Source organism: Mesorhizobium sp. M0678, assembly GCF_040320505.1.
GTDB lineage: Bacteria > Pseudomonadota > Alphaproteobacteria > Rhizobiales > Rhizobiaceae > Mesorhizobium.
In genome coordinates this window covers 112648-343333 of the sequence record NZ_JAMYPT010000004.1, presented here as the reverse complement: position 1 = coordinate 343333, position 230686 = coordinate 112648, and the positions used below count along the sequence as shown (strand labels likewise).

Here is a 230686-nt window from a genome sequence, read left to right as displayed (position 1 = left end):
AATGGTCAAAGCTTGCCGGCGTCCTCGAGGATTTGCGTGGCCTGGGCGGCAGCGTCGTCCAGTGCCTGCTTGGAGGTCTTGTCGCCAAGGATGGCGGCCTGCAATTCGGGATAGACGGCGTTGGAGATTTCGATCCATTCAGGTGTCTGCGGCACGGCAAAAGCGTGCTTTGCCTCTTCCTGGAAAGCCGCCAACACTTCCTTCTTGTAAGGATCGCTGGCCGCCTGCTGGATATCCCAGTCCCACACCGCCGTGCGGGTCGGCAGTGGGCCGCTTGCCGCCTCGAGCTTCTGGCTGTCCTCATTGGTCAGGAACCAGACCAGCGACGCCGCGGCTTCCTTGCTGGCGCAGTTTTCGGTGACCGAAAATCCGTGGTGCCCCGACCAGCCGGTGCGAATGCCGGCCGATCCCTTCGGCGCCACCTTCACGCCGACATTGCCGGCGACCTTCGACGACTTCGGATCGTTGAAGAAGCCTGCCCAGCCCGGCCAGTCGAGGTTGATGGCGACGGTGCCCGAGGCAAAGCCCTGGCCGAGATCGTCCCACAGATAGTTGGTGGTGCCGGCCGGCACCGCCTTGGCCCTGTAGAGATTGACGAACCAGTCGAGCGCGTGCACGCCGGCTTCCGAGTTGAAGGCCGGCTTGCCATCCTTGTCGAGGTATTCGCCGCCGTCGGCGATGAGCATCTCGTAAAAGCGGCCGTTGATCGCCTCTTCCTTGCCGGCGAACTGGGTGCCGTAGAAATCGGGCGGGCTGGCGAAGAATTCCGCCTGCTGGGCGACCTCGTCCCAGGTGTCGGGCGGTGTCAGTTCCTTGCCGTACTTGGCCTTGTAGGCGGCCTTCTTGGCTTCGTCCTGGTAGAGGCTCTTCTGGTAGTAGAGCGCCGAGACGTCGAACTGCGCGCGCGGCAGCATCACCAGCTTGTCGTCGAGCGTCGAGGCCTTGATCGTCGACGGCACGAAGGCGTCGATCTCCTCCTTCGGCAGCAGCTTGTTGAGGTCGGTGTAGATATCAGGATATTGCGGCGCGAAGGACGAGTGGTTCGACCCAACGCACCAGTTGATGCTGCCGGAGGCGATGTCCGATTTGATTTCCTTGTCGAGCTCGAAGTGGTTCTTCTTCGAGATCACGTTGACCTTGGCGCCGGTCAGTTTTTCCCATTCGCCGATGCGTGCGTACAGCCCTTCATATTGCTGGCCGCCGATCAGCTTGGCGTCGATGGTGACGCCGTCGAATTTGCCGGGCAGGTCGGCAGCAAGGGCACTCGCACCCAGTGCGAGCAGCGTTACGCCGGCCGACAGGCCGCAAAACAGTTTCGTCATTGGTATCCTCCCAAGAGTCTGCGTCGATCCATAGCGAGGGCTGATCGGCAGCTTCATTCATATACAAACAAAACATTTATAGCATCGTCAAGCCGAAAGTTCTTCCGGAAGCAATGCCGTTATGCGTATATGAAAGGTGAAATTCACTGGAGAAGCCCAATGGCAGAGGACGAGGAAGACGACCGCTATCGAGCGCCGGCGTTGGACAAGGGGCTCGACATTCTCGAGCTGCTGGCCGGCGTCGACGGCGGCCTGACGCAGGCGGAAATCGCCAAGAAGCTCGACCGCAGCCCGAACGAGTTCTACCGCATGCTGGACCGGCTGGTGCGGCGCGGCTACGTCACGCGGCCGGATGGCGACCGTTATTCGCTGACGCTCAAGCTGTTTGGCCTGGCGCAGCTGCACGCGCCGGTGCGCCGGCTGGTTTCCTATGCGACCCCGCTGATGCGCGAGCTGGCAGAAACCTCGCAGCAGGCAAACCAGCTCGTCGTCTTCGATCGCGGCTCCGCCGTGGTGATTGCACAGCAGGAAGCGCCGGATTACTGGGGCATCTCGATCCGCGTCGGCTCGCATATCAGCCTGTTCGACACCGGCTCCGGCCATGTGTTGCTGGCGTTCCGCCCGCCGGAAGAGCGGCAGATGATGATCTCAGAACATCTGCGCAGCACCGACAAGCCACCGCAATCGCCGGAGTTCTTTGCCCGCCTCGACCAGATCCGGGAACGCGGCTACGAGATGATGGCATCGATGCAGACCGCCGGTGTCTTCAACCTGTCGACACCGGTTCTTGGTTCGGACGGCAGGGCGATCGCCGCGCTGTCGATCCCCTACATAACCCTGGTCAACGCACCCAAGGCGCCCGACATTACGAGGACGATTGAGCTGCTGCTGGCAGCGACCGAAAAGCTGTCGCAACTGGCGTGATCGACCGTCAAGCAATCGCGATGAATTCTTATTTGAATGAAGATTTTCTCCGTGAGATGATCTCGAAGTCGCCAAGGAGGAGCGCGCCGCCATGATCTTCGACACCCATCTGCACCTGATCGATCAGTCCGCGCTGCGCTATCCCTGGCTGGCCGGCGTGCCGGCACTCAACCGCGATTTCTCCTACGACGAATATGCAGTCCAGGCCCGCCGCGCCGGCATCGAGGGCGCATTGCATATGGAGGTCGATGTCGATCCTGCCGACATCGAGGCCGAAACCGGCCGTGTCAAAGCGCTGTCGCGGGAGAAGGCCAGCTTGCTGCGGGGGGCAATTGCCTCCTGCCGTCCGGAAGAGCCCGGCTTTGCCGCCTATCTCGAGCGCCAGCGCGCCGATCCTTTCGTCAAGGGCTTTCGCCGCGTGCTGCACGTCATGCCGGACGAGCTTTCGGAGGGCGCGCTGTTTCGTGAAAACATCAAGCGGCTTGCCGGCAGCGGCCTGACCTTCGACCTTGTCGTTCTGCCGCACCAGATCCCCAAGGCGATTGCACTCACCGACCTCGCGCCGGACGTGCAGTTCGTGCTCGACCATTGCGGCGTGCCCGACATCAAGGGTGGCGCCGAGCACCCCTGGCGCGAGCACATGGCGGAGATCGCGCGGCGCCCGAACGTCGTCGGCAAAATTTCCGGTGTGGTCGCCTATGCGGATGCCGGATCCTGGACTGTCGAAACGCTGCTTCCCTATGTCGAGCACACCATCGAATGCTTCGGCTGGGACCGGGTCGTCTGGGGCAGCGACTGGCCGGTCTGCACGCTTGGCGGCGGGCTTGCGACCTGGATTGCGGCAACGCATGCGTTGCTTGCCGGCACCAGCACCGATGAACGGCAACAACTGCTGTCCGGCAACGCCAAGCGGCTGTGGAGTTTGTAGAGCATTTTGCAGCCAAGTGATGGAATCACTCGGCGTCGCACAAATGCGGCTCAAACGAATAGGTGGCCTCAGATCGTCGCCGAGACGTGCCGCTCGCGACCGTAGAGCGAAACCAGGAGCACGATGACCAGGCCAAGTGCCGCCTGCACGGTCGAGGGCCGGAAGCCGAGGCCGATCAGCAGCGTGTTGATCTCCGTCAGCACCAGGACGCCGGCAATGGTGCCGAAATAGCTGCCGCGGCCGCCGACAAGGGCGGCGCCGCCGACCACCACTGCCGCGATCGTCTGGAACAGATAGGGCTGGCCGACATCGCCATAGGCAGAGCCGGTGAAGCCGAGCAGCAGCACGCCGGCTGCGGCGGCGAAGAAGGCGCTCGCGGCATAAGTCACCGTCCACATGCGGACTGGATCGATCAGCGCCAGCGGCGCAGCACCTGGATTGCTGCCGAGGGCGTAGAGACGGCGGCCGTATGGCGTGCGCGCCAGCACCAGCGCCACCAGCAAGGTCAGCACCGCGACGCATGGCACCAGCCCCGGCACCGGCAGCGGTCCGACCGAACCGCCGATCGAAACGAAGGCGGAAACCGCGGCAGGCGCCGATCCGGATGGAAAGCCACCGGTCCACAACAGGACGGCACCTTGCACGATCATGCCGGTGCCGAGCGTGACGATCAGCGGGTGGATGTCGAGCCCGCGCGAGATCAGGCCGTTCAGCGCCCCGATCAGTAAGGCGAGCGCGACGACGACTGTGCAGACAAGGGCAAAATTCCAGCCGCCGCCGTAGAGCTGTGCGGCAACGACATTGGCAAAGCCGATGATGAAGGGGATCGACAGATCGATACCGCCCAGGATTACGACGAGGGTCTGGCCGATCGATGCTACCGCCAGCAGCGAGGCGATCACCAGCAGCGCCCGGATGGCGAACGGCTGGGAGTAGCCCGGGATGAGCAAGGTGCCAAGGAGATGCAAGGCGACAGCGACGGCAAAGGCACCGGCGACACGGGCATTGGTGGACTGGAACCAGGTCTGGCGCATGCTTCTCAGCCTTTCCCTCCCGAGAGCCGTTCCTGCAGCGCCGTCATGATGACGGCCACAACCAGGATCGCGCCATAGGCGATCTGCAGCACATAGGTGGAGACGTTGAAGGCGGTCAGCACGCTCTGCAGCAGGAAGATGTCGATAGCGCCGATGGCGGCACCGGCGAGCCCGCCGCGCCCGCCGGCAAGGCTGACGCCGCCGAGCGCCACCGCGGCAATCGCGATCAGCGTGTAGGTTGGCCCGATATTAGGGTCGGCCGAACCGATCAGCGCGGTCAGCATGAGGCCGGCGCAAGCGGCAAGTATGCCGGTCACGACATAGGCGATGAAACGCACTTTGGTGACTGGAACGCCGGCCGTGTAAGCGGCGCGATCGTCGCTGCCCACCGCCATCAGCTGGTCGTAGTAAGGCGTCTGCCGCACCAGCCACCAGAACAGGAAGATCAGCGCCAGCGGCAGTGCCGACCAGGGTCCGGCCATTGCCTTCAGCCAGCCCGGCGCCGGACCGATCGGCGCCGGCAGGATGGTCAGCGTCATGCCGGTGAGGATCAGATAGGTGCCGAGCGTCGCAACGATCGGCTGGATGCGAACGATGGTCGCCAAGAAGCCGTTGGCAGCGCCGACGATCGCGCCGATCAGAAGCGCCGCCGGCACGATGACCAGCGGCGAAGATATGCCAAGCCTGAGAAACAGCACCTGGATCACCATCGCATTGACGAAGCCCATCAATGGCCCGACGGAAATGTCGATGCCGCCGCGCCCGGCGAGGATCACCGGAGCCGAGGCGAGCGCTGCGCCGATCAGCGGCGCGGCGAGCCCGATCAGCGCGCCCCAGGCGGCAGGATGGAAGCGCGCCGGATTGAGCAGCAGATTGACCGCGATCAGGATCACCAACAGCACTGCCGCAAAGCCGGCGCCGCGCCATCGCGCCGCCATGCGCCGCAACCCGCTCATGCCGCGCGCCCGAACATGGCGGCGATCACCGTATCGCTTTTCATCTCGTCTCCGGTGATTTCAGCCGCCACCTGCTGTTCGCGGAACACCAGCACGCGATGGCAAAGCAGCAGGATCTCCTCGATCTCGCTCGACAGGATGACCAGAGCCATGCCGTCCGCCGCCAGTCGACGAAACACATCATAGAGGACATGGCGCGTCGCCACGTCGACACCGCGCGTCGGATCATTGAGGAGCAGGATCGCCGGTTCCAGCGCCAATGCGCGGGCCAGCAGCACCTTCTGCTGATTGCCGCCGGAAAGCGTGGTGATCGGGGCGTCCGGCCGTGGCGCGATGATCGACAGTCTGTCCCGATAGCGTTCATAGCGCTGCCGCCGCGCGGCGAAGCTGAGCAGACCGAAACGCATATCGCGCGACAGCGTCGAGACGGCAAAATTGTCGAGCACCGATTGGGTCGGAAAAATGCCGGTGGTGCGCCGGTCGCGCGGCAAATAGGCGATGCCGCCGGCGACCGCCTTGCGGAAATTGGTGATCGCGCGCGCTCCGGTTGGCGCCTCGACGGTCACCTCGCCGCCGGCCGGGCGTTCCAGGCCGGCCAGCACTTTCAGGAACCGCTCCTGTCCGTGGCCGTCGAGGCCGGCAAGGCCGACGATCTCGCCAGGCGCAATGGTTTGCGTCATGGGGCTTGCGCCCGGCGCGATCACCAGGCCGCGCACCGAAAGGCTGGCGCGATCAGCCATGCGCCAGCTCCGCCGCCGTGCGTGGCGCCATCGCTCTGAGAAGTTCGGATGCGGTGGACGTGCCGCGTTCCTCAGTCGTCACCACGCTGCCGCCGCGCAGCACGGAAATCCGGTCCGAAAGCGACATCACCTCGTCCATGCGGTGGGTGATGAACAGGATCAGGCAGCCCTCCGAAGCAAGCCTGCGCATCATGGCAAAGACCGCCTCGCGATCGGCAAAGTCGAGCGCCGCCGTAACCTCGTCGAGGATGAGAATGCGCGGGTTGCGAACCACGGCGCGGGCGAGCACTACCAATTGCTGAATGGCAAGCGGCAATTGCCCGGCCAACTGGTCGAGCGGGATCTCGGTCACCGCGAAGCGCTTCAGCACCGCTTGTGCGCGTTGCCGCCGCTCGGCGCGCGGCACGGTGCGCGTCAGCAAGCCGTCGAGGCCGAGCAGGATGTTGTCCGTCACCGAACGGTCAGGCGCGATCAGCACTTCCTGGAACACGGTGGCCAACCCGGCGGTCTGGAACGCCGCCGGCGAGAGGCCGGTAAAGGGCGCTCCGTCGAGCAGGATCGCGCCGCTGTCCGGCTGCACAATTCCGGACAGCAGCTTGACCAGAGTGCTCTTGCCCGAACCATTCTCGCCCAGGATGGTGTGGATCGTGCCGGCGCGGAATGCGATGGAGGCATTGGCCAGCGCAATCGTTTCGCCGTAGCGTTTCGAGATGGCCTGGACTTCCAGCATGAGCAATCCTGATGGAGAAAGCCGGCACCGCTGGTGCGGAGCCGGCGCTCATAAATGCTACTTGGCGCAGGCGTCCGGCACCTTCGAATAATCCCAGCCCTTGGTCGGTGCCGGATTGGCGAAGTAGGCATCGAGCCATTCCTCCGGCATCGGATCCTTCGGCGGGACCGGGAAGATCGAGACGGCGTCCGGCGTCATGCAGTCCTTGTACCAGGCGCCGAGGTCGGCATTGTGGACCGGCGGAATCGGGATCAGCAGCGTATTGAGCTTCGGCCTCTGTCCGTCGAGCATGCGCACGCCGACACGAAACAGCGTCTCGGCCGTCCAGTGCGGCAGAACCGCATGGCCTTCGAAGCGGTATTTGTCGGGATTGGCCTTCCAGTAGCCGAGCGCATCGCCGGTGATCGAGCCGGTGATCAGCGGGGCAGGGCGGCCGGCCTCGGCAAAGGCCTCGGCAACGACGCGGCTTTCGCTGCCCGTCGTCCACACCGCATCGATCGGCGCCGGATTGGTGGCGATCGCCTGCAGCACCGCTGTCTTGGTGACGTTGGCCGTCCAGTTGCCGTTGACGCTGCGCGAGACCTTGAGCTTTGAATTTTCGGCCAGCGCCTTGTCGCCGCCCTGGCGCTCCTGCACGACGATCGGGTGACCGGCAATGCCTTCGACCAGAAGCACGCTGCCGCCGTCCGGCATTGCTTTGCCGATCGCCGTCATCATGTCGTAGCCCCAGCGCGCATAGTTGGAATCGACATTGATCGCATTCGGGCTGGTCACCGACCCAGCTGCCGTGATGAAGGGGATGCCGGCTTTGGCTGCGGCATCGATGGCATCGTCCAGCGCCGTCGCCGAGCCGGGGATCGAGGTGATGATCGAGCATTTCTTGTCGATGAAGGCGCGGATCTGGTTGATCTGCTGACTGGCGTCGTTGTTGGAATCCGACACCTCGAAGCTCGCCACGGTGCCGTCGGCGATCAGGCCGTCGACCAGCCGCTTCAACTCCTTGGTCACGGTGACGCGCCACGGATTGCCCTGGTAGGACTCGGAGTGGCACCATTTCCACGGCTTTGACGGCGGCGTGAAATTATCCCAGGCCGACGGCAGCACCTTTTGTGGCGCGCCGTCATATTGTGCCTTCAGTTCGGTCGGCAATCCAGCAATCACGCCCGAAACGTCTTGAGCGCAGGCTATGGTCGTGACCGATGCAAGTGCGGTTGCGGCCATAAGGCCGCGGATCAGGCTGTTCATGTTCTCCTCCGTTCGGTTGTTCAGACTCCTCTGCCGGCAACGCCGGACACCTGCGTCGAAAGGCTCTCCCGAAACAGGCGATTGAGATCGGCAACGACGCGAGCGGCATTGTGCCTTTCGCTCAGGCCGAGATTGATGCGATCGGACGCCGCCTGCTGGAACGCCATGTAGCCGTCGTGGCGCGGCCTCACCCAGGCACCTTCGAGCGTAGCCCGCGTGTCCTTGTAGAAATTGCCGGCGGCGGCGTTGACGGCGGCATCCGCCCAGGCTGCCGCATGGCCGGGCTGGCCGCCGGCCGAGGCGTAGGGGCCGTGCTGCACGTCAGCGCTGGCGATCCAGTAGGCGAAGTCGATTGCTTCCTGTCCGGCCTTCGAGAAGGCCGACACGGCGATGCCGGTCCCGCCGAGCGCCGAGCCTTTGGGGCCGGCATTGCCAGCGGCCGGGATATCCGCGAAAGCCAGGCGGGTGGGTCGAAACCCGGCGATGGCATAGGAGACATAGCCATAGATCAGCGGCGCGCAGGCGATCCGCGAGCCGGATCCGGCCATTTGCTCCAGAACCGCGATCGGATCCATGCCAAGACAGGCCGGGTCGACGAGGGCTGCGATCTCGCGCATCATCTCGAAGACCTGCTTGCCCGCTGCCGGGTCCACATGGTCGCCAGGGCCTTCACCGGCAGGCCGGCCGAGATTGCCGGCAAGCGTGTAGAACACCATCAGCGAATGCGGCGGCCTCAGCGGCAACAGCACGTGGCCTTGCCGCGCCAGATCGAGGGCATCGGCCCAGCTCGCCGGCGCAGCCGAAAGCATGTCGGGCCGCCATGCCTGCACCTGGCTCGCCGCGTCGATCGGAAACGCCCACTGCCGGCCTTGCCAGTTGTAGCTCGGATAGGACCGGCCGACACTGCCCGCCGCAAGTGCTGCACGTTCGGCTTCCCGGCCGGCGACATCGAGCGGCGCCAGGCAATTCTCGGCGGTGATCTGGCCGACATGCGGATGGTCGACGACGATCAGGTCGTAGGCACGGGCCAGTTCCTCGACCGGGAAGGATTCGAAATCCTGCAGCGAGCGCTTGTCCCATTCAACGGCGATGCCAGTTTGTTGCTTCCACAGTCTCGAACAGGCGACCATCGGGTCATAGCCGCGCGGATGGCTCCAGGTCATGCCTTTGAGCGTGACGTCGCTCACAGCCCGAACTCCACGCGGATTTTTGCGCTGTGCTCGCCGATGCGTGGCGCGGCCCGCTCGACCTTCGCGCGGATGCCGTCTACCCTGAGCGGCGAGCGCGTGGTGAGGATCGAAACATCATCCTCGCGCGTCACCGTCTGCAGCATGTCGAGGACCTGGAAGCCTTCGCTGGCCATCATTTCCGGCCAGGTCAAAACCTTGGCGCACCAGATGTCGGCAGGCTCGAGAATGGCAAGCCATTCGTCGACCGTCTTCGTTGCGATCTTTTGCGCGATGATCGCCTTGATCTCGTCGCGGGCGGTGAACCAGGTCGACGGCTGGTCGCGATAGGGCGCAAGCTCCTCGAGCCCGAGGAGATCGGCGAGTTTCGAGATCGGCGTCATGGCGATCGCCAGATAGCCGCCCTTGGCCGGATAGACGCCGTAGGGCGCCGAGAGATAGGCGTGCGCGCTGCGGAAGCTCGACCGCCGCGGCAGCCGGCGCCCGTCATTGAGATGCGTGGTCAGCACCTCGAACTGGAAGTCGACCAGCGCTTCGAGCAGGCTGGTCTCGACATGGCTGCCCTTGCCGGTCACGCCGCGCCGCACCAGTGCGGCGAGGATGCCTTGCGCGGCGGCGGAGCCCGCCAGCATGTCGGCGATCGCCAGGCCGAAGGGCACCGGCCCTTGGTCCTCGTCGCCGTTCAGCCACATCACGCCGGAGCGGGCCTGCGCCAGCAGATCCTGCCCGGGCCGCTTGACCCACGGGCCTTCCTCGCCATAGCCGCTGATCGAGGCATAGACCAGGCGCGGATTGATCTTGCGCACCGCCTCGTAATCGAAGCCCAGGCGTTCGATGACGCCGGGCCTGAAATTCTGGATCAGCACGTCGGCCTTGGCCAGCAGGCCGCGCAGCGCCGCAAGGTCGGCCTCGTCCTTTAAGTCGATGGCAAGGCTTTCCTTGGCGCGGTTGATCGCATGGAAAATGGTGGAATCGCCGCCGATCTCGGTGTCGCTGAGATAGAGCCGGCGCGACAGATCGCCGCCGTCCGGCCGTTCGATCTTGATGACGCGAGCGCCGAGGTCGAGTAGTCGCAGCGAGCAGTAAGGCCCGGACAAGAACTGGCTCATATCGACAACGATGAGCCCGGTCAGCGGCAGTTCGGCAATGGCAGCCATTGCCTATTTCTCCGTCTTGCCGGCGAAATCGGCCGGATTGCGGTACTTCACCGTCTGCAGGTGCTCGCAATAAAGCACGAGCTCGCCTTCACCCTTGAAGACTTCATAGCTGGCGCGGATCAGCCCCATTTCCTTGTATTTTGGCTTCTTGTCGAGGTTGGAGCGGATCGAATAGATCGTGTCGCCTATGAACACCGGCTTGATGAAGCGCAATTTGTCGTAGCCATACGAAAAGGCGTTGATGCAATTGGTGGCGACGAGACCGAGCCCGGCTGAGAACACGAAGGCCCCTGCCACCAGCCGCTTGCCGAAAATGCCTTGCGTCTCGGCGAACATCTGGTCCTGCACGTATGGATGGATGTCGAGCACCAGCGTGTTGAAGAGATGGCTGTCGCCCTCGGCAATGGTCCGGCGCAGCGAGCGGATCTTCTGGCCGACCGGCCAGTCTTCGTAGAACCAGTTCTCCGCGTTCCAGACGGGAAGGTCGGCGTGATTCCTAGGCATGTTGGCGGGGTGTGTCGATGCCACGCCCACGGTTGGCGCGAAACCGCTCATGACGACTTCCTCTGGGAGCGGGAATCGTCCATCAGGGCGCGCCGCAGACCAGCGAAATGCATGATCGATCCTCCCGTCAATCTTCTTTTGTGAATAGTATTTTCACATATGGGGTTGTGTTGCAAGCGTGAACAGGCGAAATTTTGCCTGCTCCGTCGGGGCCAATGCCGGCGGAACAAGGGAGGAAGTGATGCAGAATGCCTGTCTGGTTTTCGTCGGCAGCCTCAATCGCGACGCCCCGTATTTTCAGGGCGCGCGCGGCATCGGGCTGGGTGTCTACAGTTTCGACGAAGGGACGCTGCAGACGAAGAAACTGGCCGAGACGGGAGACATCGACAATCCCACCTTCCTGTCGGTGACGCCGGACGGCTCCCACATCTATGCCAACTCAGAAGTGTTCACCTGGCGCGAAGGGGTGGTCTCGGCCTACCGTTTCGACAGGCAGACCGCCACGCTGTCCTACATCAACAAGCAGCCGACGCTGGGCAGCATCACGGCGCACAACGCCATCACGCGCGACCGGACGAAGCTGCTGGTCGCCAATTACGGCATGGGCGAGGGCGGCCCCGATCGCTCGGTCGTGGTCTATGGGTTGGGTGAGAATGGCGGCCTGACAGCGCCGTTGTCGAGCGTTGCCCATAGCGGGACCGGACCAGATCCTGCCCGCCAGGAGCGGCCGCATGCCCATAGCGTAACCGAGACGGTTGCCGGCGGCATGGCGATCGTCGCTGACCTCGGCATCGACCGGCTGGTGTCCTATCGCATCGGCTCAGACGGCAGCCTGACGAAGCTCGCCGAGTCGGCGCTTGCGCCAGGCGCGGGTCCGCGCCATCTCGCACTGCATCCGGGCGGTCGCTTCGTGTTCGTCATGAACGAGCTGGATTCGACGGTTGTCTCGCTGGCGCTGGACGAAGCATCAGGCAAGCTTACGGTGATCGACAGCAAGCCGGCCGTGCCGCCCGAGGCGCGCGACGGCAATCACTGCGCCGACATCCAGATCTCGCCTGACGGCCGCTTTCTCTACGGCTCCAACCGCGGCCATGACAGCATAGTGGTGTTTTCGATCGACCAGCAAACCGGCAGGCTTGCCCTTGTGGGCTATACGCCTTGCGGCGGCGCCACGCCGCGCAATCTGGCACTGACGCCCTCGGGCGGCCATCTGTTCTCGGCCAACCAGAATGCCGACCGCATCTCGATTTTCGCCCGTGATGCCGCAACCGGCCGGCTGACCGACACCGGCCGATCCATCGAGATTGGCACACCGATGTGCGTGAGGATCGTGCGTTGACGCGATCTCAGAACTCGAGCGCCTGCCTGAGTGCCGGGCCGCTCCTGACGCGCAAATCGAGGTCGGCCTCGATATGGTCGATGTGGTGCAGCATCAGCGCGCTGGCGCGTTCGGCATTGCCATTTTCCAGCGCCTCGAGGATCTGCGTGTGTTCGTTGTGGCCGCAGCTCGAGATGCCCGAGCGGCCATAGAGTGCGATCACCAGCGATGAACGAGCGACCAATTCCTCCATGAAGCGCTGCAGGATGACGTTTCCCGCGACCGACGCCAGAAGCAGGTGAAAATCCCCCGACGCCTTGATCTCCGATCGCCTTGCGTTCGGTCCGCGTTCGGCGATGAAACGGCCTTCTTCGTCGAGCTGGGCCTTGAACGCGGCGACATGCGCCGGCGTCATCCGTCCGGCGGCGGCAATCGCGATGCCTGGTTCGATGAGCCGGCGCGAAGCAAAAACCTGCCGCGCTTCCTCCGGCGACGGATTGGCGACGAAGGCGCCGCGATTGCGCTCGGTGCGCACCAATCCCTCGAAGGAAAGCATCTGCAGTGCCGCACGCGCCACGGTGCGGCTGACATCGAACAGCGTGCCGACTTCGCCTTCGGATAGCTTTGTTCCCGGCGCTAGCCGGCGATCGACGATCGCGTCGCGCAACTGGTCGCGGATCGCCTGCGCGCGATCCTCGTTGGCGGCCTCGATAGCAGGGAAGGTCTGGTCGGCAATGTTCATGGCAGTGGTCCTGCGTTCTTCTACCCTGAATCGCATCGCTTGGACGAGAGACAAAGTGAATACAGAGATGAAAAAGATTGCATACGATCTTTGCGAAGATCGGCGGCAATCGCCTATAATTTGTGCATTGCACAAGGGCGACGTATCGGCAGCTATATAGAGGCGGCCCTGATTTCTTCGAGGATTCAGTCGGTTGGTGCGGCGGCGCGCAACTGGCACGCATGATGCTTTGGCTAATCCGACCAAAGGGGAAGCTGGATGTCCAAAGCCGCCGAAATCGACATTGTGTCCGTTTCGAAAGTCTATGGCGCGACGACTGCCGTCGAAGGCATCAGCCTGAAAATCCCTGCGGGTACCTATTGCTGCCTGCTCGGTCCGTCCGGCTGTGGCAAGACCTCGACGCTGCGCATGATCGCCGGGCACGAGAGCATATCGAGTGGCGACGTGCGTCTCGGCAACACAGTGGTCACCGACCTGCCGCCGGCCAGGCGCGGCACTGCCATGATGTTCCAGTCCTACGCACTGTTTCCGCATCTCGACCTGATCGACAATGTCGCCTTCAGCCTGAAGATGAAAGGCGTCGGCAAGGAGGAGCGCCGCGCCAAGGCACTCGACATGCTGAAGCTGATGCAGATGGAGGCCTATGCCAGCCGCCGCCCGGCGCAGCTTTCCGGCGGGCAGCAGCAGCGCGTTGCTCTTGCGCGCGCATTGATCACCGATCCCGAGGCGCTGTTGCTCGACGAACCGCTTTCGGCGCTCGATCCTTTCCTGAAGATCCGCATGCGAGCCGAACTGAAGAAGCTGCAGACGTCGCTCGGCATCACTTTCGTCCACGTCACCCACAGCCAGGAAGAGGCGATGGCGCTGGCCGACCTGATCGTGGTGATGAACGATGGCCGTATCGAGCAGGCGGCGCACCCTCGCACGGTGTTCGAGCGGCCGGCCACGGCCTTCGTCGCTCGTTTCATGGGCGACCACAATGTCATCTCCGGGCGCGTCGCCGGCAGTCGCGACGGCATGGTCGTTTTCGATGTGCCCGGCGGCGTCACGCTCGCGGCCAGCGGGCAGGGCAGGGAGACCGGGGAACCCATCGACATCGCCATTCGCACCGACCACGTGCGCATCGGCGAGCCGCCGGCAGCCGGGCTCGGCTTCACCGGCATCGTTTCAAACGTCGAGTACCGCGGTTCGACCGTGAAGCTCTCGGTCAATGGCGCCGGCATCGAGGATTTCACCGTAATCGTCGACGACACCAGCTTCTTCGCCAGCCCGGTTGCCGTCGGCGACGCAGTGCCGATCGCCTGGGACGCCGAGGACGCGATCGTCCTTGGTCGTCTCGATTCCTGAAATCCAGCATAACCAATCAAAACAGGGGAACTGAACATGACCAACACCACCGACAAGAAGACTGGAATATCGCGACGTTCGCTGCTCAAGACAGGTGCCGCCGCCGTCGGTTTCGCCGCCGGTTCCGGCGCCATATCTGGCTTTCCGACCATCTGGGCGCAATCGAACATCACGCTGCGCCAGTTCGGCACCGGCGTATCCAACCTCAATGCCATCGCCGACAAGTGCAAGGCCGATCTCGGCATCACGCTGGAGATGACAGCAACCGATTCCGACGCCGCCGCACAGCGCGCCGTGACGCAGCCCGACAGCTACGACATCGCCGACATCGAATACTGGATCTGCAAGAAGGTGTTCCCGACAGGCGTCCTGCAGCCGATGGATGTCACCAAGCTGAAATATTACGACGAGCTGGTGCCGCTGTTCAAAACCGGCAAGCTGGCGCCGGACAGCGTTATCGCCCAGGGCACCGCGCCGCACACGGTCGGTTACGTCGAGGCGCAGGACAGCAAGGTCTTCGCCAAGGCGCCGACCAACTGGTTCACCATGGTGCCGACGATCTACAATGCCGATACGCTCGGCATCCGCCCCGACCTCGTCGGCCGCGATATCACCACCTGGGCCGACATCATGGATCCGGCCTTCAAGGGCAAGACCGCCATCCTCAACATCCCGTCGATCGGCATCATGGATGCGGCGATGATCATGGAAGCCACCGGCAACATCAAATACGCCGACAAGGGCAACATGACCAAGGAGGAGATCGACAAGACGATCGACTTCCTGATCAAGGCCAAGCAAGCCGGCCAGTTCCGCGCCTTCTGGAAATCCTTCGACGAGAGCGTCAACCTGATGGCTTCAGGCGAAGTGGTGATCCAGTCAATGTGGTCGCCGGCCGTGGCCGCGGTCCGCTCCAAGGGCATCGCGTGCCGGTTCCAGCCGCTCAAGGAAGGCTACCGGTCCTGGGGTGGCGGGCTTGGCCTGGCAGCCCATCTCTCCGGCGCCGAACTCGATGCCGCCTATGAATACATCAACTGGTACACGTCCGGCTGGGTTGGCGGCTATCTCAACCGCCAGGGCTATTACTCGGCCAACATGGTGTCGGCCAAGAAGTTCATGTCCGAGGACGAGTGGGGCTACTGGATCGAAGGCAAGCCGGCAAAGGGCGATATCCTGTCGCCGGACGGCAAGGTCATGGAAAAGGCTGGCGCCGTGCGTGACGGCGGCTCTTTCGAAGAGCGCATGGGCAAGGTCGCCTGCTGGAACTCGGTCATGGACGAAGACCGCTACATGGTGAAGCGCTGGAACGAGTTCATCGCTGCGTAGGTACAACGTCTTCCCCTTCTCCCCTTGTGGGAGAAGGTGGATTGGCGCGCAGCGCCAAGACGGTTGAGGGGTGCCGGCCGGAGCGCTGTTGGTGCCAAGCTGGAACACCCCTCATCCGACCGAGCTTCGCTCGGCCACCTTCTCCCACAAGGGGGAGAAGGAAAGGCGGCTTCGCCGCATCGCTGACTTATACCGAGATGTTCATGACAGCCGCGCTCGAACGCCCCGCCACCGCCGCCGCCAAACCCGCCAGACGCCGCCGGCTCTCGATCGGCGCCCTCGTCCCCTATCTCCAGGCAACACCACTTGCCCTGATCCTCGGCGCGTTCCTCCTGCTGCCAATTCTGATGATCGCCGTGGTCTCATTCTGGGATTACGATTTCGCAGCGATGTATCCGGATTTCCTGACCACCAATTATTCCGACACGCTCGGCTCCTGGGTCACCTGGAAAACCTACCTGAATACGCTGAAATACGCCGCCATCGTCTGGGCGCTGACGCTGTTCATCGGTTTCTGGGTCGCCTATTTCCTTGCCTTCCATATCAGGACCACGGCCATGCAGATGGTGCTGTTCCTTGTCTGCACGGTGCCGTTCCTGACCTCCAACATCATCCGCATGATCTCGTGGATTCCGGTGCTTGGCCGCAATGGCCTGGTCAACTCGACGCTGGTGCAAATGGGGCTGATCCCGAAGCCGATCGAATGGCTGCTCTATTCCGAATTCGCCGTGGTGCTGGCCATGGTGCATCTCTATACGCTGTTCATGGTGACGCCGATCTTCAACACGCTGATGCGCATCGACAAGTCATTGATAGAAGCCGCGCGCGACGCCGGCGCTTCCGGCTGGCAGGTTCTGTGGAACGTCGTCATTCCGCTCGCCAAGCCCGGCATGGCGATCGGCACCATTTTCGTCGTCACCCTGGTGATGGCCGACTTCTCGACGGTGCAGGTGATGTCCGGCGGGCAGAGCGCCTCCGTCGCGCTGATGATGAAGAACCAGATGTCGCTGCTGCAATATCCGGCAGCCGCCGCCAACGCCGTCGTGCTCTTGGTGCTGGTGCTGCTGATGGTCGCGGGCATCCTGCGCATCGTCGACATCCGCAAGGAGCTGTGAGGCGATGAGCCAGGACAAGCGCACCCTCGAATTCTATGTGTTGGCGGCGTTCTTCGGTCTTTTCGTGTTGTTCCTCTACGGCCCGCTTTCGGCGATCCTGATCCTCTCTTTCCAGGGCGAGAACGGCGGTCTGACATTTCCGCTGAACGGCGTGTCGCTGCACTGGTTCGCCAATTTGTTCGAGCGCCAGGCGGTCGGCGACTTCGGCGGCAGCTTCAAACGCTCGCTCGTCCTTGGCCTGATGGTGATGGTCGTCACTGTCGCCGTGTCGCTGCTCGCCGGCCTGGCCTTCCGGCAGAAATTTCGCGGCGCAACCGCACTGTTCTATCTGGCCGTCGCCAGCCTGGTCGTGCCGTCGATCATCATCAGTCTCGGCATCGGCGTCGTCTTCCAGCAGATCGGCTTCCGCCCCGCCTGGTACACCTCCGCTTTCGGCGCCCATCTGACCTGGACCTTGCCTTTCGGCGTGCTGATCATGTTTGCTGTCTTCAACCGGTTCTCGCCAGCCTATGACGAAGCCGCGCGCGATCTCGGAGCATCGTCGTGGCAGACCTTTGCCCATGTCGTGCTGCCGATGATCGCGCCCAGCCTGATCGGCGTCGGCCTGTTCGGCTTCACTCTGTCATATGACGAGTTCGCCCGCACGCTGATGACCTCGGGCACGTTCAACACGTTGCCGCTCGAAATCTACGGCATGACGACGAATGTCACGACGCCGGTGCTCTATGCGCTGGGCACCGTGACGACCGTGTTTTCCTTCCTGGTGATCCTGCTGACGCTCGGCGCAATCGTCTATGTCGGCCGCCGCCGCGAGCGTGCCTGACAGTGCAGATCCTCGTCGTCAATCCAAACACCACCGCCAGCATGACCGATACTATCGCGGTCGCCGCCCGATCGGTCGCTGCTCAATCGACGAAGATCGTTGCCGTCACCTCGTCGATGGGACCTGTATCGATCGAAGGCTATTACGATGAAGCACTTGCCGTGCCCGGCCTGCTGGTCGAGATCGCCGCCGGCGAACGCTCGGGCGCGCAAGCCGCGATCATTGCCTGTTTCGACGACACCGGCCTCGATGCCGCGCGCGCCATGGCCAACATTCCGGTCATCGGCATTTGCGAGGCATCGCTCAGCACGGCCTCGTTCATCGCCCAGCGCTTCACCGTCGTCACCACCACCGGACGTTCGCGCGTGCCGGTCGAAGGGTTGGTGCAGCGCTATGGCATGGCAGGGCGCGCGCGTGTGCGCGCCGCCGACATCCCGGTTCTTGCCCTCGAAGATCCGGCGTCCGACGCACTGCTCAGGCTGCGCAACGAGATTGCGCGCGCCATCGACGAGGATCGCGCCGAGGCGATCGTGCTCGGCTGTGCCGGCATGGCCGATCTGGCGGCGGCGCTGCAGCGGGAATTCGGGCTTCCGGTCATCGACGGCGTGGGCGCTGCCGTGAAACAGGCCGAGGCCTTGATCGCCCTTGGCCTGACGACATCCAAGCGCGGCGCCTATGCAAGCCCGTTGGCAAAGTCCTATCATGGCGCGTTGAAATCCTTCGCGCCTGGCGCCGCCGAGTGATCGCAATGCCCCGAACGATCCGAACGCTCGCACGTGAAGAAGTGCAAACCCTTGTCGATTGGGCGGCGGCGGAAGGCTGGAATCCCGGCCTTAACGATGCCGCGCTGTTTCAGGCAGCCGACCCGCAGGGCTTCATCGGTGCCTTTATCGATGGCGAGATGGCGGCCGGCATTTCGGCCGTTGCCTATGGCGACGGTTTCGGCTTCATCGGCCTCTACATCTGCCGGCCGGACAAGCGTGGCCAAGGCCATGGCAAGGTCGTTTGGGATGCCGGCATAGCGCGGCTCGGCAAGCGCACGATCGGCCTCGACGGTGTCGTCGAACAGCAGGCCAACTACCGCAGCATGGGTTTTGCACCGGCCTACCGGACGATCCGGTTCATGGGGTCACCGAATGTCCCGGCAGCCGTCGGCAACGACATTCGCGCCATAGGGCCGGAACTCGTGCCGGACATACTGGACTATGACCGCCGCTTCTTTCCCGGTCCGAGGCGATCCTTCCTGGAACACTGGCTGCGCCCGCCGCATATGGCGCTTGCGATCCTCAAGCACGGCGCCATTGCGGGATACGGCGTCGCGCGCCAATGCCGGGACGGCTGCAAGATCGGCCCGCTCTTTGCCGACAGCCTGGACGCGGCAAGCCATCTCTTCGCCGCGCTCGCGCACATGTCCGGTCCCGGAAACGTCCATCTCGACGTTCCCGAAACCAGCCGGCAATTTGCAGACTTGCTGTCGTCCGCAGGCCTTCAGCCGGGCTTCGAGACGGCTCGGATGTACAAGGGAAAGGCGCCGCAGCTCGTGCAGTCCGGAGTTTTTGCGATAACGACGTTGGAGTTGGGGTGAGGCGGTACAAGCCGACTTCCAGTGCAAAGTCGGGCAACAGGACTACGCGGTCTATTTCTCCTGAACTGAAATGCCGGAATCGTCGATGCGAAGTTCCACGCCTTTCGGCCTAGTCTCCTCGCGATAAACGTAAATCCCCAACGCAATAACGGCGACGGCCAAAGCGCCGATGATGAGATAAAGATAGTTCTGCTTCATCCGCTGTCGTTAACAACATGATGTGGGCGAGTCTAGCAGTTCGGGTATCAGGACGGCGGCCGGAGACGCACGTCGATCAGCCATCCAGCCGGTCGCGCAGCATGCTCCAGGGGAGCACCATGTTTGGTGCATGCCGCATCAGGCTATGGAACGGGATCGGCGACGGCGGCGCAAACGGCAGCGGCAAATCCTGAGGTTTTGTTCCATCAGCCCAATCCGCAAGCACCTTGCCCATCGCAGTGGTCATGGCGATGCCGCGTCCGTTGCACGCCAAGCCGGCGATCAGCCCGGGGCCGAGATCGACGAGGTGCGGCAGGAAGTCGGGCTCGACGGCAGCCATCCCCGACCAGCTGTATTCAAGCGGCGGGATGTCCGGGAGATCGAGATGCCCGGCAAGCCGCCGCCAGATCGCCCGCGGCACCCGCGTGTCGGCACCGGGGCCAAAAACATGCATGCCGCCGGTGATCAGCCTGTTTTCGCCGTCGAAGCGGAAGGTGAAGAGATTGCGTCGTGTGTCGCCGACGCCTTGCCCGCCAGGAAGCAGGCGAGTGCGTATTTCGCGCGGCAGCGGCGCTGTCGCGATCTGGAAGATTTTCAGCGGGAAATAGGTTCGCTGCAACGCCCGATCCAGCGCTCCGCCATAGGCGTTGGTGGCGACCAGCACCTTTCCTGCGCGTACCGAACCGGAGGCCGTCTTCAAAGCCCAACCATCGCCTATGTGATCGATCGACGTGACACGCGTATGCTCGAAGATGCGCGCTCCGGCCTTTTCCGCCGCGTCGGCCAATCCGCGCGCATATTCGACCGGATTGAGGACGCCACCCGATCTGTCGATCCAGCCGCCGAGATAACCGCGAACGCCGGTCAGCTCTTCGACCGCCTGTCTATCCAGCGCAACAGCCGGCCTTCCGCGTGGTGCCCATTGTTCGGCGCGCGATCTGGTCTTTTGCAAAGCGGCCGGTGAATGGGCTGGTTGTATCCAGCCGCTCTGGACGGCATCGCATTCGATGGCATGCCGCCTGATCAGGTCGAAGACGAGGTCGGCGCTGCCGGCGGCGAAATCTACAAGGCGTTCGCCGCGTTCGGGCCCGAGCTGGGCAATGATATCGTCGGGGTCTCTTTTCGCGAAATTCGGCACGACGAAGCCGGCATTCCTGCCGGTTGCCCCCCAGGCGATGATTTCCGCCTCGAGGACGGCAACCGAGATGCCTTTCTCGGCACTGTGCAGCGCGGTGGAAAGGCCTGAAAACCCGCCGCCGACAATTGCCAGATCGACATCGAGTGCGCCTTCGAGGGTGGGCCGGTCGCGGCGACTGCGGCTGACGGCATGCCAAAGGGAAACGCCGCGCGGCCGGGTCACAGCGTTCATGAGCCGCTCTCGCTCGGGGCCACGCGTGCACGCTTGCCGAACTTTGGACGCCGCGGCCTGTCGCCAAACAGGCCGTTCGGCCTGACCAGAAGGATGACGCACAGCATCACGCCGATGGCGACGATCTGCAGCGAAGCGGCGCGGGCCTGCTGTTCCGGCGAGAACAACATACTGGTCAAGGCTCCCGATCCGGCCCATATCGCCCAGACCAGGATGCTGCCGATGACGGCGCCGATGTTGCTGCCCGAGCCACCGACGATCAGCATCACCCAGACCTGGAAAGTCAGCGCCGGCAAATAATTGTCCGGGGCGATGAAGCCGGTGAAATGCGCCTGCAGCGCACCGGCAAGCGCCATGATGGCGCCACCGACGGCAAAGGCCTGGACGCGGTAGAACCGTGCGCTTTTGCCTAGGGATATCGCGGCCCGCTCATCCTCGCGAAGCGCCTTCAACACGCGCCCCCACGGGCTGCGCGACAGATGCTCCAGCGCGAGATAGACGATCAGCGTCACCACCGAGACGATCGCAAGGTTCGAAAGGTTGAACAGCAAAGGCGTTTCGGCAAGACCGCCGAACGGACGCGGAATGAAGCCGATGCCGAACGGCCCGCCGGTCAGCTTCTGGGCATTGAGCGCTACCAGTTGCACGACGACGGCGACGCCGAAAGTAGTGATCGCCAGATAGTCCGATCTCAGACGTAGCGTGGCAATGCCGGTGATGGCGGCGGCGACGCCGCCCAACAGCATGGCGCCAAGCCAGCCGATAAGGATCGGCAGGTCGAAGCCGCCCAGGCGCGCGGCATCGTCGGGCGTGGTCAGCAGCGCCGAGGTGTAGGCGCCGATGGCAACGAAGCCGGCGACCCCGATATTGAAAAGCCCGGTCAGCCCCCATTGCAGATTGAGCCCGAGCGTGATGAGCGAAAAGATCAGCGCGGTGGTCAGGAAGAAGGCGCCGTAGCCGAGCAGATCCATCAGCGTTCCCTCACTCCGAAAAGGCCGATGGGCCGCACGAACAGCACCGCCATCAGGATGATGAACGAGACGGCTGCCCGCCATTCGGCGCCGATCAATTGCACGGCAGCCGCTTCGGCCATGCCGATGATCAGGCCGCCGAGAACGGCGCCGGGCACGCTGCCGATGCCGCCGAGGATGGCGGCCGCGAACATCGGCAGCAGCATCTCGAAACCCATGAACGGGCGGATCTGGATGAGAATGCCGATCATGACGCCGGCGACGCAGGCCAGCGCGCCACCGATGATCCAGGTGACGCGCACCACCCTGGCGACGTCGATGCCGACGATGCGGGCAAGTGCCGCGTTCTGGCTCAATGCCTGCATCGAGCGGCCGGTCTGGGTCCGCGTCATCAGGAGATGCACGCCGAGCACCAGCACGGCGGTCAGCAACAGCAGCGCGATCTGGTCCGGGGTGATGCGGATGCCGAAACCTATCGGCATGGCGATCTGGATCGCCCGGCTGAAATAGGTCGGACGCGAGGTGAAGATGAATTCGAGCAGGCTTCTCAGCGCCATCGAGGCGCCGAAGCTCGCCATCACCACGATGATCGCCTGGCCCTTGGCCCGCAGCCGCGCGAACAGCACGATGTCGAGCGCCAGCGCCAGCAGGCCGGTGGCCGCCATGCCGATGATGAGTGCGACGATCAGCGGCCAACCGAAGGAGAGGGGCGCGATCGGCGCGATCTTGCCGAAAATCGCGCCAATGGCGCCAACCACGGCGAGCGTCGCATAGGCGCCCCAGGCCATGAAGTCGCCATGGGCGAAGTTCGAGAAGCGCAGGATCGAATAGGTGAGTGTCACGCCGATGGCGCCGAGGCCGATCATCGACCCTGCCAGCAGTCCGTCGACGACGAATTGCAGGTTCATGCCGCGCTTCCTTGTCCAAGGTCGAGGCGGCGCTGGCCAAGATAGAGTTCAGCGACGACCGGGTCGTTCCAGAGCTCGGAGGCGACGCCCTGGTGCCGCTCCTTGCCCTCGACCAGCACATAGGCGCGGTCTCCAATGGCAAGCGCTGCCTTGGCGTTCTGTTCGACCAGCAGAATGGTGACGCCGGACTTTCGGATGCCGGCCAGCATCTCGAACACCATCGCCACGAATTTCGGCGACAGGCCGGCCGACGGCTCGTCGAGCACCAGCACCTTGGGATGGACGATCAACGCCCGGGCGACGGCCAGCATCTGCCGCTGTCCACCCGACAGATTGCCCGCGGCCGTTCTGCGCTGACGGGCGAGATCGGGAAAGGCCGCATACATTTCCTCGATGCGGGCTGGGACCTCGCGCGGCCTCAGGATGCCGCAGGCGACCCTGAGATTGTCCTCGACCGACATCAGCGGGAAGATGTTCTCTGTCTGTGGCACGAAGGCAAGGCCAAGGCGGACCATGATGTGAGCGGGCGACGCCGTGATATCCTTGCCGTCCAGCAGCACCGTGCCGCCGGTGATCGGGACAAGGCCGGCGATGGCCTTGATAAGGCTCGACTTGCCGGCGCCGTTGGGACCGAGAACGACGACGATCTCGCCCTGGTCGACGGTGATCGAAGCGCCGCGCACGATCGGAACGCCAGGCTCGTAGCCGGCTTCGAGATCGCGGACATCGAGTACCTTTTGGCTCATGCCGTGCCTCCGAGGTAGGCCTCGATGACGCGCGGATCGCGCGCCACCTCCTCCGGGGTGCCTTCGCACAGAAGCTGGCCGCTCGCCATGACCAGCACGCGGTGGCAAAGCCGCGTCACCATGTCGATATTGTGCTCGATCAGCAGGAAGGTGATGCCGCGCGCATTGATGTCGCGGATGCGGTCTATAATGATCTCGAGCAGGGTTGCGTTGACCCCGGCCGCCGGCTCGTCGAGCAGGATGATCGCCGGGTCGGCCATCATCACGCGGGCCAACTCGAGCAGCTTGCGCTGGCCGCCTGAAAGCACGCGCGCAGGTTCGTGCGCGAGGTGAGCGATCGTGACGAGCTCGAGCAGTTCGACGGCTCTTGTCTCGGCAGCCCTTTCTTCGGCAGCGACCCGCCGGGGCGTCAGGAAATTGGCGAGCAGTTTTTCTCCGGCCTGCCCTTGCGCGGCCAGCATGACGTTTTCGATCAGCGTCAGGTTAGGCAAGGGCCGGGGGATCTGGAACGTGCGGCCAAGGCCGCGGCCAATGCGGCGATGGGCAGCCTCCCCCGACACCGATACGCCGTTGAGGAGGATTTCGCCGCTGGTCGGCAGAATGCTGCCGGCGAGCAGGTCGAACATCGTGGTCTTGCCGGCGCCGTTCGGGCCGATAAGGCCAAGTATTTCGCCCGGCCGGACGTCGAACGAGACATTGTTGACCGCGACCAGGCCGCCGAAGCGTTTGACGACGTTCCTGGCCGTCAGAACCGGCGTGCGGATCTCCTCCTGCCGTTCCGTCGTGTCGCCCATCAATCCCTCAGGCCGAAAAGCGATCCTGGTCGCCTATGATTTGATTTGTGATCACGCTTGCTTTGATCACGCTATTCGGCTTTAATTTCTTCCGCAAGCCGAAAACGGCCAAGACCGGGATTGCCTATGCAGAAGGCCGCCATCGAAAAGAACAATGAGATGATCGCAGCCCAGCTTACGCCGGTCGGCCGCGAGACCGTGCAGGATCGCGTCTATTCGGAGTTGCGCCGCGCCTTGATCGGCGGTCTTTTCGAGCCGAGCCAGGTTCTGACCATCCGCGGCCTCGCCGACGCGCTGGTCACCAGCACCATGCCGGTGCGCGAGGCGCTCGGACGGCTGATCACCGAGAAGGCACTGGAAGCGCTTCCCAACCGTTCGGTGCGCGTGCCGCCGATCACGCTGGAGCGCATCGACGACCTCTTGCGCGCCCGTTCTCTGATCGAGGGCGAAGCGATCGCGCTGGCCGCCACGCGCATGAACCCGCGCCAGATCGCTTCGGTCGAAGCCATGCTCGGCGAGTGGGACGAGATGCGGGCGCTGAAGCACAAGAAGGATATCGACCGCGAGGCCACGCTCAACCAGAGCTTCCATTTCGAGATCTACCGTTGCTGCGGTTCCGCCGTGCTGATCCCGATGATCGAGAGCCTGTGGTTGCAATCCGGGCCTTGCATCCGCGTTGCCATTTACGCCTTCTCCGACGCCGGCGAGGTCGATACGGCCCACTACCACCGCAGCATCGTCGCAGCGCTTTCCAGGCAGGATGCGCAAGCGGCGCGCGAGGCGCTGGTGGCCGACATCAGCCGGCCCTTCGCCTTTCTGCGCGACAAGCTCCAATCCACAAGCAAGGAAGGATTGAGGGCATGACGGTGCCTGGCATCAACATCACCGAGCCACACTCGATGCTTTCCGTGACCGCGCTGCTGTTGCCTGAAAAGGCGCCCGACAACGCTGCCTTCCTGCTGGCGTATCTCGAGCAGCCGCGCGTCGTTGCCGGCATCCATGCGATGTGGACGGGGCCGGAAATCTCCTGCCCGGTTCCATCAGCCGAACTTGAGGGCCAAACCTATGCCAGGCCCTTGCCGGCGGAGAACGCAACGCTGACGCCGCAGCCGGGCGACATCGTGTTGTCCTACGTGCCGCCGCGCATGTGGGGCGGCAACCCGAATGCCATCTTTGACGTCGGCCTGTTCTACGGAGCGGGTGCACGCCTGCTGTTCCCGATCGGCTGGCTTGCCGGAAGCGTCGTCGCGCAGGTGGTGCCTGAGGATCGCGATAAATTCGCAGCCGCTTGTGGCGTGATCCGCCGCAACGGTGCCTGCGACATCACCTTCACCCGGGTGGAGATCTGAATGGCTGAGACCGACGACAGTTTCGAACTCTTCGACCTTCGCGTCGAGGCGGTTATCCCCGAGGGCAAGCCGATCTATTGCGGCGCCAAGCCCGGCGACTATTTCGAGTTGAAGGGCGAGATGCTGTCGATGCCGGCGGGGCAAGGTTTCTCGATCTATTCCATTGCGGCAGTGTTGCCGCTTCTGGCCGCAAAGCAGCGCCCGACCCACAGGAACGACTGGATGACGTCGGACGCCGAGATCGCTTGCCCGGATCCCAATTGTGCCAGCCGGCTCCGGATCGTCAGGACCGGCAAGCGGCGGTTCAGCCATGCCGAAACGACGGCGGTGCCGCTGCCGAAGGAGAATGACCGGAGATGACCGCCAAGGCTTTCGAGCTCAGCCCCGGCTATACGATCTCGCGCGTTATCCGCGGCGGCTGGCAGCTTGCCGGCGGGCACGGCGCGATCGACCGCCAACAGGCGGTAACTGACCTGATCGCCACCTTCGACGCCGGCATCAGGACGTATGATTGCGCCGATATCTATACCGGTGTCGAAGAGCTGATCGGCGCGGCGCGCCTGCGCCTTGCCAATGAGCGTGGCCTCGACGCTGCCACCAAAATGAAGGTGCACACCAAGCTGGTGCCTGACCTGGAAAGGCTTTCCAATATCAGCCGCGACTACATCAGAGGCATCGTCGAGCAGTCGCTGCGGCGGCTGAAGACCGAGCGGCTCGATCTCGTGCAGTTCCACTGGTGGGACTATGCGCTGCCCGGCTACGTCGAAGCGATGGGCTGGCTCAACGAAATCCGCAGGGAAGGCAAGGTGCGCAACATCGGCACCACGAACTTCGACACGCCGCGGTTGGCCGAGATCCTGGCCGCCGGTGTGCCGCTGGTCAGCCAGCAATTGCAATACTCGGTGCTCGACCAGCGGCCAGCCAACAGCCTTGCAGCGCTCGCCAGCCGGCACGGCGTCAGTTTCCTCTGCTACGGTTCGGTGGCGGGCGGCTTCCTCAGCGAAAAATGGCTTGGCGCTGCCGAGCCGCAGACGCCGCTCGAAAACCGATCGCTGGTCAAATACAAGCTGATCATTGACGACTTTGGTGGCTGGGAGCTTTTCCAGGAGTTGCTTCGCACACTGAAGGCCGTCGCCGACCGCCACGGCGTCGATATCGCCACCATCGCCAGCGCCTGGGTGCTGGAGCAGCCGCAAGTGGCGGCCGTCATCGTCGGCGCCCGCAACCAGGCGCACGCCCTTGCCAATGCCAGAATCATGGACGTCGCGCTCGATGCCGACGACCGGGCGAGGATCGCTGCCCTGATCGCGCAAAGCCGTGGGCCGCTGGGCGACGTCTACACATTGGAACGCGACCGTCACGGCCGCCACGGCTCGATCATGCATTACAATTTGAATGCAGGCAGGAAATGAACGCGGCCACGGACGAAAAACCTTCCTTGCTTTCCCGCGCCAGCGCCGAGGTGGTCGATCTCCACCGCTTCTTCGTCGACTGGTTCAATGCGGCGAGTGCGGACAATGCAGATTTCAACCGGTTCGAAAGCGTCATGGGCGAAGGCTTCCAGATGGTTGCGCCGGACGGTCAGGTCCTCGATCGTGACGCGGTGCTTGACCATGTCAGGGCAAGCCGCGCCACCTCGGATGGCGATTTCAGTATCTCGATCGAGGATATCCGGGCCGGCTGGCAGGCAGGCGACACGATCGTCGTCTGCTACATCGAAACGCAGCAGCGGGCCGGCAAACATAGCCGCCGCCGCTCGAGTGCCGTTTTCACCACCAGTTCATCGGCGCCCAACGGCGTCGAATGGCGACATCTGCATGAAACCTGGCTGCAGATGCCGGAAGGCTGAACAGGCTCAAGACATCAATGAGAGTCGTGTAACAAAAGGGGAACAACAATGAAAAAGACCATACTTCAGATCACCACCGCGCTCGCACTGCTGACAGCGGCCGGCGCAGCGCAAGCCGCCGATTGCAAGATCACCGTCGGCCTCGTCATGGAACTGACAGGCCCGGCCGGCGAGTACGGCCAGGCCGGCGCCAAATCGGTCGAGATGGCCTTCCGCGACATCAACGACGCGGGCGGCGTCCGCGGCTGCGATCTCGCGACCGACACGCGCGACAGCCAGAGCCAGGGCAACATTGCGGTCGACGCCGCGACGCAGCTCGTGCAGGTCAAGAAGGTGCCGGTGATCATCGGCGGCATCATCTCCTCGGTGTCGATCCCGATCCTGACCTCGGTCACCGCTCCGGCCAAGATAGTCCAGGTGTCGCCTGCTTCCTCGTCGCCGACGCTGACGGCGCTCGGGCGCGACGGCAAGACCAACGGCATCTTCTTCCGCACCATCACATCTGATGCGCTGCAGGGCGTCGCTGCCGCCAAATATGCCATCGACAAAGGCTTCAAGAAGCTGTCGGTCATCCACGTCAACAACGATTTCGGCGTCAACATGGTGGCGGAATTTTCGCGCGCCTATAAGGCACTCGGCGGCACCATCGTCTCCGACACGCCCTACAATGAAAAGCAGTCGAGCTATGCCTCGGAGGTAACCGCGGCCATGGCCGGCGAACCGGACGGGCTTTACCTCGTCAGCACGCCTGTCGACGGCGCAACCATCGCCCGTACCTGGATTTCTCAGGGCGGTGTCCAGAAATTCCTGCTCAATGACGGCATGAACAGCCCGGACTTCATCGAATCCGTTGGCGCGGATTACCTGAAGGATGCGTACGGCACTTCCTCCGGCACCAGCCCGACCGCATCGACCGAGTATTTCACCAAGAACTACAAGGAATTTTCGGGCATCGAACCGTCGAACCCGGCGGCCGACCGGTCGTATGATGCCGGCGCCATCGTCGGCTTGGCCATCGCCATTGCCGGCTCCGAGGATCCGGCCAAGATCAAGGAGGCTATGTACAAGGCGGTCGACCCGGCCGGCACGCCGATCTATGCCGGCAAGGACGAGTTCGCCAAGGCGCTCGGCCTGATCAAGGATGGCAAGCCGATCCGTTACGAAGGCGTCATCGGCCCGGTTGCCTTCGACAAATACGGCGACATCACCGGCCCGTTCCGCCTCTGGAAGATCGTCGATGGCAAGGTGACGACCGACGGCGAAATGACCACGGATGACGTCAACGCCCTGCAGGCGAAGCTTCAGTAAGCCGCCTATGTCTTGTTCGGCATCGATCCCATTCCATTGAGGTTGATGCCGGACACTTGCATGTCCTGTTGCTGGTTAGGCCGGCCTGGAAACGACCACCGCACCAGCCGCCGGCATGATCCAAGGGCAGGCATAGTAATCGGCGATGCGATTTATGGTCCCGCCGGCGGCTTCGATCCGAACTGGATGGGCCGGCTTCCAACCGTTTTCGCCATGGTGGAGCACGAGCAGCACCGCCTGGCCATCGATCTCGCCAACCGCCATTTTCCAGGTCGTCGAGGCTCTTTCATATTCAACGAAGTAAGGTGATTCCGACAGCCTGCCCTTGAAGCAATCCGCGACACGCAATTGTGCGTCGGCGCTGGTCAACGCCCGTACCCCATCCCAGTCGCGGCGGTTGAACAGTTCGACATAGCGGCTGAGCAATTCCAGGAGTTCCGGATCGCGTTGGGGCTCCGAACGGACGATTGGCTCGCCTGACAAGGCGGCCAATTTCGAACGGCCACGGCTCAACGCAGCCTTGACGCCGCCCACAGTCGAGCCGACGAGGTCGGCGATCTCTTCCAGCGAATAGTCGAAGACGTCCTTGAGCAGGACGCAGGCGCGTTCTTTGGGCGGCAGGTGGATCACCAGCCGTTCGATCGCGCGATCCGCGCCCTGGCCCGCCGGCTCGACCGGCAGGATGATCTCGTCTTCGGCGAAATTGGCCTCCGCATGCTGACGCACCTGCCGGCTTCGCAGAAAATCGATGCAGCGATTATGTGCAATGCGAAACAGCCAGGGGCCAAGAGCACTCGCATCGTCCAGCTTCTCGATCTTCCGATAGGCCTCGAACAGCGCCTCTTGCATCACGTCTTCGGCGTCGAGCGTTGAACCGGTCATGCGTGCACAGTAGCGGTGCAGCCGTCCACGCAAATGCGCGACTGTCTCCAGAAAACCGGCGTAGCGGACGTCGAAAAGCCCGGTCGGGTCAAGTCTTGGCTGCATCTTCATGGCATACGGATCATAGCGGGACATAGGTCAACGTAATGACGCCGTTCTTGAAACGGTGGGTATCTATAAGCTCCAGTCTGACCAGGGACGGGTCGACATCCTGGAAAGCGCGTTTGCCATGGCCGACGCGGGTCGGCACGATCGAGAGCTGATACTCGTCGACAAGCCTGTTGGCGAGCAGCGTCTGGTCGAGATTGCTCACTCCGTACTTCAAAATGTTGCCGCCGGCCTGCTGCTTGATCCTGGCAATTTCGGCAGCGATGTCGCCTTCGATCAGCGACGCGTTCCAGCTCACTTCCTTGAGGCTGCGCGACGCGACGAGCTTCTTCAGCCCGTTCATGCGATCCATGTACTTGCTGCCTTTGACCTGCGGCCAACGCGCCGAAAACATTTCGTAGGTGACGCGGCCGAGCAGGAAAAAATCCGCCTCGCCGGCCTTTTCATAGGAGTGTTCCTTCATCTCCTCGTCGAAGAACGGTGACGCCCATTCCATTGGTGCTTCGATGACGCCGTCCAGCGAAATGAAGCTGCCCACGATCAATTTTCTCATCGCGTGTCTCCGGTTGCGCAACAGGCATCCCGTTGAACCCCAAGAACCGGCGCAAACGAACCGGCCCGACGGATGACCACAGGATGCAGTGCCTAAGACGTTTCCGGTTCGACTTTGGATACGCGTGAGAATCGTTTGAGCTAATAAAGCGGCTTGGCCATGTGCCGGGGCGTCGGCCACTCCGTCGTAATCCCCGGCTGCACCGGCCGCTCGAGATAGGTCGAGAGCACGACGTAGCTTCGCGTCGAGGTGACGCCGGGTGTTTCGTAGAGGCGCGACAGCAGGCCTTCGAGTGCCCGCGTGTCCTCGGTGCGGACCTTGATCAGCATGCATGTGTCGCCGGCCACCGAATGGATCTCCTCGACTTCGGGGTGTTCGGAGATTGCCATCAGCTCCGGCGTCTTTCCCCACCCCTTTGTGTCGATATGGACGAAGGCAAGCAGCGGCTTGTGCACCGCCTTGGGATCGATGATGACCGCGGTGTTGCGGATGGCGCCGCTGCGCCGGAGACGCTTGACGCGTTCATGGGCTGCCGGCGGTGAAAGGCCGACGCGGTCGCCGAGCTCGGCATAGCTGATCGTGGCGTCGTCGACCAGAACGCCTAATATTTTTCGGTCGGTTGCATCGATATCGCGGGCGGCAGGCCTGTTCTGCGGAATGCCATCTGTTTCTTCATCCATAATGAAATTCCCTATTGATGCAGAATTTAATACGGCCATTATTGCCATATGTCGAACACTGATCAAGTCGCCACATTCGCAGCGGCGCCCAAGCCGCCAATCCCGGCCCTCGCTTACCTGCTGACGGGGTGCATTGCTGTGATCGGCTCGAACTCGCTGGTGCTCGGTCCGATCGCGCCGGCAGTGGCCGCGTCCTTCGGCACAAGCGTACCGGCGGTTATGATCGCGTCGGCCGCGTTCGGGCTCGGGACGTCGGCAAGCGCCTTGTTCCTGGCGCGCTATATCGATCGGCTTGGCGCCCGCCGCATGCTGCAAGGGGCGTTGCTGCTGCTGGCGGTAGCGCTCGTCGCCAGCGCCGCTGCGCCGACCGTGACGGCGCTGGTCGCGGCCCAGCTTCTCGCCGGCATCGCTGCAGGTGTCGCCATGCCGGCAATCTATGCCAGCTCCGCCGCGATTGCGCCGCCCGGCCGCGAAAGCGGCACCATAGGCGTCGTGCTGACTGGCTGGACGCTGAGCATGGTCGCCGGCGTGTCGCTGTCGGCCGTACTTGCCGATCTGGTACATTGGCGTGCCGTTTTCGCGGCGGTCGCGGTGCTCGCAGCACTCGCATTGGCCAGCCTGGCTCTGACGTCGCTCAGCGATGTCAGGAAGAGCGGTCCGGCGCCGACGCCACTGGGCGCCTTGAGCGTTCCGGGGATCGTGCCGCTGCTGGTCGCCTGCGCCGCCTTCATGACCGCGTTCTACGGCATCTATGGCTATCTTGGCGATCACCTTCACAATGGCTTGGGACGGCCGGTCAGTGCCAACGGGCTGGCCGCGCTCGCCTATGGCGCCGGATTTGGCGCGGCGGCGCTTCTTGACGGCGTTATCGATCGCCTGGGTGCGCGGCGTGTCATGCCGTTTGCCTATCTGCTCGTCGCGGTCGTCTATGTCGCGATTGCCGCGGCAAGCAGTAGTTTTCATCTGACCATAGCGGTGATAGCCGTCTGGGGCCTTGCCAATCATTTCGGGCTGAACGTCCTGGTGATGCGCCTGTCGGCGCTCGACCCTGCGCGTCGCGGCACGATTATGGGTTTGAACAGCGCGGTGACCTATCTTGCGGTGTTCGTCGGCACCACGGCGTTCGGACCGCTCTATTCCACGTGCGGTTTTGCAGCATCGGCGGTGATTGCAGCTTTGCTCATGCTAATCGCTGCTGCGGTAGCGGCGTGGCGTTCGCCGAACCTATAGCGCAGCAAGGCTTGCTTCTCGGTCCCGTCCTTCGATAGATGCTTGGCGGATGAACAATACAACGCTTGAGACAACCGCCGATCCCTTGCCGCACGAGTTGGCTTTTCTTGGAGAGCGGCTTACGGCGTTCAACGACGGTGATGTCGGTGCCTCCGGCAGGAAGACACTGGCCGTGTTCGTGCGCGATGAGCACGGCGCTATTGTCGCCGGCATCTCGGGATACACCGCCTGGGGCTGGCTCTATGTGCAATGGCTCTGGGTCGATGAAAAACTGCGCGGTCACCGCATGGCTGGCAGGATGCTCGAGGCGGCCGAGAGGGAGGCGATCGCGCGCGACTGTCACGGCGCCTGGATCGACACGTTCAATCCCAAGGCCGCCAAGGCCTATGAGCGCCAGGGCTATCAGCCCTTCGGCGTGCTTGCCGATTTTCCCGTCGGCCGCAGCCGCATCTTCCTGCAGAAGAGGCTGAAGCCTGACTAGCCGGCAAGGCGTCCGCCGCACATCGGCTGGGGCACGCCGGTCGTACTGGGGAAGCTGATCGGCAAGCCCCTGAGCACGCGCACTGCCAGGAACGCAAAACACTCCGCCTCCACCGCATCGCCCTTCCAGCCCATCACCTCGGCCGGCACGGCCTCGACACCGGCGCGGCTGGCAAGCATGGCCATGATCGTTGGATTGTGGCGCCCGCCGCCGCTGACCACCAGCCGCTTCGGCCGGCGCGGCAGGAGATCGAGCGCCTTGCCGACGGCGGCCGCGGTGAAGGCCGTCAGCAGTGCTGCACCATCCTCGGCGTTCATCCCGTCCGCCATCGAGGCGCCGAAATCGAAACGGTCCAGCGATTTCGGGTAGGGTTTGGTCAAATACGGATGCTGCAGGAGCTTGGCCAGCCGTGCCTCGTCGACCGTGCCGGCGCGGGCAAGGGCGCCGTCGCGGTCCATTTCGCCGAGCCCCTTCGATTTGATGAAATCATTCAGCGGTGCGTTGGCGGGCCCGGTGTCGAAGGCAACAACATTGTCCGTGCCGTCCCACCAGGTGATGTTGGCGACGCCGCCGAGATTGAGTACCGCCGTGTCGCCGGTGGCGTCGGCTTCGCGCAGCAGCGCGGCGTGATAGGCGGCCGACAGCGGCGCGCCCTGGCCGCCGGCGCGCATGTCGGCCGAGCGGAAGTCATAGGCGACCCTGGTGCCAAGGATGGCATGCATCAGCTCGCCGTCGCCAAGCTGGCGGGTCTGGCCCAGTCGGCCCACTTGCGGGGCACGGTGCAGCACGGTCTGGCCGTGGAAGCCGACGACCCCTATATCGGCCATCGTCAGCCCGTGGCTTTCGACCAGATCCTTGACCGCCGCGGACTGGGCGCGCGTCAGCGCTTCCTCTGCCTCGTGGAAGATTGCCGGTTCCGGCCCTGTGAAATTCCAGCTCCTTGCCTGCCGCAGCGTCTCTTCCAGCAAGGTCCGGATCGACTGCGGGTAGGGGGCCAGCGTGTAGATGCCGAAGTCGTCAATCCGTTCGCCGTCGGTCTTGATCAGCGCGACATCGATATTGCCGTCCAGCACGGTGCCGGTCATCAGGCCGACGGCCCAGATTGGTTCCATCATTTGGCTCCTAAGCTCCGTTGACGAGATCGCCGACCGACTGGCGAAGCGTAACAATCCCGCTGTTGAAATGACGTGTCGGATGGATCCGGTTGGTGAGCAAGGTCCAGGCTCTGCCTTTGTCGAAGTCGACCCACAGCCCGACACCGGTAAAGCCGGTATGCCCGATGGTTTCGGGGCTGCATACCCGGCCGCCGGACCAGCCTTCGTGGGGTCGCTCCCAGCCATGGGTGCGGGTTGCCGACAAGGGCGTGCGCATTAGCGCGATCGAACGCTGCGACGCGCCGGTCCCGTCCAGCAGCCCTTGCGCAAAGTCGAGGACCGAAGCCGCCGTTCCGAACAGGCCGGCGTGACCGGCACCTTGCAAGGCCGAGCAATTGTCGTCGTGGACTTCGCCGCAGAGCACGCGATGGCGCCATGTGCAGTCTTCGGTCGCCGCCGCTTGATCCGGTTCGGCGGAGAACGCGAAGCCCGGACCGGGATCCATGTCGCGAATGGTCTTGCCAGACAGGCGCTCCAGGACGAAGCCGAGCAGGATGAAGTTGATATCGGAATAGACCGGCTCGCCAGCCTGCCATTCGCGCTGCAGGATGAAGGCGCGCAGCAGGTCCGGATCGTGGCCATAGGTGTAGATCGGTGCGACGGCGGGAAACGGTGTCTGATGGCCGAGACACTGGCGAAACGTTACGTTCCGTTCCCAGGCTTTTTCGTCATATTGGCGAAGGTCGGGCAGGACGGAAATCAGCGGCGCGTCGAGGTCGATGAAGCCTTCTTCCGCCAGTGCCAGGATACGCGACGTGGTGAAGATGACTTTGGTCAGGGATGCCAGGTCGAACCATGTCCCGACATGCATCGGCCGTATCTTGGGCACGACTTGGGCTGAGCCGATTGCCCGGACGATGCGTTCGCCGTCCCCGTCAACTGTGCCGAGCACGCCGCCCGGAATGCGCGATGCGGCCACGGCCGCTTCGAGCGGGGCGAATGCGCGGGAGAAGAGATCATGGTCGATCAACTACGCCTCCGTTCGGAAGGCAGCGATGGGGCTGTCCCTCCGGCCTTTCATATTCTTGGGCGACAATCATCACACTTCCACCCGTGCTCTATGATCCGGCCCGAATTGCTGCCAATTGGCCGGGCCCGGCTCAAACCCCAGCGGACGCACGAGCGAGGGGACCTGGCGCGTGTCCAGCTCGAAACGTTCATGCCGCCGGTCTATAGTAGGAACTGCCGCGATAAGCTGTTTGGTATAGGAGTGCTTCGGCTCCGAGAGCACCGATCTGGCATCGCCGATCTCGACAATCTGGCCGGCATAGATGACCGCGATGCGATGGGCGATCCGCTCGACGACAGCCATGTCATGCGAGATGAACAGATAGGCCAGCCCGAATTCACGCTGCAGCTCGACCAAAAGCTCCAGCACCCTGGCCTGCACCGACACATCGAGCGCCGAAACCGCTTCGTCGAGGACGATAACCGAAGGATTGAGCATCAGCGCGCGAGCGATGCACAGGCGTTGCCGCTGGCCGCCGGAGAATTCGTGCGGATAGCGCTGCAGGCTGTTTTCCGGAAGGCCGACGCGTTTCAGCAGCGCGGCCATTTTCGCTCGCGTTTCAGCAGTTATCCGTCCGCCGGTAGCGATCACCGGCTCTGCGAGGAGATTTTCGACGGTGAGTCTGGGATTGAGCGAGCCATAGGGATTCTGGAACACCATCTGCACGGGAAGGGCGCTCTGCCCGGCGGCGGCCTTGCGCGCGCTGGCCGAGATTGTGCCGCGCGTCGAGCGCACCAGCCCCAGAATCGCGCGGGCGGTGGTGGACTTTCCGGAACCGCTCTCGCCGACGACCGCCAATGTCTCGCCCGGCATTAGCTCGAAATCCACACCGTCCACCGCGTGCACGGCACCGCTGGCGCGGCTGAAAAACCCACCCTTGACCGGAAATCGCACTACGAGGCCATCGACCTTCAGCGCCGGCTCGGCAGCTTTTTGCTTTTCGCGTTGCGCGTCCCTGCGTGTCGCGCTGCCGCCGGCGAAATGCGGAACCGCATGTAGCAGATGCCGCGTATAGGGATGCTGCGGATCGTCCAATATCTGGTTCAATGCGCCCTGCTCGACAGCTTCTCCGCCTTGCATCACCATCACCTTGTCGGCGATGCCTGCAACCAGACCGATGTCGTGGGTGATGAAGATCATCGACATCCCGGTTTCCTGTTTCAATTCGGCGAGCAGCGCCATGATCTGCGCCTGCACCGTAACATCCAGCGCCGTCGTTGGCTCGTCGGCAATGAGCAGGCGCGGGTTGCACGCAATCGCCATGGCGATCATCACCCGCTGCAGCATGCCGCCCGACAGCTGGTTGGGCGTGTATTTCAACCGCCTCGCTGCGTCCGGAATACGGACGCGGTCGAGCGCGTCCTTGGCCGCCGCCGTTGCTTGTCGTCCGGTCAGGCCGCGATGCAGGCGAAATGATTCCTCGATCTGCCAGCCAATGGTCAGCACCGGATTGAGCGAGCTCATCGGCTCCTGGAAGATCATGCCGATTTCGCCGCCGCGGATCTTCGTCAATTGCGGCTCGGCTGCGGCGGTCAGGTCGAAGGTGCTGCCGTCGGCCCGCCTCAGCTTGATCGACCCGCCGGTGATGCGGCCGCCGCCATAATCGACAAGGCGATTGATCGACAGCGCCGTAACCGATTTGCCCGAGCCGCTTTCGCCGACGATGGCCAGCGTTTCGCCGTCGGCGAGATCGAAGCTGACGCCGCGCACGACCTCATTGGCTTGCGGGTTGCGACCGAAGCCGACGCGCAATCCGCTGACGGACAGCAGCGGGATCATGCGATCGATCTCCGCATCTTCGGGTCGAGGACATCGCGCAACGCATCGCCGAGCAGGTTGAAACCGAGGATGCCGATCATGATCGCCACGCCCGGGAAGATCATCAGCCAGGGAGCTGTCTCCATCAGATTGCGGCTGTCGCTCAGCATCAGGCCGAGCGACGCGGCGGGCGGCTGCGTGCCGAGTCCGAGGAAGCTTAAGCCGGCTTCGGTCAGCAGTGCCCAGGCCAGCGCCAGCGTCACCTGAACCGTCAGTGGCGCCACCAGATTGAGCAGCAGATGCCGTGTTACGATATAGCCCGCACTGCTGCCGAACGTGCGGGCCGCGTCGACGAACTCGCGCGCCTTGAGCGACAGAGCCGGACCTCGCACGACGCGCGTGAAGATCGGTGTGTAGACGATGGCGATGGCAATGACGCTGGTCAAGGTTCCCGGTCCCGCAACCGCGACGATCAGCAGCGCCAGCAGGATCGCCGGGAACGCCAGCACAACGTCCATGATGCGCATCACTAGGCCGTCCCAGCGGCGCCCGAACCAGGCTGCCGCCAGCCCGAGCACGGTGCCGGCCAGTGTCGCGACGGCGACCGAAAAGAAGGCCACGATGAAGGACTGGCCGATCCCGGTCATCAGCCGGCTTGCGACATCGCGGCCGAATAGGTCCGTGCCCATCCAGTAGGTGCTATCAGGCACATGCAGCCGTTCGACCCGGTGCTGCGTCAGCGGATTGTGCGGCGTCAGCCCCAGCATGCCAAGCACGGCAAGCAGCAGATAAAGCGCAACGATCGCACCGCCGATGCGGCCGCTGGGATGCGCAAATATAGCCCGCAATGTCGCCATCAGTGCTCGCTTAGCCGGATACGCGGGTCGAGCGCGACATAGGCGAGGTCGACGAGGAGATTGACGATCATGAAGTTGAAGGCGATGAACAGCACGCTTCCCTGCACCAGCGCGTAGTCGCGCTGCAGGATGGCATCCAGCACCATGCGGCCGAGACCGGGCAGCGCATAGATCTGCTCGACGATGACAGCTCCGCCCAGGAGGTAGCCGAACTCTATGCCGCTCAGCGTCACGACCGGGATGAGCGCGTTGGGCAAGGCATGCCGCCAGATGACGCCGCGCGCCGAAACGCCCTTGCTGCGCGCCGTCCTGACATAGTCGTCGCTGAGCACATCGAGCATCGCCGAACGCGATATGCGGGTCACCGAAGCCGCGAAGGCAAATCCAAGCGTGACCGCAGGCAGCAACAGCTGGCCGAGATTGCGCAGCGGATCCTGCCACAGCGGCGAAAACTCGCCCATCGCCGGCAAAACGCCAAACCCCGCCGACAGCGTGTAGATGATCAGCAGGGCAAGGACGAAGTTCGGCGTCGACTGCCCGATCATTGCGACAACGCGCACGCCGAGGTCGGACAGCTTTTCGTTATGGGTGGCGGCAAAGATCCCCGCCGGCATGCCGACAAGCAGGGCGATGACCATCGACAGCAGGGCGAGTTCCAACGTTAGCGGGAAACGCTCGAGGATGACGTCGAGCACCGGCCTGCCATAGGTGGACGAAATGCCGAGATTACCTTGGAAAAGACCAAGCAGCCAGCGCCAGTATTGGACGAACCAGGGCTGGTCGATGCCGAAATAAGCTGCAAGCGCATCGCGCTGCTGCGGCGTCAGCAGGCCGGCTTCGGTCCCCAGCATTGCCGTGATCGAATCGCCCGGAACCATCCGGATCGCCAGGAACACCACGATGGACACGCCAAGCAGGACGAGAGGGAAGGTCGCCAGTCGCCGCATCAGATAGTTCACGCGAAGAATATCCTCTCGTCCGGCATCAAAGCAGCTACTGGATCGTCACCTTGGCGAGGCTGAACAGCGAGCCTGTCGGCACCGGTTCGAATCCTGCGATATTCTTCTGCTGTGCCGTGTAGCTGTAGGACGTGTAGAGCCAGATCCAGGGCGACATCTCAGTGATGTGCTTCTCGAAGTCGGCGAAGATCGCTTTGCGCGCTGCCGGGTCGGTCTCGGTGCGGCCCTTCTGCATAAGACTGTCCAGCGTGTCGTCGATATAGTTCGCCACCTTCTGCAGATTGCCCGTCTTGGTCCAGTAGCGGTTGTACATAGTGTAGGGATCGGCCCTGCCGCCGTTCAGCGCGACGGCCATGTCGAAATCGCCCTTCAGCCAGGCGTCGACATAGACGTTGAGCTCCATCATCTTGATGTCGAGCTTGACGCCGATTTCTGCGAGCTGCGACTGGATGACCTGGGCTTCCGCCGCTGCCGTCGGCGGCTCGCCGGTGGCGCCGATCACGGTCGCCGAAAAGCCGTCGGCATAGCCGGCTTCGGCCATCAACTGCTTGGCCTTCTCAATGTCGCGCTTATAGCAGAACAACTGCTTCGGATCGGTCGCCAGTGCCGGGATGGTCAGCGGGCCGGTGACCTTGCCTTCGCCGAGCGAGGCGGTGTCCAGCACTTCCTGCCGGTCGATGGCGCAGGAAATCGCCTGACGCACCTTGAGTTCGGTCATCGGCTTGCGGGAGGGATTGAGCTGCAGCACGTGATAGGCAAGCACCGGCACGCGGTTCAACTGCAGGCTGGCTTCCTTGGGCACCAGCGTGGCGACAAGCGGATCGTTGAGCAGGGCAAAATCGATCTGCTTGGTGCGCATCGCCGCCAGGATCGCCGTCTCGTCCGGCAGCACGCTGATATCGATGCCGTCGACGCCGGTCGCGCCGCCTGCCCAGTCCTTGTTGGCGACAAGCACTTCCTTGGAATTCGGATCCCATTTTTCGAGCTTGAACGGACCCGAGCCGATCGTTGTCGTGCCGATCGAGCCGGCCGCGATTTCGCTTGCCGGGACGATCGCCGCATTGACGTCGCTCATCGCCGTCAGGATCGGCACGTCCGGCTGCGAGAGGTGGAACACGACGGTGGCGGGATCGGGCGTGTCGATGCTGGCGATCGAGAGAAAGTTGGCGCGCGCCGCAGCACCCGTCTTCTCGTCAAGTATGCGCTCGAACGATGCCTTGACGTCGGCCGAGGTTACGGCGGCGCCGTTCTGGAATTTTGCTTTCAGATTGAGCTTGAAGCTCAACTCCTTGCCGTCCGTCGAGAACTGCCATGAATCGGCAATCGCGGGCGTGATTTGCAGGTTTGCGTCGAGCCGCACCAGCGGTTCGTAGATCAGCTCCAGCAGCCGCAGTGAGGAGAATGCCGTCTGCTTGTGCGGATCAAGACCGGTGGCGTCCTGCGACCACGCCATATGCAGCGTCGCCGCACTCGCCTGCACCGGTAGCGCGACGATGGCAACCATTGCCGCGAGCGTCATGCCGGAAAGCAGTTTCTTGCCAATGTGCCGTACCATTGTCGTCTCCCATTATTGTTAAACCAGATGCCTTGCAGTTCCCCGGACCGCTTCAAAGGGACACACGCCCCGGAACATCGGCCCAGTATCCATGCGGTCTTACACCGTCTTTTCGCCTATCGCCTTGCGCAGGAAACCTCCCGCGTTGGCAAGCGCCTTACGTGCTTCTTCGACACCCATGCCGGTGATCGTCACCAGGATGGCCAGTTTTACATCATTGCCGGTCTGGTCGAGTGCCTGTCGTGCCTGCTGTGCCGCGCAGCCGGTCGTCTGCATCACGATCCTGACCGCCCTTGCGACAAGCTTCTTGTTGCTTGGATTGAGGTCAACCATCAGGTTCTGATAGCTCTTGCCGATGCGGATCATGCTGGCGGTGGACAGCATATTGAGCACCAGCTTTTGCGCGGTTCCCGATTTCAGCCGGGTCGAGCCGGTGAGGACCTCCGGGCCAACCACCGGAGAGATGGCAATATCGGCAATGCCGGCAATCGTCGATCGAGGATTGCAGGACAACGCCACGGTGGTGGCTCCCACCTCCTTGGCATAGGTCAGGCCGCCGATGACATAAGGTGTGCGTCCGCTGACAGCGATGCCGACCACCACGTCGCCAGCGGTCAGCTTGATGTCCTGCAGCGCCTTTATTCCCTGTTTCGGATCGTCCTCGGCGCCTTCCGCAGAGTGCACCAGCGCGTCGACGCCGCCGGCGATCAGGCCCACCACCATGTCCTCGGGTACGCCGAAGGTCGGCGGACATTCCGAGGCGTCGAGGACGCCGAGCCGGCCGCTGGTGCCAGCCCCCATATAGACAAGGCGTGCACCGTTCTGGAACGCGCTCACGATCCGGTCCACGGCCGCAGCAATATCGGGGATGACCTTCTCGACGGCTGCCGCAACGCCTTTGTCCTCGTCATTGATCTTGCGCAGCACCTCGAGGGTCGGCAACAGATCGATGTCCATGGTCTTCGAGTTCCGGTCCTCGGAAACCAGCCGCTCCAGTTCCGACATCAACCCTTGTTCGACCACTTCGCTTACTTTCAAGTGCGACTGCGAGCAGGACTGTGATGCCCGCGGCAAGCGGCGTCCAGTGCCTGCACCTGGCCGTCGGCTCCGTACCGGCTGCGCCGGTTCTGTTTCGTTAACTTTTTAGAATTTGATATTCCTTCTGTCAACGGAAAGCAGGAATAGTATATTCCTTGCCGAGCAAGGCATCACTGGCGGCAGAGGGATTTTCTGGCCAGGATTATGGCTCCCGAAACCGCATCGCCGTCGGCCGGCTTCAGCCGTCGGCGGACGTCGGGAGCGAGCCATGGCTCAAGCGGGCTGGACAACCCTCCGAGCAACGTAACCCGCGGCGCGCCTTTTTCGAACAGCACCCGCACGAAGGTGTCGATCTGCTCGGCAGCGCCTTGCACGATCCGCCGACCGGCCGGATCGCCCTGGTCGGCATGGCGGATCACCATCGGCGCCATGGCGGCATAGTCCGTCGCGCTGGCGCGGTCCATCCAGGCCACCGCCTCGAATGGATCGTCCTTGAAGCGCTGCATCACCTCGGCCAGCAGCGCCGTCCGCTCATGCCGGCCGTCATGGGCTCGCAAGGCAAGCTGCACTGCCTTCAGTCCGAGATCGGCGCCGCTGCCCTCGTCGGAAATCGGAAAACCGTAGCCGCCGACGCGCAGGTCGCGTCCTTCGACAAAGCCGAGCCCGATCGAACCGGTCCCGGCTATGACGATGGCGCCGTCTTGACCCGAATGCGCGCCAAGGCAAGCCGCGACGCCGTCGCTGAGGAAGTCGATGCTCGCAAAGGGTTGTTCGATGCCATGAAACGCCTCGAGCGCACCCTTACGGCCGATGCCGGCAACACCGATACCCGCGCGGATACTGGCGATTTCCGCCGCCGCGAACCCTGCCTCTTCGATCGCCGCGCCAAAGGCTTTGGCAATCGAGGCCCAGGCCACCTCTATACCGAGTCGCGTTGTCGCCGGGCCCGACAGGCCTTGCCCGAGCACGGTTCCTGCCTCGTCTTCGATACGCGCCCGGCAGCCGGTTCCGCCGCCATCGACGCCCAGGAAATAATGCGGAGACGCCCCACCGGCACTCATTGCCTTATTCGTTCGATCTGGGCGCCGCACAGCCGGAGCTTGCGGTCCAACTGCTCGTACCCGCGGTCGAGATGATAGACGCGATTGATCGTCGTCTCGCCCTCCGACACCAGCGCTGCCAGCACCAGCGAGACGGAGGCGCGCAGGTCGGTCGCCATCACTTGCGCGCCCTTCAGCTTCTCGCCTCCGCGCACCAGCGCCATGGTGCCTTGCAGCTTGATATTGGCGCCGAGCCGCATCAGTTCAGGCACATGCATGAAGCGGTTCTCGAAGATCGTCTCGCGCAACAGCGAAGCGCCCTCGGCACAGCACATCAACGCCATGAACTGCGCCTGGAGATCGGTCGGAAAGCCCGGATAGGGCTCCGTCGTCACGTCGACCGCCTTGAGCGGCCCGTCTCTCGATACGATCAGCCCGCGGTCGCCCGGCCATATTTTCACACCGGCTGCTTCGAGCAGCTGGACGACGGATGCCATGTGCTCGAGCCGCGCGTGGGTCAGCTCGAGCTGACCGCCGGTGATGGCCGCTGCGACGGCATAGGTGCCGGCCTCTATCCGGTCCGGGATGATGTCGTGCGTGGCGGCGCGCCAGTCTGTGCTGCCCCCGATCAGGATGCGGTGCGTGCCGGCGCCCTCGATCCGCGCGCCCATGTCGTTCAGGCAGGCGGCAAGATCGGCCACCTCCGGCTCGCGGGCCGCGTTGAGGATCTCGGTCTCGCCGTTTGCCGTCGTCGCCGCCATCATCGCCGTTTCGGTCGCGCCGACCGACGGCGAGCTCAAAACGATGCGCGCGCCTTTCAGTCCGCCCGGCGCAGACGCGACGATCAGTCCGTTTTCGATCGCGATATCGGCGCCAAGTGCGGCAAGTGCGGCGACATGCATGTCGACCGGCCGTGCGCCGATCGCGCAGCCGCCAGGCAGCGAGACCCGGGCATGGCCGAAGCGGGCAAGCAGTGGACCGAGAACCAGCACCGTCGCGCGCATGCGCCTGACGGTATCGTAGCTTGTCTCCCTGGAAGCGGCAGCACTGGTATCGATTGTGGCGGCATGCGCCGATCTGGTGACTTCGGCCCCATGAAGGCCGACGACGCCAAGCATGTTGTCGACATCCGTCACCTCAGGCAGGTTGGTCAGCTGCAGCGGATAGGGGCTGAGCAACGCCGCCGCTATTTGCGGCAAGGCCGCGTTCTTGGCGCCGGAGATCGTCACCGCGCCCTCAAGCCTGTGCCCGCCGACGATCCGCAATTTGTCCATGGCTCTGACCTAATCCCGAGCTGTCGGCGAGTCTACGATCTTTCATGTCCGAATCGTCGACATGCCCGAAGGCTGGGCCGCAACCGCACCAGTCGAGATTTGATGGTTCATTCTTGGCTGTCAATCAGAGACGGAATAATTTATTCCTTGGCTTGGCATTGTCGATGACAGGCAATGGAGGAACGCATGTCCGTCCTGAAGAAGATCGAGGCCAAGCTCGAAGTCATGGCGCCCGGCGACCGCGAGATCGGTCGGTATATCGTCGATAATCCCGACCAGATGCTCCGCCTGTCGACGGCGGCGCTTGCCGCCGAGATCGGCCGCAGCCAGTCGAGCGTCGTCAAGTTCAGCCAGAAGCTCGGCTATTCCAGCTATCAGGAGCTTAAGCTCGCCGTCAGTGAGGCAAAGTCGCAGGAATGGCACGTGCCGGCCGGCATGATCCACGGTTCGATCGAGGTCGACGACAGCTATCTGGTCATCTTGCGCAAGCTGATCGGCAGCAAGCTCTTGTCGATGCAACAGACCGTCGCGGCCAACACCGAGCAGGAAATCGGCAAGGCCCTCGAAGCGTTGAACGGTGCGCGCCGCATTCATTTGGCCGGCGTCGGCGCATCCTCGCTGGTGGCGCGCGATTTTTCCTACAAGCTGATGAAGCTCGGCCGCAACGTGCTGCACGACAGCGACAGCCATGTGCAAATGGCCAATGTCTCGACGCTTGGACGAGGTGACGTGCTGTTCGCGCTCTCCTATTCCGGGGCGAGCATCGAAACCCTGCGGATAGCTGAACTTGCCCGCAAACGTGGCACCACCGTTATCGCCGTCACCGGACTTCGCGACAATCCGCTGAACCGGGTTGCCGACATTCGCCTCCACACGATCGCCGATGAAGAGCGCGCGCGCTCGTCATCGATAACTGCGCGTGATGCACAACTGACGCTGACCGACCTGCTGTTCATCCTGCTCGTGCAGAAGCAGCCTGACGCCAACGAATACGTCCACAACAGCGAATTGGCCGTCTCAGTGCTGAAGGCTTAGCGCTCTTCGCCGTCTCGCGTTAAGGCCTCAGTTCCTCCCTGGCGCTGCACGCCGACAAGAGCAACTTTCGGCCTCCTTGGTGAAATAGCTTTCTTCAATGTGCTCACCCGCTTTCTTCGTCCGGCTGGCAGAGAGTCGCGGGAGCGCCGATTGGTCAAATGCCGCCGGTCGAAACAAATGTTGACAATGTCATCTGTTGTTGCGAAAGCGTTCAGCCTCGAATTTGACGGCCGAGACAATGGACGACCTTGGAGCACAGGAACAAGCGGTTCTCGACCTCATTGAGGCGAACCCATTCGCCGGCCAGCAGGACATAGCAACGGTACTCGGCATCGCCCGCTCGACGGTCGCGGCCCACATCGTGCAACTCGTCAACAAGGGATACATTCTCGGCCGTGGTTACGTCTTGCCGACGTCCAAGCGCATGGTCTGCGTCGGCGGCGCGGTGCTCGACCGCAAATACCACGCCAAGAAGGATCTGATTTTCGAGACGTCGAACCCGGTCGACGGCTATCGCAGCTTCGGCGGGGTTGCCCGCAACGTCGCCGAAAACCTTGCCCGCCTCGGCGTCGACATAAGCTTCGTCTCGATCGTCGGCGACGATGAAACCGGCCGCTCACTGGTGCGGCATCTGCGCGACCTCGGCGCCGATGTCAGCCAGGTCATCACCACCACGGAACGGCCGACGGCGGAATACGCGGCCATCCTCGACCGCAACAACGACCTCGTGCTCGGCATTGCCGACATGGAGATCTTCGATCTGTTTTCGTCGTCCTATCTTGACCGCTTCTGGCCGCATCTGGCTTCGGCGACATGGGTGTTCATCGACTGCAATCTGCCGGCCGCGACCCTCGCAGCACTGATGTCGCGCAAGCAGGGTGCGCGCTTCAAGCTCGCAGTCGACACGGTATCGGCGCCGAAATCAGCGCGCCTGCCGAAGGACCTGACCGGCATCGATCTTCTGTTCACCAATCATGACGAGGCCAATACGATGCTCGGCATGACGGATGCCGACAGGCGGCTGACGCCGGAGGAAGCAGCGGCAGCGCTGCGCGCGGCCGGCGCCGGCGAGGTGATCGTGACCGTGGGCGCGCATGGATTTGCCGTTGCGACCGAGAGCGGTGTGACGACCATGCACTCCGTCCCGGCCCAGCCCGTCGATATCACCGGCGCCGGTGACGCGATGATCGCCGGCACACTGTACAAGGTGCTTTCGGGTGAGCCGGTCGCTCATGCCGTGCGCACCGGCGCGCTGCTTGCCACACTGACCACCGAGAGCGAATCCAGCGTCCATCCCGATCTGTCGCCGCGCTTCCTTGCCGCCGGCATGTACCGCATTCCTGCCTGAAAGCGAGATGATATGAAACCTTTCCTTGTCCACCTGAACGATGAAGTCGCTGCTGCGCTTGATGAAGGCCGCGCGGTGGTGGCATTGGAATCGACGATTATCACCCACGGCATGCCATATCCGGCCAATCTGGAAACTGCCCGTGGTGTCGAGACCGTAGTGCGTGAAAACGGCGCCGTGCCCGCCACGATCGCAGTGGTCGCCGGCAAGATCAAGGTTGGCCTCGACGACCGTGAACTGGAAGAGCTGGCAGCGGCAAAGGGCGTGGTCAAGGCTTCCGGGCGCGATCTCGCCGCCATCATGGTGCGCGGCGGCTCGGCCGGAACCACCGTCTCGGCGACGATGCGGATCGCCGCTTTAGCCGGGATCGGCATTTTTGCGACCGGCGGCGTGGGCGGCGTGCATCGCGGCGCCGAAGCCACTTTCGATATCTCCGCCGACCTGACCGAACTCGGCCAAACCGGCACGACCGTCGTCTGCGCCGGAGTTAAGTCGATCCTCGATATTGCGAAGACGCTGGAATACCTGGAGACCCAGCGTGTGCCGGTGATCGCATACCGGAGCGACGATTTTCCGGCCTTCTACACCCGCTCCAGCGGGCTCAAGGCCGATCATCGCCTCGACACGCCCGACGAGATCGCGCGAGCCATGCTGCTGCATGACGAGATGGAATCCGGCACCGGCATTCTCGTCGCCAACCCTATCCCCGAAGCGGACGCGCTCGATCCGGCGTTCATCGACGGCACGATCGCAGCGGCCGTGGCTGAGGCCGAGAAGCGCGGCATCGGGCGCAAGGAACTAACGCCATTTCTGCTCGCACGCATCAATGAGCTTTCGCAAGGCCGCAGCCTGAAGGCCAACATCGCGCTGGTCCGCAACAACGCCGCGCTTGCTGCCCGCATTGCGGTTGCGCATGCGGAATTGAAGAGCGCGACCAGATAGAGACAGTATCCGGCCAGCGCTACCGGCCTTCGATTTCAGCCCGGCGCCAGGTCGAAGATGCGCCCGGCATTGAGGATGTTGTTCGGGTCGAAGGCTGCTTTCAGGCGGCGCATGGCCGCGATCTCGGCGTCGCTGCGCACAAGGTGCAGCCATTCCTTCTTGTCGAGGCCGATGCCATGTTCGGCCGAAACGCCACCGCCGGCGGTGGCAACACCGCGGTACACGATGCCGTATGCGGCCGCCGGATCCGCGGTGCGGACCTGATAATGCAGATTGCCATCGCCGAGATGGCCGAAGACGTAGATGTCGGCGCCAGGGTCGACGGCCCTGATGGCGGCTTCTGTTTCGCCCAGGAAAGTCGCCATTCTCGCCAGTGGGATGCTGATATCGACGCCGATCAGGCCTGCCATCGAAAACAGGAAACGGTTGGCCTCTTCTCGCACCGCCCAGAGCGCCCGGAATTCGCGCGGCGATTGCGAGACGACCACGTCGTCGATCACGCCATCTTCAACCGCCTGCATCAGCACCGCGGCAAAACGTTCGCCGTCGCGGTCGGGCTCGCTGCCCTGTATCTCGGCAAGCACATAGACGGGCGAGCCGGCGGGCAGCGGCGCCGGCGCCTCCATGCCGGCGATCATGGCGCCATAGAGCGGTGCGAAATTCACCTCATAGGCCGACAGCAAGGGCCCGAGCTTCCGCCTGAGCAGCGCAAGCAACGTGATCGCCGCGTCGAGCGAAGCAAGCGCGCAGAAGGCGTTGATCTCGGTGGCCGGCTTCGGATGCAGCCGCAGGCATGCGCGTGTGACCAGGCCGAGCGTGCCTTCGCTGCCGATGAACAATTGGCTGAGATCGTAGCCGGAGTTGTCCTTCGCCAAACCCTTGAGCGAGGTCAGAATACTGCCGTCGGCAAGCACCGCTTCCAGCCCAAGCACCTGCGCCCGGTACATGCCGTAGCGCAGCACACGGATGCCGCCGGCATTGGTGGCGACATTGCCACCGACGGTGGCCGTGCCGCGCGCTCCGATGTCGACGCCGAACAGCAAGCCGGCCGCATCGGCGGCTTCCTGCACCGCTTGCAGCGGCGCGCCGGCCTCGGCGATGATGGTCGCCGCCTCGCGGTCGAGAGCTTCAACGGAAGTCATGCGCTCCAGCGACAGCACAGCTTCGCCGGGTTGGATGCGAGCGCCGCTGGCAAGCCCGGTCCGGCCCCCCTGGACCACAAGCCTCTGCCCCGCCTCATTGCACAGGCGCAGTATGTCCGACACCTCGCCGGCAGTGCGCGGTCGCAGCACGACCTCCGGCCGCGCACCGGTCTTGCCGTCGGGGTCTTCCCTGTAACGCGGCCCGGCCTCATCTGCCGAGACGATCGCCGACCGATCCAGCCGACCCTCAAGTCGCGACAGAAGTTCGGCGGTTCGCGAGGAGAGGGCGCTCACGGATGCTATTGGCGCGCAGATATCGATGCAACGCACGCGAAGACCGCTGAGGATTGCAGGAGCGGCTTGACGCGAATTTCGCTGGAAAGAAAACATGCGGAAAACCCGCCAAAAATGCAGTCGGTTGCTGTCGCCATGCACCGCTCCTGTAACAGGTCGACCATAGGCGCGGACCGCGTTTTGTCAAACTGTGGCAGTTGGTGATGGGTGGCTCGACGCCTGCGTTTCGGCGCGGACCACCTTGATGTCGGCGCCTGCCGCCCATGCTCCGATATCGTCGCGGCGTAAGGCCGCAGCCATCATGTCCGGAAACAGATCCGGCGTGCAGGCGAAGACGGGAATACCAAGGGCTGCTACCGAGCCTGCCATTGTTGGATCGTAGCCGGGCCGGCCTTGATCGGTCAGCGCCAGAAGCACGACGACATTTACGCCGGATCGAACCAGCGCTGCCAGTCGCCGCAGCAGTTCCTGGCCATTACCGCCTTCATAGAGATCGGTGATCAGCACCAGATGCGACTTGGTGGGCCGTTCGATACGGTCGGCGCAATAGGCGACCGCCTGATTGATGTCGGTGCCGCCGCCAAGCTGCACGCCGAACAGCACCTCGACGGGATCGCTGAGCTCTTCGGTCAGGTCGACGATCACCGTATCGAAGCAGACAAGCTTGGTGCGCACAACCGGCAGCGAGGCCATCACAGCCGCGAAGATCGAGGCGTAGACCACCGAGCTTGCCATCGAGCCGGACTGGTCGACGCAGAGAACGACCTCATCCAGATCGACAAGCCGGCGCTGCTTGCGCATGAAGCCGACCAGTTTCTCCGGCACGATGGTCCTATGCTCGGGTTGATAGTGGCGAAGGTTCGCCGAAATAGTGCGCTGCCAGTCGATATCGCGTGCACGCGGGCGGTTGGTGCGTCTCGATCGATCGAGAGCGCCGCGTATCGCCTCGGCGGTCTTCTGCTCCAGCTTCTGCATCAGCTTGCCGACGATATCGGCAATGATCGTCCGGGCAATGTCCTTGGTCTTGGCCGGCATGACCGAGCGCAGCGAAATCAGGTCGGCGACGAGATTGACGTCCGCCTCGATCGCCTTGAGGAATTCCGGTTCCATCAGCATCTGCTTCAGGTCCAGCCGTTCGAAGGCGTCCTTCTGGACGATCTGGACGACCTGCGCCGGAAAGAAGGAGCGGATGTCGCTCATCCATTGTGCAACGCGCGGCGCCGACCGGCCAAGGCCGCCACGCCGCTTGCGTGGGTCGGCAGAAGCGGCGCTAATGCCGTCGCCGTAGAGAGCGTCGAGTGCCGCCGAAAGCCGTTTGTCGTCGCTGGAAAGTGCCCCAGACGTTTCGTCATCGGCGCCGATCGCCAGTCGCCAGCGGCGCTCCCTTCCGCCATCGGCAGTGAGCGGGCCGGGTTCGTTCATTTCGGCCTCGTCATCCATTGCCGGTTTCTCCGTTGAGCAATGGTCCAAGCAGCCCCAGGTGCCGGCGCCATGCCTCGCCGCCATCCGGCGTCGGCGTCAGGCCAGCCGGCAAGCGCGCGGCGCGGCCGAGGACCGCTTCGATCAGCCGGCGGCGTTCCATGCGATCCAGATTGGAAAAGACGCGGCGCAGCAACGGCAGGTGCGCGATGAAAGCATCTTCGTCCAGGGATCTGAGCCACCCATCGACCGCACCGCGCAGACCCTCGTCATAAATCAGCCGTTGACCGGCTGTGCTGAAGAAGCCTTCGAAGAACCCGGCCGCGTCAGTGACAGGCGTCCCCGGTGACAGGCGTCGCCCGAGCAGCCCGGCAGCGGCTTCGGCGGACAGGCGACCAGCTTCATACAGCAGGTGTGCGGCGCACCCGGCCAGCAGCGCCGTCGACCGTGACGCCTCCAGTACGGCCGCCAGCCCGTTGCGCCATCCGTCCAGCACGTCTTGGCCGGGTTCGACCAGCCTGATCGCCTCATCGGCCTTGCGCATCGCACCAACCAGTGTCGCGGCGGCCTGCTCATCCAGATCGCGCGCAGCGTAGGGAAGCGCGATCGCACCTTCGACGATCAGCCGCTCCATGAGGCCGGACAGCCGGTCCGTTTGCGTTTTGCGGGCCTCGCCGTAGCGGACAATGTCGGCGAGCGGCGGCACCGACGCCAGGATCTCCAGGCATTCACTGCTGCGCGCCGCGCGTGCCTCCAACGCCGTGAGGCCGGCAGTCGATGCTTCCGACAGGCCTGCAGTGATGGCGCTCTGGACCAGTGCCGCAAGCGTATCGAGCGTCGCCGCCGTTTCGATCATCTGGATCAGGCGGCCATTGGCAGCCTTTTCGATGGTCGGCCCGTAGATCAGGTTCTCGACCAGACGAACGGCATATTCCGGTTCCCACGCTAGGGTCCACCGCTCGCGGAAGGTGCCACGGCTGCGACCGGCATCGGTCAGTCTGCCCCAATGCACACCAAGCACGTGCAGCCGATGCAGCAATGTCGAGCGAAACAGCCCGCTCTCGCTTCGCAGGTCGACCGACAGTTCCCGCTCCAGCGCCTCGGGTTTTAGGCGCGCCGCCTTTTGGCTACGCTGCAGATCCTCGATCAGTGGCGCCAGCGGTGTGTCGGGCGGAATTTCGCCGACGTCCGAACCCAGAAGCAGCTCGGCCTCGACCAGCCCCCACAGCAACGCTTCGCCGTTGAAGAGGGCGGCGATCGCGGCGTCGCGCAATTCCTCAAATCCGGGTTTCGGTCGTTCGCGAATCGCGGCTAGCGTCCGGGCGAGCCGCTCCGCTTCGATCAACGAAGCGGTCGAGATCAGGTGACCCTTCGCCCGCAGCACGGCGGCGATCGTCGCAAGCCACAGGGTCGCCGCATCGCGCCGGCCGCGCGTGCGCCAGAGATGCTTGCACCAGCCCGGTGCGACGACGCCCGCGCCATAGCCGTATCCCCGCGCCAGGCGCGGTCCCGTCCACGGTGCCCATGTCATTGTGCTCTTGCGCCGGGCAATTCCCTTGATCAGGACCTGATCGTTTTTCTGAGTGTGGGTGGCCTGCAGCGCCGGCACATGCCATGCCCCGCAGACGACGGCGATCGGCCCGTCGAACTGCTTACGCGCCTTGGCGATTTCGAGCCGCATATGCGCCTCGCGCTTGGCTTCGAACTGCGCGATCGGACCCTCACCATTCCGCAGTGTCGTCATCGCATCGGCGATGGCCGCAAATATGGGGCCGGGTTCCGGGTTCTGTTCAATGATGTCCGACCACCAGCTTTCGCCGTCCTCATAACCGGCGGCGTGTGCCAGCATGGCTATCGGATCACGCGGAAGCGGAGCCGCGTCACCATCCTCGGGGGCTTGGGTAGCTTCGGTCGCATCGGTGTCCTCCGCGCCACCGATCGCAGCAGTGGTGAACCGTGCCGATGACGGCAGGTCGATAAACTGCAACGTCGCCTTATTGCCCACAGCCCAAAGCGCCGCCTGGTATTCGGGCGAGAACTCGGCAAAAGGCCAGAAGCTTGTCGAAGCCGGATCGTCCTCCGGATAGCAAAGGAGCGCCACAGGCGGCTGCATTTCGGGGCGGGCCAGCATGGGCAGAAGCTCAGAGGCGTCGATCGGCCCCTCGATCAGCACGGCGACCGGGTTCAAATCCTTCAGTGCCTGCACCAGGCTGTCGGCGGAACCCGGCCCGTGATGGCGTATCCCGAAATAGGCAATGTCGCCGTGGCCCATGGCGTCAGATCGCTGCGTTCAGCGCCGCGTAATAGCCGGCATAGTCGGCCCGCTTCTTGAGCACGGTTTCCAGATATTCCTCCAGCACCACCTTGTCCTGTACCGGATCCTTCACGATCGCGCCGACAAGGCTGGCGGCGAGACCTTCGGCGCCGAGCTTGCCACTGTCGAACCACGCCGCCTGGCTGAGCCCGCCAACCATCGTGGCGATCGCTTCTGCGGTCGACAGCGAGCCGGAAGGCGTCTTCAGCGTCACCTTGCCGTCGGCAGTCGCGCCGGAGCGCAATTCGCGGAAAATGGTCAGCACACGGGCGATCTCCTCGCCGACATTTTTCGGCACCGGCAGGTCGAGTCCGCCAGCCATCTCGTCGACCCGTTTGGAGACGATCGCCACCTCTTCGGCCATGTCTTCCGGCAATGGCAGCACCACGACATTGAAGCGACGCTTGAGCGCCGAGGAGAGCTCGTTGACACCTTTGTCGCGGTTGTTTGCCGTGGCGATAATGTTGAAGCCGCGCTGGGCGTAGATCGAGGTGTTCAATTCCGGGATAGGCATCATCTTTTCGGAAAGCACGGTGATCAGCGTGTCCTGCACGTCTGAGCCCATGCGGGTCAGTTCCTCCAGCCGGCAGAGCTTGCCGTTCTGCATGGCTCGGTAGAGCGGCGTCGGCACCAACGCTTCCTGGCTCGGGCCCTTTGCCAGTAGCTGCGCATAGTTCCAGCCATAGCGGATCTGGTTCTCGTCGGTGCCGGCCGTGCACTGCACGATCAGCGTCGAGTCGCCCATGATGGCGGCGGCAAGATGTTCAGACACCCAGGACTTGGCGGTTCCGGGAACGCCGAGCAGCAAGAGTGCACGGTCGGTGGCGAGCGTCGCTACCGCGGTTTCCATCAACCGGCGGCGACCGACATATTTTGGCGTTACCAAGGTGCCGTCACCGGCCTTCCCGCCTAGCAAATAGGTCAGCACAGCCTGTGGCGACAGGCTCCAGCCGGCAGGCCTCTGCCGGTCGTCATCGCGCGCCAGCGCCTGCAATTCCGAAGCGTAGGCCTGCTCGACCGGGAGGCGGATGGCTGCGTTCATTTTGCTGTTCTCCGGATTGGTCATGTGTTGCTTCCAGGCCCCGCCAGTGATGCATTGAGACGTAGAAGCCCGAGTGAAGGAGCCGCGGGCGGCACGCCCGCCGCGACCATGTCGTCGATCAATTTCGCTGCCGTGGTCGCGGTGGCAAGGAAGCCGATCGTCTCCAGTACATCGTCGAGACCCCGCCGCGCGGCGTCGTCTTTTCCGCCGGCGGCGGAACGCAGTGCGGCGAGCGCCTGTCCATTCGTCAGGTCGTCCCATTCCAGCCAGTCGACATCGATGCCTTCCGCCAGGTTGATCATGCCAAGATAAGTTGTCTCCTTGAGGATCAGCCTGATGAGGACACGCTTTCTGCGGCTGTCCAGGCGCGGCATGAGGTGAAGCACGAACAGCGCCGGTTTGCCGCCTTCGGCGATAAGTGTATCCGCCATCTGCGTAAGGGCGGCTTCGCTCCCTGAGGCGGCGACCATTCGTGCGATCAGGATGTCGGCTTTATTGTCGGCACCGAATTGCCAGCCTCCTATGAATTCGGCTTCCGTAGTGTTGAACCGTTCGGCAACCTCGACGAGGTTGCATATCTCGAACAGTTCGGCGCGGCGTTGCTCCTGCGCTTGGGATTTTAGTTTTGCTGGAGTGTAGATCGTCCGGCGGCGGATGAAGCCCGATCTGCCTTCAGTGATAAAGGCGGCGAGTTCGGCTACGGGATCGTCCGGTCCACCGTCGCTCGGGCGAACGTGCTCTCCTAATCTTGCCAGCAGCCGGCCAGCCAGTTCGCGCACCTTGCCGGACCTGTCGGCGGAAAGGCTTTTCAGGAAAGGCACGTCCTCGGCACTCAGGCCGAAGCGCATAAGCTCGACCAGCGCAAGTCTGACTTCCGCCGGTTCGCCCGACGCCTTGGCTTCGATCAACATTCGAGCCGATGTCGGGTCAGTACGGCGCATATCGGCAAGGGCCAAGCGTCGCGCGGCGGGATAGAACTCATCCCAGTTTTCCGCAGTCAGTTTCTCTTGTGGGGCAAGCCTTTCCCCGTTCATGCTTGCTTGCCAGTCTACCCATGGTGCGTAGACGTCAGGGCTGTTCTGATCCGAGGGCATCCAGTCCATGGGATGGAGCACAAAGCCGCGGCTGGCGACGAGCGCCGCCACGCGTGCCTTTCGCCTCGCGTCGGCGGCGTGCTTCAGAGCGGCTCTCAACAACGGCCGAAATCGTGCCGGCAGAATGGGCAGGGCAAGTCTGGGCAGCGGCGGACGACGCTTGAGTGTCGTCGGCGCGGCCGGCCGCAGCGCGACGTCGAGCGCTTGTGCTGCGATTGCCAGGAGCCGGCGCTCCTGTTCGTCGGGACTTGCACCGCCGGCGATTGCCTTCCATCCGGCCGGAGCCAGATCGAACGTAGCACCGCCGGTGATCCAGCAATCGCGCATTGCCGCCAGGCCTGTTTGCTCGCTTTCGTTCACGCCAGATCAAGCCTCCCGAACTCGCTTTGCGCCGCCAGAAGCTCAAGCCGGGCGCCGTTCCAGAGCGCTGCCGTGGCTGCAAGGTCGAGGCCGAGCAAGGTTTGATCTACCGCGCCGGCGATCGGCAAGGCGATCCCCTGCGGTTCATCCTCCGCCTGCCACCATGCCGTGCCCCGATCGTCGAGCAGGATAGCACCGGGCGGCAGCATGAGGGGACAATCGGCGATCCAGGGCGCGGCGTCCTGATGGGAAGCATGCGTGGCGAGCGGATCCTTCGCGGTGCCAAAAGCAAAATCGGGCCACGCGCCGGGCACAACCTCCCCCATGCGCTCCACCACGAGGGCGCGGAGCGGCAGGCGTGATGGATAAAACACCAGTCGGGCATTGAAACGGTCGCCTGGTGCAAAAGCGTTGGACCGGCGCCCGGCCGAAGCCGGGAAAAAGTCGAGCAGCACGGCAAATTGCGGGGTGGCGCTTTTCAAATCGAGCAGCCAGGTCGAATGGCTGACCAGACCATCGCGGCGGCTCTCGATCTTCTCGCCGAGAACTTCCCAGAGGCTTTCAACCTGTCTTGCATCCGGACTGCTGAGAACCTGTTCGCGGGGTTCCGACGTTGATACGAGGCGCTTCAGCTCGGGGTCGTCGGGCTCCGACCGCCACGCCTTGGCCAGCAGCACGAGCTTGCCGAGCTCGCGGATTGCCGCATCAGACCGTTCCTCGCTGCGCAGCGCCATCAGCCGCGACGGAATCTCGTCGATACGGCCGGCGAGCGCGGCTGCCTTCATATCGACCAGCCGCGCAGCAATCCGCCGGCAACGGTCGCTGCTGGCGTCGACAAACCCGGACAGACCGAGCCGTAACTGGTCGGCAATCCACTGGTCAAGCTCATCGAGCCCAGCCGACACTGCTTCTCGTGTGCTTTCCGCCCGCTTGCGCTGCGCCGCCTCGCGACGCTCCAGCGCCGCGATGTCTTCAATGGCGGTGCTCTCGTCGGCTTGTGAGGCTTCGCCGATGCGCTTGGCTTCCGCACCGGGTACCGGTTGCGCCGGCTGTGGCGTTGTCTTCCTGCGTCGGCCAAGCCAGTCATTCACCCATTCCGGCGTGGTATTGGCAGCGGCAAAACTGGCTGGCGCGGTGGCGGCAATCCACATCAGGGCCAGAGTGTGCTTGCATGGGAATTTGCGCGAAGGGCAGGTGCATTTGTAGCCGTGATCACCCGTGTCGACCACCACTCGATAAGGATTGGAGCCGGAGCCCTGGCATTCGCCCCAGATGAGCGCCTGCTGCTCATGCTTTTCGAGCCGCGGCCAGTTCGTTCGTTTGGTGAGCTTGGAGGCGGCGCTCAGCGACGCCTGATCGGGAGCAAGCGCCTCAATGGTTTTCAGATCGAATTCCAAGCCGCGCTTCTCCCCGCCCCGACGCAGTATAGATAGCGGTTTGTGAAGAATTATTATAGCTCTGGCATGGTGAAGATTGGCATGCCTTGGCCCTGTTTTGATGGGCCGGGACATGCCTCAGACGCAAATGGGGTCGACTGTTATTCGGCAGACAGAACGGGCTTTGGTAGCCGGCGGCCTAGGCGGAAGCGTTCAGGCTCTGCCCTTCAGGAACTCGATCACCATTGCCGCGGTCCAGGTGAAGCGATTGCCGCCGAGCGGCTCGCCGCTGAGGGGATCGTAATATTCGGCAAAACCGCTCTCGGCGATCAGCTCGAGACTGGATTGCGTGATCCGTTGTGCGATTTGGCTGTGGCCGGCGGCGGCAAGGCCGTCGGCGATCATGTAGTTGACCACCAGCCAGACCGGGCCGCGCCAGTAGCGCTTTGGGTCGAAGCGCCCATCCTCAGGATCGTGCGACGGGACGATGTAACGCGCTTTGCCGGCGATGCGCTCGATCGTTGCAGCGATGGTCGCTGCCCGGCTTTCCGGGATGGCCGAAAATACCGACAGAATGCCGCCGACCGACGCGCTGTCAACATGCTTTCCGGCCACTCGGTCGAAACAAATGTACTGGCCATGCGCGTCGCTCCACAGCCGTTCCATTGCCGAAAGCCCCTTTTCGGCACGGGCGCGATTGGCTTCTGCGATTTCGGTTTCGCCAAGTGCCTCGGCGAGATCGGCAAGGTCGGCGGCGGAACGGATCAGGATGGCGTTGAAGCCGGGATCGACGACCTGGAATGGCGAGGCATCGTGCAGCCGGGCATTATCCCAGCCAAGCCCGCGGAAATGCTGCAACAGCCAGACATAGCGGTCATACTGTGCCTTGGTTGGACGATGCGCCGGATCGGCGTGCAGGATGTCGCGGCGGGTGTAGGGCTCGACGCCTTCGGTCGGCACGCGCTCGAACGCCTCGTCCCAGTCGATCGAGTTGTCGCGGCCGGACTCCCATGGGTGGATTATGGCGACCAGCCCTTCGCCGTCCGGGTCGCGATTTTCGTAGAACCAGCGGTGCCAGGCATCGATTTTCGGCAACAGCGCGCGGGCGCGATCGGCCGCCAGGGCCTTGTCCTTGGCCTGGTCGAACAAGCGGCGCACGGCAAAGCCGGCGACCGCCGGCTGGGTGATGCCGGAGGTGGCAGTCGGGCGGTTGGTTCGCCAGACCTCCGGCCCGGGGAAATAGCCGTCGCTCCAGACATGGAAGACGATGTGCGGCACCATGCCGTCTGGCCATTGGTGGGCGAACAGCGTGTCGATCTCGGTCCAGGCGCGCGCCTCGTCATAGTGGGCAAGGCCGAGCGCGGTCAGGCAGGAATCCCAGTTCCACTGAAACGGGTAGAGCCCCTTGGTCGGTATGGTATAGGTGCCTTGGTCATTTTCCCTGAGCACCTCGACGGCGCGGGCGATGGTTTCGTCGACAGCAAGAGATATCATCGGGGCGTTCGTACTTTCAGAATCGAAGGGGATCAAAGGGCGTTGGTGGTTTCGGGATCGAACCAGCGGACGCGATCGGGTTTGGGCGAAAGCCGCAAGTGATCGCCGACGGCGACCGTGGCATTCGATTCGAGGATGGCGCGGAACAGGCCGCCCTCGACGTCGCAGGTGACCAGCGTGTGCGGTCCGAGCGGCTCGACAACGCGCACGGTGGCGTTAATACCTTCGTTGCCGGCGTCCACATCCTCGGGGCGAATGGCGAATTCTATCGTCTGCTTGTCCGATTTGGGGCCGGGCAGCGTCAGCCCGGCGACGGTCCAACTGCCGTCGGCCGTCTTCGTCGCCGGGATGAAATTCATCGGCGGGTTGCCGATGAAGGAGCCGACGAAGCGGGCCGCCGGATTGCGGTAGACCTCTACCGGCGAGGCGGCCTGGACGATACGGCCCTGATGCATGACGGCGATGCGGTCGGCGAGGCTCATCGCCTCGACCTGGTCGTGGGTAACGTAGATGGTGGTGGTCTTGGACGCCGCGAGCACACCTTTGAGCTCGGCGCGCATTTCGAGCCGCAGCAGCGCGTCTAGGTTGGACAGCGGCTCGTCCATCAAGATCACGTCAGGCTCCATCGCCAGGGCCCGGGCCACAGCCACGCGTTGGCGCTGACCGCCGGAAAGCTGGCCCGAATAGCGCTTCAAAAGCTGTTCGATATGCATGAGCTCGGCGGTGCGGTTGACGCGCCCGTCGACCTCCTGCTGCGGCAGCTTCTTCATGCGCAGGCCGAAGGCGATATTCTCGAATACCGTCAGGTGCGGAAACACGGCGTAATTCTGGAACACCATAGCGATGCCGCGTTCGCGCGGCGGCAGATGGTCGACGCGACGGCCGCCGATCCAGACCTCGCCCTGGCTTGGCGTTTCCAGCCCGGCGACGATCCTCAGCAGCGTGGTCTTGCCGCAACCCGAGGCGCCAAGCAGCACCATGAATTCCTGGTCGGCGATGGTCAGGTCGATCGAATGCAGCGCTGTGAAGCCGCCGAAACGTTTTGCCACCTGCTTGATGACGATCTCAGCCATCGGCGTTCTCTTTTGTGCGCGTCATCGGTTGGCGATCCCCCACATGGCGAACAGATATTTGCGAACGGCGAAGATGAAGATCAGCGCCGGAATGACCAGTGCCGCGCCACCGGCAAATTTGAGGTAGAGCGGCGATTCGCCGAGGCTCTGCAACAGGAAGGCAGTCAGCGTCCGGTTCTCTATGGTGAGCACTGCGGCAGCAAACACCTCGTTCCAGGAGATGGTGAAGGCAAACACCGCCGACGCCGCGATGCCCGGCAGCGCCAGCGGCAGAATGACTTTTCGGAATGCCTGCAATCTCGTGCAGCCGAGCGTCCAGGCCGCCTCCTCCAGCTCGACGGGAATGCCGGAGAACAGCGAGAAGGTGATCAGCACCGCAAACGGCAGCGCCAGCGTGGTGTGGACCAGCGCCAGCCCGATCGCGGTGTCGTCGAGGCCGGTGCGGATGAACATCACCGCCAGCGGCAGCGCCAGCAGCGGCAGCGGGAAGGCGCGGGTCATCAGCACAAGGAAACGGAACGTTTCCTTGCCCGGGAATTCGAAGCGCGACAGCGCGTAGCCCGCGGGTGCGCCGAAGCCGATCGAGAGGAGCATCGTCAGCGTGGCGACGAGAACGGAGTTCCACAGCGCCTTGGCGACGCCGGCGAAATTGATGAAGAAAGAAAGGCTGCCGAAATCGAATGACGGGAAGAAGCGCTTGGGAAAGGCGGTCACCTCTTCCGGCGACGACAGCGCGTTGACGATCAACAGATAGATCGGCAGCAGCACCCAGACGCAAAGCAGGATGACCGTTGCGACCAGCAACCAGTTGCCGGCTTTGCGGGCCTCAGGCGCGGCGATCGAGAGCTCCGCGACAGTGCTCATATGCGAGTCTCCTTCGGCACACGCAGCACCCGCAGGAAGAACAGCGTGAAGCCGATCGAGATGGCGAGGATGAACAGCGCCATGGCGGCGGCGACATTGTGGTCCTGCAGCGTGAACTGCCAATTGTAGGTCTCGCCCATCAGCACCGGCAGATTGGTGCCGCCGAGTGCTGCAACCACGGCAAAGACCTCAAAGGCAAGGATGACGCGCAGGATGATCGAGGTCTGCAGGCTTGGGCGCAGCAGAGGCAGCGTGATCTTGATGAAGCGCTTCCACGGGCTAGCGCCAAAGACCTCCGCCGCCTCGTAGTATTCCCGGGGGATCAGCCCCATGCCGGCGACCAGAATGACCATCATGATGGCGGTCGCGCGCCAGATCTCAGCCAGCGCCACGGCGATGAAGATCGTCAGCTTGCTCTGGTAGCCGAGGAACATAACCGGCCTGTCGATGACGCCGAGATTGGAGAGCAAGGTGTTCAGGAAGCCGGACTGGTCGAAGATGGCGAGCCAGATCAGCCCGGCGGCGAGATCGGAGATGCCGAGCGGAATAGCGAAGATGTAAAGCGCAGCGCTGCGCCCGGTTTCAAGCCGCGACACCACCGTTGCCATCAGCAGCGCCATCACCAGTTGGATCGGCACGACGATGGCGCTCAGCAGCAGCGTATTGCGGACAGTGACCGGAAACTTCCAGCTGCCCGCCATGGTACGGAAATTGTCGAGCGTAAAGCCGCCGTCGCGGGTGAACGCCTCGAAGGCGACCAACACGAACGGGTAAAGGAAAAAGACACAGAGGAACAGCGTCGCCGGCGTCAGCAGCAGATAGGGCAGGGCCTTGCTGTGCATGGAGCGCTCTCTCTATTCGAAGCTTCAAAAGGGGTGGGCGCCCGGCGCGCTGGAAATCCGGACGCCCGGGAGGATTCTTAATCGACCGGGCAGGCGCCTTGCGAGGGCTTGTCGGGCGCCCAGCATGGCGCCTTCGCCTGGTCGATGATCGCCTTCAGCGCCGTCGCCTGTTCGTCGAGCACGCCGTGCACATCCTCGCCGCCGAGCACGATGCGCTCGAAGCTGTCGGTGTAGACCTGGTTGAACTTGCCGCCGAGGCCGCCAAGTCCCATCGGCAGCAGCGCCGGCAACGCATCGGGAGCTCCGGTCATGGTGGCGATCACTGGGCTGAAGGCCTTCACCGAGGCCGGCATGTCGTCGGGCAGCTTGACGTCGACGATGGGGAAGAAGTTTGTCGCCTTCACCGTCGCGATCTGGGTTTCCGGTTTCAGCATATAGGCGACCAGCGCCTTGGCCTTGTCCATGTCAGGCGAGGTCTTCGGGATAGCGACACCGGCCACCACCGACATGTAGCCGCGGCCTGCCGGGCCAGCCGGCGCCGGGAAGGCGACAAACTCGTCGGGTTTCTGGTTGAAGGCGTCGGCGAGGCGCGCCACGTGATCGAATGCCACCCAGACTTCGCCGGTCAGCAGCGGCTCCTGCATGAAGGCATAGTTGGTCGAATTCGGGTTGGTGTATTGCCACAATTCCTTGAACTTATTCCACGCCGTCTCGGCCTCCGCCGAGCGGAACTTCGTCACCATCGAGCCGGTATACGATGGAAGGAGAAAACCCTCGAAGAAACGGTGCTTCAGCCCTTTCGGGCCGGCCGGAAAACCGAATTTGGGCGAACCGGTCTTTTCAGCGATGTTTTTCGCCCACTCGATCAGTTGGTCATAAGTGATGGTGTTGAGATCGGTGCCGGCCGGCAGATATTGCAGCGCCTGTTTGTTGGCCGCCATCAGAAAGGTGGCCTGCATCCATGGCAGGTACTTCTGCTCGCCGGTGCCGAGCATGCCGAGCTTCTTGTAGGTCTCGTTGACCTTGACGCCACCGAGATCGACGCCAGAGAGATCGACAAGGTTCGCGCCGACGGTGGAGAAGTCTCCGTGCAGGCCGCCGAGCACGCCTATGGTGCCGGAGCCGGCCTGCAGTTCGGCCTGAAGGCGGGTGAGCCAGGGCCCGTCCTCGGCGACCTGATAGTCGACCTGGCCGTCAAACCCCTTCAGCACTTCGCTGCGCATCTTCTGTGTCTCTTCCACTGGTCGCGCCTGTGTCGACCAGAACAACACCTGCTGGGCTTGTGCTGCGCCGGCAGCAAGCGACAACGCCAGCACCGCACCTGCCAATGTCCTCAACGCATTCATCGTCGTCTTCCTCCCTGGTTGTGCGCCGCTAAGGCGTCAGTTCCGTCCTGTGGGTGCCGGGCCATGGCTTGCCCGCGAGACAAGTGTCGGCCGGACCAGCCGCGTCAGTGGCGCGTCCGGCCTGTCGCCGATTACGGTCAGCAGCATCTCGCCGATCTCGCGCGCGCACCGGCGGATCGAGGCGTCGAAAGTGGTCAGCCCCGGCGGCGCATAGGCGGAGGCGGCTATGTTGTCGAAGCCGATCACCGAAAGGTCGCGAGGAATGGCAAGTCCGGCGCGCCCCGCCTCTTCCATCACAGTCAGCGCCAGCTCGTCGAACAGCGCGACAATCGCCGTCGGCCGCTCGGTGGCGTGCAGAAGCCGGTTGATTGCCTGGATGCGGGCACCGCGATCGAAACGCGGCGCCGTCGCCACATCGAGCCTGACGGACGGATCGCCCCGGCGGGCGATCGCGGCGGCGAGCCCGTCCTGTCTGAGATGGCGAAATGTCATCGGCTCGGAAATCGTCACCAGGCCGAAATGGCGGTGTCCGAGATCGTAGAGCATGTCGAAGGCCTCGCCGAATGCGTGCGCGCCATCGGTATCGAGCCAATGGTAGGCAAAGTCGCCGTCGAGCAGCCGGCCATGCGCGACGAACGGGAAATTGCGGTGACGCAGATAGGCAAGCCGCTCGTCGACCTCGGCGATGCGGGTGACGACGACCCCATCGGCGCGTCCGGATTCGACGACATGGCGAAGCACGGAAAGTTCCGACTGGCCTTGCGCCGCTGCGGCCAGGATCAGGTCGGAGCCGTGCGAAACCAACCCTTCGCCGAGCCCGGTGACGAATTCGCCGAGGAAGGAATCGACCAGATTGGGGCCGCGGATCGGAAGCACCATGCCGACAAAGCCGCTGCGGCCGGAGACCAGCGTGCGGGCTGCGGTGTTCGGCACATAGCCGGCCTGATGCGCAGCCTCGGCGACACGTTGGCGCGTTTTCAAGGCAATTTGCTCGTGACCGGCAAGGGCGCGCGAAACGGTGGTAATCGACAGGCCGAGCTGCGCAGCAAGTTCCTTGAGGGTGGTAACGCGGGCCGGCATCGTTCCTCCCGAACGAAGTTTGAAACGTTTGTAATCACTTCAAGCGAAATTGCAAACGTTTTAAATGGTGCGCGGTCGGTGTTGTTTCTTGCCCGTTGGTTAGCGCGGCCCCTATTCGGCCCCGGCCGGCAAGCTCCTGGCCGGAGATTTAAACGCAGCGGTTGCTTGACTCGGGCGACGCCTTGTGAAAAATTTTGCAGCAACTGATAAAAATATCAAAGGGCGGAAATGGTTGGTTTTGGCAACGGCCTGCTGCGCGACGATGAGACCGGCATGGCAGCCCGTGCCGCCTGGCTTCACTATGCCGGCGGCCTGACCCAGTCGGAAGTCGCCAAACGGCTTGGCCTGACCAGTCTCAAGGCGCATCGCCTGATCACCAAGGCCAATCAGGAAGGCCTGGTCAAAGTCTACATCGACGGCGAAGTCTCCGAATGCGTGCAGCTTGAGGATGAGTTGTCCGGCCGGTACGGCCTCGACTACTGCGAGGTGGTTCCGGACTTCGATGCCGAAGACCTGCCGCTCAAGGCGCTCGGCATTGCTGGCGCGCAGTTTCTCAAGCGCGAGATCGAACGCGGCGAAGAGGCGCTGATCGGCGTCGGCCACGGCCGCACGCTTGCCGCCTGCGTGGAATATCTGCCGCGCATATCGGCCGGCAGGATCCGTTTCGTCTCGCTGCTTGGCGGCCTGACGCGCAAGTTCTCGGCCAATCCGCATGACGTCATCCACCGCGTCGCCGAGCGGACTGGTGCGGAGGCCTATGTGATGCCCGTACCGATGTTCGCCAACACGGTCGAGGATCGAACAGTGTTGCTCGGGCAGAAAGGCGTCAGCGATGTCTTCGACCTCGCCAAGTCCGCCGACTTGCTCATCGCCGGCATCGGCACCGCCGAACGTGAGGCCTCGCTTGTCGCCACCGGTATGATCGAGAAGGGCGAGATGGAGGAGATCCGCCGCAACGGCGGTGTCGGCGAACTGCTCGGCCATTTCTTCGACGATGCCGGAAAGGCCGTTGCGACGACGCTTTCCGACCGGGCGCTGGCACTGGCGCGCGAAGACATCAGCAACCGCAGGATTGTCGCCGTCGCCGGCGGCAAGGTGAAGGTTCGCGCCATCAAGTCAGTGCTGGAGGGCCGTTATCTCAAAGGCCTGATAACCGACGAGCGGACGGCGCGATCGCTCGTGGAACAGACGCCGGTCGGGTAGCCGGCAACCATTTCGTTGAAACTACCCTGTGGAGGAGAAGAGAAATGCATGAGAAAGAGAAAGACCTCATCGACGCATTCCTGCGTGGACAAGTCGACCGCCGTGGGCTGATCAAGGGCCTCGGTGCAATGGGCCTTGCCGCCAGCACCGCCGGCACACTGCTCAATTTCGGGCAGACCCGCGCCCTGGCGGCTGATTTCGACTGGCAGGCGCATAAGGGCAAAACCATCAAGCTGTTGCTCAACAAGCATCCTTACGCCGATGCGATGATCGCCAACCTCGACAATTTCAAGAAGCTGACCGGCATGGAAGTCGTCTATGACGTATTCCCGGAAGACGTCTATTTCGACAAGGTTACCGCCGCGCTGTCGGCCAGCTCGCCCGAATACGATGCCTTCATGACCGGCGCCTACATGACCTGGACCTACGGTCCGGCCGGCTGGATCACCGACCTCAACGAATGGATCAAGGATCCGGCCAAGACCAACCCGAAATATGCCTGGGACGACTTCCTGCCAGGCGTCAAGAACTCCTGCGCCTGGAACGGCCAGCCGGGCGGCGCGCTCGGTTCGGCGGACGCCAAGCAATGGTGCATTCCGTGGGGCTTCGAGCAGAACAACATCACCTACAACAAGGGCATGTTCGACAAGGTCGGCGTCAGCGTTCCCGGCAATATGGATGAGATGGTCGCTACGGCGGCGAAGCTCACCAAGGACGTCGGCGGTGGCGTCTACGGCATCGGCGTGCGCGGCTCGCGCTCCTGGGCAACGATCCACCCGGGCTTCCTGTCGGCCTACGCCAATTTCGACCAGAAGGACCTGAACGTCTCGGCTGACGGCAAGCTGTCGGCCGCGATGAACACCGCCGAATCCAAGGCTTTCCACAAGCAGTGGGTCCAGATGATCCAGGAGAGCGGCCCGAAGGACTGGTCGACCTACACCTGGTACCAGGTCGGCACCGATCTCGGTGCAGGTGCTTCGGCGATGATTTACGACGCCGACATCCTTGGCTACTTCATGAATGGCGGCGATAACAAGATGGCCGGCAAGCTCGCCTTCTCGGCGTTCAAGGCCAATCCCGCCGCCAAGGCACCGACGCCCAATATCTGGATCTGGTCGCTGTCGATGTCCAACTTCTCCAAGGACAAGGACGCCACCTGGTACTTCATGCAATGGGCATCCGGACCCGAGCATGCATTGTTCGGTGCGACCAAGATGGACTTCGTCAATCCGGTTCGTCAGTCGGTCTGGAACGACGAGATGTTCCGCGAGAAGCTGAACAAGAGCTATCCGGGTTATGTCGAGATGTTCGACGTCTCGGCGCCAGGCGCCAGCATCAAGTTCACCCCGCAGCCGCTGTTCTTCGATCTCACCACCGAATGGGCGGCGACGCTGCAGAAGATGGTGGCCAAGGAAGTGCCGGTCGACGAGGGCCTCGACAAGCTGGCCGAGAGCATCAACAGCCAGCTCAAGGAAGCCGGGCTCGGCTAAGCCGCGGCCAAGGCTGATCCGTCCGCGGGCCAGCCTTTGAGATGTGATACGTTTGCGACGCGGTCCCGAAAGGTGCCGCCTGCTCGCCCGACCGGCCGCCTTGCTCCCTTGGGCGGCCGGGACGGCGAAGCAACAGGATGACGGAGCAGCCGATGACTGCGGCGACAATACAAAGAAACAGGCCGTCGGGCTTCAGGATCAGCAAGCGGGTGCTGCCCTATCTCCTCAGCCTGCCGGCTCTGCTGGTCTGCATCGGCATCCTGATCCCGTTCCTGACGTCGGTGGTCTATTCGTTCCAGCGCTACCGGTTGAGCCAACCCTGGGCGCGGCAGTTCAACTGGGGCGACAACTATATCTCGTTCTTCACCGACCCGAAGTTCTGGAACACGCTGGAGATCTCGCTGCTCTACGCCGGCATCACCGTTGTGCTTGAACTGCTTCTCGGTCTCGGCATCGCCATGCTGCTGCAAAAGCGCTCGACGCTGAACAACTTCATCTCGATCATGCTGCTGATGCCGCTGATGACGGCGCCGGCGCTCGCCGCGCTGATGTGGAAGCTGATGACCAATCCCGGTTTCGGCGTGCTCAGCTATCTCGCCAGCCTGATCGGGTTGCAGGATTTCCGCTGGGCCTCGTCTCCGTCGACGGCGCTGCTCACCGTCGTGCTCGTCGACATTTGGGTCTACACGCCCTTCATCATGATCCTGCTGCTTGCAGGCCTGCGCAGCCTGCCGACGCAGCCCTTCGAGGCGGCAGCACTCGACGGCGTGCCACGCAGCTTCGTCTTCTTCCGCATCACACTGCCGATGCTGACCCCCTACATCCTGACGGCGACCCTGTTCCGCCTGCTTGATTCCATCCAGCAGTTCGACATCATCTACGCCATGACGCAGGGCGGTCCGGGCGACACGCTGACCGTGTTCCAGGTTGAGGCCTATCTCAACTTCTTCCAGTCGACCAATGTCGGCCGCTCGGCGGCGCTGATGATCATCCTGTGGGCGATCACCTATTTCCTCTCGAACATTTTTATCAAGAACTGGCTGCGGCTGCGCGAACGCGCCCGCGGCCAGGCATAGGAGGCTGGCATGGAACACACCTCCCTTCTCGAACGCATCCTGCGCGGCATAGCCCTGGCGCTGGTCGTGATCTTCTTCATGTTCCCGATCGTCTGGATCCTGATGATGTCGTTCCAGACCAATGAGACAATCCTGCGGATTCCGCCGCAGCTTGTCTTCGAGCCGACGCTCGCCAACTATACCGCGTTGATCACCGGCAAGCTGATGACGGCGGCCGGCACGCTCGACATCGCCTTCATGCGCAATCTCTGGAATTCCGTCTTCCTGTCCGTCACTTCGGTTGCCGTCGCGCTGCTGCTTGGCGTCCCGGCGGCTTACGCCTTTGCACGGCACAAGTTCCGCGGCTCGGAGGACATCGCCTTCACGCTGCTGTCGTTCAGGTTTGCGCCGGCGCTGCTGGTGCTCCTGCCGCTCACCCTCTACTTCCAGAAGCTTGGGCTGGCCAACACCTATATCGGGCTGATCTGGGTTTACCAGCTGATCTGCCTGCCGCTGATCCTGTGGATCGTGCGCGGCTATTTCGAGGACATTCCGGCCGACATCGAATATGCGTACCGCATCGCCGGCCATTCCTGGTTTGCCACCTTCCGCAAGATTGCGCTGCCGCTCGCCGGCCCCGGCATCGCGGCTGCCGGCTTGCTCGCCTTTATCTTCGCCTGGAATAATTTCGTCTTCGCGCTGGTGCTCGCCTCGGCCGATAAGCAGCCGGTGACGGTCGGCGCGCTTGCCTTCATCACGTCGTCGGGCATCCAGTACGGCCAGATTTCGGCGGCGATCGTGCTGTCGATCACGCCGACCCTGGCGCTTGCGCTTTATGCGCAGCGTTATCTGGTCGAAGGCCTGTCGCTTGGCGCGGTGAAAGGATAGCTCCCATGGCAAGCCTCGAGCTGCGAAATATCGTCAAGCGCTACAAAAGCCAGACCGTTCTCGACAATCTGTCGCTGACCGTCGCCGACGGCGAAACGCTGGTCCTGTTCGGTCCGTCCGGCGCCGGCAAGACGGTGCTGTTGCGGCTGGTCGCCGGCGTCATCGATCCGGAGGAAGGAAAGATCCTCATTGGCGGCGAGGACATGACCGATGTCGATGCCGAGTTCCGTGGCGTCGGCATGGCCTTCCAGAACTTCGCGCTGTTCCCGCATATGACTGCGTTCGACAATATCGCCACGCCTTTGCAGGCGAAGCACTCATCGCAAGGCACGATAAAGACCGGCGTCGAGAGCGTCGCCAAGCTGTTGAAAATCGGCCATGTGCTCAGCCACAAGCCGCGGGCGCTGTCCAATGGCCAGAAGCAACGCACCGCGCTTGCCCGCGCCCTGGTCGGCTCGCCGCCGCTGCTGCTGCTCGATGATCCCTTGCGCAACGTCGATGCCAAATTGCGCTTCGAAATGCGGCTGGAATTGCCAAGACTGCTGGCGGATCGTGGCGCGACCGTCATCTACGTCACCCAGGACTACAAGGAAGCGATGGCGCTCGGCGACCGCATCGCGGTGATGTCGCAGGGCGTCGTCAAACAGCTCGGCACGCCCGAGCAGATCTATCGCGAGCCGGCCAATGTCGAGATTGCCCGGCTGTTCGGCGACCCGACCATCAACCTTCTGGACGTCAAGCCGGCGCGGGACGCCAAGGGCATCTATGTCGGCCTGTCCAACGTCCAGGTCCATCTTGCCGGCGCTCATGAGGCGGCGGTCGGCCGCGACTGCGTGATCGGTTTGCGGCCGGAGGCGCTGGCGTTTGTCGATGAACGCACGCCCGGCGCCATCCCGGTGACGGTCGAGGCCGAGACGCCGCTCAACGAGAAGATCGTCACGCTGGTGCGCACCGTGCGCGGCCGTGAAATTCTGGTTTCGCGTCCTTCCGGGACACCGGGCCAATCCGAGGGCAAGGTCTACATTGCCGTCGACAGTAAAAGCGCCCTTTTGTTCGATCGCACAAGCGGCGAGCGCATCGGCTCGAAAAACGTCGTCAATTTGCGCAGCGGAGAAGCGGCATGAGCCCGACCGCAATCACCATTTCGGGCGTCGACAAGTTCTACGGTCCGATCGACCGTGGCGTACACGCCGTCAAGAACCTGACGATGGAAATCGCCAAGGGCGAGATCGTGGCGCTGCTCGGCTCGTCCGGCTGCGGCAAGACCTCGACATTGCGCATGATCGCAGGCTTCGAAGAGGTCTCGCGCGGTAGCATCTCGGTTGCCGGCCGCAAGGTGCACACGTTGCCGCCGGTCAGGCGCAACGTCGCAATGGCTTTCGAGGGTTATTCGCTCTACCCGCCGCTGACCGTGCGCGAGAACATGGCCTTCGCCCTCAAGGCCGCCAGGCTGGCGAAGAGTGCGGTCGATGCAAAGGTTGCCAACATCGCCAAGCTGCTCGAGATCGAGGACATTCTCGAGCGCTATCCGAGCTCGATCTCCGGCGGCCAGCAGCAGCGCGCCAGCCTCGGCCGGGCGCTGATCCGCGAGGCCGACCTGCATCTGCTGGACGAGCCGATGGGCCAGCTCGAGCCGCAGCTTCGCGCCGTGCTGCGCGGCCGCATCAAGCATTTCATCAAGGAGCGTGGCCTGACCGCGATTCTGGTCACCCACGACCAGACCGAGGCCAATGCGCTGGCCGATCGCATCGCTGTCATGGAGGGCGGCGTGCTGCAGCAGTTCGATACGCCTGACAGGCTCAAGGAGCGGCCGGCAAACCTGTTCACCGGCACCTTCGTTGGCGAGCCGCCGATGAATGTCTTCGAGGCCTATGTCGGCACGGCTGCCGGCAAGATCAGTCTCAAGCTGCCCGACGGGCTTTCGCTCGACTACGACAAGGATGCGTTCAGCGGCCCGGTTCGCGACGAATTGCTCAACCGGCAGCGCGTCGTCATCGGCGTCAGGCCCTATGCGGTCCGCCGCTCCAAGGATGGTGTGCCGGCGACGGTTTCGGCCAATCAATGGCTCGGCGACCAGACCCATATCGCCGCCGATTTCGCCGGCGGTTCGCTGGTCCTGGTCGAACATGACCGAACTCGCTTGGAGCTTGGCGCGCCGATCAAGATCAGCATCGATCCGAAAAACCTTCACGTCTTCGATCAGGCGAGCGGCAATGCCATTTCGCACGGCACGGAGCTTGCTTGATGCAGGATGTGCTGATCGGCATCGACGCCGGCACGTCTGTCATAAAATCCGTCGCCTTTGACACGGCGGGCAGGCAGATCGCGTCCGCCGCGCTGCCCAATAAATACGAGACACTGCCGGGCGGCGGCGCCGAGCAGGACCTGACACGCACCTGGGCCGATACCGCGACGACCTTGCGCGAGCTTGCCGACAAGGTGCCGGATCTCGCCAGCCGGACCATTGCCATCGCCGTGACTGGGCAGGGCGACGGTACCTGGCTGATCGACAAGGATGGCGAGCCGGTTGCCAAGGGCTGGCTGTGGCTCGACGCGCGCGCTGCCGCGGTCGTCGAGGAGATCCGCGCGCGGCCGGAGGACCGGCTGCGCTTCGAAAAGACCGGCAGCGGGCTCGCTGCCTGCCAGCAGGGATCGCAGTTCGTGTTCATGAAGCGCCACATGCCCGCGATGCTTGCCAATGCAGCGACGGCGTTCCACTGCAAGGACTGGCTCTATTTCAAGTTGACCGGGCACCGCGCCACCGACCCGTCCGAGGGCACCTTCACCTTCGGCGACTTCCGCACGCGCGGCTATTGCGATGATGTGCTCGAGGTACTCGGCGTCACCGATCTCCGGCATCTGTTGCCGCCCATCGTCGATGGCACCAGGCAAAGCACCTCGCTGTCGGTGGCAGCAGCCGATGCGACCGGCCTGCTCGCCGGCACACCGGTCGTTCTGGCCTATGTCGATGTCGCCTGCACGGCGCTCGGCGCCGGCCTGTTCGATCGCGAACGCAAGCCGGGATGCTCGATCATCGGCTCCACCGGAATGCATATGCGGCTTGCCGAAACGCCGGACGAGGTTCTGCTCAACGAGGCTGCAACCGGCTACACGATGACGATGCCGGCACCCGGCGTCTTTGCGCAGATGCAGTCGAACATGGCGGCAACGCTCAATATCGACTGGGTCCTTGGCCTCGCCTCCGGCATTCTCGCCGCGCAAGGTATTACGCGGACCAATGGCGAGATGATCGCGCTGGTCGACCAGTGGATATCGTCGTCCGAGCCAGGCTCGCTGCTCTACCAGCCCTATGTCTCGGAGGCCGGCGAGCGCGGGCCGTTCGTCGATGCCAATGCCAGGGCCGGCTTCATCGGCATTTCGTCCAAGCACGGCTATGCCGACATGGTCCGCGCGGTGTTCGAGGGGCTGGCTTTCGCGGCACGCGATTGCTACGCCGCCATGGGGCCACTGCCCAAGGAAATCCGCCTGACCGGCGGAGCGGCCAGGAGCCCGGCTCTGCGCAAGATCCTGGGTGCTGCGGTCGGCGCCGACATTCGCACCAGCGAGCGCGAGGAGGCCGGTGCTGCGGGCGCCGCAATGATTGCTGCGGTCTGCGTCGGCCAGTACGCATCGATGGACGATTGCGTCAGTGAATGGGTCACGCCTTTGCTCCGTGCGGCCGAGCCCAGCGACCGGAAACTTGCCGGTGCCTATGAGGCGATGGCTCCGTCCTACACATTGGCGCATGAGGCGCTGCGGCCGGTCTGGCGTTCGATGGCCGCGTCCAGGCAAACCGACGTGAATTGAGAAGAGCATGCCCAAGAAAATTGCGATCATCGGCGACCGCTTCATGCTTCCGGAAGTGTTTCGCGAGAAAATCGAGGCGGCCTGCGGCGACAACCTCGACATCCGCAGCATTGAGACCGCTTGGCCCGACGAGCCGATGCAATTCGGCAATGCCGCGCTCGGTCTGGACAAGGTCAAGGAGTATTTCGGCGATCCCGACGAGGTGGTGGATTTCATCGGCGACGCCGAAATCTTCGTCACCCAGCTTGCGCCGCTCTCCGAAAGCATGATGCAGCGCCTGCCCACGCTTAAGCTGGTTGCGGTCTCGCGCGGCGGGCCGATCAACATCGACATGGCCGCCGCCAAGGCCCACGGCATCACCGTGGTCAATGTGCCCGGCCGCAATGCCAGCGCCGTAGCCGAGTTCACCATCGGCGCCATTCTCGCCGAAACGCGGCTGATCCGCGTCGGCCACGAAGCCTTGCGCAAGGGCGAGTGGCGCGGCGATCTCTACCGTGCCGACCGTACCGGCCGCGAGCTCAACGAAATGACCGTCGGCGTCATCGGCTACGGCAATATCGGCACCAGGCTGGTTCGGCTGCTGCGCGCCTTCGGCTGCCGCATCCTGGTCTGCGATCCCTATGTGCAATTGAGCGCCGAGGACCGCAATGCCGGCGTCGAGCTGGTTGCGCTGGACGATCTGCTGTCGCGCTCCGATGTGGTCACGCTGCACTCCCGGGTCACCGAAGAGACGCGCGGTCTGATCGCCAAGGACGCCATCGCCCGGATGAAACCCGGCGTGATCTTCGTCAATACCGCGCGCGGACCGCTGGTCGACTACGATGCGCTCTACGAGGCGCTCGTCTCGGGACACATCGGCAGTGCTATGCTGGAGACGTTCGCCGTCGAGCCGGTGCCTGCCGACTGGCCCTTGCTGCAGCTGCCGAACGTGACGCTGACGCCGCATATCGCCGGCGCGTCGGTACGCACCGTGACCTACGCGGCCGAGCAGGCGGCCGAGGAAGTGCGCCGCTTCATCGCCGGTCTGCCTCCGGTCAATCCATGCTGACGACAGGGCATAGAGCGAGATGAGCGGTGAAACCGAAATCGTCGACCTCTTCGTCATCGGCGGCGGCGTCAATGGCGCCGGCATCGCGCGCGATGCGGCAGGCCGGGGGCTGTCGGTCATTCTTTGCGAAAAAGACGATCTCGCCGAGGGCACCAGTTCGCGATCGGGAAAGCTCGTTCATGGCGGTTTGCGCTATCTCGAATATTACGAGTTCCGCTTGGTGCGGGAGGCGCTGATCGAACGCGAGGTGCTGCTCGAATCCGCGCCGCACATCATCTGGCCGATGCGCTTCGTGCTGCCACACAGCCCCGATGACCGGCCGGCCTGGCTGGTCCGGCTCGGCCTGTTCCTCTACGACCATCTTGGCGGCCGCAAGCGGCTGCCGGCCACGCGTACGCTCGACCTGCGCACCGCGCCCGAAGGCGCGCCGATCAAGGACGCCTTCAAGCGCGGCTTCGAATATTCTGACTGTTGGGTCGATGACGCTCGCCTGGTCGTCATCGACGCGCTCGACGCCGCTGAGCGCGGAGCCAGGATATTCACCCGCACCGCCTGCACAGCCGCCCGTCGCGAACACGGCGTGTGGTCGGTGGAGATGCGCGACGGTCGAACCGGCGTCAGGACCACAGTCCGGGCACGGGCGCTGATCAACGCCGCCGGACCCTGGGTCAACGACGTCATCAACCGCGTCGCCGGCCAGAATTCCAGGCGCAACGTGCGCCTGGTCAAGGGCAGCCACATCGTTGTGCCGAAATTCTGGGAAGGGCGGCAGGCCTATCTCGTTCAGAACAGCGACAAGCGGGTGATCTTCATCAATCCCTATCAGAACGATCTGGCGCTGATCGGCACCACTGACATTCCCTATGAAGGGCGGCCGGAGGACGTGACCGCCGATGCGAGCGAGATCGATTACCTGATCAAGGCAGTCAATCGCTACTTCAAGCGCCAGCTCGCACGCAGCGACGTCGTCTACTCGTTTTCCGGCGTCAGGCCGCTCTATGACGACAATGCCGACAATCCGAGCGCGGTGACCCGCGATTACATATTCGAACTCGACGCACCGGCTGGGCAGGCGCCGCTGCTTTCGGTCTTCGGCGGCAAGATCACCACCTTCCGCAAATTGGCCGAGCACGCGCTCGACCGCATCGCCCCGTTCTTTCCGAAAATGGGCAAGCCGTGGACCTCGAAAGGGCACCTGCCGGGCGGCGATATCGCCAATGCCGATTTCGAGCAGTTTCTGGGCGACCTCGGCCATGAATTTCCCTGGATGCCGGCATCGCTGGTCAAGCATTACGGCAGGCTCTACGGCACAAGGACGCGCGATCTGGTCGGCGCGGCCACCTCGCTCGCCGAACTGGGCCGGCGCTTCGGCAAGGATTTTTTCGAGCGCGAAGCCAATTACCTGTTCGAGCATGAATGGGCCGAGACCGCCGCCGATATCCTCGAACGGCGCACCAAGCACGGCCTGCATCTGTCGGCCGCGGAAAGAACCGCCTTCGAGGACTGGTGCTCGAGCCGGCTGGCAAAGGCCGGCTGATGGCCTTTACGCTTTCGCTCAACACCAATCCGCTGGTCAACCGCTTTGCGGAGCCGGACGACCTGATCGACGCGATCGCCTACGACATCGGCATCAGGGACGTCCAACTCACCCATGAATTCGTCAATCCCGGCTGGCCGGCGGCGACGATCGCCAAATTCGTCCGCCTGTTCCGCTCCGCGCTCAACCGCACCGGTGTGCGCGTGACCTCCGCGATGACCGGCCCTTACGGCAGGCTCAATCATTTCGGCCATCCCGATGCCGACGTGCGGCGCTACTACGTCGACTGGTTCAAGACCTTTTCAGAAGTTTCGGCCGAGCTCGGCGCCGCGGGCATGGGCACGCAATTCGCGATCTTCACCCACCGGGATTACGACAATCCTGAACGTCGCGCGCGGCTTTTCGACATCGCGCTGGAATGCTGGCGCGAGGTCGCCGAGCATGCCAAAGCAGCCGGCTTGACCTACCTGTTCTGGGAGCCGATGTCGGTCGGCCGCGAATTCGGCCATACGATCGAAAGCTGCCGGGCACTGCAGCGCGAGATCGAAGCGGCCGGCATGGCCGTCCCGCTCAAGATGATGGTCGACATCGACCATGGCGACGTGACCTCGAGCAATCCGGCGGACACCGACCCTTATGCCTGGGCCGAAGCCTTTCCCAGGCAATCGCCGATCATCCACGTCAAGCAGTCGTCGATGAACAAGGGCGGCCATTGGCCGTTCACTGCGACCTACAACAACGACGGCCGTATCACGCCGGAAAAGCTCCTTCAGACGGTGCGTCGCGGCGGCGGCGTCGACAACGAGATCTGCCTCGAATTGTCGTTCCGCGAGCGCGAGCCCGTCGACCACCAGGTCATCGCCATGATCCGCGAGTCGGTCGACTACTGGGCACCATTTATCGAGACCGGCAGGGCCGATCTCTTGCCGCGAGCATGATCGGATGAGCAGGAGCTGAGGCAGCTCCTGCTCAGAACCGTCAGCCAAATTTCGGATCGAGGCTTCCGGACTTGTAGCGCTTGGCCATTTCCGACTGCGGCAGCGGCTTGATCTTCGGTGCGTTGCCGGCGGTGCCGAATTGCTCGAAGCGCTCCTTGCACAGCTTCCGCATCGCGGCCATTGCCGGCGTCAGATATTTGCGCGGATCGAATTCGCTCGGGTTCTCGGTCAGCACCTTGCGGATCGCACCGGTCAGCGCCATGCGGTTGTCGGTATCGATGTTGATCTTGCGCACCCCATGCTTGATGCCGCGCTGGATCTCTTCGACCGGCACGCCCCATGTCGGCTTCATCTGGCCGCCATATTTGTTGATGATCTCCTGCAGTTCCTCCGGCACCGAGGACGAGCCGTGCATGACGAGATGCATGTTCGGCAGACGGCGGTGGATTTCCTCGATGACGTTCATGGCCAGCACAGCGCCGTCCGGCTTGCGGCTGAACTTGTAGGCGCCGTGGCTGGTGCCCATGGCGACGGCCAGCGCATCGACACGGGTGTCGCGCACGAATTGTTCGGCCTGCACCGGGTCGGTCAGCAGCTGGTCGTGGCTGATGACGCCCTCGACGCCATGGCCGTCTTCCTGCTCGCCGCCGCCCATCTCCAGCGATCCAAGCACGCCGATCTCGCCTTCCACCGAGACGCCGCCCCAATGCGCCATGTCGACGACGCGGCGGGTGATGCCGGAATTATAGGCGTAGTCGGCCGGCGTCTTGCCGTCTTCCTTCAGCGATCCGTCCATCATCACAGAGGTGAAGCCGTGCTGGATCGCGGTGACGCAGGTCGCTTCGTTGTTGCCATGGTCGAGATGCATGCAGACCGGGATATCGGGATGGATTTCGACCAGCGCGTCGATCAGCTTGGCCAGCACCACATCGTTGGCGTAGGCTCGCGCGCCGCGGCTCGCCTGCAGGATAACCGGCGATTTGGTCTCCTCGGCGGCCTCCATGATGGCGAGACCCTGTTCCATATTGTTCATGTTGAAGGCAGGCACGCCATAGCCGTATTCGGCGGCATGATCGAGCAATTGTCTCAGTGTGATGCGAGCCACTCAGTAGTCTCCCGTATCCGGTTTCGAGCCAGTGTTTGCGGGCCGTTCGGTTGTCGTCGAGCCCCTGATGCTTCTGGCCGGATTTCCGCGGCACCGCAACCGCTGGGCGCTCGGCCGGCAGCAATTCTTGTTACAGGACGCGACCAGAAGCGTCATAATATCCCATAGAGATATAACATTATCACAAAAAATTTGGTGGCTTGTGCGACGTTTGCTGTTATATCTCGGAACCGGATTGCACGAGGAAGCCGCGGAAATGAAGAGCGACGGCCGTCGGCAAGGCATCATGGATTTTCTGATGGACTTCGGCACCGCCAGTGTCGACGATCTTGCCTCACGCTTCGGCGTGTCAAAGATGACTGTCCACCGCGACCTCGACGAGCTCGAGGAAAGCGGCTTCCTGCGCAAGGTGCGCGGCGGCGCCTCGATCCAGCCGAGCAGCCTTTTCGAGAGCGATTTCCGCTACCGCCAGCGGCTGGCCGGCGACGAGAAGAAGCGCATCGCCGCCGCTGCCGTGACGATGATCGAACCGGGTCAGACGGTGATCATCGACGACGGCTCAACCGCGGGCGGCGTTGCTCGGCATCTTGCCGATCTGCGTCCGCTGACGGTGATCTCGAACAATCTGGCTGTCATCCAGGATTTGGCGGGCGTTGCCGGCATCAACCTGATTGCGCTCGGCGGCCAATACAACAAGAAGTTTCACGGCTTCTTCGGCCTGCTCGCCGAGGACACGCTGAAATCATTGCGCGCCGATGTCGCGTTCCTGTCGTCATCGGCCATCCATGGTGCCTCTGCCTTTCACCAGGATCAGGAAGTGGTCCAGACCAAACGGCTGATGATGGCCGCAGCAGCGCGCAAATATCTGCTGGTCGATCATGGGAAATTCGGCCGCACTGCCTTGCACTTCCTGACAGATCTCAAGGCCTTTGACACGGTCTTCACCGGCCGCGAGCCGCAGCCGCAGATGCGCGCCGCGCTGGATGGTGCCGGCGTTTCGCTGACAGTGATCGCAGAATAGGAGGGCACGTATGGTTTATTGGGTCGGCACCAGCTGGAAAATGAACAAGACGCTCGCCGAGGCGATGGCTTTCGCCGAGGCGCTGGCGGAGTTCGTCCCCGGTTTCGACGAGCGCATCCAGCCTTTCGTCATCCCGCCCTTCACGGCGATCCGCGAGGTCAAGAAAGCGCTGTCGCCGACGCGCATCAAGGTCGGCGCGCAGAACATGCATTGGGCCGACGCCGGCGCCTGGACCGGCGAGATCTCGCCGGTCATGCTGAAAGACTGCGGCCTCGACATGGTCGAGCTCGGCCACAGCGAACGGCGCGAGCATTTCGGCGAGACCGACAAGGCTGTCGGTCTGAAGACCGCGGCGGCGGTGAAGCACGGTCTCGTGCCACTCATCTGCGTCGGCGAGACCCTGGCTCAACGCGACAGCGGGCAGGCCGCTGCGGTGCTGGCCTTGCAGGTGCACGGCGCGCTGCAGTTTCTCGAAGGCGCGGCGAAGGCGGCGACGATCCTGTTTGCCTATGAGCCCGTCTGGGCGATCGGCGACAAGGGCGTGCCGGCCAGTTCGGACTATGCCGACAGGCAGCAGGCGCTAATCAAGAAAATCGCACGCGACCTGCTGCCGGTGGTGCCGCCGGTGCTTTATGGCGGCAGCGTCAATCCGCAAAATGCCGCCGAACTGGTCGGCCAGCCCAACATCGACGGCTTGTTCATCGGCCGCTCGGCCTGGCAGGCGGACGGCTATATCGACATCCTCAAGCGCGCCTCGGCGGCGATCTGAATCATCAAACAGGAAGGAAACGGAACATGAAAATTGCCATTGGAGCTGATAGCGCCGGCAAGCCGCTGCTCGACGTCATTGCCGCTCACCTCGCCACCAAGCCCGGCCTCACGGTCAACGACCTCAGCCAGGCGGGCTACTATGCCGACCTGTCGCAGAAGCTCGCCCAGACCATCCTGGACGGCGAGAACGATCGCGGCATCCTGTTTTGCGGCACCGGCATCGGCGTATCCATTTCCGCCAACAAGGTCCGCGGCATTCGCGCCGCACTCACCCACGACACCTATTCGGCAGAGCGCGCCGCGAAATCCAACAACGCCCAGATCATCACCATGGGCGCGCGCGTCATCGGCCCGGAACTGGCCAAGTCGATCGTCGACGCCTGGCTCGCATCGGAATTCGATGAGAAGGGACCATCGGCCGGCAATGTCCAGGCCATCGACAGGCTCGACGCGGCGAAGCGGGGCTAAGCCAGACTGTTCCGCATCGCCCTGATGATCGTCACGGCCGACGCGGCGCCGGGGTCCATATGCCCGAGCGAGCGCTCGCCGAGCCGCGATGAGCGGCCCTTGGCGGCGATCATGTCCTTGGTCGCCTCGGCACCTCGTTCGGCCGCTGCAAGTGCAGCCTCCAGGCTCTCGGACAGGCTCTTGCCGGCTTCCTGCGCGGCACCCGCTGCTTGCGCCGCCGGCAGCCAGGCGTCGACCATGGTCTTTTCGCCGAGCTCGGCCTTGCCGCGATCCTGGATGCCTTGCGCCATCGCCCGGAGCATGGCGATGATGTCAGCGTCCTCCAGAATTGCCTTGCCTTTGACGGCGGCGGCACCGCGCATGAAGGCGGTCGCATAGAGCGGGCCTGACGAGGCGCCGACCGCGTTGAGGAAGGATTTCGCCGCAGTGTTGAGCAGCGCCGTCGGCTCGGTCGCCGCGAGGTCGAGTTGCGCTAGTGCATCGCGCGCAGCACTGAAGCCTAGTGCCATGGCGATGCCATGGTCGGCGTCGCCGATGACGCCGTCGAGTTGGCAGAGCCTGTCCTTGTCGGCGTCGATCGCCGCCGCGATCTCATCGAACATTCTTTTCAAGCCGACTGAATCGATCGAGGTCATGATGCTTTCTCAGCCGGCGCGGAACATGGCGCAGTCGCAAGGATGGTCGAGCATCGCCTGCAACTCGCCGTCGAGATGCATCAGCGTCACCGAGGCGCCGGCCATTTCGAGAGAGGTGCAGTAATTGCCGACCCAGGTCGCGTGGACGGAAACGCCGATCTCGTCGAGCCTCTGCTTGACCCGCCGATTCATGATGTAGAGTTCCATCAGCGGCGTCGAGCCGAGCGAATCGACCAGCACCGCGACCTTGTCGCCGCGCGCCGGCGCCATCTCGTCGAGGATATTGTCCAGCATCTCGTCTGTGATCTCGTCGGCGGTTTTCAATTTTCCGCGCGCGATGCCTGGCTCGCCATGGATGCCCATGCCGATCTCCATCTCGTCCGGTCCGATCTCGAAATTGGGCCGGCGGGTCTGCGGCAACGAGCAGGGCGACAGCGCCACGCCCATGGTGAAGGTGTGATCGTTGGCCTTCCTGGCGATGCGCTCGCACTCGTCGAAAGAGAGCATTCGGTCGCAGGCGGCACCGGCGGCCTTGAAGATGAAGAAATTGCCGGCGACGCCGCGTCGCTTCTGCCTCTGGTCGCGTGGCGCCGAGGCGACATCGTCGGTGGTCAGCACGGTACGCACCTCGATGTCGTCCATTGCCGCCATTTCGGCGGCCATGTCGAAGTTCATCACGTCGCCGGCATAGTTGCCGTACATGAACAGCACGCCGGCGCCACCGCTGGCCGCCTTGGCGCATTCGAGGATCGGGTCCGGCGGCGGCGAGGCGAAGACATTGCCGATCGCGGCCGCGTCAGCCAGCCCCTTGCCGACGAAGCCGAGGAAGGTCGGCTCATGGCCCGAGCCGCCGCCGATGACAAGGCCGACCTTGTCTGGGCGCGGTCCGTCGCGGGCGATAATGGCGCGCGGACTGCCGTCCGCGCTTCTGAGGTGGCGCGGATGCGCGGCCAGAATGCCCTCCAGCATCTCGTCGACGGAGCGATTGCCGTCATTGATGATCTTCTTGGTCTGCACCGGCATCCTCCTGCTTCGTGAGATACTACAGCGCCTTACCGGGATTTCCACCCGGCGGTGGAGGTTTCACGCCGCGATGTGTTCGCGTGCTGCCAGCAGTTGCACGCAGGCACTGGCCGCCTCTTTGCCCTTGACCTTGAAATGCTCGAAGAAGAAGCGGTGATGGTCCGCGCTGTCATGGTAGTTGTGCGGCGTCAGCACCGCCGAAAGCACCGGCACGCCAGTCGACAATTGCACATTCATCATCCCGTCGATGACCGCGCTTGCAACAAACTCGTGCCGGTAGATGCCGCCATTGACGACGAACGCGGCGCCGAGGATAGCGGCATAGCGGCCGGTCACGGCAAGCGTCTTTGCATGCAGGGGAATCTCATAAGCGCCAGGCACATCGAAGACATCGACGGCAAAGCGTTTCTCTCCGAGAACCGCCAGTTCCGCCTCGAATGCTTCAACGCATTGGTCGACGATATCGGCATGCCAACGCGCGCGAATGACGGCAACGCGGATCGTTTCATAGTCGTTGTAGGAATGCTGATTCATGGGTCCATCCTTCCGTTTCGAACCAGAATCAGGACGCACGATACGGAGTCCGAACCGCGAAAGCGGACCGTCTTCCATTTCGTTCTCTTCCATCCGGACTGTGACCGTCGGCTCCGGAATCACACCGGATCTGCTGACCCCTCCGGCTAACCGGAAAGCGCTCGCGGGCTTGGGCCGAGACCCTTACCGCCGGTGGGGACTTTCACCCCGCCCTGAGAACATTGACGGCGTTTGTATGGAAGGGCCGGAAAGCGCTGTCAACCACCGGCGTCGTCATCGATGGCGCAGAAATAGCGATCCGTTTCGACCTGGTCACCGTTGAGGGCGAGGGAGGAGAGCGTCAAATGGCGATCACAGGTAAGGCAGGCAGCACCTTGTCCAAGGTGATGGGAAATTCACGCACTCGCACGCCGGCCGCGTTGTAAACGGCGTTGGCGACAGCAGCCCCCGCACCGCACACGCCGAGCTCGCCGAGACCCTTTGCGCCAAGCGGGTTGGCCTTGTCGTCGTCTTCCTCGAGGAAGGCGACCTCCATATCGGGGACATCGCCATTGACCGGCACATGATACTCGGCAAGATCGTGATTGACGAAGTGGCCGTAGCGCGGGTCGAGCACCGTCTGCTCCATCAGCGCTGCACCGATCCCCCAGGTCATGCCGCCGATGATTTGCGAGCGCGCGGTCTTGGCGTTGAGGATACGGCCCGCGCCGATCACAGCCAGCATCCGGCGCATGCGGATTTCACCGGTATCGCAATCGACAGCGACCTCTGCGAAATGCGCGCCATAGGAATGCTGCGAATAGGTCTTGTATGACTGGGTGGTGGCGCCCGCGGCTACGGAGCCTTCGGCTTCGAGCCCGTCGGGAGAGATCCCTCGGATAAGATCGGCCAGGCTCGCCGATCGCTGGCCGACCCTGACCTCGCCGTCGGCAAAGCTTGCCTCGGTGGCGTTCGCGCCGCGCAACGGCGAGGCTTCGTTCGACTGCGCCGCCTCCAGGATCCGTTCCTTGAGGACGTTGCACGCATTATACAAGGCCGAACCCGCGCTTGCTGCGCCCCAGGACCCGCCGGAGCCGGCGGTACGCGGGAAGCGGCTGTCGCCGAGCTCCACCTTGACGGACGAGATCGGCAGGCCGAGGCTCTCGGCGGCAATCTGGGTCAGGATCGTATAGGTGCCGGTCCCAATATCGGTCATGTCGAGCCGCGCCGTCACCCGACAGTCCCGGTCGATCGCAACCCGCGCCGTCGCCGCGCCGATATAGTTCGGACGGATCGCCGCCGCCATGCCGTGGCCGATAAGCTTGCGGCCCTCCCGAGTTCGGCCCGGTGTCGGGTTTCTCCGCTCCCAGCCGAAACGGCGGGCGCCTTCCTCCATGCAGGCGACGAGATTGCGGGTGGAGAACGGCACGCCGCGCTCGGGATCCTGTGCCGGTTCGTTGCGGATCCTGAGTTCGATCGGGTCCAGACCGGCGCGCTCGGCGAGCTCATCCATGGCGCATTCGAAAGCCAGCATGCCGGGCGCTTCGCCGGGCGAGCGCATCCATTCGCCGCGGTTGATGTCCAGCGGAACCAGGCGATGGCGGGTGAGACGGTTCGGCGCGGCGTAGAGCGAGCGCGCAAAAACTGCCGTTTGTTCGCAGTACTCCTCGAAGCTGGACGTTGCGGACCAGACATCGTGCGCGATCCCGGTGAGCCGCCCGTCAGTGTCCGCGCCGAGACGTACCTGTTGGACCATCTCTGCGCGATGACCGGCATTGGCGAACATCTGTTGTCGCGTCAGCGCGATCTTCACGGGGCGCTGCAGCACCTGCGCTGCAAGTGCGGTCAGGATCGTGTCGGCATGGGCAATCAGCTTGGAACCGAAGCCTCCGCCGATGAAGGGGCTGACGATGCGCACTCGCTCGAGCGGGATGCGAAGCGTGCTGGCGACCCCGGCCCGGAAGTTCGCGAGGGTCTGCGCCGATGTACGGATCGTCAGCTCGTTGCCTGACCAGGCAGCAAGCGTCGCATGCGGCTCCATCGGATTGTGATGTTCGAAGGGGGTCCCGTAAGTGGAATCGATCTTGATCGGCGCCGTCGCAAAGGCGCGCTCGAAGTCGCCGACCACGCTGTCGGTCTCGAAGCCGGCATTGGTCCGCTTTGGCGCGTAGGCGTCGGCGATATGTCCCGGTAGATCGTAGAGGCCCGGCTCCTCGTCGTAGCGTACTCTGATGAGGCCCGCAGCAGCGCGCGCCGCCTCGAACGTCTCCGCAACGACCAGCGCGACCGGCTCGTCGTAATACCGTACCCGATCACTGTTGAGCGCGGGCCGGGGGCGCGTGAAGACCTCCGGCACCGTTGGCGTGACCGTTGGGCCGAAATCCGGCTGGGCCGGCGCATTGCGGTTCGTCATGACGAGCAGCACTGCCGGCGCCCGTTCGGCATCGGCCGTGTCGATCTCGGCGATGCGGCCCTTGGCGACGGAGGCGCCGAGAATGTAGCCATAGGCTGTACCATCCAGCTCATTCTCGTAAGCGTATGTGGCGCCGCCCGTCACTTTGAGCGGACCGTCGATGCGGTCGATCGGCCGCCCGATGATGCCAACATCGGCACGAGGTTTCACCCTTGAATGGGTGGCGGAGCCGGGCAGTCCGGGTATGGTCTCGTTCATAAGTCACCTAAAGATTTTTCATCTGGAGTTCGGAAGCATCGAGGCCGCGACGACGCCGCTTCCTCGCACCTTTATGTTCGTCGCGCGGCGGCCGGAACTCACGCGGCGATCTCGCCGAAATACTCGCGAAACTCGACCAGCCTCCCTGTTGGGCCGGCTCGCATGAAGATCGCATGCAGGCCAGTGTAGGGCGCGCCACTGATTGTCCCGCTCCCGCGATCGCAGACGATGACCCAGTCGGCGGCGAAGAGCTTGAGATCGACGGTCGATTTCGTGATCCTGTTCCCCTGCGCTTGATGCGCGGCGGTCCAGGCTGCGAGTGCCCGCTTGCCTTCCGGCGGTCCGTGTCGGCCTCGTTGCTCGCCGACAGGGAATTGGAAGGTCATCGTCTCATCGCAACAATCAAGGAATGCCGTCCAGTCGCCAGAGGCCCAGCCGGCAAAGAAGGCGTCGACGGCGGCCTCGAGCCCGTGACGAGCTCCCGGATCGGATGCGGCGCCCCAGGCTGTGGCGGCAGAGACGAGAAGGCCGCCACCCGCGGCGGCAACGGCGCGTCGCGTGAGTTTCATATCGATCTCCTGCTCGGCGCCTGCAGCTGGGAACCGCGGTTCGGGGTCGTCGTCTCTGTCATCGTGTCGCCTCATGCACTCTCGGCGGCAGCAGCGAGCGTGTGCCGCATCGTCCGTTTCGCCAGCGGGATCTTGAAATCATTGACGCCATGCCCGACGGCTCCGGCGAGCGCGGCTTCGGCCGCGTCGCTAAAGGCACCGTCGGACGCCGCCGCGCCTGCCAGCGCGCGCTCCGCCTCCGTCGCGCGCCAGGGTTTCGCTGCCACGCCGCCCATGGCGATCCGAGCGCTTCGGATACGGTCGCCGCTTTTCTCGACGATTGCTGCCACCGACACCAGCGCGAAGGCGTAGGAAGCACGGTCGCGCACCTTGCGGTAAGCCTGTCGGCCGGGCGGTGGTGGCGGCAGGGCAACCGCAACGACTATTTCGCCGTGGCCGAGCACGGTCTCCACCTGGGGCGTCGCCTCGGGCAACCGATGGAAATCGCCGATCGGGATCGTGCGGGTCTCGCCGCCGGGCGAGACGGTCTCGATCCTGGCGTCGAGCCCGGACATGGCGACCGCCATGTCAGAAGGATGGACCGCGATGCAGGCTTCGCTCGCGCCGAGTACGGCGTGCATGCGGTTGAAGCCCTGAAGTGCCGCGCAGCCCGAACCCGGCTGGCGCTTGTTGCAGGGCATGTTGCGGTCGTAGAAATAGGGGCAGCGCGTGCGCTGCAGGAGATTGCCGCTGGTCGAGGCCTTGTTGCGTATCTGGCCGGACGCTCCCGCCAGCAGCGCTTGCGTGAGCATCGGGTAGCGCGACCTTACCCGCGGGTCGGCGGCGAGATTGCTATTGCGGACCTGGGCGCCGACCCGAAGCCCGCCTTCCGCCGTCTCCTCGATCCGATCAAGTGGCAGCCGGCTGATGTCGACGAGATGCGCTGGGCGCTCGATCTCGAGCTTCATCAGGTCGAGCAGGTTGGTGCCGCCGCTGATGAACTTGGCGTCCGGCCGGGCCGCAACCGCGGCCGCCGCCTGCTCAGCACTCGTCGCACGTTCATAAGTGAAGGACTGCATTGCTCATGCCTCCTCTGCCGCGTCGCGGATTGCAGCGACAATGTTCGGATAGGCGGCGCAACGGCAGATGTTGCCGCTCATCCGCTCGCGGATCTCGGCATCGGTGAGAGCGACGGAAGCCGCTGCCACGTCGGCGCTCGCATGGCTTGGCCAGCCGGCCCGCGCCTCGCCCAGCATGCCAACCGCCGAGCAGATCTGGCCTGGCGTACAGTAGCCGCACTGGAAACCGTCGCGGGCGACGAAGGCGGCCTGGACCGGATGCAGCCGGTCACCCTCGGCAAGGCCCTCGACCGTGGTGATCTCGTCGCCTTCATGCATTGCGGCAAGCGTCAGGCAGGAATTGATCCGGCGCCCATCGACGAGCACCGTGCATGCGCCGCACTGGCCGTGGTCGCAGCCCTTCTTCGAGCCGGTGAGGCCGAGATGGTTGCGCAGGGCGTCGAGCAGCGTCGTCCGCGGGTCGAGCTCGATGGCAAGATCCTTCGCGTTGATCCGTAACGACATCGTCATCGTCGGTAGCGGTGAGGACGACGCAGCCGCCGTGACGGTCTCGGCCGGCTCGGCGTCAACCGGTAGTCCGGTAGCCAGGAGCACCCCGGTCGCAACACCGCCTTCCAATACCATCCGACGCGTCGGCCCGCTCCTGTTGTCCGTTTTGGCCATCATGATCTCCCAGCCGCAATGAAGCGCAGACGGCAACTTGACCCGAGCGAACCCTCGGGTTCTGTCACCCAACGACACTGGAGGTGGGAGTGCGGGCGGCGGCTTTCTTTCAAGAAACCGGCGGCACTATCAGGATTCTGGAGAAGAATTCACCCGATAGGCACGAGGCGTCATGCCCCTCAGACGTCGGAAGGTCGTGGTGAAGTGGCTCTGGCTTGAGAAGCCGAGCCGAAAGGCAATGACACCGATCGACAAACCCGTTTCGCGCAGCAGCGCCTCCGCTCGCCGCACCCGTTCCTCGATCACATAGGCGTAGGGTGCAAGGCCGGTCGTCGCCTTGAAGCGACGCGCAAAACTGTCGACGGCCATGCCCGCGGCGGCTGCCAGCTCGCTTAGCGAAATGTCGGAATTCATATGCGCATCGATGTAATCCCGAACGCGACCAAGTGCCCGGCGGCTGAGACAGCCGTGACGTACAAACCGCGGTTGCTCCCGGCTCAGGTTGGCCACGCGGAGACTGACGAGGGCGACCAGATGCTCGACATAGGCAGTGTCTGGCTTGTGGCCGAGTGCCATCTCGTCACGAAGCGAACTCAAGAGCGTGGCGACGACCGCGTCTTTCTTGTTTACCAGTATAGGCAGGTTCCTCAGGCGTTCGCATCCGGGAAGCCCGATATCGGGATCGATCCACAGGGCTGAATAGGAGAGGTTTACATCGCGATAGAAGCCCTGTCGTTCCGCGCCTGCCGGGACGAAGGTGAGGGCTCCGGGACGGTCCATTCCGTCGTAAAGGGATCGTGCCTCGTGCCGGATGGATGTATGGGACGTGCCGCCTTCTTCGGTCAGCACGATCAGATGATGAGGGGCTGTCCAGCGGAGCTCCGCCTCCCGGCACGCCCACCGCCGGTTGTCGAAGACGATCGAGGAGCTGACCCATGACGCGGTTTGCAGGGGCTCCGACTTCTCGTCCTGGCTCCGAACCCGTCCGTCACCAAGCAACGGTCTGAATGACATCGCGGTATCCCGCTGGTTCACTCGCCGAGCCGTGGGCAACCCCGGCTTCGAGCGTTGGGCGCCGCCCCGCCGCTACGCATACGGCCGTCCATGTGGGACAGGCAACGGGCGTTTTTAACCGTGCCGCGTTCAAGAAATCGTGAGATCAGGCAAATCCGGAGCGCCCTCTCGGCAAAGCGGATCATCCGCGCTCGGGAAACATCGCCCTCAGGCCTTCGCGCGAGGCCGTAGCGACACCGCGTTCGGTGATCAAGCCGGTGACCAGCCGCGCCGGCGTCACGTCGAAGGCCGGATTGGCCGCCGGCGTGGCTTCCGGCGATACGCGGACCTGGGCGATCTCGCCGGAAGCGGTCTTGCCCCAGACCAGTGAGACCTCGTCGGGCGAGCGCTGTTCGATCGGGATGTCGGCCAGCCCGTCGCCCACAGTCCAGTCGATCGTCGGCGACGGCAGCGCGACATAGAACGGCACGTCGTTGTCGTCGGCGGCAAGCGCCTTGAGATAGGTACCGATCTTATTGCAGACATCGCCGTCGGCGGTGGTCCTGTCGGTGCCGACGACGACCATATCGATCTGGCCGCGCTGCATCAGATGGCCGCCGGCATTGTCGACGATCAGCGTATGCGGCACGCCGTGGCCGGCCATCTCCCAGGCGGTCAATTGGGCACCCTGGTTGCGGGGTCGTGTTTCGTCGACATAGACATGGACTGGAATGCCGGCTTCCGTCGCCAGATAGATCGGCGCGGTGGCGGTGCCGTAGTCGACCGTGGCCAGCCACCCGGCGTTGCAGTGGGTCAGGATATTGACCGGTTCGCCCGGCTGCTTGCGCGCCGCGATCGCCTTGATGATTTCGAGCCCATGGGCGCCGATGGCGCGGTTGAGGCCGACATCCTCGTCGGCGATCTCGCCGGCACGCCGATAGGCAGCCGCGGCACGTTCTGCCAGGGGAAGCGTCAGCAGGAAGCGTTGCATTTCGTTCAGCGCCCAGCGCAAATTGATCGCCGTCGGGCGCGTTTCGTGCAAGGTTGCCCAGACGGCGTCGAGTGCTGCATCCGACGGATCGTCGGCCATCTGCATGGCGACGCCATAGGCCGCGGTGACGCCGATCAGCGGCGCCCCGCGCACCCACATGTCGCGGATTGCCGTGGCGATGCCGGCGACGGAATCGATCTTTTCGATGCGGAAATCATGCGGCAGCCAGCGCTGGTCGATGATCTCCACCGAACGCCCGTCGTCACTCGGCCAGATGGTGCGGTAGTGGCGGTCGCCGACGTTCAAATCCTGCTCTCCCGTTCGATCAGCGCGGCCAACCGGTTGACCTCGTCGATGCTGTGGATCTGGCGCCGGTTGACGGCGAGGTGACGGCCGAATTTCAGCGCCTTTGCCTCACATCTGGCGCGCAGATCCGGATCGGCAATGGTCTCGAAATCGGCATTGTGGGCAAGGCCGAGAATTCGCCGGTGAACCTCGACGCCGGCAAAGCCGAGCAGATCGGTCCAGATCGAATGCAGCATGTGGTCTAGCGCCTGCTCGGCGCCAAGCCTGTCGCCCTGATCTTCGAACAGGCTCTTCTGGTAGAGCATGCCGGTACGCTCGGTTCGCCACAGATGCGAGAACTCGGCGCGAAACACCGACCATGTCTCGACCGTAACGCCGAGCAGATAGTCACGCATGGCGTCGCGGCTTCCGTCCTGTTCATGGCCGCGCTGCGAGAAGAACGCCATCCAGAAATTGGCGAGCAGCATGCCGACGTCGAAGGCGATCGGCCCGTAGAAGGCGAATTCGGGGTCGATCATCCTCGTTTCGATGTCGGTGACCATGATCGAGCCGGAATGCAGGTCGCCATGCAGCAGCGTCTCGGCATTGGCAGCGAAGATGTGCTTCATGCGCTGCGCCTCGACCTTGAGGTCGCGGTCGGCGCGCAGCTCGGCGACAATGCCATCGAGCTGCGGGCTGGTGTGCTGGTTCATCTTGGCATCGAAATACGGATCCGAGAAAACCAGGTTCTCGGTGATGTCGCAGAGTTCGACATTGTCGGCGAACAGTGCCAGATCGGCCTTGCGGTCCTTGGTCGCCATATGCAGGTCGGAGCCGCGAAACAACGTGCGGGCCATGAACAAGCCGATGTCTGTCGCGATGTTGGGCAATTGCCGGCCTTCGATCAGCGCCCGCCGCAGGATAATGTGCGGCGACAGATACTCCATGATGATCAGCGCCTGGCCTTCGTCGAAGTGATAGATATCGGGCACCGAACCCGGCGCCCGCGCCTGTTGCCGCGTCAGCGCATGGTATTCGAAGAAGGAGCGTTTTAGCGGCAGCGGCCAGCTGTCGCCGACCAGCCGGACGTAGGGCAGGGCCTGCTTGACGACGGCCGCACCCTCAGCACCCTCGACGATGAACACCAGGTTCAGATTGCCATCGCCGACTTCACGAACCTTCCACTGGCTCGTATCCTTGCCGATCTGCGAACACAGGGGCTCGTTGGCACCGAGACGGCCCGCCAGTGTCTCGACCGACAGTGCTTCGAACGGCGATTTCCCAGTCATCCTCACCTCCCGCTCATGTGCTCCGATGATAGCGGAGCCAACGCGGTCGGGCCAAGCTAGGAAGCCTGCTGGCAATTGTCAATCGTGTTGACAATTGCCGATATAGCCCATAGCGTCATGGTCAGGGAGGAACGAATGGGCAATGATGCCGTGTTCCGCGTCGACGGCCTGAGGAAATCCTTTGGCCATATCGAGGTGCTTGGCGGCGTCTCGCTCGAATTGCATGCCGGCGAAGTGACCGTGCTGATGGGCGCCAACGGCGCCGGCAAATCCACCCTCGTCAAGATCATCAGTGGCGTCTACGACCATGGCGGCGGCTCGATGTCGCTTGCCGGTCATGAGTTCGACCCGAAAACGCCGGCGGAGGCGATCCGCGCCGGCGTCGTCACCGTCCACCAGAACATTAATGACGGTGTCGTCGCCGACCTCGACGTCGCCACCAATCTTACCCTCGACAGGTTGAGCGGCAGCGGCGTGCCGACCCTGTTCAATCCAGGCCGGGTGCGTCGCGAGGCAAAGGCGGTGGCCGACCGCATGGGACTGGCCATCGACCTCAAGGCCCGGATCAGCGATCTCTCTCTGGCCGACCGCCAGATGGTGGCGATCGCCCGCGCCATGGCGCACCGGCCGAAAGTGCTGATCCTCGACGAGCCGACTTCCTCGCTGTCCAGCGCCGAGGCCGACCGGCTGTTCGCATTGCTCGACCGGCTTCGCCAGCAAGGCGTGGCCATCCTCTACATTTCGCACCGTATGTCTGACATCAGGCGGCTTGCCGATCGCATCATTTCGATGCGCGATGGGGTCATCTCAGGCATCTTCGACAAGAAGCCGCTGGATTACGAAGGTGCGGTCAACGCCATGCTCGGCCGCAAGATCCAGCTCGAGCGGATCGTCGCCAGGAATTCGGCCAAAGCAATTTTTGCCACGGACGGGTTGCGGGTTGCAGAAGGCGCCCGGCCGATTTCGCTGACCCTCGGCGACGGCGAGGTCGTTGCCATCACCGGCCTCGTCGGCGTCGGCAAGACCGCGCTCGCCGAGACGCTGTTCGGCCTGCGCCAGCCGCTGGGCGGGACCATGATGCTGAACGGGAAACCCTATGCGCCGGCATCGACCGGCGAAGCGATTGCCGCCGGTGTGTTTCTCGTCGCCAAGGACCGGGGCGAAAACGGCATCGTCGGCGACTTCAACGTCCAGGAGAATATCAGCCTGCCGTTCCACAGGCGCATGTCGCGTCTCGGCGTCCTCAAGCGCCGTATCGAACGCGCCATTGCTCGCCAGCAGATCCAGGAGTTGGGCATCGTCTGTCGCTCCGAGAGGGACGAGATGGCGTCGCTTTCCGGTGGCAATCAGCAGAAGGTGATGGTCGCCCGCTGGATGTCGCAGGCGGCAAGGCTTTTCATCCTCGACGAGCCGTTTCAAGGTGTGGACATCTCGGCCAGACGCGATATCGCCGCCAAGCTGCGGACCAGCGCCCACGGCCGCGCGACGCTGCTGTTCGTCACCGAACTCGACGAAGCCCTGGAGACGGCCGATCGCATCCTGGTGATGTCGGAGCAGACGATCGTCGGCGAGCACCGCAATACCGATGTCGATCTCGAGCGTCTGCTGGCCGAAGTGGCGGGCGGGCCTTTGCACAGCGCAGCCTGAGAGCGGGAAGACGATGAGAATTGGAATGGAGAGGGCATGAATTCGGGTCGGATAAAGACGGTGCCAGCGTGCGGGAGCGCTGAATGATCCTGCGCGACAATGCTATTCGCTACGGCTTCATCGTTCTGTTGTTCGGGCTGATCGCCTATTTCGCTGTTGCCGCCGATGGTTTCGTCTCGCCGCAAAGCGCCGTCTTCATCTTCCAGTCGGTCGCCATCACCGGTGTTCTGGCGCTCGGCGTCACCGCCACGCTGGTCGTCGGCGGCTTCGACCTGTCGATCGGCTCTGTCGCCACCAGCGCCATGATGGCGGCTGCCTATGTCATGGTGGTGCTGGGGCAGAACGCCGTCGTGGCGGTCGTCGTCTGTCTTGTGATCGGCGCCGTCGTCGGCCTGATCAATGGCTGGCTGATCGTCTATATGCGGGTTCCGGACCTTTTGGCGACGCTCGGCATGATGTTCCTGCTTGTCGGCCTGCAGCGCATACCGACCGAGGGCCGTTCGATCGCCACTGGCATGACCATGCCCGACGGCTCGGTCGCCAACGGCAGTTTCGGCGCCGCGTTCCTGGCGCTTGGCCGCCATCGCTTCGATTTCTTCATCCCGAACCTCATTCCGGTGTCGGTCGTCGTCCTGCTCGTGCTGGCGGTGCTGATCTGGTTCTTTCTCGAATACACGCGTTTCGGGCGCATGATGTATGCGGTCGGCAGCAACGAACGCGCCGCAGAACTCGCCGGCGCGCCTGTCAAGGCATACAAAATCTGGGCCTATGTGATTTCGGGAGTTTTTGCCTCGATCGGCGGCATTTTGCTCGCTGCCCGGCTTGGACGCGGCGACATCGCCTCGGGTAATAATCTGTTGCTCGACGCGGTGGCTGCGGCACTCATCGGTTACGCGGTTCTCGGCGCCGCCAAGCCGAACGCCTTCGGCACGGCTGTCGGCGCGGTGTTTGTCGGCGTGCTGTTGCAGGGCCTGACGATGATGAACGCGCCTTACTACACGCAGGATTTCGTCAAGGGCGTGGTTCTCGTGGTCGCCCTTGTCTTTACCTTCGCCCTTTCCGGCAGGGGCAGGAGATAGGGGTTCGACCGGGTCACATTTTGGGTTCAACAAGTGGAGGAAACGACGTGAACATCACAAGAAGGCTTTTAGGGAAGGCAGCGCTCGGGCTTGCCGGCGCAACATTGCTTATGCAGTTGCCGGCGATGGCGCAGGACAGGCCGGCGCCGTTCGACAAGCCGGGCGCCGTCAAGATAGCGCTGGTCCGCTATCTCTCGACTGGCGACTTCTTCCAGGCGTATCTGTCCGGCGTCGAGGCGCAGGCCAAGGCACTCGGTGTCGACCTGCGCGTGCTCGACAGCCGCCAGGACGCGGCGCTTCAGGCGGACATGGTCGACCAGGCCATCGCGCTCGGCGTCCAGGGCATCATCATCCAGCACGGCCTGACGGAATCGATGAAGGACGCCGCCCAGCGCGCGGTCGAGGCCGGCATCAAGGTCGTCGCCTTCGACGTCAATGTCGAAAACCCCAAGATCCCGCAGATCGAGCAATCCGACCGCGACCTCGCGCGCCTGGCGCTCGAACAGGCGGTCAAGGACAATGGCGAGAGCTGGAAGGCCGGCTATGTCTATGTCGCCGGCATCGCGCCGCTCGACCGCCGCAACGAGACCTGGGTCGAATTCAAGAAGAAATATTCGGGCATCAACGAAGCCGCCATGTTCGGCACGCTCGACAATCCGATCGCCAATTCGGTCGCCAACCAGGCCCGTTCGGTGCTATCGGCCCACCCCGACATCAAGGTGATGTTCGCGCCCTATGACGAATTCGCCAAGGGCGTGAAGATCGCGGTCGACGAAGCCGGACTGAACAAGGACATCAAGATCTATTCGGCCGACATCTCGACCTCGGACATCGCCGCGATGCGCGAGCCGGACAGCGCCTGGGCGGCAACCGCCGCCACCAACCCGGCCGTCGTCGGCCAGGTCTCGGTGCGTGCGCTGGCGCAGCTGTTGGCCGGTGAAGATCCCGGCCACAACGTCATTGTACCGCCGACGCTGATCACCCAGAAGGACCTCGTCGACAAGGACATCAAGAACATGGAAGACCTCTCGGCCAAGCTGCCGCAATTCGCCCATGCCGACGTCGCGATGCCGGCCTGGATGCCGAACCCGAACGCGAAGTAGTCTTTCGCTATAGGCAAAGGAAAAGAGCGGCTCGCGGGCCGCTCTTTTTGTTGGTCCGGTGTTTAGATCTACCTCAACGCCGCCGCGATGTTGCCGCCATCGACTGTCGTCACATCGGCGGTGGTCCGCTCGGCCAGCGCCTGATGCAGGAAGGCTTGGGCGACGTCTTCGGCCGTCACTTCCTGCCCGAGCAGGTTGCCGGACATGTACTCCTTCGCCGAGACGCCGCGCGCGCCCGAGCGGCTGGTGATCATGGCATCGGTCAACAGCCCCGAACGGATGCGGTCGGCGTTGACGGCATTGGAGCGGATGCCATGCGCGCCGTAGTCGAGCGCATATTGCCTGGACAGGAACAGCGTTGCCGCCTTGGGAATGCCATAGGCGCCGAACTTCGGCCCCGGATTGACCGCCTGCTTGGAGGTGTTGAACAACAGCACGCCGCCGGTGCCCTGTTCCAGCATGATGCGCACGGCATTCTGCGCCGCCGACTGATGGGCGAAGAAATTGAGTTCGAAGCTTTTGCGCAAGGTGGCGTCGTCGAGCTCGCCGATCCGGCCCTCCCAGGCAGCACCGGCATTGGAGACGAGAATGTCGAGGCCGCCGTAGACGTCGACCGCTTTGTCGAAGGCGGCGCGCATCTGCACCGGATCGGTGATGTCGGCGCCAATGCCGATCGAACCGTTGCCAGCCTTTTTTGCCGCCTCGGCAGCCCTTGACCCATCGAGATCGACGACGACGGCATGGGCACCGTTGTCGGCGAACAGCTTTGCCGTGGCAGCACCGATCGCGCCGGCGCCGCCGGTGACCAGCACCACCTGGCCGGTCAGCGGCTTCGGCTTGTTGGCGGCGAGCTTGGCCTGTTCCAGCGACCAGTATTCGAGCGGGAACAGATCGCTTTTGGAGAGCGGGCGGAAATCGCCGACGGCTTCGGCGCCGCGTACCGCCTCGATCCACATTTCGCCGACGTCCGAGGCAATCTTCGCATCCTTCAGCGTGCGGCCGTGGCCGAACATGCCGAGGCCGGGCACCAGCGTCAGCCGCGGCATCGGGTCGAGCATGGTGCGCTTCACGTCGTCGAGCGCATCATTGGTTTCGAAATAGGCGCGATAGTCCTTGGCGAATTTCTCGACATGCTGGCGGATGACGGATTTGTAGTCGCCGACCTTGTCCGCGTCGGGCGCCGGCAGTGCCATCGGTCCGGTTTTGATGCGGATCGACAGGTCGGGTGTCGACACGCCGCGTCCGGCATAGTCGGCAATTTTTGCCGAATTGATGAAATCGACGATCGCATCCGAGGTGCGGAAATCGCTGATCATCCGATCGAAGCGGCCTTCGCCGCGTGCCACCGCCACCGCGCCGCGCAGCATCGGCGCAATGTCCGCGGGCTTCGCCAGCCTGGCCGGCAGTGCCACTTTTTCGGTGCGCGGCTTGCCGTTCCCGGCGATGAAATCCTCGGCGACGTTCACATAATGGATCATCCGGTCATAGGCCTGCCTGGCATCGTCGCCGAAGGTGAAGATGCCGTGCTTGTCTAGGATCAGGCCTTCGACCGTCGGATCGGCGTCGAATACATCGGCGGCCGCCTTGGCCAGATCGAAGCCCGGCATGATGTAAGGCACGAAGCCCATCTTTTCGCCGAACACCTTCCGGCTCAGCGCTTCGCTGTCCTCCTGGTCGACGATGGCCAGGATCGCTGTCGAATGCGTGTGGTCGACGAATTTGTGCGGCAGGAAGGCGTGCAGCAGCGTCTCGACCGACGGATTGGGCGAGGACGGATCGATGAGGTTCGCCCGCTGCAGCTCGACCATGTCCTCGTCGGAGAGCTTCTTGAGCGACCGCGCCTTCAACAGCGCGCCGAGCTTGACCGCCGGCAGGCCCTGCGGCTCGATGACGCCCATGTCCCAGCCGCTGCCCTTGACGCAGAGCACGTCCCATTCGTCGCCGACAAGGTCGGTGGCCTTGGTCTTGCACGAGGTGTTGCCGCCGCCATGCAGGACGAGCCGCGGCTCGCCGCCCAGCAGCCTGGTCGTATAGACGCGCAGCGCCAGATCGCGGGCCACACCCTTCTTTGCATAGTCGGCGACCAGCTTCTCCGCCTCGCCGTCATTCCACAGGTTCTTCATGTCAGCTTCGTCCGATTTCTCTTTGTTGGAACAGGAATGCCGCGACACATTGATGCCAACGCGCCGGCGGCTGGAACTGGGTATCAGGCGACCTCTTCTGCTGTTGCTCCAGCGTGGTCGAGCAGCCGCCGCGCCATGCGCGCGCCGACGACGAGATGGGTGCAGAGCCCGCCGGCGATCGCCGCGGCGAGCGGTTCGAACTTGCTGTCCTCCTGCACCACTACAAGGCGCTTTCCGATCCTGCGCAGCGATGACAGCTCTGCCGAAATCAGCCGGCGGTTGTAGCTGCAGTCGAGCGCCTGGCCTCGGGCGTCGATGATCTGCCCGGCAATGACGCCGGCCGCACCCGCCTTGCGCAATACAGCCATTTCGCTTGGCGTCAGCGCGCCGCATTTGACCAGATGGCTGTCGGTGTCCACCGAGCCTACCGAATACAGCGCCAGGCCGCATTCGCCGATGCCCGACAATTGCTCGCGGATCACCGGCTCGGCGCGCAGGCCGCGTGCCAGTTCTTCCGTCGTCAGCACCAGCGGCGCGTAGAAATTCAGCCCCTTGGCGTTGAGCCGGCGCGCGATTTCCATCGTGCATTGGTCCGGCCGGTACGAATAGGGGGCGCCCAGATTGCCGCAGAGCTGCACCACGGTGACGTCCTGCAGATCGGCATAGGACATGATGTCGGCGATCGTGTAGATGGTCCGTCCCCAGGCGACGCCGATGCGGTCGCCCTTCCTGATCAGCTCGAGAAAGACGCTTGCCGCCAGCACCGCGATGTCGGTCGAGGGGTCGGCGACATAGCCGGTTTCCGGCGCGATCCAGACCGCGTCGAGCTTCAGCGCGTCTTCCAGCTTGCGTGCCAGCACGTCGTCGGTGAAAAGCTGGGTCGAGGTCGAGATGTTGACGATGCCGGTCTCGCGCGCCTTGCGCAGATACATCGCCACCGAGGCACGGGAAATCTTGAGCTGGCTGGCCACCTGGTCCTGGCGCAGGCCGTGTGCATAGTAAAGCCAGGCGGCCTTGTGGATAAGCTGTTCTGCCGGTCGGATCGCCATGCCATCTCCTTGCTGACATTATTCACGGCTCTCGACAAAAGTCAAATTGGGAGGAAGGCATAGATGCCCTTTCGCTCGCCGAATCTAGACCTTTCTTGTGCCAAACGCGGTCTATGATGGCATCGTTGGTGGTGACGGGTCGGAAGCCGGTAGCTAAAGTTCTCGACGAACACATTGCGGAGGACGGGATGGGCAATCCCTACGAACAGGACCTAGACAGGAACCCGGCCAACCACCAGCCGCTGACGCCGCTGACCTATTTTGAGCGGGCGGCAAAAACCTTTCCCGATCAGACCGCCATCATCCATGGCCGCCAGCGCACGACCTATCGCGATTTCTGGAAGCGCTCGCTGAGGCTTGCCTCGGCGCTGGCGAAGCGCGGTATCGGCAAGGGCGACACCGTCACCGTCATGCTGTCCAACACACCGCCGATGCTGGAAGCGCATTTCGGCGTGCCGATGACCAGGGCGGTGCTGCATTCGCTCAACACCCGCCTCGACGCCGCCGTCATTGCCTTCCAGCTCGATCACGCCGAAAGCAAGGTGCTGATCGTCGACCGCGAATTCGCCGGCGTGGTTCGGCAAGCGCTGACGCTGGCCAAGGTCAGGCCGCTGCTGATCGATTACGACGATCCCGACTATGCCGCCGATGCGCCCTATCCCAAGGGCGAGCGGATCGGCACGCTGGACTATGAGGCGTTTGTCGCCGGCGGCGACGAGGATTTCGCCTGGTCGATGCCGGACGACGAATGGGATGCCATTTCGCTCAACTACACCTCCGGCACGACAGGCAATCCGAAGGGCGTCGTCTGCCACCATCGGGGCGCGGCATTGATGGCCTATGCCAACACCATCCATGCCGGCATGGGCAAGCACCCCGTCTATCTGTGGACATTGCCGATGTTCCACTGCAACGGCTGGTGCTTTCCCTGGACGCTTGCCGTGCAGGGCGGCACGCATGTCTGCCTGCGCTGGGTGCGGCCGAAGCCGATCTACGACGCCATCGCCGATCACGGCGTCACCCATCTGTGCGGTGCACCCATCGTCATGTCGGTGCTGATCAACGCCAGGGACGAGGACAAGCGGCAGTTCCCGCAGACCGTCACCTTCAACACCGCCGCGGCGCCGCCGCCCGAGGCGGTGCTGTCGGGCATGGCCGATGCGGGCTTTGCCGTCACCCATCTCTACGGCCTGACCGAAACCTATGGCCCGGCCGTCGTCAACGAATGGCATGGCGAGTGGGACCGGCTGGAGAAAGGGGCGAGGGCGGCGAAGAAGGCCAGGCAAGGCGTACGCTATGCCGCGCTCGAAGGCCTGACGGTGATGGACCCGCAGACGATGCAAGAGACGCCGGCCGACGGCGAGACCATCGGCGAGGTGATGTTCCGCGGCAACATCGTCATGAAAGGCTATCTCAAGAACCGCAAGGCGAGCGACGAGGCCTTTGCCGGCGGCTGGTTCCATTCGGGCGACCTCGGCGTCATCCATCCGGACGGCTACATCCAGCTCAAGGACCGTTCCAAGGACATCATCATCTCCGGCGGCGAAAACATCTCCTCGATCGAGGTCGAGGAGGCGCTGTACAAGCATCCCGCCGTCGCTTCTTGCGGCGTTGTCGCCCGATCCGACGACAAATGGGGCGAGGTGCCGGTCGCCTATGTCGAGCTGAAGCCGGGCAAGGCGGCGACCGAGGCGGAGGTAATCGAGCACTGCCGCGCGCTGCTCGCCCGCTTCAAGGTGCCGAAAGCGGTGATCTTCGCGGAAATCCCGAAGACTTCGACGGGCAAGATCCAGAAGTTCCGGCTGCGGGAGATGGCAAAGCAGCCTTAGGGCCTGATCCGAAAACGGAACCGATTTCGGAAAGCATCTTTTCAAGATCCTTCGCAAAAAAACACGGGGCGGCGTTGCAGGCTCGCCCGGCGGAAACCACATGCGTTTCATGGGCCAACTCCGTCCAGGGATGTCACCATCTGTCATCAGCAGCCAAAATCGTGCCTTGACAGGTGATGGTTTTCAATTTACGAGTGACGAAATTCTAAATTCGTCAGTCGTAAATTGGCCAACGAGATGCTTGAAACCCTAGACACCACCGCCGATTCCGCCCGCCAGGAAAATGTCACGCGCATCCTGGATTGCGCGGAGCGATTGTTTCGCCACTACGGCTACGGCAAGACCAACGTCGCCGACATAGCGCGCGAACTCGGCATGTCGACCGCCAACATCTACCGCTTCTTCGCCTCCAAGGTGGAAATCCACCAGGCGGTTTGCGGCCGTATGCTCGAGACCTGCTACCGGTTGACCTACGAAGCCTGCCATGGCCCCGGCACCGCCAGCGAAAAGCTCCGCCGCTACGTGCATACGCACTACCAGTGGACGCTCGAGACCATGATCGACCAGGAGAAGGTGCACGAGATGGTCATCGTCGCCATCGAGCGCGACTGGCACGTCATCGAAAAGCACATCGACAGCATCCATGAACTGGTCGCGGAAGTGATCCGCGAGGGAATCGCTACCGGCGAGTTCGTCGATCAGGATCCGGTGATCGCTTCCCGGTGCTTCGGCGCTGCCATTATCAGCCTCTGTCATCCGCAGATGATGGCCCAGTGCCTCGCCAAGAAGAACCGGGCGACGCCGGACGAGCTTACCGAGTTTGCCATCAGAGCCTTGAAGAAATGACCGTTGCCGCCCGTCGGGCGGCGATACCGGCAATTCATCCCCACAGTTCGGGAGTACGAAAAGTGTCTTTGTCCAAGTCCATCACCTACAGGCGACCGGCCGCCGGCCTAGCATTGATTATGGTTGTCGCTCTCGGCCTCGCCGGCTGCTCGCAGGAGAAAGCCGAGGTCACCGAGATCATCCGCCCGGTCAAGGTGGTCGAGATCGCTAAGGCGAGCGATACCCGTCAGCTTTCCTATTCCGGATCGGTGCGTGCCCGCACCGAGATGAATCTCGGTTTTCGCATCAACGGCAAGATCACCGAGCGCCTTGTCGACATCGGTGACCGCGTCAAGCCGGGCGACGTTCTCGCCCGCATCGATCCCACCGACTACGAGCTTTCGGTGAGAAGCGCTCAGGCCAGCCTCGATGCTGCCGACCGTCAGGTCGAGACAGTCGAGCTTACGCGCAAGCGGGCCGAACAGCTCTACGCCAAGAATTTCGCGCCGAAGTCGCAGCTCGAGCAGGCGACGCTCGCCTATAATCAGGCTGTCGCCACGCGAGACTCCGCCCGCTCGCAGCTTGCCCAGGCACAGAACCAGGTCCGCTATACCGATCTCAAGGCGGACAAGAACGGCATCGTCACTGCCGTTGCCGCCGATGTCGGCCAGGTGGTCGGCTCCGGCACGCCGGTGGTGACCGTTGCCATCGACGGCGAGAAGGAAGTCCTGATCGCTGTTCCGGAAACCGATATCGCCGAATTCAAGCCGGGCAAGACCGTCAAGGCTGGCTTCTGGTCCGATGAGGCGCTGACGCTCGACGGCAAGGTCCGCGAAGTCGCCGGCAGCGCCGATCCGCAGTCGCGCACCTTTGCCGTTCGCGTCAGCCTGCCCAACGATTCTCGCGTGCTGCTAGGCATGACCGCCTCCATCGAAGCCGCGGCGGACAACCGGCAGCAACTGGTGTCGATCCCGCTGGCCGCGTTGGCGCAAAAGGACAGCCAATCGATCGTCTGGACAGTCGACCGCAACGGCGGGACCGTCCATGCGCATCCGGTCAAGGTCGCCGCCTTCACCCCCGACGGCGTCAGTGTCGCCGATGGGCTGAAGCCGGGTGACGTCGTCGTCGCCGCCGGCACGCAGTTCATGACCGAGAATCTGAAAGTCAAGCTGACCGGTGATGCGGCGCAACAGTCGGCGTCGGCCGATGACGCTGCAAGGCGCTTGCGCTGACGGCCAGGCAATTCACGGTTTCCGGGCGGCAGGCGCCCCCGATTTTCGAGATCTCAGGTCGATGTAACCCCCACGTCGATCCTCGCGTCCCACCGCGATGTAGATCTCTCAACTCGGAAAGCCACGCCGCCCGGAAGCCCACATCGGAAGTTCCTTGGGCATGCGAAAGCGCGTGCTCTGTTGATCAAATTGAAACGGACTGACGCCGATGACCATCGACACCAATGAAAAGCGGTCTTTCAATCTTTCGCGCTGGGCAATCGGCCATCCGAGCATTGCCCGCTTCCTGTTCGGGCTGATCATCGTGGCCGGTGCGCTCGGCCTGATGCGCATGGGCCAAAAGGAAGACCCCGATTTCACCTTCCGCGTCATGGTCGTCCAGGCGATCTGGCCAGGCTCCTCGATCAAGGAGATGGAGGACCAGGTCGTCAACAAGATCGAGCGCAAGCTGCAGGAAACGCCGCACCTCGATTTCGTCCGCTCCTACACCCGCGCCGGCAGCGCCATCATCACCTTGCAGGTCAAGGGCGACACCAATCCGGCGCAGGTCGCCGATGCTTTCTATCAGGTGCGCAAGAAGGTCGGCGATATCGCCAATGAGCTGCCGCAGGGGCTGCTTGGGCCTTACTTCAATGACGAATTCGGTGACACGTTCATCACCCTGCATTCGATCAGCGGCGACGGCTACAGCTATCCCGAGCTGAAGAAATTCGCCATCCAGGCGCGTGACATGCTGCTGACGACGCCCGGTGTCGAGAAGGCCGTGATCATCGGCGACCAGCCGGAAAAACTCTACATCGACGTTTCATCCAAGGCGCTTGCCGAACGTGGCCTGACGTTGACCGACCTGCAGAATGCGATCCGAGGCCAGAACAATGTCGACCCGGCAGGTTCGGTCGACACCGGCCAGCGTTCGGTGCGCATTTCGGTCGAGGGCGATGTCACCAGGGCGGCCGACATCCGCGAGCTTCGCCTGCGCGCCGGCAACCAGGTGACGCGCCTCGGCGACATCGCCACCGTGACCTCGGGCCTCGAGGATCCGTACCAGCGCAAGTACCGTTTCAACGGACACGACAGCGTCCAGCTCGGCGTCGTCATGGCCAAGGGCTTCAACGTCACCGACGTCGGCAAGGACGTCGAAGCGACCTACAAGCGCTTCGAAGAGGCGCTGCCCTATGGCGTTTCGGTCGATCAGATTTCCGACCAGCCGCATGTCGTGAAGGAGGCGGTGAGCGAGTTCATGGAAGCGCTCGGCGAAGCGCTGCTGATCGTGCTTTTTGTATCGTTCCTGTCGATCGGCTGGCGCTCGGGCCTGGTGATCGCGATCGTCATTCCGCTGGTCCTGGCCGCCACCTTCGCCATCATGTACGAGCTCGGCATCGACCTGCAGCGCATTTCGCTCGGCGCGCTGATCATCGCTCTTGGGCTCTTGGTCGACGACGCGATGATCGTCGTCGAAATGATGGAGCGAAAACTAGAGGAAGGCTTGGTCAAGGTCGAGGCGGCGAGCTTCGCCTACTCCTCGACCGCTTTCCCGATGCTGACCGGCACGCTGATCACGACGGCCGGCTTCATTCCCGTCGGGTTCGCTGCCTCGACCGCCGGCGAATATGTGCGCACCCTTTTTTACGTCGTCGGCATCGCGCTGATCGTGTCCTGGTTCGCGGCGGTCTATTTCACGCCATGGCTCGGCCACATGATCCTGAAGCAGCGCAAGCACGCCGGCAACCATCACGATGTCTTCGACACGCGCTTCTACCGCCGTCTTCGCTCGACCGTTGCATGGGCGGTGCGCCACCGCATCATCGTCCTGGTGATGACGCTGATGACGTTTGCCACCAGCCTGTGGGCGTTCCAGTTCATCCCGCAGAATTTCTTCCCGCAATCGTCGCGCCCGGAAATCCTTGTCGACCTCTGGTTGCCGGAAGGCACCAGCATCAAGGAAGTCGAGACCCAGGCCAAGGCGCTCGAAGCCAGGATGATGGACGACAAGGACAAGCGCTTCATCGCCACCTATATCGGCGAAGGCGCGCCGCGCTTCTTCCTGCCGCTCGACCAGCAGCTTCGCAACCCGAACTTCGCCCAGCTTCTGGTGATGGCCAATGACGAACCAGCCCGCGAGCGGCTGATCGTCAAGCTGCGCACCATCCTGGCCGAGGATTTCCCATCGATCCGCGCCAAGGTCGATCGCCTGTTCCTTGGTCCGCCGACCGGCTGGCCGGTGCAGATGCGCGTCATGGGTCCGGATCGCCAGGAGGTGCGCCGCATCGCCGACGAGGTGAAGGCGAAGTTCCAGGCAAATCCGCTGCTCGGCGCCATCCACGACGACTGGCTGGAGCCGGTGCCGGCGATGAAGCTGGTGATCGACCAGGATCGCGCCCGTGCGCTCGGCGTCACCTCGCAGCGCATCCGCCAGATACTGCAGGCGACCATGTCGGGAGCGCCGCTCGATGACTTCCGCGACGGCGAGGAGACGGTTTCGATCGTCGCCCGTGAGCCGGAGGCAAGCCGTCACCTGCTGTCGGCGGTCGACTCCGTCTACATCCCGACCGATTTCGGTGGCTCCGTGCCGCTGTCGCAGGTCGCCAAGATCGTCCCGGTGCTGGAGCAAGGCGTCGAATGGCGGCGCGACCGCTTGCCGACCATCAGCGTGCGCGCCACGCTGCCGGACGGCGTGCAGCCGAACGATGTCGCCATGAAAATGTACAGCGAGATGCAGGGCCTGCGCGCCAGCCTCGCACCCGGCTACAAGATCGAGATCCAGGGCGGCGCCGAGGATGCGGCCGAAAGCCAGGCCTCGATTGCGGCGAAAGCGCCGATCATGCTGGCCGTCATCGTCGTGCTGCTGATGATCCAGCTGCAGCATTTCGGCAAGGCCATGCTGGTGCTGGCCACCGGTCCGCTCGGCATCATCGGCGCGGCCGCGGCACTTTTGATCAGCGGCGCGCCGTTCGGCTTCGTCGCCATCCTCGGCGTCATCGCCCTGCTCGGCATCATCATGCGCAACTCGATCATCCTGGTCGACCAGATCGACCAGGACATCGCCGCCGGCGTGGAGCGCTCCGAGGCCATCATCGGCTCGGCGGTGCGCCGGTTCCGGCCGATCGTGCTGACGGCGCTGACGGCGGTGCTGGCGCTGATCCCGATCTCGCGCGGCGTCTTCTGGGGGCCGCTCGCCTACGCCATGATGGGCGGCATTCTCGTCGCCACGGTGCTGACCATCCTTGTCCTGCCGGCAGCCTATGCGCTGTTCTTCGGCAGGGAGCCCAAGAAGGTGGTGGCAACGGAAGAGGCGGCCAAGGTGGCAGAAGAAAGCGAAAGGCCGCAACTGGCCCTGGCGGCCGAATAGAGCTGTTGGCAAATGTGACCTCCGGCGGTTTAATCCGCCCACCAGGCGTAGGCGCCGGAGGAGGACCGTCATGACCATGGCTCAGACAAAGGCACCGCTGCGGCTGCCGATCGACGGGCGCCATCGCCAGATGTTCATCGGCGGCGGCTGGGTCGATGCCCGCTCCGGCCGGACCACGGAGAGCCGCAATCCCGCCACCGGCGCGGTCATCGCCACGGTGCCGCGCGCCGACCGGCAGGACATCGACTCGGCGGTGACTGCTGCGCGCAAGGCGTTCGAGGGCCCGTGGAGCCGGTTCAAGCCTTATGAGCGGCAGGTGCTGCTGCTGAGGATCGCCGACCTCTTCGAAAAGCACTGGGAAGAGATCAGCCGCTCCGACACCACCGACATGGGCATGCCGATCATACGCACCCGCGCCAATCGCAACCGCGTCATCGGCATGCTGCGCTACTATGCCGGCATGGCGACGGCGCTGCACGGCGAGACGATCGACAACTCGCTGCCCGGCGAAATCGTCTCTTTCACCCGCAAGGAGCCGGTCGGCGTCGTCGGCGCCATCATTCCCTGGAACGCGCCAACGGCGGCGTCGATCTGGAAGATCGGCCCGGCGCTGGCGACCGGTTGCACCATCGTGCTGAAACCATCGGAAGAGGCGCCGCTGACGCCGCTTTTGATCGCCGACATCATGAACGAGGCCGGCGTTCCGGAAGGCGTCGTCAACATCGTCACCGGCACCGGCACCGAGGCAGGTGCCGCACTCGCCGAGCATATGGGCGTCGACAAGATCGTCTTCACCGGCTCGACGGCGACCGGCCAGTCGATCGTGCGGGCCTCGGCCGGCAACCTCAAGCGCGTCTCGCTGGAGCTCGGCGGCAAGTCGCCGGTCATCGTCTGCGCCGATGCCGATCTCGACAAGGCGGTGCCGGTGGCGGCGATGTCGGTGTTCGCCAATTCCGGCCAGATCTGCATCGCCGGTTCGCGCCTTTTCGTCGAACGCGCCGTCCATGACGAGTTCGTCGAGCGGCTCGCGGCATACGCCAAGGGTCTCAGGGTCGGCGACGGCATCGACCCGGCGACCGAGATCGGTCCGCTCGTCTCCGAAAAGCAGCTGCAACGGGTCACCGGTTACCTCGAGGCCGGCACCGCGGAAGGGGCGAAACTCGTCACCGGAGGCACCCGGCTTGTGGAAGGCGCACTTGCCGCCGGCAATTTCGTCGCGCCGACTGTCTTTGCCGGCGTCTCGGACGACATGAAGATCGCCCGTGAGGAGATATTCGGGCCGGTGATTTCAGCCTTGCCGTTCGATGCTCTGGACGAGGCGGTCGAGCGGGCCAACAACACGCCTTACGGCCTGGCTGCAGGGGTCTGCACCCAAAATCTCGCCACCGCCCACCAGCTGTCGCGAAAGATCCGCGCCGGCTCGGTCTGGGTCAACACCTATCACGCGATCGATCCGGCCGTGCCCTTCGGTGGCTACAAGATGAGCGGCTACGGCCGCGAGGGCGGCGCCGAGCACCTCGCCGAATATCTCAACACCAAGGGCGTGTTCATCAAGATCGATTGATCGGTCCGCCGCCCGCACAAAAAATGCTCCCCGACGCCGGTTTTGCAAAACAGAATTCCTTCCCATGGCCGCAAAGCCATCCCATGCTCGAGCAATTGGAGCGTTACGCTCGTCGTCATCGGTGCGTTTTTCCATGGCAGAAAATCGACAATTGCGGCTTGGCGCTTTCATGCGGCCCGTCAGCCTTCATACCGGCGCCTGGCGCTACCCGGGCGCCTATCCCGACGCCAACTTCAATTTCGCGCATCTCAAGCACTTCGCGCAAAGGCTGGAAGCGGCGAAGTTCGACGCCTTCTTCATGGCCGACCACCTGGCCGTGCTCAACATGCCGATCGAGGCGCTGCGGCGCAGCCACACGGTCACGTCCTTCGAGCCGTTCACGCTGTTGTCGGCGCTTGCCGCCGTCACCGATCGTATCGGGCTGATCGCAACCGCCTCGACGACGTTCGACGCGCCGTACCACATCGCCCGTCGTTTCGCCTCTCTCGACCATATCAGCGGCGGGCGCGCCGGCTGGAATATCGTCACCACATCCAATCCCGACGCCGCGCTGAATTTCGGCTTCGACGAGCATGTCGAGCACGACGAGCGTTATCGCCGGGCGCGGGAGTTTTACGATGTCGTCACCGGCCTGTGGGACAGTTTTGCCGACGATGCCTTCATCCGCGACGCCGAAAGCGGGCTCTATTTCGATCCGGCGAAGCTGCATGTGCTCGACCACAAGGGCGAATATCTTTCGGTGCGGGGACCGCTCAATATCGCGCGGCCGGTGCAGGGCTGGCCGGTCATCGTGCAGGCCGGCGCGTCGGAGGCCGGACGGCAGCTCGCCGCGGAAACGGCCGAGGTGATCTTCGCCGCCCATGCCGATCTCGCCTCGGGGCAGCGCTTCTTTGCCGACGTCAAGAAACGTGCGCAAAAACTTGGCCGGTCGCGCGACGACATCAAGATCCTGCCCGGCGCCTTCGTCATTGTCGGCGAGACCGTCGAGGAGGCGCAGACGAAGCGGGCCAAGCTCGACAGCCTCGTCTATTACGAGAGCGGCGTCGCCTCGCTGTCGATCGCGCTCGGCCACGACGCGTCGCGGTTCGATCCGGATTCAGTCTTGCCCGAAATCCCGGAAAGCAACGCCAGCAAGAGCGGCCGCGAGCGCGTCATCGAACTGGCGCGCAAGGAAAACCTGACCGTCAGGCAGCTTGCGCAGCGGCTGGGCGGCTATTCCGGTCTTGCCTTCGTCGGCACTTCGAAAACCATCGCCGACGAGATGGAGGAATGGCTGGTCACCGAAGGCTCGGACGGGTTCAACGTCATGTTCCCCTATCTTCCCGCCGGATTGGATGATTTCGTCGAGAAAATCGTGCCCGAATTGCAGCGGCGCGGCATTTTCAGGAGCGAATACGAAGGATCGACCCTGCGCGAAAATCTTGGCCTGAAGCGGCCGCCAAACCGGTTCTTCCAACCTGAGACGGCAGCGATCCGCAAAGCTGGTTAGAACCGGTAATGATTTTAGACCGTGGCAAGCATCCGTTCTTTTCGTTCGGTCCGAATGTCCATAGGGTCATGAGCAGCGGGCTGGCAGCCCGAAATCATCGCGAGGGCTTTGCATCATGACCAATCCGGCCGTTGTCGGTTTCTCAGGCAATTTCACCCGGCCGTCCAAGACGCGCGGCTTCGTCGATCGTATCGTGAACGAGGTAGCCGGCAGATATGGCCTGGCCGCCAGCACGCATGACGTCGTCGACCTCGGCCCAGCCTCGGTGGCGCCAAATGGGCGCGTGAACTGGATGCGCAAGCGGGCGATATCCTCAAGCGCGTCGTCGCGGCGGACGTGCTCGTCGTTGGCTCGCCCACCTACAAGGGCAGCTATACCGGCCTGTTCAAGCACTTCTTCGATCTTGTCGACCCAACGGCGCTCAGGGGCAAGCCGGTGGTGCTGCTGGCGACCGGCGGCGGCGACCGGCATGCGCTGATCATCGAGCACCAGCTGAGACCGCTGTTCGGCTTCTTCGAGGCCTTTACGCTGCCGACCGCGATCTACGCTTCGGACAGGGATTTCATCGACGGCGTGCTTGCGTCCGAGACGATCCAGGCGCGCGTCGGACAGGTGATCGAGGATATCGGTGCAGCGCTTGGCGGTCGCTCCCGCGCTGGCACCGCTGCCGAATAGCCCCTAAAAAGAAAAAACCCGCCTCGGCGGCGGGTCTCGGGGCGAATCAGCACCATACCAAAGTTAGTAGCATAGCTGCCGGCACAAAGCAAGAACAAAATGCAGGGATCGAGCGCGCCTTGCGCGCCCGATTCTCAAGGCAAGCCGTCAGATGACGAACAGCCAGTTGGCGAGCAGCATCACCACGACGCCGGCGACCAGCGTCAGATAGGGCAGCATCCCCGCCTTTTTCACCGCAAGGTCGGACGAGCTCATGCCGAGATCGGCCAGCATGTGGTCGGGGAATCTGCCCTTGTCCTGGATGTAGTGCCGGAAGCAGAACACCGGGATGATCAAGGCTGCCGTGATCAGCCCGGCCCACAATGCCATCGGGTTCCACACCTTGGCGCCGGCGCCCATGAAGACCGCGTTGACGTAGGCAAAGATCGCGCCGAGGCCGAGCAGCCAGCTCGGCGCCTTCCATGGCCGCGCGATGTGGCCATTGTCGATGCGGTGAATCCAGCCGGCATTGAGGTTAAGGAAGTTGAAGATGATGTAGCCGCAATTCGACACGGCGAGGATGAAGAAGAAGCTCGTTGCGTCGGCCGAGGCGATGGCCAGCACGATCAGGTTGAAGATCAGGTCGGTCCACATCGCCCGCGTCGGGGCGCCGTGCTCGTTGACATGGCTGAGATAGCGCGGCAGCCAGCCGTCGACCGAACCTTGATAGAGCGTGCGCGAGGAGCCGGCCATCGCCGTCATGATGCAGAGCACCAGGGCCAGGATCATCAGCATCACCAGCAGGCTGTGGATCAGCTGTCCGCCGCCGACCATGCCGGCCAGCGCATCGGCAACGCCGGAGCCGTCGACGATCGGCGTCGCCAGCATGCCGTTCAAGCCGAGCACGCCCTGGAAGGTGAACGGCACCAGGATGAACAGCAGCATGCATAGCAGGCCGGAGTAGAAGATCGCCTTGAAGGTATCGGTGCCCGGGTTTTTGAACTCGGAGGTGTAGCAGACCGCGGTCTCGAAGCCGTAGGTCGACCATGCCGCGATGAACATGCCGCCGAGCACCAGCGTCCAGCCGGCGATGTTCCATGCGCCGGGCTCCGGCGCATAGGCTGCCGCGAGCGGCACCAGCGGCGAGAAGTTTGCCCAGTTGATCTGGCCGGTGACGATCGGCACCACGCCGACGATGAGCATCGGGATGATCACCAGCAGGCCGATATATTTCTGCACGTTGGCCGTGCCCAGGATGCCGCGATGCTGGATCGAGAAGATGATCAGCATCAGCACCGCGCCGATGAAGAAGGTTGCGTTGAAGGTGAAGGAAACCGGGCCAAGCGTGTGACCGTAGAGCGTCCAGTTACGGATCGCCGGCGTCGCCGCCGCGGTGACCGCGGTGATGGCGTCAGCGGCGCTGGTTCCGGCATGGGCCGCAATATAGGCGGCGACTTCCGGCGAAGTGTCGGTGAACAGCGGCACCGGCGCCAGTGCGTTGAGGATATAGGCGGCGGCGATCGAGCAGCCGAGCGACAGCACCGGCGACCAGGCGAACCAGTTGCACCACACCGAAAGCGGCGCGATGAATTTCGAATAGCGCAGCCACGCGGTGGCGCCGTAGACCGAGGCGCCGCCGGATTTGTTCGGGAACAGCCCGGCGATCTCCGCATAGGTGAAGGACTGCAGGAAGCCCATGACCATGGATACGGCCCAGATCAGGAAGGCCAGTGTTCCGGTGGTGCCGGCGATGCCGCCGATCGAAAACAGGACAAGGGCCGGAACGCCGCTTGCCACCCAGAAGGCGCCGCGCCAATCGATGTTCCGGTGCAGCTGCCCTTCGGCAGGCGGCACCAAGGTGGTGACTATCGTGCTCATTTACGTGGATTCCCCATTTTTGATGTTCCCCATCGGCAACAGCCGCAATCTCGCGAGGCGTCATCGACGCTCACGTTGAACGGCCCCAGGCGTTTTCCGCTCAGTAGTATTTTTTTCTTAGCAGTGAAGATTGACCCAACGCGCTTTCACGTCAAGCGCTTTGTGACGCTGTGCACATTGCGCTTGTGTGAGAAGGGAAGAACCAGGCAGCGTCGATCACGAGCGCGGCCTGGTCTTTTGCGGGTCGTAATGGGCGAAGGCGACGACGCGCGCCGGTAGCCGCTTGCTGTGGCCGTCGAGCTTGCCGATTTCGACCTCGGTGCCGATCGCCGAATGCGCGACGTCGAGCCTGGCCAGCGCGATAGTCTTGTTCAGCACCGGCGAGCGCATGCCCGAGGTGACGACGCCGATCTGGGCCCGGCCGACATGCACGCAATCGCCGTGGCCGACGGCGACATTGGCGTCGATGTCGAGGCCGACCAGCTTCTTCTGCGGGTTTTCCTTGCGCCGGATCAGCGCCTCGCGGCCGATGAAATCGTCGCTCTTGGTCTTCAGCGGTACGGTGAAGCCGATGCCGGCCTCGAACGGATCCGTCTGGTCGGAAAACTCGTAGCCGGCAAAGATCAGCCCGGCCTCGATGCGTACCATATCGAGCGCCTGCAGCCCCATCGGCTTCAGGCCGTGCGGCTGGCCGGCCTGCCAGATCGCGTCGAACACCTTTTCGGCGTCGCGCGGATGGCACCAGATCTCATAGCCGAGCTCGCCGGTGTAGCCGGTGCGCGACACCACGACGGGAATGCCGTTGCCGCCGCCGATGCGGGCGACGGCGAAACGGAACCATTCGAGCTCGTCGATCGACGGCTGTAGCGGCGAGGTCCAGATGATCTGCCGCAGGATGTCGCGGCTTTTCGGTCCCTGCACGGCAACATTGTGCATCTGGTCGGTCGAGGAGCGCACCAGCACGGTGAGGCCGAGTTTTTGCGCCGTTTCCCGCAGCCATTCGCCGGATAGATCGTCGCCGCCGACCCAGCGGAAATTATCCTTGCCGAGCCTGAGCAGTGTGCCGTCGTCGATCATGCCGCCATGCTCGTAGCACATGGCGGAATAGACGATCTGGCCGACGCCGAGCTTCTTGATGTCGCGGGTCAGCGTGTATTGCAGCAGCGCCTCGGAGTCCGGCCCGGTGACCTCGAACTTGCGCAGCGGCGACAGGTCCATGATCACGGCGTCCTGCCGGCAGGCCCAGTATTCATCGATCGGGCCTTGCCTGGCGAAGGAATTGGCCAGCCAATAGCCCTTGTACTCGACGAAGTTGCGGGTGTGCTTGGCAAAGCTCGAATGAAAGGCGGTCTCGCGGGTCATTTTCGGTTCCGAATCGGGCGTCATGCGTCTGGCGATCGCTCGCGAGAATTTGTGCTGGCCGGAATAGGTTCGCACATGGATGTCGGTCAGGTTCCAGCCATTGGCCGGCGTCGTATCGTCGGGGCAGGCGGACGAGACGCAGACGATGTCCGTGAGCGCCCTGAGTAGCACATAGTCGCCCGGCCGCGACCACGGCTCGTCCGATACCACGACGCCATGCGCGTCGATGGCCGTGTTGAAGAAGAAGTTGATCGCCATCCAGCCGGCGCGAGGCGTGACACCCTTGTCGGCCAGCGCGCGGTTGAAATTCTCCGAGCAGTTGGGATGGCCGGGATAACCGATGTCGTCGTAATATTTGGCCGCGCAGGCGAGCGCGAATGCATCGTGGCGGCCGCAAGTGTCCTGCACAACCTCGACCAGCGGCTCCATGTCCTGGTCGTAGTATTTCGAGTGCAGACCGGGCATCGGATAGCTCGAACCCATCAGCGTGCGCGTCGTCGTCACGTCGAGCGGATGATCGCGGCCCTTGTCCAGCTTGCGCGCCGAAAAGCACTGGAAGTCGGTGCATTGACGCCCGTCGACATCGATGATCTGCAGATAGTCGCCCGCCTTGACGAAGTAGGCCTCCGCCGTCGCCGAATGGACGCGCAGGTCGAGCACGGGATCGGCCAGCGGGTCGGCAAGCCCGGATTTTGCCGCCGGGCGGATGGTGGCGCGGCGGACGATGACGCTAACCGGCGTCGCCGTATCGTGGCCGTCGACCAGCATCGGCCCGCCGGGCGCGGCAATCAGCATCGACCCATCGCGGGCGACGGTAAAAGCCTGTTCGGTACCGGCAGGGGTGGCGCCGCCGAAAACGCGAACCGCCTTCGCCTGGTCGATCTGCACCTGGCGCCGCTCGAGCCCCCGGCGCAAGGATGCGAGGCTGTCGTCGCCTTCGGCCAGCAGCGCCTTGATGCCGGCGGCATTGCTGTTCGATTTCTCGCCGAGAATGCCGGGATCGGTCGCGTCGCTGCTGTCCCATGCCAGCAGCTCGCAGGCCTGCCCGCCCTCGACATCGCGCACGGTGACAATGTCGCCGGCCTCGACCTCGATCAGCACCGCACCATTGCCCTGAACCGAGTAGCGCTCCATCCCGGCCGGCAGCGTAATCTGGCCTGGCCGCAGGATCAGGCTCGGCCGGGGCGGTCCGGCGACGACGGCGGGGTAGGGCGACTGGCTCATCTCAACCTTGGTTTCGAGAAACAAGTTTGCCTGTGTGTGAAATTATTTTAGCGGGAAGAATAGGATAGAAGAGCCGGAGTTGGCAAGTGAAGGCGGCGCGCGCGCCTCTTCCTTCTCTCCTTGTGGGAGAAGGTGGATCGGCGCGCAGCGCCGAGACGGTTGAGGGGTGTTGGACGGAGTGCCGTCATAGCCAAGCTGGAGCACCCCTCATCCGACCGAGCTTCGCTCGGCCACCTTCTCCCACAGGGGGAGAAGGGAAGGTGGCGCACAATCCTACCCCAATTCCTCGGAATGCCCGATCTCGACGCCATACTCGGCGGCAGCGTCCAGCATCGTATGCCACAGGCTTTCCGCGAAGGTGGCGAACACCAGAAGATTGAACACCGCCTGTCCGTTCGGCCGGTCATTGGCGCGCCAGAGATTGATGCTGGTGTGATCGACCGAGGTCGCCGCAGCGGTGCCGGCCGGGAACGCCGCGGGGTGCAGGTCTAGCGACGACAGTTTGGCCAGCATCGCGCGCGCCTTTTCTCCGGAAACGCTGATCAGCGCGCGCGCATGCGACTGGTCGGACAACGAGGCGGATTGCGCAAACGCCTGGCTCAGCGGTTCGCTCGCGTGCTTGCCGCCATTGGACAGGACCAGGAACTGATCCGGTCCCGACCAGATCAGCCTAGCGTCGGGAGTTCGGGTCGCCTTGGGCGTTTCCGGGGCGGCAACGCCGAAGCGGGTTTCGGCGGCCTTCGCCAGTTCTGCCGCTTTGCCGCGCCGCGCCATCACCTGGATCAGGTCGAAATTGCGGATCTCGGTGAGCGATACGCCGGCCGCCGTGCCGCGCGCGCCATAGGCGCCGACAACAAGCGCTTTCTCCAGCGGACTGCGGGCAATCCAGGAAAACTCAGCCACGCTGGCGCCCTCCATCCGGATCGTATAAGACCGGGCTGCACAGCTCGACGTCGTAGTCTTCGCCGCGTAGCGGATCGTGCGCATGGACGATCTCGCCGATGCGCTCGCGGCCACGCTCAACAAGCGCCAGCCCGATCCACTGGTCGAGCATGGGCGAGAAGCAGACCGAGGTGACGTAGCCCTGGTCGTTATCGGGGCCGGGCGTCTCGCCCTTCGGAATGATATGCGCGCCGGAGCGCAGGCGGCGCGTCTTGTCGACGGGCTTGATGCCGACGACGACCTGCCGGTCCGGGGCAATCAGCGCCTCGCGGCCGGCCATGACGCGGCCGATGAAATCTTTTTTGGTCGACATCATCTTGCCAAGGCCGAGGTCGGCGGCCGTCGTCGTGCCGTTCAGCTCCGGTCCGGCGACATGGCCCTTTTCGATGCGCATGACGCCGAGCGCCTCGGTACCGTAGGGCGTAACGCCGAACGGCTTGCCGGCCAGCATCAAATTGCGCACCAGCGCCTCGCCATAGCGGGCGGGAACCGAAATCTCGAACGCCATTTCGCCCGAAAACGAGATGCGGAACAGCCGCGCCTTGATGCCACCGCGAAGCGCAACTTCCCGCGCCCCCATGAAGGGAAAGCCTTCGTTCGACAAATCCTCCGCCGGATCGACCATTTCCCGAAGCAGGTCCCGGGTCTTCGGCCCGGCGATCGAGAATTGCGCCCACTGGTCGGAGACCGAGGTCAACTGCACGTCGAATTCCGGGAACAGCACCTGCCGGCAGAATTCGAGATGCTGCATCACCAGCCCGGCCTTGGCGGTGGTGGTGGTCAGGAAATAATGATCCTCGGCCAGCCGCGACGTCGTGCCGTCGTCATAGACGATGCCGTCCTCGCGCAGCATCAGCCCGTAGCGGGCTTTGCCGACGGCGAGACTGGAGAAGGTGTTGATGTAGACGCGGTCGAGAAAGGCGCCGGCATCCGGGCCGTGCACGTCGATCTTGCCGAGCGTCGAGACATCGCAGAAGCCGACGCCGGAGCGCACCGCCTTGACCTCGCGGGTGACCGATTCCAGCCAGTCCTTTTCGCCGGCGCGCGGATACCATTGCGCCCGCTTCCACAGGCCGGTGTCGACGAACACCGCGCCCTGTTCGGCTGCCCAGTGATGCGACGGCGTCAGCCTCGTCGCATGGAAGTCTTCGTCGCGATGATGGCCGGCGAAGGCGCCGATGGCGACCGGCACATAGGGCGGGCGGTAGATCGTCGTGCCGGTTTCGGGGATCGATTTGCCGCTGATTGCCGCCATGATGGCGAGACCGGCGACGTTCGAGGTCTTGCCCTGGTCGGTGGCCATGCCGAGCGTCGTATAGCGCTTGAGATGCTCGACCGATTCGAAACCTTCGCGCTGCGCCAGTTCGATATCGGACGCGGTCACGTCATGCTGGTAATCGACGAAGGCTTTCCCTTTGCCGGCCACATACCAAAGCGGCGTCAGCGAAAACGCCTCGCTGTCGGCGACCGGCGATGTGCCGGCATTGCCGCTGCGTCCAGCACCCTGCGCTGCCGCAGCACCCGCGGCAAAGCCCTGGCGCAGGCAGTCGCCCAGCCCGAAGGCGCCGTTGGCGGCGCCGACGGCCACCATGCCGGGCGGCGCACCATCCGGTACGAAGGCTGCGATATCGTCCTGCCATTTCGGCCGGCCGCGATGATAGGAGGTCAGCCCGACCGCCGGATTCCAGCCGCCGGACACGGCAAGCCCGTCGACTTCGACTTCCGCCCGTGCGCCGCCGGTCAGCGCCACCACGATTTTCCGGAGCCCGTCCTTGCCGCCTTCGACCCCGCTGACCGAGCCGTTGAGCACGGCAAAGCCGCCTTTGGCGGCAAGCGCGCGATGCGCGGCGGAGACGTCCGGGCGCGCATCGACGACCGCCGCGATCTGCAAACCGGCGCCAAGCGCGGTCTCGACCGTGCGCCAGCCATCCTCATTGTTGGTGAACAGCGCGATCCTCTTGGCAGGGGTAACCGCGTAGCGCGCGACATAAGTCCGCATAGCCGAAGCCATCATCACGCCCGGCGTGTCGTTACCGGCAAAGACGATCGGCCGCTCGATGGCGCCAGCGGCAACAATTGAGCGCTTCGCCACGATCCGCCACAGCCGCTGGCGCACCTGGTGCTCGGGCGGCGAGGGCAGGTGGTCGTTGACCCGCTCGATCGCGCCATAGGTGCCGCCATCATAGACGCCGAACAATGTCGTGCGGGTCATGATGCGGACATCGGGCAGTGCGGCGAGTTCGGCCAGCGTGCGCGTAATCCATTCGGCCGCCGGCGCGCCGTCGATCATGCCGCCGTCGGCGAGCAGGCGGCCGCCAAGCGCAAAATCTTCCTCGCACAGGATGACGCGGGCGCCGCCGCGCCCAGCCGCCAATGCCGCAGCCAGCCCGGCCGGGCCGGACCCGGCAATCAGCACGTCGCAATGCGCCCACGCCTTGTCGTAATGGTCGGGATCGGCGACGCCTGCAGCGCGGCCGAGGCCGGCGGCGCGGCGAATCGTTGGCTCGTAGATCGTTTCCCAGAATTTCGCCGGCCACATGAAGGTCTTGTAGTAGAAGCCGGCGACGAAGATCGGCGCGAACAGCTGATTGACCGCCATCAGATCGTGGCGCAGCGACGGCCAGCGGTTCTGGCTGGCGGCTTCGAGCCCGTCATAGAGTTCGGCCGTGGTCGCCTTGGTGTTCGGCTCGCGCCGCGCTCCGCTGCGCAGTTCGACCAGCGCGTTGGGCTCCTCCGAACCAGCGGTCAGGATGCCGCGCGGTCGATGGTATTTGAAAGAGCGGCCGACCAGCTTGACGCCATTGGCGATCAGCGCCGAGGCCAGCGTGTCGCCTTGGAAGCCGGCAAAGCTCTTGCCGTCGAAGCGGAAGGCCAGCGGCGCGGCGCGATCGATGAGACCGCCGCTCTCCAGCCGATGTATCTGCGCGGAGCCAACCATCAGGCGCCAACCTTGGCGGCACCAACGCCGGCCGCCGGCTCGACGGAGGAAATCTCATGCCTCAGCGTGTTGCGGGCGACCTTCAGCCAGGCCCGGCAGCCGCCGCCATGGTACCAGTATTCGCTCATCGGCCCGGCGATGTTGTCGCGCAGATAGACGTAGTCGAAGACCTCGTCTTCGGTGGCGCCGGCCGCCGGACGCACCGGCTTGGCGTCGCCCAGATAGGTGAACTCGCCGAGTTCGCGTTCGCCGCAGAAGGGACAGACAATGCGCATGCTTCTTCAGCCAGCCTTCAATGCAGGTTCGGTTGGGCGCCCTGGCCCTTTTCGTCGATCATCGCACCTCGCCGGAAGCGGTCGAGACGAAAGCGGGCAGCCTCCTTGTGCGGCTCGTCGCGCGCCAGAAGATGAGCAAAGACCAGGCCGGAGCCGGGCGTCGCCTTGAAGCCGCCATAGCACCAGCCGGCGTTGAGATAGAGCCCGTCGACCGGTGTTTTGTCGATGATCGGCGAGCCGTCCATCGACATGTCCATGATGCCGCCCCACTGACGCAGCAGCCGTATCCGGCCGATCATCGGCATCAGCGCCATGCCGCCTTCGCAGACGTCTTCCATGACAGGCAGATTGCCGCGCTGGGCGTAGGAATTGTAGCCGTCTATATCGCCGCCGAAGACCAGGCCGCCCTTGTCGGACTGGCTGACGTAGAAATGCCCGGCGCCGAACGTCATGACATTGGGGATTAGCGGCTTGATCGCCTCGGAGACGAAGGCCTGCAGCACATGGCTTTCGATCGGCAGCCGCATGCCGGCCATCGCCGCGACGCGCGACGAGGAGCCGGCGACCGCCATGCCGACCTTGGCCGCGCCGATCCTGCCGCGGCTCGTCTCGACGCCGGTCACCTTGCCGCTGCCATCGCGGACAAAACCGGTCACCTCGCAGTTCTGGATGATGTCGACCCCGAGCGCGCTCGCCGCATGCGCATAGCCCCAGACCACGGCGTCGTGGCGCGCCGTGCCGCCGCGCCGCTGCAAAAGCCCGCCCTGCACCGGGAAACGTGCGTTGTCGAAGTTCAGGAACGGCATCATCTTCCTGACCGCCGTCAGATCGAGCAGTTCGGCATCGATGCCGTTGATGCGCATGGTGTTGCCGCGCCGCGCATAGGCGTCGCGCTGCGCGTCGGAATGGTAGAGATTGATGACGCCGCGCTGGCTGACCATGGTGTTGTAGTTGAGGTCCTGCTCCATCCGCTCCCACAGCTTCATCGACAGCTCGTAGAAGCCGGTATTGCCGGGCAGCCCGTAATTGGAGCGGATGATGGTGGTGTTGCGGCCGGCATTGCCGGAGCCGATCCAGCCCTTTTCCAGCAGCGCGACATTCCTGATGCCGTATTCGCTGGCGAGGAACCATGCCGTCGCCAGGCCATGGCCGCCGCCGCCGATGATCACCACGTCGTAGTGGCTCTTCGGGCTGGCGTCGCGCCAGGTGCGCTGCCAGTTCTTATGGCCGGAAAATGCCGCCCGGGCGAGGGAGAAGATCGAGTATTTCATGAACCTGTTTCGCGCCGGGCGTGCAACAATTCCGGATCAGATGTCGAGCGTGTGGTCGCGCTCCCACTGGGTGAAGTGGGAAGCATAGGAATTCCATTCCTGCTGCTTGAGCTTTAGATAGGCCGACGAGAATTCCTCACCCAGCGCCGTCTTGAGCGATTTGTCATTGTCGAATTCGCGCAATGCGTCGAGCAGGTTGAGCGGCAGCTTCGGCGCCCCTTCGACCGTATGGCCGAACTGGTACATGTCGATGTCGTAGCGCCGGCCGGGATCGGCCTTCGAGCGGACACCGTCAAGGCCGGCGGCGATGATGACGGCCTGCAGCAGATAGGGGTTTGCCGCGCCGTCGGGCAGGCGCAGCTCGAAGCGGCCGGGGCCGGGTACGCGCACCATGTGGGTGCGGTTGTTGCCCGTCCAGGTCACCGTGTTCGGCGCCCAGGTGGCGCCGGAGATGGTGCGCGGTGCGTTGATGCGCTTGTAGGAATTGACCGTCGGGTTGGTGATGGCGGCAAGCGCGGACGCATGTTTCATGATGCCGCCGAGGAAATTCCTGCCCTTGGCCGACAGGCCGAGCTCCATCGCATCATCGGCAAAGACATTGGTCTTGCCGTCTTTGTCCCACACCGAGATATGCGCATGGCAGCCATTGCCGGTCAGGCCCTGGAAGGGTTTAGGCATGAAGGTTGCGCGCAGGCCGTGCTTTTCGGCGACCGATTTCACCATAAATTTGAAGAAGGAATGCTTGTCGGCGGTCGCCAGCGCATCGTCGAAGGCCCAGTTCATCTCGAACTGGCCGTTGGCGTCCTCGTGGTCGTTCTGGTAGGCGCCCCAGCCGAGCGCCAGCATGTGGTCGCAGATCTCGGCGATCACATCGTAGCGGCGCATCACCGCCTGCTGGTCGTAGCAGGGCTTCGACGCCGTGTCATATTCGTCGGAAATCGTCTTGCCATCCGGCGAGATCAGGAAGAATTCGGCCTCGACGCCGGTCTTGATGTGCATGCCGTCGCCAGCGGCCTCCGCGATCAACCGCTTCAGCGTGTTGCGCGGCGCCTGCTCGACCGATTTGTCGTCCATGATGCAGTTGGCGGCGACCCAGGCGACTTCCGGCTTCCAAGGCAACTGGATCACCGAGGCCGGATCCGGCACCGCCAGCATGTCGGGATGCGCCGGCGTCAGGTCGAGCCAGGTGGCAAAGCCGGCAAAGCCGGCACCGTCGCGCTGCATGTCGGCGATCGCCTGCGCCGGCACCAGCTTGGCGCGTTGCCCACCGAACAGGTCGGTGTAGGATATCATGAAATATTTGACGCCCTTCTCCTTGGCGAAGGCGGCGAGATCGTTCCCCATTATAGTTCCTCGCTTACTGGCATTTGGTTTGTCTTAGAAGCCGTTCTTGCCCGGTATCCAGTTGGTGCCGGCCAGCGGCACGCCGGCCATGGCGGCGGCTTCGATCGTCAAGGCCACAAGATCCTCGGGCTCGAGATTGTGCAGGCTGTTCTTGCCGCAGGCGCGGGCGATTGTCTGAGCCTCAAGTGTCATCACCTTAAGATAATTCGCCAGCCGTCGGCCGGCCGCAATCGGATCGACCCGTTTCATTAGCTCGGGATCCTGCGTGGTGATGCCGGCCGGGTCGCGACCCGCATGCCAGTCGTCATAGGCGCCGGCGGTGGTGCCGAGCTCGTTGTATTCCGCTTCCCAGCGCGGGTCGTTGTCGCCGAGCGCGACAAGCGCTGCCGTGCCGATCGACACCGCGTCGACGCCGAGCGCCAGCGCCTTGGCGACGTCGGCGCCGTTGCGTATGCCGCCGGAGACGATCAGCTGCACCTTGCGGTGCATGCCGAGATCCTGCAGCGCCTGCACGGCCGGCCTGATGCAGGCAAGCGTCGGCTGGCCGACATTTTCAATGAACACTTCCTGGGTCGCCGCCGTGCCGCCCTGCATGCCGTCGACGACGACGACATCGGCGCCCGATTTCACCGCAAGCGCGGTGTCGTAATACGGCCGCGCGCCGCCGACCTTGACGTAGATCGGCTTTTCCCAGTCGGTGATCTCGCGCAGTTCGAGGATCTTGATCTCGAGGTCGTCCGGCCCGGTCCAGTCGGGGTGGCGCGAGGCCGAGCGCTGGTCGATGCCTTTCGGCAGCGTGCGCATTTCGGCGACGCGGTCGGAGATCTTCTGGCCGAGCAGCATGCCGCCGCCGCCGGGTTTGGCGCCCTGGCCGACGACCACCTCGATCGCGTCGGCACGGCGCAGATCGCGCGGGTTCATGCCGTAGCGCGACGGCAGATACTGGTAGACCAGCGTCTTCGAATGGCCGCGCTCTTCCTCGGTCATGCCGCCGTCGCCGGTGGTCGTCGAGGTGCCGGACAGCGTCGCGCCGCGGCCAAGCGCTTCCTTGGCCGGCCCGGACAGCGAGCCGAAGCTCATGCCGGCAATGGTGATCGGGATTTTCAATTCGATCGGTTTCTTCGCATAGCGCGACCCGAGCACGACGCTGGTGTCGCAGCGCTCGCGATAGCCTTCGAGCGGGTAGCGCGAGATCGAGGCACCAAGGAACAGAAGGTCATCGAAATGCGGCAGCTTGCGCTTGGCGCCGGCGCCCCTGATATCATAGATGCCGGTCGCCGCGGCGCGGCGGATCTCGGAAAGCGTGTAGTCGTCGAAGGTCGCGGATTTGCGCGGCGTCGTCGGCGGGTTGCGATAGGTCATTGAGCCTCAATACGCGTCGGCGTTGTCGATATTGAAATTGTAGAGGGTACGAGCCGAGCCATAACGCTTGAACTCCGCCGCCTTGACGCCGGTCACACCGGCGCGGTCGAGCAAGCCTTGCAGCAATTCGAGATGCTCGGGCCGCATCTCCTTGGCGATGCAGTCGGCGCCGAGGCTTTCGACCTTGCCGCGCACGAAAAGCCGCGCCTCGTAGATGGAATCGCCGAGCGCATCGCCGGCGTCGCCCAGCACCACGAGGTTGCCGGACTGCGCCATGAAGGCCGACATGTGGCCGATATTGCCATGGACGACGATGTCGATGCCCTTCATCGAGATGCCGCAGCGCGACGACGCGTTGCCTTCGATAACGAGCAACCCGCCCCGGCCGGTGGCGCCGGCATACTGGCTGGCATCGCCTTTGACGACGATCTGGCCGGACATCATGTTCTCGCCGACGCCGGGCCCGGCCGAGCCATGCACGGTGATGGTGCCGCCGTCGTTCATGCCGCCGCAATAATAGCCGACGCTGCCGCGCACATCGATGGCGACCGGCTGGTCGACGCCGACGGCGACCGAATGGCTGCCTCGCGGGTGGAGCACCTCCCAGGCGGTCTCGTTCGAACCGGGCGCCAGATCGTGCAGCGCCTGGTTGAGCTCGCGCAGCGACATTTCGGCCAGATCGAAGACCCGTGACGCATGGCCCGGCTCGCGAGCCGCCTTGGAGAGGTTAATTGCCGGCATTGGTTCAATGCTCCCAGAAATAGACGGTTGCGGGCTCGGGTTCCCAGACCTTCGCATTGTCTATGCCGGGCAGTTTGGTGAGCGCACGATATTCTGAGCCGAAGGCGACATACTGGTCGGTTTCGGCCATTACTGCGGGCTTGCAGGCGATCGGGTCGCGCACCACGCCGAAGCCGTTCTTGGTGCCGACGACGAAGGTGAAAAACCCGTCGAGATCGCTCAGCGTGCCTTCCAGCGCCTCGCCCAGATTCTTGCCATGCGCCATCTGCGAGGAGAGATAGGCGGCAGCGACCTCGGTGTCGTTCTCGGTCTCGAATGTCATGCCTTCGCGGATCAGCTCGCGGCGGACATTGTTGTGGTTGGACAGCGAGCCATTATGCACCAGGCACTGGTCGGCGCCGGTCGAGAACGGATGCGCGCCCATCGTCGTCACCGCCGATTCGGTCGCCATGCGGGTATGGCCGATGCCGTGGGTGCCGGTCATCTCGCGGACGCCGAAACGGTCGACGACCGCTTCGGGCAAGCCGACTTCCTTGTAGATTTCGACGACGTCGCCGGCGCCCATGATGCGGATGTCGGGGCGCAGCGTCTGGATCGCCTCGCGCGCTTCGTCGATCTTGGCAGGCGTCGTCCGGACCACCGCATGCGTCGACTTCGCAGCAATGCTCACCGGCGCGCCGATTGCCTTGGCGAGTTCGGCGTCGAGGCCGCGGAAATCGCGCTCCGGCTTGGCCGACTGGATGGTGATCTTGGCTTCACTGGAGGGCGCGCCATAGATGGCGATGCCGGCGCTGTCGGGACCGCGATCGCTGAGCGAGATCAGCATCTCCGACAGCATCGCGCCAAGCTGGGGCTCGAGCGACTTGTCCTTCAAAAACAGTCCGACGATTCCGCACATGTCAGCCTCCGCGAGTTCGTTCCCTCCGAGATGTATCGAATGAGTCCCGAGAATTCAATTGGTATGAAAAAAATTTTCCTGTCGTTATATTTCGGCTGAGGCGCCGCCGGCCGCACTATCGCCGCGCTGGCCGCCATTGTGAGCCCATTTGGCATAGCGGATGCGGGCGATCTTGTAGGCATCCAGGATCGATAGGGCATAGATCAGGAAGCCGCCGGCATGGCGGCCGACGAAGCTGGCATCGGGCGGCGCGATCTTGGCGGTGACCCAGGCGAGGATCACCATGAAGAACAGAAATTGCAGGCCGCGCACCGGCACGCCGAGCACGACATGCCCGCTCGCCGGCAAGACGATCGCAGCGCCCAGAACCAGATAGGGGCTCGGTGGTGCGGGGGAGGTGGTGATCTGGCTGGTCATGCCGCTTGCCGTTCGCTTTGATTGATGGCATCGCGCAGCGCCGAAGCCGACGACAGCAGCCTCTCGATCAGCACCGGATCGAGCCTGACCGTGCCGAATTCGGCTTGCCGGAATACGCCGTAACGCGCGCGCTCGGCCTCGGCCAGAAGCCAGACGATGCGCACGCCGTTCGGCGTGATCAGCAATTCCTTGGTGCGCTCCTCGGCAAAGATATCGAGGTGGCCGGCGATGATGGCTTCGGGGAAGCGCACGCCCTTGCGGTCGCTCCGCAGCACCGCCTCGGCCGGAAACCCCGCCGCCTTCGGCAGCGGATGGACGAGATGATCGAAATTGGAAAAAGTCGTCGGCGATCCCGGCCGCATCATCATATCGAAAGTGCCTGGTATCGCGACCTTTTCGGTGATCGAAACGCTCAGCCAGCGCGCCGGCAGCTTCCTGATCGCCAGCGTGTCGACGATGGTCCGCACCTGCACCCGCCGGCCGTTCCACGAGCCGGCGAAGGTAACGACGCCGGCAGTGCCGTCCGAGATGTTGGCCACGTCGGGGATGACGGCGCGGACGCCGGCTTCGTCGGCGGCAAGACCGGTCGAAGCCTTGGCGCGGCTGGCCCGCGCAAGCCAGGCTATATGGAGGACGAGAGCCAGGGCAACCGCCCCGGCGAGCAATGCTGAGATCACCTAACGCACCTCGTCACGCAAATGCCCGCCCAGACCGGGCGCGCCGTCAGTAGCCCTGCGGCTTCGGCCACGGCATGGTGAACTGGGCACCACGGCGCACGAATTTGTAGCGGTAGAAGTGGAACCACAGCGAGATCAGGAAGTAGAAGGCGACCATGGCGATCAGCTGCGAGCCGAAGCCGAGGAAGATCGCAAAGAAGGTGACGACGCAAAGGCAGAACAAGACGATCGCCGGCAGCGGATGGAACGGATGGGTGTAGCCGCGGCGGATCGAGCCGAGCGGCCACTTTTTCCTGAACATGATGATGTTGATGCTCATGAAGGTATATTGCAGCACGCCCGACAGGATCGAGAAGGTGATCGCCTGGTTGAGGTCGGCGATGAAGGCGAAGGCGAGCGCGATCGGCAGCAGAAACAGGATCGAGCGATAGGGCGTGCGGTATTTCGGATGCACCGCCGAGAACCAGGTCGGCAGATAGCGGTCGCGGCCGAGCGAAAACCAGGCGCGCGCGGCGTCGTTGATGCAGCCATTGGCGGAGGCGAGCGCGGCAAGCAGCGTCGCGATGAACAACAGGTTTTCCAGCAGCGCACTGCCGGTCAGTTTGCCCGCGTCCCACAGCGGATAATAGGTGATGCCGAGATATTCCCAGGGCATCAGCGAGGCGCAGACATACCAGGTCATGGCGGCGGCGATCAGAAGCGTGATCATGCCGGCCATCGTGCCGTAGGGCAGCGAGCGCGCCGGCGAGCGCACTTCCTCGGCGGCCTGCGTGGTGCCCTCGATGCCGAGATAGTACCAGATGCCGAACTGGAAGGCGGCGATGACGCCGATCCAGCCATAGGGCAGGGCGTTGCCCGGGGTCACCAACTCGTTCAGCTTGAGCACGGCGCCTTGCGTCCACGGGCTGACCGAGAAGAACAGGATGACGATCGAGACATAGGCTATCGCGGTGATGACGAAATTGACGTTGAGCGTCATCAGCACGCCGCGATAGTTCAGCCATGCCAGCACGACGATTGTCGCGGCGATGAAGGAATTGTGGTTGAGGCCCTCGACGCCGGCCTTGGCGACGATGGTGTCGCCGAGCAGGATCGCGTCCGACACTTCGAGCATGGTATAGGCAAAGACCAGGAACAGCGCGACGTTGAAGGCCATCAGCGGCCCGACAATGTGCTTGGCCTGGGCATATTGGCCGCCGGCGGCGGCAACCGTCGAGGTAACTTCGGAATCGATCATCGCGACCGACGTGTAGAGCAGCCCGACGATCCAGCAGACGATCAGCGCCGCCAGCGCGCCGCCCTTGTCCGCCGCGAAATTCCAGCCGGTGAATTCGCCGACCAGAACGATGCCGACACCGAGCGCCCAGACATGGGCGGGGCCGAGCACCCTGAGCAGTGAAACCCTGTCGCCTTGCACTTGCACCGCTGGTTCAGCCGTGATCGTCATCGTTCAATCCCCCACTCAGATCCGGTGTTTTTCGGACACGGCTTCAAGTTCGCCTTCCCTGGACGAGGTCAGCATCTCTTCGGAATAGGTCGTGTCGATCTTGAACCAGTCGTAGAGCATCCACAGCGCGAGCACGATCGAGATGCCCCAGCATGCGTAAGAGAGTGCCACCCACATGACGATGCTTCCCTATCTATTTGTCGCCGAACTTTTCATCGATGACGTCGCGGTATTCGCGGTCCGATGCGCGGAACAGAAAGATGAAATAGCCGATCAGCACCGCCGCCATGATGATCAGCGTCGGCCAGTCGATGATGTAGTGGAACCGGTTCTGGATGACGTCGTGCGCGGTTTCCGGCGTGTAGCCGAGCTTTTCCCAGATCGAGGCCATGGTCGGGTTTTGTCCGAGCGCTTCCCACGTCTTGGCGTCGAGCGCGTCGATGGATTTTGCCGCCCCTGCCAGCCCTAGTTTCAGCGGCAGCCACAGCGCGACGAAAATCGCGACCACGACGACGGCGATATCGAAAACCTGTCCGGCCTTGCTCTGTTCGGGCGGTGTATAGCGGGCCATGCGTCTCCCCCTCAGGACTTGCGGTTGCGGTAGGCGTCGGCATTCTTGATGTCGAGGCCGTAGATGAAGTCCTTGTCTTCCTTGTAGTGGTTGACCATCGCCAGGATCGCCGCCGTGTTGAAGATCAGCACGGCGGCGGCGGCGACCGCGACGACGAGCTTGATGCCGGCGTCGGGGACGTATGGCCATGTCATGAACAGGACAAAGAGGATCGTCGCCCACAGGCAGACGATCAGGAGCATGGATCCACGCACGTCGGAACGGTACAACGCTTCCACGCGCTGTTGCAGGTCGGACATCGGCTTTCCCCTTTTCAACGCCGGTCCGGATTGGCCGGTCATTGCCCTCTTTCAAGAGAGTGAAATTTTTTTCATAAAATCCGGCCGAATTCTGGAATTGTCAAGACGATTTTACGCGACGTTAACCGTTTGTTTGGGCTCGCCGGATTTGCCTGACAATGAAATTATTTGCTTACGGGTATTGCAGGCTCCCGGCGTTTGCGGTCAATATTCAAGGCAACGCTCCCGCCTGTGTGCAGGGAGCAGGGGAAAGCAAAAAAGTTTCTTTCGAACGGAGGACAGCGGATGACGGCATCCTGGAGATTTTCGACGCTTGCGGACCGCCATCGCGCGCTCGGCTCGAAGCTCGAGGACTGGAGCGGCATGGGCACCGCCTGGACCTACGACAAGGACGCCGACGAAGAGTATATCGCCATCCGCACCAAGGCCGGCCTGATGGACGTGTCCGGCTTGAAGAAGGTCCACATCACCGGGCCGCACGCCTCGCACCTGATCGATCTGGCGACGACGCGCGACGTCGAAAAGATCTATCCCGGCAAGTCGGCCTATGCCTGCATGCTCAACGAGGCCGGCAAGTTCACCGACGACTGCATCCTCTACCGCACCGGCCCGAATTCCTGGATGGTCGTGCATGGCTCGGGCACCGGCCATGAAGAGCTGCAGCGCGCTTCGGTCGGTCGTGACGTGTCGCTGCGCTTCGATGACAATCTGCACGACCTTTCGCTGCAGGGGCCGCTAGCCGTGGATTATCTGGCAAAGCATGTGCCCGGCATTCGCGACCTCAACTATTTCCACCACATGCAGACGCAGTTGTTCGGCTTTCCGGTGATGATCTCGCGCACCGGCTACACCGGCGAGCGCGGCTACGAGATCTTCTGCCGTGGCCAGGACGCCGGAACGATCTGGGACAGGATCCTCGACGAGGGCAAGAGCGCCGGCATCATCCCGTGCCGCTTCACCACGCTCGACATGCTGCGCGTCGAGAGCTACCTGCTGTTTTACCCCTACGACAATTCGCAGAAATACCCGTTTGAGAACGAAGGCCCGGGCGACACGCTGTGGGAGCTTGGTCTCGACTTCACCGTCAGCCCCGGCAAGACGGGCTTTCGCGGTGCCGAGGAGCATTATCGCCTCAAGGGCAAGGAGCGCTTCAAGATCTTCGGCGTGCTGCTCGAAGGCAAGGAGCCGGCCGACGAGGGCGCACCGGTCTATCGCGACGGCAAAAAGGTCGGCGTGGTGACCTGCGCCATGTATTCGCCGCTGGTCAAAAAATCGATGGGCATCGCCCGGCTCGACGCCGACTGCGCCGTACAGGGCACAAGGCTCGAGATCCGCAACAAGAGCGGCGCCATCAGCGCAACCGCCGAGCCGCTTCCTTTCGACGATCCGAAGAAGACCAAGCGCACGGCGAAAGGCTGAGGCATACTGCGGGTATGGCAGCGAAAAGCATCATCAGCCGGCCGGTCTATGGGACCCTGTCTCCGCAGCCCGGCAAGCATCATCTTTTCATAGCGGATGCAGAAGGAGCGCTGGCCATTGCCGATCTGGCCGCCAAGGCACCGGCGGATTTCTTCGGCGGCGCCCACATCATCTTCATTCCCGGCCGCGACGGCAAATACGCCGATGCGCTCGAAGCCCTGAAGCCGGCACAATTCTACCTCGGCCATTCCTTCACCAGTGCCCTGCCGCGGCTGAAGCAGACGCTGGCCAACGCCCATATGGGCCTCAGGCTCTACCTTGCCGGCACCGAGGGGCTGATCGGCCAGGCCATGCAGGCGGCGCTCGAAGCCGGCATCGACCACACCTCGGTTCAGACCGAGCATCGCGGCTCGCTGGCGCGCCGCATGCAGTGCGTCCATTGCAAGGGCATCACCGAGAACGTGACGACGCAGCCGGCAACCTGTTCGCATTGCGGCCTCTTGCTTCTGGTGCGCGATCACTATTCGCGGCGCCTCGCCGCCTTCCAGGGCGTCTGCATCAACGCCGAGGACCGCAGCGAAATTCCTCCGATCGAGGAGGTCTTTCGATGAGCACCGGCACCACCAAACTCGATGTCGTCGTCAGCGATGTCGTCCCGGTCAACGAGCTGGTGACGCGCTTTCATTTCCGCCGGCGCGACGGCGAGCTTTTGCCGACCTTTTCCGGCGGCGCGCATGTCGTCGTCGAGATGCGCGATGGCGAACGCACCAGGCTCAATCCCTATTCGCTGATGGGCTCGCCGCTCGACACCCGCGAATACACCATCTCGGTGCGCCGCGACGACGCCGGTCGCGGCGGCTCGCTTTTCATGCACAGGCAGGTCAGGCCGGGCACGGAGATGGTGGTCAGCTATCCCGTCAACCTGTTCTCGCTCGATCTGCGCGCCAGGAAGCATCTGATGCTGGCCGGCGGCATCGGCATCACCCCGTTCATGGCGCAGACCGCGCAGCTGGCGGCGGAAGGCGGCAATTTCGAATTGCATTACACCTGCCGCACCGCCTCGCTCGGCACCTATGCCGACCTGCTGAGAGAGCGCTACGATCGCCGGGTCAGGCTCTATCACGACGACCGCGACGAGCGCGTCGATCTCGACCGGCTGCTGTCTTCGCAGCCGCTCGGCACGCATCTCTATGTCTGCGGCCCGTCCGGCATGATCGACTGGGTGCGCGATCGCGCGGCTGCCTTAGGCTGGCCTGCCGAGACCGTGCATTTCGAGCATTTCGCGGCACCGCAGCCCGGCGCGCCCTTCGACGTGACGCTGGCGCTCAGCGGCAAGACCATCCGCGTCGACGAGCAGCAGAGCCTGCTCGAGGCGATCGAGGCGGCCGGCGTCGATCCGCCCTATCTTTGCCGCGGCGGCGTCTGCGGCCAGTGCGAGACCAACGTCATCTCGCATGACGGCAAATTCATCCACAACGACCACTGGCTGAGCGAGGAAGACCACCGTTCGGGCTGCAAGATCATGCCCTGCGTCTCGCGCTTCGAGGGCAGGTCGCTGGTGCTGGAAAGATAGGAGGCGAGCTTGGGCATCACCTTTCGCAAGGAAACCTTCCGCGACGACTTCACCTTCAGGAACAGCCCCGAGCACATCAGGCGGTTCCCGTTCCCGTTCCATGAAGACAGCTACATGTATGCGGTCAACATCGAGCCGCATGTCGTCGGGCCGAAGGGCAGCGTGCTGGAGAACCTGATCGACGTCGACGAGCACTATGTCGCCGAGATGCAGGACCGCGCGCTGGTGCTGGCCGAAGACCCGCTGCGCTGCCAGTCGCTGCCGCACATGACGCTGGCCGGCTGGGACCTGCTCGAACTGCTGATGGAGCAGCAGGCGCTGGGCTATCCCGAGCATTTCACGCTGATCCGCGACGGCGACCGCTGGCGCTGGATCAACCGGCCGCTCGGCATCGACGACAGTTTCACCTTCGGCGACGTTTCGACGCTGCCCTATGGGCCGATGGAATACATCACCCGCCAGAGCCAGGGCGATTTCTGCATCCTCGACCAGCGCGACGGCAATCTGTGGATGGACGCCGGCATGGTCACCACCCAGGCCGACTGGTCGCTCGATTTCGACATCGGCATGAACTTCTTCGAGTGGCACGCGCCGGTACCGCTGGCGCACGAGAAGGGGATATTCGTCCGGGCGCTGAAGTTCCTCACCAACATCCAGCAGGGCAAGCCGGCGCGCCGGCTGAACTGGACGATGACCATCAATCCGCGCCTCGATACCAGCCCGGAAAATTACCACAAGTGGGGTCCGGACCGCGCCACGGTGACGCCGGAAAATGTCGGCGAAAAAGTGCATCTGCGCGTCGAGCTGCAGAGCTTCTGGCGGCTGCCGCGCTCGAATGCGATCGTCTTCCCGATCCGCTGCTACCTGATCAAGATGGACGAGCTGGTGACGCAGCCGAAATGGGCAAGGCGGCTGCACCGCGTCATCCGCGACCTTCCCGACGAACTCGCCGCCTACAAGGGCCTGACGCGCTACCGCGCGACGCTGGTCGAATGGCTGTCGAAGCTGGATGACGGGAGTGCGACGTCGCCGGGGTTTGGGCCGGATTGAGGTTCTGTTTGCGAGGTTCGCGCTGCCCGTCAAGCTGCCAATCTCCCCCCAAGAGGGGGAGATGCCCGGCAGGGCAGAGGGGGGCGCCGTAGAGCGCCGGCCTTCCCATAATGCCCACTCCACCGCTTCGGCGAAGATCACGACGCGCCAGCCAGCCCAGCCACAATCACGATATGCTGGCAGACATTATCGATATCGCGAATGACATCGCGGTTCGCCCCCCTCTGTCCTGCCGGACATCTCCCCCTCAAGGGGGGAGATTGGATTTCACTTCGGCTTTCGCCAATCGCCAACGCTGCAAAAGAGGCGTCGTCGGCGAAGCTGCCGATCTCCCCCCACGAGGTCCCACGAGGGGGAGATCGAACTCTCACCCCGCGCTTTGCGGGTAGCAGATGATCGACAGATAGCGCATCGGCAGAACGCTCAGCACTTCCGGTCCGTGCGGCGCATCGGCGTCGAAGAACAGGCTGTCACCGGGCTTCATCGGGTAGAGATTGCTGCCGTGCCGGTAAACCACCTCGCCCTCGAGCATATAGAGGAATTCCATGCCTTCGTGCTGGAAGGTCGGGAACACGTCGGAATCCTCGGTCAGCGTGATCAGATAGGGTTCCACGACGACGCCGCTGGTGTTGGAGCCGATATGGCCGAGCAGATTGTACTGGTGGCCGGCGCGCGTGCCACGGCGCTCGACGTCGAGGCCTTCGCCGGCCTTGACGAAGACGGCGCTGCGCTCTTCCTCGAAGCGGCGGAAGAATGCGGTGACGGGAACGCCGAGCGCCCGTGACAGCGCCTGCAACGTGGTCAGCGATGGCGAGGTGATGCCGTTCTCGATCTTCGACAGCATGCCAAGCGAAATGTCGGTGGCGGCAGCCAGATCGGCCACCGTAATGCCGAGCTTCTTGCGGAAGGCCCGCACCTCGCGGCCGATGGCGACCTCCAGGACCTTTTCGCGGGTGTCGCGAATGGCGTGCGGGTTCTGGGTGAGCGGCGCGCGTATCTTGCGCGGATCGATTGCAGCGACCGACGGCTTGGCTTTGGCGGCGACGACGGCCGCAGCGGGCTTTAGACTGGATGCTTTTTTCGCCATGTTGCCACCCCGGACCTTGCCGATTCATTTCACTCACGGTGAACATATTCGGTGCCGATACAGAAGCGCAACTGCCACGGCAAGCCACCCGTGTCGAATTGCGCAATGTCCGGATTTCGCCCGAGCTACTGCCTCGCTTGGAAATCCAGCTTGGTGAAACGAGGGTTTCGCGACAAGCCCTGTTGACAGCATCGAAGGGGCAATTACTGTCCTGTCAGTGAAATTTGTTTCGTTAGGGAAATGAGATCGGGAGGCCCGCAATGAAAGATCGTGTTGCCGTCATCGGAGCCGGGCCGTCCGGCATGGCCCAGCTCAGGGCCTTCAAGTCGGCCGCCGAAAAGGGCGCCGATATTCCCGAGATCGTCTGCTTCGAAAAGCAGTCCGACTGGGGCGGCCTGTGGAACTACACCTGGCGCACCGGCCTCGACGAGCACGGCGATCCGGTGCACGGCTCGATGTACCGCTATCTCTGGTCGAACGGGCCGAAGGAATGCCTCGAATTCGCCGACTACACCTTCGAGGAGCATTTCGGCCGGCCGATCGGCTCCTATCCGCCGCGCGCCGTGCTGTGGGACTACATCAAGGGCCGCGTCGAAAAATCCGGCGTGCGCCAATGGGTGCGCTTCAACAGCCCGGAGCGCATGGTCACCTTTTCCGAAACGACAAAAAAATTCACGGTCACCGCGCATGACCGCACCAACGACGTCACCTATTCGGAAGAGTTCGACAATGTCGTCGTCGCCTCGGGCCATTTCTCCGTGCCCAACGTTCCCTATTTCGAGGGCTTTTCGACCTTCAACGGCCGTATCCTGCACAGCCACGATTTCCGCGACGCCATGGAATTCAAGGGCAAGGACATTTTGATCATCGGCCGCTCCTATTCAGCCGAGGACATCGGCTCGCAATGCTACAAATACGGCGCCAGATCGATCACCTCCAGCTACCGCTCGAAGCCGATGGGCTTCAAATGGCCGGAGAACTGGAAGGAAGTGCCGCTTCTGCAGAAGGTCGTCGGCAAGACCGCGCATTTCAAGGACGGCAGCACCAAAGACGTCGACGCCATCATCCTGTGCACCGGCTACCTCCATTCCTTCCCGTTCCTCACCGAGGATTTGAAGCTGAAGACCGCCAACCGTATGTGGCCGGACGGGCTCTACGAGGGCGTCGTCTGGGAGAAAAACCCGAAGCTGTCCTATATCGGCATGCAGGACCAGTTCTACACCTTCAACATGTTCGACGCGCAGGCCTGGTTCGCCCGCGACGTCATCATGGGCCGCATCAAGCTGCCCTCGGCCGAAGCGATGGCCGAGCACGGCCGGAAATGGCGGGCGCGCGAGGAGATGCTGGAAGACGCCGAGCAGATGATCTGGTTCCAGGGCGACTACACCAAGGAGCTGATGGAGCAGACCGACTATCCAGGCTTCGACGTGGAGGCCGTCAATCAGACCTTCATGGAGTGGGAGCACCACAAGGCGCAAGACATTATGGGCTTCCGCGACCACGCCTACCGCTCGCTGATGACCGGCACGATGGCGCCGTTGCACCACACGCCGTGGCTGCAGGCGATGGACGATTCAATGGAGAGCTATCTCGAGGTGAAGGGCGTGGCGGCGGAGTAGCCGGATCGCCGACAAATCGGTCGGGAGCATCGGGTTGGCCCGCCTCAGCTAACCTCCCGCGCCGGGTCGGCTGCCAGCGCCAGGGAATTTGCGACGTACTCGAGGTGCTCCTCGTCCAGAATGCTGGTCGCGACGCGCACGGCGCTGGTCTTTCCGGTCGAAAACTTCGCCCCGGCATGGACCGCGATGCCGTGTGCGGCCAGCTGGGCGTCGACCGAAAACATTATCCCGACAAGTGTTGTCGGCGGGGGGCCGATCGGCACTCCCGCCGCAACAAGCCTCATGTGGTTTTCTCGCGGCCGGGCCGATTTAGGGTGCTCGCGTATGTGTGAATCTTCGCGATATGGGCGAGCACCTCGGCCTTGCTTGGCCCGCGAGCTATGACAGCCCAGTCGGTTGAGGACGGGCGGGTATCCTTTCCAAATGAACGAGACATGGTCTGATCTCCTGTGGTTTCGGTTGCGAAGCGTTCTCGGCGCTTACGGGAGATCGCACCGCGCGAGGAAGCAAAGCGTTTGAAGGCCCGCCGTTTCGCTGATTGCGGATCTGGCGCTGTTCACGACTGGTTGGCGCAAAAAAACCTCTCGTTTTCCCACTGTTGTTCCCACTGCACGTCAAACGCTGCCGGCCGAGGTTTAGCCGTCCGGGGCGATCCCGGTCGCGCAACATCCGAACCCAGGAGTGAATGACATGCAGGACGATACAATGGTCATGGAAAAGGCTTCCGTTAAGAAGGCGTCGCGGGAGCCGAGGAACGGCGTCAATACGCCCACCCTTCTGGCCACCATCAATGCCGTCGCGGGCCAGCCGGAGCTTGCCAAGTTCCAGTTCCGGGCCAAGAGCCGCTGGATCACCGGCACGCACAGCCGCAGCACGATGGCCAACTTCTTCGGCGCCGGCGCCGAGCAGCCGCATGTGACGGCATACCAGGCCGACAGCGATCATCCGGCGGTCCTGTGCGGCGAAGACAACGGCCCGACGCCGGTCGAATACCTCCTCCACGCGCTTGCTTCCTGCCTCACCGCCGGCATCGCGAACATCGCGGCCGCGCGCGGCGTGACGCTGCATGAGGTGGAATCGACCGTCGAAGGCGACATCGACCTTCGCGGCATCCTCGGCATCTCTAACGAAGTCCGCAACGGCTACCAGGGCATCCGTATCTCCTTCAAGATCAAGGGCGATGCTTCGGCTGAGAAGCTCGAGGAAATCGTAATGCAGTCGCGCGCCCGTTCCGCGGTGTTCGACGTGCTGACCAACGGCGTGCCGGTCTCGGTTGCCGTGAAAGGCTGACTTCGGTCCGCAAGAGCAATATCGCCGGCCTCGTCCTGAAAAGGATGGCGCCGGCGATCTGTTGCCCCTGCTTACAAGGCGCGGATTCCATGCAGCATACAGACGTAGCCATTATCGGCGCCGGACAGGCGGGTCTCGCCATGAGCCGGTGCCTGTCCGAGCGCGGGGTCTACCACGTCGTGCTGGAGCGCGGCCGGATCGCGGAGCGCTGGCGCAGCGAACGGTGGGATTCGCTGCGCCTGCTGACGCCCAACTGGATGACACGCCTGCCCGGCGGCGGTTATCGCGGAGCCAATCCCGACGGCTTCATGACAATGGCCGAGACGGTGGGGTTCCTGGAGGATTACGCGTGCTCGATCACCGCACCGGTGGAGGACGGTGTGGAGGTGCTTTCGACCGAAAGGGTCGACGGAGGCTTCCGGCTGCTGACCGATCGCGGCCAATGGAGCGTACGTGCGGTCGTGGTCGCGACCGGATACAGCGACAGGCCACGCATTCCGCCACTAGCAAAGCAGATCTCCTCCCGGATCAGGCAGGTCGTGCCGCGGGACTATCGCAATCCTCAGCAACTGCCCCAGGGTGGCGTTCTCGTGGCCGGGGCCTCGGCGACCGGCATACAACTTGCGGAGGAGATCAATCGCTCCGGACGACCGGTGACCCTGTCGGTCGGCAGTCATACACGCCTACCGAGGCTTTACCGCGGGCACGACATCCTGTGGTGGCTCGACCGGCTGGGAATGCTTGCCAAGCCTGTCGCTGAAGTTCCGGATCTCACCGCGGCACGGCGGCAGCCCTCCCTGCAGCTGATAGGCACACCCGAGCGCAGGACGCTCGACCTTGCCGGTCTTCGGGAGCAAGGCGTTCGTCTTGTCGGTCGAGCGGCTGCCGCTTGCGATACACGCATTCGGTTCAACGGTGATCTCGCCGACACGACCATGGCGGCGGAACGCAGGCTGAGGCGCGTGCTGGCCAATATCGACCGCGCGGCCGCCGGAGACGGCCTCTACTCGATCGATCCCGGTTCCATTCCGAGCCTGATCCTGAGCGCCGAGGCGACCGAAATCGACCTCATCGACCAGGGTATCGAGACGATCATATGGGCCACCGGCTATCGCCGGGAATACCCATGGCTGAAGCTGGATGTGTTCGACGCCCGGGGCGAAATCCTGAACGATGGCGGCGTCTGCGCGTATTCGGGACTCTACGTGCTCGGCCTCAATTTCATGCGCCATCGAAGCTCCAGCTTCCTCGACGGCGTCGGCCGCGATGCGGAGGCGCTGGCGGCTCACCTGGCAATGTTTCTCGACGTCTCCCGCCGAGCCGCGGCCTGACCGCCGAATACAACGCTGGCGCGGCAAAAATCGACGTTGCCTTCAACGATGACGCTCACGGCGGACAACGACAAGGGCTCCACTGGCGCCGTAGTCAGCGCCCGCAACCATGGAGAAAATCAAAATGAGTGCAATGGTGAACCCATCCCTGTGCCTCACCACAACGCGAGGTTTGCGCTGGGCTGGCGGAACAATGTTGGCCGCAGTCTGGCGTTTCATTCGTATCCAACGGGACCGTCGACAGCTTTATGAGTTGCCGGACTACATCTTGCGCGACATCGGCATCACCCGCTTCGAGATCAACTGGATCATTTCGTTTGCCGGGCGTGATCCCAGCCGCCGCACGCGTTTTTTGAGGGCGGAGGAGGGCGGGGCTCGATGATTGCCGCATCGACGTCCCACGTCTCGCATAGGGCGTGCCAGGCACCGCTTGTCATCGCCCTGCACTGCTCAGGCGGCAGCGGACGGCAATGGCGCAGCCTGGCGGAGCGGCTCGATGACAGCTACCGGCTCATCGCACCCGATCTGATCGGGGCGCCGGGCGGCGGCACCTGGACTGGTGCCGGCGCTTTCCATCTGACCCACGAAGCCGCCGGTATCCTGGAGATGATCGACCACCATGACGGGCCTGTGCATCTTGTTGGCCATTCCTATGGTGGTGGATTGGCCCTGCATATAGCAGCGGTGCGTCCAGACCGGCCGGCCAGCCTCTCGCTTTATGAGCCGTCTGCCTTTCACCTGCTGCGCGAGCTGGACTGTGAGGGCCACGAGGCGCTCGGCGAAGTCTTGGCGATCGCAGGCACCGTCCATGACGGCCTGATCAACGGCAGTTACCTGACCGCGACAGCTCATTTCATCGACTACTGGGGTGGGGCCGGCATCTTCGCCGCGATGAAGCCGGAACTTCAGGCCGCACTCGTGCGGTTTCTGCCGAAGGCCAGCCTGGACTTCCACGCATTGATCCATGAATCGACGCCAGCAAGCGAATATGCCCGATTTGGCTTTCCGGTCTTGGTATTGCGCAGCGAATTTGCACCAGCTCCGACGCGGCCCATCGCCCGCGAACTCGTTTCCCGCGTTCCGGCCGCAATCGGGGCGATTGTTCCTGGCGCCGGACATATGGGACCGCTGACCCACGCAGACGTGGTGGCGGATCGTTTGGTCCGGCAGATATCGTTCCATGACACCGCGGGGTCGCGAGCTGCGTGACCGCGGCTTGCTTGCCCTACAGGCAGCGCAAACCTTCGAAGCAGATCCCTGGATGCGGAGGGATCAAGCCGTAACCGCCATGCGAACGCGATCGGGCAGGACACTTCCGGCCGGCTCTTCCGTGCCGGAGAAATCCTCCCGCATCTGCATTTCTCTGTAGAGCTTGGCCGCTTCCGCGAGAGTGGCATCCACGCCAGCGATTTTGCCGCGCCGCTTCGCGAGCCCGAGAGCTAGCAAGGAGCGGGCAAGCTCTGGCCGTAGCTCAACGCGCCTGGCAAGGCTGCAGGCCTGTTCGAGCCAACTAATGGCCGATCTGGAAGATTTCAGCTCCGCAAGGCCGCGCAGTACGATGATCTCGCTCCACGGGTCGCCGCGTCCCCGCGCAAGCTCGAGCGCATGGCCGAGATTGGCCGCAGCTTCCGGCTCATACAGGCGCGCACGCACGCATGCGAGCACCGCGCGCGCGTGACATTCGAACTGGGCAAGATCGAGCCGCTCAGCCTCGGTCACCGCCATTTCCAAGGTGGCGCCCGCGTCGTGGTTGCGGCCGAGCAGGAATTCCGCATGCCCGAGCACGGTCAACAGCCATGGCCGGAGTAGGATAGATGCGCTGGTAGCGGCTTCGGAGGACCACAATTGCAGCGCCTCGACAAGCGCCGGCTCGGGCCCGCGCAGGACGCCCACCACACCGGTGAAATAGGCGGCCGCGCAGCTATCGATCGGGCGCGCCACTTCGGCGGCGACCTTCTGCAGTTCGGCAAGCGAACGTTCCGCATCATCGAACCGGCCAAGCCGCGCTTCCGCCTGCGCGCGGTGCCCAAGGTACCAAACCGCACGCGCACCGAGCTGTCCGAAACGCTCCAGACGCCAAGCTTTGGTGAACCTCTCCTCATGCGGAACAAGCCGCTCCAGCACCTGCCGCGCCTCGCTGCGGATCAGAAGCGCCTGTGAGGCGGCCAGGTCCGACTCGCTTATGCAGCGCTGCACGCCATTTGCCGTCGCGCCGCGCTTGAGTGTGTCGGCCGGTTCCAGCGCCTCCTCGTAGCGGCCGTGGGAGCTGTTGAGATAGCTCAAGTGGAGCAACACGTCGGAGATGAGTTGCGGATCGCCCAGTTCCATGGCCAGTTCGCGCGCTTCCAATAGCTGCGGCAGCGCCTTCCGATAGGCACCCAGGGCGCCGTAGGCGGGCCGCATCCGCACCCGCAGGTTGATCGCCTGGGCGAGGGTTTTCGGATTTCGGGGCAGCGCGGCGACTGCTTTGCGGGCGTTTTCGAGGAACTGGACCGCGGCGGAATAGGCCGAGCGTTCCTCGGCCCGGCCCGCCGCTTGCAGCAGATAATCCGCGGCCGGTTCCCAAGCCTCGGCACGAAGCGCGTGTTCGGCCAGTTCCTCGATGTGGTGGTTCAGCGATCCGGCATAGAGTCTGTCCATCGCAACCAATGCAGCCCGATGCAGCCTTTTTCGGTCCTCCGCCAGGAGAGATTCGTAGGTCACCTTGAGCGTCAACGCGTGCTTGAACGTATACTCCACGTGAGGATAGCTCTGGACCTCGAACAGGAATTCCAAACTCTGCAGTTTGGCCAGGCATACCCCCAGCTCCGCCTCCGAGAGCGGCGAGAGCGCCCTCAGCAGGGGATACGGAACATTCTTGCCGATAACCGAAGCGAGTTGGAGTGCCTGCCTTTCCGAGTCACCCAGCTGCTGGATACGTGCGGCGATGAGCGATTGAACTGTCGACGGGATGGTGATGGAATCCACTGGCCTCTTGAGCTCGTAGCGGCCGGACTGGCCGGCAAGTGCACCGTCCGCAACCAATCCGCGCACCATTTCTTCCAGGAATAGCGGCGTGCCCTCGGCCCGCTCGGCAAGCGATTGCCGCAGTTCCCCCAAGCTGGGATCGGATCCCAGCAATTCGGTGAGGAACTGCTCCATTTCGTCCCGCGCGAACCGCTCCAACCTTATCTGCTGGAAATAGCCGCGGCGGTTCCATTCGTGTCGGTACTGCGGCCTGTAGGTGGCGAGCAGCATGATACGGTTGGCGCCCATGACCTCGACCAGCCTGTTCATTACGGCCTCGCTCTCGGCATCGATCCAGTGCAGATCCTCGATAAGCACGGCTACGGGCGAGGCCCGGCTCAAGGCAACGAGAAATGCGCTCATCGCCTCGGATACCCGTGAGGTCCGCTCCCGCGCGTCGAGATGCCACCAGGAAGAATCGTCGACCGGCAGGTCCGCGAGGAAGGAAAGCGGCGCCGTATGACTTGGGTCCAGGTCCAGTTCAGCCCGTTTGAAGGCAAACAGGCGCTGGGCTTCCGCCAAGCCGTCTTCGCCACGAATGCCACAAGCCGAGAGCAGCAGCTTCTTTACAGCACCCAGAGTAACTGATGAATCAAACTCCAGACCGCCACATTCAAGCACAGTAAAACCGGCCACCTCGTCGAGGGAGAGAAATTCATGGGCAAGCCTCGACTTGCCCATGCCGGCGTCGGCGACGATCCCGGCGACCTGGCCGTGGCCCTCCCTGACCCGGCGCCAGGTTGCAAGCAGGATTTTCAGCTCGAGCTCGCGCGCCACCAGTCCGGTGAGGCCACGGTTGGCCCTCAGGTGCCAGCGCGACAAAGCGTGATTTTCGCCCAACAGCTCGTAAATGCGTTCCTCTTGGCCAAGTTGCGGATGCTCCGAATGCGCTAAGCGGTGCATCTGCACATAGCCGCCGGCGGCTGCGCGCGCCCGGCCTGTCGCGGCGATCGTCGCACGGTGCAAGGCACGCATCAGCCGGTTGGCCGCACGCGGCGCGGCTCCGGCCAGTTCAACCTTGCTGGCTTTGGTCGTCCATTGCTGCCGTACGATCACCTCGCCGGTGTCTATTCCGGCCCTCAACTGGATCCCGCCCTGGGAAAGCTCCTCCACTGCCAGCTTGGCCGCAAGCGCGGCGCGGCATGCAAGATAAGCGTGATCCTCGGTGGCGCGAGCGAGGCCGAATGCTGCGGTGATTGTCCCGTCAGCAGCCGACGTGACGACGCCGCCATGGCTCTCCACGACTTCTACCACCCGATCCTCGACGGGCTGGAATTCGCGGATCGCCACTTCGGGATCCTCCGTTTCGAGGAGATGCATGGGACTGACCACTTCCGCGGCCAGCACTGTTATGTATTGCCGAGAGCGGTTGATTCCCAAGGACGCCGGAGGGCCTGCCAGTTGCTGCGTCTGTTCGGGGTCGGCAAGGAAACGACGCGTTTCGTCGACGAAGGTCGCGAATGCCGGTTCGTGGCCAAGCAGCACGTGGTTGACGCCGTCTAGCGCAACGAAACGCGCGCCGGGGATTTTGCCGGCCATCGCCCGGCCATGATCGAATGGAATGACCGCGTCCCCCGTGGCATGCATCACCAGGGTTGGGACGCGGACCCGCGGTAACAGCTCGTCGACGTCGATGACGGCGCCTTCCTCGAAAATGCGATGGGCAATTTCCGGCGAGACGGTATTGCGTTGCAGCTCGTTATACCAATTCCTCTGTTCCGGCGTTGCTTCCGGAATGAAGAGGGAGGTGAACATTTGCCGGAACACCGGGTCGTCTTGGCCCCAGCCTTCCTGTATCAGCGCTCCCATCGCTTCGCGGCGCGCTATTTCGCGCTGATTGCCCCGTTTGCGCCAACCTTTGGTGAATCCGCCATACAGCACCATCCCCGCCACACGCTCTGGATGCCGGACGGCATAGGCTATCGAAACGGCGCACCCCTGGGAAATGCCAAGCAGGGAAACGCGGCGCAGACCAGCGGCATCGATGATGCTCTCCAGGTCGGCAACCATGGCCTCGAAGGACAGGTCGGCGGGATACCGGTCCGACAGGCCGTTGCCGCGCTGGTCGTAGCGTATCAGCTGGTAGTGCGCGGAGAGGCCCTCGATCCAATGCTTCCACACCGGACTGTCCCATTCGAGCTCGAGATGGGACATCCAGTGGGCGGCCCTTACCAAAGGGGGGCCTTGACCACTCAAGGAATAGGCCAAGCGCGCGCCGTCGGGCGTCGTGCACCGGCGAATCTCCTGCGCCAGGGTTCGCTCCGGCGGAGAGGCAAGCTGTATCTCCGACGCAGGCAAAACACGAGTCGGAGGGACGGTCTCATCGGCGGGAGCGACCTCGATGTCGGTTCTCGAAGCGCGGCTTTGGACCATGGCGGATTGCCGTGCTGCCTCGCTCAGCCGGCGGATGTCCGCTCGAAGAGCCTCGTCCCCAGGCTCCAACCCGTCCAGGACATGCGCGTACGGAAGTGCCCGCGCCGGCTCAAGCCGGTCGACGAGCACCCGAAGGATGCGCAGATGCGTCACGTGCAGTTCGTCGGCGGTCGCAAGGCGCCAGGCTTCGAATTCCGGACAGCGCGGCAGTGAAAGATCATCCAGGAAACGGCCGCGGAACGCTCCGGCGAGGGCCTCCAGTTTCTCCGGTTCGAGAGCCTCTATGTCACGACCGCCGAGGCCCCGGAGCGGCGCGATGTCCAGCACGACTTCGCTGGTGTTCAGGCGAACTGCGTTGCGGTCGGCTTGCAGGATCTCGCCGTTCCCGAGGTCGACGACCTGTCGGATCTTCGAGAGACTCCAGCGCAGGGCGCCGCGAGGATCGTCCGGTACCTCCCAAAACATTTCGCAAAGGCGCTCGCGCCGCTGCGGGCGCTCTACGAGCGCAAGATAGGCCAGTAGCGCCCGCGTCTTTTTCGAAGGCGGCAAGGAAACGACCTCGCCAAGGCGAAGAACGGTCAGATCTCCGAGAACGCGAATTTCGAGCGACACTTTGCCAATCCCAGTCGCTGCTAAATTAGCCATGGATTGTATCAAGTCCGTGCCGTTGCCGAAAGCTTTCGTTTCCGGAAGCGTGAGGTTTCCGCCTGCGCTCTGATTTGCCTTCCCTTCGTGGGAAGGCCGACACGGACAAGTCCACATGAATGCCGAGCCGGAACGGGATCACGCCCGTTCCGGCTCGCTTTGATGGTGCCGACGGCACTCTGAAAGGCCCGGAGGCGGGGTCTCACGCTGCCGCGCGCACCCATCGGGGCAGCAGGCTCTCGGGATTTGCGCATGCGCCGGGCGTGTAGTTTGCGCCAACGAACTCCAGCCGGGCGGCGAGCGTGCCGTCCCGCCAGGCCGCAAGCGTATCCATGCAGCCACCGATATGCTCGCCGCCGACAAAGACCTGCGGAATTGTAGGCGAACCGATCCGGGCCCTCAGAGCCTTGCGGATTTCCCCGTCCCGGCCGTTCTTCTGGAATTCCGGAGCATCGATGTCGATGGACCTGTAGGCGATTCCGGCACGGTCGAAAAGCTTTCTTACCGTCCAGCAGAATTCGCACCATGTCAGGGCGAATATGACCACCGGATGCTCCGGATCATAGATCGCCTCATCGACAAACGCATGCGCCGACTGATCGATTTGGATTTCGTTCACGGGCGCCGATGAAAGGGCGAAGGACGGCGGCCGGTCGAAGCGGTAGCCGGGTGTGGAGCGAGAGATCGCCTCTTCGGCTGGCGACATTTCCTCGCTGATGTGATCGAACAGGATCGTGCTGAGATACCGCTCGCCCGTGTCAGGCAACATACAGAGCACGTTCCGCTCCGGTCCGACGCGTCCAGCGATTTCCAGTGCCCCGCTCAAGGTAGCCCCGCCGGAGATCCCCGCCAGTATTCCTTCTTCCGTCGCAAGCCGGCGCGCAGCTTCCAAAGCGCTGGCGCCTGAAACCGGCAAGATTTCGTCCACAAGATCGTCAGCCATCGCGTTGCCGACGATCTGCGGAATGAAATCAGGGCTCCAGCCCTGCATCGGGTGTGGCCGGAAGCGAGTGTGCGCCCGAGTGGGCAGTCCGTGTTCGTCGAAAGTTTGGGGAATGCCACTCGACAGCAGCGCCGAATTGTCGGGCTCGCAGACGATGATCCGCGTTTCCGGGCGCTCGCGCTTGAGTACTCGCGCCACACCGGCCAGCGTTCCGCCGGTCCCGGTGCCGGTGACCCAGTAATCGAGTGGACGGTCCTGGAACGCCGCGAGGATTTCGAGCGCTGTCGTGCGGGCATGGACATCGGCGTTGACGGGCGTCTCGAATTGCCGGCAGAGGAACCAGCCGTGCGCTCCGGCCAGCTCGACCGCCTTGGCGAGCATGCCGCTGCCGCGCTCGACGGCAGGGGTCAACACGACCTTGGCACCGAAGAAACGCATCAGCTTGCGGCGTTCGAGGCTGGCGTTCTCCGGCATTACGATGACGAGAGGATAGCCTTTCCTCGCGCAAACCATGGCGAGTCCTATGCCAGTGTTGCCGCTCGTCGCCTCGATCACCGTCTGGCCAGGCCGAAGTGCCCCGGAACTCTCCGCTTCTTCGATGAGCGCGGCGGCAAGCCGGTCCTTGACCGAGCCGCCAGGATTGAACGCCTCGAGCTTGGCATAGAGCGAAGCGGCGCCGTTGTTGATGCGGGAAAGACGGACGACCGGCGTATCGCCGATCGTGTCGAGAATGCTGTCGTAGATACTGCTCATCTCAGCTGTCCTTGCCTGGTGATGACGGTGCTCCGCCCTCTTCGATCTCTGAGGTTGGCAGGAAGGCCGTGGTTTGCAGCGTTCGAACCAACGTGGAATCAAATGGATTTCGACGTTTGAATCAGCGGCTCATCGCAGGGTCCGGAAGGCGGCCGCATGGGACCTGCGCTCTCGCGCCGGATGACGCCGCCAATACGCCCAGAACCACGAGATTGGCCGCGCCAGCGACAAATGCCACCAGGAAAGCACGCCCATAGCTGCCGAAGCTGTCATAGACGAAACCGCCGAAATAACCGGCCACCCCCATGCCCAGCCAGGCGATCAGCATGACGATGCCGAGTGACTGGCCAAAGCGTTCGGCTGGCGCAAACTGGCGCACGCAAAGGATCAGGCACGTCATGTTTCCGGCGAAGCCGAAGCCGAAAACCGCCGACAGCGCCAGCAGGCTCAGCTGCTGGTCCAGCGCGGGAAAAATCGCAACGCATGCCGTCTGAATAAACGACGCCAGGGCATAGGCGGCAAGATTGCTTGCCCGGTCGGCGAGGAGCCCGAACGCGATCCGCCCGACGGCGCCGAACAGCATGGCGGTCAGCAGGCTGAGCGATCCGACATCCGAAAACCCGCACACAGCCGTGACGAAGCTCGTGAGGTGCATCAGCGGGACGCCCATGCAGGCGCAGCAAAGGAAGGCTGCAGCTGATAGCAGCGCCACCGGAGAAAGCCGGCCACTTTGGAACCCTGGCTTTGCTAAAAAACGCACCGGCGCGGGAAGGACCTCACTGACGGGCGGCGCCTGAACCGCCGGCATGGAGATCGCCAGCGCAGCCATCGTCCCCGCCGCCATGATCGCGTATGCGAGGCGCCAGCCGACGCCGTCAATCAAGGCATTTGCGGCGTAGGGCATTATGCCTTGGCCTAGGGCTCCGCCTGCTGTGACGATCCCTATCGCCAGGCCGCGGCGGCGGTCGAACCAGAGTCCGGTCACTGCAAGTACCGGCGCGTACAGACAGGCAAAGCCTAGCCCGCCCAAAGCGAAGTTGGCCGCATAGATCTGCCAGAGCGAAGTGGCGGAGGAAAGCGCGGCGAGCGCGATCACCATGCCAGCCGAGCCGATGAATAGCAGGCTTTTGACATTCAGGCGGTCCGACAGCCGGCCCCAGAACAGCCCGCCCAACGCCATGCCGACGCTTGATAGCGTGTAGGCAAGGCTGATGTCGGCTCGCGACCAGCCAAACTCCGCCTCAAGCGGTCTGATGAAGACGGATGTCAGCGCCAGGCTGCCAAATCCGAACGCCATGGCGGTTGTGGCACCGGCCGCAGCCAACAGGCCGCGCAGCCGTATTGCGCCGTCCCGAACCTCCCTGCCTCCAGTTGGTGATACCTGACGATTCGACATGTTTCTGACCTCGAAGGACCTCTTCGAAGCTGTCATCGGCCAGCGGTATGGAAGCAGGCGTGTGCGTCAGCGTGGAAAGCTCCAACGCGGGCCGTGGAAACGCCCCGCCTAAACTTGCAGCCTCCTCTCGGTGAACGGCGGATCAGGGAGATCTTATGATCATCGCCAGCGCCACCATGACGGACTGGTTGACGCCGAGCATGATCTCGGGACCGGCCAGCGGCAGTTGAACGCGAAAGAAGACAGGGTCTGTATATGGCCGGTCGCCAACTATCCGTCGGAGCAGCTGACCCTTTAGCTAACCTCCCGCGCCGGATCGGCTGCCAGCGCCAGGGAATTTGCGACGTGCTCGAGGTGCTCCTCGTCCAGAATGCTGGTCGCGACGCGGACAGCGTTCGTTTTTCCCGTCGAAAACTTCGCTCCGGCATGGACCGCGATGCCGTGGGCGGCCAGCGTGACCATCGCGTAAGGTTCCGAAGCAACCGGAATGAGGACGCTGAGACCGTGTCCGGCGTCGATATCGACATTGCGTTTGGCCAGTTCGCCAGCGAGCCGTTCGCGACGGCCGCGGTATACCTCCTTCGCCTGCTCCACCAGGGCGGCCGTGGCCGGGTCTTGCAGCAGCCAGGCGGTGGCTGCCTGCAGGATGCGGCTGGTCCATCCCGAGCTGAAGCTGCGGTAGGACTGGATCTGCTCGACGATCGTCGCCGATCCGGACAGCACAGCGAGCCGCAGATCCGGGCCGTGGGTCTTGGAATAGGACAGGATATGGACGACGCGATCGGGAAAACGCCGGCCAAGCGAAATGCGCGGCGCCGAGGCAATATCGCCGACGCCGTCATCTTCGACAATCAGCACGTCGGTGCCGGCGAGCAGGTCGCCGATGACTTCCAGCCGCGCCGACGACATGCAGGCGCCGGTAACCGAATGGACGCGCGGCTGGAACAGGAACGCGACGGGCCGCTGCCGCAGAGCGTTGGCAAGTGCATCCGGCAAGGGACCGTCACCGTCGCCGTCTACCGGGATGATCGGCACATCGAGATCCTCGAGGATGTCGAGCAGGCGAAGCGCCGTCGGGTTCTCGATGGCCACCGGCGCCCCCGGCGGGACCAGCGCATGCAGCAAGGTGTAGATGGCGTTGTAACCGCCATTGGTGGCCAGGAACGCGCCGGGATCGTACGGCCATGACGGGCGCACTGCGGCCTCCAGCTCGGGCAGGATGCGCACCCGCTCGTAGCTGTTGAGCTTTTCGGCGCGCGCACCATGCGCCAGCGCGATGTCGAGCGGCGGCAAGAGCCTCACATCGGGCTCCGCGATCGCCAGGTTCAGAACATCCTGTCCGTAATTGCCGCCGCTCATGTGGCGCTCGGGCCGGGCGGCAAAGCGGTTGCCCATGATCCAGGTGCCGTTGCGTCCGCGGCCGCCGATGATCTTGTAGCGCCGCAACTCGCTCCACGCCTGCGAGACCGTCGCCGGGCTGACGCCAAGCACATAGGCCAGATCGCGCACCGGCGGAAGCTTTGCGCCGACAGGCAGCGCGCCGCTTCTGATCAGCGCACTGGTCTCGCGCGCGATGCCGCGCATCGTGCGGTCGCCAAGGCGATCAGCGAACCATCCTGCATCGAAATCCATCGGCACCCGCGACCATTAAAGCTAATGTTCAATAACATAATAACATTTGATCGGCCAAAAATAAACATTTACCAATCGCCGGTCAAACATAGCGTTGAAGTTCATGCCGATGCCCGTTTCCATCACTGTAGCCACCCGCGATTGGGACTATCTCACCCCTTTGGTGCTGGGTGACGTTACTTCGAGCCGCTTGTCGGTGAAGGTTGATCGCGTCGCCACGCTCATTCCGGACCTCGGTACCGATCCGCACTACGATGCGGCGGAGGTCTCATTCAGCCGTTATGTGTCGGCCATGGCTTCGGGCGTCGATACGGTGGTTGGACTACCGTGCTTCATCATGCGCGGCTTTCGCCATCGCTGCATCATAACGGTCGAGACCAGCCCGCTGGAACGGCTTTCCGACCTTGCCGGCAAACGCATCGGCGTGACCGGCTGGCGCGATTCCGGCAACACATGGACGCGCGCAGCACTTCGCCGGGGAGGCGTCGGCGTCGAGGATGCCTATTGGTTCGCCGGCAGGCTGACATCGGGGCACCCGATCGCCGACCGCCTCGACGGATTCGGCAGGCCGGGGCGCATCGAAGCAGCACCAGGCGAGCGCCCGATGATGGAGCTGCTGGCGCAAGGCGAGCTCGACGCCGTTTTCACGCCCTTCATGCCGGACGGCTTTTTCGGCCCGGCTTCCGGCTTCCGGCAAGTGCTGCGCGATTTTCGCGCGGCCGAACGCGCCTATTTCGCCGACGTCGGTTATGTCCCGGGCATGCATCTGGTCGCTGTCAAGGCCGCCCTAGTCAGGGAGCACCCCTGGCTGCCGCAGGAACTCGCCAGGCTGATCAACGAAAGCCAGCGCGTCTGGACGGCAAAGCGCCGAAAATATGCCGATACCTCGCCCTGGATCCTCGAGGAGCTGCTTCATGCGGGGCGCGACCTGCCTGCCTCCTGGAACGCCAGCGGCCTGCCGGCCAACCGGCGCATGATCGAGGATTTCGTCACCGAGCTCCATGCCCAGGGCATTCTGGCGGAACCGATTTCCGCCGAAGCCTTGTTTCCTTTCGAGGCCATATCGCGGGCCACCGCAGCCTGACAACGCACAACGAAGAACACGAAGGAGAATGCCATGAGGACAATCAGCTTCATATTCGCCTCGCTCGTCACCATGCTGGCGCAGGCCAGCTTTGCCCAGGATATCCAGAAGCAATCGGTGAACGAGGATTTGCGGGCCCGGCTGCCGGAAGAGATCCGCGCGGCGGGAAAGATCACAGCCGTCAACAACGGCTCATTCCCGCCCTATGAGATCGTCACCGGCACCGAACTGTCGGGGGCGACCAGGGACATTTCCGACGCCATCGGCCAGCTGCTCGGTGTCGAGATCGATCATGCCTCGGTCGCCGGCCTGCCGGCTTTGCTGAGCGGCATCAATGCCGGCCGTTATCAGTTCGCGATGGGGCCTGTCGGCGACTATCCCGACCGGCAGAAATCCAACGACTTCATCGACTGGGTGCGCGAATACGTCGTCTTCGCCGTCGAGAAGGGCAACCCGCAAGGCATCACCTCGCTCGACACCGCGTGCGGCAAGCGCATCGCCGTCATGTCGGGTGGCTCGGCCGAAAAGGTCATCAAGCAGCAGGCGCAGAAATGCACCGAGGGGGGCAAGCCGGCCGTCGAGGTGCAATCCTTCACCGACCAGCCGAGCTCGATACTGGCCGTCCGGTCGAAACGCTCCGACGCATTCTTCTCCTCGCAGGCGCCGCTGACCTATTTCGTCGAGCAGGCGAAGGGCCAGCTGGAACTCGCCGGGGTCGGCCAGGCCAACGGCTTCAAGGACATCTATCAAGGCGCCGTCGTCAAGAAGGGCTCGCCGCTGGGCGGCGTGCTGCTCGACGCGTTCAAGATACTGATGAAGAACGGCACCTACGCCGCGGTCATGAAGAAGTGGGGTCTCGAGAAGAACATGATCGATGCGCCAGGCATCAACCAGGGCCAGTAGAGGCTGCCATGACCGACGCCACCGCTGCCTACGCGGCCGGGCTGCCGCGACGTCCCGACGACGCGCTGCGCGACGTCAAACGAGCCCACCGGCCGTTTCCGCTCGTCCGGCTGGCGCTCTGGGCGTTCACCGTCGCCGTGGCAGCCGGCTTCGCCTATATCGTTGCAGTCAACCCGAATTTCGGCTGGCCGGTCGTCGCCCAGTATTTCTTCGATCCGACGGTCATGCAGGGGCTTTCCGTAACGCTCGGCCTGACGGTCGTGGCGATGATCCTGGGTATCGTGCTCGGCCTGCTGCTCGCCATCGCGCGCATGTCGAACGACAGGCTGGCATCCCTTCTCTCCGGCCTGTTCATCTGGTTCTTCCGGGGAACGCCGCTGCTGGTGCAATTGATCCTGTGGTACAACCTTTCGACGCTGTTTCCGCGCATTTCCATTGGCTTCGCCAGTTGGAACACCAACGACCTGATCACGCCTTTGACGGCCGCCGTTCTTGGTCTGGCGCTGAACGAGGCCGCCTACATGGCCGAGATCATCCGTGGCGGGCTGCTGTCGGTGGACAAGGGACAGGCCGAAACGGCTGAAGCCTTCGGCATGACCCGCGCGCGGTCCTTGCGGCGCATCATCATCCCGCAGGCGATGCGGTCGATCGTGCCGCCGACCGGCAATCAGCTGATCAGCATGATCAAGGCGACGTCTCTTGTCAGCGTCATCGCCATGGCCGACCTGCTCTACTCGGTGCAGTCGATCTACAACCGCACCTTCGAAATCATTCCGCTGCTGATGGTTGCAGTGCTGTGGTACCTGCTGATCACCTCGGTCCTCAATGTCGCGCAAGGCGCGATCGAACGCCACTACAGCCGCGGCGACCGCGGCGCGCGCGAGAAGACGGCGACCGCCACCCTGGAGGCCGCCAATGAGCGCGCATGACACGCCCCTGGTCCGGGCGCGCAACGTTCACAAGGCCTTCGGCCCGCTCGAGGTGCTGAAGGGCATTGATCTGGACGTCGCGCCTGGCGAGGTGGTGGTCATTCTCGGACCGTCCGGCTCCGGAAAGTCGACCTTCCTGCGATGCATCAATCATCTCGAGGCGATCGACCAGGGGTCGATCGAGGTGGACGGCGAGCAGATCGGTTACCGGTTGCACGACGGCCGCCTCGACAAGCTTTCCGACCGCGCGATCGCCGCGCAGCGGCGCAAGATCGGCATGGTGTTCCAGCAGTTCAATCTCTATCCGCACATGACGACCCTGCAGAACGTCATCGAGGCTCCGGTCGGCGTTCACCGGGACAACCGCAAGGAGGCGATCGGCTACGCCCGCGAACTGCTGACCCGTGTCGGTCTTGCCGACAAGATCGACGCCTATCCGCGCCAGCTTTCAGGCGGCCAGCAGCAGCGCGTCGCCATCGCCCGTGCGCTCGCCATCCGCCCGAAATTGATGCTCTTCGACGAGCCGACGTCGGCGCTCGATCCGGAGCTGGTCGGCGAGGTGCTCGCCACCATGCGCGATCTCGCCAGGCAGGGCTTGACCATGATCGTGGTCACGCATGAGATCGGGTTCGCCCGCGAAGCGGCGGATCGGGTGGTGTTCATGGACGACGGTAACGTGATCGAGGCCGGGCCTCCGGACGAGGTTCTCGCTAAACCCAGGCACCCGCGCACGCGGGCTTTCCTGAGTCGTTTCATCTAAAAGCAAAACCGGCGCGGCACCTGCTCGGCCGGCAAAGGACCTCCCATGCCAAAGACCTCCAACCAGTTCGCCGACATTTCCGACTTCGCCGACAAGGCGGCCGAGCTTGCAGCGGCCCGCCAGCACCTGCACGCGCATCCCGAGCTTTCATTCCAGGAGCAAGAAACGGCTGCATACGTTGCCGAACGGCTCGAAAGCTGGGGCTATGAGGTGACGCGCAATGTCGGCGGGCTCGGGGTCGTCGGCCGTCTGCGCCAGGGCAGCGGCCGCAGCATCGCCATCCGTGCCGACATGGACGCCCTGCCGATCACCGAAGCGACCAATCTCCCTTATGCCAGCCAGGCCAGCGGCAAGATGCACGCCTGCGGTCATGACGGCCACACCACGATGCTGCTCGGCGCCGCCGAATACCTGGCGCGCACACGGCATTTCAACGGCACGGTGAACCTTATCTTCCAGCCGGCCGAGGAAGCCGGCAAGGGAAGCGGGGCGCAGGCGATGATCGCCGACGGCCTGTTCGAGCGCTTTCCCTGCGATGCGATATTCGGGCTGCACAACCACCCGGGCGCGCCGACGGGTTCGTTCCTGATGCGCGCCGGGCCGCTGATGGCGGCGAGCGATACCGTCACCATCAGGATCGCCGGGCGTGGCGGCCACGCCTCGCGTCCGCACCTGACGGTCGACCCGATCGTCGCTGCCGCCAACATCGTCATGACCCTGCAGACGGTTGTGTCGCGCAACGTCAACCCGATCGAGACGGCTGTCGTCACCGTCGGCACGATTCACGGAGGCACGGCCTCCAACGTCATCCCGGAACACGCCGAAATCACGCTGAGCGTCCGCTCCTTCTCGGCCGAGATCCGCGACACGCTCGAGCAGCGTATTCGCAATATCGCAGCACTTGTGGCGCAGGCGCATGGCGCAACGATCGAGATCGATTACCAGCGCGGCTACCCGGTGGTGGTCAATTCCGAGCGCGAGACGTCCTTTGCGACAGACATCGCGGTCGAACTCGTCGGTCAGGACAAGGTGTCCGTCTGCCCGTTGATCCCCGGCAGCGAAGATTTTTCTTATTTCCTCGAACACAAACCCGGTTGCTTCCTGCGCCTCGGAAACGGCGAGGATTCAGCCATCCTGCACAGCTCGAAATATGATTTCAACGACGGCAATCTGACCGTCGGCGCAGCGCTCTGGGCTCGTTTGACCGAGAGATTCCTGGCCGCTTGATCCATACTTGCGGCTGGGATTGTCGATCGGCCGGTCGAGCATTATTGGGGCGACCGGCCGCGCGACGATGCTCAACGAATTCTCACGCATTCCCCCTCTTCGAATGCGATAATAGCTTCGCTTTCAGCCAAACAAAAAGTCACTCGTCGTCAGCGGGCTTGTAAAGTTTGCGAGAGTAACTTGATCGACTCCTGCGGTAATGATGGTGTCGGTTCCACTTTGCGCAATTGTGAGATCATCGAACGATTGCACGCCCTCCACCCCACTAAATACAATGGTGTCGCCTTGGGTCTGGCTGAAGTCGTAGATGGTGTTTTGGGTTCCGACCGTCATTGAACCATCGTCCTTGAATATGAATTGATCTCTGCCGCCCTGAGCCAGTTCGCTCAGTTGCCCGTCACCCCACATGTCGTTGATGACGGTGCAGCCGGGTGCCGCGCTCCCGGCGTACAGGGTATCGTTTCCGCCCAGAGCCGAACCGGACATTTGTAGAGCGTCGCCGCACAGGAAGTTGCGGACCTGGCCGCTTTCGCTGTTGTGGCCCCCGGTAAGAATGTCGTTGCCGCCCCTGGCGGAACCGGACATAGCGAGGGCGTCGCCGTACAACTCGCTTAGAACATCCGGACCGGAGTTCCTGTCGCCGCCGGTCAGGGAATCATTGCCGCCCACAGCGCTGCCGAGCATCGTGACCGCATCGCCATACCCCAAATTATGAGTGCCTTGCAGCACGGCCACGTCGTCGCCACCGCGAGCGTGGTCGGACATGTTGGCGCCCGCGTCACCGTAGAAACTTATCTGGGACCCACCAGCGCTCGTGAAGTTGTCGTTGCCGCCTTTGGCAAAACCGGAAAGATCACCGCCCGCATCGCCAAAGAGGGTTTTGTTCGGGATCGCCCCACCCAGATCCGTGTAATGGTCGTCGCCGCCCTGAGCATGGTCCGACATGTCACCGCCGGCATCGCCGAAGAAAGTGCTGGTGGAAAAGAAGGCGCCCGTGAAGGTGTCGTTGCCGCCCTTGCTGTTGCCCGACATATCGCCGCCGGCATCGCCGTAGAAAGTGTTGAGCGAGTCGGTCCGGCTCGTATAGCTGTCGTCGCCGCCCTGGGCATTGCCGGACATGTTGCTGCCGGAGTCACCGAAGAAGGTGTTCGTGGCCTGCCTGGAGCCCTGGAAGGTGTCGTTGCCGCCCTTGCTGTGATCCGACATTTCGCCGCCCGCATCACCGTAGAAGGTGTGGGTAGCTCCTTGTACAGTGCTGGTCAGGAAAGTGTCATCCCCGCCCCGGGCATAGCCGAACATCTTGCCGCCGGCGTCACCGTAGAAGGTATCGACTACCTGCCTTGCCACTCCACTGTTGAAGGTATCGTTGCCGCCCCTGCTATGGTCCGACATATCGTCGCCCGCGTCACCAAAGGCAGTGGTGGTGGAGGATGACAGCCCCGTGGTGAAGGTATCGTCACCGCCCCGAGCAAAATTGAACAAGCTCCGAGCCGCGTCGCCGTAGAAGGTGTAGGTCGACGGTGCGGTTTCCGTAAAGGTGTCGTTGCCGCCTCTTGAGAAATCGAGCAGGCTGCCGCCAGCGTCGCCGGTCAAGATATTCGTATTCGGATCGCCTGTGAGGGCGTCATCGATACCCCACTGATGATCTGCTAGATCACCGGTAGTAAAGGGAACGCGTGTAGACATTATCCGCTCTCCTGTTGAGCCTACCCGTCCCATAACAGCCGTACGATGTGAGGCAAAAACGAGCAATAATCCCGAATGGCTATGTCTTTAGGCGTAGGGATCGGTGCCTCGTTAACGGCGCGCTTGGCGGCAGCTTCCTGAGGCCGTCCTATTCCGGACTATCCCAGCCTTGCCCGAGCCTTCGCCGTCCAGGCGTTGAACAGCCGGTCTGCGACGATGCCGATGAAGGCGATGGCCAGGCCGGCGACGATGCCGCGACCGGAATCGGCCTTGGACAGGGCGATGAACACCTCCTGGCCGAGATCGCGCGTGCCGACCATGGCGCAGATGATGATCATCGCCAGCGCCATCAGGATGGTCTGGTTGACGCCGAGCATGATCTCGGGCAACGCCAGCGGCAGCTGCACGCGAAAGAAGGTCTGGCGCCTGGTGCAGCCCGAAACCTTCGCCGCCTCGATCAGCGCCGGCGGCACCTGTCGAATGCCGTGATTGGTATAGCGGATGGCCGGCACCACGGCGAACGCGACGGTGGCGATCATCGCGGTGACGTCGCCGACCCTGAACAGCATGACCACCGGAATGATGAAGCAGAACGACGGCAGCACCTGCAGCGTGTCGATGACCGGCGTGACGATCTTTTCGAAGCGGTCGCTGCGCGATGCGATCAGCCCGATCGGGATGCCGATCAGGCAGGCGATAAAGGCCGAGATGCCGCACAAATAGACCGTCGCCATGGTCTTTTCCCAAAGTCCGGTGGCGGCGCAGAACGCTGTCAATGCCGCGACCAGGGCGGCGAGGCGCAAGCCGCCGAGCTGGTAGCCGGCAAGGCCGAGGAGACACACCGCGCCCAGCCACGGAAAGCCCTCGCAGAAGGCGCGCACCGGGTTGAGCACATTGAGGATAAGCACCACGCGGAATGCTTCGATCGTGTCGAAGAAGTTGATGGTGATCCAGTTCACCGCCGCCTTCCACAAAGGCGCGGTGGTGAAGGTGATCGCTTTCGGCACCGCGGCGAACGCCGGCACGAACAGGCCGAGCAGCGTGGCGACGGCGAGGATGGCAACGGCCAGCGTCAGATTGGGATAGCGCCGCCAGAAACTCGTGCTGGCCTGATGGCGGACATTGCCCTTGGCGTGATTGTGCGCGATCGCCTGGCTCAGCCGGTCGAGTGCAATTGCCAGTGCGACGATGGCGAGGCCAGCTTCCATCGCCTCGCCGACCTTGAGCGCGCGCAACGCCAAAAGCACGTCATAGCCGAGCCCACCGGCACCGATCATCGAGGCGATGATCACCATATTGAGCGCCAGCATGATGACCTGGTTGACGCCGACCATCAATGTCGGCCGCGCCGACGGCAACAGCAACCGCCACAGCTTTTGCCGTGCCGTGCAGCCGGCCATCTCGCTGAAATCGTCGATCTCCGACGGCACCCGCGACAGGCCGAGCATCGTCGCCCGCACCATTGGCGGCGTCGCGAAAATTGCCGTCGCGATCATTGCCGAGACCGGGCTGTTGCCGAACAGAAGCAGCATCGGGATCAGATAGGCGAAGGTCGGGATCGTCTGCATCAGATCGAGGGCAGGGGAGATCAACAACCTCTCCGCCCAAGGCTTGCGCCATGCCCAGATGCCGGCGAACAGCCCGGTGACAATGCAAAACGGCACGGCGATCGAGATCAAGCCCAGCGTCAGCATGGCGCTGGTCCACTGCCCGAACAGCGCGATGTAGAGAAAACAGCCGCCGGCCAGCGCACCCAGCTTCCAGCCGCCGGCGGCGCGTCCGGCAAGGTAGGCGGCAGCGCAGACGCCGACCCAGGACAGGCGCGGCAAGACGATCATATCCGCGCCATGGCCGATCTTGAAATTCTTGGCCAGAAGACCGAGCGCGAAATCGAGCGGCACGCCGAGCACCGCGGTGATCGAGCGGGTCAGCCAGGAGAAGTTCGACTTCACCCAGTTCATCAGCGCACCGACCCAGTCTGCGACAGGAACGATCGCGCCGGCCGGGTAATTGACCGCCCAGGGCAGGCTTTCCTGCAGCAGGAAGACGATAAGCACGGCGGCGAGCGCGCAGGCCCAGATCGCCAGCCAGGTTTGAACCGGCCGGGGCCTCGCTGCGCTGCCGCTTGCCGTGACCGTCATGCGCCAGCCCCACGACGTTCTATGCCGGCGAGAAGATCGATCACTGCCTGCGGCGTGACTAAGCCGATCGGCTTGCCGGTGCCGTTGACCACCGCGAAGGGCTTGCCGGCAGAGACGATATCAGCCGAAAAACTTGATATCTTGGCATCCGGCGCGACCGTGCCGCCGTACTCGGCGCCGTCGCAGGCGCGCATCAGGCTGCGCGCCGATATCACCTTGGCGCGATCGACATCGCGGGTGAATTCGGCGACATAGTCGGTCGCCGGATTGACCACCAGCTCTTCCGGCGTGCCGATCTGGATGACCTCGCCGTCCTTCATGATGGCGATCCGGTCGGCCAGCCGGATGGCCTCGTCGAAATCATGGGTAATGAAGACGATGGTCTTGTGCAGCATGGTCTGCAGCCGCATCAGCTCGTCCTGCATCTCACGGCGGATCAGCGGATCGAGGGCCGAGAACGGCTCGTCGAGGAACCAGATTTCCGGCTTTGTGGCGAGGCTGCGGGCGATGCCGACGCGCTGCTGCTGGCCGCCGGAAAGCTCGCGCGGATAGAAATGCTCGCGACCGCGCAAGCCGACCAGCTCGATCACTTCCCGCGCGCGCGCCTCGCGCGTCGGCCGGTCCTGCCCCTGGATGCCGAGGGGGAAGGCAATGTTCTCCAGTACGTTGAGATGCGGCAGCAAGGCAAAATTCTGGAACACCATGCCCATGCGGTGGCGTCGCAGCTCGATCAGCGCGGCATCGGAAATCTTGAGCAGGTCCTTGCCTTCAAACTCGACCTTGCCGTGGGTCGGCTCGATCAGCCGCGACATGCAGCGCACCAGCGTCGACTTGCCTGACCCCGAAAGTCCCATGATGATGAAGATCTCGCCCTGGCGGATTTCGAGATCGACGGCGCGCACCGCGCCAACCAGTCCGGCAGCGGCGATGTCCGCCAGGCTGGCCTTGCCGTCGCGCCGGCGGATGAAATCGGCCGCGTCCGCCCCGAACAGCTTCCAGACATTGCGACAGGCAAGCTTTATCGGGCGGGCGTCGTTGCCCGCTTTCGCCGCCTGTTCAATCGTATCGGTCATGCGATCGTCCTTCTGGAACACGGGATCGCGACCCGGCCACGGATGGCCGGGTCATCGGATTTCCAGTCAGACGGTCACTCGGCCCAGGCTTTCCAGTCGGCTTCGTGGGCGGCGATCCAGGCGGCGGCGACGTCTTCCGGCGTCTTGCCTTCGAGATCGATCTCGCCGCTCATCTTGTTGAGCTCGTCGGTGTCGACCGTGTAGTTTTTCGCGACCTTGTAGGCGACAGGCCATTTGTCCTTCATGCCGGCCCAGGAATATTTCCAGATCTCGCCATGCGGCTTGCCGCAGTCATATTTCGCGTCGGGGTTCACACCCCATTTCGGGTCGGTGTAGCACTCTGTCGTATAGTCGGGGAATTCGACCCATTCGCCCTTGTATTTGGCCGGCGCCCAATGCGGCGAATAGATCCACAGCATGATCGGCGCCTTGCGCTGATAGGCCGAGTCCAGTTCGGCGAACATCGCCGCATCGGTACCGGCATGGATGACGGTGAAGGGCAGTTTCAGCGCCTCGACGCGTTCGTCGTCAAAACCTTCCCATGTCACGGGTCCGCCGAGATAACGCCCCTTCGGCGCGGTTTCGGCCGTCGAGAAGGCCTCGGCGCATTTCGGGTCTTTCAGCGCCTCCCAGTTCGGCAGGCCGGGGCATTTCTCTTTCATATATTCGGGAAACCACCATTCTTCCTTGGCCTTGGGTCCGAGCTTGCCGAGGCGTTCGGTCTGGCCCGTCGCGTCCGAGGCCTTCATCGCCTCGCCGGCCGTCGTGTCCCAGAATTCCAGGCCGACATCGATGTCGCCATTGGTCAGGCCGGTGGTCAGGCTGGAGAGATAGTCGGCGGTCGGATACTCGACGGTATAGCCGAGCTTTTCGAGGATGCCGCCGAGGATCTTGGCGTTCAGATTGACGCTGGTCCAATCGAACAGTGCGATCTTGATCGGGTCGTTGGATTCCGGCGCTGCCGCATAGGCCGAAGATGTCAGTGCGGCTGCGGCAAGTGTTAAGGCTCCCATTGAGAAATTCGAAATCATGCTCCGAAGTGACATGCTTGTTCTCCTGTCAAGCTCTGGTGGACGTTATCGTTAGTTCCCTTCTTGCGTCTTTTTTGATTGTGTTGGAACAGCTGGTCGTTGCGCAAGGCCGTAGGCGCCACAATGCTGCCGAAGCGGATGCCGGCGCAAAACGGGGTTGGTGCCCAAATTGGTGAAGATGTGGCGGGACCGGCCGCGTCATGACTGCCGAAGGATTGCTGCCAAGGCAGTCATCCACGGATCGATCGCCGGTCTTGAGGGGCAAACCATCAAAGTCCCATGATCTCGGCTGTTGGCTCGGCAACTCGCCCAGCGCCACTTTCATGGGATGAAATTATATATACCAACGTTCACGTCGCGCAACGATTAACGCCGGTGCCAATTTCACGGCCCGTCTTTTGCGTGGACCCGTAGATGAGTTTGAAAAAAGCCAAGATTGCCGGTCATCCCGTGTGCGAGCCGCAAGGACAGGGTACCGATACAATGCAGCACACCAAAATGCCTTACTTCTTCGCCAACCGCGGGATCGCCGCCGGCTTGTGACCTTTCAACACCAGATCATATCCGAGGCTTTCATGACCTCTCCCTTGAACAGACTGCGAATTGCCGTGCTCTTTGGCGGACGTTCCGCCGAACATGACGTTTCGGTGCTTTCAGCAACCAATGTCATGCGTGCGCTGCTGTCCGCCAAATACGATGCCCTCCCAATCTTCGTCACGAGCGAAGGACAGTGGCTGCTGAGCAGCTTCCAGGATGGTACGCTCGCAAAACCTGCGGCCGGCACGGAAGTTTGCCTGGTTCCGGGTGGGCGCGGACGGATGATGGCGATCCCGGCCGACGGCACGCCCTATGATCTGCCGAAGATCGACATCTTGTTTCCTGTCCTGCACGGCCCTCATGGCGAAGACGGCTCGGTACAGGGGGTGGCCGAGGTGGCTCGGGTGCCGCTCGCCGGCTGCGGCATCCTGGGTTCGGCAACCGCGCTGGACAAGGACATCGCCAAACGGCTCCTGGAAGCGGCGGGGCTGCCAATCGCGCGCTCAGTGACGATCCATGAAGGTGCGGCGCCTGTCCTCGCCATACTGGAAAGCGAACTCGGCCTGCCGTTCTTCATCAAACCGGCGCGTCAGGGATCGTCTGTCGGCGTCGGAAAAGTCCATGCCAGCCAGGAATTCGATGGAGCGCTTGCTGAAGCCTTCCGGCACGATTGCAAGCTGTTGGCCGAGGAATTCATTCGTGGGCGCGAGATCGAATATAGCGTGTTGGAGGACCCGGCAGGCGACCTGTTCGTCTCGCGGCCAGGCGAGATCGTGCCGGCCGAAAGCCACGATTTCTACAGCTACGATGCCAAATACATCGACGAGAACGGCGCGGCACTTAAAGTGCCGGCCGAACTGCCGCCGGAGGTCGAGGCAGCCATGCGGGACGTGGCCGCAAGGGCTTTCAGAGCCGTCGGCTGTGACGGGATGGCGCGCGTCGACTTTTTCCTGACACCGGACATGCAATTCTTGGTCAATGAAATCAACACCATCCCCGGCTTCACCGATATCAGCATGTATTCCAAGGCAATGGCGGCGAGCGGCGTCAGCTATTCCGAAATCATCGACCGGCTCGTGGAGCATGGATTGGCACGGGCCGGCCGACCGGTCTGAACGCGGCGAAGGGGGCTTTCAGATCCCGGTGGATGGTACGTTGGCCCGCGCCGCCGCTCACGACATGATCAGGCCGCCATCGACATTGATGGTCTGGCCGGTGATGTAGGCTGCATCGTCGCTGGCCAGAAAGCTGACCAGGCCGGAGACATCTTCGCCGCTGCCGGCGCGGCCCATCGGGATGTTCTTCACCCATTCGGCCATCAGCTCGCCGGGCTTGTACTCGCCCATCAACTTGCCCCATGCGGCGTCGTTATAGGCCCACATATCGGTGTCGATGATGCCGGGGCAGATCGCGTTGACGGTGATCTTCTCCTTGGCCACTTCCTTGGCCAGGCTCTGGGTGACGCCGACGACGCCGAATTTCGAGGCCGCATAATGCGGCGTGTAGATAAAGCCCTGCCGCGCCTGGCCGGATGCGGTGTTGATCAGCCGGCCGCCATCACCATGCTTGCGAATGCGCGCGATCGCCTCCTGGCAGCACAGGAACACGCCCTTGGTGTTGACCGCCATCACCTTGTCCCATTCGGCCTCGGTCATCGCCTCTATCCTGGCGATGGTGATGACACCGGCATTCTGCACGGAGATGTCGACGCGGCCGAACTGTTGCTCGGCCAGGTCATAGAGGGCGACGACCTCGTCCTTTTTGGTCACGTCCATGCGCAGCGATGCGACCCTGGCGCCCGTAGCCTTGAGATCGGCGGCGACCTCTTCGACGCGCGGGTCGATGGCGCTGACAACGACCGCGGCACCTTCCGCCGCGAAGCGCCTGGCCATTGCCGCGCCAATGCCGCCGCTGGCGCCGGTGATGACCGCCGTTTTTCCCAGGAATCGCTTCTGCATCTTTTCTCCTACCAGCAGACGAAGCCGCCATCGACGATCAGGTCGATGCCGGTGACGAAACTCGAGGCGCGGCTGGCCAGGAACACGGTCGGGCCGACCATCTCTTCCGGCGCCGCCATGCGGCCCATCGGCGTGTCGCGCTCAAAGATCCTGACCTGGTCGGCGACCTCCGGCCGCTTGTTCATCGGCGTCAGCGTGTAGCCGGGGCTGACGACATTGACGCGCAGGCCGCGATCGGCCCATTCCATGGCGAGGCTCTTCGACATGTGGATCACCGCGGCCTTCGACGAATTGTAATGCGCCTGGGTCAGGCCGCGATTGACGATCGAGCCCGACATCGACGCGATGTTGATGATCGAGCCCTTGCGCCGCGTCAGCATGGCGCGGGCCTCGGCCTGGCAGGACAGGAACACGCCGCTGACATTGACGTCATAGAGCTTCTGCCATTTCTCCAGCGACAGCGTCTCTGCCGGCTCAGCTCCGGCGACGCCGGCATTGTTGACGGCGATGGTCAACGCGCCGAGTTCCATCTCCGTACGCTCGATCGCGGCCGCGAGATCGGCCTCTGAAGTCACCGTGCCGTTCAGCACCAGCGCCTTGCGGCCGAGTGCCGTGATCCGGTGCGCGGTCTCCTGTAGCCCGCCTTTCGAGGCGTGGCCGAAGCAGGCTATGTCGGCGCCGGCCTCGGCCAGCCCAATGGCGATTGCCTGCCCGATGCCGCTGCCGGCGCCTGTCACAAGTGCCACGTCACCATGAAGGTCGAATAATTTCATCGTCGGTCCCTCTACTCCAACCGCCGTCCTCCGGAAATAAAGGGGCGCCAACTCTGTTGCTGGCGCCCCGCGCGGTCTGGTGCCCGGGAGGATACCACCTGCTGCGCTTTGTTTCGATGGGCTGTTCCTAGCTCGTGGCGAGTTCCATCACGGCGATATTGCTTGCTTCGCTGCGGTCGAGAATGCCGCGTTGCCGGCCGCGGCTCAGCACCAGCACGCGATGTGACAGGCCGAGAACTTCCTCGAGGTCGGAGCTCACCACCACCACCGCCATGCCGGAGCGGGCAAGGTCGGCGATGACATCATAGATCGCGGCGCGTGCACCGACGTCGATGCCGCGCGTCGGCTCGTCCAGGATGAATACCTTGGGCGGGCGCGACACCCATTTGGCGATGATCACTTTCTGCTGGTTGCCGCCGGAGAGCTTGCTGACCGCCTGGTTCGGCCGGCCCTTGACGCCGAGCCGGCGAATGCCGGCCTCGGCGAATTTCTGCACCGCCTTCGGGAACACCCAGCCATTCGGCGCGACATGGTCGAAATTGCCGATCGCCAGGTTCTCGCCGATCGTCTGGTCGAGCACCACGCCCTGCGCCTTGCGGTCTTCCGGTACCAGGACGACGCCGGCCTTGATCGCCGCCGCCGGGCCATTGAGATGCACCGGCTTGCCGGCGACGCGCACCGATCCCGATGAGATCGGATCGGCACCGGCGATCGCCCGCACCAGCTCCGTGCGTCCGGCGCCGATCAGCCCGGCAATGCCGAGGATTTCGCCGGCCCGCACTGAAAAGCTGACATTTTGAAAGCTGCGTTCCGGCGAGGACAGGTTCTCGACCTCGAGCAGCGTGTCGTTGCCCGGCGCCGATACCGTAGGGAACATCCGCTCGACACTGCGGCCGACCATTTGCTCGACGACAGTGCGCACCGGAATGTCGGCGCGCTCGTGCCGGGCGACGATGCGCCCGTCGCGCATCACCACCACGCGATCGGCGATCTGGGCGATCTCGTCCAGCCGGTGGCTGATATAGATGAAGGACATGCCTTCCGCCTTGAGCTTGCGGATCTGCTGGAACAGGAGCTCCGTTTCCTCGCCGCCAAGGGCGGCCGTCGGTTCGTCGAAGATCAGCAGCTCGGCATTGAGCGTCAGCGCCTTGGCGATCTCGACCTGCTGCTGGGCGGCGATACGCAGCGTGCGCACCTTGCGCTCGGGCGAGACATCGAGGCCGAGGCGCTTCAACTGGGCCGATGCCCGTGCATTCATTGCCGCGCGGTCGATGCGGCCGCCACGCATCGGCAGGCGCCCGACATAGACGTTTTCGGCGACCGACAGATCGGGCAAGAGCTTCAGCTCCTGGTGGATCATGCCGATGCCGGCGTCGATCGCCGCGGCAGGATTGGCGGGGGAATAAGCGTTCCCCCGCCAGGTGATGGTGCCGGCATCGGGTTTCGTCGACCCGGCGATGATGTTCGAGACAGTCGACTTGCCGGCGCCGTTTTCGCCAAGCAGCGCCACGACCTCGCCCGGCCGCACCTCGAAGCTCGCATCGGCCAGGACCTGCACCGGCCCGTAGCTTTTGCAGAGGCCGCTGACGACGAGCCCGTTATGGGGGCTGTGCGTGTGGCGAGGATCGGTGGACATCGTTGCGCTCGTCGATTGCCGGACTGGTCTCAATCAGGGATGCTTGGCGATGAACTGCTCGACATTGTCCTTGGTGGTCAGCGTCGCATCCTGCAGCTGTTCGGCGGGAATGGTCTCGCCGGCCACCAGCTTGATTGCTGCATCGACGGCGAGCCGGCCCATGCCCTGGGTCTGCTGCGTCGCGGTCACGTCGAAGACGCCGTCCTTCAGTGCCTTGAGCGCCGCCACGTCGCCGTCGAAGCCGGCAACCCAGACCTTGTGGCCGGGATTGGCGACCTTGACGGCCTGCGCCGCACCGAGCGCCAGCGCGTCGGCCTGGCCGATGACGATCGACACGTCGGGGTGCGACTGCAACAGATCCTGCGTCAGCTTGAAGCCTTCGTCCTGGTGCCAGCCTTCGCTCCACAATTCTCCGACAACCTTGATGTCGGGATAGCCTTTCAGCGCTTCGCCGCAGCCCTTCGAGCGGTCGACTTCGGGCGTCGTGCCCTTCTGGCCGTGGATGATGATCAGCTCGCCCTTGCCGCCGGCCTGCTTGGCGATGTAGTCGCAAACCGCCTTGGCCGATGCCACGCTGTTGGTTGCGATGAAGGTATCGCCGGGCGCGCCATCGGCGTTGCGGTCGACATTGACGACTGGGATGCCGGCAGCCTTGGCGGTCTTGGTCGGCACGGTGGCGGCGGTGGCGCCGGCTGGAATATAGATCAGCGCATCGATGTTCTGCGTGATCAGGTCCTGCACCTGGCTGACCTGGGTCGCCGAATCGCCCTTGGCGTCGACGGTAACGACCTCGATGCCCTTTTCCTTGCCGTAGGCTTCGACGGACTGCTTGATCTGGTTGAAGAAGTCGGCCTGCAGATTGGCGACGGCGAGGCCGAGCTTTTTGGCCTCCTTGGCCGAGGCCATGTCGGACAGGCCAAGCAGCGGGATGACGGCCGCGGCGGCAAGCAGCAATGAACGTTTGGTCAGCATGTTTATTCCTCCGTTGATGTTCAATCTGTCCTGCCCGCGCATCGCGGCGCCCCTTGGCCGAACAACTCCCAGTTTCGGATCACCGATCCGTTTTCGCCCGAATATCGGGGCGAATCTCATTGAGCCCAATTCTTCATTGTGCCCCATTCTTCATTGTGCTCGGCGCCGCCACGTGTCGGTGGCCACCGCCAGCGCGATCACCACGCCGATAACCACTTGCTGGATGAAGGGCGAGACACCGAGCAGGTTCAGCCCGTTGCGCAGCACGCCGATGATGAGGACGCCGATGGCTGTGCCGCCGATCGAACCGACGCCGCCCGACAGGCTGGCGCCGCCGATCACCACCGCCGCGATGGTGTCGAGTTCGTAGCCAAGGCCGGAGCTCGGCTGGACGGAATCGAGCCGGGCGGCAAGCACGATGCCGGCGAGACCGGCCAGCACGGCGCAGATCGCATAGACCCAGTTTGTCAGCGACTTGACTGGTATGCCGGACAGCCGGGCGACTTCGGCGCTGCCGCCGATCGCGTACAGGCTACGGCCGGTAGCGCGATAATTCAGGAAGATCGCGAAAATGACGGCAAGCACGATCATCAGCCCGACGGTGACCGAGAGGAATCCGAAATGGCGGATTATCGACAGGCTGGTGAACCAGTCGGGAAAGCCGACGATCTGCGAGCCGTCGGTGATCATGTTGGCGAGGCCGCGCGCCACCGACATCATCGCCAACGTGGCGATGAAGGGCGGCAGCTTGGTGACCGTCACCAGCAGGCCCGAAACCAGCCCGCAAAGGCCGGCGACGACGAGGGCTGCGGCGATGCCGGCCGGCAGGCCGAGATTGAGATAGTCCGGATGGGCGACGAAGCCCATCACCATGGAAGCCAGCGCCAGCACCGAGCCGACGGACAGGTCGATGCCGCCGATCAGGATGACCAGCGTCATGCCGATCGCCATGATGCCGAGCACAGTGACCTGGTCGAGCACGTTGAGGATGTTGCGGATGGTCAGGAAGGTGTCGGTAGTCAGCGAGAGCGCCAGGCACAGCAGAACCAGCCCGATCAGCGGACCCATGGTTCCGGCAAAGACAGCCGAAAACCTTGCGCCCGCCGTAGCCTGCGCGCCAGAGCCTGCCTTCAACTCGCCTGCCTTCAAATTGCTTGCGTCGTTGCTCACAGCCACTTTGTCTCCTCCACAGCAATCCGGCGCTGCATCACCGGGCCACTTTGTTCACCAGGCCCCTCCCTGTGAACAATTTATCTTTAACATGCAATTTTGTTCAGCTAAACTGTTCGTCGGAAAATTGTCAAGACCTGCCGCTTCATTCGAGCACGGTTTGCGCTGTCCGCCGGTTTGCCTTACGCAAGGTCTCGAAAATCTTGGGCATTTCGAAGTCGCCGGATTGGAATATCATGAGCAGAGCCGGCGGCTGCGGCAAGGCAAACAGATGACGATCGTAGAGAACGAAAGAGCCTCGCGCTTCCCCGACGCCGAACTCAAGGCCCGCGCCGCCTGGCACTATTATGTCGAGGGCCTTACACAGGAGCGGATTTCCGAAATTCTCGGCGTCGGCCGCATCAAGGTGCATCGCATTCTCTCCGCCGCCCGCGAAGAGGGTGTCGTCCAGTTTCGCATCCGCGACAGCGTCGTCGAATGCGTGATTTTGGAGGAAAGCCTGAAGCAGCGGTTCGGGCTCAGCCAGGCTGTTGTGGTGCCGTCGGCGGCCGACCGAAGCAACGCGCCGCTGATGATCGGCCACGCCGCCGCCGCCTACCTGGCCGACCATGTGAATGCCGGCGATGTCATCGCACTGGGCTGGGGGCGGACACTGAAATTCGCCATCAATGAATTGCCGCGGCGGCCCATCGCCAGGACGACGGTGGTTTCGATGCTTGGCGGCCTCACCCATGCCCAGCCGCTCAACCCGACAGAAAGCGCCTGGGATTTCGCCGAAAAGATCGGTGCAGAGTGCTTCCTGCTGCCGGTGCCGGTCTATGCCGACAGGCCGGAGCAGCGCGACGCTTTCATGAGCCAGCGCAGCGTTCAGGACGTCGTCTTCCGTGCACGCCGGGCAAACATCGCCGTGCTCAGCGTCGGCTCGTTTTCCAACGACAGCCCGATCGCCAATTACGGCTTCATCAAGCCAAGCGAACTCGAGGAATTGCAGGCGGCCGGTGCCGTCGGCGATATTCTGTGTCATTTCATCGACGCCGAGGGCCGCCCGGTCGACCACGAGGTCAACCGCCGCGTCTGCGCCTATCCGCTGCAGGATCTGTCGGATATCCCGAGCATCATCCTGGTGTCGGGCGGCAGCGAGAAGGTAGCGGTAATGCGGGCTGCGCTCGCCAACACCAAGGTATCGGTTCTGATCACCGACGAAGACGCGGCAAAGGGGCTGCTCAACCGCTAGATTTCGCCGAGAGCGCCGAGGCGGGTGTGGATATCGCGCGTCGCCTGGTAAAGGTCGCGGTAGATTTCCTTGCGGCTGCGATAGGCGGCGACAAGCCCGTCGACCGGATCGACATGCCTGGTGGGAGCGGCAGCCATTACCTCTGCTGCGGCTTCCGGCGAGGCAAACCAGCCGACAGCCGCTGCCGCCAGCATGGCAGCGCCGAGTGCGGCGGCTTCGTTGACCGGCGAAACCGAGAGCGGCCGCTCGAGCACGCTTGCCATGATCTGCATTAGCAGCGCGCAATTGGTGCCGCCGCCGGCGGCGATCATCGCCGCCGGTCCGCCGGCCTGGGCTTCCATGGCCTCGGTGGCGACGGCCTGCTCGAAGGCGATGCCTTCCAGGACAGCGCGGAAGAGATGCTCCGGCCGGTGATCGAGCGACAGGCCGACAATGGCGCCGCGCGCCGCACCGTCCCAATACGGGCTCATGACGCCGGCCCAATAGGGCATGATGAGCAGGCCCTCGCTGCCCGCGGCAACATCCAGCGCCACTTTCTCCAGCGCTGCCGCCGAGGGCGAACCGGTGGTTCGCACGATCCAGTCGACCAGCTGCATGCCCGAGCGCAGCACGGTCTCCAGCATGAAACCGGAGCCGGTCGGCGAGACCAGCGTGCGAAAGGCGTCCGAGGTTTTCACCTTGCCGGAATAGCAGCCGCTGACCACGCCGGAGCCGAGCGAGAGATAGCTCTTGCCCTCGCCGTAGACGCCCATGCCGAGGCCCATCGCCTGGCCGTCCCCAGCGCCGGCAACGATCGGCGTGCCGGCCCTCAGGCCGGTCAGCTGGGTTATGCTTGCGGAAAGACTGCCGCAGACCACGCCTGGCGCGACCAGCTCGGGCAATTGCTCCATCTGCAGTCCGGCGGCCGCAACGAGGCGGGGATGCCAGGTACCTTTCTCGACGTCGAGCAGCCCGAGCGGATCCGCACTTGCGGTGCTGGTGACCAATCGCCCGGTCAGCCGCTGGACGAAGAAACCGTGCACGTCGACCAGTGCCGCTGCCTGGCGAAGCACTTGCGGCTGGTGCTCGGCAAGCCAGGCAATGGCGTAGAGCGCCGGCGTCGGGTCCGGCGGCTTGCCGCTCCAGTCGCGGATCGCCTCGCGGCCGAGTTCGGTCGAAAGCCTGATAACCTGCGGCCGGGCGCGTTCGTCGAGCCACAGGATCGCCGGCATGAGTGCTTTGCCGGCGCTGTCCACCAGCGTGAAGGTCTCTCGCTGGTGAGCGATGCAGATCGCCGCCACCCGCGCAGCGCCGACCGCCTCGGTGACCTGCCTCAATGCGCCAAGCAGCGCCGTCCACCAATGTTCGGCGTCCTGCTCGAAATGGCCGGGCTTCGGATTTGAAAGCGGGTACGGCTCGCGCGCCTGGAACAGCTCCTCGCCGGCGCGCGTGAAGGCAATCGCCTTCACGGCCGTGGTCGAGGCGTCGATCCCGATTACGACATCGTCCATCAGGCGGAGATCCGGCGGGGTCAGGCTGCGTTTGTAACGAACCGTCCGTCCGACTGGTCGAGACGGCGGCGGATCTGGGTTATCACCATCGAATCGTCGGGTACACAATTTTCATAGGTCAGGAAGTCGCCGGTCTTGAGCGGCTTGACCACCTTGGCGCGTTCGGCAAGGCCGAGCGGCAGGGCGCCGCGGGCGCGCGCATCCCCCCAGGTCATGGCGAAGCCGCGATAGTCGTTCTCGCCGATCATGCCGAGAGATTGGCCCACACCAAGATCGCTCTTGGCAACCGCCACCGCCTCGGCGACCGGATGGTCGAGCGGCTCCATGTCCGCACGCTTGTAGACGACAGCACGCGCCGCCGACAGCGGCACTTCCAGGCTGGTCAGATGATAGGGCCGGAAGATCGTGAAATAGGGGCCCTTGCCGACCTTGAGGTCGATCATGCGCTCCAGCACACGCGGATGCCGGGTCTCGATGATGCAGAACACGCCGGGCGCCACACCCTTGCCGATCGAGTAATCGACAACGCCCTTGCGATGCAGCACGCCGCCATCCTCGCGCGGGCAAAGCACGCTGGCCAACTCCTCCAGCGTCGCGGTCGGGCCGTGCATGCCCGGCACATCGGGCACTAGGCCGGTCGCATTGGCGATCGCCACCATCTCGATCGCCGTCTTCGAGCCGTCGACGAATTCGACCAGCATGCGCGCATTCATGTTGCGCTCGGCCGCCTCCTTCTCGTAGTCGGCCGGCATGGCGTCGATCTTCAGCGGATTGTTCTTGCCCTTGCCGGCGGCGATGATGTTGAAGCCGAGGCTCTTGGCAAAGCCGATGATCTCCAGCGTGCAGGCCGGCTCGTCGCCGGCCGCACCGGTATATACGACGCCAGCCTTACGCGCTTCGTCCTTGAGGAAACGGCCGATGGTGATGTCGGCCTCGACATTGAGCATGACGATGTGCTTGCCGTTCTTCATCACTTCCAGCGCGAACAGCGTGCCGATATTGGGATTGCCCGTCGCGTCGATGATGACGTCGATCCGGCCGGCCGCCGCCAGCGCATGCAAATCTTCGGTCACCGCGATCTTGCCGGCCTCGATGGCGCGGTCGATCGCGGCCGCATTGCCGGCCTGGACGATGTCGGAACGGTCATGGCCAGCGAGCAGCGCCGCGTCGATCGCTGCCTGCGGCCTGACTTCGGAAATGGCGCCGATCCGCATGCCCGGCATCAGCGCGACCTGGACGACGATGTCGGTGCCCATCTGTCCGGCGCCGGCAAGCCCGATGGTGATCGGCCCCTGCTGTTCAGCGCGCTGCAGAAGTTCCGCTGCAAATTGCGGATGGGACATGTCGCTTCCTCCAGTTCCTGACGCGCCGCAGCGTCCAAATCACGTTTGAACATTTCTATTTGCAAATGAAAAATATTTCAACCGGCAATTGGGCATTGTCGCTCTGCAATCGGCCGAAGACGATTGGATGAGCGGTCAATCCACACGGCCGTGCCTCCGCAGTCAGAAGGACGCGGCATATTCAGGTTGATTGGGTGCAGCCTTATTGCAGCTCAGCTGCCGATTTCGAAGAAGGGCGCACCAAGCAGGCCGGGAACGACATCGATGCCGAGGCCCGGCCCATCCGGAATGCCCATACGGCTTCCCGAAACCGGCGGCATGTTGGATGCGGTGCGCACCGTCACCCATTCGTGAAAGGCGATGGCGTGCAGCCGGCGCTCCTCCGGCGTCGACAGCGACAGATGCGCCATGGCGGATGTGTCGATCTCGGCGCCGCCAGTGTCCTCGACCGTGATCATGAAGCCGAGGTCGACGGCAAGGTCGCGGATCTGGCGCGTCTTGGTGACGCCGCCGAGGCGCGAGATCTTCAGCGTCAGCCCGTCGGCCGCGCCCTTGCGGTGGATGTCGAGCATATCGTCCAGCGAGGCGACGGATTCGTCGAGCACCATCGGCTTGTCGAGCGAGCGGCGCACCGACAGGCATTCGTCGATCGTCGTGCAGGGCTGCTCGAACGTATAGTCGATGTTGCGCGTCGCATCGGCGAACTGGCGCGCCTGGTAAGGCGTCCAACCGGCATTGGCGTCGCAGAAGATGACGGTGCCCTTCGGCACCGCGGCGGCAACGGCTGTGACGCGCTCGATGTCGTCATGGACGTTGCCGCCGACCTTGACTTGCAGCCGATGAAATCCTTCCCCGACGATGTGCTTGGCGAGCGCGGCCATCGCGTCGACCGTGCCGTGGGTGACGACTTTGTAGAGTTCGGCCGTCTCGCTTTCGCGGCCGCCAAGCAACGTGACCAGCGGCACGTCGGCGGCGCGCGCCGCAAGATCCGAGCACGCCATGTCGAGCGCCGACTTGACGTAGGGATGGCCCTTGAACACGGTATTCATCAGCCTGTTGATACTGGCAAGCCCGCGTGGGTCATGGCCAATGAGATGCGGCGCGATCTCGACGACGCCGGCGCGAGTACCCGCAGCGAAGGCAGGCGAATAGAAATTGCCAAGCGGCGCCATCTCGCCCCAGCCGGTGAGGCCGCTGTCGGCGATGATGGCGACGATCACCGCGTCGAACGCATCGGCGACACGCCCCTTGGACATGCGGTAAGGCCCGTCCACGAAGGGCTGCACGACATGGTAGGCCTTGATGGTTTTGATCTGCACGTTTTCTGTCCGTTGTCTGTGTTCCGGGATGTCCGTCAAATTTGTCGGGCTCAGCCGGCTTTAGGTCGGCCGGCACGATCGGCGCCGGCGCCCTTTGAGTCGCGCTGTTCCAGCCCGCGCGCATAGGCGAGCAATGCCTCGAAATCGAAATCGATGTGCTCCTTGGCATGGCGCTGGGCAGCGGGCATGTCGGTGCCCTTGAGCAGCCGCACATAGGTCTCGTGAGCATCTTCGGCAGGCACCGGCTCGTTGCGCGCCCGCTGGTGCAGGGCGAAATACATCTGCAGCCGGCTGGTCAGCCGCTGCCAGACTTCCAGGAGCACCGAATTGTCGGCCCATTCATGGATCAGGCCATGCAGTTGCAGCGCCGTTTCGATCTGCCGCGTCGTGTCCAGTTCGCGCGTCGCCTGCTTCACCGCCGCATGGCGCCGGTCGAGTTCGTCGGAGAAGCGCTGGTCGCGAAGTGGCCAGGTCCGCGCGATGGCGAATTCGTCGAGCACCCTGTTGAGCGAATAGGCATCATCGATGTCCTTGGCGGTGACGTTGATGACGAAGGTTCCGGCGTAGGGGATGCTGGTCAGGATGCCTTCCTGCACCAATTCGCGCATCGCCTCGCGCAGCGGCGCGCGGCTCACCCGCATCTGCTCGGAAATCCTGAGTTCGTTGAGCTTCTGTCCCGGTTCCAGCCGGCCGGTCAGGATCGCCCGCCTCAGCAGCGCGACGATCTCGGCGCGTCTTGTCGTGTCGGCGATCGGACTGAAATCCAGCTTTGCCATTCGGCTGCTCCAGGGAACCGAAAGCAAGACAAGCAGATTGTCGACAATCTAACAAGAGCTGGATTCTCGATCCTGGAGACATTGGCGCCCTTCCGGCCTCAGCCAGCCTGACCATGCAAGCCGACCAGGTCCCGGCCGCTGAGCGTCAGCTGGCTTCTCACAGCGGGAGACAACCTGGTGCGTAGCCTTCGCAATGTCCATTGACGACTGGGAAGGTTTGTGTCACTAGCAGTGACATGAATTCACAAACGATGACTCAGAAATACGAGAGCCCGCTGCGGGCAGAGCAGGCGCAGGCCACGCGCGAGCGCATCCTCGCGTCCATTCGAACGATTCTGGAGCAAAATCCGTACAGCCTCCTTGGCTTCGATGAGGTTGCCGAGGTTTCGGGCGTAAACCGACGGACCATCTTCCGCCATTTCCCGACGAAGGAAGCGCTTTTGGAAGCCTTTTGGGCCAGCACCAATGCCTCTCTGGGAGTGCGGTTCTGGCCTGAGCGGGAGCAGGATCTGATCGATCTTCCTCCCGACCTTTTCGCCTCGTTGGACGCAATCGAAGGCGTAGTCAGAGCCTCGCATGCGAGCGCTACCGGGCGCGAGATGCGCCTGCAAGCCAATGGTGAGCGGCAACGTGCCTTTCGGAGCAGCCTTTCGCAAGTCGCAAACGGAATGGACCCGAAGGCGGCGCGCCAGCTTGAGGCCGTGATCCAGCTCCTGTTCAGCGCCACTGCCTGGCAGACGATGAAAGACTACTGGGGTCTTACCGGCCGTGAGGCCGGAGAGGCAGCCGCCTGGGCAATTCGCGCCTTGCTCAATGCGGCAAAATCGCAGCAAGGCGCTGTTCGAAAGGAAAAAGCAAGTGACTTGGCATAAGACCAAAGCGACGGTCCATCCGGCCGATTCGGTTCAAGGCTTCTGGGTGATGGGCGATCAGGTCGCTGTCCGGGCAAAGCTCGCTGGGACGGCACTCAACGTGATCGACGTCACGGTACCTCCTGGAAGCGGCACGCCGCCCCACACGCATCCTTCCGCGGAAATTTTCCGCATTCTCGAGGGCACCCTCACGATATGGACAATGATCGATGGGGTCGCGCAAGAATATGAGGTGGAACCCGGTGATGTCGTCACCATTCCGGGCAACGCGCCCCATGGCTATCGCAATGCTGGTCCCGTGCCGGTTATTTTCATGGCGATCGTCGACGACGAGATGATCGCATTCTTCGAAGAGGCTGCATCCAAGGACGCGCCCTCCGGCCCGCCGACCGCTGGCATGATTAACCGCGTGATCGAGCTTACCGGACGCCACGGGATCCGGATCCTGCAGGCGGCCTGACCGGCGAAACCGTTGCGCCAGGATTTGACCTGGAAGACGGTGCCTTATGCCGCCTAAATCCAGCAGTCCATCCATCCAGGTCGAAGCGGGCGTTCGCGCGAGTGATACGTGTAGCCGCGACAAGCCGTCGGCTGGATGGATGCCTCGTTTGCTGATCCACAAACTGCCTTCACAGTTGGAGAGCGCCTCTATGCTGCCATCGTCGCCAGAGCCGCCGTTCGCACTACGGCTTGAATCGGCCGTGTCGAAAACGTCAGCAAAAACGGCGCCCTTGGCGTGGGAGCCGAGGGCGCCGCGGGACCGGACCTGATGGGGGTTATCAGGTGGCCGGTTTCTCGGGCAGCGGCGAGATCGGCATTCCCGGGCCGATCTTCTGCAGATTCCCGGTAATCACCCGGTCGCCTTCGGCCACACCGCTCAAGATGGCGACCTGATCGCCATTGGTCGGTCCGAGCGAAACGATACGCTGGTCGACCGTGTTGTCCTTGCCGACGACATAGAGATATTTGCCGAGCTGGCCTGAGCCGAGTGCCGTCTGCGGTACCATCAGCGCATCGGGCTGCTCTTTGACGTGCAGCCGGACGCGGACATATTGGCCGGGCAGCAGCGTGAACTTGCCGTTGCCGACCGTCGCCCGTGCCGTGATCGTGCCGGTCGATCGATCGATCGTGTTGTCCATGAAGGTAAGATTGCCCTTCTGGCGCGGTTCCGTTTCACCGGGAAGCAGGACGTCGACACTGATCGGTCCCGCGGCGCGGGCTTCCTCGATCTGTGTCAGGTCCGTTTCGCTCGGATTGAAGGTGACGTAGATCGGATCGAGCTGCACCAGCGAATTGAGCACCGTGCCGGCAACGCTGACCAGCGTTCCAACGGAAGCCTGGCTGCGACCGATACGTCCCGCAAACGGGGCACGGATTTCGGTGTAGCTCAAATTGAGCTCGGCGGTCCGCAAGGCGGCCTGGTTCACGGCGAGCGAGGCCTGAGCCTCACGCAAGGTGCTGGTGCGCTGGTCGAACACGTCCTTGGCGAGATAGCCGCTCTTGGCGAGCTCGCTGCCGCGCCCGAGATTGGAGCGCGCATAGTCGAGTGTTGCCGTGTCGCGCTGGATAAGCGCCTTCGCCTGCTCGAGGGCAGCCTGGAAATCCTCCGGCGCGATCTTGTAGAGAAGGTCGCCCTTCGCAACGTCGCTGCCGTCGGTGGCGACCTGCTCCTGCAGATAGCCCGGCACGCGCGCCTGCAGCGTGATGCTGCGGATCGGCTCCACCCGGGCGGCGTAGTCGAGATAGATCGGGATCGTCTTCTTGACGACGCTCACCACCGGCACCGGCATGACAAAGGCTTCCGGCTTGGGGGTTGCCGCCCCGGCTGTGCCGGCGTTGAGGCTGAGGCTGCCCATGTCGAGCAGGTGAACGCTCGCCACCGAAATGGCCCCAAGGGCGACGGCCGTTCCCAGCGCGATTTTCCATTTACGCATGATCAATTCTCCAGTCCTATTCAGCCGCTTCGGCCAATGGCTCGAAGGCGGGTTCGGCAGTTGGTTGTTCGGTCGCTTCGGAAACCGGTTCGCTCTCGCTGCGGCGCTCGCGCAGCTGCTCGATCACCGCATAGAAGACCGGCACGAACACCAGCGACAGGATCGTCGCCGCGACCATGCCGCCAAAGACGGTGGTGCCGATCGACTGCCGGCTCGCCGCACCTGCACCTGTAGCGAACATCAGCGGCAGCACGCCGAGGATGAAGGCGAAGGCGGTCATCAGGATCGGTCGCAGCCGAAGCCGCGCCGCTTCCATCGCGGCGTCGACGATGCTGAGGCCTTCTTCGCGCCGGCGCCGGGCAAACTCGACGATCAGAATCGCGTTCTTGGCCGCCAGTCCGATCAGCATGACGAAGCCTATCTGCGAATAGACGTCGATCTGCATGCCGCGCAGCCACAGCACGACGAATGCACCGAACAGTGCGAGCGGCACCGCCAGCAGCACCATGAACGGCATCGCCCAGCTCTCATATTGCGCGGCGAGGATCAGGAAGACGAAGACGATCGCGAGACCAAAGACGACGGATGCGATCGATCCCGCCTTGAGCTCCTGATAGGTGATGCCGGTCCATTCGTAGCCGAAGTCTCTCGGCAATGCCGTGGCAGCGGCACGTTCCATCGCCGCCACCGCCTGGCCGGACGAAAAGCCGGGGGCGGCGCCGCCGTTGATCAGGGCCGACGCATTGTTGTTGTAATGTGGCACGGTCTCGGGGCCGACGACGGGCACAAGCTTGCCCAGCGTGCTCAGCGGCACCATGCCACCCGACGCATTGCGGACATAGAGCCGCGAAATGTCGGCCGGACCGGCGCGAGAGTCCTTGTCGGCCTGTATCGTCACCCGGAAGGTGCGGCCGAACAGGTTGAAATCATTCACATAGAGCGAGCCGAGATAGATCTGCAGCGTATTGAACACGTCCGGCAGGTTGAGCCCGAGCAGCTTCGCCTTGGCGCGATCGAGATCGTAGTTGAACTGCGGCGTCGAGGTCGAGAACGACGAGAACAATTGCTGCGGGTTGAGCTCCGGCTGCTTGCGCGCCTCGGCAATCACCGCTTGCGTCGCATCGTTGAGCGCCACGCTGCCGCGGCCGGTCAGGTCCTCGACCTGGAACTCGAAGCCACCAGTGGTGCCGATGCCCGGGATCGACGGCGGATCGAAGCTCAGCGCAAAAGCCTCCGGAATTTGCAGCAGCTTGTTGCGCACGTCGGCGACGAGCTTAGAGGCGCTCTGGTCGGGGCCGCGTTCGTCCCATGGCTTCAGGATCGCGAATTCGACCGCCGAGTTCGACTGCGCGGCGCTGGTCAGGAAGTTCAAGCCGCTGATCGAGCCGACGATGTCGACGCCGGGCGTGTTCTGCAGGATGTCGCGTGCCTTTTGCGCCACCGCGTCGGTGCGTTCCAGCGAGGCCCCGTCGGGGAGCTGGATGACGACGAAGAAATAGCCCTGGTCCTCGACCGGAAGGAAGGTCGACGGCAGGCGCTGCCAGACGAAATAGGTCGCGACAAGTCCGGCCGCGAACACGCCAAGCATGATCCAGCGCAGGCGGATGAGAATGCGCACACCATTCGCATAGGCATGCGCCAGCCGTTCGAAGCCCATGTTGAACCAGCGGAACAGCACGAACTGCGTTTCCGGCCGGTGGCGCAGGAAGGCGGCGCTGAGCGACGGGGTAAGCGTCAGCGAGACGAAGGCCGAGATGCCGAACGAGATCGCCACAGTCAGGGCGAACTGGTTGTAGAGCCGGCCGGACACGCCGGGAATGAAGGCAACCGGCACGAACACAGCCATCAGCACGGCGGTCGTGGCGATGATCGGGCCGGTAACCTCCGCCATCGCGGTACGCGTGGCAGCCAGCGGTTTGAGGCCGGCCTCAAGTTGGCGTTCGACATTCTCGACGACGACGATGGCGTCGTCGACGACGAGGCCGATCGCCAGCACCATGCCGAGCAGGCTGAGCATGTTCAGCGAGAAGCCAAGCATATGCATGACGGCCAGCGTCGCCACCAGCGACACCGGAATTGCGATCGTCGGGATGATCGTGGTGCGCCAGCTTTGCAGGAAGATGAACACCACGGCGACGACCAGGACCAGCGCTTCGCCGAGCGTGATCAGCACGTCGTGCATCGAGGCCGAAACGAAACGTGTCGTATCGTAATGCATGGCGTAGCTGACGCCCTTCGGGAAACGGGCCGACAGCTCCTGCATCTTGTCCTTGACGCGCTGCTGCAGATCGAGCGCGTTGGACCCCGGCATCTGGTAGACCGCGAGCACCACCGTCGGGTCCTTGCCGAAGAAGGCCGACGACGAATATTGCAGCGCGCCGAGCTCGATGCGCGCAACGTCGCGCAGCCTGACCAGCGAGCCGTTGGCGGTATTGGCCCGCACGACGATGTCGCCGAACTCCTTGGGATCGCTCAGCCTGCCGACGGCGTTGACCTGCATCTCGAAGGCGGTGCCGGCCGGAGCCGGTGATTGCCCGATCTTGCCGGCCGCCACCTGGACGTTCTGCTCGGCGACGGCGTTCTGCACGTCGACGGCAGTAATGCCGAGATTGGCGAGCTTGTCGGGGTCGAGCCAAATGCGCATCGAATAGCGCCGCTCACCGAAGATCTGCACGTCGCCGACGCCGGGCAGGCGCTTCAGCGGATCGACCACCTGCAAGTAGGCGAGGTTGCTCAGCGCGACCGGGTTGACGGAACCGTCCGGCGAGGTGAGGTCGACGATCAGGACGAAGTTCGGGTTCTGCTTCTTGATCGTCACGCCGCCCTGATTGACGATGGCCGGCAACGAGGAAGCCGCCTGCGAAACGCGGTTCTGGACGTCGACGGCCGCCGTGCTCAGATCGTAGCCGACGTCGAAGGTGATGGTGATCGTCGAGGAGCCGTCATTGGAGCTCGACGACGACATATAGGTCATCCCCTGGACGCCGTTGATCTGCTGTTCGAGCGGCGTCGTCACCGTGTCGGCGACGACCTGCGCGCTGGCGCCCGGGTAATGGGCGCTGACCACGACCTGGGGCGGCGTGATGTCGGGAAACTGCGAGACGGGCAGGAGGAAATAACAGATCCCTCCGGCGAGCACCATGATGATGGCGATCGCCGACGCAAAGATCGGACGATGAATGAAGAAGTTTACCATGATATGCACGCCTCGCCCGATGCTCTGGCCCGGCCAAACGCCCTGGCTACCCTGGAAAGCCGCCGGCTGCGTGTTGAGCCGGAATCTTCGAGAAAGCCGAAATCTTCAAGGCGGCGCGGCGCATTGCGGCGCTCGGCCTGTTCGTCCGCCAGCGCACGCAGCATCGCCTCGAAGGACCGCGGGTCGACGCGGTCGGCCTTCATCAGCATGCGGATCATCGGATCCCTCACGACTTCATCGATCGTCAGATCATTGCGCTGCGACATCGAAGCGGCTCCTGGTTTTTGCTGATCCGCGGCAAGCCGCGGATCGGGTGTTTTCTTGCTCGCCGGCCGGGGCCGTAAGGTGCGGTTCGTCCCCTTGCCGATCGGGGCGGGGTTGATGGCCGGCACTTGCGAGTTTGACATGATGCAATGCGGGTGTTACAGGTAAGTAACATCTCTAACGTTACAGACCGGTAACACCCTAGTCAAGAGGTGCGCCGAGGGAATTTCGGGAAACGCAATCACGGAGGTTTTGATGACAGACGGTGTTGTGGAGCGTGTTCGCCCCCGGGACAGGATCCTGGAGACGGCACGGGACATGTTTCACAAGCATGGCATTCGCGGCGTCGGCATCGACGCCATCACTGAGGCGGCCGGCACCAACAAGATGACGCTCTACCGGCATTTCGAGTCCAAGGACGACCTGATCATCGAATGTCTGCGGGCGACCGCTTGCAGCGCCAACGCGATGTGGGAAAAGTTCGAGGCCGAGAATCCGGGCGACAAGCTGGCGCAGCTGCATGCCTGGGTCCGGATGGCGGCCGATTGCCTGATGTCGGATCGTCGCGGTTGCGACATGGCCAACGCCGCCATCGAGCTGAGCGAGGCCGATCATCCGGCAAGGCAAGTGATCAAGGAACTCAAGGAAGCGCAGCGCGAGCGTCTGGTCTCGCTGTGTCGCGATGCGGGTATCGGACAGGCCGAGCTTCTCGCCGATACGCTGTCGCTTCTGCTCGAGGGCGCCCGCGTCAGCCTGCAAAGCGTCGGTGCCGAGGGCCCGAGCGCGCAGTTCGTCCGCATGGCGGAAGGCCTGATCACGTCTTTCAGGGCCAGATAGTCTCGCAAGCGGCGAAACGATACGTGGCGTTTCGATTGCGGGCCGCGCCGCCGGGTGATGTCTCGTCCCATCGCGATGTGCCATCTCGCGTCTCCTGTGCCGATCCTCCGCACCATGGCCGGCGCGGCATTGATTGCTGGTCGTGAGGCAGGATAGGGCCGCCGGCGAACCGGTGAGAGTGACAAGTGTGACAGGATTCTGCCCGACAAGCCGCGGCGGTCGCAGCGAAGCTCATCGATCCGCGGATCAGCAAACGTGTCCGGTGCTGTCCCGACCGCAAGCATTGGCCGCTATCCCGGAGCCGGAACAAAAAAAGCCCGCTGCCGGGAGGAGGTGGCAGCGGGCTCGATTTCGAATACGGCACGGGAGGAGGTGTACCGCACTCAGCGTCGGCATCGCATCTGGGAGGAGTAGATGGCCGACACCTGCGAAACTATCGATTGCCCAATGATTCGGCAACCACAAAAGTTGCATAGGTGATGTGCAGATTTGCGGTATCAACCGAATTTTAACGATCGAGGCCCGAGCGACCATCGCCTCGCGCGACATCACTGCACCGGGACATTTTCCTTGAAGATCAGGCGCGGCTCGATGAATTTCCGCGTCAGATAGGGCGCCGACGAGGCGATCGAGCCGAGCAGGCGAATGACCGACTGTTCGGCGATCAGCCGCGCATTCTGGTCGATGACGACGTCGAGCAGATCGTCGACGAGATAGCCGCGCGTCTCGCGCGTCAGATCATGGCAGATGAACACCGGCTTCGTCTGCGGCCTGACTTCGAGCAATGCTTTTGCCACGCCCGAGCGCCCGGCGCCGATACAATAGATGCCGAGCAGCTCCGGCTCGTTGTGCAGCGCCTTCATGGTCGCGGTATAACTGACCTCCGGCTCATCGTTGATCTCCACGGCGCTGGTGACGGTTAGGTTGGGGAACTCCTCGCCGAGCACGGAGCGAAAGCCCATCTCGCGTTCCTCGTGGCCGCGGTAGGAGCGTGAACCGACGACCATCGCCAGATGGCCCTGGCGGCCGCCGAGGAACCGTCCCATCAGCAGCGCCGCGGTGCGGCCGGCCACCCGGTTGTCGATACCGACATAGGCCGAGCGGGGCGCGCCGGGAACATCGGACACCAGTGTGACCAGGCGGATGCCGGCCTCGACGATCTCGCGCAAGATGTTGCGCGTTCTCGGATGATCGATGGCGATGACGCCGACGCCGTTCGCCTTGAGCGAGAGGTTTTCGACGGCCGCCTGCAAGGCGCTCGGCGAGATGCCGGCGAGCTTGTGGATGCGGCAGGAGGCGACCAGCGGCAGGCGCGCCGCATAATCCTCGATGTGTCTGGCCAGATCGGCCATGAAGGCATTGCTGCCGATCGGCAGGAAGAATTCGAGATGCGCCGGCCGCGAGGGCAACGCGACCTGGTCGACGACCGGCAGATAGCCGAGCTGCTTGGCCGCCTCCATCACGCGCTGCCGGTTGGCGGCACTGGCTCCCGCCCGGTTGTTGAGCACACGGTCGACCGTCGCGGTCGACAGGCCGCAGCTCCTGGCAATATCCGAAACGGTGGCTTTCATGTCGCAACCATGTGGCGATGCGATCCAGTGCCTCGACGATCAGGCCGACCCCCGGCTGCTCAGCTGGGCCGTTGCGTGCCCTCGACCAGCGCGTCATGGATCTCCTTGTCCGACATGCCGGTGATGACGCGTTCGACTTCGGCGACGCTGGTCTTCTTCGGGTCGATATCGTCGGCAACCACCTTGCCGCGGCGCATGACGACGATGCGGTCAACCACCTGGAAGACATGATGGATGTTGTGGGCGATGAAGATGCAGGAATGGCCGGAATCGCGGGCACTGCGCACGAAGCTCAGCACGCCTTGCGTTTCGGCGACGCCGAGATTGTTGGTCGGCTCGTCGAGGATGATGAGATCGCTGTCGAAATGCATGGCGCGCGCAATCGCCACCGCCTGCCGCTCGCCGCCGGAGAGCGAGCCGATCGGCGTCGTCGGCGGGATGTTCTTCGAGATGCCGACCTGCTTGAGCAGGTCACGGGCAACCACGTTCATTGCCTCCTGGTCCATGCGGTTGAGGAAACGCGGCGGCTTGATCGGCTCGCGTCCGAGGAACAGGTTGCGGGCGATCGACAGCTGCGTCACCAGCGCCGAGTCCTGGTAGATCGTCTCGATGCCATGGGCGATGGCGTCGCTGGTACTGCGCAAATTCACCTTCTTGCCGCGGATGAAGATGTCGCCGCTGGTCAGCGGGACCGCGCCCGAAAGCACCTTGATCAGCGTCGACTTGCCGGCGCCGTTGTCGCCGAGCAGTCCGACGATCTCTCTTTCGTTGACATGGAAATTGGCATCAACCAGCGCCTGCACGCGCCCATAGGACTTGCGGATATTTTCCATGCGGACAAGCGGTTCGGCCATGGTTCAAGTCCCTGCCTGATGCCGGCGTTCCAGCCATGAATGGAGCGCCATCATGCCGAGGATGATGGCGCCGATGAAAATATTATAGGCAAGGCCCGGCACACCGATCAGCACGATGCCGTTGCGCATCACGCGCAGGATCAGGATACCGAGCACCGTGCCGATGATTGTGCCGCGCCCGCCGGTCAGCGCCGTGCCGCCGATCACCACCATGGCGATGACTTCGAGCTCGTAGCCGGTGCCGCTGTTGGGGTTGGCCGCAGAGGTGCGCAGCGAGGAGATGACGCCGGCAAGCGAGGCCAGGATCGACGACAGGATGAACAGGCCGATCTTGACGCCGCTGACATTGACGCCGCGCGCCCTTGCAGCACTCGGGTTGCCGCCGGCCGCCTGGATCCAGTTGCCTGTCCGGCTCTGCGTCAGAACGTAGCCGAGCGCGATTGCGGCGGCGATGAACCAGAACAGCGACATGTAGATACGGAACGGCCCGATGAAGAAATCGCCGACCAGCGCTTCCGCCAGCCAGCTGCCCTCGGCGCTCCAGGTCCGCTGCGGAAACCCGTTGGTGACGAACAAAGCGGTGCCGCGCACCACCAGCAGCATGCCCAGCGTCACCAGGAAGGACGGGATCTTGAGCTGCGTCACGAACCAGCCATTGACCAGTCCAATGAACGCAGCGACCACCAGCGCAATGACGAAGGCGGCTTCCAGCGAGGCGACGCCGCTGTTGAACAACGTCCACATCAGGACCGGCGAGAAGCCGAACACCGAGCCGACCGAGAGATCGAATTCGCCTGATGTCATCAACAGCGTCATCGCCAGCGCGATCAGCCCGAGCTCGACCGTGAAGGCCAGCGTGTTCGAGATGTTTTGCGGCGACAGGAAGTCGTGGTTGATGCCCCAGAACACGGCGATCTCGACGACGAGCAGCACAAACGGCCCGAACTCGGGCCGCGCGATCGAGCGTTGGATAAGAGAACGATTTTCCACCTTGGACCCGCGATAGGATTGGATTTGGCCGCGACCGCAACCGGCTTCGGCGGAATGATGAGACAGTCACGGCCGCCGAAGCGGCCGTGACCAACTCGATCGCGGATCTATTTGCCGGACAGGATCTTGTCGTAGACTGCCGCGGTGTCCTTCTCGTAGAGCGCGCCGGTGATCACGTCGAACCCGGGTGGAATACCGCTCGCCGCCATGTTGGCGAGCGAGAGCGCGACGTAGCTGGTCGCCTGCGGATCCTGCCACTGCGCGGCATTGACGTAGCCGTTCAGCACTTCCTGGGTGGTGTCGAGCGAGTTGCCCCAGCCGACGACCGGGATTTCGCCCGGCTTGACGCCGACCTGGTCGAACACCCGCTTGATCGAACCGGTGACAAGGTCGCCGAGGCCGATAACCGCCTTGACCTTGGCCCTGTTGGCGGTGAGGTAATCGACCATGCGGTTGATCACTTCGGCCTGGTCGAGCGTCGCTTCGGTGATTTCATAGGTGATGCCGAGCGGCTCGAACACGCTCTTGATGCCTTCCTCTTCCTGGACGCCATAGGTGGCGCCGGGAATCTCGACCGGCATCCAGACGAAGTCGCCCTTCTTCACAAGGCCCTTGTCGACCAGATACTGCGCCCAATGTTTGCCGAAGGTGACGTTGTCGCCGCCGACATAGGCGTTGAAGTCCGCCTTCGGGTCGGGCGTGTTGAAGTTGATGATCGGGATGTTCGCCGCCCGCGCTTCCTTGGCGATCTCGACAAGGCTGCCCGGATCAGGGCTGGTCGTGGTGATGCCGTCGGCCTTGGCGGAAATCGCGGCGCGAACAGCCTCCTGCTGCGACGCCACGTCGCCATTGTGGAACGACGTGTTGACGGTGTTGCCGGTGTCCGCCGCCCATTGCTTGGCGCCGGCAAGGAAGTATGTCCAGACCGGATCGGCCGGGCCGCCATGCGAAATCCAGTAGAACGTCTTGGCCTGTGCCGCGGCCGGAATGGCCAGCGCCACCATCAAGCCAAGTACAAGCAGTCTTAGCCTCGTCAGCATTTGATTTCCTCCCATTTGAACCGAACTCCTCCTCCGACGACGATCGCGGCCAAAAACCGTGCGCGGCCAAAGCCGTGATCGCATTTGCCAGCGTCGACCTGGGCGCATTAGAGCATTCCCTTTTTCGATCGATGGCAAGCCTCGATTGCCAATGGACGTTGGCGCAAGGCACCACGCCATCAGCAATCCCATCAGATTGCATCAGTTTGGCTGATATTTTCCAGGCGGCCGACGATCGGCCTTGCGACCGTCATGCAATGCTGCGCGGCGGCGCGCCGAGCACGTATTGCTCTAGGTCGATAAGCGTCCCGGTCATCAGCCCGGAGGCGTCGCTGAGCAGGAACAGCGTTAGCTGGGCGACTTCGTCCATGGTCAGCAATCGACCAAGCGGCAGGCCGGCGGCGGCAATCTTTGCCCAGTTTTCGCCCTTGCCCAGCGTGCGCGCCTGCATCTCTTGTTCGGCCGGCGTCGCTACCCAGCCCATGTTGATGCCGTTGACGCGGATGCGATCGGAAAGATGCGCGTTGGCAATGTTTCTGGTCAGCGTCGAAAGCGCGCCCTTGGTTGCGGAATAGATGGCAAGGTCCGGCGCACCGCAATGCGCATTCACCGACAGTATGTTGACGATGGCGCCCGCCGCCCGCCGTGTCTTCATGTCGGCTACGGCCGCCTGCATGAGGAAGAACGGCGCGCGCGCATTGACGGAAAACAACCTGTCCCAGTCGTCGATTGTGCCAGTTTCCAGCGAGGCCCGGTCGGTGAGGGCCGCGGCGTTCACCAGACAATCGATGCGGCCGAGTCTTTTGATCGCTTCCGCCATGACAGCTGCAGGCGCGGCCGGATCTCCAAGGTCGGCCTGGATGAAGACGACGGGCCGGCTTGGTCGTGAAAGCTCTTCGGCGATGCGTCTGCCACGCTCGGCATTGCGGCCGACAATGGCGATCCCTTCGCCGCCGTCGGCTGAGGCCAGCCGGGCGATGGTCTCGCCAAGCCCTTGCGTTCCGCCGGTAACGACAAGGGTTTTGCCCTCAAGAGCGACGATCAATGGACTCTCCCGAATGCCGACGAGCAGGTATTCCAATCAGAGAATTCTAGAATCTATCGGATGTTAGGCTGCGGGACTAGATGAGGTCGGCCCTTGCGAGGTCACGCATCAGGTGGCTGGCGCCGTAGGTCCAGTGTGGGCAGTCGGGCGACAGCCGCACGCGGTTGACCAAGGCGCCGAATTTCTCCGACGAGATGGTGACGATGTCGCCGACCTTGTGGGTAAAGCCCTTGCCTGTTTCGCCCCGATCCTTCGACGGCACGAACATGGTGCCGAGATAAAGCGCCAGCCCGTCGGGGTATTGATGATGTGGCCCCATGGCGGCGGCGACCAACTCTTCCGGCGAGCGGCTGATCTCGGCCATCGAACTGGCGCCCTCCAGCGAGAACCCATCCTCGCCTTCGACTTTCAACCGTACGATCGCCTGCTTCACGTCGCCAATGGAAAATGTCTCATCGAACAGCCGGATAAAGGGGCCAAGTGCTGCCGAAGCGTTGTTGTCCTTGGCTTTGCCGAGCAGCAGCGCCGAGCGCCCCTCGACGTCGCGCAGATTGACGTCGTTGCCGATCGTCGCCCCGACAATCCTGCCGCTGCCGGCGGCAATCATGGCGATCTCCGGCTCCGGATTGTTCCATGTCGAAACCGGATGCAGGCCGACATCGGCGCCGAAGCCGACCGAGGCCATCGGCTGGCACTTGGTGAAGATCTCGGCATCGGGGCCGATGCCGACTTCCAGATATTGCGACCAGGCGCCGCGCGCAATCAGCTTGGCCTTGATCTCCATCGCTTCCGGCGAGCCGGGCTTGAGCTTCGACAGATCGTGGCCGATCAGCCCGGCGATGTCGGCGCGAATGGCGTCGGCCTTTTCCGCCGAACCGCGCGCCTGCTCCTCGATCACCCGTTCGAGCAGGCTGACGACAAAGGTGACGCCAGATGCCTTGATCGCCTGCAGGTCGACGGGGGACAGCAGATACGGTTTCCCCGGATCGCGCGCTGTCTCGAAACTGTTAGCGGCAATGGCATCGAGCGGGCCGATCGGCCGCCCCTTGGCCGAGCGGACGTGCCCCGCCGGATCCGGCAATTCGCAAACGTCGCGCACGGTCGGCGCCACATTTGACGTGATGTCGAAGACCGTGCCGTCACGCACCGTGACCACCAGCGGATGGGAAGCATCGCTCGCCCGGGCGCGGCCCACGAAGAGGCCTTCGGCGGGCAAATGTGTGGCGTTCGTCATGGCTTACATTTCCTGTTGTCTTGTCCTTCGGCCGCGGCACTTTCAACAAATTCCCGCCAAAGGTCTATCCCGCTTGCAGGGCGAGCTTTGTCAATTCTTTCAAGCGGTCTTCGCATCGCTGGACCTTGATCGAGCCTGACGTGCGCCAACGGCGACGGAAAACGCTCTTTCAAAATAATGAAACCGTCGCTAGGGTTTTCACCTACTGAAATCTCCAGGTGACGCTTGCCCGTACGGTTTTCCGATCCAATCTGGCAGAAGCCGCGGACAGCCACCGCGTTCCAGTCGCTTTTTCCCGCCGGCCAATGCGTCGATGTCGTTATCGTCGGCGGCGGTATCATGGGGCTGTCGACAGCCTTGCACGCTGCCCGGTTCGGCCTTGCTGTCCAGGTGCTGGAGGCCGGCGAAATTGGCAATGGCGCATCCGGCCTGAACGGCGGTCAGGTCATTCCCGGCCTGAAATACGATCCGGATTGGCTGCTGGAGCATTTTGGTCTCGAACGCGGCGAAGCGCTCGTCAACTTTGCCGCCTCGACCGCTGACACCGTCTTCGAATTGATCCGCGACGAAAGACTGGCGGTGCCGTTCGTCCGCAATGGCTGGATCCAGGCCGCGCATACCGAGACCGCGCTGAAAGCGGCGGCGAACCGGGATCGGCAGTGGCGCGCCCGCGGCGCCGATGTCCGGCTGCTGAGCGGGACGGAGATCGCGACGATGACCGGCGCGCAAGGCTATCTCGGCGGCTGGCTCGATCGCCGCGCCGGTGTCATCGATCCGCTCGCCTACACGTCGGAACTGGCGCGCGTCGCTGCAGCGGCGGGCGTAAAGATCGCCGAGCGCCAGAACGTGATGCAGATCAGCAAGAATGCTGGCTTTTGGCACGTTTCTACGGAAAGCGGCGCCGAACTCCAGGCCAAGGCGGTCGTTGTGGCGACCAACGCCTATACCGGCGACCTGCTCCCCGGCCTCGCCGAGACGATCGTGCCGCTGCATTCCTTTCAGATCGCGACAGCGCCGCTATCGTCCAATCTCGCGGCGGCGATCCTGCCGGAAGGGCAGGCGGTGTCGGATTCGCGCCGCATCCTCGTCTATTATCGCAAGAGTGCCGACGGCCGGCTGGTGCTCGGCGGGCGCGGCCGCATGGCTTTGCCGAACGGCCCGGCCGACTGGGCGCATCTGGAACGCGCGCTGCTGCGGCTTTATCCGGCGCTGTCAGACATTGCCATTGAAAAGCGCTGGTTCGGCCGGGTGGCAATGACGCCGGACCATCTCCCGCATATCCACGAGCCAGAGAAGGGCCTGCTGGCGGTCGTCGGTTGCCAGGGCCGCGGCATCGGCCTGATGACCGCGCTTGGCGAGCGCATCGCCTCCTATTTGTCGAGCGGCGACACCAGGCAATTGCCGTTCCCGGTCTCGCCGATCCGGCCGATCCCGTTTCATGCGTTTCGGCAGGTCGGCGTTGCCGCGACGATCGCCTGGTACCGGATGCTGGACGCCTTCGAACGCTGACGTTCATGCCCAAGCGTGAAACAGCTTGACAGCTTCACGAATATGAAAAAAGTTTAGTCGATTTCAAATTATGATGGGTAGTCGATGTCGACCATCGCCGCAACGCAGCCGCTGCCGGAAACCCGGTCTTCGCCGGGTTTTCGCTTCGCCATGCTGCTGCCCGGCGGGTTGGTCACCTTCTTGCTGATCCTTTTCGCCCTCGGCCTGGTGTTCTTTCTCGCCTTTCGCGGCAATGACGGCTCGCTGCTGGGGGCTGGTTTCACCCTTGCGAATTTCGTCACTGTGGCCACCGATCCGCTGTACTGGACGGTGACGCTGCGCTCGCTGGGCATCGCCGGGCTGGTGACGCTGGCAACCGTCGTCACCGCCTATCCCGTTGCCTACTATCTGGCTTTCCATGCCGGGCGGCGGCGTGGGCTGCTGCTGTTCCTGCTGACCCTGCCGTTCTGGACCAGCTATCTGCTGCGCGTCTTCGCCTGGAAGATCGTGCTTGCCTATAATGGCGTGCTGAACTCGGCGCTGATCGAAAGCGGCATCTGGTCGGAGCCGACATTGGCGTTCTTGAATACGCCGGCAGCGGTCGTCGTCACGCTTGCCCACGCCTATGCGCCGTTCGCCATCCTGCCCATCTATGTGGCGCTGGACACCATCCCGAAATCGCTGCTCGAGGCCGCTTCCGATCTCGGCGCAAAACCATTCACCAGTTTCCGCCGCATCGTGCTGCCCAATTCGATGCCGGGCGTGCTGGCGGCCGCTCTCGTCGTCTTCGTGCCGACCGTCGGCGATTATGTGACGCCGGCGCTGGTCGGCGGCCCTGCCAGTACAATGATCGGCACACTGATCCAGGCCGAGTTCGGCAAGGCCAATGACTGGCCGTTCGGCGCCGCACTCGCCGTCGCCGTCATGCTGGTCATTCTCGCCGTGGTGCTGGTGGTGCGCTTCGCCGACCGGCGATACGGCAGCCGCACATGAACACGGCGCGCCTGGACGCAAAGCAAGGCGGCGGCTGGCTCGGAGCCTACGTCCTTGCCTATCTGGTGTTTCTGTATCTGCCGATATTGCTGATCCCGCTGTTTTCATTCAACAATTCGATCCAGGCGGCATTTCCGCTGCAAGGCTTCACGCTGGAATGGTACGGCACGCTGGTCGGCAATTCGGCGCTGTCCGGTGCGCTTGCCACCAGCCTCGTCATCGGCGCCATTGCCGCCACCGGCGCAACACTCTGCGGCATCACCGTGTCCTATATGGACCTCTACGGCCGCTCGCCGCTGGCCGCCACGATCAGTGCCATTGCGCGGCTGCCCATCCTGATCCCCGGCGTCATCGTCGGCATCTCGCTGTTGATCCTGGTCAATCTCGCCGGTTTCGGGCCGTCACGCATTGCCATTGTGCTCGGCCATGTATTGGTGGCGCTGCCGACGACGGTGGTGGTCATGCGCAGCCGCTTCGCCGCCATCCCGAAGACCATCCGCGAGGCAGCGCTCGACCTCGGCGCCTCGGACTGGACGACCTTCAGACGGGTGATGCTGCCGCTCAGCCTGCCCGCCATTATTTCGGCGTTCATGCTGGCCTTCCTGACCTCGTTCGACGAGTTCATCGTCGCCTTCTTCCTTGCCGGCACCGAGCCGACGCTGCCGCTTTATATCTGGAGCCAGCTGCGCTTCCCGAAATCGCTGCCGACCGTCATGGCGCTCGGCACGGCGATCCTGGCCGTGTCGTTCGTCATCGCCGCACTCGCCGAAATCCTGCGCCATCGCGGGCTTGCCGCCGCTCAGCGGCCAGCGCCCGCCAGCCTGTCAAAACCAGAAGAAACCGAAAGAGGAGAACTGCAATGGCATTCGACTTGAAATCGATAACGACAAAGACAGCGAAAACCGGACTGGCCGCCTTCGCGCTGGCGCTTGCATCGACTGTCGCCTTTGCCGGCGACAAGCTGCAATATTTCACCTGGTCGGGTTACGAGCTGCCCGACTTCAACAAGAGCTTCCTCGCCGCGCACCCTGATGGCGTCGAAGCCTCGATGTTTGGCGACGACGATGACGCCTTCACCAAGGTCAAGGCCGGCTTCCGCCCCGATGTCGCGCACCCTTGCTATGACAAGGTGGCGCGCTGGAACAAGGAAGGCCTGCTGCAGCCGATCGACACCAAGCGCATCAAGAACTGGGATTCGATCTTCCCGGTCTTCAAGAACCTGCCCGACCTGCAGGCCGGCGACGGCAAGGTCTGGATGGTGCCGTGGGACTGGGGCAATACCTCGATCCTCTACCGCACCGATCTGGTGAAGAACCCGGAAGCCAGCTGGAATCTGCTCTGGGACAAGCAATATGCCGGGCGCATGGCGACCATCGATGCCGTCCACGACACACCGGTGGTGGCGGCCCTTCTGGCCGGCGTCAATCCATTCGACATGACACCGGAACAGATGGACAAGGTGGCGGAGAAACTGCGCGAGCAGCGCCCGCTGCTCTCGAACTACACCACCGACATGACCTCGGTCGAACAGGCACTGGCGAGCGGCCAGCTGGTCGCGGCCATGACCTGGAACGCCTCGGCCACCTCGCTGAAGAAGCAGGGCGTGCCTGTCGAGTTCATGAAGCCGAAAGAAGGCATGCTGACCTGGGCTTGCGGCTTCGTCATGCTCAAGGACGCCAAGAACGTCGACCTAGCCTATGACTTCATCAACAGCCGGCTGGAGACGGATTCCGGAAAGTATCTGATCCAGGCCTACGGCTATGGCAGCTCGACCAGCTCGGCTTTCGCCGCCGTGCCAAAGGAGGAGTTGGAGAAACTGCAGCTGCCGTCCGATCCCGAGGTGATGCTGAAGACCACGATCTTCACCGGGCCGATGAAACAGAATGACGAACTCGCCAAGATGTTCGAGAAGGTCAAGGCAGGCGGCTGAGTTCGCTCTTCCTTCTCCCCTTGTGGGAGAAGGTGGATTGGCGCGCAGCGCCAAGACGGTTGAGGGGTGTTGGAAGGAATGAGGCGTTGGTGTTTTCTGGAACACCCCTCATCCGACCGAGCTTCGCTCGGCCACCTTCTCCCACAAGGGGGAGAAGGAAAGACCGCGCGGCGCCGGCCAAAAATACTGTAACAAGGACGAACGAATGGACATGCTGGACGAAGCGGCTGAGAAGCCGAAGGACGACGCCGACGTCAGGGTCGGCCGGCGCGTGCGGGCGCTCAGGCTGGAGCGCAATCTCTCGCTGGCCGAACTTGCCGCCAAAGCCGGTGTCTCGATAGGTGCGCTAAGCCAGATCGAGCGCGGCATGTCGTCATTGCGGGTCCGCGTGATCTGGCCGCTTGCCGCCGCCCTCGATGTAGAGCCGTCGGCGCTGATCGCCGACGGCAATGATGTCGGCAACGATCTTTATTGTGTGCGCGCCAACAGCCGGCGTCAGATCCCGGTCAAGTCGGAAGGCATCGCCAAGGCGCTGCTGTCGCCGCCGGCCGCCACGCTGACCGGCATGCTGGTGACCGTGGAAGCCGGTGGCGGCACCGCCGAAGCCTACGCTCATGCCGGCCATGAATTCGGCTTCGTCCTGTCCGGCGAGGTCGAGCTGGTGGTCGATTCGACCAGGTACGGGCTGAAGGCCGGCGACAGCTTCGCCTTCAAGAGCACGTTGCTGCATGCCTTCCGCAATCCGGGCAGCGAGCGCTGCCAGATCCTGTGGGTCAACACGACCAAACCGTCCGAGGTTCGCGATGGCGCCTGATCCGCTCGTCCGGCTGGACAAGGTCTCCAAGATTTTCCCCGGCGGCATCATCGGGCTCGACGCCGTCGATCTTGACATTGCCCGCGGCGAGTTCCTGACCTTGCTCGGACCGTCCGGCTGCGGCAAGACCACCAGCCTGCGTGTCATCGCCGGCTTCGAGAGCCCGTCGAACGGCAGGGTCCTGCTCGAAGGCCGCGACATCACGGCGCTCAGGCCCTTCGGCCGTCCCGTCAATACCGTGTTCCAGGACTACGCGCTGTTCCCACACATGAACGTTGCCGAAAATGTCTGCTTCGGCCTGTCGCTGCGCAAGCTCTCCGGTGCCGAACAGGCAAAGCGCGTCGGCGCAGCGCTCGACATGGTCGGCCTTGCTGAAAAGCTCGGCGCCCGCGTGTCGGAATTGTCGGGTGGCCAGCGCCAGCGCGTCGCGCTTGCCCGCGCGATCGTCTGCGAGCCGCGTGTGCTGCTGCTCGACGAGCCGCTGTCGGCGCTCGACGCGCATCTGCGCGAGCAGATGCAGGTCGAACTGAAGCGACTGCAGTCGCGGCTTGGCACCACTTTCGTCATGGTCACGCACGACCAGACCGAGGCGCTGTCGATCTCAGACCGCATTGTCGTCATGAACAAGGGCCGCATAGAGCAGATTGCGCCGCCGGCGACCCTTTACGATCGACCCGCCACCAAATTCGTCGCCAGCTTCATCGGCACCATGAACCTTCTGCAGTCGCGCTTTGTCGGCCGTGACGGCGAGCGCTTGCGGTTCATCGCCGGCGCTCTGCCGCTGGAAGCGATTTCGGATAAAGGCGAGCTGCCTGGCGAGGGCACGGTGCGCACCATTGGCGTGCGTCCGGAGGACCTTTTGGCCACGACCGAGGCGGCGGCCGGTACTGCACCGGTGCGGGTGAACAGCATCGTCTTTCACGGCCGCACCTTGCGCCTTCATGCAGAGTTGGGGCAGGGGACACAGGTGGTGATCGACGCGCCGCGCCGGACAGAGGGTTTTCAATTCAGCGTCGGCGACGTGGCGCATATCAGCCTGCGCCGTGGTGCCAACTGCCCTATGCTGCCTAGCTAGTCTCACTCATTTCCAGAAAACCGGAGCACGGCCCATGAGCAATCATCTCAATTTTTTCATCGGCGGCAAATGGGTCGGCCCCGTGGTTCCGGCAACGCTGGATGTGATCGATCCGTCCACTGAAGAGGCCTACACCAAAATCTCGGTCGGCTCGAAAGCCGATGTCGACAAGGCCGTGGCTGCAGCCAAGGCGGCATTCCCGGCCTTTTCGCAAACGACCAAGGCCGAGCGCCTGAAGCTGCTGAAGCGTATCCTCGAAGTCTACAATGAGCGCTAAGAGGACATCGCCCAGGCGGTCAGCCAGGAAATGGGTGCGCCGATCAGGTGGGCGCGCGAGGCGCAGGCCTGGGCGGGCAGGGCGCACATGGAAGCCACTATCAAGGCGCTGGAGGATTACGAGTTCAGCGAGAAGCGCGGCACCACCATGGTGGTCAAGGAGCCGATCGGCGTCTGCGCGCTGATTACACCGTGGAACTGGCCGCTCAACCAGATAGTCTGCAAGGTGGCGCCGGCCATCGCCGCCGGCTGCACCGTCGTTTTAAAGCCTTCCGAAATCGCGCCGATCAGCGGCATCATCTTTTCCGAGGTGATGGACGCCGCCGGCACGCCGAAGGGCGTCTACAATATGGTGAATGGCACCGGTCCGGATGTCGGCCAGGTCATGGCTGGCCATCCCGACGTCGACATGGTCTCGTTCACCGGGTCGACCCGGGCCGGCATCATCGTCGCCAAGACGGCGGCCGAGACCGTCAAGCGCGTGGCGCAGGAGCTGGGCGGCAAATCGGCCAACATCGTGTTGCCCGACGCTGACTTCGAGACGGCGGTGCGCAAGGGTGTCAACGCCTGCTTCGGCAATAGCGGCCAGTCCTGCGATGCGCCGACCCGCATGCTGGTGCCGGCCGCCCGTCACGACGAGGCGCTGACGATCGCCAGGAAGGCCGCCGAACGGCACAAGGTCGGCGACCCGCGCTCGGAGGAGACCAAGCTCGGGCCGGTGGTCAGCAACATCCAGTTCGACAAGATCCAGCGGTTGATCGAGGCCGGTATCGCCGAGGGTGCGACGCTGGTCACCGGCGGCCCCGGCCGGCCGGAGCACCTCAACCGTGGCTACTATGTGCGACCGACCGTTTTCGGCCACGTCAGGCCTGGCATGACCATCGAGAAGGAGGAGATTTTCGGGCCGGTCCTGTCGGTCATCTCCTACGATGACGATGATGATGCGGTGAAGATCGCCAACGACACCGTCTATGGCCTGGCTGCCTATGTGCAGTCCGGGGATATCGACCACGCCCGCAAGATTGCCAGCCGGCTGCGCGCCGGGCAGGTGTCGATCAACTATCCGGAATGGGATACGTTCGCGCCCTTCGGCGGCTACAAGCAGTCCGGCAACGGCCGCGAATACGCCGACTGGGCGATCCACGACTTCCTCGAGATCAAGGGCATCATCGGCTACGGCGCCTGAGCCTTCGACATCTGGCATTGCGCCAACCATCGAAATTTGTTCCGAGCGTTGGTGCCTTCGGCACCGGCGTTCGGCTGAACGGCCACAACGATTGCGTGGCCGCAATGTGAGTGCGAAGCAGGGTCGCCTCAGATCGTCTTGAGATAGCCGGCCAACTGATCCGCCACCGTGCCCCAGCCGTCGTAGAAGCCCATCTCCTCGTGGCTGTTGCGCGTGGCTTCGTCGCGGTGGATGGCGGTGGCGGTGTAGCGCGTCGTCTCGCCATGCGATTGCAGCGCTATGACGGCTGTGATGAATGGGTCGCCTGACGGCCGGTAGCCGGGCAGCAGCGCATCGGTCCACACCAGCCGCTCGTCCTGGACGATCTCGAGGTAGCAGCAACGCCTATCGTTGACCTCCTTGCCGTCGGGCGACTGCATGCGGGTGCGGAACAGGCCGCCGGGCCGCAGGTCGATCTCGCAATCGGTGATGATCCACGGCTTCGGCGTGAACCATTGGCTGACATGCTCGGGTCTCGTCAGGGCCATCCACAGCAGTTCTCGCGGCGCCTCGATCGTCCGTTGGAGCACGAGGTCGAGCTTCGGATCGGGTTGGAACAACGGGACCATATTCATCTGTCTGTCTCCTTGAGTTTCAGCACGTAGTCGTCGAACTGGTCGAGACGGCGCTCCCACAGCGCACGCTGCTCGGCCAACCAGTTTTCCGCGAGCTTCAACGGCTCCGGCGCGAGCCGGTAGGTCCTGACGCGGCCGGCCTTTTCCGAATGCACCAGCCCGCAGCCTTCCAGAACCCTGAGGTGCTCGATGAAGGATGGCAGGGCCATCTCGAACGGCCGGGCAAGCTCGCTGACCGAGGCGGGGCTTCGGTTCAGTCGCTCGACCACGCGTCGCCGGGTCGGATCGGCGAGCGCCCGGAAAATGCCGTCAATGGGCGGGGGGCTTTCGGTCTGCAGGCCCGTCATGTCGTTTCCTTGCCTCGGCTATTTCGTGAGAAAATTAGCTCGGGAAATAGTTAGGAAGATTCCTTACTATTGGCAAGCGCGAAAATCGCAGACGGCCGGCGAGGCCGCTGGAAAAGTGAGAGGCGCGGTTTTAGGGTGCCGTCAGATTCGACTGGTCCGAGGACGCGTTTTGACGATCACCATGTACGGCATCACCAATTGCGATACGGTCAAGAAGGCGCGTTCCTGGCTGGCGAGCCACGATGTTGCCTATCGCTTTCACGACTACAGGGCAGACGGCCTTGACGCGGATCGGCTGAACGGCTGGTCAGGCAAGGTCGGCTGGGAAATTCTGCTCAACAAGGCGAGCACAACGTTCCGTGAACTGTCGGACGAGGACAGACTGGGCCTGGACGAGAAGAAGGCCAAGGCGCTGATGCTGGCCAAACCGACGATGATCAAGCGTCCGGTGCTGGAACTTGGCGACAGGGTTCTCGTCGGGTTCAAGCCCGATGTTTATCAGCAGGCGGTGAGTGGGAAGTAGAACCGACCCGCCGCGATCCGTCGCGCCCCCCTCTGTCCTGCCGGACATCTCCCCCTCTGGTGGGGAGATTGGATGTCACTTCGGCTTTTGCTAGTCTCCAAAGAAAGGGCGCTTTCGGCGAAGCTGCCAATCTCCCCCCTTGAGGGGGAGATGGCCGGCAGGCCAGAGGGGGGCGCTGTCCCGCCGGCGTGGCTAATTGATCCCACGTAAATAGCTCGCCAGTGCCACCGCATTGTTGTGCGCCTCGTCATGGGCGCCGTAGAGCAGCGTCACCTTGCCTTCACGGAGCAAGGCACGTAGTTCCGCCACCGCCTCGCCGTTCCGATCGAGCTCATCGCGGTATCGCCGCTGGAACTCCGCCCAGCGCGCCGGCTCATGGCCGAACCATTTGCGCAACCCATTGCTTGGCGCGATGTCCTTTAGCCAGAGCGTCAGCGCCGCGTCCTCTTTGCGGACGCCGCGAGGCCATATGCGGTCGACGAGCACCCGCTGCCCGTCATCGGGCGCCGGCGGCTCATAGATGCGCTTGACCGCGAGCTCCATTGCCAACTCCGCATGGGCCAGCAGGCGCCGCTGCTTGCTGGCCTTCGTTTAGAGATCCCGGGCCTAAACCCACTCGCCCTTGCGCATCACCGGCACGCGGCTGCCGTCCTTATGGACACCGTCTATGTCGATCTTGTCCGAGCCGATCATCCAGTCGATGTGGATGAAACTCTTGTTGCCGCCGCGCGCCGCGATCTCGTCCTGGCTGAGCGAGGCGCCGTCGACGAAGCACTTCGAATAGCACTGGCCGAGCGCCATGTGGCAGGCGGCGTTCTCGTCGAACAGCGTGTTGAAAAACAGCAGCCCGCTCTTGGCGATCGGCGAGGAATGCGGCACCAGCGCCACCTCGCCGAGACGGCGCGAGCCTTCGTCGGTATCGAGCACCTTTTGCAGCACATCCTCGCCCTTCGTGGCCTTGGCCTCGACAATGCGGCCCGCCTCGAAACGCACCGCAATGCCGTCGATCAGGGTACCCTGATAGGACAGCGGCTTGGTGCTGGTGACATGGCCTTCGACGCGCCTTGCATGCGGCGTGGTGAAAACCTCTTCGGTCGGGATGTTGGGGTTGCAGGTGATGCCGTTCTTGGCGGTCGAGGCGCCGCCCATCCACTCGTGGCCGTCGGCCAGCCCGACGGTCAGGTCGGTGCCGGGGCCGGTGAAATGCAGTGCGTGGAAATTGTGGCCGTTCAGCCATTCGGTGCGGCTCTTCAACGCCGCATTGTGCGCCGTCCAGTTGCCGATCGGGTCTTCGACATCCACGCGCGAGGCGGCAAAGATAGCGTCGGCGAGCTTGGCCACGGCGACGTCTTCGGCATCGTCCGGAAATACCTGCTTGGCCCAGGCCTCATCGGGATAAGCGACGATGTTCCAGTTGATGTCGAAGCCGGTGATCTTCTCCAGCGCCGGCTGGTAAGCCATCGAATTCGCCTTGTTGGCACGCGCCACCTTTGCCGGGTCCTGCGCCGAAAGCAGCGACGGATCCTCGCCGCGCACGGCAAGCCTCGCCGCATTGTTGGCGAAGGCTTTTGTCATGCCTTCATAGAGCCAGCCGGCGGCGCGGTCGAAGCCGGCGTCGGCGCCGTAGCGGAAGCGCGCGAGAGTGATCTCATCGTCGTTGAAGATCGGCGTCACCAGGCCCGCGCCTGCCTTGTAGGCGTGCTCGACGATCCGCCGCGTCAAAGGCAGCGCGGCAATAGACGAGGTCAGCACCAGATCCTGCCCCGGCTGCAATTGCAGCCCGACCTTGACGGCGACCTCCGCCAGCCTGTCGAGCTTCACCGGGTCGATGCTTGCGGAAACGCCGCGCGAATGTGTGGTCATGATCCTGCCTGCCGTGATTGGGGACTGTTTCTTACATAGACCGGCGCTGCCGACCTTTCCACTGTGATGTGCCGGCAGGTTTAGCGCGTGCTCTCGAGCGACCTGAACTGCGCCATCGTCGCCTCGATCTCTTCGCGGATCCAGGTCTTGAAATCCCTGACCTTACGGCTTTCGCTCTTGATGGCCGAGGTCACCAGCCAATAGCCGAGCCCGCTCTGGGCGCGTATGCCGAACGGCGCAACGAGACGGCCGTCGGCCAGCGCGTCGGCGGCCAGCAACTGCCAGCCGAGCATGACGCCGTGGCCGGCAATCGCCGATTCCAGGCACAGCATCGGATCGGTGAAGCGCGCGCCCTTCATGAAGGTGACAGGCTCCACTCCGGCCGCTTCGAACCAGCTCTCCCAACTGATCATCGATCTTTCGTCCGTGATCGCACAGGTCAAAGCAAGGTCCTCGATCGATTTCAGCTTGCTGGCGATCACCGGTGCACAGACCGGAAACACCTCCTGCGCCAGCAGCAATTCGGCCCGCCCGCCCGGCCATTTGCCGTCGCCGAGCCGGATGGCGACATCGATGTCCGAACGATCGAGATCGGCAAGCCGCACCGAGGCATCGATGCGCAGAAGCACGTTCGGATGGCGGGCGAAATGCCGCGACAGCCGCGGCAGCAGCCATTTGGAGGCGAAGGCCGGCGCCACCGAAACCACCAGCGTGCACTCCGAGCTTTCGTCGGCAAGCGCTACCGCCTGTGCGAGCTCGCGGAAGCCCGCGCCAAGCCGCGTTGTGAAGATGGCGCCGAATTCGGTCGCCACCAGGCCAGCCGGCGTTCGGTCGAACAGCGCGCGGCCGAGCTGCTTTTCGGTCCGGTTGATCTGCTGGCTGACGGCGCTGACCGAGACGTTGAGCTCGCCGGCCGCCGCCGCAAGCGAGCCCAGGCGGGCAACGGTTTCCACGGCGCGCAAGCCGTTGAGATGGACGCGGTTCAGAGTAGCCATACAGTTTTTCTAAACTCGAACGGCTGAAATCTCAATTGCCAGACACTACCGAACGGCGGATTCTAAGTGGGTTACGCAGAGTGAGGAGGCAAATCCGATGAAGATTTTATCATGGCTCGGCGCCTTTTCCCCGATCGGAACGCAGCCGCACTGGCATGACAGCCAGGCCACCAGCTGGGTGACCGATCCGCTGTCGCATCCGGTGCTCGACACCATGTCGGAGCGCGAACTCGCCGACATGCCGTTCAGGCTGACCGCGCGGCGCACTCGCTTCGAGACGGCCTCGACAAGAACCTGCTGCGGCTGAGTCTCCTGAACGAAGCACTTCAGGTGAGCCGGCCGCCGACGCGGCTGCGCAGCCCTTCTGGCCCAATAAAAGGCGGATTGTCTCACCGGCAGGCGCACCTATGGTGCACCGCGATGAACATCGCTTCGCCCTTGCGCCTGGCAATCGCCGGCATGATCGCCTTGGCCGTCGCCATGGGCATCGGCCGCTTCGTCTATACGCCGATCCTGCCTGGCATGATGGAAGAGCTCGGCCTGTCGCCGGCTGATGCCGGCTGGATCGCATCGGCCAATTATCTCGGCTACCTCGTCGGCGCGCTTGCCGCCACCGGCGGCTGGGCGCAAGGCCGCGAGCGCCAGCTGATGCTGGCCGGCCTTGCCGCCACCGCGATCCTCGCCGGCCTGATGGGCCTGACCGGTACCATGCCCGCCTTTCTCGTCATCCGCTTTCTTGCCGGCCTCGCCAGCGCCTTCGTGCTGGTCTTCATGACCAGCATCGTTTTCGGTCATCTCGCCGCGACGGGGCGAAACGACCTGCAGGCGCTGTATTTCGGCGGTGTCGGCCTCGGCATCGCGGCATCCTCGGCGCTGTTGGCGCTCCTCGTCACCGAACACGCCGGCTGGGCGGCGGGCTGGCTGTGGTCGGCGGTGATTTCGGCCTGCGGCTTTGCCGTCGTCGCGTTGCTGGCTGCCGGCACCTCGACCGCGAACAGCGTTGCCGGGCCCGAGCCGGCGTTGCCAAAAAACCCTTCACTGGTGAAGGTCATTGTCGCCTACGGCCTGTTCGGCTTCGGCTACATCGTCACGGCGACGTTCCTGGTCGCAATTGTCCGGCAAGGCGGCGGCGGCCGCGTCTTCGAGGCCGTGGTCTGGATGGTCACCGGCCTTGCCGGTTTCCCCTCGGTCTGGCTGTGGCAGAAGCTCGCGGCCAGGATCGGGCTTTATGCCACCTATGCCTTGGGATGCCTGGTCGAGGTGGTCGGCGTCAGCGCCAGTGTCGTCATGGGCGGGCGCACCGGGCCACTGCTCGGCGGCCTTCTTGTCGGCGGCACCTTCATCGCCCTCACCGCGCTTGGCCTGCAGACCGGGCGGCAGCTGGTCCCGCAAGCACCACGCCGGATGCTGGCGATCATGACGGCCGCCTTCGGCCTTGGCCAGATCATCGGCCCGATCGTCGCCGGGCTGCTTGCGCAGGCCTCGGGTAACTTTTTCCTCGCCTCGATCGTGGCCGCCGCCGTCCTGCTCGCTTCCGGCGCGACCGCCTGGTCGGCTGCGCCAAAATCGCCATGATTATGGTCTTGCTCGGCGCCGGGCACCGGGCACGGGCATTTTCTTTCCCACTAATGTGTGACTTTATGCCCGCTGAACCCGCTGATTTGCGCATCGACCGAGGATTTCGCCACAGTGTTCGTATCGTTTTTTCCGCAGCCGAAGCTTTTCTTCTCTTCGGTAGCCGTCTGGAGCCTCGCGGCCGTTCTGTTTTGGTTTTTTGGAGGAGAGCAACTTGGAGCAGTGTTTGGACTGCCCCCGATGGCCGCCGGCGTCGACAAGATCATTGGCGTGTCGCTCTTTTGGTCGAAGCCATTTCTCTGGTTCTATATATATTTTGCGGCTGTCGTCCTCATCTTCTACGGCTTTTGGGCCTGGTACCGACCTCATCCATGGCGGAATTGGTCGATCCTTGGCACCTCACTGATTCTCTTTGTGATCTATTACCAGGTGCAGGTAAATGTCGCCTTCAATGACTGGTATGGCCCTTTCTATGACCTTATCCAGAAGGCTTTAGGCACACCGTACTCTACGACGCCGTGGGACTTCTATATCCAATTGCTGACAATTATGTGGATTGCGCTTCTGGCTGTGACGGTTGGCGCCCTCAACCGGTTTTTTGTAAGTCATTGGATATTTCGTTGGCGTACCGCAATGAATGAATACTACATGACCAACTGGGAAAGATTGAGGCGCATCGAAGGTGCATCCCAGCGTGTTCAAGAGGACACGATGCGTTTCTCCAGCACGATGGAGGATCTGGGCGTAAGTTTAGTCGGGTCCATCATGACACTGATAGCGTTCCTTCCCGTGCTGCTGCATCTCTCTCAGAACGTCACGGAACTGCCGATTGTCGGCACGGTGCCTTACTCCCTGGTCGTTGTGGCAATCCTTTGGTCGCTCTTCGGGACTACTTTCTTGGCAGTGGTAGGAATCAAGCTACCGGGTCTCGAGTTCCGCACTCAACGTGTCGAAGCAGCCTACCGAAAAGAATTGGTCTATGGTGAGGACGATGCAGATCGCGCGCAACCGCCAACTGTCGCTGACCTTTTTAGAAGTGTAAGAAGCATCTATTTTCGTAAATACTTTCATTACTTATATTTTAACGTCGCTAGAATATTCTATCTACAAATTGACAATATATTTCCATACATTGTTCTTGTTCCTACGATGGTCGCGGGGAAAATCAAGCTCGGCGCTCTGAACCAGATTCTCAACTCCTTTGAGCAGGTCCGATCTTCATTTCAGTATCTGGTGAATGCCTGGCCGACGATCGTGGAACTGATCTCGATCTACAAGCGCCTTCGCGCCTTCGAGGCGACGCTGGAAGGGGAACCGCTGCCTGAAATCGACCAGCGCTATCTGGAACGTGAGCAAGCCGGCTTGCGCCCTGAGGACCAGCCGGTAAGCTGATGATGGCGGGCGGCGAGCGCTGCGGCTCAGCCGCCCACCGCCGCTTGCTTTTCGTCTGCGCGGTGCCGCGAAACATAATCGCGAAAACTGATGCACTCGACGTCCGCTTTGACGCAGACCTCGCCGGCAAAGCGTTCCAGCGCGTTCCAGTAGGCGCCGTCGTTCATCAGCGCGAAGTGGAAGCCGAGCTCCAGCGGAATGCGCTTGCCCTGGTATTGCGCATCGAAGGCGGCGCGAAAGGCATGATAGGTCCGCTCAGTGAACTCTTCCGCCATGCTCGGCCGCTCGAAGCCGCCGGAATGCCTGACATAGAGATTGTAGTCCATGGCGATCACGCGCCTTGAGCTCGGCCCTTCCGGGATCTGCGGCAGCGAAAAGCGCGTGATGCCGTTGACGGTCGGCGGCTCGACCGGCCCACGCGAGACGCCGCTTGCGTCGAGCAGGAAACCGGCCGCGGGCAGCGCCTCGTAGAGCGCCTTGTTTGCCGACAGGTAGGGCGCGCGAAACCCGACCACCGATTTGCGGGCGAAATCGCGCCAGTCCTTCGGTTCAGGAGCAATGCCGTTGATCGAATAGGCGTTTTCGAGAATATGCTTGAACGAGCCGAACTCGCTTAGCCAGTCGGCTTTGCTCCAGTCCTTGCCGTCGAAATGACCGCAGCCATGGCTGCCGATGTCGTGGCCTTCCGAGGCGGCGTGGTTGATCTGCTCGAGCCGGTCGGCGACTTCCTGTTTGGAGGCGGCGAAGCCGATATTCGATTTGCCTTCTGTCTTGCCGGGCGCGGTGTATTCCTTGCGTGTCTTGGGCGACAACAGGAACACGCAGGAGACGAAATAGGTGAAATGCGCGCCTGTGCGCCGGGCCAGCGCCCGGCTGCGCTGCCATTGCGAAATGTCGCGGGCGCTGTCGAACGAGATGATGACGATCTGCTTCGGCTTTGCCGGCGGCGCCGGCGGGTCGGCAAAAGCCGCGCCGGTAGCAAGCGCGGCAATCGAAAACGCAACAACGCGGGACAAACGGGGCAAAGGCATCTGACCGGATCAAGGAATGTAGAAGCGACGCCTACCGGTGAAATATGGCACGGGTAGGATCGACCTGTACGGCCGCCGTTGGCGGCGACTGCCTCGTGAATAGGCGATTTTCCTGCCGAACCCCTTCCATGCCGGCAAAATTTCGCTAAAACGCGGGCTCATCAACCGCCCCGCCCGGGGCAGGAAATGGTTTTGATCCATGTCGGACGACAGTTTTATCCGCGAAGTCAACGAAGAGATTCGTCGCGACCAGGCGCATGCGCTGTGGGACCGTTTCGGTCCCGCCTTGCTCGTGCTGGCCGTGCTGGTGGTGCTTGGCACTGCTGCTGTCGTCGGCTACCGCTATTGGGACGAAACTCGCGCCAACCGCTCGGGCGACGCTTTCTCGCAGGCGCTGAAGCTTGCCAATGACGGCAAGAACGACGAAGCGCTTGCCGCTCTGGAGGCGTTGGAGAAGGACGGCTACGGCGCTTATCCGCTGCTCGCCCGCATGCGCGCGGCAACCGTCAAGGCGGACAAGGGCGACGTCGACGCCGCCGTCAAGGATTTCGACGAGGTCGCCGCCGACACCAAGATCCCCTCCGGCATTCGCGACATGGCTCGGCTCAGGGCAGCGTTGCTTCTGGTCGACCACGGCTCTTTCGCCGATGTCTCCAGCCGCGTCGAGGCGCTTACCGCCGACACCAACACGCTGCGCCATACGGCGCGCGAGGCGCTTGGCCTTGCCGCCTGGAAGGAAGGCAAGGCGGCGGATGCATTGAAGCTGTTCGACCAGATCGCCGCGGATGATGGCGCCCCGCGCAACACGCGCGAGCGGGCGACATTGATGTCCGAGCTGATCCGCGGCTCGGGCGGCGTGTCGTGATAGTCCATGACCTTCAAAGTCGCCATCATCGGCCGGCCTAACGTCGGCAAATCGACCCTTTTCAATCGGCTGGTGGGAAGGAAGCTGGCGCTTGTCGACGATACGCCGGGCGTTACCCGCGATCGCCGCGTCCATGCCGCAAAACTCTACGATCTGCATTTCGACGTCATCGACACCGCCGGCTTCGAGGATGCGGCCGCCTCGACGCTGCCCGGCCGCATGCGCGCCCAGACCGAGATCGCCATCCGCGAGGCCGACCTGATCTTTTTTACGATCGATGCCAAGTCCGGGCTGATGCCCGACGACAAGACGTTCGCCGAGATCGTGCGCAAGTCCGGCAAGCCGGTTGTCGTCGTTGCCAACAAGGCTGAGGCGCGCGGCGCCCAGGGCGGCATGCTGGAGGCCTGGGAGCTCGGCCTTGGCGAACCGATCCCGGTCTCGGCCGAACACGGCCAGGGGCTGCCCGATTTGCGCGACGCGGTGATCGCAGCACTTGGCGAGGCGCGCGCCTTCGGCGAGGACGAAGAGGCCGGCGAGAATGAGGTCGCCGCCAGCGAGGTGCTGATCGGCGAGGACATCACCGACCCGGACGCCGAGCCGAGCTATGACGACACCAAGCCGATGCGCATCGCCGTCGTCGGCCGCCCCAACGCCGGCAAGTCGACGCTGATCAACGCACTAATCGGCGAGGAGCGGCTGTTGACCGGCCCTGAGGCCGGCATCACTCGCGATTCCATCTCGGTCGACTGGGACTGGCATGGCCGCCGCTTAAAATTGTTCGACACCGCCGGCATGCGCCGCAAGGCCAGGATCCACGAAAAGCTCGAAGTGATGTCGGTGCAGGACGGCTTGCGCGCCATCCGCTTTGCCGAAATCGTCATCATCGTGCTCGACGCCACCATTCCCTTCGAGAAGCAGGATCTGCAGATCGCCGACCTGATCATCCGCGAGGGCCGTGCCCCGGTGATCGCCTTCAACAAATGGGACCTTGTCGATCATCCCCAGGAGTTGCTGGCCGAGCTGCGCGAAAAAACCGAGCGGCTGCTGCCGCAGGCGCGCGGCATGCAGGCGGTGCCGGTGTCGGCCGAGACCGGGCGTGGCCTCGACAAGCTGATGGACGCTGTCATCAGGACGCATCGAGTTTGGAACAGCCGTGTGTCGACCGGCAAGCTCAACCGCTGGCTGGAAGGCATCCTGGCGCATCATCCGCCGCCCGCTGTCGCCGGGCGTCGGCTGAAGATCAAATATGTCACGCAGGCCAAGACGCGGCCGCCGGGCTTCGTCGTCTCCTGCTCACGGCCGGATGCGATGCCGCAATCCTACGTCCGCTATCTCTCGAACAGCCTGCGCGAGGCCTTCGACATGCCCGGCGTGCCGATCCGCATCGCCTTGCGCACCTCGGACAATCCTTTCGCCGGCAAGGCAAAGAAGCGCTGAGCGGCAGGGAGATTGGCGCAAACGCCCGTCCCTTCGTCATCCTGGGGCGGAGCAAGGAGCGAAGCGACGCGGCGCAGACCCCAGGATCCATGCCGTGACTTCGAAGCGGCACTACGGTCCAGAATTTTTCTACGCTGGATTCTTCGGCCAAGGTCACGGGATGGATCCCAGGGTCTTCGCGACGTCGCTTCGCTCCTGCTTCGCCCTGGGATGACGAAGCCGAAGGCTAAGCCACCTTCCTCAGACCATTCGCATCGCCGCTTCCGGGCAAGGCTTCCAGCGCTGCCTGCAGCAGGATGTCGCCAAGCCGCGCTGCCACGGGGTCGGGCTCGGCCTCCTTGCGATGCAGGAACAGCGCCATCTTGGGCAAGGCGGGCAGCCCGGCGATCTCCGGCGTCATCGCCCTGACGGTGGCCGGCAGGCCGATATCGGTGCGGATCGTCAGTCCGAGCCCGGCGGCGACGGCTGCCCAGATGCCGCCAAGGCTCGGGCTGGAGAAGGCCATCCGCCATGCCAGGCCGGCGCGGTCGAGCGTTTCGGTCGCCACACTGCGCAGCAGGCACGGCGCTTCGAGCGCCACCAGCGGCAACGCCTCGCCATCGCGCAGGCTGGTCTCGATCTGTTTTGCCGGGCCGATCCAGCGCATCTGGACGTCGGCGACATGCCGGCTATAGGGCAGCGTCGCGCCATTGTGCCAGGCAAGCGCGATATCGAGGCTGCCCGAAATGATCCGTTCGGCAAGCTCATGGCTGCGTGCGATCCTGGCCTCAATCTTGACCTTGGGATGGGCGCGGGCGAAGCGCCCGAGCACCTCCGGCAGCACCGCCTCGCCGAAATCCTCCTGTAGCCCAAGCCGCACCCAACCCTCCAGCTCGACATCGTGGATGGCGGAGGCGGCCTCGTCATTGAGCTCGATCAGCCGCCGCGCGTAGCCGAGCATGGTCTCGCCCGCGTCCGTCAGCGCCAGGCCACGCCCAGATTTGCGGAAGATCGGCGTCGCCGCCTGCTCCTCCAGCTTCTTCAATTGCGCACTGATTGCCGAGGTCGAGCGGCCGAGCCGGTCGGCGGCCTTGGCGAAGCTGCCCAGCTCCATGCCGGTGACGAAGCTGCGCAGGACTTCGAGATCGAATGTCACGCGTCGCATGGCAATAATTCTGATATTCGGGACATTACGTCAAAAACTTCCTGATATTCAGTACGAAGCTATGGCGGTAGAGAGAGCGCGTCAAGACTGAACGCAGCCGGCCCATGCAGGAGCTGAACCATGTCCGCTGTCGCCACACGAGCAGATTGCAAACCGCTTCGCCCGGCCGCCGTTGCCGCCCCGTCAGAAGCGGCGGCACTTCGAGCCAATCATCGCTGGAAGGTGCTGGGCATCGGCGTCGCCGCCAATGCCTGCTTTTCGGCGACCTTCTCCGGCATTCCGGCGACGGCGGTGTTCCTGCGCTCGGGCTACCATCTCTCCAATGGCGAACTCGGCCTGGCGCTTGGCCTTCTCGGCCTGGGCGTGGCGCTGAGCGAATTGCCGTGGGGGCTGCTGACCGATCGCTGGGGCGACCGCCGCGTGCTGCTGACCGGGCTCGGCGCAACCGCGGTTTGGCTGCTTGTCATGGCCGCGCTGGTCGTGCCGTCACCGGCCCATATTCCCGGCATCGCGCTTCTCGCCGCTGCCCTGCTGGTCACCGGATTGCTCGGCGGCAGCGTCAACGGCTCCAGCGGCCGCGCCATCATGGCCTGGTTCGGCGAAGGCGAGCGCGGCTTTGCCATGAGCATCAGGCAGACGGCGGTGCCGCTTGGCGGCGGGCTTGGCGCGCTCGTGCTGCCGTCGCTCGCTTCAGCCCATGGCTTCACGGCAGTCTTCGGCCTTCTGGCGGCTGCATCCGCGGTCTCGACCTCGCTCGCCTGGCGCTGGCTGCATCAGCCGCCGGCGCATGACGATGCCAATTCGGGCAGCATGGCATTGTCGGCCGGCCCGGCGCCGCTGCGCAACCCGGCCGTCTGGCGCATCGCAACAGCCATCGGCCTGCTTTGCTTTCCGCAGGTGGCGGTGCTTACATTTGCTTCCGTGTTCCTGCATGATTTCGCCGGCATGGGAACAGCCGTGATCAGCGCCAGCCTGGCTGCCGTGCAGGTCGGCGCCATGGTCATGCGCGTCTGGAGCGGCCGCTACACCGACCGTCACGGCAACCGCCGGTCGTTCCTGCGTCTGTGCAGCCTGTTGAGCGTGGTCGCCTTCACCGTGCTTGCCGCGCTCGTCTTGTTGGCGGCCCAATTCTTGTCAGGCCAAGCGCCGATGCTGTCGCCGGCGATGGTCGCGATGCTGGTCGTGGCCGGCATCTGCGTCTCCTCCTGGCATGGCGTCGCCTACACCGAGCTTGCGACGCTGGCCGGCGCGAGCCAGGCCGGAACGGCGCTCGGCCTTGCCAACAGCCTGGTCTTCATTGCCTTCTTCCTGGTGCCGATCGCCATTCCCGGACTTCTCGTGCTCTGCTCGTGGGCAGGCGTCTGGCTGGGTGCGGCTATTTGCGCGCTGATCGCCTGGCCGATCTTTCTTCCGTCAAGCGATGGCCGCAAAAGCGCCTGACTTCGACACGAGATGGGAAAACAACGTTCTAAGCTGTTAACGCCCCATCAAGGTTAATGCATCATTGTAGCTCTCCAGTGGGGTCCGTTGCGTTTCTGGAGAGTTCCGTGCATCGACGTGTTTTGACGCGGCTTGTCGCCGCCGCCGGTGAGAAAAAGCGTTCCGTCCTGTCTCCGTTTATTATTGGCCTTGGCATCTGGATCGGCTTTCCGACGGTCGCTGCCTATCAGGACATGACCAGCCTGGTCTCCGGCCTTGAGGCGCCGAGCGTCCGCTGGAACGCCTATGTCGAGAAGTCCGTCGCCGGCTCCGTTCACGCCGCCGAAATGCCCTTCCTCGATTCCAGCAGCACCGGCTCGCTCTCCGGCTCCGGTGTCCAACTGCCCGGCATCGGCGCCGTTTCGTTTCGCGGCAAGGGCGGCATCGCCGGTACGACGCCGGACGAGAACCGCATCACGCGTGCCGACAAGAAGGGCCGCATCATCCAGGTCTCGCCCGTCTCGCCGCCGAAGAACTTCAACGCCGGCTCTATCTTCGAGCGCACCTCCTCGCTGCTCCGCCCAAGCATGGACAGCGGCCTGAGGATGGCCTTCGCCAAGCCCGAGATCAAAGGCAAGGAAATCCAGATCGCCGCCGCCTTCCACACGCGCGTCGACAAGAAGCCGGATCCCGGCGTGCCGGCGATGCTTGCCGCGCTGGTCAACAACGATCATCCCGACGTGCTGGCGACCGCCTACGCCTCGTCGGTCCCCGATTACGCCAAGGCGTCGCCTTTCGAGGCCTTGCTGCAGGACGAGGACCCGAACGATGGCCGCTTCATTCCGCCGCTGAGCAAGGGCGATCATTCTTGGATGCAGACGCCGCTGCCGGCGAGCGTCTTTTCCAAACCGGAGCAGGCCTGTCTCGCCAACGGCATCTATTTCGAGGCGCGCGGCGAAGCCGTGCGCGGCCAGGCCGCCGTCGCCCAGGTCATCCTCAACCGCGTCCGCAACCCGGCCTATCCGAACTCGATCTGCGGCGTCGTCTACCAGAACGACAATTGGTTCAACCGATGCCAGTTTTCCTTCGCCTGCGACGGCAGGAAGAAGCGCATCGACAACCCCGCTGCCTACCAGACCGCCCAGGATGTCGCCATGGCCGTCACAGCCGGCAAGATCTTCATTCCGGAAGTCGGCTCGTCGACCCATTATTACGCCAACTACGTCCATCCGGGCTGGGCGCGGACGATGCAGAAAATGACCAGGATCGGCCTGCACATCTTCTACCGCACCTATGGCGGCGGCTGGAGCTGAGTGCTCGGGCAGCCCTTGCATCTTTCGCGCGAGAGCGGCCGATCGAAGGCCCGTCGCCGTAGGGATTCGGCCGCAGCCCGCCAGAGGCCGCGTCGGGCACGATGTCGCACCCGAGCAAGTAGCTGATTTATAACAAAAAAATACTTGAGCTTGAACGTCCGCCCGTGGCTTGACGGGCGCGGACCCTCTAACTATGTTGCCGGCGACTTTAAGAAGCGGACGGACGGTGACGGTCTGACCGGGCAGGGGGGTTGCGTGGCCGACAAGAATGGGCCAGACGGAACCGGAAAAACCGGCCGCGGCAAGCAGCATGAAGCCGATATCCGCGACGAGGATCTTGAGCGCCGCCGGCGCGACCTTGAAGCATCGCTTGCGACAAGGCGGCCGGACCGGCTCGAGGGGAAAGACGACGCGAAAGCGGGTAGTGCGGCCGGGTACGGCCAGGCGCTCAAGCTGTCCAGCGAGTTCATCGCCGGGATAGTGGTCGGTGCGGCTCTCGGCTGGTTTATCGATCGCGTGGCGGGGACATCGCCATGGGGTCTGATAGTCGGGCTGCTGCTGGGTTTTGGCGCCGGCGTGCTCAATGTCCTGCGTTCAGCCGGGCTTGTGTCGGAATTCGGAACGGGCGACAAGCCGCGCGATCCGAAAGAATGAATTGAGGCGTCGCATGCCGGCGCATTGAACAGGATACTGAAGCCGTCTGCGGCTTTGATGGGGATTTAAAGTGGCTGCTGACAAGGTCGATCCGATCCACCAATTCCAGATCCATCCGATCATTCCGATTCACATCGGCGGCTACGACCTGTCTTTCACCAATTCGGCTCTGTTCATGCTTGCGACGGTTGCTGTCGCATCGGCGTTTCTCTACCTCAGCACGTCGGGCCGCAGCCTCATTCCCGGCCGCCTTCAGTCGGTCTCGGAAATGGCCTATGAATTTGTCGGCAATATGCTGAGGGACGCCGCGGGCACGCAAGGCATGAAGTTCTTCCCCTTGGTGTTTTCGCTGTTCATGTTCGTGCTTGTCGCCAACCTGCTTGGCCTGTTCCCGTATTTCTTCACCGTCACCAGCCACATCATCGTCACTTTCGGCCTCGCTGCGCTGGTGATCGGAACCGTGATCGTCTACGGCTTCATGAAGCACGGTCTCGGCTTCCTGAAGCTGTTCGTGCCGAAAGGCGTGCCCATCGTGATGATGTTGCTTGTCGTTCCGATCGAAGTGATTTCCTTCGTCTCGCGCCCGGTCAGCCTCTCGGTTCGTCTGTTCGCCAATATGTTGGCCGGCCACATCACGCTGAAGGTGTTCTCGGGCTTTGTCGTCAGCCTCAGCGCTCTCGGCACGCTTGGCATTGCGGGTTCGGTCCTGCCGCTGGCGATGGCCGTGGCTTTGACGGCTCTGGAGTTGCTCGTGGCGCTTTTGCAGGCCTACGTCTTCGCCGTGCTGACCTGCATGTATCTGAACGACGCATTGCATCCCTCGCACTAATTGGATTTCCGGCATTGCCGCCGGATGGAATCGCAACGGAATTTTAGATCCAAAGGAGTTGAACAAATGGACGCAGAAGCAGCAAAGTACATCGGCGCCGGCATCGCATGCCTCGGCATGGGCGGCGCGGGCATTGGCCTCGGCAACATTTTCGGCAGCTATCTGGCGGGCGCGCTGCGCAACCCGTCGGCCGCCGACGGCCAGTTCGGCCGCCTGATTTTCGGCTTCGCCGTGACCGAAGCGCTGGGTATTTTCTCGCTTCTCATCGCGCTTCTCGCTCTGTTCGGCTGAACATTGAAGAATTGAACAGGCCGGCCGCGATGCTGCGGCGGGCCTGAATTTCGGGGATAGTCCATGTTCGTGACATCTGCCTTTGCGCAAGAGACCGCGCCCGCCGTCGAAGGCGGCAGCGCTGGCACCGGCGTGCCTGCCGAGGCGCACGGCACGTTCCCGCCATTCAATCCGGCGACGTACCCCTCGCAGCTTCTATGGCTGGCAATCACCTTCGGGCTGTTTTATCTCTTCTTGAAACGGGTGGTGATGCCGCGCGTTGGCGGCATCATCGACGTGCGCAACGACCGCATCACGCAGGATCTCGATCATGCTGCCCGGCTGAAAGGCGAGGCCGATGCCGCCGTTGCCGCCTATGAGCAGGAATTGGCGGAAGCCAAGGGCAAGGCCAATGCGATCGGTCAGCAGGCCAACGATGCGGCCAAGGCGGAAGCCGAAGCTGCCCGCAAGACGATCGAGGCAGCGCTTGACCAGAAGCTTGGCGAGGCCGAGGCGCGCATATCTTCCATCAAGGCCAATGCCATGAAGGAAGTCGGCACGATCGCCGAGGACACCGCTTCGGCCATCGTCGAGGCGCTTGTCGGCGGCAAGGCCAGCAAGGCCGAAATCGCGGCCGCGGTCAAATCCGTGGCCGGGTGAGGAGCGCATCATGGACGCCACATCTCTCGCGACGCTTTGGGCAACGGTTGCTCTCGTAATCTTCCTCGGCATCGCCATCTACATCAAGGTGCCGGGCATGATCGCCAAGGCGCTCGATGCCCGCGCCGACAAGATCAGCAGCGAGCTCGAGGAAGCGCGCCGGTTGCGCGAAGAGGCCCAGCAACTGCTCGGGCAATACCAGCGCAAGCGCAAGGAAGCCGAGCAGGAGGCCGCGGCCATCGTTGCCGCCGCCAAGCGTGAAGCCGACATGCTTGCCGCCGAGGCGCACAAGAAGACCGAGGACTATGTCGCCCGGCGCACCGCCTTGGCCGAGCAGAAGATCGGCCAGGCCGAGCGCGAGGCAATCGGCGAAGTGCGCGCCAGCGCCGTCGATATCGCGGTAGAGGCCGCGCGCGCGCTGCTGGCCGGCAAGATCGACGCCAAGGCCGGCGCCGACCTGTTCAACGCCTCGCTGCAGGATTTGAAGTCGAAGCTGAATTAAGCGACTTCATCGAGAAATTCATCGAAAGCCGCCCGGGAAACCTGGCGGCTTTTTTGTTAGCGAAAGCGGCCAAGCGCGTAATCTCCCCCCTCGAGGGGGAGATGGCCGGCAGGCCAGAGGGGGTAGCCGCGCGTGAGGCGCCAGCCCTTCTCTTTCGTCCCGCATGGCGTCGCGCCAGGACGTACCGACCCCCTCTGTCGCCTTTGGCGACATCTCCCCCTCAAGGGGGGAGATTACGCCTAGCCGACAGGGTCGCTCAATCCAAACCCGAAAAACCCTCTTCCTCCAGCACCTCGGTGCCGCCGAACCGGAACGGCGCGAAGGAGGCGCGGTGCAGCCGTGCCACTGGCCCGTGCAGATCGATCGCCGTGCGATGGCGGACAGTGGCGTAGCCCATATGCAGCTCGAAGCCGTAATGCGCATGATGGGTGCCGCAGCCGCACATCATACGGTCGCGCATCACCTTGGCGACGATCGAGGCTGCGGCGATCGACTGCGAGCGCTGGTCGCCCTTGATCAGTGCTTTGCCCTCGCAGGGCAGGCCGGGCGGCACGTCGCGGCCGTCGGCCAGTGCCAGCTTCGGCCGGATTGACAGGCCGGCCACGGCACGGCGCATCGCCTCCAGGCTGGCCTTGAGAATGTTGGAGGCATCGATGCCTTCGGCACTGACCGAGGCCATCGATACGGCGAGTGCGGAGCCGAGGATTTTCAGGAACAGCGCCTCACGCTGCAAATGCGTCAGCCGCTTGGAATCGTCGAGGCCGTCGGGGATGTTGGCGGGATCGAGCACCACCGCTGCCGCCACCACCGGCCCGGCGAGCGGGCCGCGGCCGGCCTCGTCCATCCCCGCCACCGGCCACAGGCCTTCGGCCATCGCCTTCGTCTCGAACGAGAAGTCGGGTTTCTCGACAATTTCGAAGAGAAGCGGAGAATCGGAACGCGGGCGAGCCATGGTGCGGCGAGGTTCGCATCGGCTCCGATTCTCCGCAAGTCCCTCCGGGTCGGGCGGGGCACCGGACCAGGAGGGGCTACCGTCTGCAAGCCCGGGGACAGGACAGGCCGGACGGGATTTTTGCCTGTTGCCGGCCGTTTCAACCGGCTGGCGCGAGACGCTTTGTCACAGCAGCATCAGCTGCTCGGTTGCCTTGGCAGCGGGGACGAACCGGTCGGTCCTGAGCGAGCGCCGCTCGGCGTTGAGGCCGAGCCGTTTGGCAGCGATCTCGAAACGCCGGCCGATCTGCCAGGCATAGGGACCGGAGCCTTTCATGCGCTTGCCCCATTCCGAATCGTAGTCCTTGCCGTCGCGCATCGAACGGATCAGCGACATGACGTGGCGATAGCGATCGGGATAATGGCGCAGCAGCCAGTCCTTGAAGATTGGCGCGACCTCCAGCGGCAGGCGCAGCAGCACATAACCGGCCTCGCGCGCACCCGCTGCCCGTGCCGAATCGAGGATGCGCTCCATCTCCGGGTCGGTCAGTCCGGGGATGATCGGCGCGACCATCACCGAGGCCGGTATGCCGGCATCCGAAAGCTGCCTGATCGCCTCCAGCCGCTTGGTCGGCGTCGACGCGCGCGGCTCCATCGTTCTGGCCAGCATCCTGTCCAATGTCGTCACCGACAGCGCCACCTTGGCCAACCCGCGCTCGGCCATGCGCGACAGAATGTCGATGTCACGTGTCACCAGCGCCGATTTGGTGACGATGCCGACCGGATGGCCGCGCGCCTCCAGCACTTCGAGGATCTCGCGCATGATCCGGTATTGCTTCTCGATCGGCTGGTAGGGATCGGTATTGGTGCCGATGGCGATGGTGCGCGGCTGGTAATTATCCCTGGACAATTCCTTGTCGAGCAGCCGCGCCGCATCCGGCTTGGCAAACAGCTTCGATTCGAAATCCAGCCCCGGCGACAGCCCCATGAAGCTGTGCGTCGGCCGCGCGAAACAATAGACGCAGCCATGTTCGCAGCCACGATAGGGGTTGATCGAGCGGTCGAAGGAGATGTCGGGCGATTCGTTGCGGGTGATGATGGTGCGCGGCTTCTCGACCTGTACCTCGGTCTTGAACGGCGGCAGCTCCTCCAGCGAATTCCAGCCGTCGTCGAACACGTGCCGGCTGACCGGCTCGAAACGGCCGGACGGATTGATGCCCGCCGACCTGCCGCGATTGCGGTCGGGACGGACGCGCATGCCGCTCTGCTCGATCATCGCATTCGCCATCTCGGCCCTGCCAGCGCCGAAGGCGGCAATGTCGGCACGCACGATCTGTTCCATTTTGGCCCTTTCCCAGGGACTGTCCGCCCGCTGTCGAATCGCTCTGCTCATGAATGTATTCCTATCGTATCGATGAGAACAAAGCAAGAACTTTCTCGCGGCGCGCCGCAAAAACTGGCGCTGCCCACCGCTTTCCGCTATTCGGCTAAACATGCTCAGCGTCCTGATCGAAACCCTGAATGACGAGGAGGGCCTTGCCCGCACGCTCGCCTCGCTGATCGGCGGCGCGGTCGAAGGCGTGGTGCGCGACGTTCTCGTCTGCGATACCGGCTCGACCGATCAGACGCACCGCGTCGCCGAACATGCCGGCTGCCACTATGTCAGCGGCGGCATCGCCGCCGGCATCAGGCAGGCCAAGGGCGATTGGCTGCTTTTGCTGGAACCGGGCGCGCGGCTGGGGGAGGGCTGGATCGACGAGGTCGTCGCTCATACGGCGAGGCAAACCATGGCGGCGCGATTTTCGCGGGCACGCGGCAGCCGCGCGCCGTTCCTGTCACGGGTCTTTGCCGGAAATCGCGCTCTCGCCGAAGGCTTGGTGATCAGCAAGCGACAGGCCGCCGCGCTGTCGAAGAATGCCCGCAGCGCCGAAGCGATCGCCCGCGGCCTGGCGACCAGAAGGCTCCACGCCGAGATCTGGGTCGCGCCGCGGAAGTGACGGCTTACCGTGCCGGTTCGGGGAACGCCCAAGCAAATTTTCTGGCGGGTCGTGGTTTATTGTGCATTGCACAAAATCTGGCCGGGGGTTACCATTCCCAGCGATATGGGCGAATAGGGTTTGGGGTGTGCCGGAGCGGCGACGACTAACGTCGATGCTGTTCCCTCGACATTTTGAGGACCCCGATGACCCTTTCAAGCCCTGACAAGTCCGGCGCCGCAAGCCTCGAGGCGATCGCACGCAACGGCGGCACGCTGCGCCGCATCGCCGCCCGCATCCCGACCTATCTTTCCGACCTTCGCGAGAATCCGGCATGGCTGCCGATGTTCATGCTGGCCCGCACCATGCCGGCGCGGCGGTTGCACTGGCGCGGTGCAAAGCCCGTTCGGCCGGCGCGCAACGTCGGTGAAACGATGTTCGCCGGCGTCGATCGCAACGCCGTCGTCGGCGCGCTGCGCACGGAGGGGCTCTATTCGGGCCTGATGCTGCCGGCCGCCATCCATGAGGAGATTGCCCGCTTCGCCGAGCGCACCCCATGCTTCGGCAATTTCGACCGCCGGCTGGAATTCCTGCCCGAAAAACACGCCGATGCCGAAAAGCATTTCGGCCGCCCGCTGCTCAGCGGTCACTATTTCGAACGGGTCCTCGACTGCAACGCTGCGGTCGCCGTGCAGCGCGATCCGCTGCTTCTCGATATCGCAGCGCACTATCTCGGCAGCCAGGCCAAGCTGATCACGACCCGCGTCTGGTGGAGCTTTCCGACCGGTGGCGTCTCGGACGCCGACAAGAACATGGCCTCGCTCGGCAAATACCATTTCGACCTCGACGACTGGCGCATGCTGAAGTTCTTTTTCTACCTGGTGCCGGTCGACGCCGGCACTGGGCCGCATGTCTATGTCCGCGGCTCCCACAACCGCCGCATCCTGAAGCACCAGCTGACGCTGCTGGTCGGCCATTCGGCGGAAGAGGTGCTGGGCGTCTACGGCGAGCAGAGCCCGGTCACGCTGACCGGGCAGGCCGGTCTCGGCTTTGTCGAGGATCCGTTCGGCTTCCATATGGGCACCGTGCCGACGCGCACGCCGCGGCTGATGATGGAGGTTGGCTTCGGCGTGTCGCCGCCGTCGCGCCGGCGTTTTCACGGCGAGCCGGTCATTCGCTAAACCGAGGTCGCTTGGCTGATACCTCGGTTCGCCTCAGCCGCGCCGCAAATGCTCGTCCAGCCGCGGCATGATCTCGACGAAGTTGCAGGGCATGTGCCGATAGTCGAGCTGCGGCTTCAAGATGCCGTCCCAGGCGTCCTTGCAGGCGCCGGGCGAGCCCGGCAGCACGAAAACGAAGGTGGCGTTGACGACGCCGCCGGTTGCCCGGCTCTGGATCGTCGAAGTGCCGATCTTGTCGTAGGAGATGCGGTGGAACACTTCGGAAAAGCCGTCCATGCGCTTTTCGAAGATCGGCTCCAGCGCTTCCGGCGTCACGTCGCGGCCGGTGAAGCCGGTGCCGCCGGTGGTGATGACGACATCGATTGCATCGTCCTTCGACCAGCCCAGGACCTTGTCGCGAATCTTATCGCGGTCGTCGGTGATGATGTCGCGGGCGGCCAGGACATGGCCGGCCTCGGCAATGCGGTCGGCCAGCGTCTGCCCGGATTTGTCGTCGGCGAGGCTGCGCGTATCGGAAACGGTCAGCACCGCGATGCGCACGGGAACGAAGGGGCGGCTCTCGTCAATCCTGGCCATGGGCATCAGCCTCCGATGTCACGCTTCGCGTCGCTGCGACAAACCAGTCGGGATGGCGGCTGCGGATTTCGACGGCCGCGCGCTTGGCCACATTGCCGGTCTCGAACAGCCCGAAGCAGGTGGCGCCGGAACCGGACATCCTGGCAAAACCGGCTCCGGCCTTGTTGAGAACGGAAAGCGCCTTGCCGATGGCGGGCTGGATTGCACGCGCCGCAGGCTCGAGATCGTTGCGGGTGATCTCCAGCCAGTTGCGGATGCTGTGGAAGTCGAGGCTGTGCGGCAGCGGCGGCAGCGCCGCATTGTCGCGGCGGCCAAGCGCCTCGAACACGTCGGCCGTCGAGACGGCAGTGCCGGGATTGACGAGCACCAGACCCAGCGCCGGGAAACCCGACACGAGCGTCAGCTCGTCGCCGACGCCGCGGGCTATCAGCGGTCTGGCAGCGAGGCACATCGGAACGTCGGCGCCGAGCGACAGGCCGATCCGCGCCAGTTCGGCGTCGCCGATGTCGAGCCTCCAGGTCCGGAGCAGAGCGCGCAGCACAGCCGCCGCGTCGCTCGACCCGCCGCCGACGCCGGACGCAACCGGCAGGTTCTTTTCGAGCCTGATGGCGACAGCCGGTGCATGCTGGGGACCGGCCTCGCGCCGCAGTGCATCGCGCGCTCTCACCACCAGATTATTGTCGTCGACCGGCACCGCGGAGGCGTATTTGCCGGACACGGAAAACCCATCGCTGTCGGCAAGTTCCGTCTCGATGCGGTCGCCGAAGCGCGTGAACACAGCCAGGCTTTCGATCGTGTGATAGCCGTCGGCGCGCTGGCCGGTGACGTGCAGCGCGAGATTTATCTTGGCGTGCGCATGCGACGCCCGGATGCTGTCCTCGGCGTTCACTGGCTCGGCCGCGAGGGGGACGACGGTCAATCCTTGGCCAGACGGTATTCGCCGGTCTTCGGGTCCTTGACCAATGTTCCCATTGTACCGTTGGCGGCTTGCTTTTCGGTACGCCGCACCTTGGCGGTCACCCGGTCGGCTTCCCTGACGAAGGAGCGGTAGCCGAAATAGGCGGCAATGCCGACGACGGCGAAGAAAATGATCTGCGGCATGTCAAACTCCTCCCTCGCAAGGCCGGCAAGGCGGCCGGTCGGGTCGGTTGATGATTTATGCTAGACGCTTTCACCAGCTTTTCAAAGCCCGAAGCGCGCCCACAGCGCGCGCTCTTCCGCCGCATCGATGACGCCGCTTGCCGCGGCGGCGGCGATATCGGGCGCCGAAAAGCTCGAGCCGAACAGGCCGAAGCGGCCGAACAGGCCGCGCGGCGCGGTGATCAGCTTGAGCTGGGTTTTCGGCCCGAAACGGCTCTTCAGCACGCTGCGCATGTCGCCGAGCGCATCGACCAGCCCGAGCTCTAGCCCTTTTTTGGCCGTCCAGAACAGGCCAGTGAACAGGTCGGGATCGTCCTTGAGCTTGCTGCCGCGCCTGTCCTTGACGAGGTCGATGAAGGTCTCGTGGACCTCGAGCTGCAGCGCCTTCAGGCGCTCGACGTCTTCCTTCTTTTCCGGCTTGAACGGGTCGAGCACCGCCTTGTTCTGGCCGGCGGTGTGGACGCGGCGCTCGACACCGATCTTCTTCAACAGCTCCGGAAAGCCGAACGAGGCCGACACCACGCCGATCGAGCCGACGATGGACGACGGGTCGGCAAAGATCTCGTCGCCGGCGACCGCGATCATGTAGCCACCCGATGCCGCCACGTCCTCGACGAAAACCAGGACCTTCTTGTTCTTCTCGCTCGCCAGGTCGCGGATGCGTCTGAAGATCAGCCGCGACTGCACCGGCGAACCACCTGGCGAATTGATCGAGATGGCGACCGCCGGCGCGTCGAAGGAAAACAGCTTTTCGAGAAGGCCGGCGGTGGAAGCGAGCGACAGGCTCGGCCGGAACTGGCCGCCGCCGGGCATGATGGTGCCGTGCAGCCGGATGACCGGAATGGTGACGACGGCGGAGCGCCAGGATTTCGGCAGCAGGCGGTTGAAAAGGCGTTTCACGAGGGGGCGGTCTCCGGTCGATATGCTTGAGGCATGTAGGAATTCGTCGGCCAACGGCAATGCCGTCATCCCGGCAATCAAAATGGATCAGTCTCCGAACAGCGACGCCAGCCCGTTATTGATCAGCTCTGCCCGTTCCGAGGGGCCATTGCCTGAATAGGCATGCAGCATCAGCGGCGGCCGGATCGACAGTTTGCCGCGTGCGCCGAGTGCTGCCCGGACGACGATGCGGATCGCCGCCGCTTCGGGGCGAGGGTGAACGGCCAGCATCTCGGCGTCGCCGAAGCGGCCGGCGATGGCATCGAGGATGGCGCCGAGCTGTTCCGGCCGGGCGATGACGGCCAGCCCGCCGCCCGGTCTGACCACCGCGGCCGCGCTGCGGATCCAGCTGTCGAACAGCCCATCCTCCGAGACATGCGCGGCCTTTCTCAGCGGATCGGGCGTCGCGCGATCCTCGGCGGCATTGAACGGCGGGTTCATGATGACGAAATCGAAGCTGTTGTCCTCAAGGCCGGCGGCCGTTCGCGCCCGGCCCGACAGCGCGACATCGGCGACGAGCACCGAAGCGCGGTTGCTGAGATGCGCATTGCCGGGATGGGCAAGCGTGGTGGTGGCGAAGGCCGCCATTTCCGGGGAACGCTCGACGAGCACGGCCGCGGCACCGGGGCAGCGCGACAGTACCGCCAGGCCGGCGGCACCGGCACCCGCGCCAAAGTCGGCAAGCCGCCCGGCGAAGGAGGACGGCACGGCAGCCGCCAGCATCATCGCATCCATGCCGGCGCGGTGGCCGGCCTTTCTCGGCTGCACCAGCCAGAAGCGACCGCGATGGAAGGCGTCGACCGTATGAGCCGGCATGTCCGGGACAAGGGCAGCGGGCGACGCGGACATTATTTTTGGCGGATCTCGTTGGCGATGCCGGCATCCGTCAGGATGCGCCGCGCCGCATCGGCCTTGTCGGCATCCACCATGACACGGCGGGGCAGGATGCCGATCGAGCCGTCGAGGACGCTCATATTCTGGTCGGCGACGAAACAGCCGATGCCGGCATCGCGCATCAGCGATTCGACAAACGAAATGATGACGGCGTCGTTGGTGCGGATGAGCTCTATCATCGGATTAGGGCCATGATCTATCGATATGGTCGAAATGGCGCCTGAAACGGCAAGAAGATGCGAGGAGAAGCGCGAAGGTCGGGGTCTTTCCCCCGGCCGAGCGGTTCGACGACGCAGCTTGCAGCCGTTTCGGCGTCCGGAGGATGTGGTCCATCTGCCCGGCTACTTTGTCGCGAAGGACTTGAAAGCCGAATGGCTTCCTGCGCCTTCGCTCCGCGTATCCGGACAGATGGCCTCACACCATTTCGATCATATCGATAGATCATGGCCCTAAACTCGCAGTTTGCGGCGTTGATGTAAACGTAGGCGTGATCATGTACCAGAGCCGGCGCGCCAATTCGCCTCTTGCCGCGCCGGTGGGTGACACCCTAGAGTCTGTCCAGGGACCATGTTGCCGTCGTGCATATCGAGGTTGGGAGTTTTGCCGTGGGTGTCGTTCTCAACATTGAAAACGGGAAGCGCGAAGCCGCCTCGATAAAGGACCTCATCGACCTGACCGCGGCCGACATGGGGCGCGTCAACAAATTGATCCTGTCGAAGGCCGGCTCCGATGTCGAGATGATTCCGGAGATAGCCAACCATCTGATCTCGTCGGGCGGCAAACGGCTGCGGCCGATGCTGACGCTCGCCGCCGCCCAGATGTTCGGCTATTCCGGCGACGGCCATGTCAAGCTCGCCACATCGGTCGAATTCATGCATACTGCGACACTTCTCCACGACGACGTCGTCGACGAAAGCGGCATGCGGCGCGGCAAGAAGACGGCGCGTATGATCTGGGGCAACCAGGCCAGTGTTCTGGTCGGTGATTTCCTGCTCGGCCAAGCCTTTCGCATGATGGTCGATGTCGGCTCGCTTGAAGCGCTCGATATCCTGTCGAGCGCGGCTTCGGTCATCGCTGAAGGCGAGGTGATGCAGCTCGCTGCCGCAAAAAACCTCGAGACCACCGAGGATGAGCATTTCGCGGTGATCAAGGCCAAGACCGCGGCGCTGTTTTCGGCCGCCGCCGAGGTCGGCCCCGTCATCGCTCAGGCGACGCGCAATGATCGCGCAGCACTCCGCTCCTACGGCATGAATCTCGGCCTTGCCTTCCAGCTGATCGATGACGCGCTGGATTACGGCGGCACCAGCAAGGACCTCGGCAAGAATGTCGGCGACGATTTCCGCGAGGGCAAGGTCACGCTGCCGGTGATCCTCGCCTATCGGCGCGGCACCAAGGCCGAGCGCAGCTTCTGGAAACGCGCCATCGAGGACAATGCCGCCGACGATGCCGGGCTGGAGAAGGCCATCGGCCTGATGCTCCGCCACGGCGCAATTGCCGACACCATCGGGCGCGCCCGCCATTTCGGCGAGATCGCCCGCGACGCGCTGGCGCCGCTCGAGGCGACGCCGCAGAAATCGGCGCTGATCGACGTCATCGATTTCTGCATCAGCCGGGTGAATTGAGAGGCATCGGCGGCCCGCGCTTGTTCTCATCGAGCCTTTGCCGGAAGAACCATTGCTGCCAGCAGGCTAACGACAATGCCCGCCGCCGCGAGCCAGAAGGCGACCTGGATGCCGTCGGCGACGGCAATTTTCAACGCATTGCCGGACAATTCGCCGATTTGGTTGTTCGCAATCGCAATCAGCACGGCCATGCCGATGGCGTTGCCGACATTGAGCGTCGTCGAAGCCATCCCCGAGGCGACGCCTTGCTGGTCATGGGCAACGCCGGAAGCGGCGGCAATCCACATTGCGGTCCAGACGATGCCTTGTCCGACGCCGGAGACGATCAGGCCGGGTACGAGGGACAGATAGCTGCTGTCGGCAGTCGCGCCTGATACCATCAATGCTGTGCCGACCGCGCCGACGATCATGCCGCCGACCAGGGTGCTGCGCGTCGAAAAGCGCGTTGCCAGACGCTCGCCGGCTTGCGTACCGGTGGCGATGGCGACCGACGGCACGAGAAAGGCGAGGCCCGTCTGCAAGGCGGTGAAGCCGTGCACGTTCTGCAGCAGCACGGTGAGGAAGTAGGGCAGCGCGCCGAAAGTGGCCATGTAGAGGAAGGTTATCGTCATGCCGGCGACAAGGCTGCGGTTGTAAAACAGGCGCAGCGGCATCAGCGGATCGGCGCTGTTGGCCTCGATCACGGTGAAGGCGATCAGGAAGAATGCCGCCAGTGCCGCGCTGGCGATGATTGCGCCAGAGCCCCAGCCATATTCAGGTCCCTGAACCAGGGTGAAGACAAGCAGCGTCGCGCCGGCGGTGACGGTCAGTGCGCCGGGCAGATCGAAGCTGCGGTGCTCGTGCCGCTTGCGATCGCGCGGGATGATGGCGAAAGCCGCGATGATGGCGATCCCGGCCAGCAGCACGTTGACGTAGAAGACCGACGGCCAGCCGAAGGCGCTGGTCAGAAACCCGCCGGCAAGCGAACCGAGCGTCAGGCCGCTGGCGCCCGCGCCGCCCCAGACGGCGAGCGCCCGGTTGCGTTCCGGCCCTTCGGCGAACAGGCGGTTGATCAGCGACAGCGTCGCCGGAAACAGGAACGCGGCGCCGATGCCTTGCACGGCGCGTGCCGCGATGATGATTTCCGGCGACCAGGCCAGGCCACCGACGAGGGACGAAAGTGCGTAGAGCCAGAGCGCGAAGATGAAGACGCGGCGCTGGCCGATCAGGTCGGCGGCCCGGCCGCCGAACAGCAGGAAGCCGCCGGTGAACACGGTGTAGGCGCTGACCACCCACTGCAGGGTCTGGCCTGAAAATCCGAGGCCAGCGCCGATCTCCGGCAGCGCCACGAAGACGATGTTGAGGTCGAGCGAGATGATGAGCTGCGCGAAGGCGAGCAACGCCAGCGTTGCGCCATGTTTCGCCCTGCTTGCTCCCTGCGTTATCGCCCCGAGCGGCGCGCCTTGATCGAGTGAACTCATGTCGGACTCCTTGTCGACAATTATTTAATGATCGACAAAGAATTGAGATTTGCAATCCGAAATCAAGCAGATTATTTGTTGATCGACAAAAATTGGAGACCGCCATGGCAGGCAGGCCAAGGGAATTCGACCGCGACCAGGCGCTGGAGAAAGCCCGCGACGCTTTCTGGAGGCGCGGCTACGAGGGCACCTCGATGGCCGATCTCGTATCGGCGCTTGGTCTCGCATCGGCGCGCATCTATGCCGCCTTCGGCTCGAAGGAGGATCTGTTTCGCGAAGCGGTGGCGCTTTACGAGGCCAATGAGGGCGGCTTTGCCACGCGCGCGCTAGAGGAAGAACCAAATGTCCGGCGCGTCATCGAGCGCATGCTTCGCGACGCCGTAGAAATTTATACGAGGCCGGGGCGGCCGCAGGGCTGCATGGTGGTGACGGCCGCCACCAATTGCGCCGTCGAAAATGACGCCGTGCTGCAATGGCTGGCGGAGCATCGGCTGGCGCGTACCGCATCGATCGTCGAGCGATTGAAAAAGGCCGTGCGCGATGGCGAATTGAAGCCGGATACCGATGCCGAGACGCTGGGTGACTATTACGCCACGCTGATGCACGGCCTTTCGGTCCAGGCACGCGACGGTGTGCCGAAAAAGCGGCTGCACGATCTTGTCACCGTCGCCATGCAGGCGCTCGACGCAAGCCTTTCGCAAGCGTCCTGAGTTTTCAGGGCCGTGACGCCGGTTTCCCATTGCCGGATTGCCGCAATGCGGTCGTGCGACCTCTTTCGGCATGGTTTATTAATTGCTTGACCCGATTGTGAATTCGGGCCGGGTTGAAGCCCGACCCCAAAAAGGCCATGCTTTACCTGTAAAGATCGAGTCTACGGCGATCCCGCTGACGCGGAGATGGCGTTTGGCTGAAAGGGATATGATGCGGCAAGGATATGCGCGCTGGCTGACGGGGCTGGCAATCGCGACGGGCATGGCGATCTCGGCTTTGCCGGCGCATGCCAAACAGACCGCCGAGCCGGTCAGGATCACATCCTTCTCGGGGGCCTATCTCGCCGCCAGGATCGCCGACGGCGACAACGACCTCGACAGTGCCATCTCCTATTACAAGCAGGCGCTTGCGTTCGATCCGAACGATACGGGACTGCAGCAGAGTCTGATGCTGTCGCTGATCGCGCAGGGGCGCTTCGACGAATCCCTGGTCTATGCCGACAAGCTCAAGGCGGTTCCCGACGTCGAGCGCTTCTCGCGCCTGGCGCTGGCCATCGATTCCTTCCACAAGAAGGATTTCTCCAAGGCCGAATACTGGCTCAAGCTGTCGCTCGAATCCGATCTCGACCGGCTGATCTCCGGCGTCATGACCGGCTGGGCCAAGCAGGGTGCGGGTGACGCCGGCGAGGCCATGGCTTCCATCGACAAGCTGCAAGGCCCCGACTGGTTCAGCCTGTTCAAGTCCTTCCACCGTGCCTTGATTGCCGACGCCTCCGGCCTGCCCGACAGGGCGGATGCGCTCTACACCGCCACCGTGCAGGACACGGCGGCAGGCGGTGCGGCCCCAGAAACATGGATGCGCAACGCGCAGGCCTACGCCTCTTTCCTCGCCCGCAAAGGCGACAAGGCCAAGGCGCTGTCGGTGCTCGACAAGGCCGAGGCGTTTGCGCCCGGCAAGGTCGAGATTGCGGCGCTTCGCGACAAGATCAACAAGGGCGAAAAGATCGAGCCCTTCGTTGCCGGTCCGTCGGACGGCGCCTCGGAAATCCTGCTCGATCTCGCCACCGCGCTCAACCGCGGCGGCGGCGAGCCATTCGTGCGGCTTTATCTGCAATATGCCCTGGCGCTGCGGCCCGACAACGACGCGGCGCTCGTTCAGCTTGCCGCCGTTGCCGAGCAGTTGAAGGACGGCGAGGGCGCCATCGCGCTCTATCGCCGCATTCCCGCTGGCTCGCCGCTGAAGGAGCTTTCGGACCTGCAGCTTGGCCTCAACCTTGCCGATCTCGACCGCAACGACGAGGCGATCGCTCACCTCAAGGCCATCGTCGATGCGCATCCAGACGACATGCGCGCCTATCTGGCGCTCGGCGGCGTCTATTCCTCGAAGGAGGATTTCCGCTCCGCCGCCAATCTTTACGACAAGGCAGTCGAGGTGCTGAAGACGCCGACCGCCGCCAACTGGAACATTTTCTACCAGCGCGGCATCGCCTATGAGCGACTGAAGGAATGGCCGAAGGCCGAGCCGAATTTCCGCAAGGCGCTGGAGCTCTACCCCGACCAGCCGCAGGTTCTGAACTATCTCGGCTATTCCTGGGTCGACAAGAACATGAACCTCAAGGAAGGCCTCGCGATGATCCAGAAGGCCGTCGACCTGAGGCCGAGCGACGGCTACATCGTCGATTCGCTGGGCTGGGCCTATTACCGCCTTGGCCAGTTCGACGATGCGGTGCGCGAAATGGAACGCGCCGTTTCGTTGAAGCCGGAGGATCCGGTGCTCAACGATCACCTCGGCGACGTCTACTGGCGCGTCGGCCGCAAGCTGGAAGCCACCTTCCAGTGGAACCAGGCCCGCGACCTGAAGCCGGACCCGGACGTGCTTGCCGCCTTGCAGCAAAAGCTGATGAAAGGCCTGCCGCCGATCGAATCCAACACGGCGCAGGAAACCCCGAACGTAAAGCCCGTGCCGGCGCCCGCGCCGAAGGGGTGATCAATCGCTGCAGGTTTGCGCCGCCCCTCATCGCCCTGCCGGGCACTTCTCCCCGTATGGTGACGGGGAGAAGGACGCCTTCGCAAAGGATTTCGCCAATCTCCAGCGTTGCAGAACGAGTACCGAGGTCGCGGCCAGCCCCTTCTCCCCGTCACTATACGGGGAGAAGATGCCGGCAGGCAGATGAGGGGCGGCGCCGAGATCGATAACTGGTCTGAAGTGATTGCCCGAAGGGGTAACCTGTCGCCTTGACGCTCGGAGGTCGGGCATCTACGAGGTGCCGCATCCCCGCCGGAGGCCGCCGTGACCGTTGATATCCCTGCCCACATGCACCCCAGCCGCTCGTTCCAGGGGCTGATCCTGACCTTGCATAATTATTGGGCGGACTATGGCTGCGTCGTCCTCCAGCCTTACGACATGGAAGTCGGCGCCGGCACATTCCATCCGGCAACGACATTGCGCGCGCTCGGCCCAAAACGCTGGAACGCGGCCTATGTCCAGCCCTCGCGCCGCCCCAAGGACGGCCGCTATGGCGAGAACCCGAACCGGCTGCAGCACTATTACCAATACCAGGTGATCCTGAAGCCCAATCCGCCCAATCTGCAGGAGCTTTATCTCGGCTCGCTGGCCGCGATCGGAATCGATCCGCTGCTGCATGACATCCGCTTCGTCGAGGACGACTGGGAAAGCCCGACGCTGGGCGCCTGGGGGCTGGGCTGGGAGTGCTGGTGCGACGGCATGGAGGTGTCGCAGTTCACCTATTTCCAGCAGGTCTGCGGCATCGAATGCGCACCGGTGGCGGGCGAGCTCACTTACGGGCTGGAACGGCTGGCCATGTATGTGCAGGGCGTCGACAATGTCTACGACCTCAACTTCAACGGCCGCGAAGGCGCCGACAAGGTGACCTATGGCGACGTCTTCCTGCAGGCCGAGCAGGAATATTCGCGCCACAATTTCGAATTTGCCAACACCGCGATGTTGCTGCGCCATTTCGAAGACGCCGAAGCCGAGTGCAAGGCGCTGCTCGAAGCCGGCGCGCCCATCTCCCCCCTTGAGGGGGAGACGCCCGCGAAGCGGGCAGAGGGGGGCGCCTCAGAAGGCACCGCAGGTCAGGCGTCGAGCACTGCACGAGCGACCCCTCCCGGCCAGACCTTGTCTGGCCACTCTCCCCTCAAGGGGGAGGGATATCACCGCATGGTCTTCCCGGCCTACGACCAGTGCATCAAGGCCAGCCACGTCTTCAATCTGCTCGACGCACGCGGCGTCATTTCGGTCACCGAGCGCCAGAGTTACATCTTGCGCGTTCGCAATCTGGCCAAGGCCTGCGGCGAGGCGTTTCTGCTGACGCAGGCGGGCGGAATGGCGGCTTAGCTCCAGGCGGTTTCGGCAGGGGCGCTGATTGGCAATGCGCCCTGGCCGCTTGCACCGGCTATTGTCCGCAACGCTTGTCTGACGCCGGGCATCGAGAACGTGCCATGCACCTGCGCTGTAAAACAGGCGCTGAGCGCGAGGATCTGCAGGAATGTCGATGCCGTTTTCATGCTCGTTCAGCCAATAGCTCTCTGCCTGAGCGTTGGTCGCTTCAGCGCTGCGTTCGGTTCAGGGAAATCTTTGATCCAAGGACGGGCGGACCGGCGCGTGTCCGACAGGCGGCTGAATTTTTTCGGAATTCGCTGTTGGACGCCTTGATCGTGCTGGCCCGATCTTGCTGGGAAGGGTGACAGCAGCCGACCGAGTTGCTATGCCCCGCTTACCTTCGCCTCGATGGGGGAGGACGCCGCGAAGCGGCGGCTGTTTCTTGTCGCGTGAGCTCTTTCAATGCCTGACCTGCTTCTAGAACTTCGTTCCGAGGAAATCCCCGCTCGCATGCAGCGCAAGGCGGCCGGCGATCTCAGGAAGCTTTTGACCGACGGTCTGGTCGAAGCCGGGCTGACCTATGAGGCGGCGCGCGAATATTGGACGCCGCGCCGGTTGACGCTCGACATTCGCGGCCTCACCGCCCGCTCGAAGGACATCAGCGAGGAGATCAAGGGGCCCTCGACCAAGGCGCCCGAGGCGGCGGTGCAGGGTTTTCTGCGCAAGGCGGGCCTTGCCTCGATTGCCGAGGCGCATGTTCATTCCGATCCGAAGAAGGGCGACTTCTATGTCGCCCATATTTCCAGGCCGGGCAGGCCGGCGGAGCAGATCATCGCCGAGCTGGTGCCGGGCATCATCCGCACCTTCCCCTGGCCGAAATCGATGCGCTGGGGGCCGGCTTCGGCCAAGCCCGGCTCGCTGCGCTGGGTGCGGCCGCTGCAATCGATCCTGTGCACCTTCGGCCCCGAAACCGAGGAGCCGGTGGTCGTCGATTTCGAGATCGACGGCATCCGCTCCGGCAACGTCACTTACGGTCACCGTTTTCATGCGCCGGGCGCCATCACGGTGCGCCGCTTCGACGATTATGTAGCCAAGCTTGAGGCGGCCAAGGTCGTGCTCGATGCCGACAGACGCAAGGAGATCATTCTTGCCGATGCCAGGAACCTCGCCTTCGCCAGCGGGCTCGACCTCGTCGAGGACGAGGGGCTGCTGGAGGAAGTGTCGGGCCTGGTCGAATGGCCCGTCGTGCTGATGGGCGAATTCGAGCAGGATTTTCTGGCCATTCCGGCCGAGGTGATCCGGCTCACCATCCGCGCCAACCAGAAGTGTTTTGTGACGACGCGCCAAATCTCCCCCCTCGAGGGGGAGATGTCGCCGAAGGCGACAGAGGGGGTCGCCTCGCGTGGATCGGCGGCATCCCCTGTCCGCGATAGGGAGTCGCGTCAGGTCGTGCCGACCCCCTCTGGCCTACCGGCCATCTCCCCCTCAAGGGGGGAGATCAGCCAATCGCCGCTCTCCAATCGTTTCATCCTGACCGCCAATATCGAGGCCAAGGATGGCGGCAAGGAGATCGCCCACGGCAATGGCAAGGTGGTGCGTGCCCGCCTGTCCGACGCGCTCTATTTCTGGAAGACCGATCAGGGCGATCTGCCTGACCTCGACCAGTTGCAGGCTTCGGCGGAAAAATTCGGGCTCGATCTCAAAAAGCCGCTCGACCAGCGCATGGCCCGCCTCGACCACCTCGGCGTCACCTTCCACGCCAAGCTCGGCACGCAAGGCGAGCGGGTGGAACGGATCAAGCGATTGGCTGAGGAATTGGCGCCGCTCGTGGCGAGTTCAATCTCCCCCCTTGAGGGGGAGATGGCCGGCAGGCCAGAGGGGGTCGCTTCGGCTGGCGCGACGCGATCTGGCCTTTCGAAGAAAGAGGAAGTCGGCGCTCCACGCGAGACGACCCCCTCTGTCGCCTTCGGCGACATCTCCCCCTCGAGGGGGGAGATTACCGCGCTGGCGCGCCGCGCCGCCGTCCTCGCCAAGGCCGACCTCACCACCGAAGTGGTTGGCGAGTTCCCGGAACTGCAAGGCGCCATGGGCCGCAAATATGCGCTGCTGCAGGGCGAGCATCCTTCGGTCGCCGCCGCGATCGAGGAGCACTACAAGCCGCAGGGCCCGTCCGATCGCGTGCCGACCGATCCGGTATCGGTCGCCGTGGCGCTCTCAGACAAGCTCGATACGCTGGTCGGCTTCTGGGCGATTGATGAAAAGCCGACCGGATCGAAGGACCCCTATGCGCTCAGAAGAGCGGCGCTGGGGGTGGTCAGGATTTTGGTCGAGAACGGGATCAGAATTCGTCTTAAAACAAGCTGGAGAACGGCGTGGCTACTTTTTGCCGATCAGCGCTGGAATAGGGAACTGGGCGAGGCGGCTATTCGGTTTGCGGATGCTGAAACATTCACTGGTTTGGAGTTTGATGAAGTGCGTTTTGCCGCAATTGCTGCAAGCGTCGACTCGCTCCTCCGTAAGCAGATAGCCGTTTGGTTGCGTACCTTTGACGCTGGCCAAAACGACCTCCTCTCCTTTTTCCAGGACCGCCTAAAGGTCTATCTCCGCGACCAGGGCGCGCGGCATGATCTCATCGACGCCGTACTGGCGGCGGGCTCGCGCCCAATCTCCCCCCTAGAGGGGGAGATGTCGCCGAAGGCGACAGAGGGGGGCGCTGTCCCGCCGGCGTCTCAAGCTTCTGTCGAGGAAGTGCGCTCTACGGCGCCCCCCTCTGCCCTGCCGGGCATCTCCCCCTCTAGGGGGGAGATCGGCCAATCGTCCAACGACGACCTTCTGCAAATCGTCCGCCGCGTCGAGGCGCTCGGTTCCTTCCTCGACACCGAGGACGGCAAGAACCTGCTTGCCGGCACCAAGCGCGCGGCCAACATCGTGGCTGCCGAAGAGAAGAAGAAAACGACGATCGCCGACTATGTTGAGCCGGCTCTGTTCCGGGAGGGCGCCGAAAAAACCTTGTTCGCGGCGGTCAATCAGGCCGAGAGGCAAGCCGGCGAAGCAATTCAAAACGAAGACTTTTCCGCCGCCATGCTGGCGCTTAGCGTGTTGCGCGAGCCGGTTGATTCATTCTTTGAGAAAGTCCTGGTAAACGATGAGGACCAGGCGGTGCGCGCCAATCGCCTGGCATTGCTCGCCCGCATCCGCGCAGCGACTGACCGGGTCGCCGATTTCTCGAAAATAGCCGGCTGACATTCGCGAAAAAATCATCGCTTGTGGCGCTATTTCGGCTGGTCGGGAGCTGCTAGCGGCGCAGGCTGCGGCGCTGCCGGCTCAGGGGTTTTGCTGGCGACCTTTGGGTCGGCTTTGCCGCCCGCGGCGGGCGCGGCAGCGGTGGCCGGCGCGGCTTTGGGCGCGGACGTTGCAAAGGCATCGCCGACAATACCGCCGCGGATGATCATCGGGCTTCCGTCGAAGCCATGGTTCGGCTGGCTCGGGATCGCCGCGACCTTTTCATCGGCGACGTTTTCATTGACGTCAGGCAACTTCTCGCCGAGCGCGACGATCGACGGTGTTTTCGCCCGTTCGAGCGCGCCGGCACTTACAACCGAAGGCGTCGCCGTCGTTTGCCCGAGAAAAACCAGCGACGAGGCCTGTGCCGTGCCGGCCATAAACGCCAAACCAAGCGCTCCAAGGATACGCATCGAAAGCATGATAATTCCCCTTGCCCAACAAGACGGCACCCTAGCCGAGGGCAGTTGATGCCGGCTTGCGGGGAAACATAGCATTTTAGCGATTTGCGATTCGCCAATGCCTGGGCTTGCTCGCCCGGCGTCAGCGTATTAGGCACCCGCATCCGTGAGGTGACGACAGTGGCTGAAATTCGTGCCGTCGGCGAGGCGATGGAAAGGGCGTTGGCGCTGCTCGAGAGCGGCGATGTCGTCGCCATCCCGACCGAGACCGTTTATGGGCTGGCCGGCGACGCGACCAATGGCGTTGCCGTGGCTCGTATCTTCGAAGCCAAGGGCCGACCTCGCTTCAACCCGCTGATCGCCCATATAGCCGATCCGGCGATGGCCGAGCGCATCGCGCTGTTCGACCCGCTGTCGGAAAGATTGGCGCAGGCATTCTGGCCGGGGCCGCTGACGTTGGTGCTGCCGCAACGGCCCGGCAACGGCATTCATCCGCTGGTCACCGCCGGCCTGGAAACGATCGCGCTGCGCATGCCGAAAGGCTTTGGCGGCGAGCTGATCGCCAGGTTCGGCCGCGCGCTGGCGGCGCCCAGCGCCAATTCCTCGGGCAGGATCAGCGCCACGACGGCCGAAGCCGTGGCCGCCGATCTCGGTCCCCGGATCAAGCTTGTGGTCGACGGCGGCGCGACGCCGGTCGGGCTGGAATCGACCATCGTCAAGGTCGAAGCTGGAAAGCTGCGGCTGCTGCGGCCGGGCGGCATTGCCGCCGAAGAGATCGAAGCGGTGGCCGGGACAAAGTTGCTGCGCGGCGCTTCGGGCATCGAGGCGCCCGGCATGCTCGCCTCGCACTATGCGCCAGGTGCGGCAGTGCGGCTCGATGCTGCGGAGGTCGCACCGGGCGAAGCCTTGCTGGCCTTCGGCCGCCGCCGTGCCGAAGGCTGGCGCGATGCAGCCGCCCTGCGCAACTTGTCGGAGACCGGCGACCTACGCGAGGCGGCAAGCAATCTCTTCGCCCATCTGCAGGATCTCGATGGCAGTGGCGCCAAAACCATCGCCGTCGAGCCGATCCCGTTCGAAGGGCTGGGCGAGGCGATCAACGACCGGCTTTCGCGCGCCGCCGCCCCGCGTGACAAGATCGAACGAGCACCATAGTTTCCACCCATGAACGACATTTCCCCCGATCTCGACCCCGCCGTCGTCGCGCGCTTTGCGGCAATCGTCGGCGACAAATATGCGCTGCGCGACCAGCAGGACATCGCGCCTTACCTCACCGAGCGGCGCGGACTTTGGCACGGCAGGACGGCTTTGGTGCTGAGACCGGGGAACGTCGAGGAGGTCAGCAGCATCATGCGGCTGGCGACCGAAACCGGCACGCCCATCGTGCCGCAAAGCGGCAACACCGGGCTGGTCGGCGCCCAGGTGCCGGACGCATCCGGCCGCGAGATCGTGCTGTCACTGTCGCGGCTGAACCGCATCCGCGAGATCGATACACTGTCCAACACGGTGACGGTCGAAACCGGCGTCATCCTGCAGACGCTGCAGGAAGCGGCCGATGCCGCCGACCGGCTGTTTCCGCTGTCGCTTGCCGCGCAAGGCTCCTGCCAGATCGGCGGCAATCTCTCGTCCAACGCCGGCGGCACCGGCGTGCTTGCCTACGGCAATGCGCGCGAGCTCTGCCTCGGCGTCGAAGTGGTGCTGCCGACCGGTGAAGTGTTCGACGATCTGCGCAAGCTGAAAAAGGACAATACCGGCTACGATCTGAAGAACCTGTTCGTCGGCGCCGAGGGTACGCTCGGCATCATCACCGCCGCCGTGCTCAAGCTGTTCCCCAAGCCCAAGGGGCGCGAGGTGGCGTTTGCCGGCCTGTCATCGCCGGAGGCGGCACTGTCGCTGTTCAGCCTGGCGATGGATCGTGCAGGGGCAGCGCTCACCGCCTTCGAGCTGATCGGCCAGAGGCCCTACGACTTCACGCTTGCCCACGCACAAGGCGTGGTGCGGCCGCTGGCCGGCGATTGGCCGTGGTATGTGCTGATGCAGATATCGTCGGGCCGTTCGGCCGACGATGCCAGGGCCCTGATCGAGGAGGTGCTTTCGGCAGGCCTCGAGCAAGGGATCGTCGGCGATGCGGTAATCGCGGCAAGCATTGCCCAGGGCGATGCGTTCTGGAATTTCCGCGAGGTGCTGCCCGAGGCGCAGAAGCCGGAAGGTGCCTCGATCAAGCACGACATCTCGGTGCCGGTGGCGTCAATCCCGCCCTTCATTGAAAAGGCCGCCGGCGCCGTGCAATCGGTCAGTCCCGGCGCGCGCGTCGTCTGCTTCGGCCACATGGGCGACAGCAATCTGCACTATAACATCTCCCGGCCGGTCGACGGCGATGACGAGGCGTTTCTCGGCCTTTACCACGTCATGAACAAGGCCGTGCACGACGTCGTGCGCGCGTTTCATGGCTCGATCTCAGCCGAGCACGGCATCGGCCAGTTGAAGCGGGACGAATTGATCGCGACGGCGCCGCCGATGGCGATCGAGCTGATGCGCAGGGTGAAGGCCGCGTTCGACCCGGCCGGCATCATGAATCCGGGTAAGGTTATCTGATCCTTTCGCCGGCCTGCGCCGGTTCGCATTCCGATAACCATCTGCCCCGGATCAGCAAAATTTAACCGACTTTCTTAAGCGCGAGGATAAGAAGCCCGCGCTAATGTTTCTCCACAAACGAGGCTGGGAAAACCGGCCCGGAGAACCGGAAACACCGGCTCTCAGGAGAAACAGGAAAGGCACGATATGAACACTGGACTGAAGCCAGTCTGGGCCGGCCGCAATATGCGTCTCGACCCATTCCGCCTGCCGCAGGTGGTGAGCTACGCCACGCGCGACGACTATGGCGACGTCACCTTCACCATCGACCAGCGCGGCGCGGTTATCCGCCGCACGCTGGAGATGAGCGGCGTGCCGGCGATCATCGCTCTGCCCGCCAACGCGTTTCGCGGCGTCGCCGCCCGCGCCATGGAGGATCCGGATGGCAATGTCACAGTGACGCTTGAGCTTCTGCACAATGACCCGATGCTGTCGGTGCCGCTGCTGGTGGCCGACGATCTCGACGATGTCGCCGCTGACTGGCGCGCCTGGGCCGATGCCTACCGCCTGCCGATGCTGCTGATCGAGGCCGACGGCATTGCCCGCACGCTCGAAGAATCGCTCGGCGCTGCTATCAAGGCGCTGCCGGCGCAGGAGCGCCGCAAGGGTCGCGTCTCGACCATGCGCCGCCCGCGCTTCCTCGCCCGCCGCCGCGCCGGCGATCTCGGCCTCAGGCTGGTCATCGGCGGCGAGGAGCTCATTTCGCGGGAATAGCATGGGCTTGGCGGGCTTGCGCCGCCCTTCTTTCCTTCTCCCCTTGTGGGAGAAGGTGGCCGAGCGAAGCTCGGTCGGATGAGGGGTGTTCCAGGGAACGCCAACGCCTCATTTCTTCCAACACCCCTCAACCGTCTTGGCGCTACGCGCCAATCCACCTTCTCCCACAAGGGGAGAAGGGAACAGGCCGCTAAACCAGCGGCTTCAGCGCCACCCAAACCGCGCCGCCGATCAGGCCGAGGAAGATCAGCCAGCCGACCTGGTTGTTCGATCTGAACAGCCTCAGGCACTGGTCCGGATCGTCGATGTCGAGCACGGCGATCTGCCGTGCCATATGCGCGCCGGCGGCGATCAGCCCGGCGAGTGCAGGCACCGGTGCCTGTGCCGAGGCGAAAGCAATGGCGAAGCAGACCAGCGCTCCGCCATAAAGTCCGGCCAGCCAGGCTTTGGTGTTGTCGCCGAACAGGCGCGCCGTCGAGCGCACACCGACGATGGCGTCGTCTTCCTTGTCCTGATGCGCATAGATCGTGTCGTAGCCGATCACCCACAGGATCGAGCCGATATAGAGCATGATTGCCGGCCCATCGAGATCGCCGAACTCGACCGCCCATCCCATCAGCGCTCCCCAGGAAAAGGCAAGGCCGAGAACGAGTTGCGGCCAATTGGTGTACCGCTTCATGAATGGGTAGACGGCGACGATGCCCAGCGAGCCGATGCCGAGCGAGATGGCGAAGCTGTTGAACTGCAAAAGCACGGCAAGGCCGCCCAGTGCCTGCACGACAACAAACATCCAGGCCTGCCGGCGCGTGACCTTGCCGGCCGGCAGCGGCCGCGAGCGCGTGCGTTCCACCTGGTTGTCGATGTCCTCGTCGACCAGGTCATTGTAGGTGCAGCCGGCACCGCGCATGGCGAACGCGCCAAGAAAAAACAGCAGCAGATACCAAGGCGACGGCAGCAGCGAGAGCAGCGGATCCGCCGGACGCGGATAGGCGCTCGCGGCAAGGGCAGCCGACCACCAGCATGGCCACAGCAGCAATTGCCAGCCGATCGGCCGGTCCCACCGGGCAAGCTGCGCATAGGGCCACAACCCCCGCGGCAGCACGCGATAGACCCAGTGGCCGCTCGGCGCATCGGCGACGCGGCCCTGGGCCGCTTTCGACTGGACGGTTTCCATTTTGCTGGAGTGGCAGCAGAGGCGAATGCCGTCAAGCGTCAAGCAGCCCCCGCACGCTCGCCACGCGCAATCGGCGCTTCGGCAGCCAAATGTCTTGACCCGTCGCGCGCGGCGCAATAGCGCAGTCCTGGTCTTGGAATGACGAGGAATCTGGGCATGCGTGTTTTGCTGATCGGCTCCGGCGGACGAGAGCATGCGCTGGCCTGGAAGATCGCGGCGTCGCCGCTGCTGACCAAACTCTACGCGGCGCCCGGCAATCCGGGCATCGGCCACGAAGCCGAACTGGTGAGGGTCGATATTGCGGATCACGCAGCGGTGGTCCGGTTTTGCCGCGAGAATGAAATAGACCTCGTCGTGGTCGGGCCCGAAGGGCCGCTGGTCGCCGGCATTGCCAACGACCTGCGGGCCGAGGGCATCCGCGTCTTCGGCCCGTCAAAAGCGGCGGCACGGCTGGAAGGATCAAAGGGTTTCACCAAGGATCTCTGCGCCAGATACGGCATCCCGACCGCCGCCTATGGCCGCTTCGGCGATCTGGCTTCGGCCAAGGCCTATGTCGAGAAGACGGGTGCGCCGATCGTCATCAAGGCCGACGGCCTCGCTGCCGGCAAGGGCGTCACCGTCGCCATGACGCTTGACCAGGCGCTGGCCGCGCTCGAGGCCTGTTTCGACGGCTCCTTCGGCCAGGCCGGGGCGGAAGTGGTGGTCGAGGAGTTTCTCGTCGGTGAAGAAGCAAGTTTCTTCTGCCTGTGCGACGGCACCACCGCGCTGCCCTTCGGTACCGCGCAGGACCATAA

207 protein-coding genes, 4 pseudogenes and 1 riboswitch (1 of these 212 cut by a window edge) are annotated in these 230686 nt (G+C 63.6%); of the genes and pseudogenes, 95 read left to right on the top strand and 116 right to left on the bottom strand.

Annotation, left to right across the window (positions count from 1 at the left end; genetic code table 11):
- Positions 1–5: 5 nt before the first annotated feature.
- Entirely contained in the window at positions 6–1322 is a 1317-nt protein-coding gene (locus NKI29_RS10555) for a type 2 periplasmic-binding domain-containing protein (protein WP_352796172.1), read from the bottom strand.
- 159 nt (positions 1323–1481) lie between these two features.
- Here NKI29_RS10555 and NKI29_RS10550 point away from each other — a divergent pair, with 159 nt between their 5' ends.
- Both NKI29_RS10550 and NKI29_RS10545 read left to right on the top strand, forming a co-directional pair.
- Positions 1482–2246 carry an IclR family transcriptional regulator gene (locus NKI29_RS10550; RefSeq protein ID WP_352569285.1) on the top strand — a complete coding sequence of 255 codons (765 nt, stop codon included), beginning with the start codon at positions 1482–1484 and terminating at the stop codon, positions 2244–2246.
- Positions 2247–2337: 91 nt separating this feature from the next.
- On the top strand, positions 2338–3174 hold the full coding sequence (locus NKI29_RS10545) for an amidohydrolase family protein (RefSeq protein ID WP_352569287.1): 837 nt from the start codon (positions 2338–2340) through the stop codon (positions 3172–3174).
- 68 nt (positions 3175–3242) lie between these two features.
- Here the strand turns inward: NKI29_RS10545 and NKI29_RS10540 are convergent, their stop codons facing one another.
- Genes NKI29_RS10540 through NKI29_RS10505 form a run of 8 tightly spaced genes read right to left on the bottom strand, consistent with a single transcriptional unit; the run spans position 3243 to position 10778 of the window.
- Positions 3243–4208: an ABC transporter permease gene (locus tag NKI29_RS10540; RefSeq protein WP_352796169.1), complete on the bottom strand. Its 966-nt coding sequence runs from the start codon at positions 4206–4208 to the stop codon at positions 3243–3245.
- Between the two features lie 5 nt (positions 4209–4213).
- Positions 4214–5164 carry an ABC transporter permease gene (locus NKI29_RS10535; protein ID WP_352796166.1) on the bottom strand — a complete coding sequence of 317 codons (951 nt, stop codon included), beginning with the start codon at positions 5162–5164 and terminating at the stop codon, positions 4214–4216.
- Positions 5161–5904 carry an ATP-binding cassette domain-containing protein gene (locus tag NKI29_RS10530; protein WP_352796163.1) on the bottom strand — a complete coding sequence of 248 codons (744 nt, stop codon included), beginning with the start codon at positions 5902–5904 and terminating at the stop codon, positions 5161–5163. Before NKI29_RS10530 ends, NKI29_RS10535 begins: the two co-directional genes overlap by 4 nt.
- On the bottom strand, positions 5897–6634 hold the full coding sequence (locus NKI29_RS10525; RefSeq protein WP_352796161.1) for an ATP-binding cassette domain-containing protein: 738 nt from the start codon (positions 6632–6634) through the stop codon (positions 5897–5899). Before NKI29_RS10525 ends, NKI29_RS10530 begins: the two co-directional genes overlap by 8 nt.
- A gap of 57 nt (positions 6635–6691) precedes the next feature.
- Complete coding sequence (locus NKI29_RS10520; RefSeq protein WP_352796159.1) at positions 6692–7879, bottom strand: ABC transporter substrate-binding protein; 1188 nt, start codon at positions 7877–7879, stop codon at positions 6692–6694.
- Between the two features lie 20 nt (positions 7880–7899).
- Positions 7900–9042: an extracellular solute-binding protein gene (locus NKI29_RS10515; RefSeq protein ID WP_352796245.1), complete on the bottom strand. Its 1143-nt coding sequence runs from the start codon at positions 9040–9042 to the stop codon at positions 7900–7902.
- Between the two features lie 20 nt (positions 9043–9062).
- Positions 9063–10223, bottom strand: coding sequence for a CaiB/BaiF CoA transferase family protein (locus tag NKI29_RS10510; RefSeq protein ID WP_352569300.1), 1161 nt, complete (start codon positions 10221–10223; stop codon positions 9063–9065).
- Between the two features lie 3 nt (positions 10224–10226).
- Complete coding sequence (locus NKI29_RS10505; RefSeq protein ID WP_023676078.1) at positions 10227–10778, bottom strand: MaoC family dehydratase; 552 nt, start codon at positions 10776–10778, stop codon at positions 10227–10229.
- A 190-nt stretch (positions 10779–10968) separates the two neighbouring features.
- Here NKI29_RS10505 and NKI29_RS10500 point away from each other — a divergent pair, with 190 nt between their 5' ends.
- Positions 10969–12066: a lactonase family protein gene (locus tag NKI29_RS10500; protein WP_352569302.1), complete on the top strand. Its 1098-nt coding sequence runs from the start codon at positions 10969–10971 to the stop codon at positions 12064–12066.
- Between the two features lie 7 nt (positions 12067–12073).
- Here the strand turns inward: NKI29_RS10500 and NKI29_RS10495 are convergent, their stop codons facing one another.
- Positions 12074–12787, bottom strand: a complete 714-nt coding sequence (locus NKI29_RS10495; RefSeq protein ID WP_023676076.1) for a GntR family transcriptional regulator — start codon at positions 12785–12787, stop codon at positions 12074–12076.
- A gap of 258 nt (positions 12788–13045) precedes the next feature.
- Here NKI29_RS10495 and NKI29_RS10490 point away from each other — a divergent pair, with 258 nt between their 5' ends.
- From NKI29_RS10490 to NKI29_RS10465, 6 genes are all read left to right on the top strand, one after another.
- Positions 13046–14134 (top strand): ABC transporter ATP-binding protein, encoded by a 1089-nt coding sequence (locus NKI29_RS10490; protein ID WP_352569303.1) that lies wholly within the window; start codon positions 13046–13048, stop codon positions 14132–14134.
- A 36-nt stretch (positions 14135–14170) separates the two neighbouring features.
- Complete coding sequence (locus NKI29_RS10485) at positions 14171–15460, top strand: ABC transporter substrate-binding protein (protein ID WP_023676074.1); 1290 nt, start codon at positions 14171–14173, stop codon at positions 15458–15460.
- Positions 15461–15663: 203 nt separating this feature from the next.
- The gene (locus NKI29_RS10480) at positions 15664–16575 is read left to right on the top strand and encodes an ABC transporter permease (protein ID WP_023676073.1); all 912 of its coding nucleotides are present in this window, start codon (positions 15664–15666) and stop codon (positions 16573–16575) included.
- Between the two features lie 4 nt (positions 16576–16579).
- The gene (locus NKI29_RS10475; RefSeq protein WP_352796156.1) at positions 16580–17398 is read left to right on the top strand and encodes an ABC transporter permease; all 819 of its coding nucleotides are present in this window, start codon (positions 16580–16582) and stop codon (positions 17396–17398) included.
- A gap of 2 nt (positions 17399–17400) precedes the next feature.
- Positions 17401–18141, top strand: a complete 741-nt coding sequence (locus NKI29_RS10470; RefSeq protein ID WP_023676071.1) for an aspartate/glutamate racemase family protein — start codon at positions 17401–17403, stop codon at positions 18139–18141.
- A 5-nt stretch (positions 18142–18146) separates the two neighbouring features.
- Complete coding sequence (locus tag NKI29_RS10465; protein ID WP_352569307.1) at positions 18147–18983, top strand: GNAT family N-acetyltransferase; 837 nt, start codon at positions 18147–18149, stop codon at positions 18981–18983.
- 51 nt (positions 18984–19034) lie between these two features.
- Here the strand turns inward: NKI29_RS10465 and NKI29_RS10460 are convergent, their stop codons facing one another.
- From NKI29_RS10460 to NKI29_RS10435, 6 genes are all read right to left on the bottom strand, one after another.
- On the bottom strand, positions 19035–19181 hold the full coding sequence (locus NKI29_RS10460) for a hypothetical protein (protein ID WP_352452379.1): 147 nt from the start codon (positions 19179–19181) through the stop codon (positions 19035–19037).
- Positions 19182–19257: 76 nt separating this feature from the next.
- Positions 19258–20550 (bottom strand): NAD(P)/FAD-dependent oxidoreductase, encoded by a 1293-nt coding sequence (locus NKI29_RS10455; RefSeq protein ID WP_352796153.1) that lies wholly within the window; start codon positions 20548–20550, stop codon positions 19258–19260.
- Entirely contained in the window at positions 20547–21524 is a 978-nt protein-coding gene (locus tag NKI29_RS10450) for a branched-chain amino acid ABC transporter permease (RefSeq protein ID WP_352796242.1), read from the bottom strand. The genes NKI29_RS10455 and NKI29_RS10450 overlap by 4 nt, the downstream gene beginning before the upstream one ends.
- Positions 21521–22429: a branched-chain amino acid ABC transporter permease gene (locus tag NKI29_RS10445; protein ID WP_352634462.1), complete on the bottom strand. Its 909-nt coding sequence runs from the start codon at positions 22427–22429 to the stop codon at positions 21521–21523. The genes NKI29_RS10450 and NKI29_RS10445 overlap by 4 nt, the downstream gene beginning before the upstream one ends.
- Positions 22426–23175, bottom strand: coding sequence for an ABC transporter ATP-binding protein (locus tag NKI29_RS10440; protein WP_352452381.1), 750 nt, complete (start codon positions 23173–23175; stop codon positions 22426–22428). Before NKI29_RS10440 ends, NKI29_RS10445 begins: the two co-directional genes overlap by 4 nt.
- Positions 23172–23969 (bottom strand): ABC transporter ATP-binding protein, encoded by a 798-nt coding sequence (locus NKI29_RS10435; RefSeq protein WP_352796150.1) that lies wholly within the window; start codon positions 23967–23969, stop codon positions 23172–23174. The genes NKI29_RS10440 and NKI29_RS10435 overlap by 4 nt, the downstream gene beginning before the upstream one ends.
- Positions 23970–24095: 126 nt before the next feature.
- Between NKI29_RS10435 and NKI29_RS10430 the strand changes: the two genes are divergently transcribed.
- From NKI29_RS10430 to NKI29_RS10405, 6 genes are read left to right on the top strand one after another with little or no spacing between them, the layout of a single operon-like run.
- The gene (locus tag NKI29_RS10430; protein WP_352505374.1) at positions 24096–24833 is read left to right on the top strand and encodes a GntR family transcriptional regulator; all 738 of its coding nucleotides are present in this window, start codon (positions 24096–24098) and stop codon (positions 24831–24833) included.
- Complete coding sequence (locus NKI29_RS10425) at positions 24830–25318, top strand: DUF3830 family protein (protein WP_031211593.1); 489 nt, start codon at positions 24830–24832, stop codon at positions 25316–25318. The genes NKI29_RS10430 and NKI29_RS10425 overlap by 4 nt, the downstream gene beginning before the upstream one ends.
- Positions 25319–25678, top strand: a complete 360-nt coding sequence (locus NKI29_RS10420) for a TIGR04076 family protein (RefSeq protein WP_352472221.1) — start codon at positions 25319–25321, stop codon at positions 25676–25678.
- Positions 25675–26730 (top strand): aldo/keto reductase, encoded by a 1056-nt coding sequence (locus NKI29_RS10415; protein ID WP_352796148.1) that lies wholly within the window; start codon positions 25675–25677, stop codon positions 26728–26730. The genes NKI29_RS10420 and NKI29_RS10415 overlap by 4 nt, the downstream gene beginning before the upstream one ends.
- Positions 26727–27167 (top strand): DUF4440 domain-containing protein, encoded by a 441-nt coding sequence (locus NKI29_RS10410; protein ID WP_352569313.1) that lies wholly within the window; start codon positions 26727–26729, stop codon positions 27165–27167. Before NKI29_RS10415 ends, NKI29_RS10410 begins: the two co-directional genes overlap by 4 nt.
- A 48-nt stretch (positions 27168–27215) precedes the next feature.
- Positions 27216–28475: an ABC transporter substrate-binding protein gene (locus NKI29_RS10405; RefSeq protein ID WP_352569314.1), complete on the top strand. Its 1260-nt coding sequence runs from the start codon at positions 27216–27218 to the stop codon at positions 28473–28475.
- A 75-nt stretch (positions 28476–28550) separates the two neighbouring features.
- Here the strand turns inward: NKI29_RS10405 and NKI29_RS10400 are convergent, their stop codons facing one another.
- The 3 genes from NKI29_RS10400 to NKI29_RS10390 form a co-directional block, all read right to left on the bottom strand.
- Positions 28551–29468 (bottom strand): sigma-70 family RNA polymerase sigma factor, encoded by a 918-nt coding sequence (locus tag NKI29_RS10400; RefSeq protein WP_352575528.1) that lies wholly within the window; start codon positions 29466–29468, stop codon positions 28551–28553.
- Positions 29469–29478: 10 nt separating this feature from the next.
- On the bottom strand, positions 29479–30018 hold the full coding sequence (locus NKI29_RS10395; protein WP_023676056.1) for a dihydrofolate reductase family protein: 540 nt from the start codon (positions 30016–30018) through the stop codon (positions 29479–29481).
- Between the two features lie 140 nt (positions 30019–30158).
- Entirely contained in the window at positions 30159–30698 is a 540-nt protein-coding gene (locus tag NKI29_RS10390; RefSeq protein ID WP_352452390.1) for an Lrp/AsnC family transcriptional regulator, read from the bottom strand.
- A 48-nt stretch (positions 30699–30746) separates the two neighbouring features.
- Between NKI29_RS10390 and NKI29_RS10385 the strand changes: the two genes are divergently transcribed.
- Together NKI29_RS10385 and NKI29_RS10380 are read left to right on the top strand one after the other, a co-directional pair.
- A complete protein-coding gene (locus NKI29_RS10385) occupies positions 30747–31928 on the top strand; it encodes an MFS transporter (RefSeq protein ID WP_352796145.1) in 1182 nt (393 codons plus the stop codon).
- A 49-nt stretch (positions 31929–31977) separates the two neighbouring features.
- Positions 31978–32409: a GNAT family N-acetyltransferase gene (locus NKI29_RS10380; protein ID WP_352796142.1), complete on the top strand. Its 432-nt coding sequence runs from the start codon at positions 31978–31980 to the stop codon at positions 32407–32409.
- Here the strand turns inward: NKI29_RS10380 and NKI29_RS10375 are convergent.
- From NKI29_RS10375 to murA, 9 genes are all read right to left on the bottom strand, one after another.
- Positions 32406–33521: an anhydro-N-acetylmuramic acid kinase gene (locus tag NKI29_RS10375; RefSeq protein ID WP_352796241.1), complete on the bottom strand. Its 1116-nt coding sequence runs from the start codon at positions 33519–33521 to the stop codon at positions 32406–32408. The two genes, NKI29_RS10380 and NKI29_RS10375, sit on opposite strands and share 4 nt — an antisense overlap.
- A gap of 10 nt (positions 33522–33531) precedes the next feature.
- The gene (locus NKI29_RS10370) at positions 33532–34533 is read right to left on the bottom strand and encodes a serine hydrolase domain-containing protein (RefSeq protein WP_352569319.1); all 1002 of its coding nucleotides are present in this window, start codon (positions 34531–34533) and stop codon (positions 33532–33534) included.
- 69 nt (positions 34534–34602) lie between these two features.
- Positions 34603–36351: an ABC transporter ATP-binding protein gene (locus NKI29_RS10365; RefSeq protein ID WP_352569320.1), complete on the bottom strand. Its 1749-nt coding sequence runs from the start codon at positions 36349–36351 to the stop codon at positions 34603–34605.
- The gene (locus NKI29_RS10360) at positions 36348–37187 is read right to left on the bottom strand and encodes an ABC transporter permease (RefSeq protein WP_352569321.1); all 840 of its coding nucleotides are present in this window, start codon (positions 37185–37187) and stop codon (positions 36348–36350) included. The genes NKI29_RS10365 and NKI29_RS10360 overlap by 4 nt, the downstream gene beginning before the upstream one ends.
- Positions 37187–38146, bottom strand: coding sequence for an ABC transporter permease (locus NKI29_RS10355; RefSeq protein WP_352569322.1), 960 nt, complete (start codon positions 38144–38146; stop codon positions 37187–37189). The genes NKI29_RS10360 and NKI29_RS10355 overlap by 1 nt, the downstream gene beginning before the upstream one ends.
- A gap of 34 nt (positions 38147–38180) precedes the next feature.
- Positions 38181–39701 carry an ABC transporter substrate-binding protein gene (locus NKI29_RS10350; RefSeq protein ID WP_352782104.1) on the bottom strand — a complete coding sequence of 507 codons (1521 nt, stop codon included), beginning with the start codon at positions 39699–39701 and terminating at the stop codon, positions 38181–38183.
- Between the two features lie 99 nt (positions 39702–39800).
- Positions 39801–40724: an N-acetylmuramic acid 6-phosphate etherase gene (gene murQ / locus NKI29_RS10345; RefSeq protein ID WP_352575678.1), complete on the bottom strand. Its 924-nt coding sequence runs from the start codon at positions 40722–40724 to the stop codon at positions 39801–39803.
- Between the two features lie 185 nt (positions 40725–40909).
- The gene (locus NKI29_RS10340; protein ID WP_352455258.1) at positions 40910–41800 is read right to left on the bottom strand and encodes a glucosamine kinase nucleotide-binding domain-containing protein; all 891 of its coding nucleotides are present in this window, start codon (positions 41798–41800) and stop codon (positions 40910–40912) included.
- Positions 41797–43053, bottom strand: coding sequence for a UDP-N-acetylglucosamine 1-carboxyvinyltransferase (gene murA, locus NKI29_RS10335; protein ID WP_352575540.1), 1257 nt, complete (start codon positions 43051–43053; stop codon positions 41797–41799). The genes NKI29_RS10340 and murA overlap by 4 nt, the downstream gene beginning before the upstream one ends.
- A gap of 186 nt (positions 43054–43239) precedes the next feature.
- On the opposite strand from murA, the gene NKI29_RS10330 reads away from it, so the two are divergent.
- The 3 genes from NKI29_RS10330 (at position 43240) to NKI29_RS10320 (ending at position 46378) form a co-directional block, all read left to right on the top strand.
- Positions 43240–44088: a MurR/RpiR family transcriptional regulator gene (locus NKI29_RS10330; RefSeq protein ID WP_352575542.1), complete on the top strand. Its 849-nt coding sequence runs from the start codon at positions 43240–43242 to the stop codon at positions 44086–44088.
- Positions 44089–44326: 238 nt separating this feature from the next.
- The gene (locus tag NKI29_RS10325; RefSeq protein ID WP_352575544.1) at positions 44327–45436 is read left to right on the top strand and encodes a carbohydrate kinase; all 1110 of its coding nucleotides are present in this window, start codon (positions 44327–44329) and stop codon (positions 45434–45436) included.
- Positions 45437–45448: 12 nt separating this feature from the next.
- The gene (locus NKI29_RS10320; RefSeq protein ID WP_352691214.1) at positions 45449–46378 is read left to right on the top strand and encodes a pseudouridine-5'-phosphate glycosidase; all 930 of its coding nucleotides are present in this window, start codon (positions 45449–45451) and stop codon (positions 46376–46378) included.
- 35 nt (positions 46379–46413) lie between these two features.
- On the opposite strand, the gene NKI29_RS10315 is transcribed toward NKI29_RS10320, so the two are convergent.
- The 12 genes from NKI29_RS10315 to NKI29_RS10260 form a co-directional block, all read right to left on the bottom strand.
- Positions 46414–47814 (bottom strand): FAD-binding oxidoreductase, encoded by a 1401-nt coding sequence (locus tag NKI29_RS10315; protein ID WP_502896664.1) that lies wholly within the window; start codon positions 47812–47814, stop codon positions 46414–46416.
- 183 nt (positions 47815–47997) lie between these two features.
- On the bottom strand, positions 47998–49254 hold the full coding sequence (locus NKI29_RS10310; protein WP_023676039.1) for a VWA domain-containing protein: 1257 nt from the start codon (positions 49252–49254) through the stop codon (positions 47998–48000).
- Complete coding sequence (locus NKI29_RS10305; RefSeq protein WP_352796138.1) at positions 49247–51505, bottom strand: DUF5682 family protein; 2259 nt, start codon at positions 51503–51505, stop codon at positions 49247–49249. The genes NKI29_RS10310 and NKI29_RS10305 overlap by 8 nt, the downstream gene beginning before the upstream one ends.
- Before the next feature lie 4 nt (positions 51506–51509).
- Positions 51510–52589, bottom strand: a complete 1080-nt coding sequence (locus tag NKI29_RS10300) for an ATP-binding protein (RefSeq protein WP_023676037.1) — start codon at positions 52587–52589, stop codon at positions 51510–51512.
- Positions 52590–52609: 20 nt separating this feature from the next.
- The gene (locus NKI29_RS10295) at positions 52610–53734 is read right to left on the bottom strand and encodes a DUF5691 domain-containing protein (protein ID WP_352569333.1); all 1125 of its coding nucleotides are present in this window, start codon (positions 53732–53734) and stop codon (positions 52610–52612) included.
- Between the two features lie 305 nt (positions 53735–54039).
- Positions 54040–55440, bottom strand: coding sequence for an SWIM zinc finger family protein (locus NKI29_RS10290; RefSeq protein WP_023676035.1), 1401 nt, complete (start codon positions 55438–55440; stop codon positions 54040–54042).
- Positions 55441–55632: 192 nt separating this feature from the next.
- Positions 55633–56913 carry an amylo-alpha-1,6-glucosidase gene (locus NKI29_RS10285; protein ID WP_023676034.1) on the bottom strand — a complete coding sequence of 427 codons (1281 nt, stop codon included), beginning with the start codon at positions 56911–56913 and terminating at the stop codon, positions 55633–55635.
- Positions 56914–56945: 32 nt separating this feature from the next.
- On the bottom strand, positions 56946–57986 hold the full coding sequence (locus NKI29_RS10280; protein ID WP_023676033.1) for an ABC transporter ATP-binding protein: 1041 nt from the start codon (positions 57984–57986) through the stop codon (positions 56946–56948).
- A 21-nt stretch (positions 57987–58007) separates the two neighbouring features.
- Entirely contained in the window at positions 58008–58850 is an 843-nt protein-coding gene (locus tag NKI29_RS10275; RefSeq protein WP_023676032.1) for a carbohydrate ABC transporter permease, read from the bottom strand.
- Complete coding sequence (locus NKI29_RS10270) at positions 58847–59692, bottom strand: carbohydrate ABC transporter permease (protein ID WP_023676031.1); 846 nt, start codon at positions 59690–59692, stop codon at positions 58847–58849. Before NKI29_RS10270 ends, NKI29_RS10275 begins: the two co-directional genes overlap by 4 nt.
- Before the next feature lie 77 nt (positions 59693–59769).
- Complete coding sequence (locus tag NKI29_RS10265; RefSeq protein WP_352569334.1) at positions 59770–61038, bottom strand: ABC transporter substrate-binding protein; 1269 nt, start codon at positions 61036–61038, stop codon at positions 59770–59772.
- A gap of 36 nt (positions 61039–61074) precedes the next feature.
- The gene (locus NKI29_RS10260; protein ID WP_352569335.1) at positions 61075–62118 is read right to left on the bottom strand and encodes a LacI family DNA-binding transcriptional regulator; all 1044 of its coding nucleotides are present in this window, start codon (positions 62116–62118) and stop codon (positions 61075–61077) included.
- Between the two features lie 228 nt (positions 62119–62346).
- Here NKI29_RS10260 and NKI29_RS10255 point away from each other — a divergent pair, with 228 nt between their 5' ends.
- The 10 genes from NKI29_RS10255 to NKI29_RS10210 all read left to right on the top strand — a co-directional run bounded on the left by NKI29_RS10255 (position 62347) and on the right by NKI29_RS10210 (position 74084).
- Positions 62347–63321 carry a sugar-binding transcriptional regulator gene (locus NKI29_RS10255; protein ID WP_352569336.1) on the top strand — a complete coding sequence of 325 codons (975 nt, stop codon included), beginning with the start codon at positions 62347–62349 and terminating at the stop codon, positions 63319–63321.
- A 44-nt stretch (positions 63322–63365) separates the two neighbouring features.
- Positions 63366–64811, top strand: a complete 1446-nt coding sequence (locus NKI29_RS10250) for an ABC transporter substrate-binding protein (protein WP_023676027.1) — start codon at positions 63366–63368, stop codon at positions 64809–64811.
- Positions 64812–64963: 152 nt separating this feature from the next.
- Positions 64964–65887, top strand: coding sequence for a carbohydrate ABC transporter permease (locus NKI29_RS10245; RefSeq protein ID WP_352452414.1), 924 nt, complete (start codon positions 64964–64966; stop codon positions 65885–65887).
- 9 nt (positions 65888–65896) lie between these two features.
- Complete coding sequence (locus NKI29_RS10240; protein WP_023676025.1) at positions 65897–66754, top strand: carbohydrate ABC transporter permease; 858 nt, start codon at positions 65897–65899, stop codon at positions 66752–66754.
- A 5-nt stretch (positions 66755–66759) separates the two neighbouring features.
- Positions 66760–67878, top strand: a complete 1119-nt coding sequence (locus tag NKI29_RS10235) for an ABC transporter ATP-binding protein (protein WP_352796135.1) — start codon at positions 66760–66762, stop codon at positions 67876–67878.
- On the top strand, positions 67875–68999 hold the full coding sequence (locus tag NKI29_RS10230) for an ABC transporter ATP-binding protein (protein WP_352680414.1): 1125 nt from the start codon (positions 67875–67877) through the stop codon (positions 68997–68999). The genes NKI29_RS10235 and NKI29_RS10230 overlap by 4 nt, the downstream gene beginning before the upstream one ends.
- Positions 68999–70561 carry an FGGY-family carbohydrate kinase gene (locus NKI29_RS10225; protein WP_352796132.1) on the top strand — a complete coding sequence of 521 codons (1563 nt, stop codon included), beginning with the start codon at positions 68999–69001 and terminating at the stop codon, positions 70559–70561. Before NKI29_RS10230 ends, NKI29_RS10225 begins: the two co-directional genes overlap by 1 nt.
- Before the next feature lie 7 nt (positions 70562–70568).
- Positions 70569–71609, top strand: a complete 1041-nt coding sequence (locus NKI29_RS10220) for a 2-hydroxyacid dehydrogenase (RefSeq protein ID WP_352796129.1) — start codon at positions 70569–70571, stop codon at positions 71607–71609.
- Positions 71610–71628: 19 nt separating this feature from the next.
- Positions 71629–73146 (top strand): glycerol-3-phosphate dehydrogenase, encoded by a 1518-nt coding sequence (locus NKI29_RS10215; protein WP_352796127.1) that lies wholly within the window; start codon positions 71629–71631, stop codon positions 73144–73146.
- Positions 73146–74084: a sugar phosphate isomerase/epimerase family protein gene (locus tag NKI29_RS10210; RefSeq protein ID WP_352575682.1), complete on the top strand. Its 939-nt coding sequence runs from the start codon at positions 73146–73148 to the stop codon at positions 74082–74084. Before NKI29_RS10215 ends, NKI29_RS10210 begins: the two co-directional genes overlap by 1 nt.
- Before the next feature lie 40 nt (positions 74085–74124).
- Here NKI29_RS10210 and fba read toward each other — a convergent pair whose 3' ends face one another.
- Entirely contained in the window at positions 74125–75189 is a 1065-nt protein-coding gene (gene fba, locus NKI29_RS10205) for a class II fructose-bisphosphate aldolase (protein ID WP_352575570.1), read from the bottom strand.
- A gap of 256 nt (positions 75190–75445) precedes the next feature.
- Between fba and NKI29_RS10200 the strand changes: the two genes are divergently transcribed.
- Genes NKI29_RS10200 through derI form a run of 3 tightly spaced genes read left to right on the top strand, consistent with a single transcriptional unit; the run spans position 75446 to position 77449 of the window.
- On the top strand, positions 75446–76210 hold the full coding sequence (locus NKI29_RS10200) for a DeoR/GlpR family DNA-binding transcription regulator (RefSeq protein WP_352796124.1): 765 nt from the start codon (positions 75446–75448) through the stop codon (positions 76208–76210).
- 10 nt (positions 76211–76220) lie between these two features.
- A complete protein-coding gene (locus tag NKI29_RS10195) occupies positions 76221–76979 on the top strand; it encodes a triose-phosphate isomerase (protein WP_352796121.1) in 759 nt (252 codons plus the stop codon).
- 26 nt (positions 76980–77005) lie between these two features.
- Positions 77006–77449, top strand: coding sequence for a D-erythrulose-4-phosphate isomerase (gene derI / locus NKI29_RS10190; protein ID WP_352796119.1), 444 nt, complete (start codon positions 77006–77008; stop codon positions 77447–77449).
- On the opposite strand, the gene dhaL is transcribed toward derI, so the two are convergent.
- From dhaL to mtnK, 10 genes are all read right to left on the bottom strand, one after another.
- Positions 77446–78084 (bottom strand): dihydroxyacetone kinase subunit DhaL, encoded by a 639-nt coding sequence (gene dhaL / locus NKI29_RS10185; RefSeq protein ID WP_023676014.1) that lies wholly within the window; start codon positions 78082–78084, stop codon positions 77446–77448. The genes derI and dhaL overlap by 4 nt on opposite strands.
- 9 nt (positions 78085–78093) lie before the next feature.
- Positions 78094–79101 carry a dihydroxyacetone kinase subunit DhaK gene (locus NKI29_RS10180; protein ID WP_023676013.1) on the bottom strand — a complete coding sequence of 336 codons (1008 nt, stop codon included), beginning with the start codon at positions 79099–79101 and terminating at the stop codon, positions 78094–78096.
- A 66-nt stretch (positions 79102–79167) separates the two neighbouring features.
- On the bottom strand, positions 79168–79641 hold the full coding sequence (locus NKI29_RS10175) for a 6,7-dimethyl-8-ribityllumazine synthase (RefSeq protein WP_352796117.1): 474 nt from the start codon (positions 79639–79641) through the stop codon (positions 79168–79170).
- A gap of 77 nt (positions 79642–79718) precedes the next feature.
- Positions 79719–79865: riboswitch (FMN riboswitch) on the bottom strand.
- A 116-nt stretch (positions 79866–79981) separates the two neighbouring features.
- Positions 79982–82291 (bottom strand): xanthine dehydrogenase family protein molybdopterin-binding subunit, encoded by a 2310-nt coding sequence (locus NKI29_RS10170; protein WP_352796114.1) that lies wholly within the window; start codon positions 82289–82291, stop codon positions 79982–79984.
- A gap of 98 nt (positions 82292–82389) precedes the next feature.
- The gene (locus NKI29_RS10165) at positions 82390–82860 is read right to left on the bottom strand and encodes a nuclear transport factor 2 family protein (RefSeq protein ID WP_352569349.1); all 471 of its coding nucleotides are present in this window, start codon (positions 82858–82860) and stop codon (positions 82390–82392) included.
- 71 nt (positions 82861–82931) lie between these two features.
- Positions 82932–83918: an FAD binding domain-containing protein gene (locus NKI29_RS10160; RefSeq protein ID WP_352569350.1), complete on the bottom strand. Its 987-nt coding sequence runs from the start codon at positions 83916–83918 to the stop codon at positions 82932–82934.
- A 3-nt stretch (positions 83919–83921) separates the two neighbouring features.
- Entirely contained in the window at positions 83922–84581 is a 660-nt protein-coding gene (locus NKI29_RS10155; RefSeq protein ID WP_352453241.1) for a 2Fe-2S iron-sulfur cluster-binding protein, read from the bottom strand.
- Positions 84582–84710: 129 nt separating this feature from the next.
- The gene (locus NKI29_RS10150) at positions 84711–85595 is read right to left on the bottom strand and encodes a helix-turn-helix domain-containing protein (protein WP_031211585.1); all 885 of its coding nucleotides are present in this window, start codon (positions 85593–85595) and stop codon (positions 84711–84713) included.
- A gap of 181 nt (positions 85596–85776) precedes the next feature.
- Positions 85777–86871, bottom strand: a complete 1095-nt coding sequence (gene mtnA / locus NKI29_RS10145) for an S-methyl-5-thioribose-1-phosphate isomerase (protein WP_352569351.1) — start codon at positions 86869–86871, stop codon at positions 85777–85779.
- Positions 86868–88139: an S-methyl-5-thioribose kinase gene (gene mtnK / locus NKI29_RS10140; RefSeq protein ID WP_023676005.1), complete on the bottom strand. Its 1272-nt coding sequence runs from the start codon at positions 88137–88139 to the stop codon at positions 86868–86870. The genes mtnA and mtnK overlap by 4 nt, the downstream gene beginning before the upstream one ends.
- A 135-nt stretch (positions 88140–88274) precedes the next feature.
- On the opposite strand from mtnK, the gene NKI29_RS10135 reads away from it, so the two are divergent.
- From NKI29_RS10135 to NKI29_RS10125, 3 genes are all read left to right on the top strand, one after another.
- Positions 88275–89786 carry a sugar ABC transporter ATP-binding protein gene (locus NKI29_RS10135; protein WP_023676004.1) on the top strand — a complete coding sequence of 504 codons (1512 nt, stop codon included), beginning with the start codon at positions 88275–88277 and terminating at the stop codon, positions 89784–89786.
- An 83-nt stretch (positions 89787–89869) separates the two neighbouring features.
- Positions 89870–90865, top strand: a complete 996-nt coding sequence (locus NKI29_RS10130) for an ABC transporter permease (protein ID WP_023676003.1) — start codon at positions 89870–89872, stop codon at positions 90863–90865.
- Positions 90866–90912: 47 nt separating this feature from the next.
- Positions 90913–91968 carry a substrate-binding domain-containing protein gene (locus NKI29_RS10125; RefSeq protein WP_023676002.1) on the top strand — a complete coding sequence of 352 codons (1056 nt, stop codon included), beginning with the start codon at positions 90913–90915 and terminating at the stop codon, positions 91966–91968.
- Positions 91969–92036: 68 nt separating this feature from the next.
- On the opposite strand, the gene NKI29_RS10120 is transcribed toward NKI29_RS10125, so the two are convergent.
- Both NKI29_RS10120 and NKI29_RS10115 read right to left on the bottom strand, forming a co-directional pair.
- Positions 92037–94091 (bottom strand): bifunctional aldolase/short-chain dehydrogenase, encoded by a 2055-nt coding sequence (locus tag NKI29_RS10120; RefSeq protein ID WP_352796112.1) that lies wholly within the window; start codon positions 94089–94091, stop codon positions 92037–92039.
- Between the two features lie 83 nt (positions 94092–94174).
- Entirely contained in the window at positions 94175–95140 is a 966-nt protein-coding gene (locus NKI29_RS10115; RefSeq protein ID WP_352796110.1) for a sugar-binding transcriptional regulator, read from the bottom strand.
- A gap of 188 nt (positions 95141–95328) precedes the next feature.
- Between NKI29_RS10115 and NKI29_RS10110 the strand changes: the two genes are divergently transcribed.
- From NKI29_RS10110 to msuE, 7 genes and pseudogenes are all read left to right on the top strand, one after another.
- Positions 95329–96969 (top strand): acyl-CoA synthetase, encoded by a 1641-nt coding sequence (locus NKI29_RS10110; protein WP_023675999.1) that lies wholly within the window; start codon positions 95329–95331, stop codon positions 96967–96969.
- 237 nt (positions 96970–97206) lie between these two features.
- The gene (locus NKI29_RS10105) at positions 97207–97815 is read left to right on the top strand and encodes a TetR/AcrR family transcriptional regulator (RefSeq protein ID WP_023675998.1); all 609 of its coding nucleotides are present in this window, start codon (positions 97207–97209) and stop codon (positions 97813–97815) included.
- 62 nt (positions 97816–97877) lie between these two features.
- Complete coding sequence (locus NKI29_RS10100; RefSeq protein WP_023675997.1) at positions 97878–99026, top strand: efflux RND transporter periplasmic adaptor subunit; 1149 nt, start codon at positions 97878–97880, stop codon at positions 99024–99026.
- A gap of 208 nt (positions 99027–99234) precedes the next feature.
- Positions 99235–102375, top strand: a complete 3141-nt coding sequence (locus NKI29_RS10095; RefSeq protein ID WP_023675996.1) for an efflux RND transporter permease subunit — start codon at positions 99235–99237, stop codon at positions 102373–102375.
- Between the two features lie 70 nt (positions 102376–102445).
- Positions 102446–103939 (top strand): aldehyde dehydrogenase family protein, encoded by a 1494-nt coding sequence (locus tag NKI29_RS10090; RefSeq protein WP_352569353.1) that lies wholly within the window; start codon positions 102446–102448, stop codon positions 103937–103939.
- Positions 103940–104072: 133 nt separating this feature from the next.
- Positions 104073–105428, top strand: a complete 1356-nt coding sequence (locus tag NKI29_RS10085) for an LLM class flavin-dependent oxidoreductase (RefSeq protein ID WP_352569354.1) — start codon at positions 104073–104075, stop codon at positions 105426–105428.
- 115 nt (positions 105429–105543) lie between these two features.
- Positions 105544–106103 (top strand): annotated as a pseudogene (gene msuE / locus NKI29_RS10080) (FMN reductase).
- A gap of 147 nt (positions 106104–106250) precedes the next feature.
- Here msuE and NKI29_RS10075 read toward each other — a convergent pair.
- The 16 genes from NKI29_RS10075 to NKI29_RS10000 form a co-directional block, all read right to left on the bottom strand.
- Complete coding sequence (locus tag NKI29_RS10075; protein WP_352569356.1) at positions 106251–107960, bottom strand: trimethylamine N-oxide permease; 1710 nt, start codon at positions 107958–107960, stop codon at positions 106251–106253.
- Positions 107961–108176: 216 nt separating this feature from the next.
- Positions 108177–110546, bottom strand: coding sequence for a trimethylamine N-oxide demethylase (locus NKI29_RS10070; protein WP_352569358.1), 2370 nt, complete (start codon positions 110544–110546; stop codon positions 108177–108179).
- 273 nt (positions 110547–110819) lie between these two features.
- Positions 110820–111449 carry a sarcosine oxidase subunit gamma gene (locus NKI29_RS10065; RefSeq protein WP_352569359.1) on the bottom strand — a complete coding sequence of 210 codons (630 nt, stop codon included), beginning with the start codon at positions 111447–111449 and terminating at the stop codon, positions 110820–110822.
- Entirely contained in the window at positions 111442–114426 is a 2985-nt protein-coding gene (locus NKI29_RS10060) for a sarcosine oxidase subunit alpha (RefSeq protein WP_352796107.1), read from the bottom strand. Before NKI29_RS10060 ends, NKI29_RS10065 begins: the two co-directional genes overlap by 8 nt.
- Positions 114426–114701 carry a sarcosine oxidase subunit delta gene (locus NKI29_RS10055; RefSeq protein ID WP_023673981.1) on the bottom strand — a complete coding sequence of 92 codons (276 nt, stop codon included), beginning with the start codon at positions 114699–114701 and terminating at the stop codon, positions 114426–114428. Before NKI29_RS10055 ends, NKI29_RS10060 begins: the two co-directional genes overlap by 1 nt.
- Positions 114702–114718: 17 nt before the next feature.
- Positions 114719–115972 carry a sarcosine oxidase subunit beta family protein gene (locus tag NKI29_RS10050; protein WP_352796105.1) on the bottom strand — a complete coding sequence of 418 codons (1254 nt, stop codon included), beginning with the start codon at positions 115970–115972 and terminating at the stop codon, positions 114719–114721.
- A gap of 36 nt (positions 115973–116008) precedes the next feature.
- The gene (gene glnT / locus NKI29_RS10045; protein WP_352796103.1) at positions 116009–117316 is read right to left on the bottom strand and encodes a type III glutamate--ammonia ligase; all 1308 of its coding nucleotides are present in this window, start codon (positions 117314–117316) and stop codon (positions 116009–116011) included.
- Positions 117317–117349: 33 nt separating this feature from the next.
- The gene (locus NKI29_RS10040) at positions 117350–118678 is read right to left on the bottom strand and encodes an FMN-binding glutamate synthase family protein (RefSeq protein ID WP_352796101.1); all 1329 of its coding nucleotides are present in this window, start codon (positions 118676–118678) and stop codon (positions 117350–117352) included.
- 6 nt (positions 118679–118684) lie between these two features.
- A complete protein-coding gene (locus NKI29_RS10035) occupies positions 118685–119419 on the bottom strand; it encodes a GltB/FmdC/FwdC-like GXGXG domain-containing protein (RefSeq protein ID WP_352453795.1) in 735 nt (244 codons plus the stop codon).
- A 4-nt stretch (positions 119420–119423) separates the two neighbouring features.
- Positions 119424–120317: a class II glutamine amidotransferase gene (locus NKI29_RS10030; protein ID WP_023673986.1), complete on the bottom strand. Its 894-nt coding sequence runs from the start codon at positions 120315–120317 to the stop codon at positions 119424–119426.
- An 84-nt stretch (positions 120318–120401) separates the two neighbouring features.
- The gene (locus tag NKI29_RS10025) at positions 120402–120734 is read right to left on the bottom strand and encodes a hypothetical protein (protein ID WP_352575622.1); all 333 of its coding nucleotides are present in this window, start codon (positions 120732–120734) and stop codon (positions 120402–120404) included.
- Positions 120731–121411 (bottom strand): hypothetical protein, encoded by a 681-nt coding sequence (locus tag NKI29_RS10020; protein WP_352569366.1) that lies wholly within the window; start codon positions 121409–121411, stop codon positions 120731–120733. Before NKI29_RS10020 ends, NKI29_RS10025 begins: the two co-directional genes overlap by 4 nt.
- Positions 121412–121457: 46 nt before the next feature.
- Complete coding sequence (locus NKI29_RS10015) at positions 121458–122858, bottom strand: APC family permease (protein WP_292653875.1); 1401 nt, start codon at positions 122856–122858, stop codon at positions 121458–121460.
- A gap of 15 nt (positions 122859–122873) precedes the next feature.
- The gene (locus tag NKI29_RS10010) at positions 122874–123035 is read right to left on the bottom strand and encodes a hypothetical protein (protein ID WP_023673991.1); all 162 of its coding nucleotides are present in this window, start codon (positions 123033–123035) and stop codon (positions 122874–122876) included.
- Positions 123036–123051: 16 nt separating this feature from the next.
- The gene (locus NKI29_RS10005; protein ID WP_352452523.1) at positions 123052–123429 is read right to left on the bottom strand and encodes a hypothetical protein; all 378 of its coding nucleotides are present in this window, start codon (positions 123427–123429) and stop codon (positions 123052–123054) included.
- An 11-nt stretch (positions 123430–123440) separates the two neighbouring features.
- Entirely contained in the window at positions 123441–123728 is a 288-nt protein-coding gene (locus NKI29_RS10000) for a hypothetical protein (protein WP_023673993.1), read from the bottom strand.
- 285 nt (positions 123729–124013) lie between these two features.
- Here NKI29_RS10000 and NKI29_RS09995 point away from each other — a divergent pair, with 285 nt between their 5' ends.
- The 4 genes from NKI29_RS09995 to NKI29_RS09980 are packed head-to-tail and all read left to right on the top strand — an operon-like array spanning position 124014 to position 127770.
- Positions 124014–125147 (top strand): aminomethyl transferase family protein, encoded by a 1134-nt coding sequence (locus tag NKI29_RS09995; protein WP_352796098.1) that lies wholly within the window; start codon positions 124014–124016, stop codon positions 125145–125147.
- Positions 125148–125161: 14 nt separating this feature from the next.
- Complete coding sequence (locus NKI29_RS09990; RefSeq protein WP_352569368.1) at positions 125162–125758, top strand: dimethylamine monooxygenase subunit DmmA family protein; 597 nt, start codon at positions 125162–125164, stop codon at positions 125756–125758.
- On the top strand, positions 125755–126720 hold the full coding sequence (locus NKI29_RS09985) for a PDR/VanB family oxidoreductase (protein ID WP_352569369.1): 966 nt from the start codon (positions 125755–125757) through the stop codon (positions 126718–126720). Before NKI29_RS09990 ends, NKI29_RS09985 begins: the two co-directional genes overlap by 4 nt.
- Before the next feature lie 9 nt (positions 126721–126729).
- A complete protein-coding gene (locus NKI29_RS09980; RefSeq protein ID WP_352796095.1) occupies positions 126730–127770 on the top strand; it encodes a heme-dependent oxidative N-demethylase family protein in 1041 nt (346 codons plus the stop codon).
- Between the two features lie 367 nt (positions 127771–128137).
- Here NKI29_RS09980 and NKI29_RS09975 read toward each other — a convergent pair whose 3' ends face one another.
- The gene (locus tag NKI29_RS09975; protein WP_352452528.1) at positions 128138–128857 is read right to left on the bottom strand and encodes a helix-turn-helix domain-containing protein; all 720 of its coding nucleotides are present in this window, start codon (positions 128855–128857) and stop codon (positions 128138–128140) included.
- A 260-nt stretch (positions 128858–129117) separates the two neighbouring features.
- On the opposite strand from NKI29_RS09975, the gene NKI29_RS09970 reads away from it, so the two are divergent.
- Positions 129118–130476, top strand: coding sequence for a trimethylamine monooxygenase (locus NKI29_RS09970; protein ID WP_352796093.1), 1359 nt, complete (start codon positions 129118–129120; stop codon positions 130474–130476).
- Positions 130477–130520: 44 nt separating this feature from the next.
- Here NKI29_RS09970 and NKI29_RS09965 read toward each other — a convergent pair whose 3' ends face one another.
- A complete protein-coding gene (locus NKI29_RS09965) occupies positions 130521–130700 on the bottom strand; it encodes a hypothetical protein (protein WP_352755457.1) in 180 nt (59 codons plus the stop codon).
- 466 nt (positions 130701–131166) lie between these two features.
- On the opposite strand from NKI29_RS09965, the gene NKI29_RS09960 reads away from it, so the two are divergent.
- The 4 genes from NKI29_RS09960 to NKI29_RS09945 all read left to right on the top strand — a co-directional run bounded on the left by NKI29_RS09960 (position 131167) and on the right by NKI29_RS09945 (position 134306).
- Positions 131167–131766 carry an OsmC family protein gene (locus tag NKI29_RS09960; RefSeq protein ID WP_023674002.1) on the top strand — a complete coding sequence of 200 codons (600 nt, stop codon included), beginning with the start codon at positions 131167–131169 and terminating at the stop codon, positions 131764–131766.
- Positions 131767–131810: 44 nt separating this feature from the next.
- Positions 131811–133097, top strand: a complete 1287-nt coding sequence (locus NKI29_RS09955; protein WP_352796091.1) for an NAD(P)-binding domain-containing protein — start codon at positions 131811–131813, stop codon at positions 133095–133097.
- Positions 133098–133221: 124 nt separating this feature from the next.
- Positions 133222–133479, top strand: a complete 258-nt coding sequence (locus NKI29_RS09950; RefSeq protein WP_352569375.1) for a YjiS-like domain-containing protein — start codon at positions 133222–133224, stop codon at positions 133477–133479.
- Positions 133476–134306 (top strand): alpha/beta fold hydrolase, encoded by an 831-nt coding sequence (locus tag NKI29_RS09945; RefSeq protein ID WP_352569376.1) that lies wholly within the window; start codon positions 133476–133478, stop codon positions 134304–134306. Before NKI29_RS09950 ends, NKI29_RS09945 begins: the two co-directional genes overlap by 4 nt.
- A gap of 63 nt (positions 134307–134369) precedes the next feature.
- Here the strand turns inward: NKI29_RS09945 and NKI29_RS09940 are convergent, their stop codons facing one another.
- From NKI29_RS09940 to NKI29_RS09925, 4 genes are all read right to left on the bottom strand, one after another.
- Positions 134370–139088 (bottom strand): alpha/beta fold hydrolase, encoded by a 4719-nt coding sequence (locus NKI29_RS09940; protein WP_352569377.1) that lies wholly within the window; start codon positions 139086–139088, stop codon positions 134370–134372.
- A gap of 235 nt (positions 139089–139323) precedes the next feature.
- Positions 139324–140817 (bottom strand): cysteine synthase A, encoded by a 1494-nt coding sequence (gene cysK / locus NKI29_RS09935; RefSeq protein WP_352569378.1) that lies wholly within the window; start codon positions 140815–140817, stop codon positions 139324–139326.
- Positions 140818–140938: 121 nt separating this feature from the next.
- A complete protein-coding gene (locus NKI29_RS09930; protein ID WP_352569379.1) occupies positions 140939–142213 on the bottom strand; it encodes an MFS transporter in 1275 nt (424 codons plus the stop codon).
- Positions 142214–142507: 294 nt separating this feature from the next.
- Positions 142508–143845, bottom strand: a complete 1338-nt coding sequence (locus NKI29_RS09925; RefSeq protein ID WP_352569381.1) for an aminotransferase-like domain-containing protein — start codon at positions 143843–143845, stop codon at positions 142508–142510.
- 109 nt (positions 143846–143954) lie between these two features.
- On the opposite strand from NKI29_RS09925, the gene NKI29_RS09920 reads away from it, so the two are divergent.
- The 5 genes from NKI29_RS09920 (at position 143955) to NKI29_RS09900 (ending at position 148748) form a co-directional block, all read left to right on the top strand.
- Positions 143955–144929 carry a substrate-binding domain-containing protein gene (locus tag NKI29_RS09920; RefSeq protein WP_352796087.1) on the top strand — a complete coding sequence of 325 codons (975 nt, stop codon included), beginning with the start codon at positions 143955–143957 and terminating at the stop codon, positions 144927–144929.
- A gap of 72 nt (positions 144930–145001) precedes the next feature.
- Positions 145002–145832: an ABC transporter substrate-binding protein gene (locus NKI29_RS09915; protein WP_502896670.1), complete on the top strand. Its 831-nt coding sequence runs from the start codon at positions 145002–145004 to the stop codon at positions 145830–145832.
- A gap of 8 nt (positions 145833–145840) precedes the next feature.
- Positions 145841–146761, top strand: a complete 921-nt coding sequence (locus NKI29_RS09910; protein ID WP_023674013.1) for an amino acid ABC transporter permease — start codon at positions 145841–145843, stop codon at positions 146759–146761.
- Complete coding sequence (locus tag NKI29_RS09905) at positions 146748–147521, top strand: amino acid ABC transporter ATP-binding protein (protein WP_352755466.1); 774 nt, start codon at positions 146748–146750, stop codon at positions 147519–147521. Before NKI29_RS09910 ends, NKI29_RS09905 begins: the two co-directional genes overlap by 14 nt.
- Positions 147522–147566: 45 nt before the next feature.
- Positions 147567–148748, top strand: coding sequence for a M20 aminoacylase family protein (locus tag NKI29_RS09900; protein WP_352755468.1), 1182 nt, complete (start codon positions 147567–147569; stop codon positions 148746–148748).
- Positions 148749–148871: 123 nt separating this feature from the next.
- Here the strand turns inward: NKI29_RS09900 and NKI29_RS09895 are convergent, their stop codons facing one another.
- The 4 genes from NKI29_RS09895 to NKI29_RS09880 all read right to left on the bottom strand — a co-directional run bounded on the left by NKI29_RS09895 (position 148872) and on the right by NKI29_RS09880 (position 154694).
- Positions 148872–150434: a hypothetical protein gene (locus tag NKI29_RS09895; protein WP_352692639.1), complete on the bottom strand. Its 1563-nt coding sequence runs from the start codon at positions 150432–150434 to the stop codon at positions 148872–148874.
- Between the two features lie 158 nt (positions 150435–150592).
- Positions 150593–152575: an ABC transporter permease gene (locus NKI29_RS09890; RefSeq protein ID WP_352796085.1), complete on the bottom strand. Its 1983-nt coding sequence runs from the start codon at positions 152573–152575 to the stop codon at positions 150593–150595.
- A complete protein-coding gene (locus NKI29_RS09885) occupies positions 152572–153648 on the bottom strand; it encodes a quaternary amine ABC transporter ATP-binding protein (RefSeq protein ID WP_031211022.1) in 1077 nt (358 codons plus the stop codon). Before NKI29_RS09885 ends, NKI29_RS09890 begins: the two co-directional genes overlap by 4 nt.
- Positions 153649–153722: 74 nt before the next feature.
- Positions 153723–154694, bottom strand: a complete 972-nt coding sequence (locus NKI29_RS09880) for an ABC transporter substrate-binding protein (protein ID WP_352473408.1) — start codon at positions 154692–154694, stop codon at positions 153723–153725.
- A gap of 399 nt (positions 154695–155093) precedes the next feature.
- Here NKI29_RS09880 and NKI29_RS09875 point away from each other — a divergent pair, with 399 nt between their 5' ends.
- Together NKI29_RS09875 and NKI29_RS09870 are read left to right on the top strand one after the other, a co-directional pair.
- Positions 155094–155222, top strand: a complete 129-nt coding sequence (locus NKI29_RS09875) for a hypothetical protein (RefSeq protein ID WP_352569390.1) — start codon at positions 155094–155096, stop codon at positions 155220–155222.
- A 32-nt stretch (positions 155223–155254) separates the two neighbouring features.
- Complete coding sequence (locus tag NKI29_RS09870; protein ID WP_352569392.1) at positions 155255–156331, top strand: D-alanine--D-alanine ligase family protein; 1077 nt, start codon at positions 155255–155257, stop codon at positions 156329–156331.
- A gap of 57 nt (positions 156332–156388) precedes the next feature.
- On the opposite strand, the gene NKI29_RS09865 is transcribed toward NKI29_RS09870, so the two are convergent.
- The 5 genes from NKI29_RS09865 to NKI29_RS09845 all read right to left on the bottom strand — a co-directional run bounded on the left by NKI29_RS09865 (position 156389) and on the right by NKI29_RS09845 (position 161689).
- The gene (locus NKI29_RS09865; RefSeq protein WP_352692641.1) at positions 156389–157174 is read right to left on the bottom strand and encodes an SDR family oxidoreductase; all 786 of its coding nucleotides are present in this window, start codon (positions 157172–157174) and stop codon (positions 156389–156391) included.
- An 8-nt stretch (positions 157175–157182) separates the two neighbouring features.
- Entirely contained in the window at positions 157183–157947 is a 765-nt protein-coding gene (locus NKI29_RS09860) for an SDR family oxidoreductase (protein ID WP_352569396.1), read from the bottom strand.
- Positions 157948–158074: 127 nt separating this feature from the next.
- Positions 158075–159583, bottom strand: coding sequence for a sugar ABC transporter ATP-binding protein (locus NKI29_RS09855; RefSeq protein ID WP_352455178.1), 1509 nt, complete (start codon positions 159581–159583; stop codon positions 158075–158077).
- 33 nt (positions 159584–159616) lie between these two features.
- On the bottom strand, positions 159617–160555 hold the full coding sequence (locus NKI29_RS09850) for a sugar ABC transporter substrate-binding protein (protein WP_023674026.1): 939 nt from the start codon (positions 160553–160555) through the stop codon (positions 159617–159619).
- Between the two features lie 150 nt (positions 160556–160705).
- Positions 160706–161689 carry an ABC transporter permease gene (locus tag NKI29_RS09845; protein WP_198023514.1) on the bottom strand — a complete coding sequence of 328 codons (984 nt, stop codon included), beginning with the start codon at positions 161687–161689 and terminating at the stop codon, positions 160706–160708.
- A 307-nt stretch (positions 161690–161996) separates the two neighbouring features.
- Between NKI29_RS09845 and NKI29_RS09840 the strand changes: the two genes are divergently transcribed.
- Entirely contained in the window at positions 161997–162959 is a 963-nt protein-coding gene (locus NKI29_RS09840; protein WP_031211026.1) for a sugar-binding transcriptional regulator, read from the top strand.
- Here the strand turns inward: NKI29_RS09840 and NKI29_RS09835 are convergent.
- The 4 genes from NKI29_RS09835 to NKI29_RS09820 all read right to left on the bottom strand — a co-directional run bounded on the left by NKI29_RS09835 (position 162956) and on the right by NKI29_RS09820 (position 167887).
- Positions 162956–164449, bottom strand: coding sequence for a xylulokinase (locus tag NKI29_RS09835; protein WP_352796083.1), 1494 nt, complete (start codon positions 164447–164449; stop codon positions 162956–162958). The genes NKI29_RS09840 and NKI29_RS09835 overlap by 4 nt on opposite strands.
- Before the next feature lie 20 nt (positions 164450–164469).
- Positions 164470–165792, bottom strand: a complete 1323-nt coding sequence (locus NKI29_RS09830; protein ID WP_352569398.1) for an NAD(P)H-dependent oxidoreductase — start codon at positions 165790–165792, stop codon at positions 164470–164472.
- A 212-nt stretch (positions 165793–166004) separates the two neighbouring features.
- A complete protein-coding gene (locus NKI29_RS09825; protein WP_352796080.1) occupies positions 166005–167111 on the bottom strand; it encodes a mandelate racemase/muconate lactonizing enzyme family protein in 1107 nt (368 codons plus the stop codon).
- A 50-nt stretch (positions 167112–167161) separates the two neighbouring features.
- Positions 167162–167887, bottom strand: coding sequence for a GntR family transcriptional regulator (locus NKI29_RS09820; RefSeq protein ID WP_352796078.1), 726 nt, complete (start codon positions 167885–167887; stop codon positions 167162–167164).
- 251 nt (positions 167888–168138) lie between these two features.
- Here NKI29_RS09820 and NKI29_RS09815 point away from each other — a divergent pair, with 251 nt between their 5' ends.
- Positions 168139–168759: a TetR/AcrR family transcriptional regulator gene (locus NKI29_RS09815; protein WP_352796075.1), complete on the top strand. Its 621-nt coding sequence runs from the start codon at positions 168139–168141 to the stop codon at positions 168757–168759.
- Positions 168746–169219 carry a cupin domain-containing protein gene (locus tag NKI29_RS09810; RefSeq protein ID WP_352590118.1) on the top strand — a complete coding sequence of 158 codons (474 nt, stop codon included), beginning with the start codon at positions 168746–168748 and terminating at the stop codon, positions 169217–169219. Before NKI29_RS09815 ends, NKI29_RS09810 begins: the two co-directional genes overlap by 14 nt.
- A 319-nt stretch (positions 169220–169538) precedes the next feature.
- Here the strand turns inward: NKI29_RS09810 and NKI29_RS09805 are convergent, their stop codons facing one another.
- Genes NKI29_RS09805 through NKI29_RS09795 form a run of 3 tightly spaced genes read right to left on the bottom strand, consistent with a single transcriptional unit; the run spans position 169539 to position 174155 of the window.
- Positions 169539–170693 (bottom strand): efflux RND transporter periplasmic adaptor subunit, encoded by a 1155-nt coding sequence (locus NKI29_RS09805; RefSeq protein WP_352540141.1) that lies wholly within the window; start codon positions 170691–170693, stop codon positions 169539–169541.
- 16 nt (positions 170694–170709) lie between these two features.
- Positions 170710–173889, bottom strand: a complete 3180-nt coding sequence (locus NKI29_RS09800) for an efflux RND transporter permease subunit (protein WP_352452553.1) — start codon at positions 173887–173889, stop codon at positions 170710–170712.
- Complete coding sequence (locus tag NKI29_RS09795) at positions 173883–174155, bottom strand: hypothetical protein (RefSeq protein ID WP_031211028.1); 273 nt, start codon at positions 174153–174155, stop codon at positions 173883–173885. Before NKI29_RS09795 ends, NKI29_RS09800 begins: the two co-directional genes overlap by 7 nt.
- Before the next feature lie 253 nt (positions 174156–174408).
- Between NKI29_RS09795 and NKI29_RS09790 the strand changes: the two genes are divergently transcribed.
- Positions 174409–174990: a TetR/AcrR family transcriptional regulator gene (locus NKI29_RS09790; protein WP_031211029.1), complete on the top strand. Its 582-nt coding sequence runs from the start codon at positions 174409–174411 to the stop codon at positions 174988–174990.
- A gap of 548 nt (positions 174991–175538) precedes the next feature.
- Here NKI29_RS09790 and NKI29_RS09785 read toward each other — a convergent pair.
- From NKI29_RS09785 to NKI29_RS09760, 6 genes are all read right to left on the bottom strand, one after another.
- Positions 175539–176561, bottom strand: a complete 1023-nt coding sequence (locus NKI29_RS09785) for a LacI family DNA-binding transcriptional regulator (RefSeq protein WP_023674039.1) — start codon at positions 176559–176561, stop codon at positions 175539–175541.
- 59 nt (positions 176562–176620) lie between these two features.
- A complete protein-coding gene (locus NKI29_RS09780; RefSeq protein WP_352569415.1) occupies positions 176621–177415 on the bottom strand; it encodes an ATP-binding cassette domain-containing protein in 795 nt (264 codons plus the stop codon).
- A 3-nt stretch (positions 177416–177418) separates the two neighbouring features.
- A complete protein-coding gene (locus NKI29_RS09775) occupies positions 177419–178405 on the bottom strand; it encodes an ABC transporter permease (RefSeq protein WP_023674041.1) in 987 nt (328 codons plus the stop codon).
- Positions 178406–178512: 107 nt separating this feature from the next.
- On the bottom strand, positions 178513–179445 hold the full coding sequence (locus tag NKI29_RS09770) for a substrate-binding domain-containing protein (protein WP_352455167.1): 933 nt from the start codon (positions 179443–179445) through the stop codon (positions 178513–178515).
- Between the two features lie 250 nt (positions 179446–179695).
- Complete coding sequence (locus NKI29_RS09765; RefSeq protein WP_352569416.1) at positions 179696–180490, bottom strand: SDR family oxidoreductase; 795 nt, start codon at positions 180488–180490, stop codon at positions 179696–179698.
- Positions 180491–180566: 76 nt separating this feature from the next.
- Positions 180567–181724, bottom strand: coding sequence for a fumarylacetoacetate hydrolase family protein (locus NKI29_RS09760; protein ID WP_352621196.1), 1158 nt, complete (start codon positions 181722–181724; stop codon positions 180567–180569).
- Positions 181725–181949: 225 nt separating this feature from the next.
- On the opposite strand from NKI29_RS09760, the gene NKI29_RS09755 reads away from it, so the two are divergent.
- From NKI29_RS09755 to NKI29_RS09725, 7 genes and pseudogenes are all read left to right on the top strand, one after another.
- Positions 181950–183233 (top strand): NAD(P)/FAD-dependent oxidoreductase, encoded by a 1284-nt coding sequence (locus NKI29_RS09755; RefSeq protein WP_352796072.1) that lies wholly within the window; start codon positions 181950–181952, stop codon positions 183231–183233.
- Between the two features lie 84 nt (positions 183234–183317).
- Entirely contained in the window at positions 183318–184205 is an 888-nt protein-coding gene (locus tag NKI29_RS09750) for an ABC transporter permease (RefSeq protein WP_352569420.1), read from the top strand.
- Positions 184202–185080, top strand: a complete 879-nt coding sequence (locus tag NKI29_RS09745; protein ID WP_352569421.1) for an ABC transporter permease — start codon at positions 184202–184204, stop codon at positions 185078–185080. Before NKI29_RS09750 ends, NKI29_RS09745 begins: the two co-directional genes overlap by 4 nt.
- The gene (locus NKI29_RS09740) at positions 185065–186135 is read left to right on the top strand and encodes an ABC transporter substrate-binding protein (RefSeq protein WP_352569423.1); all 1071 of its coding nucleotides are present in this window, start codon (positions 185065–185067) and stop codon (positions 186133–186135) included. The genes NKI29_RS09745 and NKI29_RS09740 overlap by 16 nt, the downstream gene beginning before the upstream one ends.
- 205 nt (positions 186136–186340) lie before the next feature.
- Positions 186341–186949, top strand: coding sequence for a cupin domain-containing protein (locus NKI29_RS09735; protein WP_352569425.1), 609 nt, complete (start codon positions 186341–186343; stop codon positions 186947–186949).
- Entirely contained in the window at positions 186939–188024 is a 1086-nt protein-coding gene (locus tag NKI29_RS09730) for an ABC transporter ATP-binding protein (RefSeq protein WP_352569426.1), read from the top strand. Before NKI29_RS09735 ends, NKI29_RS09730 begins: the two co-directional genes overlap by 11 nt.
- 34 nt (positions 188025–188058) lie before the next feature.
- Positions 188059–189486 (top strand): annotated as a pseudogene (locus tag NKI29_RS09725) (aldehyde dehydrogenase family protein).
- A gap of 128 nt (positions 189487–189614) precedes the next feature.
- On the opposite strand, the gene NKI29_RS09720 reads toward NKI29_RS09725, so the two are convergent.
- Positions 189615–190100 carry an SRPBCC family protein gene (locus tag NKI29_RS09720; protein WP_502896663.1) on the bottom strand — a complete coding sequence of 162 codons (486 nt, stop codon included), beginning with the start codon at positions 190098–190100 and terminating at the stop codon, positions 189615–189617.
- On the bottom strand, positions 190097–190447 hold the full coding sequence (locus NKI29_RS09715; protein ID WP_352569429.1) for an ArsR/SmtB family transcription factor: 351 nt from the start codon (positions 190445–190447) through the stop codon (positions 190097–190099). The genes NKI29_RS09720 and NKI29_RS09715 overlap by 4 nt, the downstream gene beginning before the upstream one ends.
- Before the next feature lie 169 nt (positions 190448–190616).
- Here NKI29_RS09715 and NKI29_RS09710 point away from each other — a divergent pair, with 169 nt between their 5' ends.
- Positions 190617–190970: an ArsC family reductase gene (locus NKI29_RS09710; protein ID WP_352569430.1), complete on the top strand. Its 354-nt coding sequence runs from the start codon at positions 190617–190619 to the stop codon at positions 190968–190970.
- Positions 190971–191162: 192 nt separating this feature from the next.
- On the opposite strand, the gene NKI29_RS09705 is transcribed toward NKI29_RS09710, so the two are convergent.
- From NKI29_RS09705 to NKI29_RS09695, 3 genes are all read right to left on the bottom strand, one after another.
- Positions 191163–191519 (bottom strand): DUF488 domain-containing protein, encoded by a 357-nt coding sequence (locus tag NKI29_RS09705; RefSeq protein WP_352569431.1) that lies wholly within the window; start codon positions 191517–191519, stop codon positions 191163–191165.
- 57 nt (positions 191520–191576) lie between these two features.
- Positions 191577–192833 (bottom strand): aminopeptidase, encoded by a 1257-nt coding sequence (locus tag NKI29_RS09700; RefSeq protein ID WP_352796069.1) that lies wholly within the window; start codon positions 192831–192833, stop codon positions 191577–191579.
- 80 nt (positions 192834–192913) lie between these two features.
- Positions 192914–193828 (bottom strand): LysR substrate-binding domain-containing protein, encoded by a 915-nt coding sequence (locus tag NKI29_RS09695; protein WP_352796066.1) that lies wholly within the window; start codon positions 193826–193828, stop codon positions 192914–192916.
- A gap of 97 nt (positions 193829–193925) precedes the next feature.
- Between NKI29_RS09695 and NKI29_RS09690 the strand changes: the two genes are divergently transcribed.
- The 3 genes from NKI29_RS09690 to sbmA all read left to right on the top strand — a co-directional run bounded on the left by NKI29_RS09690 (position 193926) and on the right by sbmA (position 196795).
- The gene (locus NKI29_RS09690) at positions 193926–194135 is read left to right on the top strand and encodes a hypothetical protein (RefSeq protein WP_352796064.1); all 210 of its coding nucleotides are present in this window, start codon (positions 193926–193928) and stop codon (positions 194133–194135) included.
- A 113-nt stretch (positions 194136–194248) separates the two neighbouring features.
- The gene (locus NKI29_RS09685) at positions 194249–195403 is read left to right on the top strand and encodes a YbfB/YjiJ family MFS transporter (RefSeq protein WP_352796061.1); all 1155 of its coding nucleotides are present in this window, start codon (positions 194249–194251) and stop codon (positions 195401–195403) included.
- A gap of 114 nt (positions 195404–195517) precedes the next feature.
- Positions 195518–196795 carry a peptide antibiotic transporter SbmA gene (sbmA, locus tag NKI29_RS09680; RefSeq protein ID WP_352796058.1) on the top strand — a complete coding sequence of 426 codons (1278 nt, stop codon included), beginning with the start codon at positions 195518–195520 and terminating at the stop codon, positions 196793–196795.
- Positions 196796–196821: 26 nt separating this feature from the next.
- On the opposite strand, the gene NKI29_RS09675 is transcribed toward sbmA, so the two are convergent.
- Positions 196822–197820 carry a polysaccharide deacetylase family protein gene (locus NKI29_RS09675; RefSeq protein WP_352796237.1) on the bottom strand — a complete coding sequence of 333 codons (999 nt, stop codon included), beginning with the start codon at positions 197818–197820 and terminating at the stop codon, positions 196822–196824.
- A 205-nt stretch (positions 197821–198025) separates the two neighbouring features.
- Between NKI29_RS09675 and NKI29_RS09670 the strand changes: the two genes are divergently transcribed.
- Both NKI29_RS09670 and der read left to right on the top strand, forming a co-directional pair.
- Positions 198026–198691, top strand: coding sequence for a tetratricopeptide repeat protein (locus tag NKI29_RS09670; RefSeq protein ID WP_023674063.1), 666 nt, complete (start codon positions 198026–198028; stop codon positions 198689–198691).
- Between the two features lie 6 nt (positions 198692–198697).
- Entirely contained in the window at positions 198698–200128 is a 1431-nt protein-coding gene (gene der, locus NKI29_RS09665) for a ribosome biogenesis GTPase Der (RefSeq protein WP_352796056.1), read from the top strand.
- 226 nt (positions 200129–200354) lie between these two features.
- Here der and NKI29_RS09660 read toward each other — a convergent pair whose 3' ends face one another.
- Positions 200355–201272: a LysR substrate-binding domain-containing protein gene (locus NKI29_RS09660; RefSeq protein WP_352796054.1), complete on the bottom strand. Its 918-nt coding sequence runs from the start codon at positions 201270–201272 to the stop codon at positions 200355–200357.
- A 120-nt stretch (positions 201273–201392) separates the two neighbouring features.
- Between NKI29_RS09660 and NKI29_RS09655 the strand changes: the two genes are divergently transcribed.
- From NKI29_RS09655 to NKI29_RS09625, 7 genes are all read left to right on the top strand, one after another.
- Positions 201393–202712 (top strand): MFS transporter, encoded by a 1320-nt coding sequence (locus tag NKI29_RS09655; protein ID WP_352796051.1) that lies wholly within the window; start codon positions 201393–201395, stop codon positions 202710–202712.
- Positions 202713–202819: 107 nt separating this feature from the next.
- The gene (locus NKI29_RS09650; RefSeq protein ID WP_352796049.1) at positions 202820–204004 is read left to right on the top strand and encodes a cell wall hydrolase; all 1185 of its coding nucleotides are present in this window, start codon (positions 202820–202822) and stop codon (positions 204002–204004) included.
- A gap of 255 nt (positions 204005–204259) precedes the next feature.
- Complete coding sequence (locus tag NKI29_RS09645) at positions 204260–204658, top strand: AtpZ/AtpI family protein (protein WP_023674068.1); 399 nt, start codon at positions 204260–204262, stop codon at positions 204656–204658.
- A 70-nt stretch (positions 204659–204728) separates the two neighbouring features.
- Entirely contained in the window at positions 204729–205487 is a 759-nt protein-coding gene (locus NKI29_RS09640) for a F0F1 ATP synthase subunit A (RefSeq protein ID WP_023674069.1), read from the top strand.
- A gap of 66 nt (positions 205488–205553) precedes the next feature.
- A complete protein-coding gene (locus NKI29_RS09635) occupies positions 205554–205778 on the top strand; it encodes a F0F1 ATP synthase subunit C (protein ID WP_006206606.1) in 225 nt (74 codons plus the stop codon).
- Positions 205779–205841: 63 nt separating this feature from the next.
- On the top strand, positions 205842–206417 hold the full coding sequence (locus tag NKI29_RS09630; RefSeq protein ID WP_352635388.1) for a F0F1 ATP synthase subunit B: 576 nt from the start codon (positions 205842–205844) through the stop codon (positions 206415–206417).
- Positions 206418–206427: 10 nt separating this feature from the next.
- A complete protein-coding gene (locus NKI29_RS09625; RefSeq protein ID WP_023674071.1) occupies positions 206428–206919 on the top strand; it encodes a F0F1 ATP synthase subunit B in 492 nt (163 codons plus the stop codon).
- Between the two features lie 256 nt (positions 206920–207175).
- Here the strand turns inward: NKI29_RS09625 and rnhB are convergent, their stop codons facing one another.
- Both rnhB and NKI29_RS09615 read right to left on the bottom strand, forming a co-directional pair.
- Positions 207176–207871, bottom strand: a complete 696-nt coding sequence (gene rnhB, locus NKI29_RS09620) for a ribonuclease HII (RefSeq protein WP_352796045.1) — start codon at positions 207869–207871, stop codon at positions 207176–207178.
- A gap of 165 nt (positions 207872–208036) precedes the next feature.
- Complete coding sequence (locus NKI29_RS09615) at positions 208037–209191, bottom strand: PA0069 family radical SAM protein (protein WP_023674073.1); 1155 nt, start codon at positions 209189–209191, stop codon at positions 208037–208039.
- A 151-nt stretch (positions 209192–209342) separates the two neighbouring features.
- Here NKI29_RS09615 and NKI29_RS09610 point away from each other — a divergent pair, with 151 nt between their 5' ends.
- Together NKI29_RS09610 and NKI29_RS09605 are read left to right on the top strand one after the other, a co-directional pair.
- On the top strand, positions 209343–209846 hold the full coding sequence (locus NKI29_RS09610) for a glycosyltransferase (protein ID WP_292664385.1): 504 nt from the start codon (positions 209343–209345) through the stop codon (positions 209844–209846).
- 185 nt (positions 209847–210031) lie between these two features.
- Positions 210032–211006 carry a phytanoyl-CoA dioxygenase family protein gene (locus tag NKI29_RS09605; RefSeq protein WP_352756313.1) on the top strand — a complete coding sequence of 325 codons (975 nt, stop codon included), beginning with the start codon at positions 210032–210034 and terminating at the stop codon, positions 211004–211006.
- Between the two features lie 33 nt (positions 211007–211039).
- Here the strand turns inward: NKI29_RS09605 and moaB are convergent, their stop codons facing one another.
- From moaB to NKI29_RS09575, 6 genes are all read right to left on the bottom strand, one after another.
- Positions 211040–211582 carry a molybdenum cofactor biosynthesis protein B gene (moaB, locus tag NKI29_RS09600; RefSeq protein WP_352756315.1) on the bottom strand — a complete coding sequence of 181 codons (543 nt, stop codon included), beginning with the start codon at positions 211580–211582 and terminating at the stop codon, positions 211040–211042.
- Positions 211569–212471 carry a 4-(cytidine 5'-diphospho)-2-C-methyl-D-erythritol kinase gene (locus tag NKI29_RS09595; protein ID WP_352756362.1) on the bottom strand — a complete coding sequence of 301 codons (903 nt, stop codon included), beginning with the start codon at positions 212469–212471 and terminating at the stop codon, positions 211569–211571. Before NKI29_RS09595 ends, moaB begins: the two co-directional genes overlap by 14 nt.
- A 26-nt stretch (positions 212472–212497) precedes the next feature.
- Positions 212498–212683: a hypothetical protein gene (locus NKI29_RS09590; RefSeq protein WP_352529268.1), complete on the bottom strand. Its 186-nt coding sequence runs from the start codon at positions 212681–212683 to the stop codon at positions 212498–212500.
- A gap of 81 nt (positions 212684–212764) precedes the next feature.
- A complete protein-coding gene (locus NKI29_RS09585; protein WP_031211037.1) occupies positions 212765–213622 on the bottom strand; it encodes a S49 family peptidase in 858 nt (285 codons plus the stop codon).
- Between the two features lie 87 nt (positions 213623–213709).
- The gene (locus tag NKI29_RS09580) at positions 213710–214510 is read right to left on the bottom strand and encodes a tRNA1(Val) (adenine(37)-N6)-methyltransferase (protein ID WP_352756318.1); all 801 of its coding nucleotides are present in this window, start codon (positions 214508–214510) and stop codon (positions 213710–213712) included.
- Positions 214510–214734, bottom strand: coding sequence for a putative signal transducing protein (locus NKI29_RS09575; protein ID WP_023674082.1), 225 nt, complete (start codon positions 214732–214734; stop codon positions 214510–214512). The genes NKI29_RS09580 and NKI29_RS09575 overlap by 1 nt, the downstream gene beginning before the upstream one ends.
- 426 nt (positions 214735–215160) lie before the next feature.
- Between NKI29_RS09575 and NKI29_RS09570 the strand changes: the two genes are divergently transcribed.
- Positions 215161–216177, top strand: coding sequence for a polyprenyl synthetase family protein (locus tag NKI29_RS09570; protein ID WP_292663011.1), 1017 nt, complete (start codon positions 215161–215163; stop codon positions 216175–216177).
- Positions 216178–216203: 26 nt separating this feature from the next.
- Here the strand turns inward: NKI29_RS09570 and NKI29_RS09565 are convergent, their stop codons facing one another.
- Positions 216204–217637, bottom strand: a complete 1434-nt coding sequence (locus NKI29_RS09565) for an MFS transporter (protein ID WP_352700339.1) — start codon at positions 217635–217637, stop codon at positions 216204–216206.
- 104 nt (positions 217638–217741) lie between these two features.
- Between NKI29_RS09565 and NKI29_RS09560 the strand changes: the two genes are divergently transcribed.
- The 4 genes and pseudogenes from NKI29_RS09560 to NKI29_RS09545 form a co-directional block, all read left to right on the top strand.
- Positions 217742–218347, top strand: a complete 606-nt coding sequence (locus NKI29_RS09560) for a TetR/AcrR family transcriptional regulator (protein ID WP_352571415.1) — start codon at positions 217742–217744, stop codon at positions 218345–218347.
- Positions 218348–218558: 211 nt separating this feature from the next.
- Positions 218559–220334, top strand: a complete 1776-nt coding sequence (locus NKI29_RS09555) for a tetratricopeptide repeat protein (RefSeq protein ID WP_031211039.1) — start codon at positions 218559–218561, stop codon at positions 220332–220334.
- Between the two features lie 327 nt (positions 220335–220661).
- A pseudogene (locus tag NKI29_RS09550) lies at positions 220662–221375 on the top strand (glycine--tRNA ligase subunit alpha); the annotation flags it as partial.
- A gap of 147 nt (positions 221376–221522) precedes the next feature.
- Positions 221523–221705, top strand: a pseudogene (locus NKI29_RS09545) (glycine--tRNA ligase subunit alpha); the annotation flags it as partial.
- On the opposite strand, the gene NKI29_RS09540 reads toward NKI29_RS09545, so the two are convergent.
- Complete coding sequence (locus tag NKI29_RS09540; protein WP_352756320.1) at positions 221702–221875, bottom strand: hypothetical protein; 174 nt, start codon at positions 221873–221875, stop codon at positions 221702–221704. The pseudogene NKI29_RS09545 and the gene NKI29_RS09540 overlap by 4 nt on opposite strands.
- A gap of 277 nt (positions 221876–222152) precedes the next feature.
- On the opposite strand from NKI29_RS09540, the gene NKI29_RS09535 reads away from it, so the two are divergent.
- Positions 222153–224933, top strand: a complete 2781-nt coding sequence (locus NKI29_RS09535) for a glycine--tRNA ligase subunit beta (protein WP_352571414.1) — start codon at positions 222153–222155, stop codon at positions 224931–224933.
- A 29-nt stretch (positions 224934–224962) separates the two neighbouring features.
- On the opposite strand, the gene NKI29_RS09530 is transcribed toward NKI29_RS09535, so the two are convergent.
- Entirely contained in the window at positions 224963–225394 is a 432-nt protein-coding gene (locus tag NKI29_RS09530) for a hypothetical protein (RefSeq protein ID WP_352571413.1), read from the bottom strand.
- A gap of 159 nt (positions 225395–225553) precedes the next feature.
- On the opposite strand from NKI29_RS09530, the gene NKI29_RS09525 reads away from it, so the two are divergent.
- The 3 genes from NKI29_RS09525 to NKI29_RS09515 all read left to right on the top strand — a co-directional run bounded on the left by NKI29_RS09525 (position 225554) and on the right by NKI29_RS09515 (position 228718).
- Positions 225554–226525 carry an L-threonylcarbamoyladenylate synthase gene (locus NKI29_RS09525; protein ID WP_352571412.1) on the top strand — a complete coding sequence of 324 codons (972 nt, stop codon included), beginning with the start codon at positions 225554–225556 and terminating at the stop codon, positions 226523–226525.
- A gap of 9 nt (positions 226526–226534) precedes the next feature.
- Positions 226535–227965 (top strand): FAD-binding oxidoreductase, encoded by a 1431-nt coding sequence (locus NKI29_RS09520; RefSeq protein ID WP_352796042.1) that lies wholly within the window; start codon positions 226535–226537, stop codon positions 227963–227965.
- Positions 227966–228151: 186 nt separating this feature from the next.
- Complete coding sequence (locus tag NKI29_RS09515) at positions 228152–228718, top strand: DUF6101 family protein (RefSeq protein WP_352571410.1); 567 nt, start codon at positions 228152–228154, stop codon at positions 228716–228718.
- A gap of 190 nt (positions 228719–228908) precedes the next feature.
- On the opposite strand, the gene ubiA is transcribed toward NKI29_RS09515, so the two are convergent.
- A complete protein-coding gene (ubiA, locus tag NKI29_RS09510; protein ID WP_352571409.1) occupies positions 228909–229892 on the bottom strand; it encodes a 4-hydroxybenzoate octaprenyltransferase in 984 nt (327 codons plus the stop codon).
- A 156-nt stretch (positions 229893–230048) separates the two neighbouring features.
- Between ubiA and purD the strand changes: the two genes are divergently transcribed.
- A protein-coding gene (gene purD, locus NKI29_RS09505) for a phosphoribosylamine--glycine ligase (protein WP_352571408.1) crosses the window boundary here: on the top strand, positions 230049–230686 show its 5' portion. It continues 640 nt past the right edge of the window; the window shows 638 of its 1278 coding nt (coding positions 1–638); its start codon is at positions 230049–230051; its stop codon lies beyond the right edge, outside the window.

Coding starts and splice junctions, on each gene's coding strand:
- NKI29_RS09730 (WP_352569426.1), top strand. CDS start 186,939: ATGGCGCCTGATCCGCTCGTCCGGCTGGACAAGGTCTCCAAGATTTTC.
- NKI29_RS09670 (WP_023674063.1), top strand. CDS start 198,026: ATGTCGGACGACAGTTTTATCCGCGAAGTCAACGAAGAGATTCGTCGC.
- NKI29_RS09850 (WP_023674026.1), bottom strand. CDS start 160,555: ATGCTGACCAAACGTTCATTGCTGCTTGCCGCCGCGGCCGTCATCCCG.
- glnT (WP_352796103.1), bottom strand. CDS start 117,316: ATGGGGAACGATCTCGCCGCCTTCGCCAAGGAGAAGGGCGTCAAATAT.
- NKI29_RS10460 (WP_352452379.1), bottom strand. CDS start 19,181: ATGAAGCAGAACTATCTTTATCTCATCATCGGCGCTTTGGCCGTCGCC.
- derI (WP_352796119.1), top strand. CDS start 77,006: ATGAAAATTGCCATTGGAGCTGATAGCGCCGGCAAGCCGCTGCTCGAC.
- NKI29_RS10445 (WP_352634462.1), bottom strand. CDS start 22,429: ATGAACCTGCAATTCGTCGTCGACGGACTGCTGGCAGGGTCGATGATC.
- NKI29_RS10135 (WP_023676004.1), top strand. CDS start 88,275: ATGGGCAATGATGCCGTGTTCCGCGTCGACGGCCTGAGGAAATCCTTT.
- NKI29_RS10040 (WP_352796101.1), bottom strand. CDS start 118,678: ATGACCTATCGCAACCCGCCGACGACGCCGCGCAAATCCGCGACCTTC.
- NKI29_RS10535 (WP_352796166.1), bottom strand. CDS start 5,164: ATGAGCGGGTTGCGGCGCATGGCGGCGCGATGGCGCGGCGCCGGCTTT.
- NKI29_RS10540 (WP_352796169.1), bottom strand. CDS start 4,208: ATGCGCCAGACCTGGTTCCAGTCCACCAATGCCCGTGTCGCCGGTGCC.
- NKI29_RS10090 (WP_352569353.1), top strand. CDS start 102,446: ATGACCATGGCTCAGACAAAGGCACCGCTGCGGCTGCCGATCGACGGG.
- ubiA (WP_352571409.1), bottom strand. CDS start 229,892: ATGGAAACCGTCCAGTCGAAAGCGGCCCAGGGCCGCGTCGCCGATGCG.
- NKI29_RS09840 (WP_031211026.1), top strand. CDS start 161,997: ATGACGATCGTAGAGAACGAAAGAGCCTCGCGCTTCCCCGACGCCGAA.
- NKI29_RS09685 (WP_352796061.1), top strand. CDS start 194,249: ATGAACATCGCTTCGCCCTTGCGCCTGGCAATCGCCGGCATGATCGCC.
- NKI29_RS09880 (WP_352473408.1), bottom strand. CDS start 154,694: ATGTCACTTCGGAGCATGATTTCGAATTTCTCAATGGGAGCCTTAACA.
- NKI29_RS09615 (WP_023674073.1), bottom strand. CDS start 209,191: ATGGAACAGATCGTGCGTGCCGACATTGCCGCCTTCGGCGCTGGCAGG.
- NKI29_RS09960 (WP_023674002.1), top strand. CDS start 131,167: ATGCAGGACGATACAATGGTCATGGAAAAGGCTTCCGTTAAGAAGGCG.
- NKI29_RS09835 (WP_352796083.1), bottom strand. CDS start 164,449: ATGGACGATGTCGTAATCGGGATCGACGCCTCGACCACGGCCGTGAAG.
- NKI29_RS10365 (WP_352569320.1), bottom strand. CDS start 36,351: ATGATCCCGCTGCTGTCCGTCAGCGGATTGCGCGTCGGCTTCGGTCGC.
- NKI29_RS10395 (WP_023676056.1), bottom strand. CDS start 30,018: ATGAGAAAATTGATCGTGGGCAGCTTCATTTCGCTGGACGGCGTCATC.
- dhaL (WP_023676014.1), bottom strand. CDS start 78,084: ATGACCTCGATCGATTCAGTCGGCTTGAAAAGAATGTTCGATGAGATC.
- NKI29_RS10030 (WP_023673986.1), bottom strand. CDS start 120,317: ATGTGCGGAATCGTCGGACTGTTTTTGAAGGACAAGTCGCTCGAGCCC.
- NKI29_RS10075 (WP_352569356.1), bottom strand. CDS start 107,960: ATGAGCACGATAGTCACCACCTTGGTGCCGCCTGCCGAAGGGCAGCTG.
- NKI29_RS10235 (WP_352796135.1), top strand. CDS start 66,760: ATGGCAAGCCTCGAGCTGCGAAATATCGTCAAGCGCTACAAAAGCCAG.
- NKI29_RS09915 (WP_502896670.1), top strand. CDS start 145,002: ATGCTGGCGCAGGCCAGCTTTGCCCAGGATATCCAGAAGCAATCGGTG.
- NKI29_RS10415 (WP_352796148.1), top strand. CDS start 25,675: ATGACCGCCAAGGCTTTCGAGCTCAGCCCCGGCTATACGATCTCGCGC.
- NKI29_RS10155 (WP_352453241.1), bottom strand. CDS start 84,581: ATGGCCAAAACGGACAACAGGAGCGGGCCGACGCGTCGGATGGTATTG.
- NKI29_RS10360 (WP_352569321.1), bottom strand. CDS start 37,187: ATGGCGACATTGCGGGCTATATTTGCGCATCCCAGCGGCCGCATCGGC.
- cysK (WP_352569378.1), bottom strand. CDS start 140,817: ATGAGCAGTATCTACGACAGCATTCTCGACACGATCGGCGATACGCCG.
- NKI29_RS09580 (WP_352756318.1), bottom strand. CDS start 214,510: ATGTCCGCGTCGCCCGCTGCCCTTGTCCCGGACATGCCGGCTCATACG.
- NKI29_RS09950 (WP_352569375.1), top strand. CDS start 133,222: ATGAGTGCAATGGTGAACCCATCCCTGTGCCTCACCACAACGCGAGGT.
- NKI29_RS09630 (WP_352635388.1), top strand. CDS start 205,842: ATGTTCGTGACATCTGCCTTTGCGCAAGAGACCGCGCCCGCCGTCGAA.
- NKI29_RS09920 (WP_352796087.1), top strand. CDS start 143,955: ATGCCCGTTTCCATCACTGTAGCCACCCGCGATTGGGACTATCTCACC.
- NKI29_RS10495 (WP_023676076.1), bottom strand. CDS start 12,787: ATGAACATTGCCGACCAGACCTTCCCTGCTATCGAGGCCGCCAACGAG.
- NKI29_RS10240 (WP_023676025.1), top strand. CDS start 65,897: ATGGAACACACCTCCCTTCTCGAACGCATCCTGCGCGGCATAGCCCTG.
- NKI29_RS09660 (WP_352796054.1), bottom strand. CDS start 201,272: ATGCGACGCGTGACATTCGATCTCGAAGTCCTGCGCAGCTTCGTCACC.
- NKI29_RS09655 (WP_352796051.1), top strand. CDS start 201,393: ATGTCCGCTGTCGCCACACGAGCAGATTGCAAACCGCTTCGCCCGGCC.
- NKI29_RS10305 (WP_352796138.1), bottom strand. CDS start 51,505: ATGGGCCACGGCGACATTGCCTATTTCGGGATACGCCATCACGGGCCG.
- NKI29_RS10105 (WP_023675998.1), top strand. CDS start 97,207: ATGCTTGAAACCCTAGACACCACCGCCGATTCCGCCCGCCAGGAAAAT.
- NKI29_RS10520 (WP_352796159.1), bottom strand. CDS start 7,879: ATGAACAGCCTGATCCGCGGCCTTATGGCCGCAACCGCACTTGCATCG.
- NKI29_RS09910 (WP_023674013.1), top strand. CDS start 145,841: ATGACCGACGCCACCGCTGCCTACGCGGCCGGGCTGCCGCGACGTCCC.
- NKI29_RS09535 (WP_352571414.1), top strand. CDS start 222,153: ATGCCTGACCTGCTTCTAGAACTTCGTTCCGAGGAAATCCCCGCTCGC.
- NKI29_RS09715 (WP_352569429.1), bottom strand. CDS start 190,447: ATGACGGGCCTGCAGACCGAAAGCCCCCCGCCCATTGACGGCATTTTC.
- NKI29_RS09785 (WP_023674039.1), bottom strand. CDS start 176,561: ATGAAAGCCACCGTTTCGGATATTGCCAGGAGCTGCGGCCTGTCGACC.
- NKI29_RS10490 (WP_352569303.1), top strand. CDS start 13,046: ATGTCCAAAGCCGCCGAAATCGACATTGTGTCCGTTTCGAAAGTCTAT.
- NKI29_RS09985 (WP_352569369.1), top strand. CDS start 125,755: ATGAGCACCGGCACCACCAAACTCGATGTCGTCGTCAGCGATGTCGTC.
- NKI29_RS09860 (WP_352569396.1), bottom strand. CDS start 157,947: ATGAAATTATTCGACCTTCATGGTGACGTGGCACTTGTGACAGGCGCC.
- NKI29_RS09800 (WP_352452553.1), bottom strand. CDS start 173,889: ATGGTAAACTTCTTCATTCATCGTCCGATCTTTGCGTCGGCGATCGCC.
- NKI29_RS10175 (WP_352796117.1), bottom strand. CDS start 79,641: ATGAATCAGCATTCCTACAACGACTATGAAACGATCCGCGTTGCCGTC.
- mtnK (WP_023676005.1), bottom strand. CDS start 88,139: ATGACTGGGAAATCGCCGTTCGAAGCACTGTCGGTCGAGACACTGGCG.
- NKI29_RS09700 (WP_352796069.1), bottom strand. CDS start 192,833: ATGACCACACATTCGCGCGGCGTTTCCGCAAGCATCGACCCGGTGAAG.
- NKI29_RS10410 (WP_352569313.1), top strand. CDS start 26,727: ATGAACGCGGCCACGGACGAAAAACCTTCCTTGCTTTCCCGCGCCAGC.
- NKI29_RS10000 (WP_023673993.1), bottom strand. CDS start 123,728: ATGTCCGACCTGCAACAGCGCGTGGAAGCGTTGTACCGTTCCGACGTG.
- NKI29_RS10400 (WP_352575528.1), bottom strand. CDS start 29,468: ATGAAGATGCAGCCAAGACTTGACCCGACCGGGCTTTTCGACGTCCGC.
- NKI29_RS09590 (WP_352529268.1), bottom strand. CDS start 212,683: ATGCCGCAGATCATTTTCTTCGCCGTCGTCGGCATTGCCGCCTATTTC.
- NKI29_RS10300 (WP_023676037.1), bottom strand. CDS start 52,589: ATGAACGCAGCCATCCGCCTCCCGGTCGAGCAGGCCTACGCTTCGGAA.
- NKI29_RS09735 (WP_352569425.1), top strand. CDS start 186,341: ATGGACATGCTGGACGAAGCGGCTGAGAAGCCGAAGGACGACGCCGAC.
- NKI29_RS10160 (WP_352569350.1), bottom strand. CDS start 83,918: ATGCAGTCCTTCACTTATGAACGTGCGACGAGTGCTGAGCAGGCGGCG.
- NKI29_RS09865 (WP_352692641.1), bottom strand. CDS start 157,174: ATGCAGAAGCGATTCCTGGGAAAAACGGCGGTCATCACCGGCGCCAGC.
- NKI29_RS10425 (WP_031211593.1), top strand. CDS start 24,830: ATGACGGTGCCTGGCATCAACATCACCGAGCCACACTCGATGCTTTCC.
- NKI29_RS09530 (WP_352571413.1), bottom strand. CDS start 225,394: ATGCTTTCGATGCGTATCCTTGGAGCGCTTGGTTTGGCGTTTATGGCC.
- NKI29_RS09995 (WP_352796098.1), top strand. CDS start 124,014: ATGACGGCATCCTGGAGATTTTCGACGCTTGCGGACCGCCATCGCGCG.
- NKI29_RS10210 (WP_352575682.1), top strand. CDS start 73,146: ATGGCCTTTACGCTTTCGCTCAACACCAATCCGCTGGTCAACCGCTTT.
- NKI29_RS09555 (WP_031211039.1), top strand. CDS start 218,559: ATGCGGCAAGGATATGCGCGCTGGCTGACGGGGCTGGCAATCGCGACG.
- NKI29_RS10435 (WP_352796150.1), bottom strand. CDS start 23,969: ATGGGCGACACGACGGAACGGCAGGAGGAGATCCGCACGCCGGTTCTG.
- NKI29_RS10050 (WP_352796105.1), bottom strand. CDS start 115,972: ATGAAATACTCGATCTTCTCCCTCGCCCGGGCGGCATTTTCCGGCCAT.
- NKI29_RS10110 (WP_023675999.1), top strand. CDS start 95,329: ATGGGCAATCCCTACGAACAGGACCTAGACAGGAACCCGGCCAACCAC.
- NKI29_RS10500 (WP_352569302.1), top strand. CDS start 10,969: ATGCAGAATGCCTGTCTGGTTTTCGTCGGCAGCCTCAATCGCGACGCC.
- NKI29_RS10385 (WP_352796145.1), top strand. CDS start 30,747: ATGTCGAACACTGATCAAGTCGCCACATTCGCAGCGGCGCCCAAGCCG.
- NKI29_RS10230 (WP_352680414.1), top strand. CDS start 67,875: ATGAGCCCGACCGCAATCACCATTTCGGGCGTCGACAAGTTCTACGGT.
- NKI29_RS10095 (WP_023675996.1), top strand. CDS start 99,235: ATGACCATCGACACCAATGAAAAGCGGTCTTTCAATCTTTCGCGCTGG.
- NKI29_RS10070 (WP_352569358.1), bottom strand. CDS start 110,546: ATGAGCCAGTCGCCCTACCCCGCCGTCGTCGCCGGACCGCCCCGGCCG.
- NKI29_RS09855 (WP_352455178.1), bottom strand. CDS start 159,583: ATGTCCACCGATCCTCGCCACACGCACAGCCCCCATAACGGGCTCGTC.
- NKI29_RS10430 (WP_352505374.1), top strand. CDS start 24,096: ATGCAGAAGGCCGCCATCGAAAAGAACAATGAGATGATCGCAGCCCAG.
- NKI29_RS09635 (WP_006206606.1), top strand. CDS start 205,554: ATGGACGCAGAAGCAGCAAAGTACATCGGCGCCGGCATCGCATGCCTC.
- NKI29_RS09560 (WP_352571415.1), top strand. CDS start 217,742: ATGGCAGGCAGGCCAAGGGAATTCGACCGCGACCAGGCGCTGGAGAAA.
- NKI29_RS10350 (WP_352782104.1), bottom strand. CDS start 39,701: ATGGTACGGCACATTGGCAAGAAACTGCTTTCCGGCATGACGCTCGCG.
- NKI29_RS10465 (WP_352569307.1), top strand. CDS start 18,147: ATGCCCCGAACGATCCGAACGCTCGCACGTGAAGAAGTGCAAACCCTT.
- NKI29_RS10530 (WP_352796163.1), bottom strand. CDS start 5,904: ATGGCTGATCGCGCCAGCCTTTCGGTGCGCGGCCTGGTGATCGCGCCG.
- NKI29_RS09760 (WP_352621196.1), bottom strand. CDS start 181,724: ATGACGAACGCCACACATTTGCCCGCCGAAGGCCTCTTCGTGGGCCGC.
- murA (WP_352575540.1), bottom strand. CDS start 43,053: ATGGACAAATTGCGGATCGTCGGCGGGCACAGGCTTGAGGGCGCGGTG.
- NKI29_RS10440 (WP_352452381.1), bottom strand. CDS start 23,175: ATGAGCCAAAAGGTACTCGATGTCCGCGATCTCGAAGCCGGCTACGAG.
- NKI29_RS10215 (WP_352796127.1), top strand. CDS start 71,629: ATGAGCGGTGAAACCGAAATCGTCGACCTCTTCGTCATCGGCGGCGGC.
- NKI29_RS10085 (WP_352569354.1), top strand. CDS start 104,073: ATGGCAGAAAATCGACAATTGCGGCTTGGCGCTTTCATGCGGCCCGTC.
- NKI29_RS10550 (WP_352569285.1), top strand. CDS start 1,482: ATGGCAGAGGACGAGGAAGACGACCGCTATCGAGCGCCGGCGTTGGAC.
- NKI29_RS10255 (WP_352569336.1), top strand. CDS start 62,347: ATGGTTGGTTTTGGCAACGGCCTGCTGCGCGACGATGAGACCGGCATG.
- NKI29_RS10025 (WP_352575622.1), bottom strand. CDS start 120,734: ATGACCAGCCAGATCACCACCTCCCCCGCACCACCGAGCCCCTATCTG.
- NKI29_RS10250 (WP_023676027.1), top strand. CDS start 63,366: ATGCATGAGAAAGAGAAAGACCTCATCGACGCATTCCTGCGTGGACAA.
- NKI29_RS09925 (WP_352569381.1), bottom strand. CDS start 143,845: ATGGATTTCGATGCAGGATGGTTCGCTGATCGCCTTGGCGACCGCACG.
- NKI29_RS10130 (WP_023676003.1), top strand. CDS start 89,870: ATGATCCTGCGCGACAATGCTATTCGCTACGGCTTCATCGTTCTGTTG.
- NKI29_RS09770 (WP_352455167.1), bottom strand. CDS start 179,445: ATGCTGACGAGGCTAAGACTGCTTGTACTTGGCTTGATGGTGGCGCTG.
- NKI29_RS10035 (WP_352453795.1), bottom strand. CDS start 119,419: ATGCCGGCAATTAACCTCTCCAAGGCGGCTCGCGAGCCGGGCCATGCG.
- NKI29_RS09625 (WP_023674071.1), top strand. CDS start 206,428: ATGGACGCCACATCTCTCGCGACGCTTTGGGCAACGGTTGCTCTCGTA.
- NKI29_RS09990 (WP_352569368.1), top strand. CDS start 125,162: ATGGCAGCGAAAAGCATCATCAGCCGGCCGGTCTATGGGACCCTGTCT.
- NKI29_RS09830 (WP_352569398.1), bottom strand. CDS start 165,792: ATGTCCCATCCGCAATTTGCAGCGGAACTTCTGCAGCGCGCTGAACAG.
- NKI29_RS09895 (WP_352692639.1), bottom strand. CDS start 150,434: ATGTCTACACGCGTTCCCTTTACTACCGGTGATCTAGCAGATCATCAG.
- NKI29_RS10420 (WP_352472221.1), top strand. CDS start 25,319: ATGGCTGAGACCGACGACAGTTTCGAACTCTTCGACCTTCGCGTCGAG.
- NKI29_RS09695 (WP_352796066.1), bottom strand. CDS start 193,828: ATGGCTACTCTGAACCGCGTCCATCTCAACGGCTTGCGCGCCGTGGAA.
- NKI29_RS10245 (WP_352452414.1), top strand. CDS start 64,964: ATGACTGCGGCGACAATACAAAGAAACAGGCCGTCGGGCTTCAGGATC.
- NKI29_RS09930 (WP_352569379.1), bottom strand. CDS start 142,213: ATGTCGAATCGTCAGGTATCACCAACTGGAGGCAGGGAGGTTCGGGAC.
- NKI29_RS10015 (WP_292653875.1), bottom strand. CDS start 122,858: ATGACGATCACGGCTGAACCAGCGGTGCAAGTGCAAGGCGACAGGGTT.
- NKI29_RS10515 (WP_352796245.1), bottom strand. CDS start 9,042: ATGACCTGGAGCCATCCGCGCGGCTATGACCCGATGGTCGCCTGTTCG.
- NKI29_RS10380 (WP_352796142.1), top strand. CDS start 31,978: ATGAACAATACAACGCTTGAGACAACCGCCGATCCCTTGCCGCACGAG.
- NKI29_RS10545 (WP_352569287.1), top strand. CDS start 2,338: ATGATCTTCGACACCCATCTGCACCTGATCGATCAGTCCGCGCTGCGC.
- NKI29_RS09750 (WP_352569420.1), top strand. CDS start 183,318: ATGTCGACCATCGCCGCAACGCAGCCGCTGCCGGAAACCCGGTCTTCG.
- NKI29_RS10060 (WP_352796107.1), bottom strand. CDS start 114,426: ATGGTTGGCTCCGCGCAGATACATCGGCTGGAGAGCGGCGGTCTCATC.
- NKI29_RS09520 (WP_352796042.1), top strand. CDS start 226,535: ATGAACGACATTTCCCCCGATCTCGACCCCGCCGTCGTCGCGCGCTTT.
- NKI29_RS09965 (WP_352755457.1), bottom strand. CDS start 130,700: ATGTTTTCGGTCGACGCCCAGCTGGCCGCACACGGCATCGCGGTCCAT.
- NKI29_RS10275 (WP_023676032.1), bottom strand. CDS start 58,850: ATGAGCACTGTCGCGGAGCTCTCGATCGCCGCGCCTGAGGCCCGCAAA.
- NKI29_RS09780 (WP_352569415.1), bottom strand. CDS start 177,415: ATGGCCGAACCGCTTGTCCGCATGGAAAATATCCGCAAGTCCTATGGG.
- NKI29_RS10005 (WP_352452523.1), bottom strand. CDS start 123,429: ATGGCCCGCTATACACCGCCCGAACAGAGCAAGGCCGGACAGGTTTTC.
- NKI29_RS10390 (WP_352452390.1), bottom strand. CDS start 30,698: ATGGATGAAGAAACAGATGGCATTCCGCAGAACAGGCCTGCCGCCCGC.
- NKI29_RS09975 (WP_352452528.1), bottom strand. CDS start 128,857: ATGGCGAAAAAAGCATCCAGTCTAAAGCCCGCTGCGGCCGTCGTCGCC.
- rnhB (WP_352796045.1), bottom strand. CDS start 207,871: ATGGCTCGCCCGCGTTCCGATTCTCCGCTTCTCTTCGAAATTGTCGAG.
- NKI29_RS10170 (WP_352796114.1), bottom strand. CDS start 82,291: ATGAACGAGACCATACCCGGACTGCCCGGCTCCGCCACCCATTCAAGG.
- NKI29_RS09905 (WP_352755466.1), top strand. CDS start 146,748: ATGAGCGCGCATGACACGCCCCTGGTCCGGGCGCGCAACGTTCACAAG.
- NKI29_RS09610 (WP_292664385.1), top strand. CDS start 209,343: ATGCTCAGCGTCCTGATCGAAACCCTGAATGACGAGGAGGGCCTTGCC.
- NKI29_RS09575 (WP_023674082.1), bottom strand. CDS start 214,734: ATGATAGAGCTCATCCGCACCAACGACGCCGTCATCATTTCGTTTGTC.
- NKI29_RS10475 (WP_352796156.1), top strand. CDS start 16,580: ATGAGCCAGGACAAGCGCACCCTCGAATTCTATGTGTTGGCGGCGTTC.
- der (WP_352796056.1), top strand. CDS start 198,698: ATGACCTTCAAAGTCGCCATCATCGGCCGGCCTAACGTCGGCAAATCG.
- NKI29_RS09720 (WP_502896663.1), bottom strand. CDS start 190,100: ATGAATATGGTCCCGTTGTTCCAACCCGATCCGAAGCTCGACCTCGTG.
- NKI29_RS10165 (WP_352569349.1), bottom strand. CDS start 82,860: ATGAAACTCACGCGACGCGCCGTTGCCGCCGCGGGTGGCGGCCTTCTC.
- NKI29_RS10325 (WP_352575544.1), top strand. CDS start 44,327: ATGGACGACCTTGGAGCACAGGAACAAGCGGTTCTCGACCTCATTGAG.
- NKI29_RS09805 (WP_352540141.1), bottom strand. CDS start 170,693: ATGCGTAAATGGAAAATCGCGCTGGGAACGGCCGTCGCCCTTGGGGCC.
- NKI29_RS09955 (WP_352796091.1), top strand. CDS start 131,811: ATGGCGCCGGCGATCTGTTGCCCCTGCTTACAAGGCGCGGATTCCATG.
- NKI29_RS09605 (WP_352756313.1), top strand. CDS start 210,032: ATGACCCTTTCAAGCCCTGACAAGTCCGGCGCCGCAAGCCTCGAGGCG.
- NKI29_RS09515 (WP_352571410.1), top strand. CDS start 228,152: ATGAACACTGGACTGAAGCCAGTCTGGGCCGGCCGCAATATGCGTCTC.
- NKI29_RS09890 (WP_352796085.1), bottom strand. CDS start 152,575: ATGACGGTCACGGCAAGCGGCAGCGCAGCGAGGCCCCGGCCGGTTCAA.
- NKI29_RS10150 (WP_031211585.1), bottom strand. CDS start 85,595: ATGTCATTCAGACCGTTGCTTGGTGACGGACGGGTTCGGAGCCAGGAC.
- NKI29_RS10405 (WP_352569314.1), top strand. CDS start 27,216: ATGAAAAAGACCATACTTCAGATCACCACCGCGCTCGCACTGCTGACA.
- NKI29_RS10510 (WP_352569300.1), bottom strand. CDS start 10,223: ATGGCTGCCATTGCCGAACTGCCGCTGACCGGGCTCATCGTTGTCGAT.
- NKI29_RS10285 (WP_023676034.1), bottom strand. CDS start 56,913: ATGATATCTCTTGCTGTCGACGAAACCATCGCCCGCGCCGTCGAGGTG.
- NKI29_RS09900 (WP_352755468.1), top strand. CDS start 147,567: ATGCCAAAGACCTCCAACCAGTTCGCCGACATTTCCGACTTCGCCGAC.
- NKI29_RS10320 (WP_352691214.1), top strand. CDS start 45,449: ATGAAACCTTTCCTTGTCCACCTGAACGATGAAGTCGCTGCTGCGCTT.
- NKI29_RS10505 (WP_023676078.1), bottom strand. CDS start 10,778: ATGAGCGGTTTCGCGCCAACCGTGGGCGTGGCATCGACACACCCCGCC.
- moaB (WP_352756315.1), bottom strand. CDS start 211,582: ATGGCCAGGATTGACGAGAGCCGCCCCTTCGTTCCCGTGCGCATCGCG.
- NKI29_RS10375 (WP_352796241.1), bottom strand. CDS start 33,521: ATGGAACCAATCTGGGCCGTCGGCCTGATGACCGGCACCGTGCTGGAC.
- NKI29_RS10280 (WP_023676033.1), bottom strand. CDS start 57,986: ATGGCTGAGATCGTCATCAAGCAGGTGGCAAAACGTTTCGGCGGCTTC.
- NKI29_RS09870 (WP_352569392.1), top strand. CDS start 155,255: ATGACCTCTCCCTTGAACAGACTGCGAATTGCCGTGCTCTTTGGCGGA.
- NKI29_RS09795 (WP_031211028.1), bottom strand. CDS start 174,155: ATGTCGCAGCGCAATGATCTGACGATCGATGAAGTCGTGAGGGATCCG.
- NKI29_RS10555 (WP_352796172.1), bottom strand. CDS start 1,322: ATGACGAAACTGTTTTGCGGCCTGTCGGCCGGCGTAACGCTGCTCGCA.
- NKI29_RS10120 (WP_352796112.1), bottom strand. CDS start 94,091: ATGAAGAACCTGTGGAATGACGGCGAGGCGGAGAAGCTGGTCGCCGAC.
- NKI29_RS09820 (WP_352796078.1), bottom strand. CDS start 167,887: ATGGCAAAGCTGGATTTCAGTCCGATCGCCGACACGACAAGACGCGCC.
- NKI29_RS10200 (WP_352796124.1), top strand. CDS start 75,446: ATGAAGAGCGACGGCCGTCGGCAAGGCATCATGGATTTTCTGATGGAC.
- NKI29_RS09885 (WP_031211022.1), bottom strand. CDS start 153,648: ATGACCGATACGATTGAACAGGCGGCGAAAGCGGGCAACGACGCCCGC.
- NKI29_RS09945 (WP_352569376.1), top strand. CDS start 133,476: ATGATTGCCGCATCGACGTCCCACGTCTCGCATAGGGCGTGCCAGGCA.
- NKI29_RS10455 (WP_352796153.1), bottom strand. CDS start 20,550: ATGAACGCTGTGACCCGGCCGCGCGGCGTTTCCCTTTGGCATGCCGTC.
- NKI29_RS09745 (WP_352569421.1), top strand. CDS start 184,202: ATGAACACGGCGCGCCTGGACGCAAAGCAAGGCGGCGGCTGGCTCGGA.
- NKI29_RS09540 (WP_352756320.1), bottom strand. CDS start 221,875: ATGAAAACGGCATCGACATTCCTGCAGATCCTCGCGCTCAGCGCCTGT.
- NKI29_RS10485 (WP_023676074.1), top strand. CDS start 14,171: ATGACCAACACCACCGACAAGAAGACTGGAATATCGCGACGTTCGCTG.
- NKI29_RS10525 (WP_352796161.1), bottom strand. CDS start 6,634: ATGCTGGAAGTCCAGGCCATCTCGAAACGCTACGGCGAAACGATTGCG.
- NKI29_RS10115 (WP_352796110.1), bottom strand. CDS start 95,140: ATGGCGATCCGACCGGCAGAACAGCTTATCCACAAGGCCGCCTGGCTT.
- NKI29_RS09815 (WP_352796075.1), top strand. CDS start 168,139: ATGACTCAGAAATACGAGAGCCCGCTGCGGGCAGAGCAGGCGCAGGCC.
- NKI29_RS09970 (WP_352796093.1), top strand. CDS start 129,118: ATGAAAGATCGTGTTGCCGTCATCGGAGCCGGGCCGTCCGGCATGGCC.
- NKI29_RS10480 (WP_023676073.1), top strand. CDS start 15,664: ATGACAGCCGCGCTCGAACGCCCCGCCACCGCCGCCGCCAAACCCGCC.
- NKI29_RS10260 (WP_352569335.1), bottom strand. CDS start 62,118: ATGCCGGCCCGCGTTACCACCCTCAAGGAACTTGCTGCGCAGCTCGGC.
- NKI29_RS10195 (WP_352796121.1), top strand. CDS start 76,221: ATGGTTTATTGGGTCGGCACCAGCTGGAAAATGAACAAGACGCTCGCC.
- NKI29_RS09790 (WP_031211029.1), top strand. CDS start 174,409: ATGACAGACGGTGTTGTGGAGCGTGTTCGCCCCCGGGACAGGATCCTG.
- NKI29_RS09740 (WP_352569423.1), top strand. CDS start 185,065: ATGGCATTCGACTTGAAATCGATAACGACAAAGACAGCGAAAACCGGA.
- NKI29_RS10330 (WP_352575542.1), top strand. CDS start 43,240: ATGTCCGTCCTGAAGAAGATCGAGGCCAAGCTCGAAGTCATGGCGCCC.
- NKI29_RS09690 (WP_352796064.1), top strand. CDS start 193,926: ATGAAGATTTTATCATGGCTCGGCGCCTTTTCCCCGATCGGAACGCAG.
- NKI29_RS09875 (WP_352569390.1), top strand. CDS start 155,094: ATGAGTTTGAAAAAAGCCAAGATTGCCGGTCATCCCGTGTGCGAGCCG.
- NKI29_RS10310 (WP_023676039.1), bottom strand. CDS start 49,254: ATGGATGACGAGGCCGAAATGAACGAACCCGGCCCGCTCACTGCCGAT.
- NKI29_RS10220 (WP_352796129.1), top strand. CDS start 70,569: ATGCCCAAGAAAATTGCGATCATCGGCGACCGCTTCATGCTTCCGGAA.
- NKI29_RS10055 (WP_023673981.1), bottom strand. CDS start 114,701: ATGCGCATTGTCTGTCCCTTCTGCGGCGAACGCGAACTCGGCGAGTTC.
- NKI29_RS10225 (WP_352796132.1), top strand. CDS start 68,999: ATGCAGGATGTGCTGATCGGCATCGACGCCGGCACGTCTGTCATAAAA.
- NKI29_RS10010 (WP_023673991.1), bottom strand. CDS start 123,035: ATGTGGGTGGCACTCTCTTACGCATGCTGGGGCATCTCGATCGTGCTC.
- NKI29_RS10340 (WP_352455258.1), bottom strand. CDS start 41,800: ATGAGTGCCGGTGGGGCGTCTCCGCATTATTTCCTGGGCGTCGATGGC.
- NKI29_RS10270 (WP_023676031.1), bottom strand. CDS start 59,692: ATGCACAGCAAGGCCCTGCCCTATCTGCTGCTGACGCCGGCGACGCTG.
- NKI29_RS09565 (WP_352700339.1), bottom strand. CDS start 217,637: ATGAGTTCACTCGATCAAGGCGCGCCGCTCGGGGCGATAACGCAGGGA.
- NKI29_RS10265 (WP_352569334.1), bottom strand. CDS start 61,038: ATGAATGCGTTGAGGACATTGGCAGGTGCGGTGCTGGCGTTGTCGCTT.